At 70.3% G+C, this 161,925-nt stretch carries 161 protein-coding genes and 4 tRNA genes (1 of these 165 cut by a window edge); 95 read left to right on the top strand and 70 right to left on the bottom strand.

The genetic code is table 11. The annotated features are described in order from the left end of the window. Positions 1-791: tyrosine-type recombinase/integrase (locus BLT43_RS18920; RefSeq protein ID WP_131802645.1), on the bottom strand; the 791-nt coding region annotated here is incomplete at its 3' end. A gap of 345 nt (positions 792-1,136) precedes the next feature. Between BLT43_RS18920 and BLT43_RS11745 the strand changes: the two genes are divergently transcribed. Further along, positions 1,137-2,369: a putative DNA modification/repair radical SAM protein gene (locus BLT43_RS11745; protein WP_090113061.1), complete on the top strand. Its 1,233-nt coding sequence runs from the start codon at positions 1,137-1,139 to the stop codon at positions 2,367-2,369. A 12-nt stretch (positions 2,370-2,381) separates the two neighbouring features. Continuing rightward, entirely contained in the window at positions 2,382-3,830 is a 1,449-nt protein-coding gene (locus BLT43_RS11740; RefSeq protein ID WP_090113059.1) for a UdgX family uracil-DNA binding protein, read from the top strand. A gap of 3 nt (positions 3,831-3,833) precedes the next feature. On the opposite strand, the gene BLT43_RS11735 is transcribed toward BLT43_RS11740, so the two are convergent. Both BLT43_RS11735 and ychF read right to left on the bottom strand, forming a co-directional pair. Beyond that, positions 3,834-4,292, bottom strand: a complete 459-nt coding sequence (locus BLT43_RS11735) for a GNAT family N-acetyltransferase (protein WP_090113056.1) — start codon at positions 4,290-4,292, stop codon at positions 3,834-3,836. A gap of 82 nt (positions 4,293-4,374) precedes the next feature. Next, positions 4,375-5,472, bottom strand: coding sequence for a redox-regulated ATPase YchF (gene ychF / locus BLT43_RS11730; RefSeq protein ID WP_090113054.1), 1,098 nt, complete (start codon positions 5,470-5,472; stop codon positions 4,375-4,377). 122 nt (positions 5,473-5,594) lie between these two features. On the opposite strand from ychF, the gene BLT43_RS11725 reads away from it, so the two are divergent. The 3 genes from BLT43_RS11725 (at position 5,595) to BLT43_RS11715 (ending at position 8,202) form a co-directional block, all read left to right on the top strand. Continuing rightward, complete coding sequence (locus BLT43_RS11725; protein ID WP_090113053.1) at positions 5,595-6,020, top strand: VOC family protein; 426 nt, start codon at positions 5,595-5,597, stop codon at positions 6,018-6,020. Positions 6,021-6,085: 65 nt separating this feature from the next. Beyond that, on the top strand, positions 6,086-6,877 hold the full coding sequence (gene trpA / locus BLT43_RS11720) for a tryptophan synthase subunit alpha (RefSeq protein ID WP_090113050.1): 792 nt from the start codon (positions 6,086-6,088) through the stop codon (positions 6,875-6,877). A gap of 113 nt (positions 6,878-6,990) precedes the next feature. Next, on the top strand, positions 6,991-8,202 hold the full coding sequence (locus tag BLT43_RS11715; RefSeq protein WP_090113048.1) for an alpha-hydroxy acid oxidase: 1,212 nt from the start codon (positions 6,991-6,993) through the stop codon (positions 8,200-8,202). 89 nt (positions 8,203-8,291) lie between these two features. On the opposite strand, the gene BLT43_RS11710 is transcribed toward BLT43_RS11715, so the two are convergent. Both BLT43_RS11710 and BLT43_RS11705 read right to left on the bottom strand, forming a co-directional pair. Next, positions 8,292-8,365: transfer RNA gene (locus BLT43_RS11710), tRNA-Gly, on the bottom strand. 44 nt (positions 8,366-8,409) lie between these two features. After that, entirely contained in the window at positions 8,410-9,072 is a 663-nt protein-coding gene (locus BLT43_RS11705) for an SOS response-associated peptidase (RefSeq protein ID WP_090113046.1), read from the bottom strand. A 474-nt stretch (positions 9,073-9,546) separates the two neighbouring features. Between BLT43_RS11705 and BLT43_RS18915 the strand changes: the two genes are divergently transcribed. Then, a complete protein-coding gene (locus BLT43_RS18915; protein WP_131802644.1) occupies positions 9,547-10,236 on the top strand; it encodes a hypothetical protein in 690 nt (229 codons plus the stop codon). Positions 10,237-10,463: 227 nt separating this feature from the next. Here BLT43_RS18915 and BLT43_RS11700 read toward each other — a convergent pair whose 3' ends face one another. Then, the gene (locus BLT43_RS11700; protein WP_090113044.1) at positions 10,464-12,026 is read right to left on the bottom strand and encodes a bifunctional metallophosphatase/5'-nucleotidase; all 1,563 of its coding nucleotides are present in this window, start codon (positions 12,024-12,026) and stop codon (positions 10,464-10,466) included. Positions 12,027-12,175: 149 nt separating this feature from the next. Here BLT43_RS11700 and BLT43_RS11695 point away from each other — a divergent pair, with 149 nt between their 5' ends. Beyond that, positions 12,176-12,514, top strand: coding sequence for a DUF952 domain-containing protein (locus BLT43_RS11695; RefSeq protein ID WP_090113042.1), 339 nt, complete (start codon positions 12,176-12,178; stop codon positions 12,512-12,514). Beyond that, complete coding sequence (locus tag BLT43_RS11690) at positions 12,511-13,563, top strand: quinone-dependent dihydroorotate dehydrogenase (RefSeq protein WP_090113040.1); 1,053 nt, start codon at positions 12,511-12,513, stop codon at positions 13,561-13,563. The genes BLT43_RS11695 and BLT43_RS11690 overlap by 4 nt, the downstream gene beginning before the upstream one ends. Here the strand turns inward: BLT43_RS11690 and BLT43_RS11685 are convergent. Genes BLT43_RS11685 through BLT43_RS11675 form a run of 3 tightly spaced genes read right to left on the bottom strand, consistent with a single transcriptional unit; the run spans position 13,560 to position 15,821 of the window. Continuing rightward, positions 13,560-14,876 (bottom strand): MATE family efflux transporter, encoded by a 1,317-nt coding sequence (locus BLT43_RS11685; protein ID WP_090113038.1) that lies wholly within the window; start codon positions 14,874-14,876, stop codon positions 13,560-13,562. The two genes, BLT43_RS11690 and BLT43_RS11685, sit on opposite strands and share 4 nt — an antisense overlap. Further along, entirely contained in the window at positions 14,869-15,375 is a 507-nt protein-coding gene (locus BLT43_RS11680; RefSeq protein WP_090113036.1) for a PaaI family thioesterase, read from the bottom strand. The genes BLT43_RS11685 and BLT43_RS11680 overlap by 8 nt, the downstream gene beginning before the upstream one ends. After that, positions 15,372-15,821: a PaaI family thioesterase gene (locus tag BLT43_RS11675; RefSeq protein WP_090113034.1), complete on the bottom strand. Its 450-nt coding sequence runs from the start codon at positions 15,819-15,821 to the stop codon at positions 15,372-15,374. Before BLT43_RS11675 ends, BLT43_RS11680 begins: the two co-directional genes overlap by 4 nt. Before the next feature lie 113 nt (positions 15,822-15,934). Here BLT43_RS11675 and BLT43_RS11670 point away from each other — a divergent pair, with 113 nt between their 5' ends. From BLT43_RS11670 to BLT43_RS11630, 9 genes are all read left to right on the top strand, one after another. Then, positions 15,935-16,306: a MerR family transcriptional regulator gene (locus BLT43_RS11670; RefSeq protein ID WP_090113032.1), complete on the top strand. Its 372-nt coding sequence runs from the start codon at positions 15,935-15,937 to the stop codon at positions 16,304-16,306. Between the two features lie 223 nt (positions 16,307-16,529). Then, complete coding sequence (locus BLT43_RS11665; RefSeq protein WP_090113030.1) at positions 16,530-16,931, top strand: MerR family transcriptional regulator; 402 nt, start codon at positions 16,530-16,532, stop codon at positions 16,929-16,931. A 115-nt stretch (positions 16,932-17,046) separates the two neighbouring features. Then, the gene (locus BLT43_RS11660) at positions 17,047-18,825 is read left to right on the top strand and encodes an acyl-CoA dehydrogenase C-terminal domain-containing protein (protein ID WP_090113028.1); all 1,779 of its coding nucleotides are present in this window, start codon (positions 17,047-17,049) and stop codon (positions 18,823-18,825) included. Between the two features lie 59 nt (positions 18,826-18,884). Further along, a complete protein-coding gene (locus tag BLT43_RS11655) occupies positions 18,885-19,097 on the top strand; it encodes a hypothetical protein (protein ID WP_090113026.1) in 213 nt (70 codons plus the stop codon). 262 nt (positions 19,098-19,359) lie between these two features. Next, positions 19,360-20,010, top strand: a complete 651-nt coding sequence (locus BLT43_RS11650; RefSeq protein WP_090113024.1) for a glutathione S-transferase family protein — start codon at positions 19,360-19,362, stop codon at positions 20,008-20,010. Beyond that, positions 20,007-21,218 carry an acetyl-CoA C-acetyltransferase gene (locus tag BLT43_RS11645; protein WP_090113022.1) on the top strand — a complete coding sequence of 404 codons (1,212 nt, stop codon included), beginning with the start codon at positions 20,007-20,009 and terminating at the stop codon, positions 21,216-21,218. The genes BLT43_RS11650 and BLT43_RS11645 overlap by 4 nt, the downstream gene beginning before the upstream one ends. A 114-nt stretch (positions 21,219-21,332) precedes the next feature. Continuing rightward, a complete protein-coding gene (locus BLT43_RS11640) occupies positions 21,333-21,734 on the top strand; it encodes a hypothetical protein (protein ID WP_090113020.1) in 402 nt (133 codons plus the stop codon). A 58-nt stretch (positions 21,735-21,792) separates the two neighbouring features. Next, positions 21,793-23,991 (top strand): 3-hydroxyacyl-CoA dehydrogenase NAD-binding domain-containing protein, encoded by a 2,199-nt coding sequence (locus BLT43_RS11635; protein WP_090113018.1) that lies wholly within the window; start codon positions 21,793-21,795, stop codon positions 23,989-23,991. A 163-nt stretch (positions 23,992-24,154) separates the two neighbouring features. Continuing rightward, positions 24,155-25,162, top strand: coding sequence for a hypothetical protein (locus BLT43_RS11630; protein WP_090113017.1), 1,008 nt, complete (start codon positions 24,155-24,157; stop codon positions 25,160-25,162). 16 nt (positions 25,163-25,178) lie between these two features. On the opposite strand, the gene BLT43_RS11625 is transcribed toward BLT43_RS11630, so the two are convergent. From BLT43_RS11625 to BLT43_RS11600, 6 genes are all read right to left on the bottom strand, one after another. Beyond that, positions 25,179-26,462 (bottom strand): SPOR domain-containing protein, encoded by a 1,284-nt coding sequence (locus tag BLT43_RS11625; protein ID WP_131802643.1) that lies wholly within the window; start codon positions 26,460-26,462, stop codon positions 25,179-25,181. A 64-nt stretch (positions 26,463-26,526) separates the two neighbouring features. Beyond that, entirely contained in the window at positions 26,527-27,168 is a 642-nt protein-coding gene (gene upp / locus BLT43_RS11620) for a uracil phosphoribosyltransferase (RefSeq protein ID WP_090113013.1), read from the bottom strand. Beyond that, positions 27,165-28,151: an adenosine deaminase gene (locus BLT43_RS11615; RefSeq protein ID WP_090113011.1), complete on the bottom strand. Its 987-nt coding sequence runs from the start codon at positions 28,149-28,151 to the stop codon at positions 27,165-27,167. Before BLT43_RS11615 ends, upp begins: the two co-directional genes overlap by 4 nt. Beyond that, positions 28,148-29,356 carry a phosphopentomutase gene (locus tag BLT43_RS11610; RefSeq protein ID WP_090113009.1) on the bottom strand — a complete coding sequence of 403 codons (1,209 nt, stop codon included), beginning with the start codon at positions 29,354-29,356 and terminating at the stop codon, positions 28,148-28,150. Before BLT43_RS11610 ends, BLT43_RS11615 begins: the two co-directional genes overlap by 4 nt. Further along, positions 29,353-30,657 carry a thymidine phosphorylase gene (locus tag BLT43_RS11605; RefSeq protein ID WP_090113004.1) on the bottom strand — a complete coding sequence of 435 codons (1,305 nt, stop codon included), beginning with the start codon at positions 30,655-30,657 and terminating at the stop codon, positions 29,353-29,355. The genes BLT43_RS11610 and BLT43_RS11605 overlap by 4 nt, the downstream gene beginning before the upstream one ends. Beyond that, the gene (locus BLT43_RS11600) at positions 30,657-31,049 is read right to left on the bottom strand and encodes a cytidine deaminase (protein ID WP_090113002.1); all 393 of its coding nucleotides are present in this window, start codon (positions 31,047-31,049) and stop codon (positions 30,657-30,659) included. Before BLT43_RS11600 ends, BLT43_RS11605 begins: the two co-directional genes overlap by 1 nt. 119 nt (positions 31,050-31,168) lie before the next feature. On the opposite strand from BLT43_RS11600, the gene BLT43_RS11595 reads away from it, so the two are divergent. The 3 genes from BLT43_RS11595 (at position 31,169) to BLT43_RS11585 (ending at position 35,747) form a co-directional block, all read left to right on the top strand. After that, entirely contained in the window at positions 31,169-31,366 is a 198-nt protein-coding gene (locus BLT43_RS11595; protein WP_090113000.1) for a DUF3072 domain-containing protein, read from the top strand. Between the two features lie 65 nt (positions 31,367-31,431). Next, a complete protein-coding gene (locus tag BLT43_RS11590) occupies positions 31,432-33,732 on the top strand; it encodes an NADP-dependent malic enzyme (protein WP_090112998.1) in 2,301 nt (766 codons plus the stop codon). A gap of 104 nt (positions 33,733-33,836) precedes the next feature. After that, on the top strand, positions 33,837-35,747 hold the full coding sequence (locus tag BLT43_RS11585; RefSeq protein ID WP_090112996.1) for an AMP-binding protein: 1,911 nt from the start codon (positions 33,837-33,839) through the stop codon (positions 35,745-35,747). A gap of 9 nt (positions 35,748-35,756) precedes the next feature. Here BLT43_RS11585 and BLT43_RS11580 read toward each other — a convergent pair whose 3' ends face one another. Then, a complete protein-coding gene (locus BLT43_RS11580; protein WP_090112994.1) occupies positions 35,757-36,521 on the bottom strand; it encodes an NAD kinase in 765 nt (254 codons plus the stop codon). Between the two features lie 160 nt (positions 36,522-36,681). Here BLT43_RS11580 and glyA point away from each other — a divergent pair, with 160 nt between their 5' ends. Beyond that, on the top strand, positions 36,682-37,977 hold the full coding sequence (gene glyA / locus BLT43_RS11575; RefSeq protein ID WP_090112992.1) for a serine hydroxymethyltransferase: 1,296 nt from the start codon (positions 36,682-36,684) through the stop codon (positions 37,975-37,977). 16 nt (positions 37,978-37,993) lie between these two features. Here the strand turns inward: glyA and BLT43_RS11570 are convergent, their stop codons facing one another. Next, positions 37,994-38,368, bottom strand: a complete 375-nt coding sequence (locus tag BLT43_RS11570; RefSeq protein WP_090112990.1) for a hypothetical protein — start codon at positions 38,366-38,368, stop codon at positions 37,994-37,996. Positions 38,369-38,442: 74 nt separating this feature from the next. On the opposite strand from BLT43_RS11570, the gene BLT43_RS11565 reads away from it, so the two are divergent. The 3 genes from BLT43_RS11565 (at position 38,443) to BLT43_RS11555 (ending at position 40,353) form a co-directional block, all read left to right on the top strand. Next, positions 38,443-39,189 (top strand): alpha/beta fold hydrolase, encoded by a 747-nt coding sequence (locus tag BLT43_RS11565; protein ID WP_090112988.1) that lies wholly within the window; start codon positions 38,443-38,445, stop codon positions 39,187-39,189. Positions 39,190-39,294: 105 nt separating this feature from the next. Beyond that, on the top strand, positions 39,295-39,504 hold the full coding sequence (locus tag BLT43_RS11560) for a DUF3072 domain-containing protein (RefSeq protein WP_090112986.1): 210 nt from the start codon (positions 39,295-39,297) through the stop codon (positions 39,502-39,504). 81 nt (positions 39,505-39,585) lie between these two features. Further along, on the top strand, positions 39,586-40,353 hold the full coding sequence (locus BLT43_RS11555; protein ID WP_090112984.1) for an HTH domain-containing protein: 768 nt from the start codon (positions 39,586-39,588) through the stop codon (positions 40,351-40,353). A gap of 221 nt (positions 40,354-40,574) precedes the next feature. Here BLT43_RS11555 and lepA read toward each other — a convergent pair whose 3' ends face one another. Next, entirely contained in the window at positions 40,575-42,374 is a 1,800-nt protein-coding gene (lepA, locus tag BLT43_RS11550) for a translation elongation factor 4 (protein WP_090113098.1), read from the bottom strand. 207 nt (positions 42,375-42,581) lie between these two features. On the opposite strand from lepA, the gene BLT43_RS11545 reads away from it, so the two are divergent. The 5 genes from BLT43_RS11545 (at position 42,582) to BLT43_RS11525 (ending at position 47,447) form a co-directional block, all read left to right on the top strand. Beyond that, positions 42,582-42,881 carry an arginine transporter gene (locus BLT43_RS11545; protein WP_090112982.1) on the top strand — a complete coding sequence of 100 codons (300 nt, stop codon included), beginning with the start codon at positions 42,582-42,584 and terminating at the stop codon, positions 42,879-42,881. A 44-nt stretch (positions 42,882-42,925) separates the two neighbouring features. Next, entirely contained in the window at positions 42,926-43,921 is a 996-nt protein-coding gene (gene meaB / locus BLT43_RS11540) for a methylmalonyl Co-A mutase-associated GTPase MeaB (protein WP_165612601.1), read from the top strand. A gap of 123 nt (positions 43,922-44,044) precedes the next feature. After that, positions 44,045-44,332 carry a 50S ribosomal protein L28 gene (gene rpmB / locus BLT43_RS11535; protein ID WP_090112978.1) on the top strand — a complete coding sequence of 96 codons (288 nt, stop codon included), beginning with the start codon at positions 44,045-44,047 and terminating at the stop codon, positions 44,330-44,332. A gap of 136 nt (positions 44,333-44,468) precedes the next feature. Then, complete coding sequence (hrpB, locus tag BLT43_RS11530) at positions 44,469-46,880, top strand: ATP-dependent helicase HrpB (protein WP_090112976.1); 2,412 nt, start codon at positions 44,469-44,471, stop codon at positions 46,878-46,880. Positions 46,881-46,976: 96 nt separating this feature from the next. Then, positions 46,977-47,447 carry an NUDIX hydrolase gene (locus BLT43_RS11525; protein ID WP_242652281.1) on the top strand — a complete coding sequence of 157 codons (471 nt, stop codon included), beginning with the start codon at positions 46,977-46,979 and terminating at the stop codon, positions 47,445-47,447. Positions 47,448-47,512: 65 nt separating this feature from the next. On the opposite strand, the gene BLT43_RS11520 is transcribed toward BLT43_RS11525, so the two are convergent. The 4 genes from BLT43_RS11520 to BLT43_RS11505 form a co-directional block, all read right to left on the bottom strand. Next, positions 47,513-48,034: a GNAT family N-acetyltransferase gene (locus BLT43_RS11520; RefSeq protein ID WP_131802642.1), complete on the bottom strand. Its 522-nt coding sequence runs from the start codon at positions 48,032-48,034 to the stop codon at positions 47,513-47,515. Next, on the bottom strand, positions 48,019-48,945 hold the full coding sequence (gene argF / locus BLT43_RS11515) for an ornithine carbamoyltransferase (protein ID WP_090112973.1): 927 nt from the start codon (positions 48,943-48,945) through the stop codon (positions 48,019-48,021). The genes BLT43_RS11520 and argF overlap by 16 nt, the downstream gene beginning before the upstream one ends. Before the next feature lie 76 nt (positions 48,946-49,021). Beyond that, a complete protein-coding gene (locus BLT43_RS11510) occupies positions 49,022-49,519 on the bottom strand; it encodes a GNAT family N-acetyltransferase (protein ID WP_090112970.1) in 498 nt (165 codons plus the stop codon). After that, positions 49,509-50,693 (bottom strand): aspartate aminotransferase family protein, encoded by a 1,185-nt coding sequence (locus tag BLT43_RS11505; protein WP_090112969.1) that lies wholly within the window; start codon positions 50,691-50,693, stop codon positions 49,509-49,511. The genes BLT43_RS11510 and BLT43_RS11505 overlap by 11 nt, the downstream gene beginning before the upstream one ends. Positions 50,694-50,946: 253 nt before the next feature. Here BLT43_RS11505 and BLT43_RS11500 point away from each other — a divergent pair, with 253 nt between their 5' ends. Continuing rightward, complete coding sequence (locus BLT43_RS11500; RefSeq protein ID WP_090112967.1) at positions 50,947-51,879, top strand: ATP-binding cassette domain-containing protein; 933 nt, start codon at positions 50,947-50,949, stop codon at positions 51,877-51,879. After that, the gene (locus tag BLT43_RS11495; protein ID WP_090112964.1) at positions 51,876-52,667 is read left to right on the top strand and encodes an ABC transporter permease; all 792 of its coding nucleotides are present in this window, start codon (positions 51,876-51,878) and stop codon (positions 52,665-52,667) included. The genes BLT43_RS11500 and BLT43_RS11495 overlap by 4 nt, the downstream gene beginning before the upstream one ends. Here the strand turns inward: BLT43_RS11495 and BLT43_RS11490 are convergent. Both BLT43_RS11490 and BLT43_RS11485 read right to left on the bottom strand, forming a co-directional pair. Continuing rightward, the gene (locus tag BLT43_RS11490; RefSeq protein ID WP_090112962.1) at positions 52,652-53,113 is read right to left on the bottom strand and encodes a GNAT family N-acetyltransferase; all 462 of its coding nucleotides are present in this window, start codon (positions 53,111-53,113) and stop codon (positions 52,652-52,654) included. The two genes, BLT43_RS11495 and BLT43_RS11490, sit on opposite strands and share 16 nt — an antisense overlap. After that, positions 53,110-53,913, bottom strand: coding sequence for an ABC transporter permease (locus BLT43_RS11485; protein WP_090112960.1), 804 nt, complete (start codon positions 53,911-53,913; stop codon positions 53,110-53,112). Before BLT43_RS11485 ends, BLT43_RS11490 begins: the two co-directional genes overlap by 4 nt. A 169-nt stretch (positions 53,914-54,082) precedes the next feature. On the opposite strand from BLT43_RS11485, the gene BLT43_RS11480 reads away from it, so the two are divergent. From BLT43_RS11480 to BLT43_RS11445, 8 genes are all read left to right on the top strand, one after another. Then, complete coding sequence (locus BLT43_RS11480) at positions 54,083-54,643, top strand: GcrA family cell cycle regulator (protein WP_090112958.1); 561 nt, start codon at positions 54,083-54,085, stop codon at positions 54,641-54,643. A gap of 169 nt (positions 54,644-54,812) precedes the next feature. Next, the gene (locus BLT43_RS11475) at positions 54,813-55,715 is read left to right on the top strand and encodes a metal ABC transporter substrate-binding protein (protein ID WP_090112956.1); all 903 of its coding nucleotides are present in this window, start codon (positions 54,813-54,815) and stop codon (positions 55,713-55,715) included. Beyond that, on the top strand, positions 55,715-56,599 hold the full coding sequence (locus tag BLT43_RS11470) for a manganese/iron ABC transporter ATP-binding protein (protein WP_090112955.1): 885 nt from the start codon (positions 55,715-55,717) through the stop codon (positions 56,597-56,599). Before BLT43_RS11475 ends, BLT43_RS11470 begins: the two co-directional genes overlap by 1 nt. Continuing rightward, positions 56,596-57,444: a metal ABC transporter permease gene (locus tag BLT43_RS11465; RefSeq protein WP_090112952.1), complete on the top strand. Its 849-nt coding sequence runs from the start codon at positions 56,596-56,598 to the stop codon at positions 57,442-57,444. Before BLT43_RS11470 ends, BLT43_RS11465 begins: the two co-directional genes overlap by 4 nt. After that, positions 57,441-58,286, top strand: a complete 846-nt coding sequence (locus BLT43_RS11460) for a metal ABC transporter permease (protein ID WP_090112950.1) — start codon at positions 57,441-57,443, stop codon at positions 58,284-58,286. Before BLT43_RS11465 ends, BLT43_RS11460 begins: the two co-directional genes overlap by 4 nt. Before the next feature lie 20 nt (positions 58,287-58,306). Beyond that, the gene (gene rimO, locus BLT43_RS11455; protein ID WP_090112948.1) at positions 58,307-59,713 is read left to right on the top strand and encodes a 30S ribosomal protein S12 methylthiotransferase RimO; all 1,407 of its coding nucleotides are present in this window, start codon (positions 58,307-58,309) and stop codon (positions 59,711-59,713) included. Between the two features lie 153 nt (positions 59,714-59,866). After that, the gene (locus BLT43_RS11450; RefSeq protein ID WP_090112946.1) at positions 59,867-60,919 is read left to right on the top strand and encodes a sensor histidine kinase; all 1,053 of its coding nucleotides are present in this window, start codon (positions 59,867-59,869) and stop codon (positions 60,917-60,919) included. Next, a complete protein-coding gene (locus tag BLT43_RS11445) occupies positions 60,912-61,277 on the top strand; it encodes a response regulator (RefSeq protein ID WP_090112944.1) in 366 nt (121 codons plus the stop codon). Before BLT43_RS11450 ends, BLT43_RS11445 begins: the two co-directional genes overlap by 8 nt. A gap of 75 nt (positions 61,278-61,352) precedes the next feature. Here BLT43_RS11445 and BLT43_RS11440 read toward each other — a convergent pair whose 3' ends face one another. From BLT43_RS11440 to BLT43_RS11420, 5 genes are all read right to left on the bottom strand, one after another. Then, on the bottom strand, positions 61,353-62,582 hold the full coding sequence (locus BLT43_RS11440) for an oligopeptide/dipeptide ABC transporter ATP-binding protein (RefSeq protein WP_423222125.1): 1,230 nt from the start codon (positions 62,580-62,582) through the stop codon (positions 61,353-61,355). Next, on the bottom strand, positions 62,582-63,556 hold the full coding sequence (locus tag BLT43_RS11435) for an oligopeptide/dipeptide ABC transporter ATP-binding protein (protein WP_090112942.1): 975 nt from the start codon (positions 63,554-63,556) through the stop codon (positions 62,582-62,584). Before BLT43_RS11435 ends, BLT43_RS11440 begins: the two co-directional genes overlap by 1 nt. Further along, on the bottom strand, positions 63,556-64,488 hold the full coding sequence (locus BLT43_RS11430; protein ID WP_090112940.1) for an ABC transporter permease subunit: 933 nt from the start codon (positions 64,486-64,488) through the stop codon (positions 63,556-63,558). Before BLT43_RS11430 ends, BLT43_RS11435 begins: the two co-directional genes overlap by 1 nt. A 13-nt stretch (positions 64,489-64,501) precedes the next feature. Further along, positions 64,502-65,425, bottom strand: a complete 924-nt coding sequence (gene oppB / locus BLT43_RS11425; protein WP_090112938.1) for an oligopeptide ABC transporter permease OppB — start codon at positions 65,423-65,425, stop codon at positions 64,502-64,504. Between the two features lie 89 nt (positions 65,426-65,514). Next, entirely contained in the window at positions 65,515-67,158 is a 1,644-nt protein-coding gene (locus BLT43_RS11420) for a peptide ABC transporter substrate-binding protein (protein ID WP_090112935.1), read from the bottom strand. Between the two features lie 416 nt (positions 67,159-67,574). Here BLT43_RS11420 and BLT43_RS11415 point away from each other — a divergent pair, with 416 nt between their 5' ends. The 6 genes from BLT43_RS11415 (at position 67,575) to BLT43_RS11390 (ending at position 74,567) form a co-directional block, all read left to right on the top strand. Beyond that, a complete protein-coding gene (locus BLT43_RS11415; RefSeq protein WP_090112933.1) occupies positions 67,575-68,459 on the top strand; it encodes a LysR family transcriptional regulator in 885 nt (294 codons plus the stop codon). Positions 68,460-68,551: 92 nt separating this feature from the next. Further along, positions 68,552-69,031, top strand: a complete 480-nt coding sequence (locus BLT43_RS11410) for a formate dehydrogenase subunit gamma (RefSeq protein WP_090112931.1) — start codon at positions 68,552-68,554, stop codon at positions 69,029-69,031. Positions 69,032-69,036: 5 nt separating this feature from the next. Next, positions 69,037-70,569, top strand: a complete 1,533-nt coding sequence (locus BLT43_RS11405) for a formate dehydrogenase beta subunit (RefSeq protein ID WP_090113095.1) — start codon at positions 69,037-69,039, stop codon at positions 70,567-70,569. Then, positions 70,566-73,517: a formate dehydrogenase subunit alpha gene (gene fdhF / locus BLT43_RS11400; protein ID WP_090112929.1), complete on the top strand. Its 2,952-nt coding sequence runs from the start codon at positions 70,566-70,568 to the stop codon at positions 73,515-73,517. The genes BLT43_RS11405 and fdhF overlap by 4 nt, the downstream gene beginning before the upstream one ends. Beyond that, on the top strand, positions 73,514-74,320 hold the full coding sequence (fdhD, locus tag BLT43_RS11395; protein ID WP_090112927.1) for a formate dehydrogenase accessory sulfurtransferase FdhD: 807 nt from the start codon (positions 73,514-73,516) through the stop codon (positions 74,318-74,320). Before fdhF ends, fdhD begins: the two co-directional genes overlap by 4 nt. Next, a complete protein-coding gene (locus tag BLT43_RS11390; protein ID WP_090112925.1) occupies positions 74,310-74,567 on the top strand; it encodes a formate dehydrogenase subunit delta in 258 nt (85 codons plus the stop codon). Before fdhD ends, BLT43_RS11390 begins: the two co-directional genes overlap by 11 nt. Positions 74,568-74,625: 58 nt before the next feature. On the opposite strand, the gene BLT43_RS11385 is transcribed toward BLT43_RS11390, so the two are convergent. Further along, the gene (locus tag BLT43_RS11385) at positions 74,626-74,862 is read right to left on the bottom strand and encodes a hypothetical protein (protein WP_090112923.1); all 237 of its coding nucleotides are present in this window, start codon (positions 74,860-74,862) and stop codon (positions 74,626-74,628) included. A 153-nt stretch (positions 74,863-75,015) separates the two neighbouring features. Between BLT43_RS11385 and BLT43_RS11380 the strand changes: the two genes are divergently transcribed. Continuing rightward, positions 75,016-75,789 (top strand): M48 family metallopeptidase, encoded by a 774-nt coding sequence (locus BLT43_RS11380; RefSeq protein WP_090112921.1) that lies wholly within the window; start codon positions 75,016-75,018, stop codon positions 75,787-75,789. A 16-nt stretch (positions 75,790-75,805) separates the two neighbouring features. Here the strand turns inward: BLT43_RS11380 and trhA are convergent, their stop codons facing one another. Then, positions 75,806-76,462, bottom strand: coding sequence for a PAQR family membrane homeostasis protein TrhA (trhA, locus tag BLT43_RS11375; RefSeq protein WP_090112919.1), 657 nt, complete (start codon positions 76,460-76,462; stop codon positions 75,806-75,808). A gap of 134 nt (positions 76,463-76,596) precedes the next feature. Here trhA and BLT43_RS11370 point away from each other — a divergent pair, with 134 nt between their 5' ends. Continuing rightward, positions 76,597-76,956: a diacylglycerol kinase gene (locus tag BLT43_RS11370; RefSeq protein ID WP_090112917.1), complete on the top strand. Its 360-nt coding sequence runs from the start codon at positions 76,597-76,599 to the stop codon at positions 76,954-76,956. Here the strand turns inward: BLT43_RS11370 and BLT43_RS11365 are convergent. The 4 genes from BLT43_RS11365 to BLT43_RS11350 all read right to left on the bottom strand — a co-directional run bounded on the left by BLT43_RS11365 (position 76,953) and on the right by BLT43_RS11350 (position 81,076). After that, positions 76,953-77,453 carry a DUF1993 family protein gene (locus BLT43_RS11365; RefSeq protein WP_165612595.1) on the bottom strand — a complete coding sequence of 167 codons (501 nt, stop codon included), beginning with the start codon at positions 77,451-77,453 and terminating at the stop codon, positions 76,953-76,955. The genes BLT43_RS11370 and BLT43_RS11365 overlap by 4 nt on opposite strands. Positions 77,454-77,458: 5 nt before the next feature. Beyond that, positions 77,459-79,234 (bottom strand): aspartate--tRNA ligase, encoded by a 1,776-nt coding sequence (gene aspS / locus BLT43_RS11360; RefSeq protein ID WP_090112913.1) that lies wholly within the window; start codon positions 79,232-79,234, stop codon positions 77,459-77,461. A gap of 73 nt (positions 79,235-79,307) precedes the next feature. After that, positions 79,308-79,925, bottom strand: coding sequence for an aminotransferase class IV family protein (locus tag BLT43_RS11355; RefSeq protein WP_090112911.1), 618 nt, complete (start codon positions 79,923-79,925; stop codon positions 79,308-79,310). A gap of 38 nt (positions 79,926-79,963) precedes the next feature. Next, positions 79,964-81,076, bottom strand: a complete 1,113-nt coding sequence (locus BLT43_RS11350; RefSeq protein WP_090112909.1) for an aminodeoxychorismate synthase component I — start codon at positions 81,074-81,076, stop codon at positions 79,964-79,966. Between the two features lie 178 nt (positions 81,077-81,254). On the opposite strand from BLT43_RS11350, the gene carB reads away from it, so the two are divergent. The 3 genes from carB (at position 81,255) to BLT43_RS11335 (ending at position 85,920) form a co-directional block, all read left to right on the top strand. Next, a complete protein-coding gene (gene carB, locus BLT43_RS11345; protein WP_090112907.1) occupies positions 81,255-84,584 on the top strand; it encodes a carbamoyl-phosphate synthase large subunit in 3,330 nt (1,109 codons plus the stop codon). Positions 84,585-84,649: 65 nt separating this feature from the next. Continuing rightward, positions 84,650-85,234 carry an HPF/RaiA family ribosome-associated protein gene (locus tag BLT43_RS11340; RefSeq protein ID WP_165612594.1) on the top strand — a complete coding sequence of 195 codons (585 nt, stop codon included), beginning with the start codon at positions 84,650-84,652 and terminating at the stop codon, positions 85,232-85,234. Positions 85,235-85,335: 101 nt separating this feature from the next. After that, the gene (locus tag BLT43_RS11335; protein WP_090112903.1) at positions 85,336-85,920 is read left to right on the top strand and encodes a thymidine kinase; all 585 of its coding nucleotides are present in this window, start codon (positions 85,336-85,338) and stop codon (positions 85,918-85,920) included. 3 nt (positions 85,921-85,923) lie between these two features. Here the strand turns inward: BLT43_RS11335 and BLT43_RS11330 are convergent, their stop codons facing one another. The 4 genes from BLT43_RS11330 to irr form a co-directional block, all read right to left on the bottom strand. Next, the gene (locus tag BLT43_RS11330; protein WP_090112902.1) at positions 85,924-86,886 is read right to left on the bottom strand and encodes a 2-hydroxyacid dehydrogenase; all 963 of its coding nucleotides are present in this window, start codon (positions 86,884-86,886) and stop codon (positions 85,924-85,926) included. Continuing rightward, positions 86,883-87,236: a tRNA-binding protein gene (locus BLT43_RS11325; RefSeq protein ID WP_090112899.1), complete on the bottom strand. Its 354-nt coding sequence runs from the start codon at positions 87,234-87,236 to the stop codon at positions 86,883-86,885. The genes BLT43_RS11330 and BLT43_RS11325 overlap by 4 nt, the downstream gene beginning before the upstream one ends. Continuing rightward, positions 87,229-88,044, bottom strand: a complete 816-nt coding sequence (gene proC, locus BLT43_RS11320) for a pyrroline-5-carboxylate reductase (RefSeq protein ID WP_090112897.1) — start codon at positions 88,042-88,044, stop codon at positions 87,229-87,231. Before proC ends, BLT43_RS11325 begins: the two co-directional genes overlap by 8 nt. Positions 88,045-88,150: 106 nt before the next feature. Continuing rightward, positions 88,151-88,576 carry a Fur family transcriptional regulator Irr gene (gene irr, locus BLT43_RS11315; protein ID WP_090112895.1) on the bottom strand — a complete coding sequence of 142 codons (426 nt, stop codon included), beginning with the start codon at positions 88,574-88,576 and terminating at the stop codon, positions 88,151-88,153. 147 nt (positions 88,577-88,723) lie between these two features. Here irr and fabA point away from each other — a divergent pair, with 147 nt between their 5' ends. From fabA to BLT43_RS11295, 4 genes are all read left to right on the top strand, one after another. After that, positions 88,724-89,233 (top strand): bifunctional 3-hydroxydecanoyl-ACP dehydratase/trans-2-decenoyl-ACP isomerase, encoded by a 510-nt coding sequence (gene fabA, locus BLT43_RS11310; protein ID WP_090112893.1) that lies wholly within the window; start codon positions 88,724-88,726, stop codon positions 89,231-89,233. Positions 89,234-89,253: 20 nt separating this feature from the next. Beyond that, on the top strand, positions 89,254-90,483 hold the full coding sequence (fabB, locus tag BLT43_RS11305) for a beta-ketoacyl-ACP synthase I (RefSeq protein ID WP_090112891.1): 1,230 nt from the start codon (positions 89,254-89,256) through the stop codon (positions 90,481-90,483). A gap of 22 nt (positions 90,484-90,505) precedes the next feature. Beyond that, complete coding sequence (locus BLT43_RS11300) at positions 90,506-91,291, top strand: enoyl-ACP reductase FabI (protein WP_090112889.1); 786 nt, start codon at positions 90,506-90,508, stop codon at positions 91,289-91,291. A 61-nt stretch (positions 91,292-91,352) separates the two neighbouring features. Beyond that, the gene (locus BLT43_RS11295) at positions 91,353-91,781 is read left to right on the top strand and encodes a VOC family protein (protein WP_090112887.1); all 429 of its coding nucleotides are present in this window, start codon (positions 91,353-91,355) and stop codon (positions 91,779-91,781) included. Here the strand turns inward: BLT43_RS11295 and BLT43_RS11290 are convergent. Both BLT43_RS11290 and BLT43_RS11285 read right to left on the bottom strand, forming a co-directional pair. Next, on the bottom strand, positions 91,778-92,101 hold the full coding sequence (locus BLT43_RS11290; protein ID WP_090112886.1) for a YnfA family protein: 324 nt from the start codon (positions 92,099-92,101) through the stop codon (positions 91,778-91,780). The genes BLT43_RS11295 and BLT43_RS11290 overlap by 4 nt on opposite strands. A 94-nt stretch (positions 92,102-92,195) precedes the next feature. Then, positions 92,196-92,630 (bottom strand): FKBP-type peptidyl-prolyl cis-trans isomerase, encoded by a 435-nt coding sequence (locus tag BLT43_RS11285; protein WP_090112885.1) that lies wholly within the window; start codon positions 92,628-92,630, stop codon positions 92,196-92,198. Positions 92,631-92,808: 178 nt separating this feature from the next. Between BLT43_RS11285 and BLT43_RS11280 the strand changes: the two genes are divergently transcribed. Genes BLT43_RS11280 through pcaD form a run of 4 tightly spaced genes read left to right on the top strand, consistent with a single transcriptional unit; the run spans position 92,809 to position 96,090 of the window. Next, complete coding sequence (locus BLT43_RS11280; protein WP_090112884.1) at positions 92,809-93,483, top strand: haloacid dehalogenase type II; 675 nt, start codon at positions 92,809-92,811, stop codon at positions 93,481-93,483. Next, complete coding sequence (locus tag BLT43_RS11275; RefSeq protein ID WP_090112883.1) at positions 93,483-94,325, top strand: alpha/beta fold hydrolase; 843 nt, start codon at positions 93,483-93,485, stop codon at positions 94,323-94,325. Before BLT43_RS11280 ends, BLT43_RS11275 begins: the two co-directional genes overlap by 1 nt. A gap of 8 nt (positions 94,326-94,333) precedes the next feature. After that, entirely contained in the window at positions 94,334-95,296 is a 963-nt protein-coding gene (locus BLT43_RS11270; RefSeq protein ID WP_090113094.1) for a threonine ammonia-lyase, read from the top strand. Beyond that, positions 95,293-96,090 (top strand): 3-oxoadipate enol-lactonase, encoded by a 798-nt coding sequence (pcaD, locus tag BLT43_RS11265; RefSeq protein ID WP_423222124.1) that lies wholly within the window; start codon positions 95,293-95,295, stop codon positions 96,088-96,090. Before BLT43_RS11270 ends, pcaD begins: the two co-directional genes overlap by 4 nt. Before the next feature lie 19 nt (positions 96,091-96,109). On the opposite strand, the gene BLT43_RS11260 is transcribed toward pcaD, so the two are convergent. Further along, entirely contained in the window at positions 96,110-96,859 is a 750-nt protein-coding gene (locus BLT43_RS11260; RefSeq protein WP_090112881.1) for a hypothetical protein, read from the bottom strand. A gap of 209 nt (positions 96,860-97,068) precedes the next feature. On the opposite strand from BLT43_RS11260, the gene BLT43_RS11255 reads away from it, so the two are divergent. Further along, complete coding sequence (locus tag BLT43_RS11255) at positions 97,069-97,287, top strand: hypothetical protein (RefSeq protein WP_090112880.1); 219 nt, start codon at positions 97,069-97,071, stop codon at positions 97,285-97,287. 127 nt (positions 97,288-97,414) lie between these two features. Beyond that, positions 97,415-98,233 (top strand): polysaccharide pyruvyl transferase family protein, encoded by an 819-nt coding sequence (locus tag BLT43_RS11250; RefSeq protein WP_165612593.1) that lies wholly within the window; start codon positions 97,415-97,417, stop codon positions 98,231-98,233. A 184-nt stretch (positions 98,234-98,417) separates the two neighbouring features. Here the strand turns inward: BLT43_RS11250 and BLT43_RS11245 are convergent. Then, a tRNA-Arg gene (locus tag BLT43_RS11245) sits at positions 98,418-98,494 on the bottom strand. 404 nt (positions 98,495-98,898) lie between these two features. Between BLT43_RS11245 and BLT43_RS11240 the strand changes: the two genes are divergently transcribed. The 6 genes from BLT43_RS11240 (at position 98,899) to BLT43_RS11215 (ending at position 104,775) form a co-directional block, all read left to right on the top strand. After that, on the top strand, positions 98,899-99,543 hold the full coding sequence (locus BLT43_RS11240) for an ABC transporter permease (RefSeq protein WP_165612592.1): 645 nt from the start codon (positions 98,899-98,901) through the stop codon (positions 99,541-99,543). Between the two features lie 90 nt (positions 99,544-99,633). Then, a complete protein-coding gene (locus BLT43_RS11235; RefSeq protein ID WP_090112877.1) occupies positions 99,634-100,758 on the top strand; it encodes an ABC transporter ATP-binding protein in 1,125 nt (374 codons plus the stop codon). Further along, on the top strand, positions 100,755-101,501 hold the full coding sequence (locus BLT43_RS11230) for an ABC transporter permease (protein WP_242652279.1): 747 nt from the start codon (positions 100,755-100,757) through the stop codon (positions 101,499-101,501). The genes BLT43_RS11235 and BLT43_RS11230 overlap by 4 nt, the downstream gene beginning before the upstream one ends. A 47-nt stretch (positions 101,502-101,548) precedes the next feature. Further along, positions 101,549-102,433 (top strand): glycine betaine ABC transporter substrate-binding protein, encoded by an 885-nt coding sequence (locus BLT43_RS11225; RefSeq protein WP_090112875.1) that lies wholly within the window; start codon positions 101,549-101,551, stop codon positions 102,431-102,433. 54 nt (positions 102,434-102,487) lie between these two features. Further along, entirely contained in the window at positions 102,488-103,366 is an 879-nt protein-coding gene (locus tag BLT43_RS11220) for a nitrilase-related carbon-nitrogen hydrolase (protein WP_090112873.1), read from the top strand. Between the two features lie 62 nt (positions 103,367-103,428). After that, on the top strand, positions 103,429-104,775 hold the full coding sequence (locus BLT43_RS11215) for an MmgE/PrpD family protein (RefSeq protein ID WP_090112871.1): 1,347 nt from the start codon (positions 103,429-103,431) through the stop codon (positions 104,773-104,775). A 7-nt stretch (positions 104,776-104,782) separates the two neighbouring features. Here BLT43_RS11215 and BLT43_RS11210 read toward each other — a convergent pair whose 3' ends face one another. From BLT43_RS11210 to BLT43_RS11185, 6 genes are all read right to left on the bottom strand, one after another. Next, the gene (locus BLT43_RS11210; protein WP_207497516.1) at positions 104,783-105,736 is read right to left on the bottom strand and encodes a GlxA family transcriptional regulator; all 954 of its coding nucleotides are present in this window, start codon (positions 105,734-105,736) and stop codon (positions 104,783-104,785) included. 97 nt (positions 105,737-105,833) lie between these two features. Further along, positions 105,834-108,863: a D-2-hydroxyglutarate dehydrogenase YdiJ gene (gene ydiJ, locus BLT43_RS11205; protein WP_090112868.1), complete on the bottom strand. Its 3,030-nt coding sequence runs from the start codon at positions 108,861-108,863 to the stop codon at positions 105,834-105,836. Positions 108,864-108,936: 73 nt separating this feature from the next. Continuing rightward, the gene (locus BLT43_RS11200) at positions 108,937-109,917 is read right to left on the bottom strand and encodes a dienelactone hydrolase family protein (RefSeq protein WP_090112866.1); all 981 of its coding nucleotides are present in this window, start codon (positions 109,915-109,917) and stop codon (positions 108,937-108,939) included. Beyond that, positions 109,914-110,813: an amidohydrolase family protein gene (locus tag BLT43_RS11195; RefSeq protein WP_090112861.1), complete on the bottom strand. Its 900-nt coding sequence runs from the start codon at positions 110,811-110,813 to the stop codon at positions 109,914-109,916. The genes BLT43_RS11200 and BLT43_RS11195 overlap by 4 nt, the downstream gene beginning before the upstream one ends. A 356-nt stretch (positions 110,814-111,169) precedes the next feature. Continuing rightward, a complete protein-coding gene (locus tag BLT43_RS11190) occupies positions 111,170-112,096 on the bottom strand; it encodes an MYG1 family protein (RefSeq protein ID WP_090112859.1) in 927 nt (308 codons plus the stop codon). Positions 112,097-112,211: 115 nt separating this feature from the next. Then, positions 112,212-112,523 (bottom strand): ETC complex I subunit, encoded by a 312-nt coding sequence (locus BLT43_RS11185; protein WP_090112857.1) that lies wholly within the window; start codon positions 112,521-112,523, stop codon positions 112,212-112,214. 165 nt (positions 112,524-112,688) lie between these two features. Between BLT43_RS11185 and uvrB the strand changes: the two genes are divergently transcribed. Next, on the top strand, positions 112,689-114,896 hold the full coding sequence (gene uvrB / locus BLT43_RS11180; protein WP_090112855.1) for an excinuclease ABC subunit UvrB: 2,208 nt from the start codon (positions 112,689-112,691) through the stop codon (positions 114,894-114,896). Between the two features lie 35 nt (positions 114,897-114,931). Here uvrB and BLT43_RS11175 read toward each other — a convergent pair whose 3' ends face one another. Continuing rightward, complete coding sequence (locus tag BLT43_RS11175) at positions 114,932-115,201, bottom strand: GlsB/YeaQ/YmgE family stress response membrane protein (RefSeq protein WP_090113091.1); 270 nt, start codon at positions 115,199-115,201, stop codon at positions 114,932-114,934. A gap of 65 nt (positions 115,202-115,266) precedes the next feature. Here BLT43_RS11175 and BLT43_RS11170 point away from each other — a divergent pair, with 65 nt between their 5' ends. The 3 genes from BLT43_RS11170 (at position 115,267) to BLT43_RS11160 (ending at position 116,402) form a co-directional block, all read left to right on the top strand. Beyond that, complete coding sequence (locus BLT43_RS11170; RefSeq protein WP_090112853.1) at positions 115,267-115,758, top strand: YdcF family protein; 492 nt, start codon at positions 115,267-115,269, stop codon at positions 115,756-115,758. 48 nt (positions 115,759-115,806) lie between these two features. After that, entirely contained in the window at positions 115,807-116,277 is a 471-nt protein-coding gene (locus BLT43_RS11165; protein WP_090113090.1) for a pyridoxamine 5-phosphate oxidase, read from the top strand. Between the two features lie 49 nt (positions 116,278-116,326). Next, positions 116,327-116,402, top strand: a tRNA-Ala gene (locus tag BLT43_RS11160). 44 nt (positions 116,403-116,446) lie between these two features. Here BLT43_RS11160 and BLT43_RS11155 read toward each other — a convergent pair. From BLT43_RS11155 to BLT43_RS11145, 3 genes are all read right to left on the bottom strand, one after another. Then, on the bottom strand, positions 116,447-116,764 hold the full coding sequence (locus BLT43_RS11155) for a hypothetical protein (RefSeq protein WP_090113089.1): 318 nt from the start codon (positions 116,762-116,764) through the stop codon (positions 116,447-116,449). A gap of 90 nt (positions 116,765-116,854) precedes the next feature. Then, the gene (locus BLT43_RS11150) at positions 116,855-119,131 is read right to left on the bottom strand and encodes a glycosyl hydrolase family 28-related protein (protein WP_090112851.1); all 2,277 of its coding nucleotides are present in this window, start codon (positions 119,129-119,131) and stop codon (positions 116,855-116,857) included. A 156-nt stretch (positions 119,132-119,287) separates the two neighbouring features. Then, the gene (locus BLT43_RS11145; RefSeq protein WP_090112848.1) at positions 119,288-119,689 is read right to left on the bottom strand and encodes a DUF4864 domain-containing protein; all 402 of its coding nucleotides are present in this window, start codon (positions 119,687-119,689) and stop codon (positions 119,288-119,290) included. Between the two features lie 137 nt (positions 119,690-119,826). On the opposite strand from BLT43_RS11145, the gene BLT43_RS11140 reads away from it, so the two are divergent. Further along, on the top strand, positions 119,827-120,747 hold the full coding sequence (locus tag BLT43_RS11140; protein ID WP_165612591.1) for a CHAD domain-containing protein: 921 nt from the start codon (positions 119,827-119,829) through the stop codon (positions 120,745-120,747). On the opposite strand, the gene BLT43_RS11135 is transcribed toward BLT43_RS11140, so the two are convergent. Next, a complete protein-coding gene (locus tag BLT43_RS11135) occupies positions 120,744-122,327 on the bottom strand; it encodes a lysine--tRNA ligase (protein WP_090112844.1) in 1,584 nt (527 codons plus the stop codon). The genes BLT43_RS11140 and BLT43_RS11135 overlap by 4 nt on opposite strands. Positions 122,328-122,419: 92 nt before the next feature. On the opposite strand from BLT43_RS11135, the gene BLT43_RS11130 reads away from it, so the two are divergent. Beyond that, positions 122,420-122,836, top strand: a complete 417-nt coding sequence (locus tag BLT43_RS11130; RefSeq protein WP_090112842.1) for a tellurite resistance TerB family protein — start codon at positions 122,420-122,422, stop codon at positions 122,834-122,836. Between the two features lie 68 nt (positions 122,837-122,904). Next, positions 122,905-123,084 (top strand): PLDc N-terminal domain-containing protein, encoded by a 180-nt coding sequence (locus BLT43_RS11125; RefSeq protein ID WP_090112840.1) that lies wholly within the window; start codon positions 122,905-122,907, stop codon positions 123,082-123,084. A 31-nt stretch (positions 123,085-123,115) separates the two neighbouring features. Here BLT43_RS11125 and dacB read toward each other — a convergent pair whose 3' ends face one another. The 3 genes from dacB to BLT43_RS11110 are packed head-to-tail and all read right to left on the bottom strand — an operon-like array spanning position 123,116 to position 126,176. Beyond that, positions 123,116-124,684 carry a D-alanyl-D-alanine carboxypeptidase/D-alanyl-D-alanine endopeptidase gene (gene dacB, locus BLT43_RS11120; RefSeq protein WP_090112838.1) on the bottom strand — a complete coding sequence of 523 codons (1,569 nt, stop codon included), beginning with the start codon at positions 124,682-124,684 and terminating at the stop codon, positions 123,116-123,118. Positions 124,685-124,731: 47 nt separating this feature from the next. Further along, positions 124,732-125,358 (bottom strand): nicotinate-nucleotide adenylyltransferase, encoded by a 627-nt coding sequence (locus BLT43_RS11115; RefSeq protein ID WP_090112837.1) that lies wholly within the window; start codon positions 125,356-125,358, stop codon positions 124,732-124,734. Continuing rightward, positions 125,355-126,176 carry a TolB-like translocation protein gene (locus BLT43_RS11110; RefSeq protein ID WP_090112836.1) on the bottom strand — a complete coding sequence of 274 codons (822 nt, stop codon included), beginning with the start codon at positions 126,174-126,176 and terminating at the stop codon, positions 125,355-125,357. The genes BLT43_RS11115 and BLT43_RS11110 overlap by 4 nt, the downstream gene beginning before the upstream one ends. 263 nt (positions 126,177-126,439) lie before the next feature. Here BLT43_RS11110 and BLT43_RS11105 point away from each other — a divergent pair, with 263 nt between their 5' ends. Continuing rightward, positions 126,440-126,646, top strand: a complete 207-nt coding sequence (locus tag BLT43_RS11105; protein WP_085895532.1) for a cold-shock protein — start codon at positions 126,440-126,442, stop codon at positions 126,644-126,646. A gap of 137 nt (positions 126,647-126,783) precedes the next feature. Here the strand turns inward: BLT43_RS11105 and BLT43_RS11100 are convergent, their stop codons facing one another. Together BLT43_RS11100 and BLT43_RS11095 are read right to left on the bottom strand one after the other, a co-directional pair. Further along, a complete protein-coding gene (locus tag BLT43_RS11100; RefSeq protein WP_090112835.1) occupies positions 126,784-126,987 on the bottom strand; it encodes a dodecin family protein in 204 nt (67 codons plus the stop codon). A gap of 32 nt (positions 126,988-127,019) precedes the next feature. Next, positions 127,020-127,682, bottom strand: a complete 663-nt coding sequence (locus BLT43_RS11095; RefSeq protein WP_090112834.1) for an arylesterase — start codon at positions 127,680-127,682, stop codon at positions 127,020-127,022. 52 nt (positions 127,683-127,734) lie between these two features. Here BLT43_RS11095 and BLT43_RS11090 point away from each other — a divergent pair, with 52 nt between their 5' ends. Together BLT43_RS11090 and BLT43_RS11085 are read left to right on the top strand one after the other, a co-directional pair. After that, on the top strand, positions 127,735-128,406 hold the full coding sequence (locus tag BLT43_RS11090; RefSeq protein ID WP_090112833.1) for an ABC transporter ATP-binding protein: 672 nt from the start codon (positions 127,735-127,737) through the stop codon (positions 128,404-128,406). Continuing rightward, entirely contained in the window at positions 128,403-130,928 is a 2,526-nt protein-coding gene (locus BLT43_RS11085) for an ABC transporter permease (RefSeq protein WP_090112832.1), read from the top strand. Before BLT43_RS11090 ends, BLT43_RS11085 begins: the two co-directional genes overlap by 4 nt. A gap of 4 nt (positions 130,929-130,932) precedes the next feature. On the opposite strand, the gene BLT43_RS11080 is transcribed toward BLT43_RS11085, so the two are convergent. Both BLT43_RS11080 and gltX read right to left on the bottom strand, forming a co-directional pair. Then, a complete protein-coding gene (locus tag BLT43_RS11080; protein WP_090112831.1) occupies positions 130,933-131,823 on the bottom strand; it encodes an NAD(P)/FAD-dependent oxidoreductase in 891 nt (296 codons plus the stop codon). A gap of 91 nt (positions 131,824-131,914) precedes the next feature. Then, positions 131,915-133,234, bottom strand: a complete 1,320-nt coding sequence (gltX, locus tag BLT43_RS11075) for a glutamate--tRNA ligase (RefSeq protein WP_090112829.1) — start codon at positions 133,232-133,234, stop codon at positions 131,915-131,917. A gap of 61 nt (positions 133,235-133,295) precedes the next feature. Here gltX and BLT43_RS11070 point away from each other — a divergent pair, with 61 nt between their 5' ends. Together BLT43_RS11070 and BLT43_RS11065 are read left to right on the top strand one after the other, a co-directional pair. Further along, positions 133,296-133,715, top strand: coding sequence for a metallopeptidase family protein (locus BLT43_RS11070; RefSeq protein WP_090112827.1), 420 nt, complete (start codon positions 133,296-133,298; stop codon positions 133,713-133,715). Positions 133,716-133,801: 86 nt separating this feature from the next. Beyond that, complete coding sequence (locus BLT43_RS11065) at positions 133,802-134,746, top strand: MBL fold metallo-hydrolase (protein WP_090112826.1); 945 nt, start codon at positions 133,802-133,804, stop codon at positions 134,744-134,746. Positions 134,747-134,749: 3 nt separating this feature from the next. Here the strand turns inward: BLT43_RS11065 and BLT43_RS11060 are convergent, their stop codons facing one another. From BLT43_RS11060 to BLT43_RS11050, 3 genes are all read right to left on the bottom strand, one after another. After that, positions 134,750-136,189 carry an MFS transporter gene (locus BLT43_RS11060; RefSeq protein ID WP_090112824.1) on the bottom strand — a complete coding sequence of 480 codons (1,440 nt, stop codon included), beginning with the start codon at positions 136,187-136,189 and terminating at the stop codon, positions 134,750-134,752. Between the two features lie 22 nt (positions 136,190-136,211). Next, entirely contained in the window at positions 136,212-136,640 is a 429-nt protein-coding gene (locus BLT43_RS11055) for a DUF1801 domain-containing protein (RefSeq protein ID WP_090112822.1), read from the bottom strand. Positions 136,641-136,715: 75 nt separating this feature from the next. Further along, complete coding sequence (locus BLT43_RS11050) at positions 136,716-137,306, bottom strand: NAD(P)H-dependent oxidoreductase (RefSeq protein ID WP_090112820.1); 591 nt, start codon at positions 137,304-137,306, stop codon at positions 136,716-136,718. A gap of 144 nt (positions 137,307-137,450) precedes the next feature. Here BLT43_RS11050 and BLT43_RS11045 point away from each other — a divergent pair, with 144 nt between their 5' ends. Next, positions 137,451-137,954: a cupin gene (locus BLT43_RS11045; protein ID WP_090112818.1), complete on the top strand. Its 504-nt coding sequence runs from the start codon at positions 137,451-137,453 to the stop codon at positions 137,952-137,954. Positions 137,955-138,059: 105 nt separating this feature from the next. Continuing rightward, positions 138,060-139,643 carry an MORN repeat-containing protein gene (locus BLT43_RS11040; RefSeq protein WP_090112816.1) on the top strand — a complete coding sequence of 528 codons (1,584 nt, stop codon included), beginning with the start codon at positions 138,060-138,062 and terminating at the stop codon, positions 139,641-139,643. A gap of 12 nt (positions 139,644-139,655) precedes the next feature. On the opposite strand, the gene BLT43_RS11035 is transcribed toward BLT43_RS11040, so the two are convergent. The 3 genes from BLT43_RS11035 to BLT43_RS11025 are packed head-to-tail and all read right to left on the bottom strand — an operon-like array spanning position 139,656 to position 142,550. Continuing rightward, positions 139,656-141,182, bottom strand: coding sequence for a cryptochrome/photolyase family protein (locus BLT43_RS11035; protein WP_090112812.1), 1,527 nt, complete (start codon positions 141,180-141,182; stop codon positions 139,656-139,658). Continuing rightward, the gene (locus tag BLT43_RS11030) at positions 141,176-141,862 is read right to left on the bottom strand and encodes an SDR family NAD(P)-dependent oxidoreductase (RefSeq protein ID WP_090112810.1); all 687 of its coding nucleotides are present in this window, start codon (positions 141,860-141,862) and stop codon (positions 141,176-141,178) included. Before BLT43_RS11030 ends, BLT43_RS11035 begins: the two co-directional genes overlap by 7 nt. Next, positions 141,852-142,550: an SDR family oxidoreductase gene (locus BLT43_RS11025; RefSeq protein WP_207497513.1), complete on the bottom strand. Its 699-nt coding sequence runs from the start codon at positions 142,548-142,550 to the stop codon at positions 141,852-141,854. Before BLT43_RS11025 ends, BLT43_RS11030 begins: the two co-directional genes overlap by 11 nt. Before the next feature lie 374 nt (positions 142,551-142,924). On the opposite strand from BLT43_RS11025, the gene BLT43_RS11020 reads away from it, so the two are divergent. The 7 genes from BLT43_RS11020 to BLT43_RS10990 all read left to right on the top strand — a co-directional run bounded on the left by BLT43_RS11020 (position 142,925) and on the right by BLT43_RS10990 (position 151,267). Then, positions 142,925-144,496: a 2-isopropylmalate synthase gene (locus tag BLT43_RS11020; protein WP_090112808.1), complete on the top strand. Its 1,572-nt coding sequence runs from the start codon at positions 142,925-142,927 to the stop codon at positions 144,494-144,496. 177 nt (positions 144,497-144,673) lie between these two features. Next, positions 144,674-145,711, top strand: coding sequence for a rod shape-determining protein (locus tag BLT43_RS11015; protein ID WP_090112807.1), 1,038 nt, complete (start codon positions 144,674-144,676; stop codon positions 145,709-145,711). Between the two features lie 73 nt (positions 145,712-145,784). Continuing rightward, positions 145,785-146,726, top strand: coding sequence for a rod shape-determining protein MreC (gene mreC / locus BLT43_RS11010; protein ID WP_090112806.1), 942 nt, complete (start codon positions 145,785-145,787; stop codon positions 146,724-146,726). Continuing rightward, complete coding sequence (locus BLT43_RS11005; RefSeq protein WP_090112805.1) at positions 146,719-147,252, top strand: rod shape-determining protein MreD; 534 nt, start codon at positions 146,719-146,721, stop codon at positions 147,250-147,252. The genes mreC and BLT43_RS11005 overlap by 8 nt, the downstream gene beginning before the upstream one ends. Further along, positions 147,249-149,189, top strand: a complete 1,941-nt coding sequence (gene mrdA / locus BLT43_RS11000) for a penicillin-binding protein 2 (RefSeq protein WP_090112804.1) — start codon at positions 147,249-147,251, stop codon at positions 149,187-149,189. The genes BLT43_RS11005 and mrdA overlap by 4 nt, the downstream gene beginning before the upstream one ends. A 1-nt stretch (position 149,190) precedes the next feature. Then, positions 149,191-150,330 carry a rod shape-determining protein RodA gene (gene rodA, locus BLT43_RS10995; protein ID WP_090112803.1) on the top strand — a complete coding sequence of 380 codons (1,140 nt, stop codon included), beginning with the start codon at positions 149,191-149,193 and terminating at the stop codon, positions 150,328-150,330. Positions 150,331-150,337: 7 nt separating this feature from the next. After that, positions 150,338-151,267, top strand: a complete 930-nt coding sequence (locus tag BLT43_RS10990) for a 2-hydroxyacid dehydrogenase (protein WP_090112800.1) — start codon at positions 150,338-150,340, stop codon at positions 151,265-151,267. 63 nt (positions 151,268-151,330) lie between these two features. Here the strand turns inward: BLT43_RS10990 and BLT43_RS10985 are convergent, their stop codons facing one another. Together BLT43_RS10985 and BLT43_RS10980 are read right to left on the bottom strand one after the other, a co-directional pair. Further along, entirely contained in the window at positions 151,331-152,116 is a 786-nt protein-coding gene (locus tag BLT43_RS10985) for an SseB family protein (protein WP_165612590.1), read from the bottom strand. Continuing rightward, complete coding sequence (locus BLT43_RS10980; protein ID WP_090112797.1) at positions 152,113-152,700, bottom strand: uracil-DNA glycosylase family protein; 588 nt, start codon at positions 152,698-152,700, stop codon at positions 152,113-152,115. The genes BLT43_RS10985 and BLT43_RS10980 overlap by 4 nt, the downstream gene beginning before the upstream one ends. A 271-nt stretch (positions 152,701-152,971) precedes the next feature. Between BLT43_RS10980 and BLT43_RS10975 the strand changes: the two genes are divergently transcribed. The 5 genes from BLT43_RS10975 to BLT43_RS10955 all read left to right on the top strand — a co-directional run bounded on the left by BLT43_RS10975 (position 152,972) and on the right by BLT43_RS10955 (position 157,897). Beyond that, positions 152,972-154,255 carry a Na+/H+ antiporter NhaA gene (locus BLT43_RS10975; RefSeq protein ID WP_090112796.1) on the top strand — a complete coding sequence of 428 codons (1,284 nt, stop codon included), beginning with the start codon at positions 152,972-152,974 and terminating at the stop codon, positions 154,253-154,255. A 157-nt stretch (positions 154,256-154,412) separates the two neighbouring features. Then, a complete protein-coding gene (locus BLT43_RS10970) occupies positions 154,413-155,066 on the top strand; it encodes an ABC transporter ATP-binding protein (RefSeq protein ID WP_090112795.1) in 654 nt (217 codons plus the stop codon). Next, entirely contained in the window at positions 155,050-156,798 is a 1,749-nt protein-coding gene (locus tag BLT43_RS10965) for a KpsE/RkpR family capsule polysaccharide export protein (RefSeq protein WP_165612589.1), read from the top strand. The genes BLT43_RS10970 and BLT43_RS10965 overlap by 17 nt, the downstream gene beginning before the upstream one ends. Positions 156,799-156,868: 70 nt before the next feature. Next, positions 156,869-157,702, top strand: a complete 834-nt coding sequence (gene kdsA / locus BLT43_RS10960) for a 3-deoxy-8-phosphooctulonate synthase (RefSeq protein ID WP_090112794.1) — start codon at positions 156,869-156,871, stop codon at positions 157,700-157,702. A 120-nt stretch (positions 157,703-157,822) separates the two neighbouring features. Further along, positions 157,823-157,897: transfer RNA gene (locus BLT43_RS10955), tRNA-Gln, on the top strand. A 261-nt stretch (positions 157,898-158,158) separates the two neighbouring features. Here the strand turns inward: BLT43_RS10955 and BLT43_RS10950 are convergent. Further along, the gene (locus BLT43_RS10950) at positions 158,159-159,085 is read right to left on the bottom strand and encodes a LysR family transcriptional regulator (protein WP_090112793.1); all 927 of its coding nucleotides are present in this window, start codon (positions 159,083-159,085) and stop codon (positions 158,159-158,161) included. 97 nt (positions 159,086-159,182) lie between these two features. On the opposite strand from BLT43_RS10950, the gene BLT43_RS10945 reads away from it, so the two are divergent. The 3 genes in view from BLT43_RS10945 to dctP are tightly spaced (at most 37 nt apart) and all read left to right on the top strand, a layout consistent with a single transcriptional unit that may run on beyond the window. After that, the gene (locus tag BLT43_RS10945; RefSeq protein WP_090112792.1) at positions 159,183-160,364 is read left to right on the top strand and encodes a CaiB/BaiF CoA transferase family protein; all 1,182 of its coding nucleotides are present in this window, start codon (positions 159,183-159,185) and stop codon (positions 160,362-160,364) included. Next, positions 160,364-161,305, top strand: a complete 942-nt coding sequence (locus tag BLT43_RS10940; RefSeq protein WP_090112791.1) for a beta/alpha barrel domain-containing protein — start codon at positions 160,364-160,366, stop codon at positions 161,303-161,305. The genes BLT43_RS10945 and BLT43_RS10940 overlap by 1 nt, the downstream gene beginning before the upstream one ends. 37 nt (positions 161,306-161,342) lie before the next feature. After that, a protein-coding gene (dctP, locus tag BLT43_RS10935) for a TRAP transporter substrate-binding protein DctP (RefSeq protein WP_090112790.1) crosses the window boundary here: on the top strand, positions 161,343-161,925 show its 5' portion. The gene runs 407 nt beyond the window's last position; the window shows 583 of its 990 coding nt (coding positions 1-583); it begins with the start codon at positions 161,343-161,345; its stop codon lies beyond the right edge, outside the window.

Below are 161,925 nucleotides of genomic sequence, written 5' to 3'. Positions count from 1 at the left end.
CCTGCGGTTTCCAGGAAGGTGAAGGCCTGATCGGGGCAAGCGTCGATAACCGCTTGGAGTTCAGGATGGATGGGTATGTCGATCAGAACGCCCCCGCTGTCTTCCGTCTTCAGCCGCCGATAGCGCAGTCGGTTGCCGTGCACGTTCCCTCGCCCCAGCCTCACAGCGTCGGAGCGAGCGGCCCCGGTGTAGAGCATGATTGTCATGGCCGAGTGCGCGACTGTCCCGGGCTTATGGGTGGCGTAGTATTTTTCGATCTCCGCCTCGGTCCAGGTGTGAAAACCCCTGGACCGGACTTTCAGCGGCTTCACCGAGGGCACAGGATTTTCCCTTCGCCACTCAAGATCGACAGCAAGATCCATAAGTGTCTTTAACCTGTCGCGAAGGTTATTGGCAGCAGACGGCGTCTCGCTCTTGGCAGCCAGGATCGTTTTGATATGCCTGCGCTCAAGCTTGACGGCGCTTTTTGTCCCGTGTTCTTCCCGGAACCGTTCCAACGTGTTCCGGTAAGTCGTCTTCGTGCTCTCCCTGAGACCCAGAAATTCAGCTGAACGATAGTAGCGCGCGATCAGATCCGAGATTGATTTCGGGATAGTTTTTCCTGCGCCTGCTCCTGGGCCAGAGCGAAGCCCCGCAACCGCGTCCTCATAGCGACGCACAAAATCCGCTGAGCCATACTCCGACCCGAGTTCAGCAGAGAAGCCCTTGCGGCGAAAGCGCCAGCGTCGTTTCCCATGCCGGTCATGATAGGCCGACGCCCACGGAAATTCCTTGCGCGACCGGCGGCTCATGCCGCACCTGCCTTAACGAGAAATTCGCAAAGAGCCCCCGCCCGAGGCACGCTTTGATCTGGTGACCCACTGCCGCAGCGGTTCACCAAGCCACCATTTTTCTTAGAGGGTAGAATCGAGTAAAAGTAGGGCGTTCGCCGACATAAGACATTGATTCCTAATAGTATCGTTAGTCCCTTCGTCTCCGCCACCCCCCCCCTTCCCCGCAGCATTCCTTCCACCCATGGGCGGACCGCGATCATCTGCCCGGCGTGCAAGGTTCAGGCCGGGCGGCGTCCCGCGCATGGACATCCTGTCGCAGCGCGGGCGCTTGTGACGAACGGTCAGGAACATTACCTGAACGCCATGACCGCGCAAAGCCTCGAACGCAAGCTCGCCATCCTGTCGGACGCCGCCCGCTACGACGCCTCCTGCGCGTCGTCGGGCACGGCGAAACGCAACTCCAAGGACGGCAAGGGCCTCGGCTCGACCGAGGGCTCGGGCATCTGCCATGCCTACGCGCCCGACGGGCGCTGCATCAGCCTGCTGAAGATCCTGATGACGAACTTCTGCATCTTCGACTGCGCCTATTGCGTGAACCGGGTGTCGTCGAACGTCGAGCGGGCGCGCTTCACCGTCGACGAGGTGGTGAAGCTGACGCTGGAGTTCTACCGGCGCAACTACATCGAGGGGCTGTTCCTCTCCTCGGGCATCATCCAAAGCCCGGACAAAACCATGGAGGACATGGTCCGGATCGCGAGGAAGCTGCGGCTGGAAGAGAACTTCCGCGGCTACATCCACCTCAAGACCATCCCCGAGGCGAGCCCGGAGCTGATCGAGCAGGCCGGGCTCTATGCCGACCGGGTCTCGATCAACGTCGAGATGCCGACCGATGCCAGCGTGACCCAATACGCGCCCGAGAAGAAGCCCGACACGATCCGCAAGGCGATGGCCGACGTGCGGCTCAGGAAGGAGGCGGCGAAGGAGAAAAGCCACACCGGCAAGCGCCCGCCGCGCTTCGCACCCGCGGGCCAGTCGACCCAGATGATCATCGGCGCCGACGGCTCGTCCGATGCGACGATCCTCGGCCAGTCGACGCGGCTCTACTCCTCCTACGGGCTGAAGCGGGTCTATTACTCGGCCTTCTCGCCCATTCCCGACGCCACCGCCAAGCTGCCGTTGATCAAGCCGCCCTTGATGCGCGAGCACCGGCTCTACCAAGCGGACTGGCTGATGCGCTTCTACGGCTTCGACGCGAGCGAGATCACCGCCGGCACGGACGGCAATCTCGACCTCACGATCGACCCCAAGCTCGCCTGGGCGCTCAGGAACCGCCACGCCTTTCCGGTCGATCCGATGCGGGCCGATCGCGAGATGCTCCTGCGGGTGCCGGGCTTCGGCGAGCGCACGGTGCAGCGCATCATCGCGGCGCGGCGGCACCGGCGGCTGCGCTGGGACGATCTGGCGCGGATGGGGGCCAACATGAAGAACGCCCGGCCCTTCGTGACGCTTCTCGACTGGACGCCGGGGACGTTGCTCGACAGCCCCGACCTCGCCGCGCGCTTCGCGCCGAAGCCGGAACAGCTCTCGCTGTTCTGACGTTTCGCGCCCATGCCGCACATCGCCCTGCCCCGCATCGGAACCGACACCGCCTGGCGCGACGCCGCGCGGGGTCTTCTGGCCCGGCGGGTGCCGCCCGAGGAGGTGACATGGAGCCGGGGTGCGGCGGAAGACGATCTCTTCGCCGCCGCCCCCGAAGAGGTCGCCCCGACCCGCGCGACGATCAAGGTGCCGCGCGACTTCGTCGAGCTCGCGGGCCGCGTCGTCTGGCACCGCGACCCCGAGCGCTTCGCCCGGCTCTACGCGATGCTGTGGCGGCTGAGGTCCGAAAAGGGGCTGATGGAGGATCGCGGCGACGCGGCGCTGGCCAAGCTGCGGTCGATGGAAAAGGCGGTGAACCGCGATCGCCACAAGATGACCGCCTTCGTGCGGTTCCGCGAGATCGGCGCGCGCGACCTGCCCCGCCGCCGCTTTGCCGCGTGGTTCGAACCCACGCATTTCACGCTGGAGCCCACCGCGCCCTTCTTCGCGCGCCGCTTCGCCGACATGGACTGGATGATCGCCACGCCGGACCTCACGGCGCTGTTCGAGGACGGCAAGCTCGGCTTCGCCGAGGGCCAGCCCAAGCCCGACCTCCCCGAGGACGCGACAGAGGAGCTTTGGGGCACCTATTTCCGCAACATCTTCAACCCGGCGCGGCTGAAGATCGGGGCGATGACCTCGGAGATGCCGAAGAAGTACTGGAAGAACCTGCCCGAGGCGCGCCACATCCCCGAGATGATCGCCAGCGCCGAGACCCGCGCCCGGGCCATGCAGGAGGCGGCCCCGACCCTGCCGCCGGCGCGCGCCGCGAAGATCACGGAACGGCTCGCCGCGCCCAATGTGGTCCGCGCGATGGCCGACGATCTCGATCAGCTCCGGGCGGAAGAGAACGCCTGCACCCGCTGCCCGCTTTTCGAGAACGCGACGCAGGCGGTGCCGGGCGAAGGCCCGCGCGACGCCGATCTGATGGTGGTGGGCGAGCAGCCGGGCGACCAGGAGGATCTCGCGGGGCGGCCCTTCGTCGGCCCTGCCGGGCAGCTCTTTGACCGGATCGCGAAGGAGGCCGGGATCGACCGCTCGCGCGCCTTCGTCACCAATGCGGTGAAGCACTTCAAGTTCACGCCCAAGGGCAAGCGGCGCATCCACCAGAACCCCAACACCGGCGAGATCAAGGCCTGCCGCTGGTGGGTGAAGTCCGAGATCGAGATCGTGCGCCCGAAGCTGATCCTGTCGATGGGCGGCACCGCGGCCGAGAGCCTGACCGGCTCGCGCAAGGGCATCCTCGCGCGGCGCGGCACGATCGAGGCGACCGATGAGGGCGTGCCGGTCTTCCTGACGGTCCACCCCTCCTACCTGCTGCGCCTGCCCGACGAGGCGCTGCGGGAGAGCGAGACCGAGAAGTTCCGCGCCGATCTCGCCGCGGCGCAGGCGCATCTGGAGGAGCTGCGCGCCTCCTGAGGCTCAGTCGAGGTCGCGGCGCATCGTCGCCATGCCGCCGCTGCGGCCCAGCTCCTCGTAGCCGGCCGAGAGATAGGCATTGAGCGCCGGCGCGTTGTCCAGCTCGACCTTGAGCGAGATCGAGAGCGCGCCCAGGTCGCGCGCCGCCTGCTCAATCAGCGCGGTCAGCTGCACCGCGGCGCCGCCGCGCACCTCTTCGTCGAGGAACACGTAGGTGAGGTGCCGCACCTCCGGGCCGATTCCCACCCGCATCGCGAAGAAGCCGACCTCGCGGCCGGTCTCGTCGAGCACGTAGAAGGACTTGTCGTCGAGATCGCCGAGCCACTTCTCCTGCCATTCGAGCGGGTCGAAGGGATGGGCGGCGTTCGGGTTGACCAGCTTGAGGTCGGCCTCCTCGGCCAGAAGCCGGGCCAAGGGCGCGAGGTCGCCCTCGCGGTTCGGTCGGGCGGTCAGGTCGGGCAAGGCGCTTCTCCCTTTCTCGGCGACGGAAAGGGCCTTGCCTGCCAGATTCGGGCGGCGCGGCGCAACCGCCGCGCCCGCGCCCTCAGGTATTGAACAGGAAGTGCATCACGTCGCCGTCCTTGACCATGTAGGACTTGCCCTCGGCGCGCATCTTGCCGGCTTCCTTGGCGGGGCCTTCACCGCCCAAGGAGACGTAGTCGTCATAGGCGATGGTCTCGGCCCGGATGAAGCCGCGCTCGAAATCGCCGTGGATCACGCCCGCCGCCTGCGGCGCCAGCGTGCCCTGGCGGATGGTCCAGGCGCGCGCCTCCTTGGGCCCGACGGTGAAGTAGGTCTCGAGGTGCAGCAGGTCGTAGCCGGCGCGGATCAGCCGGTCGAGACCGGCCTCCTGCAGGCCCATCTCGGTGAGGAACATCTCGGCCTCCTCGGCGTCGAGCTGGCTGATCTCCTCCTCGATCTGGGCCGAGATCACGACATGCGCGTTGCCTTCCTCGGCGGCCATCTCGGCCACCTTGGCGGAATGTTCGTTGCCCGAGGCGGCCGAGGCCTCCTCGACGTTGCAGACATAGAGCACCGGCTTGGCGGTGATCAGCTGCAGCATCTTCCAGGCCTTGGCGTCCTCGTCGGCGACCTCGACCATGCGGGCGGGCTTGCCGTCAGACAGCATGGCATGGGCGGCCTTCAGCAGGCGCTCCTGGTCGATCGCCTCCTTGTCGCCGCCGCGCACCTTGCGGGTGATGTTCTGCAGCCGCTTCTCGACCGACTCGAGGTCGGCCAGCATCAGCTCGGTCTCGATCACCTGCGCGTCGGCCACCGGGTCGACCCGGCCGTCGACATGGGTGACGTCGCCGTCCTCGAAGCAGCGCAGCACGTGGGCGATGGCGTCGGTCTCGCGGATGTTGGCGAGGAACTGGTTGCCGAGGCCCTCGCCCTTGCTCGCGCCCTTCACGAGGCCGGCGATGTCGACGAAGGTCATCCGGGTCGGGATGATTTGCTTCGACTTGGCGATCCCCGCCAGCGTGTCGAGCCGCTTGTCCGGCACCGCCACGTCGCCGACATTCGGCTCGATGGTGCAGAACGGGAAGTTCGCGGCCTGCGCCGCGGCGGTGCGCGTCAGCGCGTTGAACAGGGTGGACTTGCCGACATTCGGCAGCCCGACGATCCCCATGCGAAAGCCCATGTCACACCTCCTGGCAGCACATCGCGGCGGTCCTATCCCCAGCACGGCCCGCGCGCAAGCCGAGGCTTGGTGGCGGCCGGGCCGCGTGCCATGCTCGGGTTCCCGTTCGCAAGGAGCCGACGATGACGCCGATCCCCTACCTCACCTTCCACGGCAACTGCCTCGAGGCGCTCGAGACCTACCGCCGCGTCTTCGACGCCCCCGAGCCCAACGTGATGACCTTCGGCGAAGCGCCGGAGGAGGTGCGCGCCAGCATGCCCGAGACCAGCCCGCAGGCGGTGCTGCACGCGGCGCTGAAGATCGGCGAGGGCTGGATCTACGGGTCGGACGACATCATGGGCGGCACGCCGCGCATGGCGGGCTGCTCGGTGACGGTGGACCTGCCCGACGAGGCGCGCGCCCGCGCCGTGTTCGACGCGCTGGCCGATCACGGCGACGTGCACATGGCCTTCACGCCGACCTTCTGGTCGAAGGGCTTCGGGATGCTGACCGACCGCTACGGCATCCGCTGGATGATCGGGGTCGAAAGCGAGGGGACGATGGGCTGAGGCCCCATTGATTTCCGCCCCCCTTTGGCCCAAACCCCGTGGGGATCGGGCCAGAGGGGACGGGCATGACACGCATCGACGACACTTTCGCGCGGCTGCAATCCGAGGGGCGCCGCGCCTTCGTGGCCTATGTCATGGCCGGCGACCCGGATTTCGAGACCTCCAAGGAGATCGTGCGCGGCCTGCCCGGCGCGGGTGTCGACATCATCGAGCTGGGCCTGCCCTTCACCGACCCGATGGCCGACGGCGCGACGATCCAGCTCGCCGGCCAGCGCGCGCTCAAGGGCGGCCAGACGCTCGACCGGACGCTGGAGATTGCGCGGCACCTGCGCGAGACCGACACCACGACGCCGATCGTGATGATGGGCTACTACAACCCGATCCATTCGCGCGGCGTCGAGACCTTCCTCGAACAGGCCAAGGCGGCCGGGATCGACGGCCTCATCGTGGTCGACCTGCCGCCCGAGGAGGACGAGGAGCTGTGCATCCCGGCGCAGAAGGCGGGGCTGAACTTCATCCGCCTCGCGACGCCCACCACCGACGACGCGCGCCTGCCGCGCGTGCTGCAGAACACGTCGGGCTTCGTCTACTACGTCTCGATCACCGGCATCACCGGCGCGGCCGAGGCGCAGGCCGAGGCGGTCGCGCCCGAGGTGGCGCGGATCAAGGCCGAGACCGACCTGCCGGTGATCGTGGGCTTCGGCGTGAAGACGCCCGAGACCGCGAAGAACATCGCCGCGATCGCCGACGGCACCGTGGTGGGCTCGGCCATCGTCAACGAGATCGCGCAGGGCAAGCCGGTCGAGGAAGTGCTGGCCTTCGTGAAGACGCTGGCCGACGGCGCGCATTCCGCCTGATCCACTTCACTCCTCAAGTACTCAGTTCCGACGGCGCCCCTCGCGGCGCCGTCCGTCATTGCGGGCCCGGCTGACCACTGGTAAATCCTCCTTACCAATCCGGGGGAAGAGCCATGCCAGTGATCACCTGCATTGAGGACCTCAAGCGTCTTCACAAGCGCCGCGCGCCGAAGATGTTCTTCGACTACGCCGAGTCGGGCAGCTGGACCGAGCAAACCTTCCGCGAGAACACCACCGATTTCGAGCAGATCCGCCTGCGCCAGAAGGTGGCGGTGGACATGTCCGACCGCTCGACGGCGGCCCGGATGCTGGACGAGAAGGTCGCGATGCCGGTCGCGCTCGCCCCCGTGGGCATGACCGGCATGCAGAACGCCGATGGCGAGATCAAGGCGGCGCGGGCGGCCGAGAAGTTCGGCGTGCCCTTCACGCTGTCGACGATGTCGATCTGCTCGATCGAGGACGTGGCCGAGCACACATCCGCGCCGTTCTGGTTCCAGCTCTACGTGATGCGCGACGAGGATTTCGTCGACCGCATCCTCGAGCGCGCCAAGCGCGCCGGCTGCTCGACGCTGGTGCTGACGCTCGACCTGCAGCTTCTGGGCCAGCGCCACAAGGACCTGAAGAACGGCCTCTCCGCCCCGCCGAAGCTCACCCCCGCGACGCTGCTGGATCTTTCGACCCGCTGGCGCTGGGGGCTAGAGATGCTGGGCACCAAGCGGCGCTTCTTCGGCAACATCGTCGGCCACGCGGCGGATGTGGAGGATGCCCGTTCGCTGATGAAGTGGACCGCCGAGCAGTTCGACCTGAAGCTCGACTGGGAGAAGGTCCGCAAGATCGCCCAGAAATGGGACGGCAAGCTGGTGCTGAAGGGCATCCTCGACGCCGAGGACGCGAAGAAGGCGGTCGAATGCGGCGCCGACGCGATTGTGGTGTCGAACCATGGCGGCCGGCAGCTCGACGGCGCGCTCAGCTCGATCCGGGTGCTGCCCTCGATCGTGCGGGCGGTGAAGGGCCAGACCGAGATCTGGCTCGACAGCGGCATCCGCTCGGGACAGGACGTGCTAAAGGCGCTGGCGATGGGGGCGGACGGCACGATGATCGGCCGGGCCTGGCTCTACGGCCTCGGCGCGATGGGCGAGAAGGGCGTGACGACATCGCTGGAGGTGATCCGCAAGGAGCTCGACCTGACCATGGCGCTTTGCGGCGAGCGCGACGTGGCCAATCTCGGGCGGCACAACCTGCTGGTCCCGGAGGATTTCGAGGGCCGCTGGGCCGACGACCCGGAGGCCCGCGCGCAGGCCGAGATCCACACCCTGCCCGCCTGATCCGCGCGGGGGCGATAAGGTCGCCCCTGCCCGCTTCGGCAAGGCGTCGGTATCCGGCCGGCATCGCGTCGGTATCGCGTCGGTAGATCTGGAGCGGGCGGCGGGAATCGAACCCGCACATTCAGCTTGGAAGGCTGACAGGCTACCACTACATCACGCCCGCGCTCGCCTCCTGATAGCGGCTGCGGCGGGCGGCTTCAAGACGGCCTAGGCGTCAATCGGCGCGATCAATTCCGGCCCCCGCGCCCGGTTCGAGTTCACCGCCGGATCGACCCGATGAAAGCCCAGCACATCGGGGTTCGCGCGCATCAAGACCGCCGCGCCATGCCCTGCCTCGCCGAGCCAGAGCGGCCAGTCGGCGGCCTCCAGCACCACCGGCATCCGGGTGTGGATATCGGCCATCCGCCCGGCTGCCTTGGTGGTGACGACGGCGCAGCTGGTGAAGGCCTCGCCATCCCGCTCCCAGTCCTGCCAGACGCCGGCGAAGGCCAGCGGATCGCCGTCTTCGCGGTGGATGTACCAGGGCAGCTTGTGGCCCTCGTCGTCCACCGTCCACTCGTAGAATCCCGAGGCCGGGATCAGGCAGCGCCGCTCGCGCACCGCGGCGCGGAAGGCGGGCTTCTCGGCGATGGTCTCGGAGCGGGCGTTGATCAGCAGCGGGCCGTCATTGGGCTTCTTGTACCAATGCGGGATGAAGCCCCAGCGCATCGGGCGCAGCCGCCGCGCGCCGTCGCCGGAGGTGACGGAATGCACCTGCACGGTGGGGCAGACATTGTAGTTCGGCACTTCCGGCAGGTCGTTGGCCGGTGTCGCCTCGAACATCTGCGCCATCGCGTCATGGGGCAGCGTGATCGCCATGCGTCCGCACATCGGCATCAAACACTTATATTATTCATCATTGCGCACAAGAGATAAGCCTACCCGAACTCTTCCAAGGCCAATGGGCACACGGCCATAGATCATACCAACTACAAAAATCCAAGTTCATGCGGACTCGAAATCGCGCCCTTTAGTTTGCACATTAATCATGTTACAGTAGAGATACACGAACTTCCAGACGCGTGAAAATTGTCCATACCGCCCCTGCCTCAAGGTGCGTACCTGCGCACTAGCGCCAACCGACCCAGCCAGCCAGCAATAAATAGAATCATTCGACGCAAGGCTAGACGGGAGGAGGAAATATGATTGAGTCCCTGAGAAAGTGGGGCGCAGTTGGGTCAATTTTAATTTTTATCTTGCTTTTATCGGAAATCAACAACGCCTTAAGGGACCTCTTTGGGTTGGATACCTCTCCCATCGCCCTAATTTGGCAGAACCGGTTTGGAGAAGAAGAGGGAGGCGTGAATGTCCATCTCTGCGCAACGGACTCCTTTTATAGGGCAACAAACGACTGTGAAGGCATTGGCACTCTTAGCGACTAGCTTTGCATTCGTGGGTGGAGCGGGAGCTCAACCTAGCACCGGCCTAGACGACGCTGTGAGATTATTAATCGATAAGGTCGAAAGCATAGACTCTGACATAGAAAAATTACAAACAGAAGTAGAATTGCTACAAAACTCCAAGATCGCCCGTGGAGCGGTAGTCTACTTCAGAGATACAGAATGTCCGAATGATTCTTGGCGCCCCTATGACAATGCACGTGGTAGGTACATAGTTTCTTTGACCGAAAATGGCGTACTCGGCGCAACGATCGGAGAACCTTTGACAGATAAGGAACAACGGCGCGTCGTCGGAAGACACGATCATGGCCTTTCGACCGCCGACAACCATGTTCATGGCGTTTCAACCACGGGAATACACTCGCACGAATATCGCAGCACCGACAATGGACCTCTTCATGATAACGGTTCGAACTTCATTGGAGGTGCCGGGAGGTTCGGGCAAGTTGGAACGAAAACTTCGGGTGGCGACGGAAATCACCAACATAATATCGCAGCTGCTGGGGCTCACGGTCACAGTGTCGCCGCTGCCGGCAAAGATATTGGGACTAGCGCCCCGTACATTCAGTTGCTGGCTTGCGAGAAAATTCGCTAAAACGTTTCACTGCAAGAACGAACCACTTTCAGCCAATGAAGCTTAGGTCGCGTCAAATTGTCTATCAAGATATCGCTCCCCGCTATTGAGCAACCTTTATGCGTGCTGCTCAAGAACCCTCAGGGCACCGCAATATGATGGGCGAAGAACTATGATGCCGAGCCGAAAATTCACCTCAAGGCACGCTTCAAATATATGAAGCGTGCCTCAATTTCATTCACGGAATCTTACTTCACGGTGATGCGGCCATCCGTGTAGGGTTTGTAGTCGCCCTGCGCCGCCATGTATTCGGCGGTCACGTCGGCGAGGTCGGGGCCGAAATCGTAGGCCTTGGCGGCATCCACGAACATCGCGTAGCCGTCGCCGCCGTTGCGGACGTAGTTGTTCGACACGAGGCCGTAGGTCGCCTCCATGTCGAGCGGCGCGCCGTCGATGGTGACGTCGGAGATCCGGTTGCCCGGCTCGGCGGCGGGATCGACCGCGAAGGTCATGCCGGCCACCTGCGGGAAGCGGCCCGCGCCCTCCTCCATCTGGCTCACGCCGTTCTCAAGCGCGTCCTTGATGTCGGCACCGGTCACCTCGAAGGTCGAGAGCGTGTTCTGGAACGGCAGCACCGTCAGCACCTCGCCCATCGTCACCTCGCCTTCGTCGATCGAGGCGCGCAGACCGCCGGAGTTGGCGATGGCGGCGACGATGCCCTGGTCCTTGACCCGGTCGAGCATGGCGTCGGCGACGAGGTTGCCCATCTCGCATTCCTGCGCGCGGCAGACGTCGCGGTTGCCCTCGATCGACGCGGTGCTGTTGGCGACCACGCGGTTGCGGATCTCGTCGAGCGGCTTGGCCAGCTCGGCCACGCGGTCGATCGCCGCCTGGTCCTCGACCACCTGGCCGTCGATCAGGATCGGCTCGCCCGCGGCCTCGGTGATGTTGCCCTCGTCGTCGAAGGTCACGTTCAGCTCGCCCAGGAACTTGCCGTAGGCATAAGCCTGCACGATCGCCGTGTCGCCGACCATCACCGGATAGACGTCGACCGCGCCTTCCTGCTCGTTCGACAGCAGCGTGTTCGAGTGGCCGCCGACGATCACGTCGACGCCGGTGGTGGCCTCGGCCACGCGCTTGTCGGTCTCGAAGCCCGAGTGGCTCAGCACGACGATCTTGTTCACGCCCTCCTCGGTCAGACGGTCGACCTCGGCCTGCACCGCCTCGACCGGGTCGGAGAAGGTGACGTTCGGGCCGGGGCTCGCGAGCTCATGCGTGTCCTCGGGCGTCAGGCCGATCAGGCCGATCCGCTCGCCGCCGCGCTCGATCACGGTGCTTTTCCGGATCGCGTCGGCCAGCATCTCCTCGCCCGAGACGTCGGCGTTCGACATCAGCACCGGGAACTCGACCGCGTCGATGAAGGCGCGCAGAACCTCGGGGCCGTCGTCGAACTCGTGGTTGCCCACGGTCATCGCGTCGTAGCCGAGCTGGTTCATGAACTCGGCCGTCATCTTGCCCTTGTAGTAGGTGTAGAACAGCGTGCCCTGGAACTGGTCGCCGCCATCGACCAGCAGCACGTTGTCGCCGGCGCGGGCGCGGGCGTCCTGCACCGAGGTGACGAGGCGCGCGATGCCGCCGAAGCATTCGCCGGCCTCGTTGTCCTCGGTCGAGCAGGTCGAATCGTATTTCGAGATCGGCTCGTAACGGTCGTGGAAGTCGTTGGTGTGCAGGATGGTCAGGCTGTACTCCGCCTGCGCGACGCCGGCCGCGAGCGCCAGCGCGGCGGTGGTGCCGAAGAGTCCGAGTTTCATGGAAGCGTCCCTGTCGGTTTCGTTGTGGTTGAGAGCCTGCGCCAAGCGCGCGGCCGCTGTCAAAGCCGCTCTCGCCCTGCCCTAGCGGCATGACGGGGGCATGACGCGCCCCGCTTGACGTCGGGGCGGGCCGGCGGCATCAGGCGCGCATGCTGATCTACAAGATTTTCCGCGCCGCCGAATGGGCGGAGCTCGACCAAGCGGGCGAGAGCCTCGGCGCGCCGGTCGACCGGGCCGATGGCTTCATCCATTTCTCCACCGCCGCGCAGGCGCCGGAAACCGCCGCGAAGCACTTCGCGGGCGAGGACGGGCTGGTGCTGGCGGCGCTCGATAGGGACGCGCTGGGCGAGGCGCTGAAATGGGAGCCGTCGCGCGGCGGGCAGCTCTTTCCGCATCTCTACCGGGCGCTGAAGCGCGGCGAGGTGCTGTGGTCGAAGCCGTTGCCGCTCGTGGACGGACGGCACGCATTCCCGGAGGACATGGAATGAGCGCGCTGGAGAGACTGGGCCTCGCGGCGCTGCACCGGATCGACCCGGAGACCGGGCACGGGCTGGCGCTGAAGGCGCTGCGCGCGGGTCTCGGCCCCAAGGGCGGGCCGGTCACGAGCGAGCGGCTCAGGACCCGCGTGGCCGGGCTCGAGCTGCCGAACCCGGTGGGTCTCGCGGCGGGGTTCGACAAGAACGCCGTGGCGCTCGACGCGCTGGCGAAGACCGGCTTCGGCTTTCTCGAGGTCGGCGCCGCGACGCCGCGCCCGCAGGAGGGCAACCCGAAGCCGCGGCTCTGGCGGCTCGCGGCCGACCGCGCCGCGATCAACCGCTTCGGCTTCAACAACGAGGGCATGGAGGCGATCGCCACGCGGCTGGAGCGCCGACCCTCGGGCGGCGTGATCGGCCTCAATCTCGGGGCCAACAAGGACAGCGCCGACCGCGCCGCCGATTTCGCGACGGTGCTGCGGCGCTGCGGCCCGCATCTCGACTTCGCCACCGTGAACGTCTCCTCACCCAACACCGAGAAGTTGCGCGACCTGCAGGGCCGCGCCGCGCTGAGCGCGCTTCTGGACGGCGTGATGGCGGCCAATGCCGGCCTGTCGCGCCCCCTGCCCGTCTTCCTCAAGATCGCGCCGGACCTCTCGGAGGCCGAGATCGAGGACGTGGCACGGGTGGCGGAGGAGACGCGCGTTTCGGCCATCGTCGCCACCAACACCACGCTGTCGCGCGACGGCCTGACCGATCCGCAGAAGGACAACATGGGCGGGATGTCCGGCCAGCCGCTGTTCGAGCGTTCGACAAGGGTGCTGGCGCGGCTGTCATCGCTCACCGATCTGCCGCTGATCGGCGTCGGCGGGGTCGGCTCGGCCGACCAGGCCTACCAGAAGATCCGCGCCGGGGCCTGCGCCGTGCAGCTCTACACCGCGCTGGTCTATGGCGGCGTGTCGCTCGCCTCCGAGATCGCGCAGGGCCTCGACCGGCTCTTGGAGCGCGACGGCTTCGCCAGCGTCGCGGAGGCCGTGGGGACGGGCCGCACCGACTGGCTCTAGGCCGCGGCGCGCTCCAGCGCCGGGTAGCGCGCGGCGAGCGTGCCGCCGCGCGCGACGTAGCTCACCAGCATCGCCGCCCAGAGCCCGTGATTGCCGAAGGCGGCGGTGAGCGGGATCGCGGCGGCGAAATAGATCGCCGCGGCGAGGACCATCATGTTGCGCATGTCGCGCGAGCGGGTCGCGCCGATGAAGACGCCGTCGAGCATCCAGGGGATCAGCCCGAAGATCGGCGTCGCCACCATCCATGGCAGGTAGTCGCGCGCCGCCGCGCGGACCTCGGGCGCGGTGGTCATCAGGTCGATCACCATCGGCCCGAAGACCCAGAACCCCACGGCCAGCGCGACGCTCACCACGCCGCCCTGCAACGAGGACAGCACCGCCGCGCGCCTGAGCCGCATCGCCGCCCGCGCGCCCATCGCCTGCCCCACGAGCGCCTCGGCCGCGAAGGCGAAGCCATCGAGCGCGAAGGCCGTCACGTTGAGGAACTGCAGCAGCACCTGGTTGGCGGCGAGAGGCACGTCGCCGAAGCCCGCCCCCCAGAACAGGAAGCTGATGACGATCGACTGCAGCAGCACCGAGCGGATCAGGATGTCGGTGTTGACCGCCGCCATGTGCCGCAGGCGCGCGGCGTCGAAGACGCGCGGCCAGTCGCGCCACGCCGGCCGCGCGAAGGCGTCCCGGCACAGCCACAGCCCCAGCCCGAGACCCGACCACTCGGCGAGGAAGGTGGCGAAGGCCACGCCCTGCACGCCCCAGCCCAGCCCCAGCACGAACCACAGGTCGAGCAGGATGTTCACGCCGTTCATCCAGAACTGCAGCACCAGCACGCCGGTGGTGCGCTCCTGCGCGATCAGCCAGCCGGTCAGGCCGTAGATCGCGATGGCGGCCGGGGCCGACCAAACCCGGATGGCGAGGTAGTCGCGCGCCAGCGCCTCGACCTCGTCGCTCGCGGGCGCGACGGTGAAGGCGGCGGCGAAGAGCGCCCATTGCAGCGCGATGATCGCGGCGCCGGCGGCGAAGGCCAGCATCAGGGCCCGGGTCAGCAGCGCGGCCACCTCGGCCCGGTCGTCGCGGCCCAGCGCCTGCGCGGCAAGGCCGGTGGTGCCCATCCGGAGAAAGCCGAAGAGCCAGTAGATGCCCGAGATGATCACCGCGCCGATGCCGACCGCGCCGATCGGCGCGGCCGCGCCCATCTGCCCGACCACGCCGGTGTCGACCGCGCCGAGAATCGGCACCGTCGCGTTCGACAGCACGATCGGCAGCGCGATCTTCAGCACGCGCCGGTGGGTCAGCGGCCGCAGGCTCTCAGCCATCCAGCCCCGGCATCAGGAAATGCCCGGTCGCCTGCGCGAAGAGCCGCGAGCGGTTGTCCTGCCAGGCCTCGACATGGACGGAGGCGTAGCGCCGGCCGGAGCGGTTGATCCGCGCCCGCGCATAGGCGTCGCGCGGCAGGCCGGGGCGCAGGTAGTCGACGGTGAGGTCGATGGTGCGCGGCCAGTTCGGCCGCGCCTCGGCCTCGGCCTGGTCCTCGGGCGTGCCGCTCTCGATCAGCCGCCACATCCGGCTCCAGGCCAGCTCGACGATGGCGGTGGTCTCGAGAAAAGCCGCCGTCGCGCCGCCATGCAGCGCCGGCAGCATCGGGTTGCCGATCAGGGCCTCGTCGAAGGGCATCACCGCGGTCAGCTCGTCGCCGCGCCGGTCGAATCGGATGCCGAGAAAGGCGATGTAGGGCACGCCCTCGACCAGCCGCTGCAGCGCGGCGTCGCGGCGGGTCTTGATCACCTGCACGGGCTCGGGACGGCGCGGGCTCATGCCGCGGGCTCCGCCGGGCCGCGCTCGATGGTGAAGGCGCCGGTCGCGGTGGCCACGGGGCGCGCGGCGTCCTCGTCGGTGGCCACGGCGCGCACGAAGGCGACCGAGCGGGTGACGTGCCAGCATTCGGCCCGCGCGGTGACGCGCTGGCCCGGAACCGCGGGGCGCATGTAGTCGATCCTGAGGTCGAGCGTGGCGGTGCTGGCCGGCCCGCTCGGGTGCGACATCACCGCCGCCCCGGCGCAGGTGTCCATCAGGGCCGAGACCGCGCCGCCATGGATCACCCCGGTCTCGGGGTCGCCCACCAGCTTGGCGTCGTAGGGCATCGAGATCGCGGCGTGGCCGTCGCCCAGCGCCTCGACGCTCAGCCCCAGAGCCCGGGCATGCGGCAAGGCGTCGATGAATTGCTGCGCGCGGCGCAGCTCCTCGGGAATGTCCGTGTCCATGCCGCAAGCTTGGCGATCCGCGCGCCGCCCGCAAGTGCAAACTCGGCCGGCCGCGACGGAAGGCGGTTGCCCCTCAGAATTCCGGCTCTAGCATACGCACGAGGAGAGCACCGATGTCCGATACACGACTGACCTTCAAGGAAATGTGCGCCCGGTTCGACGTGACGCCGCGAACCCTGCGCTACTACGAATATATCGAGCTGCTGTCGCCGGATAAGGACGGCCGCGCCCGCTTTTACGGCCCGCGCGAGATCGCCCGTATGACGCTGATCCTGCGCGGCCGCCGCTTCGGCTTCAGCCTCGAGGAGATCCGCCAGTTCCTGCTGCTCTACGACACCGAGGGCACCAAGACCCAGATGCAGACCTGGATCGGCATGGCCGACCGCCAGCTCGACGTGCTGGAGGAGCAGCGGCGCCAGCTCGAGGACACCATCGCCGAGCTGCGCCAGCTGCGCGACGAATCGGCCGAGGCGCTGAAGAACTGACCTCGCCCGCCGCGTGGCCCGACGCCGCTGCCCACACGCCACAGGCGAAGACGGATTTGTGGCGTCGGGAACAAAATTGCTTCCCTAAGGGCCGTTTTTTCTTGACCTTTCGTCAATCAAAAATTGACGCGGCGTTATGTTTACGTTCACGTCAGCTTTGCTTGTAAGGTCCATCTGAAACCCGCAGGTGGACCGTCTGACCGGACACGAGGGTTGAGAAAAAATGACCGACCAGACCATGACCATCCGCCAGATGTGCGACAAGTTCGATGTGACGCCCCGCACTCTGCGCTTCTACGAGGCGAAGGAGCTCCTGTTTCCGATCCGCGAGGGCACCAAGCGGCTCTTCACCCGGCGCGACCGGGCCCGGCTCAAGCTGATCCTGCGCGGCAAGCGCTTCGGCTTCAGCCTCGAAGAGATCCGCCAGCTGCTCGACCTCTATGACGCCGACAACCAGCAGGAACTGCAGCTGGCCCGGACCTACGAGGTCGCCGAACGGCATCTGAAGGAAATGGAGAGCCAGCGCGCGGCGCTCGACGAGGCGATCGCCGAGCTGCAGGAGCAGATGGATTGGGGCGCGCAACGCCTGATGGAGCTGCGCGCGCGCAAGACGGCGGCGGAGTGATCCGCCCCTCCCTCTGGTCGGAATGAGGGATCGCGGTCCGGGACGCCCCGGGCCGTGACATTCGGACCACATGGCGCGCCCGCGGCGGGCGCGTCCGAGGGAGGACAGGAGCAAGATGCCGACTTACACCGCGCCGATCCGCGACATGCAATTCGTGCTGCACGAGATGCTTGAGGTCTCGCAGCAGGACATCCCGGGCTACGCCGATCTCGAGCCCGACTTCACCGCCGCGATCCTCGAGGAGGCGGGCAAGCTCTCCTCCGGCGTGCTGGCGCCGCTGAACCTCACCGGCGACCAGGAAGGCTGCCATCTGGAGAACGGCGTGGTGCGCACGCCCGCGGGCTTCAAGGCGGCCTTCGACCAGATCCGCGAAGGCGGCTGGACCGCCATCGACGTCGCCGAGGAATTCGGCGGCCAGGGCCTGCCCTACCTGATGCACACCGCCGCCAACGAGCCGATGGTCTCGGCCAACATGGCGCTGAACATGTATCAGGGCCTGACCCACGGCGCCTACAGCGCCATCGCCATCCACGGCAGCGACGAGCAGAAGGCGCGCTGGCTGCCCAAGCTCGGCTCCTGTGAATGGACCGGCACGATGAACCTGACCGAGCCGCATTGCGGCACCGATCTCGGCCTGATGCGCACCAAGGCGGTGCCGATCGAGGACGGCACCTACCGGATCTCGGGCCAGAAGATCTTCATCTCGGCCGGCGAGCACGACATGGCCGACAACATCGTCCACCTCGTGCTGGCCAAGATCCCCGGCGGCCCGGCGGGCATCAAGGGCGTGTCGCTCTTCATCGTGCCGAAGTTCCTGGTGAACGAGGATGGCAGCCTCGGCGCGCGCAACGGCGTGACCTGCGGCAATCTCGAAGAGAAGATGGGCATCCACGGCAACGCCACCTGCGTCATGAACTATGACGAGGCCGAGGGCTACCTGCTGGGCGAGCCGCACAAGGGCATGCGCGCCATGTTCACCATGATGAACGAGGCGCGTCTGGGCGTCGGCCTGCAGGGCTGGGCGCAGGCCGAGGCGGCCTATCAGAACGCCGTGGCCTACGCCAAGGACCGGCTGCAGGGCCGCGCCGTGACCGGCGTGCAGAACCCCGACGGCCCGGCCGACCCGCTGATCGTGCATCCCGACATCCGCCGCGCGCTGATGGACCAGAAGAGCTTCGTCGAGGCGGCCCGCGCCTTCACCTACTGGGGCGCCATGCTGATCGACCGCAGCCACAAGTCGGACGATGCCGAGGCCGAAGCGATGATCTCGCTGCTGACCCCGGTCATCAAGGGCTTCCTGACCGACAAGGGCTTCGACATGTGCGTGCAGGCGCAGCAGGTGTATGGCGGGCACGGCTACATCGAGGAATGGGGCCAGTCGCAATTCGTGCGCGATGCCCGGATCGCGATGATCTACGAGGGCGCCAACGGCATCCAGGCGCTCGACCTCGTCGGCCGCAAGCTCGCCGCCAATGGCGGCAAGACGGTGATGGGCTTCTTCGAGCAGATCAAGGGCTTCATCAAGGAGAACGAGGGCGACGAGGCGCTCAAGCGCGACTTCCTCGACCCGCTCAAATCCGCCTCCAAGGACCTGCAGGCCGCCGCCATGGTGTTCATGCAGTCCGGCATGAAGAACCCGAACGTGGCGCTCGCGGGCAGCACCGACTTCATGCACCTGATGGGCCATGTCTGCCTGGGCTGGACCTGGGCGCGGATGGCCAAGGCGGCGCAGGCGGGTCTCGAGGCCGGCACCGGCGACGCGGCCTTCTACGAGGCCAAGCTCGCCACCGGGCGCTACTACATGGCGCGCCAGCTGCCGGCGACCAAGATGCACCTCGCCCGCATCGAGAGCGGCGCCGATCCGGTGATGGCGCTGGACGAAGCCGCGTTCTGATGGACCTTCGCCATGGTCGGGGCGAGGATGCCCCGACCATGGCAAGACCGGAGGAGAGCATGCCCAAGCGACTGAGACTGACACGCCGATTTCCCGTCGCGATGTCCGAGGACGGCTATCGCCGGCTGAAGCGCTTCGCGCGCGAGGCCGGGCTCGACGAGGGCGAGGCACTGTCCTTCCTGTTCGAGAACTTCGACAGCGTGATCGACGAGGACACCTTCGGCCACAGGCTGCGGCTGTTCAATTCCGAGCTGGAGGCGCGCAAGCGGTAGGAGGCCGCGCGCGGGAGACAACGGAGGAGTTGCGTATTTTTAGAAAGGTGAATGGGCCGGCGTTCCCCGTGGAACATGCCGGGTTCGTTCGAAGCCCGGACTGCCCCGCGGCTCACCTTCCACGGCCATCGGCTCGCCAGCCTGTACCGCGGAATCGAACCTGCCGGGAAATCTTTGCGGAACCATTAAGCGCGCCCCTTCACCTTTCTTCAAATACGCAGGGACGCCGGCAGCCGCCGGCGCGACGATCAAGGGAGGCTGCATGATCCGACTGCACTGCTTCGGAGAGAGCGGGAACGCCTACAAGGCGGCGCTGCCGCTCGAACTCTCTGGGCTCGAATGGGAACCGGTGAAGGTCGACTTCTTCGCCGGCGCGTCGCGGACCGACGATTTCCTCGCGCTCAACGTCATGGGCGAGGTGCCGGTGATGGAGGCGGAGGGGCTGCGGCTGAGCCAGTCCGGCGCGATCCAGGACTGGATCACCGAGCAGACCGGGCTCTATGGCGGCGGCGACGACCGCGCCCTGCAGCGCGAGGTGCTGCGCTGGGTGCTGTGGGACAACCACAAGCTCTCGGGCCAGGCGGGCTCGCTGCGCTTCCTGATGCATTTCCTGCCGCCCGAGAAACGGCCCGAGCAGGTGATCAAGTGGCTGAAGGGCCGCCTCAGGCCCGCCTACGAGACGCTGGAGCGCGGCCTCGAGGGCCGCGACTGGCTGGTGGGCGACGGCGTCACCCACGCCGATTTCTCCTGCTGCGGCTATCTCTTCTACCCCGAGGAGTTCGGCTTCGACCGCGCCGCGCACCCCAACATCGACCGCTGGCTCGACCGCATCGCGGCGCTGCCCGGTTGGAAACACCCCTATGATCTGATGCCCGGCTCGCCCGCCGACCGGGCGCAAAAGGAGACAGCATGACCGACGCCTTCATCTACGACGCGATCCGCACCCCGCGCGGCAAAGGCCGCAAGGACGGCTCGCTGCACGAAGTGACCAGCGTGAAGCTCTCTTCGGGCGTGCTCGACGCTCTGGCGGAGCGTAACGGCATCGAGGGCCACGTGATCGAGGACGTGATCTGGGGCAACGCCACCCAGGTCGGCGAACAGGGCGGCTGCCTCGCCCGCTCGGCCGTGCTCGGCTCGAAGCTCGACGAGCGCATCCCCGGCCTGTCGATCAACCGCTTCTGCGCCTCCGGCATGGAAGCCGTGAACCTCGCCGCCAACCAGGTCCGCGCCGGCGCCGGCCGCGCCTACATCGCCGGCGGCGTCGAGGCGATGAGCCGCGTCGCCATGGGCTCGGACGGTGCCGCGATCGCGGTCGACCCCTCGCTCGCGATGGACACCTACTTCGTGCCGCAGGGCATCTCGGCCGACATCATCGCCACCGAGTACGGCTTCTCGCGCGACGACGTCGACGGCTTCGCCGTCGAGAGCCAGCGCCGCGCCAAGGCGGCCTGGGATGACGGCCGCTTCGCCCGCTCGGTGGTGCCGGTCAAGGACCGCAACGGCCTGACCATCCTCGACCGCGACGAGTACATGCGCCCGGGCACCGACATGCAGGCGCTCGGCGCGCTCGAGCCCAGCTTCAAGGCGATGGGCGAGGTGATGCCCGGCTTCGACAAGGTCGCGCTGATGAAGTATCCGCATCTCGAGCGGATCAACCACGTCCACCATGCCGGCAACTCGAGCGGCATCGTCGACGGTGCCGCCGGCGTGCTGATCGGCGACGCCGAGTTCGGCCGCGCGCATGGGCTCAAGCCCCGCGCCCGCATCCGCGCCACCGCCAAGATCGGCACCGACCCGACCATCATGCTGACCGGCCCGGTGCCGGTGACCGAGAAGATCCTCGCCGACAGCGGCATGGCGATCTCGGACATCGACCTGTTCGAGATCAACGAGGCCTTCTCCTCGGTGGCGCTGCGCTTCATGCAGGCCTTCGACCTCGACCCCGCCCGCGTGAACCCGAACGGCGGCGCCATCGCCATGGGCCACCCGCTCGGCGCGACCGGCGCAATCATCATCGGCATCCTGCTCGACGAGATGGAGCGCACCGGCAAGGGCACCGGCCTCGCCACGCTCTGCGTCGCCTCGGGCATGGGGGCTGCGACGATCATCGAGCGCGTCTGATGACAGGCACCGATAGCAACCCCGAATTGAAACCAATCCGACCTATGGACAATCGAGGCGAGTGCGTTAAGCTGTTTCGAATATTCTTTCAGTCCAACGGCTTGTCCGGCAGGGATGTCGCATCTGATACCGCAGTTCATTTCGAACCACGCGAGGCTGTTCCGCGAGGGCCGGCTGGAGGAAATGCTCGACGACTGCGCCTACCCGCTGGCGGTGCAGGACACCACCGGCATGAAGGTGCTGCAGGATCGGGCCGAGTATCTGCGCTGGCTGCAGCGCTGGCAGTCGAGCTTCGGCGCCCGCGCGATGTCGGAAAGCCACATGAAGATCCACACGCTGGAGCTGCCGCGCGCCGGCCGGTTCCGGGTCTGGATCGAGCGCCGCTTCGAGAACCCGGCGCGCGGCGCCCGGTTCGACATGTCGGTGATCTACTACTGCCGGCTCGAGGGACGTCGACCGCTGATCGAGATGATCGAGCTCGACATCCCCGGACCGCCGTCGGCCAACGACGCCTAGGCGCAGGGCCCGCCCGGCCCCGCCATTCCCATACCCCATTCGCGAAGAGGAACTCGGCATGACCGATTTCACCATGCAGCGCGACGCCCAGGGCGTCGCCGTCATCACCTGGGACGTGCCGGGCCGCTCGATGAACGTCATGTCGCTCGACGGCTTCGAGCAGCTCGAGGCGCTGGTCGACGAGGCGCTGGCCGACGAGGCGGTCCGCGGCATCGTCATCACCTCCGGCAAGAAGGATTTCGCCGGCGGCATGGATCTGGGCGTGATCGCCGGGATGAAGCGCGCCGGCGGCGACGAGCCCGCCAAGGCGGTGTTCGAGGGCGTGATGCGCATGCATGGCGTGCTGCGCAAGATCGAGCGCGCCGGCATGGACCCCAAGACCAACAAGGGCGGCAAGCCGATCGCCGCCGCCCTGCCCGGCACCGCGCTGGGCATCGGTCTCGAGGTTCCGCTGGCCTGCCACCGCATCTTCGCCGCCGACAACCCCAAGGCCAAGATCGGCCTGCCCGAGATCATGGTCGGCATCTTCCCCGGCGCCGGCGGCACCACCCGGCTGGTGCGCAAGCTCGGCGCGATGGGGGCGAGCCCGCTCCTGCTCGAGGGCAAGATGAACGACCCGAAGAAGGCCAAGTCGCTCGGCCTGATCGACGAGGTGGTCGAGGACCCGCTCGCCGCCGCCAAGGACTGGGTGCTCGAGGCCAAGGACGCCGACCTCGTGAAGCCCTGGGACGCCAAGGGCTACAAGATGCCCGGGGGCGCGCCCTACCACCCGGCGGGCTTCATGACCTTCGTCGGTGCCTCGGCGATGGTGAACGGCAAGACGCAGGGCGTCTACCCGGCCGCCAAGGCGCTCCTGTCGGCGGTCTATGAAGGCGCGCTGGTGCCGTTCGACACCGCGCTCAAGATCGAGGCGCGCTGGTTCACCCACGTGCTGATGAACCCCTCCTCCGAGGCGATGATCCGGTCGCTCTTCCTCAACAAGGAAGCGCTGGAGAAGGGCGCGAACCGGCCCGAGGCACCGGACCAGAGCGTCAAGAAGGTGGGCATCCTCGGCGCCGGCATGATGGGCGCGGGCATCGCCTACGTCTCCGCCAATGCCGGCATCGAGGTGGTGCTGATCGACCGCGAGCAGGCCGCCGCTGACAAGGGCAAGTCCTACTCCGAGGCGCTGCTCGACAAGGGCATCAAGCGCAAGAAGGTCACGCCCGAGAAGAAGGAGCAGGTGCTGGCGCGGATCGAGGCCACCACCGAGATCGAGGCGCTGAAGGGCTGCGACCTGATCGTCGAGGCGGTGTTCGAGGATGTCGGCGTCAAGGCCGAGATGACGAAGCGCGTCGAGGCCGTGATCGGCGAGGACTGCATCTTCGCCACCAACACCTCGACCCTGCCGATCACCGAGCTGGCCAAGGCGAGTGCGCGTCCCGAGCAGTTCATCGGCATCCACTTCTTCTCGCCGGTCGACAAGATGATGCTCGTGGAGATCATCAAGGGCCGCGAGACCGGCGACCGCGCGGTGGCCAAGGCGCTCGACTTCACGCGGCAGATCCGCAAGACGCCGATCGTCGTCAACGACGCGCGCTTCTTCTACGCCAACCGCTGCATCATCCCCTACATCAACGAGGGGATCCGCATGGTGGCCGAGGGGGTGGAGCCCGCGCTGATCGAGAACGCCGCGCGCCTCGTCGGCATGCCGCTCGGGCCGCTGCAGCTGGTGGACGAGACCTCGATCGATCTCGGCGTGAAGATCGCCGAGGCCACCAAGGCCGCGATGGGCGACGCCTATCCGGACGAGGCGGTGGACGAGGTGCTGTTCTGGATGGCCGAGCAGGGCCGGATGGGCCGCAAGTCGGCCTCGGGCTTCTACGCCTATGACGAGAAGGGTCAGCGCACCGGTTTGTGGGACGGGCTGTCGGACAAGTTCCCGGTGGCCGAGACGCAGCCCGATCTGACCGAGGTGCAGCACCGCCTGTTCTTCGCGCAGGTGCTCGAGGCGGTGCGCGCCTTCGAGGACGGCGTGCTGACCGACATCCGCGAGGGCGACGTCGCGGCGATCCTCGGCTGGGGCTTCGCGCCGTGGTCGGGCGGGCCGTTCTCCTGGCTCGACATGATCGGCGCGGGCTTCGCCGCCGAGCGCTGCGACGCGCTGACCGAGACGCACGGGCCGCGCTTCGCCTGCCCGAAGCTCTTGCGCGAGATGGCCGAGAGCGGCGCGCGCTTCTACGACCGCTACGGCGACGGCCGGGCCGCGGCGGCCTGAGCCTGCGGCGCGCGGCGGCCCGGCCGCCGCGCGCCTTCCGCCCCCGCTTCGCGAGGCGACATTTCGGTCGCGCCGCGCGCCGAGCGCCCCTGTTCCTTCCCGAATCCGCGGGCTATGTTCGCCCGCAACGGCAGGCCGCACCGACCGGGCCGCGAAAGGAACGATGACCGCACTGAAGGAATTCGCCCGGCTGGAAACCATCGGATCGTGGCGCCCCGAACCGGAGGCCGCGCCGCGCGAGGTCACCGTTTCCTTCGGCGAGGCGACGCTGGTGCTGTCGGACCAGAGCAACCGCCCGGTCACCCATTGGTCGCTGCCGGCGCTGAACCGGCTCAACCCCGGCGAGACCCCCGCCCTCTACGCCCCCGACGAGGATGCCAGCGAGACGCTGGAGATCGACGACGAGACGATGATCGGCGCGCTCGAGAAGGTGCGCCGCGCCGTGGCGGCGCGTCAGCCGCGGCCGGGGCGGCTCAGGCAGGGCGCGATCTGGGGCGGCCTCGGCCTCGCCGCGTTCCTGGCGGTGTTCTGGCTGCCCGGCGCGCTGATGCAGCAGACGCTGGGCGTGGTGCCGCCCGGCAAGCGCAGCGAGTTCGGCGCGACGCTTCTGGGCATGGTGCAGTCGCACACCGGCCCGACCTGCCGCGACCCGCTGGGCAGCGAGGCGCTGAACCGCCTGCGCGACCGCACGCTCGGCCGCGACGGCGGCCAGATCGTGGTGGTGCCCGACAAGCTGGCCGGACCGATCTACCTGCCCGGCGGCATCGTGGTGCTGCCCGGCAGCCTGCTGGATGAGACCGAGGACCCGGTGGTGGTGGCGGGCCACGTGATCGCCGCCGCCGCGAGCCGCGACGAGGCCGACCCGCTCGACGCGCTGCTGCGCGAGGCGGGCTTCGGCACGGTGCTGCGGCTGCTGACCACCGGCGACATCCCGACCGAGAAGCTGCAGGACCGCGCCGAGCGGCTGGTCGCCACCCCGGCCCCGGTGCCCGGCGACGAGGTGCTGCTCGACCGCTTCGCGAAGGCCGGCGTGCCGATCGGTCCCTGGGCCCGCGCCACCGGCGAGGGCCCGGACGCCGCCGTGCTGGTCGCGGCCGAGGCCGGCGCCGCGCGCGGGCCGGTCCTTTCGGATGGCGACTGGGTCAGCCTGCAGGGGATCTGCCGGGGCTGAGCGCCCCGGCGGCGCCTCAGCGTCGCACGAAGGCGTCCGGGTAGCCCGCCGCGCGCACCTGCCCCAAGGCTTGGTCGAGCGCACCGGCCTCGAAAGGCCCGGTCGCGACCACCTGCAGCTCGGCCCCGCCCCGGGTCAGACGGCCATGCGCCACCGGCAATTGCATCGCCCGCAGCCGCGCCGCGGCGCGCGCGGCGTTTTCCGGCTCGGCATAGGTGCCGACCTGCACGAAGCGCCCGGCGATCGCCGCCTGCGGCACCGCCTTGGTCGAAACCCGGCCCGCCGGGCCCTGCGGCACCGTCACCGGCGCCGCCAGAAGCGGGGCGCGGACCTGGCCCGCCCCTTCCCGCTCGACCAGGCGCACGCCGCGCGCCGGGTTCAGCCGGTCGTCCTGCCACGCGGCCCTGTAGCCCGGCGGCGGGCCCGACGGCTCGGGCAGCGGCCGCGCGAGGCCGGCCACGCCGGCCGCCCCCCGGAAGGCAAGGGCGTCGTCCGCCGCGCCCGCGCCGCTCCGGCCCGAGGGCGACTGGGCCTGCGGCCCGCAGCGCAGCGGCAGATCCCGGCGCGCGCCGATCAGCCCGTAGCCCGAGCCCGCCCCAAGATCGCAGCCGGCGGCCTGCGCCGCGCGGGCGATCCGGTCCGGCCCGGCCGGTGCCGCGTCGCCCGCCGCGCCAGCGACGAGGACCGGCAGGCCGGCGGCGGGCGCGCAGTTCACCGGCGCGCCGCTGTCGCTGTGCCGGTAGCGGCGCCCGGTCGCGGCCATGTCGGCGCAGACCTCGGCCAGCGTCACCCGGCCGCGCAGCGGCTCTGACCGATCAGGCATCGCCATGGCGGCGTCCGGACCCGGCCCGCAATCGATGGTGCGGCCGGTGCGGCTGCCGACATAGCCCGGCTGCGGGCCGGAGCGGTCGGCGCAGAAGGCGGCGAGCGTCAGCGGCGCCGCCGGCGCCGGGCGCGGCGACACCACGCGCGGCGTGACGGGCGCGGGCCGGGGCGCCGCCCTCGCGGGTTCGGGCCGGGTTTCCGGCTTGGGCGCGGGGTCCGCCACCGGCTCTGCCGCCGCGACGCGACTCGGCTCGAAGCCGCAGAGCGGCTCGCGCTCGCGGTTCATCCGCGGCACCCAGTTGGTCACGCCGCCGACACCGGCGCGGATGAAGGCGCAGCCGCGGCTGTCGACATACTGGCTGGCCTCGTAGCTCTCGGGCGGGAACTCGGCCGGGATGTCGTCCTGCGCCACCGCTTGCCCGGCCACCGCCATGGCCGCCGCCGCCGCGGATGCGGCGAGGAATGTCCTGATCATGCTGCCCGTGCCCCCGGATTTTTCCGGGAGCATAGCGACGGCGGACGCGGCCTGTAAAGATTGGTTACTTGGTGCCGAAGATCCTGTCGCCGGCATCCCCGAGACCGGGCACGATGTAGCCGTGATCGTCGAGCTTCTCGTCGAGCGCGGCGGTGACGATCGGCACGTCGGGATGCGCCTCCTTCATCCGCGCCACGCCCTCGGGGGCGGCCAGCAGGCACAGGAAGATGATGTCCTTGGCGCCGTTCTTCTTCAGCATGTCGATCGCCGCGACCGAGGAGTTGCCGGTGGCCAGCATCGGGTCGACCGCGATGGTCAGCCGCTCGTCGAGGCCGCCGGGCACCTTGAAGTAGTACTCGACCGGCTTCAGCGTCTCGGGGTCGCGGTAGAGGCCGACGAAGCCGACCCGCGCCGAGGGGATCAGCTCGAGGATGCCGTCGAGCAACCCGTTGCCGGCGCGCAGGATCGAGATCAGCGCCAGCTTCTTGCCCTCAATCACCGGCGCCTGCATCGGCTGCATCGGCGTGTCGATCTCGGTCATGGTGACCGGCAGGTCGCGCGTGACCTCGTAGGCCAGAAGCAGGCTGATCTCGCGCAGCAGCCGCCGGAACGACGCGGTCGAGGCGTCGGCCTTGCGCATCAGGGTCAGCTTGTGCTGCACCAGCGGGTGCTCGACGACGGTCAGGTGTTTGTCGGTGTGGCTCATGCCGCCTCCAGTCGCTTGATCAGGGCCTGTCGGGTGTCCTCGTCGCAGAAGGCGGCCTCGGCGGCAATGGTGTTGGCGATGCGCAGGCGCTCTTCCTCCCAGCCGAAATGCTTCTCGAGCATGTCGTACTCGTGGCTCATCGAGGTGCCGAACCAGGGCGGGTCGTCGGTCGAGACCGTCACCCGCACGCCGCGGTCGCGCAGGGTCTCGATCGGATGGCTCCTCCAGTCCTTCACCGCGCCGAGCACGAGGTTCGAGACCGGGCAGACCTCGAGCGTCACGCCCTTCTCGATCAGGTGGTCGCAGAGCGCGTGATCGCCCACCGCGTTGATGCCGTGGCCGATGCGGGTGCAGCCCAGCAGGTCGACCGTCTCGCGCACCATGTCCGGCCCGCCCCACTCGCCCGCATGGGCGGTGAGCCCGAGCCCGGCCTCGCGGGCGCAGTCGAAGGCCCAGCCGAAATCGCCGGGCCGGTGCCGCATCTCGGCCCCCGCCATGCCGAAGCCGGTGACGAAGCCGCCCGCCGTCTCGGCGGCGCAGCGGGCGATGGGCTTGGCGGCCCCGGGGCCGAGCTGGCGCAGGCAGGTGACGATGCCGCGCGCGACGATGCCCCGCTCGCGCTCGGCCTCGGCGGCGGCGTCGGCCATCGCGTCGAGATGGTCGCGCCACGAGGCCAGATCGCCGCCGCCGCAGAAATCGGGCGACAGGAACAGCTCGGTGTAGACCACGCCCTCGTCGGCGCTCTGCTCGAGCACGGCGCGCAGCAGGCGGCGGTAGTCCTCGGGGCCCTGCAGCACGGTGCAGGCGGCGTCATAGGCCTTCAGGAACCACTCGAAGCCGCCGCGCGCGTAGCCGCCGCGCTCGTCGAAGATGCGCGAGATGTCGATGTGCTTCTCGCGCGAGAGGCCCCTGATGAAGGCGGGCGGCGCCGCGCCTTCGAGATGCAGGTGCAGCTCGACCTTGGGCAGCGCGCGCCAGCTCACGGCTGGGCGTCCGGGTCGGGGGCGGGAATGTCGAGATGGCGCGCCACCAGGCCGCCCACCTCGGTGAAGCCCATCAGGCCGAGCTCGCGCGCCCCGAACCCGTGGCAGAGCACCGGCACCCGCTCGCGCGTGTGGTCTGTGCCCGAAAAGGTCGGGTCGTTGCCGTGATCGGCGGTGACCAGAAGCAGGTCGCCCTCGCGCATCCGCGGCAGGATCTTCCCCAGCTCGGCGTCGAACCACTCCAGATGGCGGGCATAGCCCGACACGTCGCGGCGGTGGCCGAAATTGGTGTCGAACTCGACGAAGTTGGCGAAGACCAGCGCGCCGTCGGCGGCCTCGTCCACGAGGTCCGACAGATGGCCCATCAGCCTGTCGTCCGGCCCCTTGCGCAGATCGGTGACGCCGCGCATCGAGAAGATGTCGCCGATCTTGCCGACCGCGTGCACGTCGCGCCCCGCGCCCTTCGCGGCGTCGAGCAGCGTGCGCCCCGGCGCGGCGATGGCGAAGTCGCGGCGGTTGGCGGTGCGGGTGAAACCGGTCTTCTCGTCGCCGACGAAGGGCCGGGCGATGACCCGACCGACCTTCATGTCGTGCAGGAGCGGCGCCACCTCGCGGCACATGTCCAGAAGCCGGTCGAGGCCGAAGCGCTCCTCATGCGCGGCGATCTGCAGCACGCTATCGACGCTGGTGTAGCAGATCGGCCAGCCGGTGCTCATGTGCTCGGGGCCCTCCTCCTCGATCACCGCCGTGCCGGAGGCGTGGCGGTTGCCGAGGATGCCGTCGGTGCCGGCGGCCTGCATCAGCGCGCGCGTCACCTCGGTCGGGAAGGCCGGGACCTCCTTGGGGAAATAGTGCCAGTCCCACGGCACCGGCACGCCCGCAAGCTCCCAGTGGCCCGAGGGGGTGTCCTTGCCGTTCGAAACCTCGGTCGCCGCGCCCCATGCGCCTTCGGGCGCGGCGTCGAGCCCCGGCGCCTCAAGGCCGGAGGCCAGCGCGATGGCGCGGCCGAGGCCGAGCCGGTCGAGGTTCGGCAGCTTCAGCGGGCCGGAGCGGCCCTCCTCGGCGCGACCCGCGGCGCAGGCCTCGGCGATGTGGCCGATGGTGTTCGAGCCGGTGTCGGGCACCTCGCCGTTGAAGAACTCGCCCGCGTCGGGCGCGCCGCCGATCCCGGCGGAATCCATCACCAGAAGGAAGGCACGGCTCATGGGTCGATCCTTTCGCGTACGAGGTCGGAGAGGTCCGGCGCGGCGCCGAGCGTCATCGCCGCGCGCACCGCGCGCTCGGCCTCCTCGGCCTCGGCGGCGTCGCGCGCGTGGATGGTCAGCAGCGGGTCGCCGGCTGAAAGCTTGGCGCCGAGCCGCGCCACGCCGGTCAGCCCGACAGCCGGGTCGATCACGTCGCTCTCGACCTTGCGGCCGCCGCCCAGGCCCACCACGGCCCGGCCCAGCGCCTCGCCGTCGATCGCGGCGAGATGGCCGTCGCTCTCGGCCTTCGCCTCGCGGATCACCGCGGCGCGCGGCAGATGCGCCTGCCAGTTCTCCGCCATGTCGGACGGTCCGCCCAGCGCGTGCAGCATCCGGGCGAAGCGCTCCAGCGCGGCGCCCGAGGCGATGGCATGGGCGATCTTCTCCTCGCCCTCGCCTTCCGCGCCGCCCGCGAGCGCCAGGAGCCGCCCGCCCAAGCTGACGGTCAGGTCGTGCAGCCGCGGCGCGACGTGGCGCTCGCCCGACAGCACCCGCATGATCACCGCCATCTCGGTGGCGTTGCCGAGGGCGGGCGCGAGCGGCTGGTCCATGTCGGTCAGGAAGGCCGCCGTCGGGCAGCCCGCGCCGTTGGCGGTGGATACCAGCGCCTGCGCCAAAGCGCGCGCCTCGTCTTCGGTCTTCATGAAGGCGCCGGAGCCGACCTTGACGTCGAGCACGAGGCCCTCGAGCCCCGCGGCGAGCTTCTTCGACAGGATCGAGGCGGTGATCAGGTCGATGCTATCGACCGTGCCGGTGACGTCGCGGATCGCGTAGAGCCGCTTGTCGGCGGGCGCGATGCGGCCCGTCGCGCCGACGATGGCGCAGCCGATGTCCCGGGTGATCTCGCGCAGCCGGCCCTCGTCCACCTGCGTCGAGAGCCCCGGCACCGCCTCGAGCTTGTCGAGCGTGCCGCCGGTATGGCCGAGCCCGCGCCCCGAGATCATCGGCACGTAGACGCCGCAGGCGGCGAGCGCCGGGGCCAGCAGCAGCGACACGCAGTCGCCCACCCCGCCGGTCGAATGCTTGTCGAGCACCGGGCCCGGCAGGCTCCAGGCGAGCCGGTCGCCGCTGTCGCGCATCCCCTCGGTCAGCGCGACGCGGCCGGCCTCGCCCAGGCCGTTGAGGCAGACCGCCATGGCGAAGGCGCCGGCCTGCGCGTCCGAGACCGAGCCGTCGGCCAGCCCCGCCGCGAAGCCCCTGACGGCCTCGGCCGGCGGGCGCTCGCCGCGCCTCAGCGCCGCGATCAGGGCGGCCGCGCGCATCAGGCGCGCTCCATCTGGGTCTGGTCGAAGGCGCCGGGCAGCAGTTCGGCCAGCGTGGTCTCGCGCGTCGCGCCGTCGGTGGTGGCGAGCGTGACCTTCACGTCGCCGCGGCCGAACTCGGCGAGCTTCTGGCGGCAGCCGCCGCAGGGCGAAACCGGCACCGGGCTGTCGGCGATCACCGCCACCTCGGCGATCTCGCTGTCGCCCGCCGCGCACATCGCCGCGATCGCCCCGGCCTCGGCGCAGGTGCCTTCCGGGTAGGCGACGTTCTCGACGTTCACGCCGAGATAGGTGGCGCCGGAGGTGGCGCGGATCGCCGCGCCGACCTTGAAGCGCGAATAAGGGGCATAGGCGTTCTCGCGCACGCGGCGTGCATCTTCGACCAGCGACATGGGGACCTCCGAGAGATTTGCCGGAAACTGTCGCGCGCGGCCCCTTGCGATGCAAGCCCACCCTCGCGGAACTCCTGCGCGCCTCCGCCGGTTCTGACGGCATCACGGAAGGAAACGCCATGATGCCACCCAACAAGGGCGTGCTGCCCGAGACCGAGGCCCGCACGGCCGAGAACCCCGACGCGCCGATGACCGAAGAGCAGGCCGCCGAGCTGCGCCAGCTCTGCGAACGGACCGGCGAGGAATTCGACACCTCGCTCACCGAGGCGCAGGCCGTCGAGCGGATCGACGCGCTGCGCGCGCAAGCCGACAAGTAGGGCTTTCGCGACCCTTCGGAAAAGGTTTAAGGCTAAACCATTCCGATTTCAGGGAGAGACCCGCGATGGCCGACAGCACCGACGACACCGCCCGCAGCGCCTCGGACAGCCTGCGGCAGGCCGCGCTCGACTATCACCGGCTGCCGAAGCCCGGCAAGCTCGAGATCCGCGCGACCAAGCCCCTGGCCAATGGCCGCGACCTGTCGCGCGCCTACTCGCCCGGCGTCGCCGAGGCCTGCCTCGAGATCAAGGACAACCCCGACACCGCCCGCGACTACACCGCGCGCGGCAACCTCGTGGGCGTCGTCACCAACGGCACGGCGGTGCTGGGGCTGGGCAACATCGGCGGGCTCGCCTCCAAGCCGGTGATGGAGGGCAAGGCGGTCCTGTTCAAGAAGTTCGCCAACATCGACTGCTTCGACATCGAACTGAACGAGACCGACCCCGAGAAGCTGGCCGAGCTGGTCTGCGCGCTCGAGCCGACCTTCGGCGCGATCAACCTCGAGGACATCAAGGCGCCCGACTGCTTCATCGTCGAGAAGATCTGCCGCGAGCGGATGAACATCCCCGTCTTCCACGACGACCAGCACGGCACGGCCATCGTGGTGGGCGCCGCGGCCACCAACGCGCTGCGCGTCGCCAAGAAGGACTTCGCCGACGTCAAGGTCGTCTCGACCGGCGGCGGCGCGGCGGGCATCGCCTGCCTCGACATGCTGCTGAAGCTCGGGGTGAAGCGCGAGAACGTCTACCTGTGCGACCTCGCCGGCCTCGTCCACGAGGGCCGCGAGGCGGACATGACCCCGCAGAAGGCGGCCTATGCCCAGCCGGGCGGGCCGCGCGGCCTCGACGACGTGATCGACGGCGCCGACCTGTTCCTCGGCCTCTCCGGCCCCGGCGTGCTCAAGCCCGAGATGGTCGCGCGCATGGCCGACAGCCCGATCATCTTCGCGCTGGCGAACCCGACGCCCGAGATCCTGCCGGAGCTGGCGCGCGAGGTGAAGCCCGACGCGATCATCGCGACCGGGCGCTCGGACCGGCCGAACCAGGTCAACAACGTGCTGTGCTTCCCCTTCATCTTCCGCGGCGCGCTCGACGTCGGCGCGACCACGATCAACGACGAGATGAAGATCGCCTGCATCGAGGGCATCGCGGCGCTGGCGCGCGCCACCACCTCGGCCGAGGCCGCCGCCGCCTATAGCGGCGAGCAGATGACCTTCGGGCGCGACTACCTGATCCCCAAGGCCTTCGACCCGCGGCTGATGGGCGTCGTCGCCTCCGCCGTGGCCCGCGCCGCGATGGAGACCGGCGTGGCCGAGCGCCCGATCGAGGATCTCGCCGCCTACAAGCGCCGTCTCGACGGCTCGGTGTTCAAGTCGGCGATGCTGATGCGCCCGGTGTTCGAGGCGGCGCGCTCCTCCACCCGCAAGATCGTCTTCGCCGAGGGCGAGGACGAGCGCGTGCTGCGCGCCTCGCAGGCGATCATCGAGGAGACCACCGACACGCCGATCCTGATCGGCCGCCCGGAGGTGATCGAGACCCGCTGCGAGCGCTACGGCCTGACCATCCGCCCCGGCATCGACTTCGAGATCGTCAACCCCGAGAACGACCCGCGCTACCGCGACTACTGGGGCACCTATCACGACCTCATGGCCCGGCGCGGCGCGACGCCCGACATCGCCAAGGCGGTGATGCGCACCAACACCACCGCGATCGCCGCGGTGATGGTGCAGCGCGGCGAGGCCGACAGCCTGATCTGCGGCACCTTCGGCCAGTATCTGTGGCACCTGAACTACATCGAGCAGGTGCTCGGCACCCGGACGCTGCGCCCGGTGGGGGCGCTGTCGCTGATGATCCTCGAGGACGGGCCGCTCTTCGTGGCCGACACGCAGGTCCATGCCGAGCCCAGCCCCGAGCAGATCGCCGAGACGGTGATCGGCTGCGCCCGCCATGTCCGCCGCTTCGGGCTGGTGCCGCAGATCGCGCTCTGCTCGCATTCGCAGTTCGGCAATCTCGACATCTCCTCGGGCCGCCGGATGCGCGGCGCGCTCGAGATCCTCGACGGCACGCCGCGCGACTTCGCCTATGAGGGCGAGATGCATGTCGACGCGGCGCTCGACCCCGAGCTGCGCGAACGCATCTTCCCCGGCGCGCGGCTCGAGGGCGCGGCGAACTGCCTCGTCTTCGCCTCGACCGATGCCGGCTCGGGCGTGCGCAACATCCTGAAGATGAAGGGCGCGGGCCTCGAGGTCGGGCCGATCCTGATGGGCATGGGCAACCGCGCCCATATCGTCACCCCCTCGATCACCGCGCGCGGCCTTCTGAACATGTCCGCCGTCGCCGGCACGCCGGTCGCGCATTACGGCTGAGGACGCACGGGGGCGGTCCGCCGCCCCCTACCCCTTCCGCAGCCGCATCGCGCTTGCCCGAAGGCCTTGCCGGGGCGTAGGATTCCGTCCCGAGGAGGACGGACATGACCTACGCGGAGACCTACGAGGCGTGGCGCCGGGACCCCGAGGGGTTCTGGATGCAGGCCGCCAAGGCGATCGACTGGCACCGGGCGCCGACCCGCGCGCTCAGCTCCGAGAAGGCGCCGCTCTACGAGTGGTTCCCGGACGGGATGGTCAATGGCTGCCACAACGCCGTCGACCGGCACGTGGCCGCGGGCCGCGCCCATGACGTGGCGATCATCCATGACAGCCCGGTCACCGAAAGCCGCACCGAGATCACCTATGGCGAGCTTCTGGGCCGGGTGGCGCGGCTGGCCGGCGCGCTCAAGGCGCGCGGCGTGACCAAGGGCGACCGTGTCGTCATCTACATGCCGATGATCCCCGAGGCGCTGGAGGCGATGCTGGCCTGCGCCCGGATCGGCGCGATCCACTCGGTGGTGTTCGGCGGCTTCGCGGCGCGCGAGCTGGCGGTGCGGATCGACGACTGCAAGCCCAAGGCGATCCTCGCGGGCTCCTGCGGCATCGAGCCGAACCGCGTCGTGGCCTACAAGCCGCTGCTGGACCAGGCGCTGCGCGAGGCCGAGCACAGCCCCGAGTTCTGCGTCATCCTGCAGCGCCCGCAGGCCATGGCCGGCATCGAGCACGGCCGCGACTTCGAGTGGCACGACTTCCAGGAGGAGGCCGAGCCGGCCGACTGCGTGCCGGTCGAGGCGAACCACCCCGCCTACATCCTCTACACCTCCGGCACGACCGGGAAGCCCAAGGGCGTGGTGCGCCCGACCGGCGGGCATCTCGTGGCGCTGCACTGGAGCATGCGCAACATCTACGGCGTCGCGCCGGGCGAGGTGTTCTGGGCGGCCTCCGATGTCGGCTGGGTCGTGGGCCACAGCTACATCTGCTACGCGCCGCTGGTGCACGGCAACACCACCGTGGTGTTCGAGGGCAAGCCCGTGGGCACGCCCGACGCCGCCTCTTTCTGGCGCGCCATCGCCCGCAACAAGGTCTCGGCCTTCTTCACCGCGCCGACGGCGCTGCGCGCCATCAAGCGCGAGGATCCCTCGGGCCGGCTCGCCGGCGAGCACGACCTGTCGCGGCTGCGCGCGATCTACCTTGCCGGCGAGCGCGCCGACCCCGACACCGTGGCCTGGGCGCGCGAGGTGGCGCGGGTGCCGGTCTACGACCACTGGTGGCAGACCGAGACCGGCTGGACGATCTGCGGCAACCCGGCGGGGATCGAGGCGCTGCCGGTCGGCGACGGCTCGGCCGGCGTGCCGATGCCGGGCTACGACCTGCGCATCCTCGACGGGTCGGGCCACGAGAAGCCGCGCGGCGAGCTGGGCCGCGTCGCGCTGAAACTGCCGCTGCCGCCGGGCACGCTTTCGGGGCTGTGGCACGACGAGGCGCGCTTCCGCCGCAGCTATCTCGAGAGCTTCCCGGGCTACTACGAGACTGGCGATGCCGGGCTCGTGGCCGAGAGCGGCCATGTCTCGATCCTCGCGCGCACCGACGACGTGATCAACGTCGCCGGGCACCGGCTCTCGACCGGCACGATGGAGGAGGTGCTGGCCGAGCATCCGGACGTCGCCGAATGCGCGGTGATCGGCGTCGCCGACCCGCTCAAGGGCCAGATCCCCATGGGCTTTCTGTGCCTCAACCGCACCTGCGCCCGCCCCGCCTCCGAGATCGCCGCCGAGGCGGTCGACCTCGTGCGCGAGAAGGTCGGGCCTGTGGCCGCCTTCAAGCTCGCCGTGGTGGTCGAGCGGCTGCCCAAGACGCGCTCGGGCAAGATCCTGCGCGCCACCATGGCGCAGCTGGCCGACGGGGCCGAGGTCAAGGTGCCCGCGACGATCGACGACCCGGCGATTCTCGAGGAGCTGCGCGACGCGCTGGTGCCGCTCGGCTATGGCGGCGCGCCGGCGGCGAAGACCGCCTGAGCCTTCGGCTCAGGCGAACTGTTCACGGATCAGCCGTTCGTCGAGCCCGTGGCCAGGGTCGAACAGGATCCGGTGCCCGACCCGCGGCTCGGAATGGATCTCGACCCAGGCCACGTCGCGCACCACCCGGCTGTCGGCATCGGCCATCACCGGCCGCTTGGCCGGGTCGTGCACCTCGAAGCGCACCCGCGCCTGCGTCGGCAGCAGCGCGCCGCGCCAGCGCCGCGGCCGGAAGGGCGCGATCGCGGTCAGCGCCAGCACGTCCGCCCCGATCGGCAGGATCGGCCCGTAGGCGGAATAGTTGTAGGCGGTCGAGCCCGCCGGCGTCGCCACCAGCGCCCCGTCGCAGACCAGCTCCTCGAGCCGCACCCGCTCGTCGATGATCACCTTGAGCTTGGCGGCCTGCGGCCCGGCCCGCAGCAGGCTGACCTCGTTGATCGCCAGCGCCCGGTGCTGCGTGCCATCGACCGTCTCGGCCAGCATGGCGAGCGGGTTGAGAATCGCCTCCTCGGCGGCGGCGAGCCGCGCCGGCAGCTCGTCCTCGGAAAAGGCGTTCATCAGGAAGCCGACCGTGCCGCGATTCATGCCGTAGACCGGGATGTCGCAGGCCTCGGTGGCGTGCAGCGTCTGCAGCATGAAGCCGTCGCCGCCCAGCGCCACGACCACCTCCGCCTCCTCGATCGGGTAATGGCCGTAACGCTGCGCGAGGCGGGCGCAGGTCTCCTGCGCGATCCCTGCCTCGCTGGCCAGGAAGGCGATGCGTTCTCGTGCCAAATCCGGTCCCCCGCTCCGTGCCCCGAATTTCTCGGTCAGCGCGGCGCGAAACGCAACCCGCGCGGCGCGACCGGTTGCCCCGGCGTCGGTTTCGGGGCTTTTGGGCCCCTGCCCCCTGCGGTAAGAGAGCGGCGACGCAACCCCGTACGAGGTGTCCGAGATGAATGCCCCCACCCGCGACGACGGCTTCTTCACCGAGAAGCTCGCCACCCGCGATCCCGAACTCGCGCAGGCGATCACCGACGAGCTGGGCCGCCAGCGCCACGAGATCGAGCTGATCGCCAGCGAGAACATCGTCTCGGCCGCGGTGCTCGAGGCGCAGGGTTCGGTGCTGACCAACAAGTATGCCGAGGGCTATCCGGGCCGGCGCTACTACGGCGGCTGCCAGTTCGTCGACGTGGCCGAGAACCTCGCCATCGACCGCGCCAAGCAGCTCTTCGGCTGCGGCTTCGCCAACGTGCAGCCGAACTCGGGCAGCCAGGCCAACCAGGGCGTGTTCCAGGCGCTCCTGCAGCCCGGCGACACCATCCTCGGCATGAGCCTCGACGCGGGCGGCCACCTGACCCACGGCGCCAAGCCCAACCAGTCGGGCAAGTGGTTCAACGCGGTGCAGTACGGCGTGCGCCAGCAGGACCAGCAGATCGACTACGACCGGATCCAGGAGCTCGCGACCGAGCACCAGCCGAAGATGATCATCGCCGGCGGCTCGGCCATCCCGCGGATCATCGACTTCGCGCGCATGCGCGAGATCGCCGACAGCGTCGGGGCCTACCTGCTCGTCGACATGGCCCACTTCGCCGGGCTGGTCGCGGCGGGCATCTACCCCTCGCCCTTCCCGCACGCCCATGTCGCCACCACCACCACGCACAAGACGCTGCGCGGTCCGCGCGGCGGCATGATCCTCACCGATGACGAGGCGATCGCCAAGAAGTGCAACTCGGCCATCTTCCCGGGCATCCAGGGCGGGCCGCTGATGCATGTCATCGCCGGCAAGGCCGCGGCCTTCGGCGAGGCGCTGAAGCCCGAGTTCAAGACCTACCAGCAGCAGGTCGTGAAGAACGCCCAGGCACTGGCCGACCAGCTGATGAAGGGCGGGCTCGACATCGTGACGGGCGGCACCGACAGCCACCTGATGCTCGTGGACCTGCGGCCCAAGGGCGTGAAGGGCAACGCCACCGAGGACGCGCTGGGCCGGGCCCACATCACCTGCAACAAGAACGGCATCCCGTTCGATCCGGAGAAGCCGGCGGTGACCTCCGGCATCCGGCTCGGCTCGCCCGCGGGCACGACGCGCGGCTTCGGCGAGGCCGAGTTCCGCCAGATCGCCGACTGGATCGTCGAGGTGGTGGACGGGCTCGCCAAGAACGGGCCCGAGGGCAACGCCGAGGTCGAGGAGAAGGTGCGCGGTGAGGTCGAGGAGCTCTGCCAGCGCTTCCCGCTCTACCCGAACCTCTGAGGCGAAGGGCGCGGGGTCAGGCGATCCCGCGCCACAACAGGCCCGCGATCAGCGCGGCCAAGAGGATCGACGCCGCCTGACGGGCGCGCCGCATCCAGACCGCCCGGCGCAGCGCGTGGCGCAGCGCCTCGGGCTCCTCGGCCATCAGCCAGCTCTGCACCGTGACATAGGCGGTCTCGACCCGTTCGAGATCGATCGCCTCGGCGCGTTCGGGCAGGCGCGACACCGTCTCGGCGGCGGCGAGGAAACGGGCGCGGGCGAGGATCTCGGGCGGCAGCACCGGTGCGGCACGGTCGAGCCGCGCGGCGAGGTCGCGGCCCCCCACCCCGGCGCGATCGTCCAGAAGACGGGAAATCTCGCGCGCCCAGCCATTTATCGTCGTGCGGTTCATATCTCTTGGTAGCGCCGCGCGCGCCCCGGCTCAATGGGCTGGCGTCCGCCACGGCACGCGCTACAACCCCAACCATGCTGAACACCATCCTCACCGGAGAGCCCTCCGACCGCCCGCCCCTGCTGATCGTCCACGGCCTGTTCGGCTCGGCCCGCAACTGGGGCGTCATCGCGCGCCGTCTCGGGCAGGACCGGCAGGTGATCTCCGTCGACATGCGCAACCACGGCGACAGCCACTGGACCGAGACGCATGACTATCACGGCATGGCCGAGGATCTGGCCGAGGTGCTGGAGCATCACGGCTGCGCCGACGTGCTGGGCCATTCCATGGGCGGCAAGGCGTCGATGGTGCTGGCGCTGACCCGGCCGGAACTCGTGCGCCGCCTCGTCGTGGCCGACATCGCGCCGGTGGCTTACGGGCACGACCAGATCGACAACATCCGCAAGATGAAGCAGGTCGACCTCGAGGCCATCGCCAGCCGCTCCGACGCGACCGAGATGATGGGCGATCTCGAGGCCGCGACGGCGGCGTTCTTCCTGCAGTCGCTCGACCTGCAGGAAAAGCGCTGGAAGCTGAACCTCGACGTGCTCGAGCGCGACATGGAGACCATTCTCGGCTTTCCCGAGATCGACGGCCGCTTCGACGGCCCGGCGCTGTTCCTGTCGGGGGCGAACTCGGCCTATGTCTCCGAGGACCACCACGACCGCATCCGGGCGCTGTTTCCCGAAGCCGGATTCGAAGTGATCGAGGGCGCGGGGCACTGGCTGCACGCCGAGAAGCCGCGCGAGGTCGAGGCGGCGGTCAAGGCGTTCCTGGCCTAGGCGTCACGCGGGTCCGGCGGAGGCCTCGCGCCGGTGTGACCACCGGCGCGGGGAACCGGGCGGCGTACGGAACATTGTACGAACTCCAGACATGGAGGACGCGACATGACCGACGACCCGAAGAGCCACCCGCAGGGCAACGCCGAGAAGGACCCGGAGAACTGGGTCACCGGCGACGAGCCGATGACCGGCGCGCAGGCGAGCTATCTCAAGACGCTGTGCGAGGAGGCCGGAGAAGAGTTCGACGACGGGCTGACCAAGGCCGAAGCCAGCGAGCGGATCGACGCGCTGCAGGAGAAGAGTGGGCGGGGGTAGATCTTGCAGGAATTACAACTTTGACTTGCAGTAAATAGACCCATCGTGCAGTCTTGCCATAGAATATTCAGGAAAAGTTTCATGGCAAAGAGAAATTCAAACTGGGAGTCCTCTATTATAGAGGTACTGAGAGCTGCCGATGAACCAATGCATTTTGCCGAAATTGCCGAGGTGATCGCAAAGAACAAGATGCGGCGGAGCCTAGGCGCAACACCAGCAAATACTGTTGCCTCCACAATTAGCAGGTCTATCAATAACGGAAACGACACGTTCCTAAAAACTGAACGAGGTTACTACACCCTTCGAGAGAAGCTATACAAAGAAAGCAATCAAAAACCGGAGACCGAAGAAAGCGCTGCTGGGATCGTGACTTCTATTGGAATGTATTGGCGTGCAACCGAGGTGGACTGGAAGCGCGCTCCCAAATTAATGGGAAAGCAGCAAGAAGACTCCGATCCTATAGACTTTTGCGATCAAGTTGGCATCTACTTACTTCATGATCGAGGACGTGTAATTTATGTTGGTCGCTCGATAGATCGCCCACTTGGCCAAAGGTTGTATGAACACACTCGCGACCGACTCAATGGACGCTGGGAAAGATTTTCGTGGTTTGGATTAAAAGAAGTCGATGCTCACGGGAAGCTGAAGGGTTCCGCCCCCAGCTTTGAAATGGAAAAAGTTGTCGCCGCTTTTGAGGCTATACTTATCGAATCTCTGGAGCCCCCGCAAAACAGAAAGAGAGGAGATCATTTTAAAGCGGTCGAGTACATCCAGGCTCCATCACCACGCAATAATAACGCGATGAAGCAAGAGCTGATCCAGCAGTTGATTAAGCAAATGGAGATGTGATTACCTGTCCACCTTCAGCGCAGAGATAGACGCTTCCTGCAGAACATCGACCCTCCTGAACCGACCGACCTTATTCTTGCCCGCCCCTTGCTTATCCTAGAACTTGCGCTCGCAGGACACGTCGCCGCCATAGCATTTGGCTGTCACAACTGTGCGCCCAAAGTAAACCCCCGGCCGTGGGAGCCGGAGGTTTCGACGGGTTTCCAGAACGGATCGGCTGTTCACCCATCCATCTTCAACGCGGAGATGAACGCCTCCTGCGGGATGTCCACCTTGCCGAACTGGCGCATCTTCTTCTTGCCCGCCTTCTGCTTGTCCAAGAGCTTGCGCTTGCGGGTCGCGTCGCCGCCGTAGCACTTGGCCGTCACGTCCTTGCGCATCGCCGACAGCGTCTCGCGGGCGATCACCTTGCCGCCGATCGCGGCCTGGATCGGGATCTTGAACATGTGGCGGGGGATCAGCTCCTTGAGCTTCTCCACCATCGCCCGGCCGCGGCTCTCGGCGCGGTCGCGGTGCACCATGATCGACAGCGCGTCGACCGGCTCGTCGTTCACGAGGATCTGCATCTTCACCAGGTTGTCCTGCCGGTAGCCGGTGATCTGGTAATCGAAGCTGGCATAGCCCTTGGTGACCGATTTCAGACGGTCGTAGAAGTCGAACACCACCTCGTTGAGCGGCAGGTCGTAGACCACCAGCGGCCGCGAGCCGGCATAGGTCAGCTCCTCCTGGATGCCGCGGCGGTCCTGGCAGAGCTTGAGCACGTCGCCCAGATAGTCGTCCGGCACCATGATCGTCGCCTTGATGCGCGGCTCCTCGATGTGGTCGACATGGGTGAGGTCGGGCATGTCGGCGGGGTTGTGCAGCTCGTGCATCGTGCCGTCGCGCATGTGGACGTGGTAGACCACCGACGGCGCGGTGGTGATCAGGTCGATGCCGTATTCCCGCTCGATCCGGTCGCGGATCACCTCGAGATGCAGAAGGCCGAGGAAGCCGCAGCGGAAGCCGAAGCCCAGCGCCGCCGAGGTCTCCATCTCGGAGGAGAAGGACGCGTCGTTCAGCGCCAGCTTCTCGATGGCGTTGCGCAGGTCCTCGAACTCGGCGCTGTCGACCGGGAAGAGGCCGCAGAACACCACCGGCACGGAGGGCGCGAAGCCCGGCAGCGGCTTTTCGGCGCCCTTCTTCTCATGGGTGATGGTGTCGCCGACCTTGGTGTCGCGCACCTGCTTGATCGAGGCGGTGAGAAAGCCGATCTCGCCCGGCCCCAGCTCGTCCACGGGAAGCATGCCGGGCTTGAACACGCCGATCCGGTCGACCTGGTGCACCGTGTCGTTCTGCATGAACTTGACCCGGTCGCCCTTCTTCAGCACGCCGTCCATGATCCGCACCAGAACGACCACGCCGAGATAGAGGTCGTACCACGAGTCGACCAGCATCGCCTTCAGCGGCGCCTCGCGGTCGCCCTTGGGCGCGGGCAGGCGGTGAACGATCGCCTCGAGCGTCTCGCGGATGCCGACGCCGGTCTTGGCCGAGACCAGCATCGCCTCGGAGGCGTCGATGCCGATCACGTCCTCGATCTGCTCCTTCACGCGGTCGGGCTCGGAGGCCGGCAGGTCGATCTTGTTCAGCACCGGCACGATCTCGTGGTCGGCGTCGATGGCGTGGTAGACGTTGGCGAGCGTCTGCGCCTCGACCCCTTGGGTCGAATCGACCACCAGGAGCGACCCCTCGACCGCGCGCATCGAGCGCGAGACCTCGTAGGAGAAGTCGACATGGCCGGGCGTGTCGATCAGGTTCAGCACGTAGGACTCGCCGTTCAGCGCCTTGTAGTCGATGCGGACGGTCTGCGCCTTGATGGTGATGCCGCGCTCGCGCTCGATATCCATGCTGTCCAAGAGCTGCGCCTTCATCTCGCGGTCCTGCACCGTGCCCGTCGACTGGATCAGCCGGTCGGCGAGGGTGGATTTGCCGTGGTCGATATGGGCCACGATGGAGAAGTTGCGGATGTGCGAAAGCTCGGTCATGGCCCGCATATGCAGGGCTTCGGGCATCCGGTCAATGGGGCGCGAGGGCACGGCGGAGGGGGCTTGCGGGCTCACGCCGATGTGAAGGTGCGAAGCCGTACCCCGCCTCTCACGAATTGCGGAGCGGCCATGGCTCGGGCATGATGACCGGCGGTAGAGCAGGATCGAGAATCCCGGGCGAACCGGGGCGATCACGGGGATACGGGCATGCGCATCATCATCGGTATCATGGCGCTCGCGGCGCTGGCGGCCTGCGGCGGCGGCCGGCCCTCGGGGCCGATCAGCAAGGCCTGCATGTCGAGCGGGCGCTCGGCGGCGAACATCAATCTGTGTTCCTGCGTGCAGGGCGTGGCGGACCAGTCGCTGAGCTGGGGCGAACAGCGCCGGGCGGCGAAGTTTTTCGACGACCCGCAGCGGGCGCAGGACACGCGGCAGGAAAACGGCTCGGAGGCGTTCTGGAAGCGCTATCGCAGCTTCGCCGACCGCGCCGAAGCGATCTGCCGCTGAGGCTGGACAGCGCGCGCGCGCCCCGCGACAAGGGGCGCATGAGCATCGAGATCGAGGATCTGGCGGCCCGCATCGCGGCCGGGGAACGGCGCGCGCTGAGCCGCGGCATCACGCTGGTCGAGAGCACGCGCCCCGACCACCGCGCCGCGGCCGAGGCGCTTCTCGACCGGCTGGCCGACCCCGACCGCCCCGGCGCGCTGCGGGTGGGGCTGTCGGGCACGCCCGGCGTCGGCAAGTCGAGCTTCACCGAGACGCTGGGCCTGCGGCTGGTCGAGGGCGGGCAGAAGGTGGCCGTCCTCGCGGTCGACCCGTCCTCGGCGCGCTCGGGCGGCTCGATCCTCGGCGACAAGACGCGGATGGAGCGGCTGAGCCGCGAACGCGCCGCCTTCATCCGCCCCACCCCCGCCGCGCGGCACTTGGGCGGCGTCGCGCGCCGCAGCCGCGAGGCGCTTCTGCTGTGCGAGGCGGCGGGCTTCGACGTGGTGCTGGTCGAGACGGTGGGCGTGGGCCAGTCCGAAACGCTGGTCTCGCGCATGACCGACATCTTCCTGCTGCTGCTCGCGCCTGCCGGCGGCGACGAGCTGCAGGGCGTCAAGCGCGGCATCATGGAGATCGCCGACCTGATCCTCGTCAACAAGGCGGACGGCGATCTGGCGGCCGAGGCGCGGCGCACCCAGGCCGACTATGCCGGCGCGCTGCGGCTCCTGCGCAAGCGGGAGATCGACCCCGACGACTTTCCCATGGCGCGCTGCGTCTCGGCCCGCACCGGCGAAGGCGTGGCCGAGGCCTGGGCCGAGGTGGAGCGGCTGGCGGAATGGCGGCGCGAGACCGGCATCACCGCGCGGCGGCGGGCCGAACAGGCCGGGCAGTGGTTCGAGGAGGAGCTGCGCGCCGGCGTCGTCGACCTTCTGCGCGAGGATCGGGCGCTGGCCGCCCGGCTCGACCGGCTGCGCGCGGCGGCGGCCTCGGGCGAGAGCGCGCCGGCGGCGGCGGCGCGGGCGGCGCTGGAGCCGCTGCGGCAGGCATTGCGCGGCGCTTGACGCGCCAGCGGAATCCCCGTATGGCCCCCTGACCGAATTCATGGCCCGGCCCCGTTGCCGACGCCGTATCCGTGCCTCCGGGCGCGGGTGACTGCCAGGCCCCGAGACACGAAGGAAAAGACCATGTCGCGCCGTTGCGAACTGACCGGAAAAGGCCCGATGACTGGCAACAATGTCAGCCACGCCAACAACAAGACCCGCCGCCGCTTCCTGCCGAACCTGCAGGACGTGACCCTGCTGTCGGACGCGCTGGGCCGCGGCTTCAAGTTCCGCGTCTCCTCGCACGCGCTGCGCTCGGTCGATCACCGTGGCGGCCTCGACGCCTTCCTCGCCAAGGCGAAGGAAGAGGACCTGTCGCCCGCCGCGCTGAAGGTCAAGAAAGAGCTCGCCAAGGCCGCCGCCGAGGCCTGAGTTCCTTCGCGGACGCGAATCGCAGGCCCGGCCCTCACGCGAGGCGCCGGGCCTTTTCGCGTCCGCCACCCCGTTTTCCCGACGCGCCGGAGGGCGGCCCGCGCCCCCGCCCGGCCAGCCCCATGAGCCGCGCCCCATGACCCGACTGCCGATCGACGACGCCCTGCCCGAGCTGATCTCGGCCGTCGCGCGCGCGGGCCAGGCGGTGCTGCAGGCGCCGCCCGGCGCCGGCAAGACGACGCGGGTTCCGCTGGCCCTGCTCGACCGCATCCCCGGCCGCATCGTCATGCTCGAGCCGCGCCGCCTTGCCGCGCGGGCGGCGGCGCAGCGCATGGCCAAGACGCTGGGCGAGCGCGTGGGCGAGACGGTGGGTTTCCGCATCCGCGGCGAATCCAAGGTCTCGAAGGCCACGCGGATCGAGGTGGTGACCGAGGGCATCCTGACCCGGATGATCCAGTCAGACCCCGAGCTGCCGGGCGTCGGCGCCGTCATCTTCGACGAGTTCCACGAACGCTCGCTCAACGCCGATCTCGGCCTCGCGCTCTGCCTCGAGATCCGCGGCGCGCTGCGCGAGGACCTCGTGCTGATCGCCATGTCGGCGACGCTCGACGCGGGCCCCGTGGCCGAGCTGATGGGCGCGCCGGTCGTCACCTCCGAGGGCCGCAGCTTCCCGGTCGAGACACGCTGGCTCGACAGGCCGCTCGGCCCCCGCGCGCGGCTGGAGGCAGAGACGGCGGCGCTGGTCGAGCGCGCCGTGACCGAGGCCGAGGGCGGCGTTCTGGTGTTCCTGCCCGGCGAGGGCGAAATCCGGCGGGTGCAGGGGCTGCTGTCGTCGCGCCTGCCGGCCTGCGAGATCCTGCCGCTCTACGGCGCGCTGCCGCCCGCGCAGCAGGCCGCCGCGCTGGAGCCCGGCGGCGAGATTCGCCGTGTGGTGCTGGCCACCGCGATCGCCGAGACCTCGCTCACCATCCCCGACATCCGCGTCGTGGTCGATGCCGGCCGCGCCCGGCGGGCGCGCTTCGATCCGGGCTCGGGCATGTCGCGGCTGGTGACCGAGAAGGTGACCCGCGCCGAGGCCGCGCAGCGCGCGGGCCGTGCCGGCCGGGTCGCGCCGGGCGTCTGCTACCGGCTCTGGACCCGCGGCGAGGAAGGCGCGCTTTCGGCCTTCCCCGACCCCGAGATCGCCAGCGCCGACCTCGCGCCGCTGGCGCTCGAGCTGGCGCAATGGGGCTCGGACGCCCTGCCCTTCCTGACGCCGCCGCCCGGCCCGGCGCTGGCCGAGGCCAAGGCGCTCTTGCGCGATCTCGGCGCGCTCGACGGCATGGGCACGATCACGCCGCATGGCTGCCGGCTCGCGGCGCTGCCGCTGCATCCGCGTCTGGGCCACATGCTGGAGGTGGCGGGCGCGCAGGCGGCGCCGCTCGCCGCGCTGATGGGCGAGCGCGACCCGCTGCGCGGCGCGGGCAGCGATCTCGGGCTGCGGCTGCGCGCCGCGAAAGGCGCGCGCGACCTGCCCGCCGCGCCCGACATGGGCGTGCTGGCGCGGGTGCGCGACGAGGCGAAGCGGCTGGCAAGAGGCCGCGCCGACGGCCCGGCGCTCTCGGTCGGCGCGATGGCGGCGCTGGCCTATCCCGACCGGATCGGGCTGCGCCGCCCCGGCGACGACCCGCGCTGGCTGCTCTCCGGCGGCAAGGGGGCGATGATGGAGGCCTCGGACCCGCTGGCGGGCGCGCGGCTGATCGTGGCGACGGATCTTTCGGGCGACGCAACCGAGGCGAAGATCCGGCAGGCGGCGCGGATCGAGGAGACCGAGCTGCGCGAGCTCTTCGCCGACCGGATCGAGGAGGTCTCCGTCTGCGAATGGTCGAAGCGCGAGGGCCGCGTCACGGCGCGGCTGCAGGAGCGGCTCGGCGCCATCGCGCTGTCGGACCGGATCTGGCGCGAGGCGCCCGACGAAGCGGTGGCGCGCGCCATGCTCGAGGGCGTGCGCCAGCTCGGGCTGCGCCCCTCGCCCGCCGCGCAACGCTTCCGCGCCCGGGTAATGCTGCTGCGCGACGGCGGCGCCGAGCTGCCGGACCTCTCGGACGAGGCGCTGATGGCGACGCTGGAGGGCTGGCTCCTGCCCTTCCTCGGCAGGACCCGCAGCGCGTACGACTGGAAGGGCTTCGACCTGCTCGGGCCTTGGCGGGCGATGCTCGACTGGAACCAGACGCAGCTTCTCGACCGCGAGGCGCCGCCGGCCTTCACCACGCCGCTCGGGCGGCAGGTGCCGATCGACTACGACAGCCAGCCGCCTGAGATCGCGCTGCGGCTGCAGGAGCTGTTCGGCGTGACCCGGCACCCGACGGTGGGCGGCACGGCGCTGAAGCTGACGCTTCTGTCGCCCGCCGGGCGGCCGGTGCAGGTGACCGACGACCTGCCGGGCTTCTGGGCCAGCTCCTATGCCGACGTGCGCAAGGACATGCGCGGCCGCTACCCGCGCCACCCCTGGCCCGAGGACCCGACCGAGGCCGCGCCGACCCTGCGCGCCAAGCCCCGCGGCCAATAAGTCACGCTAGGGCAACTTGTGTTGCATTGCGTGGATTGGTCAGTTTGACTTACCTGTGTCATGCGTTATGTTGCGTGTCACAAAAACAAGAACACCATGGTTGACGAGGCAGACGAGATGAGCCCCAAGGACATGCTGGACGACCGGCCCGGCCGCTACATTTCGCATGTCCATCGTCAGCTTGCGGCGCTATGCCACCGCAAGAACGAGAAGGGCAAGCGCGAGGTGCTGCTGGTCACCTCCTCGACCGGGCGATGGATCCTGCCCAAGGGCTGGCCGATGGAGGGCAAGACCGACCGCGAGGCCGCGCTGATCGAGGCCTGGGAAGAGGCCGGCGTGCGCGAGGGTAAGGTCAAGCGCAAGCCGATCGGCACCTTCGTCTCGGTCAAGCTCTCCGATCACGGCGACGAGGAGATCTGCGTCACCCGCGTGTTCGAGGTGAAGGCCAAGCTGGTGCTCGACGACTATCCCGAGCGCAAGCGCCGCGACCGGCGCTGGGTCAGCGCCAAGGCGGCGGCGCGGCTGGTCACCGAGGACGGGCTGCGCGAGATCCTGCGCGACCTCTGAGGCGATTGCGGCGGAGTGTAAGAACGGCGTTTCCGCCGGTCGCGTCGCTCGCCCGCCGCCTCCCGTCACACCGCCCGCGCGTAGTGCGTGACCGTCAGCGGGGCGCCGTGCAGCTCCACCTCCGGCAGATTCCGCCCCGTCGGCGCAAAGCCGTTGGCCCGCAGCACCCGCTCGGAGGCCGGGTTGCCCTTGGCCACGCGGGCCTCGAGCCGCGACAGCCCGAGGCCGGGCGCGGCCTGCACCATCGCGCCCAGCGCCGCGCGGGCAAGACCCCGCCCCGCCTGCGCCGCCCCGACCCGGTAGCCGACCTGCGCCGTGCCGCCCTCGATGCCGGTCAGGTTGATGCGGCCGAGAATCTCGTCCGCCGCGCCGCGGATCAGGAACAGCCGTTGGCTCCCGGCCTCCGGGCCTTCGAGCAGGTCGCGCAGGATCTCGTCCAGCGCGTCCGCATCGAAATGCGCCTCGGGGCGCGGCGGCACGCTTTGCTCGAACCAGTCGCGGTTCGCCGCCTCGAAGGCCGCGAGCGGCGCGGCATCCGCGACCGCCAGCGGCACGAGGCGGAAGGCCGGCATCATACGCCGAGGCACCAGCGCATCACCGCCTTCTGCGCGTGCAGCCGGTTCTCGGCCTCGTCGAAGATCACCGAATGCGGCCCGTCCATCACCTCGCTCGTCGCCTCGTCGTCGCGATGCGCGGGCAGGCAGTGCATGAAGAGCGCGTCGGGCTTGGCCCGGCCCATCAGCTCGGAATTGACCTGGTAGCCGCGCAGCTGGTTGTGGCGCCGCTCCTTCGCGGATTGCGGGTCGTGCATCGACACCCAGGTGTCGGTGACGACGAGGTCGGCCCCCTCGACCGCCTGCATCGGGTCGCGCACGATCTCGACCCGGCCGCCGGCGTCGCGCACCGCATCGAGGATCTCGGGGTCGGGGTCGAGCGGCTTGGGCCCGGTGAACACAAGGTCGAAGCCGAACCGGGCGCTGGCATGGGCGAAGCTCGCGAAGACGTTGTTGCCGTCGCCCGACCAGACCACCTTGCGGCCCCGGATCGGGCCGCGATGCTCCTCGAAGGTCATGATGTCGGCCATGATCTGGCAGGGATGGGTGCGGTTGGTCAGGCCGTTGATCACCGGCACGGTGGCGTTCTCGGCCATCTCGATCAGCGTCTGCTCCTCGAAGGTGCGGATCATGATCAGGTCGACATAGCGCGACAGCACGCGGGCGGTGTCGGCGATGGTCTCGCCATGGCCGAGCTGCATGTCGGCGCCCGACAGCACCATGGTCTCGCCGCCCATCTGCCGCACGCCGACATCGAAGCTCACCCGCGTGCGGGTCGAGGGCTTCTCGAAGATCAGCGCCACCATCCGGCCATCGAGCGGCATCTCGTCGTCGGCCTTGCCCTTCGGGCGGCCGTTGCGGGCGTCCTTCATGGCGCGGGCATGGTCGATCATCGACCTGAGATCGTCGGTGGCGGTGGGCAGGATGTCGAGGAAGTGGTTCATGTCGGGTCTTTCTGTCTGGTCGGGTGCGGGGGCCGCGCCCCGGCTGCGATCGTGATCGGGGGAAGGACGCCGCGCCTCAGTCGCGCTCCAGCGTCATCAGGCGGACCGGCGTGCCGTCCTCGGAGGTGCGGGTGCCGACGCTTCGGAAGCCGGCGCGGCGATAGGCGGCGATGGCGCGCTGGTTGTCGGTGGCCGGGTCGACCGCCACCAGCGGCGCCCCGGCCTCGAGCAGCTCACGCGCCCGGGCGCGGATGAAGCCCGCGCCATGGCCCTGCCCGAGATAGGCCGGATCGCCGAGGAAGCTGTCCATGCCGCGCGCCCCGCGCGGCAGGTCGGCGTAATGCGGCATGTCGTAGGCATGCGCCTCGTAGTCCTGGGTATAGGCGAAGGGGTGACCGCCGATCTCGACGATCCGCATGTCGATCGGCCGCCCCTCGCGCCAGTCCTCCTCGATCAGCGCCCACTCGGTTTCGGCGTCGCCCCACCAGCCGGCGATGTGCGGCTGCGCGAGCCAGTGCTCGAACAGCGCCCGGTCCGCGAGGACCAGCGGCCGGAAGCGGTACTCAGGCGGCATCGGCCCGCACCCGGCCCGCGGCGGCGTCGAGCCGCGCCAGCGCCGCGTCGATCTCGGCCTCGCCGATGTTGAGCGGCGGCAGCAGCCGCACCACGTTGTCGGCGGCCGGCACCGTCAGCACGCCCTCGGCATAACCCGCCTGCACGAAGCCCGCGGGCGCGTCCTTGCACTTGAGACCCAGCATCAGCCCGGCGCCGCGCACCTCCTCGAACAGCTCGGGATGCCGCGCGACGAGGCTTTCGAGCCCTTGGCGCAGCCGCCCGGCCCGGGCGCGCACCGTCTCGAGGAAGGCGTCGTCGCCGACGATCTCCATCACCTTGGCGCCGACCGCGCAGGCCAGCGGGTTGCCGCCATAGGTCGAGCCATGCGTGCCGGCGGTCATCGCCGCGCCGGCGGCCTCGGTCGCCAGCACCGCGCCCAGCGGGAAGCCGCCGCCGATGCCCTTGGCGACCATCATGATGTCGGGGCGCACGCCGGCCCATTCATGCGCGAAGAGCTTGCCGGTCCGGCCCATGCCGCACTGCACCTCGTCGAAGATCAGCAGCGCGCCGGTCTCGTCGCAGAGGTCGCGCAGTCCCTTCAGGCAGTGGTCGGGCACCGGGCGGATGCCGCCCTCGCCCTGCACCGGCTCGATCAGGATGGCGGCGACGTCCGGTTGCGCCGCGGCCTCGCGCAGGGCCTCGTGGTCGCCCCAGGCGAGCTGCTGGAAGCCCGGCAGCAGCGGGCCGAAACCCTTGGTCATCTTCTCGGTGCCGACCGCCGCGATCGCGGCCGAGGAGCGGCCGTGGAAGGCGCCCGCGAAGGTCAGGATGCGCGTGCGCTCGGGCTGGTCCTTCTCGTGCCAGTACCGGCGCGCCATCTTCACCGCGAGTTCCATCGCCTCGGTGCCGGAATTGGTGAAGAAGCAGGTGTCGGCGAAGGTCTTCTCGACCAGCGCGTCGGCCAGCCGCTGCTGTGCCGGGATGCGGTAGAGGTTGGAGACGTGCCAGACCGCCTGCGCCTGCTCGGTCAGCGCCGCGACGAGATCGGGGTTGGCATGGCCCAGCGCGTTGACCGCGATGCCCGCCCCGAGATCGAGGTATCGCCGCCCGTCCTCCGCCTCCAGCCAGCTGCCCTCGCCCTTCACGAAGGCCAGGGGCGCGCGGTTGTAGGTCGGCAGGATCGAGGGGATCATGGCAATGGTCCTGTGGCGGAGGCCCCGTTGATGCCGCTGCGGCAGGGGCGAGTCAATTGTCGCGGAAGGAAATGACGCGTGGCAAGCCCCGCGCGAAACGATCGTTTCAGCGTCGGCGTCGGAGACCGGTCTTGGCGAAGCCCTGCGTCATGCGCGCGACGTTAGGCGAGGAACGCGGCGGCGGAAAGAGGAAATCCGACCCCGCCGCCGCGCCGCGTGCTAGGCTGCGCGCGAACCGCATACGGGGGACGGGATGCAGGACGATCTGGCGATCCGCGCGCGCGGGCTCGCGCGCAGCTTCGGCGGGCTGAGGGCGGTGGACGGCGTCGATCTCGACGTGCCGCGCGGCATGATCTTCGCCATCCTCGGCCCGAACGGCGCGGGCAAGACCACGCTGTTGCGGATGCTCGCGACGCTTCTGCGCCCCGATGACGGCGAGGCGACGGTGCTGGGCCACGACCTTTCGCGTCACCCCGACAGGGTGCGCGGCGCGATCGCCATGACCGGGCAGTTCGCCTCGCTCGACGAGGATCTGACGGGGCGCGAGAACCTCGTCATGCTGGCCCGGCTCTGGGGCTTTTCGTGGCGCGCGGCGCGTGTACGGGCGGCCGAGCTGCTCGAGGCCTTCGACCTCTCGGACGCGGCGAAGCGGCAGGTGAAGGACTACTCGGGCGGGATGCGGCGCAGGCTCGACATCGCCGCCTCGCTGGTGGTGACGCCGGGCGTGCTGTTTCTCGACGAGCCGACCACCGGGCTCGACCCGACCGCGCGGGCCGGCGTCTGGCGGCTGATCCGCGGCCTCGCGGCCGAGGGCGTGACGATCCTGCTCACCACCCAGTATCTCGAGGAGGCCGACCAGCTGGCGGGCCGCATCGCGGTGATCGACCACGGCCGCAAGATCGCCGAGGGCACCAGCCGCGAACTCAAGGCGCAGACCGGCTCCGGCATGCTGCACGTCACCCCGGCCGAGGCCGCGCAGCGCGATCACGCGCTGGCGCTGATGGGCGAGCAGGCCCAGCCCGATCCGGAGGGCGCGCGGCTCTCGGTGCCGGTGGCCGACGACGCGGAGGCGGCGGCGCATCTGGCGCGGCTGTCGGAGGCGGGCATCCGGCTGTCGGAGTTCTCGCTCGGCGCGCCGAGCCTCGACGAGGTGTTCTTCGCCCTGACGGGCCGGGAGGCGGCATGAGCATCCCCCTGCCCCGCGGCCCCCGCCCCGCCGCGCCCTCGGCGCTGTCGAACGCCGTCACCTTCGCCTGGCGCGCGGTGCTGAAGTTCCGCCACGTGCCCGAACAGATGTTCGACCTCGTGATGACGCCGATCATGTTCACGCTGCTCTTCACCTTCATCTTCGGCGGCGCGCTGGCGGGCTCGTCGCTGGCCTACCTGCAGTGGTTCATCCCCGGCATCCTAGTGCAGACCACGGTGTTCAACACCGTCTATTCCGGCATGGGGCTTTCGACCGATCTCTCCAAGGGGCTGTTCGACCGCTTCCGGTCGTTGCCGATCTGGCCGCTCGCGCCCTTCGCGGGGCTGATGGTGGGCGACATGCTGCGCCACACCATCGCGGGCGCGATCATCCTCGGCATCGGGCTGGGCCTCGGCTACCGGCCGGAGGCCGGGGCGGCGGGCATTTTCGCCTCGTGGCTCTTGCTGCTGGCGGTGGGCTTCGGCTGGGGCTGGATCTTCATCGTGCTGGGGCTGGTGGTGCGCACGCCGATGACGGTGATGACGCTGGGCTTCGCGGTGCTGTTCCCGGTCACCTTCGCCTCGAACATCATGGTCGACCCGGTCACCATGCCCGACTGGCTCCGCGCCTTCGTCGAGGTGAACCCGATCTCGACCATGACCACGGCGATGCGCTCGCTGATGGCGGGCACCGCGACGCTGGGCGAGATCGGCCTCGCGCTCCTGTCGCCCGCCCTGCTGACGCTGGCGCTGGCGCCGCTGGTGCTCTGGCTCTACCGCAGGAACTGACGCTCCCAGCGCAGCCGGTCGGGGCGGGCCTGCGGCACCGGCCGGAACTGGTTGCGCTCGAGCACCCGGATCGAGGCGGCGTTGCCGGGGTCGGTCTCGGCGATCAGCGCCGAGAGCCCGCGCTCGGCGGCCAGATCGCAGAACGCCGCCACCGCCCGCCCCGCCAGCCCGCGCCCGCGCTGCTCGGGCGAGATCGCGTAGCCGAACTCGGCCCGGTCCTCGGCGTCGGCGGGCTTCGGCACGACGAAGCCCACCAGCAGCTTCTGCTCGACGATCAGGCAGGCGCCCCAGCCCTGCCGGGCGCGCAGATCCTCGCAGCGCCGCGCCAGCAGCATCGCCACCGGCACCGTCACCAGCCCCGGCTCGGGCAGGAACAGCCCCTGCGGCGGCAGCCCGACCGCCAGCCGCTCGAAGTCGGCGGGAACGGCGGCGCGCAGCAGGCTCACGGCTTGAGCCGGTAGCCGCGCTCGAGCCAGGCCCAGGCGAAGCCGAGGATCGCCGCGCAGGAGACCAGCATCACCGCGAGGCCAAGGAAGGGCGAGCCGTCCGAGACGCCGATCATGCCGTAGCGCGCGCCGTCGATCAGGTAGAAGAACGGGTTCACCCGGCTCAGCACCTGCATGAACTCGGGCAGCGCCTCGATCGAGTAGAAGGTGCCCGACAGGAAGGCCAGCGGCGTGACGAGAAAGTTGGTGATCGCGGCGAGCTGGTCGAACTTCTGCGCGTAGATCCCGGCGATGAGGCCCAGCGCCCCCATGAAGACCGAGCCCAGGAGCCAGAAGGTCACGGCCCAGAGCGGATGCGCGAGACCGACGCCAAGGAAGATCCAGACGCCGATGGCGATCACCACCGCGACGATCAGGCCGCGCGCCACCGAGCCCGCGACATAGCCCGCCAGCACCTCGGCCGAGGACAAGGGCGCCATCAGCGTGTCGACGATGTTGCCCTGAACCTTCGCCGAGGCGAGCGAGGACGAGGTGTTGGCGAAGGCCTGCTGGATCACCGTCATCATCAGGAGGCCCGGCGCGAGGAAATGCAGGAACTCCACCCCCATCACGTCGCCGCGGCGCGGGCCGATGGCGATGGTGAAGATCAAGAGGAACAGCGCGGCGTTGATCAGCGGCGCCATCACCGTCTGCGCCCAGACGTTGAGGAAGCGCCGGATCTCGCGGATCGCCAGCGTCGTCGTTCCCAATCTGTTGAAGCGTCCGAAGCGGCGGATGCCGTGGTCGGTGTCGATGCTCATATATATGCGCCTCCTGGGCCCGGGTTGTAGCCGCGAGAGCCGGCGTGGCAAGCCCGCAGCTTGGGCCGTATCGCGCGCCAGCCGGGTTGAACTGCCGCCCGGCACCGGGTAGATCGGTGCGTCGCAACTGAAACGGCGGGCCGACCGCCCAACCGATCGGAGGCCATTGATGTCCTGGACCGACGAGCGCGTCGAGACGCTCAAGAGAATGTGGAACGAAGGCCAGTCGGCCAGCCAGATCGCCAAGGAACTCGGCGGCGTCACCCGCAACGCGGTGATCGGCAAGGTACACCGGCTGGGCCTGTCGAACCGCGCCGGCGTCGCGCCGACGCCGCAGCCCACCGCCAAGCCGGCCGAGGCGCCGGCCACCGAGGCCGCCGCCCAGCCCGAGCCCGAGGCCACCGACCAGCCCGAGCAGGAAAAGGCCCCGATCCCGATGAGCCAGGCCCGGCGCGCGATCATCCCCGCCGGCCAGCCGCTGCCGCCGCAGCCCTCGGCCAACGAGATCAGCCCCGAGGCGCTGGCCAAGGTCTCCGAGGTGGAGAAGGGCGCCAAGAAGCTGTCGCTGATGGAGCTGACCGAGCGCACCTGCAAATGGCCCGTGGGCGACCCCGCCACCGACGATTTCTGGTTCTGCGGCCTGCCGGTGCAGCAGGGCAAACCCTATTGCGAGGCGCATGTCGGCGTCGCCTTCCAGCCGATGAGCTCGCGCCGCGACCGCCGGCGCTGAGGCCGCATCACTGAGACGACCCAAAAGGGGCCGCCACCGCGCGGCCCCTTTTTCGTTGCGGCACGGGCCCTTCCGGTCTGCTTTTGCGAATTATTTGCAATCCAGTTGACTTCCTGCGAACCATTCGCATCTATTCGCGTTGACCCTGACCCGTGGAGGAGACTCACCCATGCGCCTGTCGCGCCCCCTGCCCCTCGCCCTCGGCCTGTCGCTGATCGCCGCCCCGGCGCTCGCCGACGACAAGCTCACCGTCGCGACCACCTTCACGGTGATCGCCGACATGGTGGCCAACGTCGCGGGCGACGCCGCCGAGGTCGTCTCGATCACCAAGCCCGGCGCCGAGATCCACAACTACCAGCCCACCCCGCGCGACATCCTCGGCGCGCGCGACGCCGATCTGATTCTGTGGAACGGGATGAATCTCGAGCTGTGGTTCGAGCAGTTCCTCGACAATGCCGGCGACAAGCCCTCGGCGGTGCTGAGCGAGGGGATCGAGCCGATCTCGATCTCGGGCGGCGAGTATGACGGCAAGCCCAACCCGCATGCCTGGATGAGCCCCGACAGCGCGCTGATCTACGTCGACAACATCCGCGACGCGCTGAGCGAGGCCGACCCGGAGAACGCCGAGACCTATGCCGCCAACGCCGAGGCCTACAAGGCCGAGATCTCCGCCGCGATCGAGCCGCTGCGCGCCGAGATCGAGCGCGTGCCCGAAAGCCGGCGCTGGCTCGTCTCCTGCGAGGGCGCCTTCAGCTACCTCGCCCGCGACCTCGGCCTGCGCGAGCTGTATCTCTGGCCGATCAACGCCGACGCCACCGGCACGCCGCAGCAGGTGCGCGCGGTGATCGACGGCGTGCGCGAGCACGACATCCCGGCGGTGTTCTGCGAAAGCACGGTCAACACCGACCCCGCGAAACAGGTCGCCCGCGAAACCGGTGCCCTTTACGGCGGCGAGCTTTACGTTGATTCTCTGTCCGAGGCGGGCGGTCCGGTGCCGAGCTATCTCGACCTGCTGCGGGTCACCACCGAGACGATCGCCGACGGGCTGAACGGAGAGGAAAAGGCCGGCTGATGGACATGCGCGCGACAGCACCCGAGGCGGATCTCGGCGCGGGGATCGACGCGCGCGACGTCACCGTCTCCTATCGCAACGGCGTCACCGCACTGCGGGCCGCCAGCTTCGCCCTGCCCGAGGGCACCATCTCCGCGCTGGTCGGCGTCAACGGTGCCGGCAAGTCCACGCTCTTCAAGGCGATCATGGGCTTCCTGCCGCTGGCGCGGGGGTCGATCTCGATCCTCGGCCGGCCGGTCAGGCAGGCGCTGAAGACCGGGCTGGTCGCCTACGTGCCGCAGGCCGAGGAGGTCGACTGGTCCTTCCCGGTGCTGGTCGAGGACGTGGTGATGATGGGCCGCTACGGCCGCATGGGGTTCCTGCGCCGCCCGCGTCCCGCCGACCGCGACGCGGTCACCTCGGCGCTGGCGCGCGTCGGCATGTCCGACTTCCGCCACCGCCAGATCGGCGAGCTGTCGGGCGGCCAGCGCAAGCGGGTCTTTTTGGCCCGCGCGCTGGCGCAGGACGGCCGCGTCATCCTGCTCGACGAGCCCTTCACCGGGGTCGACGTGCAGACCGAGGAGGCGATCATCAAGCTTCTGAAGGAGCTGCGCGACGAGGGCCGGGTGATGCTGGTCTCGACCCACAACCTCGGCTCGGTGCCCGAATTCTGCGACCGTACCGTGCTGGTGAAGGGCACGGTTCTGGCGCATGGCCCGACGGCGGAGGTCTTCACCCGGCCCAACCTCGAGCGCGCCTTCGGCGGCGTGCTGCGGCACTTCGTTCTGGGCGGCGCCGACCTGCATTCCGACGCGGACAAGCGCAAGCTGCGAATCCTGTCCGACGACGAGCGGCCGCTGGTCTTCTACGACGAGGAGCAGCGCTCCGGGGGCGGCGGGCGATGATCGAGACGCTCACTCTGCCCTTCACCTACGGCTACATGCTGAACGCGATGTGGGTCTCGGCCCTCGTGGGCGCGGTCTGCGCGTTCCTGTCGGCCTATCTCATGCTCAAGGGCTGGTCGCTGATCGGCGATGCGCTCTCGCATTCGATCGTGCCGGGCGTCGCGGGGGCCTACATGCTGGGCCTGCCCTTCGCGCTGGGCGCGTTCCTGTCGGGCGGCCTCGCCGCAGGCGCGATGCTGTTCCTCAACGAGCGCACAGGGCTCAAGGAAGACACGATCATCGGGCTGATCTTCACCGGCTTCTTCGGTCTGGGGCTGTTCATGGTCTCGGTCTCGCCGACGCCGGTGGACGTGCAGACCATCATCCTCGGCAACATCCTCGCCATCACGCCGGAGGACACGCTCCAGCTCGCGATTATCGGCGCGGTCTGCCTCGGGGTGCTGCTCCTGAAGTGGAAGGACCTGATGGTCGCCTTCTTCGACGAGAACCACGCGCGCTCCGTCGGCCTGCGTCCGGGGCTCCTGCGCTTCGTGTTCTTCGTGCTCTTGTCGGCGGCCTGCGTCGCGGCGCTGCAGACGGTGGGCGCCTTCCTCGTCATCGCCATGGTGGTGACGCCGGGCGCGACCGCCTACATGCTGACCGACCGCTTCCCGCGGCTGATCGTCATCGCCGTCGCGCTGGGCTCGATTACCAGCTTCGTCGGCGCCTATGCCTCCTTCTTCCTCGACGGCGCGACCGGCGGGGTGATCATCACGCTGCAGACCCTCATCTTCCTCATGGCCTTCCTCTTCGCCCCGAAACACGGCTGGCTCGCCGCCCGCGCCCGCGCGAGGGCCGCGCTATGAGCGACTGGCTGCTTCCCTTCCAGCTCGACTTCATGCGCGACGCCTTCGTGATCGGCGGGCTGATCGCCGTGCCCTGCGCGCTTTTGTCATGCTTTCTGGTGCTCAAGGGCTGGGCGCTGATGGGCGACGCGGTGAGCCACGCGGTGCTGCCCGGCATCGTGCTGGCCTACATCACCGGCCTGCCGCTGCTTCTGGGCGCCTTTCTCGCCGGCATGGCCTGCGCGCTTTCCACCGGCTTCCTGACCGATCACAGCCGGATCAAGCAGGACACGGTGATGGGCGTGGTCTTCTCGGGCATGTTCGGCATCGGCCTCGTGCTCTACACCTGGATCGAGAGCGAGGTGCATCTCGACCACATCCTGTTCGGCAACATGCTCGGCATCGACGCCACCGACCTCTGGACCGCCGGCATCGTCGGCGGGGGGGTGAGCCTCGCGCTGCTGCTGCGCTGGCGCGACCTGATGCTGCACGCCTTCGATCCCGGTCAGGCGCGCGCGCTGGGCCTGCCGGTGGCGCTGTTCCACTACGGGATGCTCGCGCTCCTGTCGCTGACCATCGTCTCGACGCTCTCTGCCGTGGGCATCATCCTCGCCATCGGCCTCCTGATCGCGCCCGGCGCCATCGCCTTCCTCGTCACCCGCCGCTTCGGCGCGATGCTGGCGGTGGCCGTGGCGGTGACGCTGGCGGCGAGCTGGGGCGGGATCTACGCGAGCTTCTGGATCGACAGCGCGCCGGCGCCGACCATCATCCTCGGGCTGACGCTGATCTTCATCGCGGCCTTCGTCTGGAAGTCGATCACGATCCGGCGGCGGGAGAACGGCGGGGCTTCCCAGAAGGCCTGAGAGCGATTAGATCGCGCCGGATGCAGAACCCGCCGAATCTCCGCCCTGACATCGCGCCGAAGGCGCGTTTCGACGAGGACGCGCCCAAGGCGCGTCTCGTCCATCCCGCGCGCCCGGGCCAGCCGACCATCGGCATGGTTTCCCTGGGCTGCCCCAAGGCGCTGGTGGACAGCGAGCGGATCCTGACACGGCTCAGGGCCGAGGGCTACTCGATCAGCCCCGACTATTCCGGCGCCGACGCGGTGATCGTCAACACCTGCGGCTTTCTCGACAGCGCCAAGGCCGAAAGCCTTGAGGCGATCGGCGAGGCGCTGAAGGAGAACGGCAAGGTCATCGTCACCGGCTGCCTCGGCGCCGAGCCCGACTACATCACCGGCGCGCACCCCAAGGTGCTCGCCGTGACCGGCCCGCACCAGTACGAGCAGGTGCTCGACGCGGTGCATGGCGCGGTGCCGCCCAGCCCCGACCCCTTCGTCGACCTGCTGCCGGCCTCGGGCGTCTCGCTCACGCCGCGGCATTTCAGCTACCTGAAGATCTCCGAGGGCTGCAATCACAAGTGCAAGTTCTGCATCATCCCCGACATGCGGGGCCGGCTGCAGAGCCGCCCGGCCCATGCGGTGATGCGCGAGGCGGAAAAGCTCGTGGAGGCCGGCGTGCGCGAGCTTCTGGTGATCAGCCAGGACACCTCGGCCTACGGGCTCGACATCCGCCACGCCGAGGAGCGCGGCCACCGCGCCCACATCACCGACCTCGCGCGCGATCTGGGCTCCCTCGGCGCCTGGGTGCGGCTGCACTACGTCTACCCCTACCCGCATGTGCGTGACCTGATCCCGCTGATGGCGGACCCGGATTCGGGCCTGCTGCCCTATCTCGACATTCCGTTCCAGCACGGCCACCCGGATGTGCTCAAGCGCATGGCGCGGCCCGCGGCCTCGGCGAAGACGCTCGACGAGATCGCGGCGTGGCGGGCGATGGCGCCCGACATCACCCTGCGCTCGACCTTCATCGTTGGCTACCCCGGCGAGACCGAGGCCGAGTTCGAGTACCTGCTCGACTGGCTCGACGAGGCGCAGCTCGACCGGGTCGGCTGCTTCCAGTACGAGAACGTCGCCGGCGCGCGCTCGAACGACCTGCCGGACCACGTCCCCGAGGAGGTCAAGCAGGAGCGCTGGGAGCGCTTCATGCAGAAGGCGCAGGCGATCTCCGAGGCCAAGCTCGCCGCCAAGGTCGGCACCCGGATGCAGGTCATCGTCGACGAGGTCGACGCCGAGGCCGCGACCTGCCGCACCATGGCCGACGCGCCCGAGATCGACGGCAACCTGTTCATCGACGAGGGCTTCGAGATCCTCAAGCCCGGCGACATGCTGACCGTCGAGGTGGACGAGGCCGGCGAATACGACCTCTGGGGCCGCCCGGTCGGCAGCTGAGCGCGGCAAACCGCCTTGTGATCGATATTGGGCGGGGCGCCCTGTTGCCGCCCCGCCCGGCGCACTAAATCGTCCTGAAATGGCCGCTGGCCCGGGAAGCCGGGCGGTGGCAGTCTCGCCCGGATCGGGCGTTTCTCGGGGACATCGACTCACATGCAGGACACGCACGCCGCGCGCCCTCTCGACGACACCCATCGCCGGCTGCAGGCGGTGCTGAACAATGCCAGCGTCTCCATCTTCCTGATGGATGACCGGCAGCGCTGCATCTACATGAACCGCGCCGCCGAGGAGCTCACCGGCTGGACGCTGGCCGAGGTCATGGCGCTGGACCGGCCGCTGCACGACATCATCCACCACACCTATCCCGACGGGCGGCCCTTCCCGCTGCACGAATGCGCCATCGACCGCGCCTTCCCCGAGCACAACCAGACCCGGGGCGAGGAGATCTTCGTGCATCGCGACGGGCATTTCTACCCGGTCGCCTTCACCGCCAGCCCGATCCGCGACGCCGAGAGCCACACCATCGGCACCATCATCGAGGTGCGCGACATCACCGAGGACAAGCGCGCGCAGGAACGGCAGCGGCTCTTGGTGAACGAGCTGAACCACCGGGTGAAGAACACGCTCGCCACGGTGCAGTCGATCGCCTGGCAGACCTTCAAGGACAGCGACGCCGGCGCCTTCGAGCGTTTCTCGGGCCGCCTGTCGACCCTGTCGCGGGCGCACAACGTGCTGACCGACAGCGCCTGGAGCGGCGCCTCGCTGGGCCTGATCGCGGCGCAGGCCGCCGATGCCATCGCGCCGGGCCGGATCGCGGTCTCGGGCCCGGATGTCGCGGTGCATCCCAAGGCCGCGGTCAGCCTGTCGATGGCGCTGCACGAGCTCGGGACCAACGCCGTGAAGCACGGCGCGCTGCGCGACGGCGCGGGCCAGGTGGCGCTGCGCTGGCGGGCCGAGCCCGCCGATGACGGCGCGCTCCACCTCACGCTGCTCTGGGAGGAGCGCGGCGGACCTGAGGTCACGCCCCCCACCCGCCGCGGCTTCGGGCTGCGGCTGATCGAGCGGCAGGTGGCGATGGAGTTCGGCGGCCGCGCCGAGGTGGAGTTCCTCCCTGAGGGGCTGTCCTGCCGGATCGAGATGGTGCTGCCGCGCCTGCCCGACGCGCTCGGCCTCGATCCCAGCGCCGGGGCGAGCCTGCATGTCTGACGCGGCCCTCATAGGTGCGCGGGTGCTGCTGGTCGAGGACGAGAGCCTCGTCGCCATGCTCGGCGAGGACGTGCTGATCGAGGCGGGCTGCGAGGTCACCGTGGCGATGCGGCTCGCCGAGGCGCTGGCCGCGGTCGAGGCGACCCGCTTCGACTTCGCGATCCTCGACGTCAATCTCGGCGACGCCACGAGCTACCCGGTGGCCGAGGCGCTGAGCGCGCGGCGCATCCCCTTCGCCTTCGCCACCGGCTACGCCGCCAAGGGGTTGGCCAACGGCTTTTCCGCCTGCCCCTGCGTGCAGAAGCCCTACGGGCCGCAGGAGCTCGTCGCGGCGGCGCGCGCCCTGCTCGCGCACTGAGCGGCCCCGAAGAAAAAGGGGAGGCGCGCGGCCTCCCCTCTCATTGTGCTGGCTAGGCGTTCGGACCTAGTGCCCTCAGCCGGCCCTGCGGCTCTGGCGCGCGGCGTCGAGCACGCTCGGCTCCTCGTGATAGGGGCAGGCCACGCGGTGACCGCCGCCGAGGTCGAGCATCGGCGGCAAACCTTGCGCGCAGTCGGGCTTCGCCTTGGGGCAGCGGGTGCGGAACACGCAGCCCGAGGGCGGGCTCATCGGCGAGGGCAGCTCGCCGCCCAGCACCGGGCGCTGGCGCTGCCGCTCGAGCACCGGGTCGGGGATCGGCACCGAGGCGATCAGCGCCTGCGTATAGGGGTGCTCGGGCTCGGTGGCGAGCATCTTGGACGGCGCCACCTCCATCACCCGGCCGAGATACATCACCACGATCCGGTCGGAGATGTGCTTCACCACCGACAGGTCGTGCGCGATGAAGATCATCGCCAGCCCCATGTCGCGCTGCAGTTCCTTGAGCAGGTTCACCACCTGCGCCTGCACCGACACGTCGAGCGCCGAGACCGGCTCGTCGCAGATCAGCAGCTTCGGCTTGAGGATCAGCGCGCGGGCGATGCCGATGCGCTGGCACTGCCCGCCCGAGAACTCGTGCGGGTAGCGGTTGACGAGGTTGGGCAGCAGCCCGACCCGCTCCATCAGCTCGGCCACACGGCGGCGGACCTCCTTGCGCGGGGTCTTGGGCTCGTGGGTGATCAGCGGCTCGGCGATGATGTCGCCCACGGTCATGCGCGGGTTCAGCGCCGCCAGCGGGTCCTGGAACACCATCTGCACGTCCTTGCGGTGCGCGCGGCGCTGGCGCTCGGACATCGATGCGAGGTCTTCGCCCTCGAACTCGATCCGGCCGCCGGTCGAGCCGATAGTGCCGACGATGGCGCGCGCCAGCGTCGACTTGCCCGAGCCGCTCTCGCCCACCACGCCGAGGCTCTCGCCCGGCGCGAGGTCGAAGCTGACGCCGCCCACGGCGTGCAGCTTCTTCGACGGCGTCCAGGGCCAGGCGCCGCGCGGGCGGATGTCGAAGGCCACGCGCAGGTCGTCCACCCGCAGGATCGGGTTCTCGATCGCGCCGGTGTACTGCTTGGTGCCGGTGCCCTCGGCCTCCCCGGCCACCGGCGCGTCCTTGTGCGCGACGTCCGCAGGCTCCGGCGAAGGCGGGGTCGCCGCGGGGGTGCCGGAGGCGGGCGGCGCGCCCGGCGTCGGGTCGGCGGCCGCGTCGCGGCCCGGGGCCTGGTGCGGCTTGGTCTCGTCCTTGCGGTCGGTCATCACTTCACCTCCTCGACGGGGGCATGGCAGGCCCGGCGCAACGCCGGGTAGCCGTTCGCGGCCGCGAGATCGGGGCGCACCGTCGGGCACGGCCCATGCGCCCAGGCGCAGCGCGGCGTGAAGGGGCACCCCTTGGGCAGCCGGGTCATGTCCGGCGGCTCGCCGGCGATGGTCGAGAGCGTCTCGTCGTCGCGGTCGATCCGCGGCACGGCGCGCAGCAGGCCCAGCGTGTAGGGATGGGTCGGGCGCTCGAACAGCTCCTCGGTCGGCCCCTTCTCCATGATCTGGCCGCCATACATCACCAGCGTGCGCTCGCAGGTGTCGGCGACGATGCCGAGGTCATGGGTGATCAGGATGATCGCGGTGCCGAACTCCTGCCGGATCTCGGCCATCAGCTCCATGATCTGCGCCTGCACCGTCACGTCGAGCGCGGTGGTCGGCTCGTCGGCGATCAGCAGGCGCGGCCGGCACAAAAGCGCCATGGCGATCATGATCCGCTGCCGCATCCCGCCCGAGAACTCGTGCGGGAACATGCCGATGCGGTTCCTCGCATCGGGGATCTTCACCGCGTCGAGCATCTGCACGGCCTCGTCGATGGCCTGCTTCTTCGACAGCCCCTTGTGCAGCGTCAGCACCTCGGCCATCTGCTCGGAGATCCGCATGTAGGGGTTGAGCGAGGTCATCGGGTCCTGGAAGATCATGCCGATCTCCTCGGAGCGCACCCGGTTCAGTTCGCGCGGCTTGAGGTCCAGAAGGTTGCGCCCGTCGTAGCGGATCTGCCCCGTGGCGCGGCCGTTGCGCGCCAGAAGGCCCATCGCCGCGAAGGCGGTCTGGCTCTTGCCGGAGCCGCTCTCGCCGACGATGGCGAGCGTCTCGCCCTCCTCGACCGAGAAGCTCACCCCGTTGACGGCGTTCACCTCGCCGTCGCCGGTGGTGAAGGTGACGCGGAGGTCTTCGATATCGAGCAGTGCCATCAGCGATCCTTCGGGTCGAGCGCGTCGCGCAGGCCGTCGCCGACGAAGAAGAAGGCGAAGAGCGTGACGACGAAGAAGAACAGCGGGAAGGCAAGCTGCCAGATCACGCCGTACTGCATGTTGCTGGCGCCGTTGGAGATCAGCGCGCCGAGCGAGGTGTTGGGCTCCTGGATGCCGAGGCCGAGGAAGCTGATGAAGCTCTCGGTGATGATCATCTGCGGCACCAGCAGCGTCGCGTAGACGATGACGAGGCCCAGCAGGTTCGGCACGATGTGGCGCAGGATGATGGTCATCGGGCGCACGCCGGTGGCATGGGCCGCCTCGACGAACTCCTTGCCCTTGATGGTCAGCGTCTGGCCGCGGGCGATGCGCGACATGTCGAGCCACGAGATCAGGCCGATGCCGATGAACAGCATCAGAATCGAGCGGCCGAAGATCACCAGCATCAGGATCAGCACGAACATGTAGGGCACCGACATCAGGATATCGACGGTGCGCATCATCGCGCCGTCGGTGCGCCCGCCGGTATAGCCCGCGATCGCGCCGTAGAGCGTGCCGACGATCACCGCGACGCCGGCACCGACGATGCCCACGAGCAGCGAGATGCGCGTGCCCTGCACGGTCCGCGCATAGAGGTCGCGCCCGCTCGAGTCGGTGCCGAAGTAGTGGCCGGTCTCGAACGACGGCACGCCCTGCGCGGCGTTGGCGCCGATCAGCGAGAAGTCGACATAGTCGGGCTCGTACTGCGCGAGGAAGCCGCCGAAGAAGGCGAAGATGCAGATCAGCACCAGCGCCACCAGCCCGGCCACGGCCGCGCGGTTGCGCATGAAGCGCTGGCGCGCGTCCTTCCACAGGGAGCGGCCCTTGACCTCGGCGGCGGCCTGCGCGCCGAGCAGGCGGTCGGCGGTGTCGGGATCGGGATTGAGCGACATGGGACCCCCCTCCTCAGTAGCGGATCTTCGGGTCGATCCAGGCATAGAGCAGGTCGACCACGAGGTTGAACGTGACGGTCAGCACACCGACGAGGATGGTGATCCCCATGATGACCGAGTAGTCGCGGTTGAAGGCGGAGTTGACGAAGAACTGTCCGATGCCGCCGGTCGAGAAGAACACGTCGATGATGACCGAGCCGGTGATCATGCCGACGAAGGCGGGCCCGAGATAGGACAGCACCGGCAGCATCGTCGGCTTCAGCGCGTGCTTCCAGATGATCCGGCTGGTCGGCAGACCCTTGGCCCGCGCGGTGCGGATGAAGCCCGCGTTGAGCACCTCGAGCATCGAGGAGCGGGTGATCCGGGCGATCGAGGCCATGTAGGAGGTCGACAGCGCGATCACCGGCAGGATGATGTACTCGACCTGTCCGCCCTGCCAGCCGCCGCCCGGCAGCCAGCCCAGCCACAGCGTGAACACCAGCACCAGGATCGGCGCCATCACGAAGTTCGGCAGCACCTGCGCGCCGATCGAGATGCCGACGGCGAGGTAGTCGAGCCAGGAGTTGTGACGCACGGCCGCGGCCACGCCGAGCGAGACGCCGACCACCAGCGCCACGACGAAGCTCCAGAAGCCGTAGGTGAGCGTCACCGGGAAGCCCTGCGCGATCACGTCGTTGACGGTGCGGTCACGGTACTGGAAGGAGGGGCCGAAGTCGAAATGCACGACCACGTTCCAGACATAGTCGAACATCTGCTTCCAGTAGGGCTGGTCGAGCCCGTAGCGCGCCTCGATGTTGGCCATGACCTGGGCGGGCAGCGGGCGCTCGGAGTTGAACGGGCCGCCGGGCGCCGAATACATCAGAACGAAGGAGATGACGACGAGCAGAAGGATCGTCGGAATCGCGATCGCGACGCGTCTGAGAACGTAATTGAGCATGGGATGATACCTCGTTTCCGCGTCCTGCGGAAATGGACCGCGCCCCCCGGCGCTCGGGCCGGGGGGCGCGGCGGTCTTTCATTCAGGAGTTACTCGCCCGCGACGCGGTAGAGATCCTTGGCGTACCAGTTGTCCTGCGCGTTCTCGAGCGGGTAGCCCTTGATGTTCTCGTCCATCATGAACACCGTCGCGTAGTGGTAGATCGGCAGGATCGGGAACTCCGCGGTGAGGATGGTCTCGGCCTCGGTGTAGAGCGGCAGCGGATCCTCGGCGGTGGTCGCGTCGGCCATCAGCTTGTCATAGGCCTCGCTCGAGAAGCCGGAGTCGTTGTAGGACGACTCGGTCTGCATGATGTCGAGGAACGAGGACGCCTCGTTGTAGTCGGCGCACCAGCCGGCGCGGGCGATCTCGTAGTTCTTCTCGTGACGCTCGGTCAGGAAGGTCTGCCACTCCATGTTGGCCAGCGTGGTCTCGACACCCAGGGTCTGCTTCCACATCTGGCTGATCGCGGTTGCGACCTGCTTGTGGGACTCGGAGGTGTTGTAGAGGATGTCGAGCGTCAGCGGCTCGCCGTCCTTGCCGTAGCCGGCCTCCGACATCAGCTGCGCGGCGCGCTCGTTGCGCTCCTGCTGGCTCATCTCGGCCACTTCGATCGACGGCACCTCGAAGCCCGCGGTGGCCCAGTGGGTCAGCGTGTAGGCCGGCTCCTGGCCGCCGCCGAGCACGTTCTCGGTGATCACGTTGCGGTCGATGGCGAGGTAGAGCGCCTCACGGACCTTCGGGTCGGCCAGCGCCTCGGGGCCCGAGTCCGACACGTTCAGGTTGTAGTAGTAGGAGCACAGGTTCGGCACCGAGACGGCCTGCTCGGGATATTCCTGCGACAGGCGCGGGAACTGGCCCGCGGGCACGTCGGTCTGGTCGAACTCGCCGGCGAGGTAGCGGGTCAGCGCCTGGTTCTCGTCGTTGATGACGAGCGCGGTGACTTCCTCGATGATGACGTTCTCGGCGTCCCAGTACTCGGGGTTCTTCTGGAGCGTGATGTATTCCTGCGGCACGCGGTCGGCGAGCACGTAGGCGCCGTTCGAGACCATGTTGCCGGGCTGGGTCCAGGCGTCGCCATGCTCCTCGATGGTGGCCTGCGGCACCGGGAAGGTGGTGGTGTGGGTCACCATCTGCGGGAAGTAGGGCAGCGGCTGCGACAGCGTGACCTTGAGGGTGTGGTCGTCCACAGCCTCGACGCCGAGCTCCTCGGGCGACTTGTCGCCGGCGATGACCTCGTCGATGTTGGCGAGCTTCATCAGGCCCATGTACCACTGGTACTCGGAGGCGGTCGCCGGATCGGCGGCGCGGCGCCAGGAGTAGACGAAGTCACCGGCCACGACCGGCTCGCCGTTCGACCACTTGGCGTCGTCGCGCAGGGTGAAGGTGTAGGTCAGGCCGTCCTCGGAGACCTCGTAGCCGGTGGCCACGCCGGGCACCACGTCGCCCTTGGCGTCCTGGTTCATCAGGCCTTCGAACAGGTTGCGGCCGATATGGCTGCCCTCGACGTCCTCGATCAGGTTCGGGTCGATCGACGGAAACTCGTCGAGCACGCGGTAGGTGAAGGTCTGGTCGGTGGCGAGCTTCTCCCCGGTCTCGGGGTGCTCGGTCATCGCGTGGCTCTCGGCATAGGCCGCGCCGGTCATGGCGAGCAGCGCCGCGGTGCCGGCCAGAAGATGCGTCTTCAACGTCATGAGGTCTTCCCTGTTGCTGGGGGCGCCGGGCGGAGCCGCGGCGCCGGGGTCGAACCGCCCTTTGCGGGCGTGGTTGTGCCGCGATCCTTTTGCGAAGAACGTCGGTTTGCAAGTATTATCGGGACATGACCCGGCGACATCGCCATGCTGCGCCGCGGCGCCGCGGAACCTGCGCGCAAGGATCTGATGCACCGGAGTTTCGACCCTTCACTTTGCTTTCGCCGGGAGGCATATACCCGACATGTTCCGGTTTCATTCATGCCCTTCGGGATGATAAAACGTGATCGACCGCACCCGCTCCGATGGGGCCGGGCGGCGGGCCGACTCGCCTTTTGCGACAGTCGGGCCCCGCTTTTGCGCCCCGATCGGGGACCGATCGGTGAATCGCCGCGCGCCCCGAAGCGCCGGGGCCGGCCATGATCGAGCGGCTCGAGATGTTCCTCGCGCTGGCCAAGGCGCGGCATTTCGGTCGCGCGGCCGAGGCGATGGGCGTGACCCAGCCCACCCTCTCGGCCGCGATCCGGCAGCTCGAGGACACGCTCGGCGTCAAGCTGGTGGTGCGCGGCTCGCGCTTCCAGGGGCTGACGCCGGAAGGCGAGCGGGTGCTGGCCTGGGCGCGGCGCATCACCGGCGACATGCGCGGCATGAAGGAAGAGCTGCGCGCCGCGCGCGAGGGGCTGACCGGCACGCTGCGGCTGGCGGTGATCCCGACCGCGCTGGGCGCGGTGGCCCGGCTCACCGCCCGCGTCTCGGCCGCCCATCCCAAGCTGCGCTTCGCGCTGCGCTCGGCCACCACGGCCGAGCTCCTGTCCGCGATCGAGGATCACGAGGCCGATGCCGGGATCGGCTATCTCGACGGCGAGCCGCTCGGCCGGGTCGTGACCCAACCGCTCTACACCGAGCGCTACGTGGCGGTGATGCGGTCCGACGCGGCGCTGGCGCGGATCGAGCCGTTGCGCTGGGCCGACCTCGCGACGGCCGAGCTGTGCCTGCTCACCCCCGACATGCAGAACCGCCGTATCGTCGCCGGCCACCTGCGCGCCGCCGGGGTCGAGGTCGCGCCGCGGGTGGAGACCAACTCCACCATCGTGCTGATCAGCCATGTGCTCACCGCCGGCTGGGTGACGATCCTGCCCGAGCGGGCCGCCGAGATCTTCCTGCGCGGCCAGCCACTGGTCGCCCGGCCGCTCACCGCGCCCGACGCCGCGCACGAGATCGGCCTGATCGCGCCGTGGCGCGAGCCGCATGGTCCGCTGGTCGAGGCGCTGCTGGCGGAGGCGCGGCGGTTCAGCCTCGATTGATAGAAGTTCTCTATCGCGGCACGGATATTCGATATTGATTTTGCGCGCATCGGCGCTCTTGATGCGCAGCATCCAAGAGGAGGAGCCAGCCGATGCCGCCACCGCCAGCCCCCGCAGAGATCGAGACGCGCCTGCATGCCATCCTGACCGAGCATGCCGGGCTCGAGGGGCCGGTGCTGCCGATCCTGCACGCGGTGCAGGCCGAATGGGGCCATGTTCCACAGGAAACGCTGCCGCTGATCGCCGAGGCTCTGAACATCAGCCGCGCCGAACTGCACGGCGTGGTGAGCTTCTACCACGACTTCCGCGACGCGCCCGCCGGCCGGCACATGCTGAAGATCTGCCGCGCCGAGGCCTGCCAGGCCCGCGGCGGCAAGCGGATCGAGGACGCCGCCCGCGCCAAGCTCGGCGTCGACTGGCACGGCACCACCGCCGATGGCGGCGTGACGCTGGAGCCGGTCTACTGCCTCGGCCTCTGCGCCACCGGCCCCGCCGCGATGCTCGACGGCCGCGTCGTCGCCCGCCTCGACGAGACCCGTCTCGAGGCCCTGCTTTCGGAGGCCGGGGCATGAGCGCGCTGAAGGTATACGTTCCCCGCGACGCCGCCGCCCTCGCCGTCGACGCCGAGAAGGTGGCCGAGGCGGTCATGGCCGAGGCCCGCATCCGCGACATCGAGGTCGATCTGGTCCGCAACGGCTCGCGCGGGATGCTCTGGCTCGAGCCGCTGGTCGAGGTCGAGAAGGACGGCATCCGCCACGCCTTCGGCCCGGTGGGCCCGCGCGACGTCGAGGCGCTGTTCGACGCCGATTGGGGCGAGCACCCGCTCGCGCTCGGCCCGACCGAGGAGATCGACTGGTTCAAGCGCCAGACCCGCCTGACCTTCGCCCGCGTCGGCGTGATCGACCCGCTCTCGCTCGACGCCTACGAGGCGCATGGCGGCCTCGAGGGGCTGCGCCGCGCGCTCGGCATGACCGGTCCGGAGATGATCGAGGAAATGAAGGAAAGCGGGCTCAGGGGCCGCGGCGGCGCCGGCTTCCCGACCGGCATCAAGTGGGACACGGTGCAGAAGGCGCAGGCCGACCAGAAATACATCGTCGCCAATGCCGACGAGGGGGATTCAGGCACCTTCGCCGACCGGATGCTGATGGAGGGCGACCCGTTCAGCCTGATCGAGGGCATGGCCATCGCCGGGATCTGCGTCGGCGCCACCAGGGGCTACATCTACCTGCGCTCGGAATACCCCGAGGCGATCCACGTGATGCGCGAGGCGATCCGCATCGCCCGCGCCCGCGGCGTGCTGGGCACTTCGGTGCTGGGCTCGCGGCACGCCTTCGACATGGAGGTCCGCGTCGGCGCCGGCGCCTATGTCTGCGGCGAAGAGACCTCGCTTCTGAACAGCCTCGAGGGCAAGCGCGGCGTGGTGCGCGCCAAGCCGCCGCTGCCGGCGATCGAGGGCTTTCTCGGCAAGCCCACCGTGGTCAACAACATCATCTCGCTCGGCACCGTGCCGGTGATCTTCGAAAAGGGCGCCGCGCATTACCGCGACTTCGGCCTCGGGCGCTCGCGCGGCACCATTCCGATCCAGATCGCGGGCAACGTGAAGTTCGGCGGGCTGTTCGAGACCGCCTTCGGCATGAGCCTCGGCGCGCTCGTGGACGAGATCGGCGGCGGCACCGCCTCGGGCCGCCCCGTGAAGGCGGTGCAGGTCGGCGGCCCCTTGGGCGCCTATTTCCCGCGCGACCTCTTCGACACGCCCTTCGGCTACGAGGAGTTCGACGGCCAGGGCGGGCTGATCGGCCATGCCGGCGTGGTGGTGTTCGACGACAGCGCCGACATGCTGTCGATGGCCCGCTTCGCCATGGAGTTCTGCGCGGTCGAGAGCTGCGGCAAGTGCACGCCCTGCCGGATCGGCGCGGTGCGCGGCGTCGAGACGGTCGACCGCATCGCGCGCGGCGACGCGGCGGCGATCCCGCTGCTGACCGATCTGTGTGATACCATGAAGGACGGCTCGCTCTGCGCCCTGGGCGGCTTCACCCCCTACCCCGTCATGTCGGCGCTGACGCATTTCCCCGACGATTTCCACGCCAACACCAGGGAGGCCGCCGAATGAAGGACTTTCTCATCCCCTTCGACGGGCCGGGCGGCACCGGTCTCAAGGACGACCGCGATCTCGGCACGCCCGCCTCGACCTCCACGACCATGGTGACGCTCAGCATCGACGGCTTTTCCGTCACCGTGCCCGAAGGCACGAGCGTCATGCGCGCTTCAGCCGAGCTGGGCATCGAGGTGCCGCGGCTCTGCGCGTCGGACAACATGGAGGCCTTCGGCTCCTGCCGGCTCTGCGTGGTCGAGATCGAGGGCCGGCGCGGCACGCCGGCGTCCTGCACCACACCCGTGGCCGAGGGCATGGTGGTCCGCACCCAGAACGAGAAGCTCAGGAAGCTGCGGCGCGGGGTGATGGAGCTCTACGTCTCCGACCACCCGCTCGACTGCCTGACCTGCGCCGCCAACGGCGATTGCGAGCTGCAGGACATGGCCGGCGCCGTCGGCCTGCGCGACGTGCGCTACACGCCGGGCGACAACCACTACGATCCCTCGGGCAGCGGCGCGCGCTCCCAAGCCGAGGCGCGGCTGCGCCAGCCCGAGGGCATCTCCAACCCGCAATACGTGCCCAAGGACGACAGCAACCCCTACTTCTCCTTCGATCCCAGCAAATGCATCGTCTGCTCGCGCTGCGTGCGGGCCTGCGAGGAGGTGCAGGGCACCTTCGCGCTGACGATCGAAGGCCGCGGCTTCGACAGCCGGGTCTCGGCGGGCATGAAACTCGACGACTTCATGACCTCGGATTGCGTCTCCTGCGGCGCCTGCGTGCAGGCCTGCCCGACCGCGACGCTGCAGGAAAAGTCGGTGGCCGAGATCGGCACGCCCGACCGCGCCGTCGTCACCACCTGCGCCTATTGCGGCGTCGGCTGCTCCTTCAAGGCCGAGATGCGCGGCGACGAGCTGGTCCGCATGACCCCCTACAAGCACGGCAAGGCCAACCGCGGCCACTCTTGCGTCAAGGGCCGCTTCGCCTATGGCTACGCCGCCCACAAGGACCGCATCCTGAACCCGATGATCCGCGACCGCATCGACGAGCCGTGGCGCGAAGTGTCGTGGGACGAGGCCATCGCCTTCGCCGCCGACCGGATGCGCGGCATCCAGGAAACCCACGGCCGCAAGTCGATCGGCGTCATCACCTCGTCGCGCTGCACCAACGAGGAGACCTACCTCGTGCAGAAGATGGCCCGCGCCGTCTTCCGCAACAACAACACCGACACCTGCGCCCGGGTCTGCCACTCGCCCACCGGCTACGGCCTCGGCCAGACCTACGGCACCTCCGCCGGCACGCAGGACTTCGACTCGGTCGAGGACAGCGACGTCGTCGTGGTCATCGGCGCCAACCCGACCGACGGCCACCCGGTCTTCGCCTCGCGCCTGAAGAAGCGGCTGCGCGAGGGCGCGAAGCTGATCGTCGTCGACCCGCGCCGCATCGACCTCGTGCGCTCGCCGCATGTCGAGGCGGCCCATCACCTGCCGCTGCGTCCCGGCACCAACGTCGCGGTCGTGACCGCCATGGCGCATGTGATCGTGACCGAGGGGCTCTACGATGAGGCCTTCATCCGCAACCGCTGCGACTGGGAGGAATTCCAGGACTACGTCGAGTTCGTCGCCGAGGACCGGCATTCGCCGGAGGCGGTCGAGCTGCTGACCGGCGTGTCCGCGAAGGATCTGCGCGAGGCCGCGCGCCTCTACGCCACGGGCGGCAACGGCGCGATCTATTACGGCCTCGGCGTCACCGAGCACAGCCAGGGCTCGACCACCGTCATCGGCATCGCCAACCTCGCCATGCTGACCGGCAATATCGGCCGCAAGGGCGTGGGGGTGAACCCGCTCAGGGGCCAGAACAACGTGCAGGGCTCCTGCGACATGGGCTCCTTCCCGCACGAGCTGCCGGGCTACCGGCACGTCTCGGGCGCGGAGGCGCGCGAGGTGTTCGAAAGCCTCTGGGGCGTCGAGATCGACCACGAGCCGGGGCTGCGCATCCCCAACATGCTCGACGCGGCGGTGGATGGGACCTTCAAGGGCCTCTACTGCCAGGGCGAGGACATCCTGCAATCCGACCCCGACACCAAGCACGTGGCCGCCGGCCTCGCCGCGATGGACTGCGTGATCGTGCAGGACCTGTTCCTGAACGAGACCGCGAACTACGCGCATGTCTTCCTGCCGGGCTCCACCTTCCTCGAGAAGGACGGCACCTTCACCAATGCCGAGCGCCGCATCAACCGCGTGCGCAAGGTGATGGCCCCGAAGAACGGCTATGCCGACTGGGAGGTGACGCAGCTTCTCGCCAACGCGATGGGCGCGGGCTGGACCTACACCCACCCGGCGCAGATCATGGCCGAGATCGCCGCAACCACGCCGAGCTTCGCCCATGTCAGCTACGAGCTTTTGGAGGAGAAGGGCTCGGTGCAGTGGCCCTGCAATGACGCCGCGCCCGAGGGCACGCCGCTCATGCATATCGACGGTTTCGTGCGCGGCCGCGGCCGCTTCATCCGCACCGAATACGTCGCCACCGACGAGAAGACCGGCCCGCGCTTCCCGCTGCTGCTGACCACGGGGCGGATCCTGTCGCAGTACAATGTCGGCGCGCAGACGCGGCGGACCGAGAACTCCCGCTGGCACGAGGAGGACGTGCTAGAGATCCACCCGCACGACGCCGAGACCCGCGGCGTGCGCGAGGGCGACTTCGTCCGCCTCGCCTCGCGCTCGGGCGAGACGACGCTGCGGGCCGAGATCACCGACCGGGTCAGCCCCGGCGTGGTCTACACCACCTTCCACCACCCCAAGACGCAGGCCAACGTCATCACCACCGACTTCTCGGACTGGGCGACCAACTGCCCGGAATACAAGGTGACGGCAGTGCAGGTGAGCCCCTCGAACGGCCCCTCCGAGTGGCAGGAGGACTACGCGGCGCAGGCCGACCGGTCGCGCCGCATCCTGCCGGCGGCGGAATGAGCCAGCGCCCGCACCCCGTCCGCCGGGTCGCGGCGCATGCGCCGGGGGCGGCCGCCGCCCCCGTCGCCCTGCCCGAGGAGACGCCGGTCGCGGTGGTCTACAACGGCTCGACCCAGGCGGTGATGATGGCCACCCCCGCCGATCTCGAGGATTTCGCGCGCGGCTTCACGCTGACCGAGGGCTTCGCGGGCGCGCACGAGATCGGCGAGGTCGAGATCGTCGCGCAGGAGGACGGCATTGAGGCCCGGATCTGGCTGCCCGAGGAGAAGCGCGATGCGCTCGACGCCCGCCGCCGCGCGCAGGTGGGCCCCGTCGGCTGCGGCCTGTGCGGCATCGACAGCCTGAAACAGGCCGCGCGCCCGGTCCCGCCCGTGCCGGCCTCCGACCTCGTGCTGGCGCCCGCCGAGATCGCCGCCGCGCTCGAGGGTCTGCGCGCGCTGCAGCCGATCCACGACGAGACCCGCGCCGTCCACGCCGCCGGGTTCTACCTGCCGGGCCGCGGCATCGTGCTCGCGCGCGAGGATGTCGGCCGCCACAACGCGCTCGACAAGCTCGCCGGTGCGATGGCGGCGCAGCGCACCGATCCGCGCGCGGGCGCGGTGGTGCTGACCTCGCGGCTCAGCCTCGAGATGGTGCAGAAGACCGCGATGATCGGCGCGCCGCTGATACTGTCGGTCTCGCAGCCCACCGCGCCGGCCGTGCGTCTGGCCGAGGCCTGCGGCATCGCGCTCGTCACCCACAATCGCCACGGCACCCGCATCTACACCCATTCCGCCCGCATCGGGAGCGCCCATGTCCTCTGACACCGACACCAAGCTGATCCGCATGGCGAACCAGATCGCCACCTTCTTCGAAAGCCAGCCGCCGGGCGACCGCGCCGAACGCGTGGCCGCCCATCTGCGCAGCTACTGGGAGCCGCGCATGCGCGACCGGCTCTTCGCGATGATGGAGACGGACGAGGCGCAGGATCTCACGCCGCTGGCGCGGCGCGGCGCCGAGATCTGGCGCGCGGAGGGCCACGCCCTGCCCGCCCGGTCCGAGGCGCAGTAGCGCGGCCCCGCTACACCCTTCCGCAAATACGCATGGCGATCCGCGCGGAGGCGCGGCGTCAGCCGTCCCGGCGCGCCCGGTAGATCCCTTCGGGCAGGTTCAGCGCCGCGGCCAGCTCGCGCGCCTGGTGCAGCGACAGCGTGATCCGCACCACCGCGTCGCGGCGGGCATCGTATTGCTCGACCGTCACGCAATCCTCGAAGGCGCAGACGGTGACGTCTTCCTGCAGGTTGACGCCCCCCTCGTCGACGAGGGTGACAACGGTGGCGTCGAAATCGTGCTCGATGGTGAACATGGCCCCAGCCTAGGCCCGCCCCGGGCCGGGAGGCAAGCGCGCCGGCGAAGCGATGCCGATCGCGTGAGCGGCCCGTCGCCGGGGGTGGCCCGTGCCGGGGGGCGCGGCTAGGATCGGCCCGCAACCTCCCATGACGGACCGGATTTTCTGCCGATGATGTCACGCCTTCTCGTTCTCGCACTGGCCTCCGGCCTCGGCCTCGCCGCCTGCGCGCCGCCGGTCGCCGGGCCCAACGGTCCGCAGCGCACCACCACCGTCACCCGCCCGGGCGCGCCCGCCCCCGCCGAGGTGACGGTCTCCAAGGGCCCCGGCCCGGTGCCCAGCCCGCAGGAGGCGCGCGCCGCGGCGCGCAACTTCGTGCAGGTGGTCGAACGGGTCGAACCGGTGGCCGAGCAGGTCTGCCGCGCCAACGCGCCGGCGCTCGACTGCGACTTCCGCATCGTCGTCGACGACCGCCCCGGCCTGCCCGCCAACGCCTTCCAGACCCGCGATTCGCGCGGCCGGCCGCTCCTGGCCTTCACGGTCGCGCTGCTCAACGAGGTCGCGAACGCCGACGAGCTGGCCTTCGTACTCAGCCACGAGGCCGCGCATCACATCGCCGGCCATCTCGACCGCCAGAGCCGCAACGCCACCATCGGCGCCACCGTCTTCGGCCAGATCGCCGGCCAGCTCGGCGGCGGCAACGAGGGGCTGGTGCGCACCGCCCAGCAGCTCGGCGCGGGCTTCGGCGCGCGCACCTATTCCAAGGATTTCGAGCTCGAGGCCGACGCCCTCGGCACCGTCATCACCAAGCAGGCGGGCTACGACCCGGTGCGCGGCGCGCAGTTCTTCCTTCGCATCCCCGATCCGGGCGACCGCTTCCTCGGCACCCACCCGCCGAACGCGCAGCGCATGGAGATCGTCCGGCGCACCGCCGCCGGGCTCTGACGACGAAAAGGGGGTGCTAGCTCAGCACCCCCACCGCGATCGCGGCGAAGAAGCAGGCCGAGGCCGCCAGCACGAAGCCGTGCCAGATCGCGTTGGAGAACTTGAGCTTCTCCCACAGGAAGAACACCACGCCGCCCGAGTAGAGCAGCCCGCCGATCACCACCAAGGTGGTCGAAGCCACCGGCAGCGTCATCGCGATCGACCAGACCAGCGCCACGCTGAGCCAGCCCAGAAGCAGGTAGAGCGTCGGGCCGAGCTTGCCGGGGCTCTTCCAGAAGAAGAGCTTCGCCACCGCCCCGCCCAGCGCCACGGTCCAGACCACCGCCAGCACGCCATAGGCGAAGGCCGTGCCGATCAGCACCACGAGCGGCGTGTAGGTGCCGGCGATCTTGAGATAGATCGCCGCGTGGTCGATCCGGCGCAGCACCGGCCTGAGACCGGTCCATGGCGTCATGTGGTAGAAGGCCGAGGCCGTGAAGGTCGCGATCAGCGCGCCGCCATAGATCGCCACGGCGGCGATGCGGCCCGCCTGCGCCTCGGCCGCCAGCGCCGAGAACACGATCAGCAGCACCGCGCCGGCAAGCGCGAAGCTCACGCCGAGCGCGTGGATCACCCCGTCGGCGATACGCTCGGAACGGGCATAGGCGGGATAGTCTTCGTGTTGCGGTGTCATGCCCCCGATCTAGCGCATGCGCGCGGCGCAGTAAGGCCAAATCAGCACAACGTGACGGCATCGGCATCGCGCGGCCGACTTGGCTTCCCACGCCCCGCGCGCCATCTTGGCACGAAACGGCCGGGGCCCAAGCGATGCGCGAACATTTCGAACGGGTGCGGATGCGCGCGGTCTGGTCCTGGCAGGGCCTCAAGCATGTCTGGCGCACCGAGGGCAGCCTGCACCAGTGGATGTGGGCCAACATCGTCTCGGCCGGCCTCGCCTTCCTGCTGCCGCTCTCGGCGGGCGAACGCGGCATGCTGATCATGGGCGGCGTGCTGGTGCTGGCCTTCGAATGTCTCAACACCGCGATCGAGCGGGTGGTCGACGACGTCTCGGAGGAACGCCGCGATCTGGCCAAGCAGGCCAAGGATTCCGGCAGCGCCGCCGTCGCCGTGGCGGGCGCGGCGGTCGGGCTGGCATGGCTCTGCGTGCTGGGCGGTCTGGTGCTCTAGTCCGCTTCGCCGACCCAGCTGAACCCCTCGGGGTAGCCGTGCAGCCCGTCGAAATCGGCCTTGCCCACCGGCAGCCCGCGCGCCCGCAAAATCGCATGCGCCATCGCAAGGTGGAACCACAGGTTCGGCAGCGCGAAACGGGCGAGGTAGTCGTCGGGCGGCTGCACGAGATCGGCAAAGCCCGCGCGATGGACGACATGCTCGACCAAAGGCGCGTCCGGCAGGGCCTCGACGATGGCCTTCGCCTCGGCCAGCCGGGCGGCGAGCCCCTCGGCGTCGAGGACCGGCTCGCGCTCGTCCACCGCCTGCCCGATCAGCGGCAGCGTCGCGCGCAGCGCGAAGCCCGCCACGATGTCGATCTGCTCGGCGAAGCAGAACTGGTCCGGCACCAGCCGCGCCTCGAGGCAGCCCGCCTCGGCGCCGACGGTCAGCAGCGCCCCGGCCCGGTCCAGCGCATGCAGCGCCGACGACCGGGCCAGGGCGAGCGTCCGGCTCACCGCGATCAGTTCTCGGGCGGCAGAACGCGCAGCCGCAGCTCGCGCAGCTGCTCGTTGGTGGGCTCGGACGGCGCGTCCATCATCAGGTCCTCGGCCCGCTGGTTCATCGGGAAGAGGATCACCTCGCGGATGTTGGCCTCATCCGCGAGCAGCATCACCATGCGGTCGATGCCCGCCGCGCAGCCGCCATGCGGGGGCGCGCCGTACTGGAACGCGTTGACCATGCCGCCGAAGCGCTTGCGCACCTCGTCCTCGCCGTAGCCCGCGACCTCGAAGGCCTTGAACATGATCTCCGGCTTGTGGTTCCGGATCGCGCCCGAAATGAGCTCGTAGCCGTTGCAGGCGAGGTCGTACTGGAAGCCCAGCACCTCGAGCGGGTCGCCGTTCAGCGCCTCGAGGCCGCCTTGCGGCATCGAGAACGGGTTGTGGCTGAAGTCGATCCGGCCCTCGTCATCCTTCTCGTACATCGGGAAGTCGACGATCCAGGCGAAGGCGAAGCGGTCGGTCTCGGTCAGCCCCAGCTCCTCGCCGATCACCACCCGCGCCTTGCCCGCGACGCGCTCGAACGCCTCGGGCTTGCCGCCGAGGAAGAACGCCGCGTCGCCGACGCCGAGGCCCAGCTGCTGGCGGATCGCCTCGGTGCGCTCGGGGCCGATGTTCTTGGCGAGCGGTCCCGCGGCTTCCATGCCGCCCTCCGCCTCGCGCCAGAAGATGTAGCCCATGCCCGGCAGGCCTTCCTTCTGGGCAAAGGCGTTCATCCGGTCGCAGAACTTGCGGCTGCCACCCGTGGGCGCGGGGATGGCGCGGATCTGCGTGCCGTCCTGCTCAAGGAGCTTGGCGAAGATCGCGAAGCCCGAGCCGCGGAAATGCTCGGAGACGTCCTGCATCTTGATCGGGTTGCGCAGGTCCGGCTTGTCGGTGCCGTACCACAGCGCCGCGTCCTTGTAGGAGATCAGCGGCCAGTCCTCATCGACCTTGCGGCCGCCGCCGAACTCCTCGAACACGCCGGTCATCACCGGCTGGATCGTGTCGAACACGTCCTTCTGCTCGACGAAGCTCATCTCCATGTCGAGCTGGTAGAAGTCGGTGGGCGAACGGTCGGCGCGCGGGTCCTCGTCGCGGAAGCAGGGCGCGATCTGGAAGTACTTGTCGAAGCCCGACACCATCAGCAGCTGCTTGAACTGCTGCGGCGCCTGCGGCAGCGCGTAGAACTTGCCCGGATGCAGGCGCGAAGGCACGAGGAAGTCGCGCGCGCCCTCGGGCGAGGACGCGGTGATGATCGGCGTCTGGTACTCGCGGAAGCCCTGGTCCCACATCCGCTGGCGGATCGAGCGCACCACGTCCGAGCGCAGCGCCATGTTGCGCTGCATGTGCTCGCGGCGCAGGTCGAGATAGCGGTACTTGAGACGGGTCTCTTCCGGGTAGTCCTGGTCGCCGAACACCTGCAGCGGCAGCTCCTTGGAGGGGCCGAGCACCTCGACGCCGCGCACGAAGACCTCGATCTCGCCGGTGGGCAGCTTCGGGTTCACCAGCTCCGGGTCGCGCGCCTTCACCTCGCCGTCGATGCGGATGCACCACTCCGAGCGCAGCTTCTCGACCTCGGCGAAGGCGGCGCTGTCGGGATCGCACAGCACCTGCGTCATGCCGTAATGGTCGCGCAGGTCGATGAACAGGATGCCGCCATGGTCGCGGATCCGGTGCACCCAGCCCGAGAGCCGGACGGTGTCGCCGACATTCTCGCGGGTCAGGGCGGCGCAGGTGTGGGAGCGGTAGGCGTGCATGGAATTCGTCCCTTTCGGCGGGTGTCGCGCCGATACACCGGGTTGGACCCCCGATGTCAAGCAAGCCGGGGGGTCAGGCAACCACCAGCCGCGCCGGAATGAGACCGCGCAGCGAATTGCCCAGCCACAGCCGCGCACCGTCGAGATCCTCGACCGCCAGCGCCGCCTCGCGCCAGCCCTGCACCAGAAGCTCGGCCCGAAGCACGCCGGGCAGCAGCCCGCAGGACAGCGCCGGCGTCAGCCGCGCCTCGCCCTTCTCGACGAAGAGGTTGGTGATCGTGCCCTCGCACAGCGCCCCGCGCCGGTTGAGGAACAGCCATTCGTCCACCCCCTCGGGCAGCGCGGCGCGCGCCGCGTCGTAAAGCGCCCGGTGCGTGGTCTTGCGTCCGAGCCACGGGTCGTCCGGGTCGAGCCGCTGAGGGTGGATCGCCACCCGCCACTCATCCGGGTTCGGCGCGAGCGGCGCGGTGGTCAGCTCGAACGCGCCGTCGGCGTCCAGCGTCAGGCGGCAGCGCAGCGGGTGTTCCGGCGAGAGATCGAGCAGCGCCTCGGCGCGATCCCGGTCGAACGGGTAGCCCAGCTCCGCCGCCGTGCCGGCCATCCGGTCGAGATGCGCCGCAAGCCGGCGCGCGCCCTCGCCCGGATGCGCGCCCAGCGTCTCTATGATCTTCGGCGGGGTCTCGGACGACATCGGCGGGCCATGAGTATTTGCAGAGTGAAGTGGCAGGCTCAGTCGAGCATGCGGGCGAAGCGCGTCTTCCACAACGCCTCGTCCCATTCCGAGCCGGCCTCGCTGTCCCAGACGATGCCGCCGCCGACATTCAGCACCGCCCGGCCCTCCTCGACCATCAGCGTGCGGATCGCCACGTTGAACGACGACCGCCCGTCCGGCGCGGCCCAGCCGATCGCGCCGCAATAGGCCTCGCGCGGCCAGGGCTCCAGTTCGCGGATGATCTCCATCGCCCTGAGCTTCGGCGCGCCGGTGATCGAGCCGCAGGGAAACAGCGCCGCGAGGATCGCGCCCAGCCCCGCGCCGGGCCGCAGCCGCGCGGCCACCGTGCTGACCATCTGGTGCAGGCTGGCATAGGTCTCGACCGAGAACAGCTTCGGCACCGCGACGCTGCCCGGCACCGCGACCCGGCTCAGATCGTTCCTGAGCAGGTCGACGATCATCAGGTTCTCGGCCCGGTTCTTCTCGTCCGTGGCCAGGAAATCCCGGTGCGCCGCGTCCTCCTCGGGCGTGGCCCCGCGCGGCCGCGTGCCCTTCATCGGCCGAGTCTCGATCCGGCCTGCGGCATCGGTCTCGAAGAACAGCTCGGGCGAGCGCGACAGCAGCGCGGGCAGCCCCTCCTGCTCGACCAGCGCGCCATGCCCGACCGGCTGGCCCCTCGACAGCGCGGCAAAGAGAGCCTCGGGGCGGCCCGTGCACTCCGCGTCGAGCGGGAAGGTCAGGTTGGCCTGGTAGATGTCGCCCGCGCCGATATAGCCGCGCACGCGGGCCAGCGCGGCGGCGTGTTCGGCCTGCGTCCAGCGCGGGGCGAAATCCCCGAGGCTGGCCGGGCCGGGTTCTGGCGACCAGTCGGCGGGCCCCGCCGGGTAGACGCCGAAGCGCAGCAGCGGCAGCCGGCGCGTCTCGGGCAGGAGCGGCGCCAGCCGCCGCTCCAGCGCGTAGCCCAGCTCGTAGCTGGCATAGCCCGCGAGCCACGCGCCCTCGGCCCGCGCCGCCTCGAGCGCCATCAGCGCCGGCACGACACCCTCGGGCCGCCACGCCTCGATCAGCCGCTCGGGCGCCACGAATTGCGCGCCCCGCCCCGATGGACCCGTATCGAACCCGATCCGCATCTTGCCTCGCCGTTCTGCCCCTCCCCCGATACATCCGCAGCCCCGCGCGCGACAGGGGGGCCGCGCCGTGTTTCCCTAGGGGGACCGACAGGCCTTGCGTCGCACCGCCCCATCTCTATAACCGCGACGATTTGCGCGCCCGCCTCCCCTGGGCGCGCGACAGCAGCGCGAGGGTCCCATGCCGAAGAGAACCGATATCAACTCGATCATGATCATCGGCGCGGGGCCGATCATCATCGGTCAGGCCTGCGAGTTCGACTACTCCGGCGCCCAGGCCTGCAAGGCGCTCAAGGAAGAGGGCTACCGGGTCATCCTGGTGAACTCGAACCCCGCCACCATCATGACCGACCCCGGCCTCGCCGACGCCACCTATATCGAGCCGATCACCCCCGAGGTGGTCGCCAAGATCATCGAGAAGGAGCGCCCCGACGCGCTGCTGCCCACCATGGGCGGCCAGACCGGCCTCAACACCTCGCTGGCGCTCGCCGACATGGGCGTGCTCGAGAAGTTCGGCGTGCAGCTGATCGGCGCCAACCGCGAGGCGATCGAGATGGCCGAGGACCGGGCGCTGTTCCGCGAGGCGATGGACCGGATCGGGCTCGAGAACCCCAAGGCGACCATCGTCACCGCCCCCAAGGCCGAGAACGGCCGCCGCGACCTCGCCGCCGGCATGGCCCGCGCCATGGAGGCGCTGGAGGAGATCGGCCTGCCCGCCATCATCCGCCCCGCCTTCACGCTGGGCGGCACCGGCGGCGGCGTCGCCTACAACCGCGCCGAATACGAGCATTACTGCCGCTCGGGCATGGACGCCTCGCCGGTGGGCCAGATCCTGATCGACGAGAGCCTGCTGGGCTGGAAGGAATACGAGATGGAAGTCGTGCGCGACCGCGCCGACAACGCCATCATCGTCTGCTCGATCGAGAACGTCGACCCGATGGGCGTGCACACCGGTGATTCGATCACCGTCGCGCCGGCGCTGACCCTGACCGACCGCGAGTACCAGCACATGCGCAACGGCTCGATCGCCGTGCTGCGCGAGATCGGCGTCGAGACCGGCGGCTCGAACGTGCAATGGGCGATCAACCCCGATGACGGCCGCATGGTGGTGATCGAGATGAACCCGCGCGTCTCGCGCTCCTCGGCGCTGGCCTCCAAGGCGACCGGCTTCCCGATCGCCAAGATCGCCGCCAAGCTCGCCGTGGGCTACACGCTCGACGAGCTCGACAACGACATCACCAAGGTGACCCCGGCCTCCTTCGAGCCGACCATCGACTACGTCGTCACCAAGATCCCGCGCTTCGCCTTCGAGAAGTTCCCCGGCGCCGAGCCGCACCTGACCACCGCGATGAAATCGGTGGGCGAGGCGATGGCGATCGGCCGCTCCTTCCACGAATCGATGCAGAAGGCGCTGGCCTCGCTCGAGACCGGCCTGACCGGCTTCGACGAGATCGAGATCCCCGGCGCGCCCGACGAGGCCGCGCTGGTCAAGGCGCTGTCGAAGACCACCCCCGACCGGCTGCGGGTCATCGCCCAGGCGATGCGCCTCGGACTGACGAACGACCGCATCCAGGCGGTGACCAGCTTCGACCCGTGGTTCCTCGACCGCATCCGCGAGATCGTCGAGACCGAGAACGCGGTGCGCGAGGGCGGCCTGCCGACCGACGAGGCCGGGCTGCGCAAGCTCAAGATGATGGGCTTCACCGACGCCCGCCTCGCCACGCTCACCGGCCGCGAGGAAGACGAGATCCGCCGCGCCCGCCGCGATCTCGGCGTCACCGCCGTGTTCAAGCGGATCGACACCTGCGCCGCCGAGTTCGAGGCCCAGACACCCTACATGTACTCGACCTACGAGCACCCGGTGATGGGCGAGGTCGAGGACGAGGCGCGGCCCTCCGACCGCAAGAAGGTCGTCATCCTCGGCGGCGGCCCGAACCGGATCGGCCAGGGCATCGAGTTCGACTACTGCTGCTGCCACGCTTGCTTCGCGCTGTCGGATGCCGGCTACGAGACCATCATGGTCAACTGCAACCCCGAGACCGTCTCGACCGACTACGACACCTCGGACCGGCTCTACTTCGAGCCGCTGACCTTCGAGCACGTGATGGAGATCCTGCGGGTCGAGCAGGAGAACGGCACGCTGCACGGGGTGATCGTGCAGTTCGGCGGCCAGACCCCGCTCAAGCTCGCCAACGCGCTCGAGGCCGAAGGCATCCCGATCCTCGGCACCACCCCCGACGCGATCGACCTCGCCGAGGACCGCGAGCGGTTCCAGGACCTGGTCAACCGTCTGGGCCTGAAGCAGCCGAAGAACGGCATCGCCTTCACCGACGAGCAGGCGCTCGAGATCGCCGACGAGATCGGCTTCCCGCTGGTGATCCGCCCCTCCTACGTGCTGGGCGGCCGCGCCATGGAGATCGTCCGCGACATGGACCATCTCAAGCGCTACATCCGCAACGCCGTGGTGGTCTCGGGCAAGAACCCGGTGCTGCTCGACAGCTACCTCTCGGGCGCGACCGAGGTCGATGTCGACGCGCTCTGCGACGGCGAGACCGTGCATGTCGCGGGCATCATGCAGCACATCGAGGAAGCGGGCGTCCATTCCGGCGACAGCGCCTGCTGCCTGCCGCCGCATTCGCTCACCGAGGAGATCCAGTCCGAGATCCGCCGCCAGGCGCAGTCGCTCGCCAAGGCGCTGGGCGTGGTCGGCCTGATGAACGTGCAGTTCGCGGTCAAGGATGACGAGGTCTACCTGATCGAGGTCAACCCGCGCGCCTCGCGCACCGTGCCCTTCGTCGCCAAGGCGACCGACAGCGCCATCGCCTCGATCGCCGCGCGGCTGATGGCGGGCGAGAAGCTCTCCGCCTTCCCGTTCCGCCCGGCCTACGAGAACGTCGACTACGACACCCCCCTGCCCTATGCCGACCCGATGACGCTGGCGGACCCGAACATGCCGTGGTTCTCGGTCAAGGAGGCGGTGCTGCCCTTCGCCCGCTTCCCCGGCGTCGACACCATCCTCGGGCCGGAGATGCGCTCGACCGGCGAGGTGATGGGCTGGGACCGCAGCTTCGCGCTCGCCTTCCTCAAGGCGCAGATGGGCGCGGGCTCCGACCTGCCGCGCGAGGGCCGCGTGTTCCTGTCGATCCGCGACGCCGACAAGACCCCGGCCATGGCCGAGGCGGCGCGCATCGTGGTCGATCTCGGCCTGTCGATCATGGCGACCCGCGGCACCCGCGCCTGGCTCGAGGAGAACGGCATCGAGGCCGAGCTGGTGAATAAGCTCTACGAGGGCGGCCTCACCATCGTCGACCGGCTGAAGGACGGCCACGTCGCGCTGGTGATGAACACCACCGAGGGCGCGCAGGCGATCGAGGACAGCCGCGACATCCGCTCGGCGGCGCTCTACGCCAAGATCCCCTACTTCACCACCGCCGCCGCCGCGCAGGCCGCGGCGCAGGCGATGAAGGCCCGGGTCGAGGGCGAGGTCGGCGTGAGGTCGCTGCAGGCCTGACGCCGTCCGGAACGGCCGATCCATCCATGCGTTTCTCCGGCGTACATGAACGAACGGAGAGACGCATGGACACCCCCCTCGAGATCGCCTTCCACAACATGCAAAGCTCCGACGGGCTCGAACAGCGCATCCGCACCCGCGCCGCCAAGCTGGAGCGGTTCCACGACCACATCACCAGCTGCCACGTCGTGGTCGAGGTGCCGCACAAGAGCCAAGGCGGCCACAAGGGCTACCACGTGCGGATCGAGTGCCGCGTGCCGGGCAAGGAGCTGGTGGTCAGCCAGGACCCCGGCCAAGGCGACAAGCACGACCCCTACGCGGCCGTGAACGACGCCTTCTACGCGATGGAACGCCGCCTCGAACACGCCGCCCAGAAGAAGCAGGGCGAGGTGAAGGCCCATGACGGCCCGCCGCAGGGCCGGGTGCGGCAGCTCTTCTCGGAATACGGCTTCATCGAGACGCTGGATGGCCGCGACATCTGGTTCCACAAGGCCAGCGTGATCGAGGACGGCTTCGAGAAGCTCGAGAAGGACATGCCGGTCGAGCTGTCGATCGTCGATGACGGACCGAACGGCATGGGCCCGCAGGCCACCTCGGTCCGCCCGATCGGCCGGATGCAGATGAACGGCGAGGTGCCCTCGCACGCCTGACCGAAATTCCTTCGAAGGAATTTGCAAGAGTTTTGGAAAACTCTTGCTGACCACGGGCGGCGCGTTGTCACGACGCGCCGCCCTTTGTATGTGCTCGGCCCATGGCCAAGCTCTACTTCAACTACTCCACCATGAACGCCGGCAAGTCGACGGTGCTTTTGCAGGCGGCGCACAACTACGCCGAGCGGGGCATGCAGACCTACCTGCTCACCGCGCGCTTCGACAACCGCTCCGGCGAGGGCTTCATCAAGAGCCGCATCGGCATCGGGTCTGCGGCCGATACCTTCGACGCGGGCGACGACCTGTTCGAGAAGATCAGGCACAGGCTCGAGACGCCCTGCGCCTGCGTCTTCGTCGACGAGGCGCAGTTCCTCTCGCCCGATCAGGTCTGGCAGCTGGCCCGCGCGGTCGACGACCTGCGCGTGCCGGTGATGTGCTACGGCCTCAGGGTGGATTTCCTCGGCCACCTCTTCCCCGGCTCGGCGACGCTTCTGGCGCTCGCCGACGAGATGCGCGAGGTCCGCACCATCTGCCATTGCGGCCGCAAGGCCACCATGGTGGTGCGCAAGGATGCCGAGGGCCGCGTCGCCATGGCCGGCGACCAGGTCGAGATCGGCGGCAACGACCGCTACGTCTCGCTCTGCCGCAAGCATTTTCGCGAGGCGATCGGCGACCGCCCCGCCTGAGGATCAGTTGACCAGCTGCGGCAGCGCGCCGCCGCGCGCCCAGGCGATGGCGTTGTCGAGCGCCATCCGCCCCATCGCCTCGCGCACCTCGAGCGCCGCCGTGCCGAGATGCGGCAGCAGCACCGCGTTGTCGAGCGCGCGCAGCCGCTCGGGCACCTGCGGCTCGTTCTCGTAGACGTCGAGCCCGGCGCCGCCGATCCGGCCCGCCTCCAGCGCCTCGATCAGCGCCTCTTCGTCGACCACGTCGCCGCGGGCGATGTTGATCAACACCCCCTCGGGCTTCATCGCGGCGATCATCTCGCGGCTGATCAGGTGCCGGGTCTCGGGCGTCGCCGGCACGGTCACCACCACGAAATCGGCCGAGCCCATCAGCTCCTCGAGGTCGCCCACCTGCATCACCGGCAGCGGCACCGCCTTGGGCGAGCGGTTGTGGTAGAGCACCTGCATGTCGAAGCCGAGCGCGCAGCGCTTGGCCACCGCCTGCCCGATCCGGCCCATGCCGACGATGCCCACCGTCTTGCCGGTGACGTGCCGCCCCAGCATCTGCGTCGGCGCCCAGCCGGACCATTCGCCCGCCCGCACCAGCCGCTCGCCCTCGCCCGCGCGGCGCGCGGTGGCCAGAAGCAGCGTCATGCCGATATCGGCGGTGGCATCCGTCACCGTGTCGGGCGTGTTCGACACCGCGACGCCGGCGGCGCGCGCCGCCTGCGTGTCGATGTGGTTGTAGCCCACCCCGAAATTGGCGAGCACGCCGCAACGGATTTCGCCCGCCTCTTCGAAGGCCTTCGCGGTGAACCGGTCGCCCAGCGTGCACAGGATCGCGTCGTAGCTCTGCAATGCCTCGGCCGCCTCGGCCTCGGTCAGGCCGCGGTCGGCGTCGCGGAAGGTGGCGTCGAAGCTGCGCGCGCAGGCGTCGAGCACCGATTGCGGCAGCGGCCGCGTCACCAGAAGCGTCTTGCGGGTCATGACAGCCGCCCTCCCGCGGGCACGGGCTGGTCGGGTCCGACCAGCACGATGCCGCCGCTTTCGTCCGGCAGGCCCAGAACCAGCACCTCGGAGACGAACTTGCCGATCTGGCGCGGCGGGAAGTTCACCACCGCCAGCACCTGCCGCCCGACCAGCAGCTCGGGGTCGTAATGCGCGGTGATCTGCGCCGAGGAGCGCTTCTCACCGATCTCCGGGCCGAAATCGACCCAGAGCTTGATCGCGGGCTTCCGCGCCTCCGGGTAGGGCTCCGCGCGGGTCACCTTGCCCGCGCGGATGTCCACCTTGGCGAAGTCGTCGAAGACGATCTCCGGGGTCCGCGCCTCACCCATTCGCAAGCTCGCGCGAGCGGTCGGCGGCGGCCTTGAGCGCCCGGCTCAGAAGCACCGGGAAGCCGTCCGTCTCGTTCATCAGCACGTCGAGCGCGGCCTGCGTGGTGCCGTTGGGCGAGGTCACGTTCTCGCGCAGCGTGCCCGGATGCTGGTCCGAGCCGTCCGCCAGCGCGCCCGCGCCCGCCACGGTGGCGGTGGCGAGCTGCAGCGCCAGCTCGGGCGAAAGCCCCTGCTCCTCGCCGGCCTTGGCCATCGTCTCGATCAGGTGGAACACGTAGGCCGGGCCCGAGCCCGACACGGCGGTGACGCCGTCCATCTGCTCCTCGCGCTCCAGCCGCACGACCTGCCCCACCGCCTTCAGCAGCGCCTCGGCGAGGTCGACCTGCTCGGCCGTGGCGTGGTCGTTGCCGATGATCGCGGTGATGCCGCGGCCGATCGCCGAGGGGGTGTTGGGCATGGCGCGCACGATCGGGGTCTTCTCGCCCAGAGCCTTCTCGAAGGTGGCGATCGGCGTGCCGGCGGCGACCGAGACGAACAGCGTCGTGCCGTTGCCCTTGGCCTGCATCGAGGGCAGCGCGTCGCCCATCATCTGCGGCTTGACCGCCACCAGCACGATCGCCGGGTCCTCGGGCAACTCCTCGTTGAGCCGGATGCCCTGGTCCTGCAACCAGTCCGAGGGCTTGGGGTCGAGCACGGTCACCGACTGCCGCGGCAGCCCGCCCTCGAGCCAGCCCGCCAGCATCGCCGAGCCCATCTTGCCGCATCCCAGAAGCACCAGACCGCGGCGCGCTACGTCATCCATGTTCATGGAGCATCCTCCTTGCGTTTGCGCGCGAGGCTAGGCCCGGCGGCGCGAGGCTGCAAGCAGATGACCCCGGGGCCGCCTTGCGCGGCCGGTGGCGGGCGGCGGGCGCTTAGCGGCGGCGCAGGCGGATCACCACGTCGACCTTGGCGATCTCCGCGCCCTCGGGCGCGTCGGGCAGCCGCGAGATCTCCAGCTGTTCGGCCGGGGCGTCGGACAGCCGCGCCTCGTCCTCCCAGTAGAAATGCGGGTGATCCGACATGTCGGTGTCGAAGTAGCTCTTCGAGCCGTCAACCGTGATCTCGCGCATCAGCCCCGCGGCGCAGAAGGCCGAGAGCGTGTTGTAGACCGTGGCGAGCGACACCTTGTGCCCGGCCTTGGAGGCCGCCTCGAACAGGCTCTCGGCGGTCACGTGCCGGTTGTGCCCGTCGCCCACCAGCAGTGCCGCGAGCGCGAGCCGCTGCCGCGTCGGGCGCAGCCCGGCGGTGGCCAGCCAGTCGGCGCCGCGGCGGGCGGGTGTGGTGTGGGCATTCGTCATGACAGGCCAGATATGGCGCAGATCGCGCCGGAATTCAACGTTTCGCGCGGATCCCGGCAGCGTACCGCGCGCCCGCCGCCCTTGCCCTTCCGCGCGAGCGGGTGATACAGCCTCGGGAAAGCGAAACCGCAAACATCACGGGGCCCCATGGCAGAGTATCCGACCCAGTTCGACAAGGACGCGCTCCTGAAATGCGCGCGCGGTGAACTGTTCGGCCCGGGCAACGCGCAGCTTCCCGAGCCGCCGATGCTGATGATGGACCGGATCACCGACATCTCCGGCGACGGCGGCGCGCATGGCAAAGGCCATGTCGTGGCCGAGTTCGACATCAAGCCCGACCTGTGGTTCTTCGAGTGCCACTTCCCGGGCAACCCGATCATGCCCGGCTGCCTCGGCCTCGACGGGCTGTGGCAGCTGACCGGCTTCAACCTCGGCTGGCGCGGCTGGCAGGGCCGCGGCTACGCGCTGGGCGTCGGCGAGGTGAAGCTGACCGGCATGGTCCGCCCGGACCGCAAGCTGCTGACCTACCACGTCGATTTCACCAAGGCCGTGCAGACCCGCCGGCTGACCATGGGCGTCGCCGACGGCCGGGTCGAGGCCGATGGCGAGGTCATCTACCAGGTCAAGGACATGAAGGTCGCTCTCTCCGAGAGCTGAACCACAAGGAAGGAGGCGCCATGCGTCGCGTCGTCGTCACCGGCCTCGGGGTCGTCTCGCCCATCGGCAACACCGCGCAGGAGGTCGACGCCGCCCTGCGCGCCGGCCGCTCGGGCATCGAGGCCTCCGAGGAAATGGCCGAATACGGCTTCCGCAGCCGCGTCGCCGGCACGCTGAAGCTCGACCCCAAGGAGCATATCGACAAGCGCACGCTGCGCTTCATGGGCCCCGGCGCGGCCTATGCCTACCTGTCGATGAGCCAGGCGATCGCCGATGCCGGCCTCGAGGAGGCCGACATCTCGAACGAGCGTTCGGGCCTGATCGCGGGCTCCGGCGGTCCTTCGACCTCGAACCTGTTCTCGGCGCACCAGACCGTGCTGAAATCCGGCAGCCCCAAGCGGATCGGCCCGCTCATGGTGCCGCGCGGCATGTCCTCGACGGTCTCGGCGAACCTCGCCACCGCCTACAGGATCAAGGGCATCAACTACTCGATCACCTCGGCCTGCTCGACCTCGCTGCACTGCATCGGCGCGGCCGCCGAGCAGATCATGATGGGCAAGCAGGACCTGATGTTCGCCGGCGGCGGCGAGGAGCTCGACTGGACGCTGTCGTGCCTGTTCGACGCGATGGGCGCGATGTCCTCGAAGTTCAACGACACCCCCGAGAAGGCCAGCCGCGCCTTCGACCGCGACCGCGACGGCTTCGTGATCGCCGGCGGCGGCGGCATGGTGGTGCTCGAGGATCTCGACCGGGCGCTGGCGCGCGGCGCCAAGATCTACGCCGAGGTGACCGGCTTCGCCGCGACCTCGGACGGCCACGACATGGTCGCGCCCTCGGGCGAAGGCGGCGAGCGGGCGATGCGGCTGGCGCTGAACACCCTGCCCGAGGGCCGCAAGGTCGACTACATCAACGCGCATGGCACCTCGACGCCCGTGGGCGATGTCGGCGAGGTCGAGGCGGTGCGCCGCGTCTTCGGCGAGGGCCAGACCCCGCCGATCTCCTCGACCAAGTCGATGACCGGCCACAGCCAGGGCGCCACCGGCGCGCAGGAGGCGATCTACTGCCTGCTGATGCTCAAGGGCGACTACATCGCGCCCTCGATCAACGTGGAGAACCTCGCCGAGGGCATCCACGAGGGCGAGATCGCGACCGAGCTGCGCGAGAATGCCGGGCTCGACACGGTGATGACCAACAGCTTCGGCTTCGGCGGCACCAACGGCTCGATGCTGCTGTCGCGCTACCACGGCTGAGCAACAAGGCGGAGACGGTGACATGATGTCGATGGTGGGCAAGCGCGGTCTGGTGATGGGCGTGGCGAACGACCGTTCGATCGCCTGGGGGATCGCCAAGGCGCTGCACGGCGCGGGCGCCGAGCTGGCCTTCTCCTATCAGGGCGAGACCTTCGGGCGGCGCGTCGCGCCGCTGGTGGCGCAGCTCGATTCGGACTTCCTGCTCGATGTCGACGTCACCGACGACGCCTCGCTCGACGCGGCCTTCAAGAAGATCGAGGACCGCTGGGGCCGGCTCGACTTCCTCGTCCACGCCATCGCCTATTCCAACAAGGACGAGCTGGCCGGCCGCTTCATCAACACCTCGCGCGAGAACTTCCGCAACTCGCTCACCATCTCCTGCTACTCGCTGATCGACGTGGCGCGCCGCGCCCATCCGCTGATGAGCGCGGGCGGCTCGATCGTCACCCTGACCTACCAGGGCTCGAACAAGGTGACGCCGTTCTACAACGTGATGGGCGTCGCCAAGGCGGCGCTCGAGGCCTCCGTGCGCTACCTCGCCAACGATCTCGGCCCCGAGGGCATCCGCGTCAACGCGGTCTCGCCCGGCCCGATGAAGACGCTGGCGGGCGCGGCGATCGGCGGCGCGCGCAAGACCTTCAAGCACACCGACGCCAACGCGCCGATGCGCGCCAACGCCACGCTCGAGGCGGTCGGCGGCACCGCGCTCTACCTCTGCTCGGACGCGGCCGCCTGCACCACCGGCGAGATCGTGCATGTCGATGGCGGCTACCACGTGCTCGGCATGCCCCAGAGCGAGAATCTCTGAGACGACTCGCCCGGCGACGGTCTAGCTTCGGGGCACCTGTTCCCCGTTGCGAGGTTTCGCCATGTCACAGCCCGTCTACGTCAACCTGCCGGTCGAGAGCGCCGCGCGCGCCCGCGCCTTCTACGAGGGCCTCGGCTTCTCGGTGGTGGCGCAGTTCTCCGGCGATCACACCGCCTGCATGCGCGTCACCGACGGCGTCTGCCTGATGCTGCTCGACCGCGACACCTTCGCGGGCTTCTCGCCCGGCCCCGTCGCCGACCCGCGCGAGGCCACCGGCGTGCTGGTGGCGATCCCGCGCGACAGCCGCGCGGCGGTCGATGCCATCGTCGAGGCCGCGCTCGCGCATGGCGGCTCCGACACCGGCAAGAAGGTCGAGCATGGCGACTTCATGTATGGCCGCACCATCCGCGACCCCGACGGCAACGTGCTCGAGACCGGCTGGATGGACATGGAGAAGATGCAGGCCGCGATGGCCGCGCAAAAGGGCTAGCCGCGCGGTCCCCACAGGATCAGCGCCGCGCCCAGCAGGCAGACCAGCCCCCCGGCCGCGTCGAACCGGTCGGGGCGCTGCCCCTCCACGACCCACAGCCAGCCCAGCGACGCCGCGATGTAGACCCCGCCATAGGCCGCGAAGGCGCGCCCCGCGAAGGCGGCGGGGCTGAGCGCGAGCAGGCCCGCGAAGCCCGCCAGCGCCGCGGCGCCGGGCGCCAGCCACCAGGCCGAGGCCCCGGCCCGCCACCACGCCCAGACCGCGAAGCAGCCGGCGATCTCGAACAGGGCCGCGGTGAGGTAGACGATCAGGGCAGGCATGGCCCCCTCCTAGGCCATCGGGCGGCCGTGTTCACATGAAAAAGGCCCCGGCAGCGGGTGCTGCCGGGGCCTTTTCCGAAAAGGCTGTCGCGGCTCAGGCCGGGTCGACGCCCACGAGCTCGACCTTGAAGGTTAGGTCCTGACCGGCCAGCGGGTGGTTCGCGTCGAGCGTCACCTGCTCGGCATCGGCCTCGATCACGGTGACCGGCACGACCTGGCCCTGCGGGGTCTGCATCTGCAGGCGGGTGCCCGGATCGGTCGGGATGTTGTCGGGGATCGAGTCGCGCGGCACCGACTGGCGGGCGTTCGGGTCGGGCTGGCCGTAGGCGTTCTCGCAGGCCACCTCGACGGTCTTGGTCTCGCCGACTTCCATGCCGGGCATCGCCTGGTCGAGGCCGGGGATGATCTGGCCCGAGCCGACCTGGAACTCGAGCGGCTCGCGGCCTTCGCTCGAATCGAAGGTCTGGCCGTCGTTCAGAGTGCCGGTGTAGTGGATGCGCACGGTGTCGCCCTGCTTGACTTGCGTCATGAGCTTCTCCTTGTTCGGTCGATCTGGCGGGTGAATGGCTGGAGGCCGCGGCTGGCGGGTGCTCCTCGTGTTCGACCCCTAGGTAGGGACTGGCCCCGCGCTTCGCAACCCGATCGCCCCCGAAAGCCTTTCCCCTAGGCGCGGGGCATGTCAGCCTCGCATCCAGAGGGGGAATTGCATGACCATCAGCACAATCGTCTTCGACGCCTACGGCACCCTGTTCGACGTGAACGGCGCGGCCCGCATGGCGGCGCGGGAGTCGGGCGACGCCTTCGCCCGCGGCTGGGAGAAGCTCTCGGCCGACTGGCGCGACCGGCAGCTGCACTACACCTGGCTGCGCGCGATCACCGGCCAGCACGTCGATTTCGGCCATGTCACCGCCGACGCGCTGACCTGGGCGATGGAGGCCAACGGCATCGACGACCCGAACCTGCGCGCCCGGCTGCTCGCGCTCTATGACGAGCTGCCCGCCTACCCGGAGGTGCGCGAGGTGCTCTCGGCGCTGAAGGACAAGGGCCACAAGGTGGCGATCCTGTCGAACGGCACGCCCGGGATGCTCGAAAAGGCGGTCGGATCGGCCGGCATCGGCAAGCATCTCGACGCGGTGCTCTCGGTGGAGGAGGTCGGCGTCTACAAGCCCGACGCGCGGGTCTACGACCTCGTCGGACAGCGCTTCGGCTGCGACAAGGAAGAGGTGCTCTTCGTCACCTCGAACTTCTGGGACGCCGCCGGCGCCACCGGCTACGGCTTCATCACCGCCTGGGTGAACCGCGACGGCGCGGCGCGCGATCGGCTGTGGTCGCGCCCGACGCATGCGCTGCCGAACCTGACCGGCATCGTGGATCTCGCCTGATGCCGGCCTTCGACAGCGAGGACGGGCTCAGGCTGCATTACCACGACGAGGGAGAGGGCCTGCCGGTGCTCTGCCTCGCCGGGCTGACCCGCAACGCCGCCGATTTCGACCATGTCGCGCCGCATCTTTCCGGCGTGCGGCTGATCCGGCCCGATTATCGCGGCCGGGGCCGCTCGGATCACGGCGACCCGGCAAGCTACACCGTCGCGCAGGAGGCGCGCGACGCGCTGCGCCTGCTCGACCATCTGGGGATCGCGCGGGCCGCGATCCTCGGCACCTCGCGCGGCGGGCTGATCGCCATGGTGATCGCCACCACCGCGAAGGAGCGGCTCACGGGCGTCGCGCTCAACGACATCGGCCCCGAGATCGCGCCCGAAGGGCTTAAGGTGATCGAGGGCTATCTCGGCCGCCGCCCGGCGCAGAAGACCTTTGACGAGGCCGCCCGTTTCCGCGCCGAAAGCTGGACCGGCTTCGAAGGCGTCCCGCATGAGCGCTGGCTCGCGGAGGTGCGCGGCCATTACGAGGAGACGCCCGAAGGGCTCGAGCTGCGCTACGACCCGCGGTTGCGCGAGGCGGTGCTGGGCGGCGCGGTGCAGCCCGCCCCCGACCTCTGGCCGCTCTTCGACGCGCTCGCGGGGCTGCCGCTGGCGCTGATCCGCGGCGCGAACTCCGAGCTGCTCTCGCCCGCCACCGCCGCCGAGATGCGCCGCCGCCGCCCCGACATGGCCTTCGCGGAGGTGCCGGGCCGCGGCCACGTCCCCTTCCTTGACGAGGCCGAGGCGCTGGGCGCATTGAACGACTGGCTGGCGCGCTGCCGCGCCCGGGAGGGAGAGACGACTTGAACATCGAGATGATCCGCGCCGCGCGCGAGCGCATCGGCACCAACCTGCGGCGCACGCCGCTCCTGTCGAACCCGGCGCTCGACGCCATCGCCGGGCGGCGGGTGCTCCTGAAGGCCGAATGCCTGCAGGTCACCGGCAGCTTCAAGGCGCGCGGCGGCTGGTCGGCGGTCTCGGCGATCCCCGAAGACACCCGCCGGCGCGGCGTCATCGCCTTTTCCTCGGGCAACCACGCGCAGGGCGTGGCCCATGCCGCGAAGATGCACGGCGTGCCGGCGGTGATCCTGATGCCCAAGGACGCGCCCAGGGCCAAGGTCGACAACACCCGCGCGCTGGGGGCCGAGGTGGTGCTGTTCGACCGCGAGACCGACGACCGCGACGCGCTCGGCGCGGCCCTGGCCGAGGAGCGCGGCCTGACCCTGATCAAGCCCTTCGACGAGCCGCAGGTGATCGCCGGTCAGGGCACCACCGGTCTCGAGATCGCCGAGCAGGCGGCAGAGGCGGGCGTGCGCGAGGCCGAGGTGCTGGTCTGCTGCGGCGGCGGCGGCCTGACCTCCGGCATCGCCATGGCGCTCGAGGCCGAGGCCCCGATGATGCGCGCGCGCACGGTCGAGCCCGAGGGCTTCGACGACGTGAAGCGCAGCCTCGAAACCGGCGAGATCCGCCGCAACGACCGGCTGGGCGGCTCGATCTGCGACGCCATCGTCACGCCGCAGCCGGGCGATCTCACTTTCCCGATCATGCACCGCCTCTGCGGCCCCGGCCTCGCCGTCTCCGACGAGGAGGCGATGCGCGCCATGGCGCTGGCCTTCCGCCACCTGCGCGTGGTGATCGAGCCGGGCGGCGCGGTCGCGCTCGCCGCCGCGCTGTTCCGCCCCGAGGCGATCTCGGGCAGCGCGGTGATCGCGGTCGCCTCGGGCGGCAATGTCGATGCCGCGCTCTATGCCGACGCGCTGGAGCGCTTCGCGTCATGAGGCGCATGGTCGAGGCCCGCGACGGCACCCGCCTCGCCACCCGGATCGCGGGGCCTGAGAACGGCCCCGCGCTGGTGCTGGCCCATGCACTCGGCACCGACATGACGCTCTGGGACGAGGCGATCCCGCTTCTGCCCGAGGGGCTGCGCGTGCTGCGCTGGGACATGCGCGGCCATGGCGGCTCCGACGTGCCGGCCGCCCCCTACGCCATGGGCACGCTGGTCTCGGACGCCGAGGCGGTGATCGAGGCGCACGACCTGCGCGAGGTGGTCTTCGCGGGCATCTCGCTCGGCGGCATGGTGGCGCAGGCGCTGGCGGTGAAGCGGCTCGACCTCGTGCGCGCGCTGGTGCTGTCGAACACCGCGGCCAAGATCGGCACGCCCAAGCTCTGGGACGAGCGCATCGCCGCCGTGCGCCAGAGCGGGCTGGCGCCGCAGGCCGACGCGGTGATCGAGCGCTGGTTCGGGCCGAGATCGCGCATGGGCCCCGCCGCCGCCCGCGCCCGCCGCGTGCTCACCGGCACCGATGTCGAGGGCTATGCCGGCTGCTGCGCCGCCGTCTCGGGCACCGATCTCTACACGCCGGTCTCGGGGCTGAGGCTGCCGCTGCTGGGCCTCGCCGGCTCCGAGGACCGCTCCACCCCGCCCGATCTCGTGCGCGAGACGATCGACCTGGTGCCCGGCTCGCGCTTCGAGATCGTCCGCCGCGCCGGCCACCTGCCGCCGCTGGAGCGGCCCGCCGACTGGGCCGCCCCGGTCTCGGAGTTCCTGCGCGCCATCGGCCACACGGGCTGAGGCGCGCAGGCGGGGGTCTTCAGAAGCCCGGCACCACGTCGAACAGGCTGCGGTTGCCGAAGCTGGTGCCCGAGCGCAGGCCGAAGCCGATCGTCGCGCCGACCGAGATGAAGGTCTCGTCCTCGCCGAAGGCGTCGTCGTCGCTCTCGACCCGGCCGATCTCGCCCCACAGGTCGAAGCCCTCGTCGAAGGCGTAGCCGCCGCCCAGCGCGGCGCGCAGCAGGTGCCCCTCGCGCGCCGAATCGGCAAAGCCCAGCTCGCCATGCGCGGCGATGCGCGGCGCGACCTCCATCCGCCCCGACAGGCCGGCCACGGTGATCTCGCCGATCTCGCCGTCATGCCGGGCGAGATAGGCCTCGACCTCGCCGCCGTAGAAGTAGGTCTCGCCCTCGATGCCGTAGATCGTGGCGTCGCCCTCCTCGTAGCCGTCGCGCCCGGCGAACAGGCCCACCGTCGCGCCGCCGAGGTCGTAAAGGCCGTGCACCGTGGCGTTGGTGCCGTCCGAGCCGAAGCCCATGAAGCCGTAGGAGGCGAGGTCGATCTGCGCCCCGAAGCCGGCGCCGACATCGAACTGCAGCCCGCCCGAATAGGTGGTGAAGCCCAGCTCCGCCGCCTCGACGAAGGCCGCCGTCTCGATCTCGAGCCGGCCGCCCGCAAGCTGCTGCGCCTGCGCCGCGCCCGCCAGCCCAGACAGGACAGCCAGCGCCGCCGCCCATCCGATCGTCCGCGTGATCTTGCCCGTGTTCTTGCCCGTGTTCTTGCCCGTCATCTCACTGTCCCCGGTCTGCCGCCATGGTGTTCGTTCGATCTCTACACCGGCCCGCGGCGTCGCCACAGCCCGATTCTGCGCCATGCGCGCGGTCGTGGCCCGCGCGCTGCGGCCTTGCCGGGCCACGGCGACGCCATACCTATGAGACAGCGGGGGACCGATGGGCCAAGCCGGCCCGGCGCGCCCCCGGGCGATCCGAAGGACCAAGCATGAACGCCCTTGAAGCGACTCTCGCCAATCTCGAGAAGCGCGGCCTGTCACGCCGGCTCTCCCATCCCGACCTGCCCGCCGCCCCGCGCCCCGAAAGCAAGGGCGACCTCACGACCCGCGCCGCCCGCGCCATCATCGACGCCGAGGCCGAGCTGCGCCGCGCCAAGACCGCGGCCCTGCGCGCCGCCCGCCTCGACCGCGGCAAGCCGGAGGGCTGAGCCCCCGCCCGTCCCGGCCCCGCATCCCGGGGCCGGGACGAACGGCGTTTCCTCCCACCGAGACCTTCTCCCGCCGCGCCGGGTCTGTCATGACGGCCCGCGACGGATCCGCCCGGGAGACATGCGCATGGCGAAGGACATCGGCCTGTTCTGGTACAGGCGGCCCGACCACCGGCCGAATTTCGGCGACGACCTGTCGCCGCTGGTGCTCGAGCTGGCCACCGGCCGCGGCGTCCGCCACGCCGCGCTCGGCCGCTGCGAGGCGATGGGCATCGGCAGCATCCTGCAGATCGCGGCCAAGGGCCCGGCCCGGCTCGCGCTCGGGCTGCGCCGGCTGGCCGGGCGGCCGGTCGCGGTCTGGGGCTCGGGTCTGGTGAAGCCGCGCACCCTGCCCCGCGCCGGGTTCGACCTTCTGGCCCTGCGCGGTCCGCTCACGGCCGAGGCCTTGGGCTCGGTGCCCGGCGTGCCGACCGGCGATCCGGGCCTGCTCGCCCGGCGGATGGCCGGCACCGGCGCCAGGCGCCACGACATCGGCGTGGTCGCGCATTACGTCGACAAGGACCGGCCCGAGCTGCGCGAACTGGCCGCCCTGCCCGGCGTCGCGCTGATCGATGTCGAGGCGCCCCCGCGCGAGGTGATCGACCGCATCAACGGCTGCCGCAGCATCGTCTCGAGCAGCCTGCACGGGCTGATCGTCGCCGACGCACTGCAGATCCCCTGCCTGCGCGTCCGCTTCTCCGACCGCATCGTCGGCGGCGACTTCAAGTACCGCGACTACTGCCTCGGCGCCGGGCGCCCGGAGTTCGAGGCCGCGCCCCGGCCCGATCCGGCGGCGCTCCACGCCCGCGCCCGGTCGATGACCGAGGCGGCGCCCGCCCTGTCCGAGGCGGCGGTCGAGCGCCTCTGCGACCGGCTGGTCGCGGCGGCCCGCGCCCGATTCGGCTGAGACGGGCACCCCGGAAGGGCATCGGCACGACGCCGGTTCAGCCTCAAGGGAGCAACCGTCCGCCGGGGACATGCTCTGTCGCCTCGTCGCGGTCTCCGGGCGGAGCCGATCCGCAGCCGGTGTGACGGCGCGCGATGGAGGCCGCCTTCCGGGCGGCATGGTGACGGCAGGGCTGGCGAGGAAATGGCGATCCCAGGAGGACTCGAACCCCCAACCTGCCGATTAGAAGTCGGCTGCTCTATCCAGTTGAGCTATGGGACCGTCCGGCCCGTGACGGGCAGGTCGCAGGGCCGACTCGAACCGGCGCGACGCTGCGGGAACCGGCCTTCGAAATCAAGGTCTTGCCCGAAGCTTCACGCGGCCTCTGCCGGGCCCCGACCGGGGTTGTAGGCGATAACGCGCGAAGTTCGAAGTGGCGATCGGGCGAAAACCGCGCGCCGCGCGCGAAAAATCCGCCCGGGGGCCACGCGGCGGCCCCTCGGGGCCGGCCCGCGGCAGGCCCGGCGCCGCCGCTCCGGCCCCGCCCGCCGCAGCGTCAATCTGGTCGGTTTCATGATATCGGGTGGCGTTCCTTTGATGCTCCGCGACCCCCGCCTCCTGTAGATTGCCGCCATGCCGTCGCAAAGGGGATGCGGGCGGCATCACGCAAAACAGGGGGGAGCGGGATGGAGCTGATCTGGTTCGCGGTCGGCAACAGGGACGCGATTGCCGGCATGGCGCTCGAACACATCACGATCGTGGGTGTCGCCGTCGGGCTCGCGATCCTGACGGGCGTGCCGCTGGGCATCGCGATCACCCAGAACCGGCGCATCGCCGACGTCGTGCTCTACGCCGCCTCGATCATCGTCACGGTACCCTCGATCGCGCTGTTCGGCCTGATGATCCCGATCCTGTCGACCATCGGCCACGGCATCGGCTGGCTGCCGGCGGTGATCGCGATCCTGCTCTATTCGCAGCTGCCGATCGTGCGCAACACCTACACCGCCATCACCAATGTCGACCCGGCGCTGCGCGAGGCGGCGCGCGGCATGGGCATGACGCCGCTGCAGCGCATGTGGCGGGTCGAGCTGCCGATCGCCGTGCCGGTGATCATGGCCGGCGTGCGCACCGCGGTGGTGATGAACATCGGCGTCGCCGCCATCGCCGCCTATATCGGCGCCGGTGGCCTCGGCGTGCTGATCTCGCGCGGCATCAGCCAGACCGATCCGCGCCAGCTGATCATCGGCGCGCTCGCCGTGTCGCTGCTGGCGATCGTCGCCGACCGGGCGCTCTACCGGGTCCAGAAACTGCTGACACCCGCCGGGCTCTGATCCGCCGGCCCGGGCGCGCCGCGCCCGGCCGCCCCACTCACCGACCGCGCCCGCGCGCCGCCGCACCGCAATCCAGGGGGAACCTCCACGATGATACAGCTTGAAGACCTCACCAAGACCTTCGGCGCCGCGAACCGGCTCGTGGTGGCCGCCGACCGGATCAACATGACGGTCCCCAGCGGCGAGATCTGCGTGCTGCTCGGGCCCTCGGGCTGCGGCAAGACCACGACGCTGAAGATGGTCAACCGGCTGGTCCGCCCGACCAGCGGCCGCATCCTGATCAACGGCGAGGACACCTCCGGGCTCGACGACATCGCGCTGCGCCGGCAGATCGGCTACGTGATCCAGCAGATCGGCCTGTTTCCCAACATGACGGTCGAGGAGAACATCTGCGTGGTGCCGCGCATGCTGGGCTGGGACGCCGGGCGCGCCAAGGCCCGCGCCGCCGAGCTGATCGACCTCGTCGGGCTCGACCCGCACCAGTTCCTGCGCCGCTATCCCAAGGAGCTTTCGGGCGGCCAGCAGCAGCGGATCGGCGTGATCCGCGCGCTCGCCGCCGACCCGCCGGTGATGCTGATGGACGAGCCGTTCGGCGCGATCGACCCGATCAACCGGGAGATCATCCAGAACGAGTTCCTGAAGATGCAGGCCGAGCTGAAGAAGACCATCATGTTCGTCAGCCACGACATCGACGAGGCGGTCAAGATGGCCGACAAGATCGCCATCTTCCGCGGCGGCCGGATCGAGCAGTACGACACGCCGGACCGGATCCTCGCCCGCCCCGCCAACGACTTCGTCGCCAATTTCGTCGGCGCCGACCGCACGCTGAAGCGGCTGCGGCTGATCGATGCGCGGCAGGTCGCGCAGGACGCCCCGGCGCTTCCGGCCGAGACCGCCCCGCAGGAGGCCGCGCGCCTGGCGCTGGCCGCGGGCGCGCCGGTGGTGGTGGTGGTCGACGCCGCGCGGCGCCCCGTGGGCTACGTGCCGGCCGAGGCGCTGGCCGGCGCGCGCGGCACGCTGTCGGGGCTGGCGCAACCGATGCCGGTGACGATGCCCGCGCAATGCGACCTGCGCGCCGTCGTCTCCGAGATGTTCACGCATGACATGAGGTGGCTGGCCTGCACCGACGCGGAAGGCCGCTTCGCCGGGATCGTCACGCAGCGCGCCGTGACCGCGGCCCTGTCGGAGGCGGCCCCCGCCGTGGCCGCCCAATGACCCGCGCGGTGGCGATGGCCACGGCCTCGGGCCTCGGGGCGCAGGTCGCGTGGCGCCTGTTGGCGCTGGCCGCGGTCGTGGCGCTGGTCCTTTGGACCGGCCTCGACGAGCAGATCAGCCCCTACTGGGAGGACATCCTCTACCTGACGCGGCAGCATGTGGTTCTGGTGGCGGCCTCTGGCGGCGCGGCGATCCTCGCCGGCATCCCGATCGGGGTCTGGCTGTCGCGCCCCGGCATGGCGCGCCATGCCGAGACGGTGATGCAGGTCTTCAACATCGGCACCACGATCCCGACGCTCGCGGTCATCGCCCTGTCGATGACGCTTCTGGGCATCGGCTTCGCGCCCGCCTTCTTCGGGCTGTTCGTCGCCTCGCTGCTGCCGATCGTGCGCAACACCTATACCGGCCTGCTCGCCGTGCCGGCCCATCTCAAGGAGGCGGCCACCGGCATGGGCATGACGCCGCGCCAGATCCTGTGGCGGGTCGAGCTGCCCAACGCGCTCTACGTCATCTTCTCGGGCGTGCGCACCGCGCTCGCCATCAATGTCGGCACAACGCCGCTCGCCTTCCTGATCGGCGGCGGCGGCTTGGGCGAGCTGATCTTCACCGGCATCGACCTGATGGACACCGGCATGCTGCTGGCCGGCGCCGTCCCCACCGCCATGCTCGCCGTGCTCGTCGATTTCGCGATGGCGCAGGCCCAGCTCACCCTCGTTCCCAAGGGCGTGAACCCGCTGCGCTGAGCGCCGCCCTGACAAGACCAACAGCCAGATCAACAGGAGGAGTCCCAATGTTCCACCCCGTCAAGCGCACCCTCGCCAGCCTCGCGCTGATCGCGGCGGCCGCCACCGCCCAGGCCGACGAGATCGTCGTCGGCGGCAAGAACTTCACCGAACAGCAGCTGATGGCCTCGATCACCGAGCAGCTGCTCGAGGCCAACGGCTTCGAGGTCGACAACCGCGCCGGCATGGGCTCGGCGGTGGTGCGCCAGGCCATGGAGAGCGGCCAGGTCGACGTCTACTGGGAATACACCGGCACCTCGCTCATCACCTACAACAAGATCGAGGAGCGCCTCGACGCCGCCGCCACCTACGAGCGGGTCAAGGAACTCGACGCCGAGAAGGGCATCGTCTGGCTCGACGCCTCGCAGGCCAACAACACCTACGGTCTCGCGATGCGGGCCGAGGACGCGCAGGCGCGCGGCATCGCCACCCTGTCCGACCTCGCCGCCAAGGTGAACGCGGGCGAGACCATCACCTTCGGCTCGAACGCCGAGTTCTACGCCCGGCCCGACGGGCTGAAGCCGCTCGAGGCGGCCTATGCCTTCGAGTTCGGCCGCGCCAACGTCAAGCGGATGGACTCGGGCCTGGTGTTCCAGGCGCTGCGCGACGCGCAGGTCGATGTCGGCCTGGTCTTCGCCACCGACGGCCGCATCCCGGCCTTCGACTTCGTGGTGCTGCAGGACGACCAGGCCTACTTCCCCGCCTACGCCCTGGCCCCGGTGGTGCGCGACGAGATCCTCGCCGCCCATCCCGAGATCGGCGAGCTGATGAACGCGGTCGCCGCCAAGCTCGACGACGCGGTGATGGCGCAGCTCAACGCGCGGGTCGATGTCGAGCAGGTCTCGATCGAGAACGTCGCGGCCGACTTCCTGAAGGAAAGCGGCCTCATCTAGGCCCGACCCGGCGGGGCGGTGCGCCGCCCCGCCACCCAATCCACGAGGTGATCCATGTCCCATCGCAAGCTCAAGGTCGGCGCCGCCCAGTTCGCCAGCGAGATCGGCGATGTCGACGCCAACATCGACCGGCATCTCGACTGGATCGCCCGCGGCCGCGCCGCCGGGCTCGACCTTCTGGTCATGCCCGAGCTGTCGCTCACCGGCCATTACGGCCCCGAAAAGCTGCTGACCGCGGCGATGAAGCGCAGCGACCCGCGACTTCTGCAACTGGCCGAGGCGGCCGGCGAGATGGCGGTGACGGTCGGCTTCATCGAGGAAGGCGCGGCGGCGCAGTTCTACAACACCGCCGCGATGCTGCGCGGCGGCCGGCTCGTGCACATGCACCGCAAGGTCAACCTGCCCAATTACGGCAAGCTCGAGGAAGGCAAGCACTACGCCACCGGGCGCTTCGTCGAGACCCACAACCTCGACGACGACTGGTGCGCCGGGCTGCTGATCTGCGCCGACCTGTGGAACCCCGCCCTCACCCATCTCGCCTTCCTGCACGGCGCGACGCTGATGATCGGCCCGGTCAGCTCGGGCGTCGAGGCGGTCGGCATCGACTTCGACAACCCCGGCGGCTGGGCGCTGACCATGCGCTTCTACTCGATGATGTACGCCGCGCCGACGATCATGGTGAACCGCACCGGCACCGAGCGCGACCTGACCTTCTGGGGCGGCTCGCGCATCCTCGATCCGTTCGGCCGCGAGCTGGCGGTCGCCGGCACCGGCGAGGAGCTGATCACCGCGACGCTCGACTTCGACGAGGTGCGCCGCGCCCGGCACATGCTGCCCACGGTGCGCGACAGCAACATGGCGCTGGTGCTGCGCGAGACCACCCGCCTGTTCGAGAAGATCGGCGTCCCCGACATCGTCCGCACCGATCCCTGACCCCTTTTCCCCCGGCCCCGCCCCGACCCCGCAACAGCCTGCCCAAGAGAAGGCCCGACCCGATGGCTCGACCCGTCACCGACTTCATCCACGACCTGCACTGGGACGAGCTGCCGCCCGAGGTCCGCGAGTTCGCGCGCCGCTGGCTGCTCGACCTCGCGGGCGTCGCCGCGGCGGCCACCGGCACCGCGCTGTCGCGGATCGTCCGGGCCCATGCCGCCGCGCAGTTCGGCGCCGGCGGCGCCGCGGCGCGGATGCTGTTCGACGGGCGCGGCGTCAGCCCGGCCGGGGCGGCGCTGGCCGGAGGCATGACCATCGACGCGCTCGACGCGCATGACGGCCACAAGCTGACCAAGGGCCATGTCGGCTGCGGCGTGCTGCCCGCGCTGCTCGCGGTGAGCGACGCGGCGCCTTGCGGCGCGCCCGACGGGGCGGAGTTCCTGACGGCGCTGGTGCTCGGCTACGAGATCGGCACCCGCGCCGGCATCGCGCTGCACCGGACGGCCTGCGACTACCACACCTCCGGGGCCTGGGTCGCGGTCGCGGCCGCGGCGCTCGGGGCGCGCGGGCTCGGGCTCGACGCCGCGCGCACCCACGAGGCTCTGGGCATCGCCGAGTATCACGGGCCGCGCAGCCAGATGATGCGCTGCATCGACCACCCCACCATGGTCAAGGACGGCTCGGGCTGGGGCGCCATGGCCGGCCTTTCGGCCGCCTATCTCGCCGCCGACGGCTTCACCGGCGCGCCGGCGCTCTTGGTCACGGGCGCGGAGGTCGCGCCGCTCTGGGCCGATCTCGGCCAGCGCTGGTGCCTGTTCGAGCAGTACTACAAGCCCTACCCGGTCTGCCGCTGGGCCCAGCCCTCGGTGCAGGCGACGCGGACGCTGCGCGAGCGGCACGCCCTCGCGCCCGACGCGATCGAGAGCATCGAGATCGGCACCTTCCACCAGGCGATCCGGCTCGCGGTGCGCCATCCGAAGACCACGGAGGAGGCGCAGTACTCCACCGCCTACCCCGTCGCCGCCATGCTGGTGCGCGGCCGCGTCGGCCCGCAGGAGGTGGCGCCCGAGGCGCTGGACGACGCCGCCATCAACCGCATGGCGGACCGGATCGTCTTCACCGAGAGCGAGGCCTTCAACGCCGCCTTCCCCGCCCGCCGCTTCGCCGAGGTGACGATCGTCCTGAAGGACGGCCGCCGCCTGCGCTCGGGCCCGACCGAGGCCAGCGGCGACCCCGAGGCCCCCGCGCCGATGGACGAGGTCCGCGCCAAATTCCACGCCTATGCCGACCCGGTGCTGGGCCGCGACCGGGCCGACGCCATCGAGGCCGAGATCGACGCGCTCGGGCCCGATCGCGACATGGCGGCGCTGTTCGGGCTGATCCTGTCGCCGGTCTCCCCCGGCCCCTAGCCCCGCCTCACTTCAGGCGCCGCTCCTCGCCGGGGCTGCGCCCGAAGGCGCGGCGGTAGCTGCTGCCCAGATGCGAGGGCGAGGCGAAGCCGCAGCGCATCGCGATCGAGGCCAGCGACTCGGTGCTTTCCTTCAGAAGCCGCTGCGCCTCCTTCAGCCGCACCGAGACGTAGAAGCGCTGCGGCGCCATGTCGAAATGCTGGTGCCAGAGCCGCTCCATGTGGCGCTGCGACAGGTGGCAGCGGGCGGCGATCTCCTGGATCTCGAGCGGCGTCTCGAGATGCTCCTCCATCAGCAGGATCGCCGCGTTCACCCGCTTGTCGGCGATGCCGTAGCGCCACTGGATCTGCATGCGCTGCGTCTCCTGCGGCTGCCGGATCCGGCCATGCAGGAACTGCTCGGCGATGTCGGCGGCGAGCTGGCCGTCGCAATCCTCCGACACCTGCTCGAGCATCAGGTCCATCGCCGCCGTGCCGCCCGCGCAGGTCCAGCGGTTGCGATCGCGTACGTAGATCTCGCGGCAGACCTGGATCGTGGGGAACTCCTCGGAGAACTCGCGCAGGCTTTCCCAGTGCAGCGTGCAGCGATGGCCCGAAAGCACGCCGGCGCGCGCCAGCATGAAGCTGCCATTGCTGAGCGCGCCCAGCGTCACGCCCGACACCGCCAGCCGCTTGAGATAGCGCACCACCTCGGCGTCGCGCATCCCGGCGATGTTGAGCGAGGCCACCACGAAGAGCCGGTCGAGCGCCGGCGCCTGCGCCACGGCGGTGGTGTCGAGCATGAAGCCGCTGCTGGAGCTGACCGGCCCGCCCGACGAGGACAGCAGCGTCCAGTCGTAGCAGGCCTCGCCGCGCAGCCGATTGGCCGCCCGCAGCGGCTCGCTCGCCGAGGCGAGCGCCATCATCGAGAACTCGGGAAAGACCAGAAAGCCGATCCGCGTCGGCGCCGCCGTCGATGACACGCGTGATCCCGGCATGCACAAGCCCGTTGCAATCCCCCGGCCGGAACGCCCCGAGGCGCGCGTCCGCGCCGGGTGGGTCCGGCCGGTTCCAGATTGATCACATTCCCGGCGGCGGCGCCAACACCGACTTGAGCACCTGCAGCGGGTGGCGCAGCGGCGCATCATCAATCAGCCGGGCCTGCGCGCGGCAGGAATAGCCGTCGGCCAGCAGGCGCCCGGCCCGGTCCGGCGCCGCGACATGCCCGGCCCAGCTCATCGCGTAGATCCGCTCCGACATCTCCCGGTGCTCGGTCTCGTGACCGAAGGTGCCCGCCATGCCGCAGCAGCCGGCGCGCAGCACCTCGAGCTCGAGCCCGGCCTGCGCGAAGAGCCGCCGCCACGCGGCGATCCCCTCCGGGCCGATCGCCCGCTCGGTGCAGTGCGGCAGCAGGTAATAGGTCTGCCGCGCACCGGCCACGTCGCGCGGCGGCCGGCCGTCGAGCCGGCGGGCCAGCCAGTCCTGCAAGAGCTGCACCTCGGGCGCCGCGCCCTCTGGCAGCGCCGCGCGGTACTCGGAGCGGTAGGTGAGCGTCATCGACGGGTCGAGCCCGACCAGCGCCACGCCGGTTTTTTCCAGCGCGCCGAGCACGCGGGCGCCGCGCCGGGCCACCTTCTCGAAGGCGCCCAGGAAGCCATGCACGTGCAGGGGCTTGCCGTTCGGCAGATAGGGCGCGATCCAGGGCTGCACCCCCAGCCCCAGCAGCAGGTCGAGCGCGTCGAGCAGCACGGCGGTGTCGTAGAACATGGTGAAGGCGTCGGGCACGATCACCACATGCGCGCCGCGCGACTGCGCCGGAATCCGCTCCAGCGCCTCGGGCGTGGCGGTGCGGACGCCGCGGCGCGACAGCTCGCGGCCGAGATCGACGCCCGACAGGCGCGGCGTCGCGACCAGCCCCACCAGCCGGGTCAGCGGCGCGGCGGCGGCGAGGTTGGCCAGCCGCGGCATCCGCGCCATCAGCGGCAGCAGCGTCTCGAGCCGGCCGACGAGGTGGTGGCGCGGCGGGCGCAGGTAGCGGCCGTGGTAGAGCTCGAGAAACCGCGCGCGAAAGCCCGGCACGTCCACCTTCACCGGGCATTTGCCGGTGCAGGACTTGCAGGCGAGGCAGCCCGACATCGCCTCGTGCAGCGCGTGCGAGGCGTCCTCGCGGCGGCGGGTCAGCGTCGCCAGCAGCCGCGCCGGAAAGCGCCGCAGCGCACCGCCCGCGCGCAGCCGCGCGGCCTCGGCCCGCGGGTCGATGCCCTGCTCGGACAGGCGGCGCAGCCAGTCGCGCATCAGCTGCGCCCGGCCCTTCGGCGAATGGCGGCGCTCGCGCGTGGCCTTCCACGACGGGCACATCGCCTCGTCGGGATCCCAGTCGAAGCAGCTGCCATTGCCGTTGCAATGCAGCGCGTTGCCCGCGTAGGCGCGGGTCGTCTCCGGAATGCGGCGGTCGCCCTGCCCCTTGGTCGCGACCCCGTCCACGGTCAAAAGCGCGGCGCCCTCGGGCGCGGCGATCTTGCCGGGGTTGAACTGGTTGCGCGGGTCGAAGGCCGCCTTCACCCGGCGGATCGCCGGGTAGAGCGGCCCGAAGACCTGCGGCGAAAACTCCGAGCGCACACCCTTGCCGTGCTCGCCCCACAAGAGCCCGCCATGGCGCTGCGTCAGCGCCGCCACCTCCTCGGTGATGTCGCGGATCAGCGCCTCGGCGCCGGGGGCCTTCATGTCGAGCGCCGGGCGCACATGCAGCACGCCGGCATCGACATGGCCGAACATCCCGTAATCGAGCCCGCGCCGGTCGAGGATGGCGCGGAACTCGGCGATGTAGTCTGCGAGCGCCTCTGGCGGCACCGCCGTGTCCTCGACGAAGGCGATGGGCCGCTTCTCGCCCGGCGTCGCGCCCAGGAGCCCGACGGCCTTCTTGCGCATGTTCCAGATCCGGGCGATGGCCTCGGGCTCGCGCGCCACGGTATGGCCGCGCCGCCCCGGCGCCGGAGCGAGATCGCGCGAAAACCGCGCGAGCGCGGCGTCGATCTCGGCCCGGCTCTGCCCGACGAACTCGACGATGTTGACGCCCGCGAAGGGGCCGTGGCCGTCATCGGGGAAATGCTCGGCGATCTCGGCCCAGACGATGTCCTCGCGCGCGAGCCCCAGCACCTTCTCGTCGATCGTCTCGATCGAGGCGGGCCCGAGCGCCATCAGCCGCCGCGCGTCGCGCAGCGCCGCGTCGAAGCTGTCGTAGCGCAGGTTCACCAGCGCGGCATGGCCCGGCAGCGGCATCAGGTTCAGCGTCGCCTCGGCGATGAAGCCGAGCGTACCTTCAGAGCCGCAGAGCACGGCGTTCAGGTCGAACCGCCCCTGCCCGTCGCGCAGATGCGCGAGGTCGTAGCCGGTCAGGCAGCGGTTCAGCTTCGGGAACCGCTCGGCCACGAGACCGGCGGTCTCGCGCTGCAGCGCGTCGATCTCGCGGTGCAGCCGCCCCGCCGATCCCGGCGCGCCCTTGGCCGCCTCGAGCGCCTCCGCCTCGAGGGGCGCCGAGTGCAGCACCGCGCCGTCGGCCAGCACTGTGGTCAGCCCCAGCACGTGGTCGCGGGTCTTGCCGTAGAGGCACGAGCCCTGCCCGCAGGCATCGGTGGAGATCATGCCGCCGATGGTGGCGCGGTTCGAGGTCGACAGCTCCGGCGCGAAGAACAGCCCGTGCGGCGCCAGCGCCGCGTTCAGCTGGTCCTTGACCACGCCGGCCTGCACCCGGACCCGGCGCGCCGCCACGTCGATCTCGAGGATGCGGGTCATGTGGCGCGACAGGTCGACCACGAGACCGGCGCCGAGCGACTGGCCGTTGGTGCCGGTGCCGCCGCCGCGCGCGGCGACATGCACCTCGCTGAAGGCCGGCTCGGCCAGCAGCCGCGCGATACGCACGAGGTCGTCGGTGCCGCGCGGAAAGGCGATGGCCTGCGGCCGGATCTCGTAGATCGAGTTGTCGGTCGCCAGCACCGTCCGGTCGGCCGCGGTCTGAGACAGCTCGCCCGAAAAGCCGCGCGCGCGCAGCTCGGCGCAGAACTCGGCGTAGAGCGGCAGCACGGCCGCGTCGGTGCTCAGTCTCGGGATCATCGGCCTGCCCGTGTCTTGCGGCGTGGCCCGGCCCGCCGAGGCGGGGGGCCGGACCACGCAGGTGGTGTCGCGATCAGGCGCAGCGGGCGCGGATCTTGCCGTCGATCGCGGCGATCATCTGCTGGAAGACCGGGCTGTCGGGCTGCATCGTCTGGCCATGGGCCATGCCGTCCAGGATCAGCGCCGCGTCGCCCTTCTCGCCCGGATAGGCCTCGTGCAGGCGCACCGATTCCGCCGGCATGTGCAGCGTGTTCTCGGCGCCGTGGATGATCAGCGCCGGCGGGAAGCCCGCCCCGGCCGCCGCGAGGCCCGCCTCGGGGTCGAAGGCGACGTAGCTCTTGTAGGACTTGGCACTGACATGGGTGCAGCCCGGCCAGCGGTCGGCGCCGCCGGCATCGGTGTAGCTGCCGAGCTGGTCGTCGACATAGGCCTGCGTCGCCGGGTCGAGCGGGTAGTAGCCCAGCCGCGTCGCCTCGGTGCCGGTGTCGAAGGGCGGGATCGCGGCGTCGTCGGCCAGCGCCGCCAGCGCGGCGTCGGCCGCGGCCGGATCGGCGCGCAGCCCCTGCAGCGCCGAAAGCCGGGTGTAGTTCATCGGCACGTAGAAGGCGACCTGCTCGCCGCCCGACCGGGCCAGCTCGGTGATCGCCGCGAGGCTGGCGACCGAGCCCATCGCCCAGGACGCGACGGCCGGCATGCGGCCGCATTCGGCGCGGGTCCAGGCGATCAGCGCCAGAAGCTCGGTCGTCTGGTCCTCGAGGCTGACATTGGTGACCGTCAGGTCGCCGTCGCGATAGGTGTTGCGCACCGCCTTGTTGGTGAAGAAGCCGGTCACGTCGTAGGTGGTGACGGTATAGCCCCGCTCGGCCAGCGCGCGGCCCATCAGCTGGCCGTACATCGACACGCCGCCGGTGAAGCCCGAGTTGAAGACGACGGGCGGCAGCGCCTCGGCGCCCGCGACCGAGCTGGCCGGCCGGTAGATGGTGCCGCGCAGGGTCTGGGTGCCCTCGGCATAGGTAACGGGGAAGGTGAACTCCGCCTGGGTCACGTCGGTCATTGGTACGCTCTCGTTGCTGAAGGGTCGAACATCTCCGCCGCCGCGCCGCTCAGGAGCGTCTCGGCCGCAATTCCGGTGGCGCGCGCCACCCGCGCGGCGACATCCGCCGCGAAATCGAGCGCCCCGAGGGGCGTGTAGCTCTCCGCGAAGGGCCGCCCGTCATGGTCGGCGCCGACATGCGGGGCATCGCTGGCCCCGAGCACCAGCCGCCCGGGGCCGAGCGTGTCGATGATGCGCCCGGCAAAGGCCGCGACGACGGCCGCGTCGGTCGAGGTCCGGTAGCCCGGCCCCTTGAACCACGTGTTGCCCCGCGCCTTCGCGGTCGCGAGCAGCTTGAGGAAGGCCGGGTCGTCGGTGCCGCGCTCGGGCCGGCAGGTGCCCAGATGGTCGATCACCAGCGGCACCTCCTCTGGCAGCTGCGCCATGACCTCGAGCGTGGTGGCCGGGTCCTGCGCGTAGACATGCAGGTGCTGGTCGGGCCGGAGCCGGGCATAAAGCTCCCGCCACGCCGCGCCCGAATAGGCCCCGGCGCCGACGCTTTCCGGCGCGCGGTCATGCAGCACCATGCGGATGCCCTTGACCTGCGGATGCGCCAGCCGCGCCGCTGTCGCGTAGGCCGGATCGGCGAGGATCGTGCCGATGCCGGCGATGCCGCCATAGCGCGCCGGGTCGCGCGCCTGCAGCGCCGCCAGCTCATCGAAACCGGCGAAGACGTTCTCCGAATCCGGCAGGATGCTGAGATGCACGTTGTTGATCAGTCGCGGCTTTCTGCCGGCATCGATCAACCGGTCGAGGTAGCCGGTGAGCGGGTGCGGCTGCGGCAACGCGTAGGGCAGCCCCCCCGCGACACGGGCCAGGTCCCGGGCCGTGTAGAAATGGACATGCGCGTCAATCATGGCTCGTTTCCGGGATCTGCGCCCGCCTGTCGCGGGTCTCCCGGAACCTAGCAACTCCCGCGCCAAGCGGCGGCCAGAGGCTCGACGGCTGATATCACCAAATCGACATGCTGACGCTTCGGCGGCGCGCGGCGGGCCGCGCGGGCCCTTCTTGCCCGCGCGCCGGATCAGCCCGTGGGCCCGTGGCCGACAGCAGGCGGTGTCGTGGTGCTCTGCGACGACAGGGTCCGGGGCGGCTACGTACCGCCACAGGCCCGACGGCCGGCACAGCGGCGCTGCGCCGGCCGGGTCAGGCGGCGGAAGGGATCGGCGCCCCGGGCGACCTATGCGTCGCCCGGCCCCGCCGCCATGCCGTTCTAGGCCTGCGCGGCCTCGGCCACGGCCAGCTCCGCCATCGCCAGGATCGCCTCGCGGCTGTCGGCTACGGCGATGAAGCGGCCGTTGTGGCAGAACTTCGCGCCCGTCACCCCGGACGCCGCCTCCAACGCCGCGTCGGTCAGCCCGGCCCATGCGGCCGGCAGGTCGGCGCGGGTCTCGAAGGTGTCCTCGCCGGTGCGGATCGTGGTCAGCGCCCAGTCGTCGCCGCGCGGATGCACGACGAAGAGCAGCTGATCGGCCCCCGCCGCCTCGATGCCGGCGCGGAACGGCATGCCCATCGGCAGCTCCAGCACCCGCCCCGCGCCCGCCGCCGCGATCGCCTCGCGCACGATCCCCTCGGCCCGCAGCTTCGCCGCCGCGCGGCGGATGCGAGCCTCGACGAAGGCGCGCGCGATCGGCACGGCCTCGGCGAAGGCGCGGTCGTCCGCCCCCGCCGCGCGGTCGTCGAAGACCGGCTTCAGGCTCTCGAGCAGCACCGGCAGCGTCAGCCCGGAAAACAGCGGCCCCGCCGCCCCCGCATCCACCGCGCCGTTGTCCATGAGGTCGACGGGCAGCACGAAGCCGCGGTCGAACCCGGCATGGACGGCCTCGACATCGCCCCCGGGCACGCCCAGCGCGCGCAGGTAGTCGCGCCCGTACGCGGCCCAGACCAGCCCGAAGGAGCTGTAGGGCTGGCCGTCCTCGCGCAGCGGGTTGGGCTTCTGGTGGTGATCGAAGATCCGCGCCCCGGCGTCGAACTGGCCGCCCACGTCGTAGATGATCCGCCCCTCGCCCGGGGTGATCCACGCCTTGTCGCGGCTGCGCACGATCTCGGCCTCGGGATAGAGCCGGGTCAGCACGACCGAGGACAGGAGTTCGTCGGCGTGGAAGCCGCCCGAATGGGTGACGAGATGGGTGATGGTCATCGCTGCTGCCTCAAAACGAAACGGGCGGCCATCCGGCCGCCCATCGGAAGAATCGTGGCGCCTGCCCGGCGCCGGTCTCGCGGGGTCGGGCGCCCTCGTAAGCGCCCGGACCGCTTCAGTGCGTCCAGGCCCCGCGCCGGGTGGTCGAGAAGTTCTCGCCGTAGCCGCCGGGCCGGATGTTGTGCTTGCGCACATGCGGCTCCTGCACGGTCGCCTCGAGCCCGTGCTTCTCGGCATAGGCCACCGCCGCCTCGCGGCTGTCGAAATACATCTTCACCTGGCTCTGGGTGTCCGACGAGCTGGTCCAGCCCATCAGCGGATCGACCTCGCGCTTCGAGGCCGGGGCGAATTCGAGAATCCAGGCTTCGGTCTTGGCGGTGCCGGACTGCGTGGCAGCTCGGGCGGGTCTGTAGATCCGTGCGCGCATCAGGGTCCCTTTCGATCTGTCGGGCTTATCGGCAAAACCGCCCCGCCATGCAAGCGGCAAGCTCGCCGCAGGCCGGCAAGGGGCCAGCGACGGTGAGCCGCGCCACGCCCCTCTTGCACAGGAACGAAAAGCGACCAGATTGGTTCGGTCCGAAGGAGGCCGCCGATGCACAACAACTCGCCCGAGCAGATGCCGATCCTGCACGCCCCCGCGCCCGACGTGAAGGCGCGCGAGAAACTCGAGGGCGGCAAGCGCTTCCGCATGCAGACCGAGTTCAACGCCGCCGGCGACCAGCCCACCGCGATCGAAGAGCTGGCCGGCGGCATCACCTCGGGCGAACGCGACCAGGTGCTCTTGGGCGCGACCGGCACCGGCAAGACCTTCACCATGGCCAAGATCATCGAGGAGACGCAGCGCCCGGCGATCATCCTCGCACCCAACAAGACGCTGGCGGCCCAGCTCTACGGCGAGTTCAAGGGGTTCTTCCCGGACAACGCGGTCGAGTATTTCGTCTCCTACTACGACTACTACCAACCCGAGGCCTACGTGCCGCGCTCCGACACCTTCATCGAGAAGGAAAGCCAGATCAACGAGCAGATCGACCGGATGCGCCACTCGGCCACCCGCGCACTTCTGGAGCGTGACGACGTGATCATCGTGGCCTCGGTGTCGTGCATCTACGGCATCGGCTCGGTCGAGACCTACGGCGCGATGACGCAGGACCTGCACAAGGGCCAGAACTACGAGCAGCGCAAGGTCATGGCCGACCTCGTGGCGCAGCAGTACCGGCGCAACGACGCGGCCTTCACCCGCGGCTCCTTCCGGGTGCGCGGCGACAGCCTCGAGGTCTGGCCCGCCCACCTCGAGGACCGGGCCTGGCGCATGTCCTTCTTCGGCGACGAGCTGGAAAGCATCGCCGAGTTCGACCCGCTCACCGGCCACAAGACCGACGAGTTCGACCGCATCCGCATCTACGCCAACAGCCACTACGTCACGCCGCGCCCGACCATGGCGCAGGCGATCAAGGGCATAAAGAAAGAGCTGCGCGACCGGCTCTCGCAGCTCGAGGGCGAGGGCAAGCTTCTCGAGGCGCAGCGGCTCGAGCAGCGCACCAATTTCGACCTCGAGATGCTCGAGGCCACGGGCGTGTGCAACGGCATCGAGAACTACTCGCGCTACCTCACGGGCCGCGCCCCGGGCGAGCCGCCGCCGACCCTGTTCGAGTTCATCCCCGACAACGCCATCGTCTTCGCCGACGAAAGCCACGTCTCGGTGCCGCAGATCGGCGGCATGTATCGCGGCGACTACCGGCGCAAGTTCACGCTGGCCGAGCACGGCTTCCGCCTGCCGTCCTGCATGGACAACCGCCCCCTCAAGTTCGAGGAATGGGACGCGATGCGCCCGCAGTCGATCTTCGTCTCGGCCACCCCCGCGGCGTGGGAGCTGGAGCAGGCGGGCGGCGTCTTCACCGAGCAGGTGATCCGCCCCACCGGCCTGCTCGATCCGCAGATCGAGATCCGGCCCGTGAAGACGCAGGTGGACGACCTCCTCGACGAGATCCGCAAGGTCACGGCTCAGGGCTACCGCACGCTCTGCACCACGCTCACCAAGCGCATGGCCGAGGACTTGACCGAGTACCTGCACGAGCAGGGCATCAAGGTCCGCTACATGCATTCCGACATCGACACGATCGAGCGGATCGAGATCCTGCGCGACCTGCGCTTGGGCGCCTTCGACGTGCTGATCGGCATCAACCTTCTGCGCGAGGGCCTCGACATCCCCGAATGCGGGCTCGTGGCGATCCTTGATGCCGACAAGGAGGGCTTTTTGCGCTCCGAGACCTCGCTGATCCAGACGGTGGGCCGCGCCGCGCGCAACGCCGACGGCCGCGTCATCATGTATGCCGACCGGATCACCGGCAGCATGGAGCGCGCCATGGCCGAGACCGAGCGCCGGCGCGAGAAGCAGATCGCCTACAACGAGGAGCACGGCATCACGCCGGCCACGGTGAAGAAGAACGTCGAGGACATCCTCGCCGGTCTCTACAAGGGCGATGTCGACATGAACCGGGTCACGGCCAAGATCGACAAGCCGATGGCCGGCGCCAACCTGCAGGCTGTGCTCGACGGGCTCAAGACCGACATGCGCAAGGCCGCCGAGAACCTCGAATTCGAGGAGGCGGCGCGTCTGCGCGATGAGATCAAGCGCCTCGAGACGGTCGACCTGATGGTCGCGGACGACCCGCTGGCCCGCCAGCAGGCCATCGCCGACGCCTCGGAGGCCGCGACCAAGTCGCAGGGCCGCTCCACCGCCGGCCGCCCCGGCCAGCGCGGCGGCACCACGCGGCGCACCAAGAACCGCAAGCCGCGCTAGGCCGGCAAGGGGCCCGGCCGCCGCGCCGGGCCCTTCTACTTCGCGATCGCCCGCACCAGCGCCACCACCAGCGCCGCGCCGATCAGAGCCACCACCACCGCCAGCAAGAGCCCGCCCGCGGCGAGGATCGTCACCCCCAGCGCGGCCAGCAGGAAGGGCGCGGCCACCGCGCCCAGCGCGCCGGCGACCATGTAGAGCGCCCGCCTTCCGCCGAACACCACGCCCGCCAGCCAGCCCGCCGCGAGCCCGACCAGCGCCAGCACCACCAGAAGCGTCACCCCCAGCCCTTGCAACAGCTCTTCCATCATCGCACCTCCCTTCCCGTGGGGCTGAGCTAGCCGGCCCGCGCGCTTCGGAAAGGGAGAGCGGCATGACGAAATCGGCGGCGCTGATCCTCGGGGCGGCGGTCTGGCCCGACGGCCCCTCGCCGACGCTGCGCCGGCGCACGCTGCACGCCGCGCGGCTCTGGCACGAGGGCCACGTCGCGCATCTCGTGCCCTGCGGCGGGCTCGGCCGCCACCCGCCGGCCGAGGCCCGCGCGATGCGGGCGCTGCTTTTGGCCGAGGGCGTGCCGGAGGAAGCGATCCACCCCGAGGACCGCTCCACCACCACGCTCGAGAACATCCGCTTCGCCCTGCCGCTGCTCGGCGCCATCGGCACGCGCGAGGTGGTGGTGGTGACCGACCTGCCGCACCTGCCCCGCGCCCTGCTCACGGCCCGCCGCCTCGGGCTTAAGGCCACGGGCTCGGCCCCGCGCGGCGGCGCGCGGCTCGGGGCCCAGCTGCGCCTCGCGCTGCGCGAGATCCCGGCCTGCGCCGCCTACTGGTGGCGGCTGCGCGGCCCGCAGGACCGCCACCGCTGATCGCAAGGGCGCTTGCGCGGCCCCCCGCTCGCGGGCGAGGCTGGCGCCATGACCGACCCGATCCGCCCCACCGACGCCGCCGCCCGCGCGCTTGCGAGCGAGATCTTCGACGCGGCGCGCCACGGCGCGCTCGGGGTGATCGACCCCGAGACCGGCGCGCCCTTCGTCAGCCGGGTGGCGGTGCTACGCGACGGCGCCGACGCGCTGGTGCTGGTCTCCACGCTGGCGCAGCACTGGGCCGCGCTCGTGGCGCGGCCGGACTGTTCGCTGCTTCTGGGCGAGCCGGGACGCGGCGATCCGCTGGCCCATCCGCGGCTGACGCTGCAGCTGCGCGCCTCGCCCGACGCCCCCGAGGACAAGGCCGCCCGGCGCGCGGGCTGGCTCGCCGCGCATCCGAAATCCGCGCTCTACTACGATTTCGCCGATTTCCACCTGCTGCGGCTGCGCTGCGTGGCGGGCTTTCTCAATGGCGGCTTCGGCCGCGCCCACCGGCTGACGCCGAGGGACCTGGAAAACTGAAACGCCCCGCTTGACACTGCCGGCGCGACAGTCCAGATACGCCGCCAGTGGGGCCGTAGCTCAGTTGGGAGAGCGCGTCGTTCGCAATGACGAGGTCAGGGGTTCGATCCCCCTCGGCTCCACCAGATCCCTCCCAGACCATCGCTGATCCGAGGCGCCCCGCCCCCGGCTAGAACCCCAGTTTCGGGCCGCGACGCGCCAGCCGGCGCCGGTTCGCCGCCGCCTTGCGGCCCAGCGGCTGCATCGCCGCCAGCGCGATCTGGTCGGGCCGCCGGCCCTCGATCATCGCCCGGCCGCCATGGCGCATCGCCTCGGCGAAGGCCGGCGCCTTCTCGGCCAGCATGCGGTCGGTCTCGGAGCCGGTCACCGCCCACAGGCCGGCCATGCCTAGCATCCTGTAGCCGATCACGGCCTGGGCCTCGGCCATCAGGCTCCAATAGGCCAGCGTGGTGCGGTAGAGATCGAGGGGCGTGGCATGGGGGGGCATCGCGGGCTCCGTCATGGCGCCGCCCGCCGCGGGCGGCCATCCTCGACAGACGCGCCAAAGCGCGCCGCGGTTCCCGCGCGGCCCGCCCGGTCACGCGGGGTTGTCCATCCGCACGAGGCAGCGCATCCGCCCGCTCACCGGCGTCGCGAAGATCAGCCGGAAGGCGCGGCGGTCGGCCCCGTGCTCGGGGTCGATCCAGGGCGCCTCGTGCACCGCCTGCCCATCGGCGCGCGCCAGCTTGCCCTCGGCCACCGCCGCCTCGACCACCCGCGCCCGGCCCGAGAACGGCAGGTGCGGCGCCGTCGGCACCACCCAGACCCGCTCGGGCGCGGCCGCGTCATGGGTCAGGCTCGCGGGGTTGCGCACCGGCTGGTTGATGCCGTTGAAGGTGTTGGCGGCGAAGCTGATGTCGCGCATCCGGCCGTAGTCGAGATCGGCGAAGGCGGTGTCGACCCGCTCGATCCGGTCGATGTTGCCGTCGAAGGTGCGGAACACGTTGCCGGTCACGTGCAGCCCGTGGATGAAGTGGCCCGGCCCGTAGGGCTTGACCACGATCCAGTTGAACCAGCGCGCCACGTCCGATGCGATGAAGATGTTGCCGGTGACGGTGAGCCCGCCGAAGCTGAACTGCTGGCCCAGCGCCGGCGTGGCGTCGTGCTCGTTGGTCCACTCGATGAAGTTGTTGTCGATGTAGTTGCCGGTGACGGTCGAGGCGACGTTGGGCCTGGTGAAGACGATGCCGCCCTTGCGCACCCCGTCCGAGACGCCGTCGCCATGGAACCAGTGGTTGTTGGCGATGATGTTGCCGGTGCCGGCCAGCACGCAGAAATGCTCGAACAGCACGATCCGGCTGTCGCGGATCTTCACGTCGTTGGCGTTGGCGTTGAGGCAGAGCGTGCGGCGGCTCCCGACCGGCAGCCCCTGCTCGTTCGACAGAAACTGGCAGCGGTCGATCATCAGCCCCTGGCAGCCGCCGCCATGCGAGGTCAGGCCGCGGTCGCGCGGCTTGGTGAAGAAGCAGTCGCGAAACGCCAGCGCCAGCCCCGCGGGCGGCAGCAGCACGCCCGAGGCGCGGCCCTCGCACTGGAACTCGATCTCGTCGAATTGCAGCTTGCTCAGGTCGTCGAAGCCCGAGAAGTCGAGCAGGTAGCGAAACCGCGTGAAGGTGAAGCTCTGCAGCCCTTCCGCGTCGTAGAGCGGCTGGCTCAGCGTGATCCGCCGGTTGGCCACGTCGACCGCGCGGACATAGACCTCACGCCCCACCCCGGCCCCGGTCACGAGGCTGCCCGGCGCGATCGCGGCCGGGTTCTCCACCTCCGTCAGGCGCAGCGGGTCGGCGGCCGCGTAGCGCGCCTGCGCCGTCGTCACGCCCGGCGTCCAAGCCGGCCCGTCGATCGGCTGGAACTGGCCGTTGCGCACCACCCGGCGGATGGCGAAGGTCGGCCGGTCCGGCACGGCGGCGGCCATGTCGAGCGGCGCGGGCAGGCCGATCCGCCGCCCCTCGAGATCGAGCGATTCGTGGTCGGAGAAGCTCAGCAGCGCCTGGAACGCCTTGGCGAAGGCCAGCGCCTCGTCGCCGAGCGCATCGAGATAGGCGCCAAAGCGGAAATCGCGCTGCAGGATCAGCTTGGTCGCGCCCTCGGGCACGACGCGGCCGACGAAGCGCACCTTCGAGCGAAAGGTGACGTCGCGCGCGATGCGCCATGTCCCCTCGGGCACCAGCACCTCGCGCCCGCCCGCATCGGCGTCGGCAGCCTCGAAGGCGGCCGAATCGTCGGCCACGCCGTCGCCCAGCGCGCCGTAGTCGCGCACGTCGGCGTAGCCGAGGCTCTCGGCCGCGAAGAGATGGGTGACGTCCTCGATCCCGATGTCGTCGACGCGCACCACGCCGCCGTTCGCCCCGGTCAGGTCGAGCCCGAGATGGCCGTGATCGGCGCCGGTCCAGACGAGGTCGGCCGCCGCCCGCCGCCCCGGCGCGAGGATCGCCGAGACCTCGACCACCCTTCCGTACTCGGTGAGCGCGACCTCAGGCCCCGCCTCGACCAGCCCGTCCGCATGGGAGCCATCCGCGCGACCCGCCCAGCCGGCGATGCGGACCGAGGGCAGTGGCCCAGACACCGCCTTGACCCGCGCGGTGATCCGCAGCACCAGCCCCGGCCGGACCGGCGTCTGCCCCATGTAGCGCAGCTTCTGCACCGGGGCGGTCTTGAGGATCTCCAGCGCGCCGCCGAAATCCTGGTCGGCGGGCACGAAGACCCCGCCGCCCGATTCCGCGTAGGTGTCGGAGCCCGGCGTGCCATCGCCGCTCGACCAGACCTCCAGCCCGTCGGCGAAGCGTGTCGGCATCAGTCCCGTGGTGATCGGCATGGCGTCCCTCCCGCTCGGTGGCGGACGGGGCGCGGCGCGGCCCCGCCTGCCGCCCGCCCCCGTCCGCCGGTCGCGCCCCGCCCAGATCGGGGCAAGCGGAAGGTATAGGCGGCCGGGATGAAGGCCGTGCGAGCGGGGCGCGCGTTGCGCGGGGCCTCAGGCCCCGACGGCGGGCGGGTCGAGCAGGCGCACCCCGTCGATGCGCCAGCCCTGCGCCGTCTCGATCATCTTGTATTCCAGCAGGTGCGGCACGCCGCGCGCGTCGCGGATCAGCACCGTCTGCCACCAGACGCCGCCGGTCTCGCGCAGGTCGAGATAGCGCGCCTCGGCGTTGTCCCAGACCATCGGGTAGCCCTGCGCGACCATGCGGCCGAAATTCTCGGGGCTGCCGAACAGCCGCTTGATGCCGGGGCTGGCATGGTCGAAGGCGGCCGTGACGTCGCGGGCGGTGAAGTTCGACAGCTGGTCGCCGATCACCCCGGCGATCTCGTCCCCCTCCTGTTGCGCGGCGGCAGGCAGGGCGAGCGCGGCGGCGAGCGCGATGGCGGCAAGTCTCATGGTCGGTCCTCCTGTTCTGACCAAGCTACGGCCATGCCGGCCGCCGGGTTTCGCGGCGTCTCGCCGCAGCCGCGGCGCGCGGCGTGGAACCCACGGGGATGTCACGCGTTTTGCCATGTTCACGAAAAGGAGAGCCGATGGGGTTCCGGATCGAGGCCGACGACCGCTCGCTCGCCGCGGCGCTGCGCCGGATCGCGGCCGAGCGCGGCGCCACCGCGCGGATGCGCTCGCAGGAGCTGCCGCAGGACGAGGCGATCCACGAGCTGCGCAAGGACGTGAAGGCGCTGCGCGCGCTGTTGCGGCTGGCGCGGCCGGGGCTGCCGGAGTTCAAGGCCGAGAACCGGGCGCTGCGCGACGCGGCGCGGGCGCTGTCGGGGCGGCGCGACGCGGCGGTGCGGCTCGATTGCTTCACCGGGCTGAGCGGACGCTACGCCAGGGAGATCGACCGCCGCAGCCTGACGCCGCTGCGCCGGGCGCTGTCGCGCGACGCCGAGAAGGCGGCGGGAGCCGAGGCCGGGCGCGAGCTGTCGGCGCTCGCCGAGGCGATCGAGAGCCATTCGCGCCGGGCGGCGGGCTTCAAGCTGGAGGCCAAGAGCCGCAAGGTGCTGCGCGCGGGGCTGAAGCGGTCGCTCAGGCGAGGCGCGGCGGCGCTGGAGGCGGCGGAGGCCGATGGTGGCGGCAGTGGTGGCGGCGAGGCGCTGCACGAGCTGCGCAAGCGCGCCAAGGACCACCGCGCGCAGATGAAGCTCATGCGCCCGCTCTGGCCCAAGGCGGTGCGCGCGCGGGAGAAGGCGGCGAAGCGGCTCGGCGACCTGTTGGGCGACCACCACGACCTCGATGCGCTGTGCGAATACACCGAGGCGCGCGCCCTGCCCCGCGACATCGAGGCGCGGCAGGCGTTGCAGGCGCTGGCCGCAAGGCGGCAGGCCGAGATCGCGGAAGAGGCGATGCCGATCGCCCGCCGCCTGTTCGGCGGCGGGGCGAAGCGGCAGGCGAAGGAGGCCGCGCGACTGTGGAAGCTCTGGCGGCGCGAGACCGCCGCCAGCAGGGCGGATTAGGCCGCGGCCAGCTCGCCCGCGAGGCCCTTGTCGATCAGCGCCACGGTGTTCTCGACGCCGTAGAGCGCGACGAAGCCGCCGAAGCGCGGGCCTTCGGAGGCGCCCAAGAGCACCTCGTAGAGCGCCTTGAACCAGTCGCGCAGCGGCTCGAAGCCATGCGCCTTGCCGACCGCGAAGACCTCCGACTGCAGCGCCTCGGCATCGGCGCCGCCGTCCCATGCGGCGAGGCGGTCGCGCAGGTCCTGCATCGCGGCGCGCTCGGTCTCGGTCGGCGCGCGGAAGGTCTTGGTCGGACGCACCCGGTCCTCGTAGTAGCGGATCGCGAAGCCCGCCGCGGCGTCGAGGCCCGGATGGCTCTCGGGGCTGGCCTCCGGCGCGTAGCGGCGAATGAAGCCCCAGAGCGTCTCCTTGTCCTCGGCGCCGGAGACCGAGACGAGGTTCAGAAGCATCTGGAACGGCACCACCATGTCCGAAGCGGGCACCTCGCCTTGGTGGATGTGGTAGACCGGGTTGGCGAGCTGCGCCTTCAGGTCCTGCCCGGGATAGGCGCGCAGCTGCTGGTGATACTCGTCCACCATCTTCGGGATCACGTCGAAATGCAGCCGCTTGGCGGTCTTGGGCTTGAGATACATGAAGTAGCTCAAAGAGTCGGTCGCGGCGTAGCTCAGCCACTCGTCGATGGTCAGGCCGTTGCCCTTCGACTTCGAGATCTTCTGCCCGGCATCGTCGAGGAACAGCTCGTAGGTGAAGTGGTTCGGCGCGCGGCCGCCCAGCACCTTGCAGATGCCGTCATAGATCGGCGTGTTGGTCGAGTGGTCCTTGCCGTACATCTCGAAATCGACGCCGAGCGCGGCCCAGCGGGCGCCGAAATCGGGCTTCCACTGCAGCTTCACGTTGCCCCCGGTGACGGGCAGCGTCCATTCGCGCCCGTCCTCGTCGTCGAAGGTGATGGTGTGCTCTTTCGCGTCCACGTGCTTCATCGGCACGTAGAGTACGCGGCCGGTCTCGGGGTGGATCGGCAGGAAGCAGGAATAGCTCTGCTGGCGCTCCTCGCGCAGGCTCTTCAGCATGATCGCCATGATGTCGTCGTAGCGCTCGGCCGCCATGCGCAGCGTGTCGTCGAACTGGCCCGAGCGGTAGAACTCGGTGGCCGAGACGAACTCGTACTCGAAGCCGAAGGTGTCGAGGAAGCGGCGCAGCATGGCGTTGTTGTGCCCGCCGAAGCTGTCATGCGTGCCGAAGGGGTCGGGCACGCTGGTCAGCGGCCGCTGCAGGTTCTCGCGCATCATCTCCTGCTGCGGCACGTTCTCGGGCACCTTGCGCATGCCGTCGAGATCGTCCGAGAAGCAGACCAGCCGGGTCGGGATGTCGGAGATCAGCTCGAAGGCGCGGCGGATCATCGTGGTGCGCAGCACCTCGCCGAAGGTGCCGATATGCGGCAGGCCCGAGGGCCCGTAGCCGGTCTCGAACAGCACGTGACCCTTGGCCGGGTCCTTGCCGCCGAAGCGTTTGAGCAGCGCGCGCGCCTCCTCGAAGGGCCAGGCCTTGCTCTGCATCGCCACGTCGCGCAGTTCGGACATCGTATCACCTCGTCGGGGAATGAACCCGGCTCTCCTATTGCGGGGGGTGGGCCGCGTCAATAAATTGCCCCGTGAATGCAAGGAGACCGACCATGAGCGACACCCCTTCCCTGACCGCGCAGGACGCGCTGGTGGCGCTGATGATCGCCGTCTCGGCCTCCGACGAGAACATCCGCACCTCCGAGCTCGTGAAGATCTCGAACATGGTCAACCACTTGCCGGTCTTCGCCGAATATGGCGACGACCTGTCGGGCATGGCCAGCACCGTGTTCGACCTGCTCGAGCAGGAGGACGGGCTCGACGCGCTGTTCGGGCTGATCCGCGATGCCCTGCCCGAGCGGCTCTACGAGACCGCCTACGCGCTGGCCTGCGACGTCGCCGCCGCCGACGGCAACGTCACCGAGGGCGAGGGGCGGATGCTCGAGGAGATCCGCTACGAGCTGCGCATCGACCGGCTGCACGCCGCCGCGATCGAGCGCGGCGCGCGGGCGCGGCACATGACGGTCTGAGACGAGGTCGCGGACCCCGGCGCGGGGCGACGGCGTTTCACGGGCAACAGCCGTGAAAGGGCCAAGCCATGCGCATCCTCGGTTTCATCGTCTTCCTGCTCGACCTCTACGCGATCTGGAACGTCATCACCTCGTCGGCCAGCACCGGCAAGAAGGTGCTCTGGACGCTGGGCATCCTGATCCTGCCGCTACTGGGTCTGATCGCCTGGTATGTCTGGGGCCCGCGCGGCCGCGGCGCCCGGATCTAATCCAGAAACCGCTGCCGGGTCCGGCAGCGGCCTAGTTGGTCGCCTCCTCGGCCGAGTAGGCGATGCCCCAGCGCTGCAGCAGCCGCTGCTGCAGCCACTTGGCGCGGCCGTTGTAGGAGCGCGCGCCCTCGGGGCGCTCGGCCTCCTCGTCCTGCGAGTCGATCCGCCGCGCCACGTCGCCCGAGAAGATCGCGAAGGCGATGTCGCGGCCGCCGATCGTGCGCTCGTAGCCCGCCAGCGCGCTGACGAAGTTCAGCGTGCCGGTCTTGGCCACCACCACGCCCGGCGCGCGGTCGAGCGCCTCGCCGCGCGGCCCGTAGAGCCGGATCGACTTCAGAAGCGGGCGCAGCTCCTCGCGGGCGAAGGGGTCGGTCAGGATCTTGGCCATCTGCATGGCGCTGATCCGCGAGGCGCCGCCCAGCCCGGAATGGTCGATGAAGTCCGGCGCCACGCCGAACCGCGCCTCGACCCAGTCCGACATCGCCCGCGCCGAGGCCACGAGGCCGTCGGCCTCGATCCCGCGCGCGGCGGTGGCGGCGAGGCCGAGCTGCTCGGCGGTGAGGTTGGTCGAGTATTTCAGCATCTCGCGCACGAGCGTCTCGAGATCCGCGCTCTCGTGGCGGGCCAGCACCTCGCCCACAGGCGCCTCGGCGGCCTCGGAGACCGGGCCGAGCTCGATCCCGCGCGCCTCGGCCAGCGCCGCGAAGACCTGCCCGGCATAGAGCGCCGGCCGGCGCACCGGCAGCCAGCGGCCGCCGCTGTCGCCGAGATAGCGCCGGCCCACGGTCCAGACGTCGACCCCGTTGCGCTGCTCGTAGTCGTAGACCGGCGAGCCGCGATCCACCGCCTCGATGGTGGCGATCTCGACCTCGGGCCGGGCGCTGGTGCCGCGCGCGTCGAGCGACAGCGCGTAGTCGCCGCCGGACTGGCGCTCCCACGAGAAGTAGATGCGGTTGTAGTTCAGGTTCAGACCGCCGACGGCCGGGTTGTAGCCCAGATGCGGCAGCTGCACCGGGTCGATCCGGTCCTGCTGCGGCAGCGCCCCGCCCCAGACCGAGAAGCCGCCCGCCACCCGGCGCACCCCGGCGAGGTCGAGCGCGGCGACCATCTCCGACAGCGCGTCGGTGTCGAGCGTCGGATCGCCGGTGCCGGCCAGAACGAGGTCGCCCTGCAGCGTGCCCTCGACCACCGGGCCGGTGGCGACCAGCGTCGTCTCGAAGCGGTGATCGGGGCCGAGCGCGTCGAGCGCGTAGAGCGCGGTCACCGACTTGGCGACGGAGGCCGGCGGCATCCGGGTGAAGGCCTCGTGGCGGTCGAGGATCTCGCCCGAGCCCGCGTCGAGCGCCACGAAGGAGGTGCGCCCGCCCAGACGCGCATCCTCGACGAAGATGTCGGTGGCCTCGCGCGAGCGCGGCCGCAGGCCGGAGGGCTTCGGGGCCGCCTCCTGCGCGATGGCGGCCGTGCCGGAGGTGCTGACGCTGCCGACGGCGACGGGCCGCGCTTCGGGGCGCAGCGCGCGCTGCGGAGCCTCCGCCAGCGTGGCGGTGGCGCTCAGGAGGCCGCAGACCAGCAGCCCGTATCGGATCGCTCGTGCTATCATACCCGGTAGATAGAGTGCGCGAGGCGTCCGCGGCAACGGGGTCGCGCTCACGCTTCGGACATGGCGGCGGCCATGCGCGGCCAGCCGCCGGCGGCGCGCAGCCCGGTCGAGGACAGGTCCGACATCGGCAGGTCGAGAAAGCACCAGGCCGGGGCCGGCCGGCGGGCCAGCAGCGGCGCCGCCCGCGCCGGCAGCCGGGCGGGCCGGTAGATCCGCGCGGCGCGCGAGAGCTTCGCGGCGAGCCGGTCGCCGGGCCGGGCGAAGACCGCCATCGGCACCGTCTCCACGATGCCGCGCCAGTCGTGCCAGCGATGCAGCTGCACGAGGTTGTCGGCCCCCATCAGCCAGACGAAGCGCACGCCGGGGTAAAGCCGCTGCAGCCCGCGCAGCGTCTCGGCGGTGTGGCGGGTGCCCAGATGCGCCTCGATGCCGGTGACGGTGATCCTCGGGTGCCGCGCGACCGCGCGCGCATGCGCCAGCCGCGCCGGCATCGGCGCCGGGCCGCGGGCCTTGAGCGGGTTGCCGGGGCTGACCAGCCACCACAGCGCGTCGAGCCCGAGCCGGGTGAGCGCGGCATGGCTGATCGCGAGATGCCCCTCATGCGCCGGGTCGAACGACCCGCCCAGGAGCCCCACCGCCTGCCCGGCCCGCGCCACCGGCAGACCCGCCCTCATGCCGGGTACCGGATGAAGGCGAAGGCCGCGCCGCCCGGGGCCCATGACGGCACGTTGAGGCTGCCCTGCCCGCCGCGGAAGCGGGCGATCTCGCGTCCTGGCCCGCCCTGCTGCGGCATCAGCCAAAGGGCCACGTCGAGATCGGCGGGATGGCCCGTGGTGCCAGGCGGGTAGCGCAGGTGCACGACATGCGCCCCGCAGGGCGAGGGATGCGGGAACCAGTCGACGCCGGGGCCGTCGGTCATGCGCTGAAGTTCGCGGCCATCGGGGCGGATGCGCCAGATGTCGACCGCGCCGTCGCGCTCGCCGTTGAACCAGATCCAGCCGCCATCGGCCGAGAAGTCCGGCCCGTCGGCATGGTCGAAGGCGGCGGTCACGCAGCGCTCCGCGCCGCTCGCGACCTCGGTGAGGTAGATCCCGACCGGCCCGCCGTCGCGCGCGCCGGCATGGACGACGAAGCGGCCGTCCGGGCTCCAGCCATGCAGCCACGAGGGCGTGTTGCGGCTCAGCCGTTCGGGCGTGCCGCCGGCGGCGGGCATCTGGTAGATGCAGGAGCGGCCGGTCTCGGTCTTGTCGGAGAGCGCGATCCGCGCGCCGTCCGGCGACGGGGCGTGATCGTTGTTCAACCTTCGCGCGAAGCCGGTCTCGACCGGCTCGAGCCGCGGCGCGGCGAGCGGCACCCGCCACAGCCGGCCCTCGGCATTGACGAGAAGATGGCCCTCGGGGTGCCAGTTCGGGGCCTCGACCCGCCCCGGAACCCGCAGCACCGGCTCGACCGATGCCCCGGCCGCGTGCCAGATGCAGATCTCGCTCTCCATCCTCGCCCCCTGCCCCGCGCGGTCCCGCGCACACGTCGCGCACCCGTTGCGCGCCTGTCGCGCGCGCGGGCGAAGACCCGCCGACCCCGCCGGCGCGGGCCCGAATGAGAATTGCGTTTCTGGCCGATTCGGGTTAACTGGACAAGGCGACGTTACCTCTATCGACCACTGTCTCCTTCACGGCCTCAGTCCCTCGATCAGCACTGACAGAGCCGAAACCGCTGCAATTCCGCAGGCGGACACTTGTTAAGGAAGACAGCACGATGGCTACCGGCACCGTGAAATGGTTCAACACCACCAAAGGCTACGGCTTCATCGCTCCCGATGGCGGCAAGAAGGACGTGTTCGTCCACATTTCCGCCGTTGAGCGTTCGGGCCTGACCGGCCTCGCCGACAACCAGAAGATCAGCTTCGACATCGAAGCCGGCCGTGACGGCCGCGAGTCGGCGGTGAACCTCAAGCCGATGTAAGACGCGGGCGGCCCCGTCGCGGGCCCCTTCGCAGGATTTCCGGACGGGCGCGGCCATGGCCGCGCCCGTTCTCGTATCGGGTCTCGCTTCAAGGGCCTTCTCTCGCCGGCCGCCCTGCGCGGGCCGCCCCCGGCCCTTCAGTCGTTCAGCACGAAGGTGACGCGCATCGCCACCCGGTACTCGGTGACCCGGCCGTTCTCGCAGGTGACCTTCTGCTCGGACACCCAGGCGCCGGTGATGCCCTTCAGCGTCTCCGACGCCCGCGCGATGCCCTGCTTCACGGCGTCGTCGAAGCTGTCTGGCGAGGCGGCGATGATCTCTGTGACTTTCGCGACGGACATGGCGAACCCTCCCTGACGCTACGTCACACAGGTTACCTGACCGCCGCCTCCGTGTCATCGCCGCGCGCGGCCTCGGCGAGGTCGAGCACGGAGGGCCCGATCGCCTCGACGATCAGCCCGACCCCCTCGGCGTTGGGGTGGATGCCGTCGGCCTGCATGTAGGCGCGCCGTGCCTCGTCGAGGCCGCGACCATCCTGCAGGGCTGCGAAGATGTTCGGGTAGACCAGCGCCCCGTACTGCTCGGCGAGGTCGGGGTAGACCGCGTTGAAGGCGTCGCGGTAGTCGGCGCCGTAATTCGCGGTGGCGCTGATGCCGACCAGCAGCACCTCGACCCCGGCCTCGCCCGCCGCCTCGAGGATGCCGCCCAGATTGTCCTTCAGCGCCTCGGGCGGCAGGCCGCGCAGGTAGTCGTTGCCGCCCAGCGCCACGATCAGCGCGTCGACCTCCTCGGTCAGCGTCCAGCCGATGCGCGACAGCCCGCCCGCAGAGGTGTCCCCCGACACGCCCGCGTTGATCAGCCGCACCTCCGCGCCCTCGGCGTCGAGCCAGCCCTGCAGCTGCGGCACCAGCCCGTCCTCCTGCGGCAGGCCGTAGCCCGCGGTCAGGCTGTCGCCGAGCGCGGCGATCACCAGCTCCTCGGCCTGCGCGGCCAGCGGCGCGGCGACAAAAAGCAGCGGCAGCGCGAGCTTGCGCATCACCGCCGCCGCGCCATATCGGTCGGGGCGTGCCCGAAGGAGAGCCCGACGAATGACCGATCCCGTCCTGTCGATGAAAGACGCCGAGCTGACGCTCTCGGGCAATGCCGGCCCGGTGGAGATCCTGCACGGGATCACGCTCGACGTGGCGCCGGGCGAGACGCTGGGTCTTGTGGGTCCGAGTGGCTCTGGCAAGTCGTCTCTCCTCATGCTCATGGGCGGGCTCGAACGCGCGACCGGCGGCTCGGTGGCGGCGCTGGGCCACGACCTGACGGCGCTGGACGAGGACGCGCTGGCGCGCTTCCGCCGGGACAATATGGGGGTGGTGTTCCAGTCCTTCCACCTGATCCCGACCATGACGGCGCTGGAAAACGTCGCGATCCCGCTGGAACTCGCCGGCCATGCGGACGCGCATGAGCGCGCCGAAGCGCAGCTCGAGGCGGTCGGGCTCGGCCATCGCTCGGGCCACTACCCCGGCCAGCTTTCGGGCGGCGAGCAGCAGCGCGTGGCGCTGGCGCGGGCCACCGCGCCGCACCCGAAGATCCTTCTGGCCGACGAGCCCACCGGCAATCTCGACGCCGCCAATGGCGGGCAGATCATGGACCTCCTGTTCGACCTGCGCGACCGGCACGGCGCGACGCTGATCATGGTGACGCACGCGCCCGAGCTCGCCGAGCGCTGCGACCGGGTGGTGCGGCTGAGCGACGGCCGGGTGGCGGCATGAGCCTCGCGACCGCGGCCCGCCTCGCCCGCCGCGAGCTGCGCGGCGGCCTGCGCGGCTTTCGCATCTTCCTCGCCTGCCTGACGCTCGGCGTCGCCGCCATCGCGGCGGTCGGCCTCGTGCGCTCGGCGATCCAGGCCGGGCTCGAGCGCGAGAGCGCCGCGATCCTCGGCGGCGATGCCGAGATCGAGTTCACCTACCGCTACGCCAGCGAGGACGAGCTGGCCTGGATGGAAGGCGTCTCCGAGACCGTCTCGGAGGTGGTCGATTTCCGCTCCATGGCGGTGGTCGAGCGCGGCGGCGAAACCGAGCGCGGGCTGACGCAGATCCGCGCGGTCGACAGCGCCTACCCGCTGGTGGGCGAAGTGGAGCTCGAGCCCGAGATGTCGCTGCCCGAGGCGCTGGCGGGCGACGGCGCGCTGCCCGGCATCGTGGTGCAGGGCGCGCTGGCCGACCGGCTGGCGGTCGCGCCCGGCGACACGCTCAGGCTCGGCACGCAGGACTTCGTGCTTTCGGCGATCATCGACCGCTATCCCGACGGGGCGGCGGGCGGCTTCGGGCTGGGGCCGCGCAGCATCGTCTATGCCGAGGATCTGGCCGACTCGGGCCTCTTGGCCGAGGGCACCCTCTTCTCGACGCTCTACCGCATGGACCTGCCCGCCGGCGCGGACCTGCAGGCGCTGGAGGACGAGGCCGAGCGGCGCTTCCCCGACAGCGGGTTGCGCTGGAGCGACGCGCGGCGCGGCGCGGGCGGCACGGAGGTGTTCATCGACCGGCTGGGCTCGTTTCTCGTGCTGATCGGGCTGTCGGGCCTCGCCGTGGGCGGTGTCGGCATCTCGGCGGCGGTCCGGGCCTATCTCGCGGGCAAGACCGCGACCATCGCGACGCTGAGAACCCTGGGCGCGGTGCGCTCGACCATCTTCCTGACCTACTTCCTGCAGATCGGCGCGCTGACGCTTCTGGGCCTCGCGCTCGGGCTGGTGCTGGGCACGGCCATTCCGCTGGCGCTGGCGCCGCTGATCACCGCGCGGCTGCCGGTTCCGGCCGAGTTCGGGGTCTATCCGGGCCCGCTGTTCGAGGCCGCGCTCTACGGCGCGCTGGTGGCGCTGATCTTCACGCTCTGGCCGCTGGCGCGGACCGAGAACGTGCGCGCGGCGACGCTGTTTCGCGACGCGATGGGCGCGGGCAGCACCCTGCCCCGGCGGCGCTACCTGAGCGCGACGCTCGCGCTCGTCGGCCTCCTGCTGCTGGCCGCCGTGCTGTTCTCGGGCACGTGGAAGCTGACGCTCTCGACCGCGGGCGGCATCGCCGGGGCGCTGGCGCTGCTGGCGCTCGCCGCCGTCGCGGTGCAGGCGCTGTCGCGCCGCTTCGGGCGGGGCCTCAGGGGCCGGCCGGGGCTGCGGCTGGCGCTGGGCGCGATCGGCAAGCGCGGCGGCGAGACCGGCTCGGTGGTGCTGTCGCTGGGGCTCGGCCTGTCGGTGCTGGCTGCGGTCGGCCAGATCGACGGCAATCTGCGGCAGGCCATCGCCGAGGAGCTGCCCGACGTCGCGCCCGCCTATTTCTTCGTCGACATCCAGCCCGACCAGATCTCGGGCTTCCGCGAGCGGCTCTCGGACGATCCGGAGGTCGAGCGGATCGACACCGCGCCGATGCTGCGCGGCATCATCACCGGCATCAACGGCCGCCCCGCCCGCGAGGTGGCCGACCACTGGGTGCTGCATGGCGATCGCGGCCTGACCTATTCCGAGAGCCCGCCCGAGGGCGAGGAGATCGTGCGCGGCGAATGGTGGGAGGCCGATTATAACGGCCCGCCGCTGGTCAGCTTCGCCGAGGAGGAGGCGCTGGAGATCGGGCTCGATGTCGGCGACGAGATCACCGTCAACGTGCTCGGGCGCGACGTGACCGCGACCATCGCCAATCTGCGGCGGGTGGATTTCCAGAGCGCCGCCATCGCCTTCGTCATGTCGATGAACCCCGGCGCGCTCGCCGGCGCGCCGCACAGCTGGATCTCGACCGTCTATGCCGAGGAGGAGGCCGAGGCGGCGATCCTGCGCGAGCTGTCGGACGCCTACCCCAACATCACCGCGATCAGCGTGCGCGACGCGATCGACCAGGTGACGCGGGTGATCGGGGGCATCGCCTCGGCCACGCGCTACGGCGCCGCGGCGACGCTGTTGACCGGCTTCCTCGTGCTGATCGGCGCGGCGGCGGCGGGCGAGCGGTCGCGCACCTACGAGGCGGCGATCCTCAAGACGCTGGGCGCGAGCCGCCGCCGCATCCTGTCGAGCTTCGCGCTTCGCGCTGCGCTTCTGGGCGCGGCCGCTGGTCTGGTGGCGCTGGGCGCCGGGCTGCTCGGCGGCTGGGCGGTGGCGCGCTTCGTGATGGAGACCGACTTCTCGGTGATCTGGCCCTCGGCGGTGGGCATCGTCGCGGGCGGGGCGCTGGCGAGCCTGCTCGCCGGTCTCGCCTTCGCGTGGCGGCCCCTGAAGGTGCGCCCGGCGCAGGTGCTCCGGGCGCAGGACTGAGGGCCTAGCGCCCGAGCAGCCGGTTGTGGATCGCCGTGCAGGCCACGGCGGCATGGCCCATGCCGTAGGCGATCTGGTCGAGCCCCTCGATCACGTCGCCGATGGCGAAGAGGCCCGGCACCGAGGTCTCGCAATGCGCGTCGACCGGGATGCAGCCGCTCTCGCTTAGATCGGCGCCGAGCTCGCGGGCGAGGTCGGAATGCGGGTCGGTGCCGAGCGCCACGTAGAGCGTGTCGAAGGCCTCCGAGCGGCCATCGGCCATGTCGACGACGATCTTCTCGCCCTCGAGCCGGATCGCCTCGCGATGCGAGGGCAGGATCTTCAGCCCCGCCTCCGACAGTGCCCGCTCGCCGTCATCGTCGAGCGGCGCGTGCTCGGGCCGGACCACGGTGACATCCTCGGCGTAGTGACGGACGAAGCGGCCCTCGGCCACGGCATGGGGGCCGGAGCCGAGGATGGCGACCTTCCTGCCCTGCACCTCGTAGGCGTCACAGATCGGACAGTAGCGGATCAGCCCGCGCTGCACGCCTTCGTCATGCAGCGCCTCGGGGATGCGCGGGGGGCGGTTGGTGACGCCGGTGGCGAGCACCAGCATCCGCGTCTCGACCGGACCGCCCTCGGTCTCGAGCCGGAAGCCGCCATCGATCTGCGTGGCCCCCGTGACCCGCTCGTCGCGGATCTCGACGTCGTAATGGCCGAGCTGGCGGCGCATGCTGTCGAGAAGCTCGGGCCCGGTCACGCCGTCGGGCCAGCCGGCGAGGTTGCGGCTGCGCGGGATGTGGTCGGCGCGCGGGCGGCCCGCGGCGTAGAGCCGGGTGCGGCGCAGAAAGCGCCCGAGATAGATCCCGGCGGACAGGCCGGCCGGCCCCCCGCCCACGATGATGCAGTCCTGCAAGGGAGCCTCCGCGCGCTGGTGTCACGCGGGGGAGGTATCGCGCGCCCCGCCCCGGTCCAGAGCGGCCGGGCGGGGCGCGGTGTCGCGGGGCTCAGACCTGCGGCCGGACCTGCATCAGCGCCATGACGTCGGCCATCTCGGGGCCGCTGTCGAGACCGGTGACGGCGCGGCGCAGCGGCAGGAACAGCCCCTTGCCCTTGCGCCCGGTCTCGGCCTTCACCGCGTCGGTCCACTGCTTCCAGGTCTCGGGGCCGTAGGGCGGCTCGCCCAGCAGGCCCAGCGCCGTGGCGACGAACTCGGCATCCTCGGGCGCGGCGTGGCCCGACTTGCCGTCGCGGAACACCGCCCACCATTCGGCGATCGTGGCGCGGGTCTTGAGGTTCTCGCGCACCACGGCCCAGAACGGCTCGGCCAGATCGTCGGGCACGCCGGCGGCGCGCACGTCGTCGGCCACGGCCGAAAGCGGCTGGGTCGAGAGATAGCGCGCGGTCAGCGGTTCGAGATCGGCGGGGTCGAACTTGGTCGGCGCGGCGCCGAAGGTGGCGATGTCGAAGCCCTCGACCACCTCTTCGGGGGTCTGGCGCAGCTCGACGGGCTGCGAGGAGCCGAGACGCGCCATCAGGCTCAGGATCGCCATCGGCTCGATGCCCGCGGCCTTGAGGTCGCGCAGGGACAGCGTGCCGAGGCGCTTCGACAGCGCCTCGCCCTGCGGGCCGGTCAGCAGCGAGTGATGCGCGAAGCGCGGCGGCTCATGGCCCAGCGCGCGGATGATCTGGATCTGCGTCGCGGTGTTGGTGACGTGGTCCGAGCCGCGCACCACGTCGGTGATGCCCATCTCGGCGTCGTCGACCGAGGAGGCGAAGGTGTAGAGCACCTGCCCGCTTTCCTTGATCAGCACCGGGTCGGAGACGGAAGCCGCGTCGATCGAGATCGGGCCGAGGATGCCGTCCTCCCACTCGATCCGCTCGCGGTCGAGCTTGAAGCGCCAGTGGCTGCCGCGCTCGGCGCGCAGGCGGTCCTTCTCCTCTTCGGAGAGCTCCAGCGCGGCGCGGTCGTAGACCGGCGGCTTGCCCATGTTGAGCTGCTTCTTGCGCTTGAGGTCCAGCTCGGTCGGGGTCTCGAAGCACTCGTAGAGCCGGCCGTCGGCAATGAGCTTGGCCTTGGCCGCCTCGTAGCGCTCGAGCCGGTCGGACTGCTTCTCGACCCGGTCGTGCTTCAGCCCCAGCCAGTCCAGCGCCTCGAGGATGCCGTCCACGTATTCCGGCTTCGAACGCTCGGCGTCGGTGTCGTCGATCCGCAGGATGAACTCGCCGCCCTGCTGGCGCGCGATGGCGTGGTTGAACAGCGCGGCGCGCAGGTTGCCGATATGCAGCCAGCCGGTGGGGGACGGGGCGAAACGGGTCGTGGTCATGGGGCTCTCCTGTTCGCGTTCGGCTCTTTCACAGGCGGGCGGTTTTGTCCATATCGGGGCCATGGACAGCAGCACCGACCCCTTCGAGAGCAGCCCCCTCGCCCCCTCCACGGACGAGATGGAGCAGATCGCCCGCCACGTGGTCGAGACCATGCCGCCGCGCTTCCGCGAAGCGGCGCGCGCCGTGGCGATCCGGGTACTCGACTTCGCCACCGACGAGATGCTGGCGCAGATGGAGATGGAGGCGTTCGAGCTGACCGGGCTCTATGACGGCATCCCGCTGACCGAGAAGTCGACCTGGGACATGCCGCAGGGGCCGGACGTGGTCTGGCTGTTCCGCCGGCCGATCCTCGACGAGTGGGCCGAGCGCGGCGATGTCAGCATCGCCGAGATGGTGGCGCATGTGACGGTGCACGAGTTCGCGCATCACTTCGGCTGGTCGGACGACGACATCGCCGCGATCGACCAGTGGTGGCTTTGAGTCGCGGTTTTTCCGCGATTTCCACGCTATGCGCGGGGGTTCCGCGCCCTACCCTCTGGTGCAGTCAGAACCGGAGGAGACGACGCATGTCCCATTCCATCAGCCGCCGCGCGGCGCTCGCGGCCGGGGCGGCGCTGCCGCTGGCCGCCGCCACGACCCAGATCGCCACGCCCGCCCGCGCCGAGAGCCACGCCGCCGCCGCGGCCAGGGACGTGCCGATGCCGACGCACCGGGTGTTCCGCATGGGCCAGACCCGGGTCACCACCCTGCTCGCGGCCAGCCGCGTCGTGCCGGACCCACAGTCGATCTTCGGGCTGAACGTCGAGACCGAGACCTTCGCGCAGGTCAGCCGCGAGAACTTCATCCCCGCCGACCGGGCGCGCTTCTTCTTCAACCCGGTGCTGATCGAGGCGGGCGAGAACAAGATCCTCGTCGACACCGGCACCGACGCCGCCGGCATGACCGCGGCGCTGGAATCGGCGGGCCACGCGCCGGGCGACATCACCCATGTGGTGATCACCCACATGCATCCCGACCATATCGGCGGGCTGATGACCGAGGCCGGCGAGAAGACCTTTCCGAACGCCTCGCTGCATGCCGGGCAGGTCGAGTTCGATTACTGGTCGCAGAACCCCAGCGACGCCTACGAGGCCAATGTCCGGCCGCTCGAGGGCGAGCTGAACTTTCTCGCCGAGGGCGACGAGGTCGGGCCGCTGACGACGATGGAGGCCTTCGGCCACACGCCGGGGCATCTGTGCTTCACGCTGGCGGGCGGCGAGCGGCGGCTGCTGCTGATGGCGGATCTCGCCAACCACTACGTCTGGTCGGTGGGCTACCCCGACTGGAACGTCAGCTTCGACATGGACAAGCAGATGGCGACCAAGAGCCGCCGCCGCGTGCTGACCATGGCGGCCGAGAGCCGGATGCCGGTGATCGGCTACCACATGCCCTTTCCGGGGATGGGCTTCGTGCAGAAGCGCGGCGAGGACGGCTTCCGCTGGGTGCAGCAGAGCTACCAGCTCACCATGTGAACCTCACTCGGCCGGGGTCGCGCGCGGCTTCGGCACGAGCTGCGGCTCGGGCAGCCGCCAGACCAGCAGCGCCACGGCGAGGAAGGCGGCCGCGTTGAACCACAGCGCGGCCGTCAGCGCCTGGGTGAAGCCCTCGCCGCCGGTGACGCGCAGCGTGCCGAAGAACAGCTGCCCCATCACCGCCACGCCCAGCGCGCCGCCGACCTGCTGGAAGCTCTGCAGCACGCCAGAGCCCACGCCGGTGTCGCGGTCGCCGACATTGGCGAGCACGGTCTGGAACAGCGGCGAGACGGCGGTGCCGAGGCCGAGGCCTGCAAGGCCCAGCGGCAGCACGAAGACCAGCCGCGACAGCGGCTCGGTCTCGCCCGGCAGAAGCAGGCGCAGCAGCGTCATGCCCAGCACCAGAAGGCCCGCCCCCGCGGCGATGCGCTGGCGCGGCCAGCGGGTGCCGAGCCGGCCCGACAGGACCGAGGCCGCGAGCACGCCGAGCGAGAACGGCATGGTGGTGACGCCCGACTCGAGCGGCGTCAGCCCGTTGCCGACCTGCAGGAACACCGCGAAGACGAGGAAGAAACCCGGCACGCCCGCGAACAGCATCGTCGCCAGCGCCGAGCCCGCCACGTAGTCGGCATTGGCCAGAAGCGTCGCGGGGACGAGCTGCGGCGCCCCGCGCCGTGCCTGCCGGCGCTGCCAGAGCACGAAGGCGGCCGTCATCGGCACCGCCCCGGCCATCATCGCGAAGCACCAGATCGGCCAGCCGAGCTGGCGCCCCTCGATCAGCGGAAAGAGCAGCAGCATCAGCGCCACGCCCGCCAGCGCGACGCCGGCATAGTCGAGCCTGAGATCGGCGGCGCCGGGGATCTTCGGCACGAAGCGCATCGCCGCCGCGATCGCCAGCACGCCCACGGGCACGTTGACGAGGAAGATGGGCCGCCAGTCGAGACCGGCGATGTCGGCGCCGATCAGGAAGCCGCCCAGCACCGGGCCGGTGACGGCGGCGAGACCGGCCGAGAGGCCGAACAGCGCGAAGGCCGCGCCGCGTTCGCGCGGGGGGAAGAGCGCCGGGACGAGCGCCAGCGTCTGCGGCGTCATCATCGCGCCGCCGATGCCCTGCAGCACCCGCGCGCCGACCAGCGCCTCGACCGAAGGGGCGAGGCCGCACAGCGCCGAGGCCACGGTGAACCAGCCCACCCCGATCACGAACATCCGCCGCCGCCCGACCACGTCGCCGAGCCGCCCGGCGGGCAGCAGGCAGAGCGCGAAGCTCAGGATGTAGGCCGCCACGACCCATTCGATCTGGCTGTCGGTGGCCGCGAAGGCCGCCTGCAGCGACGGGATCGCCACGTTGACGATGGTCACGTCGATCAGGTTCATGAAACCCGCGACCAGCAGCGCGGCCATGGCGATCCAGCGCCCCGGGCGGGGCTCGTCCTCTTCGGTCATGTCGGTCCTTGTGGCCGCCGGCTCAGATCGGATGCACCGGCCAGAAGCCGCCCAGCCGGTCGAGCCCGTGCCGGATCAGCTCCGCCAGCGCGCCGCGATCCACGTCGGCGAGCTTGTTGATGTAGAGGCACGACTTGCCCATCCGGTGCTTGCCGAGCCGTTGCAGGATCGGGTTGGCCGCGTCGTAGCCGGGCATGATGTAGAGCACGAGGTTCGCCTTTCGAGGCGAGAAGCCGGTGGCGAGGAAGCGCCCCGAGCGGCCGCTCTCGTAGACGTAGTCGTAGGCGCCGTAGCCGATGATCGAGGGCCCCCACATCACCGGCACGAAGCCCGACACCTCGCGAAACAGCGCGTCGAGCTCGTGCGCGTCCTCGCGCCTGCGGGCGGGCTCGACCGCGGCGAGGAAGGCCTCGACGCTTTCGCCGGTGGGCTGGGTCTTGTTCTCGGGCATCGATGCTCTCCCCCGGGGCTGCGGCTCCGGGGGAGATTACGGGCGGGGCGGCCTGCCGCAAGCCCCGCCGCGGCTTCAGCCGGCGATCCTGCCGGCGTATTCGACCAGCCGCCTGGCCTGGTAGGCCACGGATTTCTTGCCGGTCTCGTCGAGCGGGCCGGGCTGGCAGGAAAAGCCGTAGGGGTTGCCGCCATCCTCGAACTTCACCGGGTCGGCATAGCCCGGCGCCACGATGATCGAGCCCCAATGCATCGCGGTGGCGTAGATCGTCTGGATCGTGGTCTCCTGGCCGCCATGCGGGTTCTGCGCCGAGGTGGTGGCGGTCAGCGCCTTGTTGGCGAGCTTGCCCGACTGCCACAGCGGGCCGAGCGTGTCGACGAAGGCACGGAACTGGCTGGCCGGGGTGCCGAAGCGGGTCGGCACGGCGATGAAGTAGCCGTCGGCCCATTCCATGTCGTCGAGCGCAGCCTCGGGGATGTCCTTCATCCGCTCGAGCTGTTCGCGCCAGGCGTCCTGGCCGTTCACCACCTCCTCCGGCGCGGTCTCGCGGCAGCGGCGCAGCCGCACCTCGGCGCCGGCTTCTTCGGCGGCGCGCGCCGCCTCGAGCGCGACGCCGTGATTGGTGCCGTAGGTGGAATAGAAGATGACGGCGATCTTGGTGGCCATGAGCGGCTCCTCCCTGTTCAGTGCCTTCCCGGCCGAGACATAGGGCGCGGCGGGCGGGTCGCCGCCCCCTCACCGGCGAACAGGCGCCGTGCGCAACCGCCGCGCGCATTGACCACCCGCGCCTGCATGCCTAGCTGCGCTCGCATGACAGAGATCCGCACGCTGAGCGCGGCCGCCAATGGCGGCATCCCCAACCACCCGCACTGGCCGGCGCTGCTGCTGCCCGGCGCCTTCGCGCCGGGCGAGGCCGAGGCGCTGCTGCGCGCCGCCGGCTGGGGCGGGATCTGGCGCTGGGGCGTGTACGACCACCACCATTTCCACCCGAACGCGCATGAGGCGCTCTTGTGCGTGGCCGGCGCGGCCCGGCTGCAGCTGGGCGGGCCGGAGGGTGCGCCGGTCGAGGTCTCGGCCAGCGACGCGCTGGTGCTGCCGGCCGGGTTCGGCCATCGCTGCCTGTCGGCGCGCGACGGCTTCGCGGTGCTCGGCGCCTACCCGCCGGGCCAGGCGCAGGTCGAGACCGAGGCCGCCGACCCCGAGGCGCCGCGCCGCTTCGCCGACCGGATCGCGGCGGTGCCGCGGCCGCGCAGCCATCCCCTTGGCGGCGGGCCCTTTCCCGAGCTGTGGCCGCCGCGCGCCACTCCGGCCTGAGACGCCGGAGCGGTTGTCTTGCTCCGGGGGCACGGCTAGTCTGACGCGAAAGCTCAAACCGGGTCCGGTCGAACCGGGCCGATCGCATTGGGGGCAAAGGCGGCCATGCCGGCAGGACAAGTGCGCGCGTTCACACTCGCGGCGGCGGCGGCCATCGCGCTGGCCTCGACCTCCGCGGCGCAGGACGTCACCGTCAAGCAATACGAGGATGGCGGCGTCTACGAGGGCCAGTTCCTGAACGGCCGCCAGCACGGACAGGGCACCTACCGGCTGCCCAACGGCTACGAGTATCGCGGCGAGTGGTTCGAGGGCGAGATCCGCGGCGAGGGCACGGCCACCTTCCCCAACGGCTCGGTCTACGAGGGCCAGTTCGCGCGCGGCAAGCCCGAGGGCGTGGGCAAGATCACCTTCGCCGATGGCGGCACCTACGAGGGCGAATGGGCCGACGGCAAGATCACCGGCCGCGGCGTCGCCGACTACGCCAACGGCACCCGCTACGAGGGCGAGTTCCGCAACGCCATGCACCACGGCACCGGCACGCTCACCAGCCCCGACGGCTACGTCTACGAGGGCCAGTGGGTGAACGGCGTCAAGGAGGGCGAGGGCAAGATCACCTATCCCGACGGCTCGGTCTACGAGGGCCGGCTCTCGGCCGGCGAGCGCGAGGGCGAGGGCCGGCTCACCATGCCCGACGGCCTGGTCTACGAGGGCCAGTGGGTCGACGGCCGGATCGAGGGCGAGGGCCGGCTCACCCAGCCCAACGGCGACGTCTACGAAGGCGCGCTGCTGGCCGGCCAGCGCCATGGCGAGGGCCGCGTCACCTACGCCAATGGCGATGTCTACGAGGGTGCGTTCAAGAACGACCTGCGCCACGGCCAGGGCAGCTTCACCGGGGTCGACGGCTACGAGTATGTCGGCGCCTGGGTCGAGGGCCGGATCGAGGGCCAGGGCGAGGTGACCTATCCCGACGGCTCGGTCTATGTCGGCCAGTTCGCGGGCGACCTCGCCAACGGCACCGGCAAGATCACCTATCCCGACGGCTCGACCTACGAGGGCGAGTGGACCGACGGGGTGATCGAGGGCAAGGGCGTCGCCACCTATGCCAACGGGCTGGTCTACGAGGGCGAGTTCCGCAACGCCCAGAACCACGGCACCGGCAAGATGACCTATGCCGACGGCTACAGCTACGAGGGCGAATGGGTCGAGGGCCAGCGCGAGGGCCAGGGCACCGCGACCTATGCCGACGGCACGGTCTATGTCGGCGGCTTCAAGGACGGCCAGCGCCACGGCCAGGGCAAGATCACGATGCCCGACGGCTTCACCTATGAAGGCGACTGGTCGGATGGCGAGATCGAGGGCGAAGGCATCGCCACCTACGCCAATGGCGACGTCTACGAGGGCAATTTCCGCGACGGGCGGCGGCAGGGCCAGGGCGTGATGCGCTACGCCACCGGCGAGACCGAGGATGGCGGCTGGCGAGACGGCGCCTTCGTCGGCGACGCGCCGACCGAGACGCCGGAGGCGGCGGAGTCGACCGGAACCGGCGAGGACGCCGGGGCGGCGGAGGGCGAGGCGGCCGAGACCCCGGAGGCCCCCGAGGCGCCGGAAGCGGAGCCCGCGCCCGAGGCGGAGGCCGGGACCGGCGCGGAGACGGCGACCGAGGGCGAGACCGCCGAAGAGGACAGCTGAGAGCGACGGGCGCTAGACCCGCTCGCCCCTGTCCATCCGGTCGAGGAACTCTTCCGCCTCGCGCAGCACGGTGCGGCGCTTCTCGGCATCCATCCGGTCCCAGGTCCGGTACATCTGTGCCATCCGCCCGTTGCCTTCGAAGCGCTGGCGGTGGCGGTCGAGGAAGTGCCAGTAGAGCAGGTTGAACGGGCAGGCCCCCTCGCCCGTCTTGGTCTTCACGTCGTAATGGCAGCTCTTGCAGTAGTCCGACATGCGGTCGATGTAGCTGCCCGAGCTGACATAGGGCTTGGAGCCGACGATGCCGCCATCGGCGAACTGGCTCATGCCGATCACGTTCGGCGCCTCGACCCATTCATAGGCATCGGCATAGACCGCGAGGTACCACTCGTGCACCTCGGCCGGGTCGACCTGCGCGATCAGGGCGAAGTTGCCGGTGATCATCAGCCGCTGGATGTGGTGGGCATAGGCGTGGTCGCGGGTGTTGGCGACGGCGGTGCCGATGCAGTGCATCTTCGTCTCGTCGCCCCAGTACATCCCCGGCAGGCTGCGGTCGTGGCGCAGGATGTTGCGCGAGGTGTAGTCGGGGCCCTGCAGGAAGTAGATGCCGCGCATGAACTCGCGCCAGCCGATGATCTGGCGGATGAAACCTTCGGCGGCGTTGATCGGCGCGAGGCCCTCCTTCCACGCCTGCTCCACCTTGCGGCAGACCTCGAGCGGGTCGAGAAGCCCCGCGTTCATGTAGAAGCTGATGAGGCCGTGATAGAGATAGGGCTCGTCGGTCAGCATCGCGTCCTGGTAGTCGCCGAACTTCGCGAGGCCCCCCTTCAGCCAATGCGCCAGCTGCCGCCGCGCCTGTCCCTCGTCGGTGGCGAAGTCGAAGGGGCGCAGACGCCCGAAATTGTTGCCGAAGCGGCGCTCGACGAGGTCGAGCACCTCCTCCACCGTCTCGTCGGGAGTGAAGGACATCGGCCCCGAGAAATCGACGTCGTCCGGGGCGGGCTTGCGGTTCTCGTGGTCGAAGTTCCACTTGCCGCCGGCGGGCTCGTCGCCCTCCATCAGGAGGCCGGTGCGGCGGCGCATCTCGCGGTAGAAATACTCCATCCTGAGGCTCTTGCGGCCCTCGGCCCAGGCCTCGAAATCGGCGTGGCTGGCGAGGAAGCGGTCGTCGCTGAGCTGCCGCACCGGGATCGGCAGTTCCTCCAGCGCGTGGATCAGCCGCCATTCGCCCGGCTCGGTGGCGATGACTTCCTCCGCGCCGTGCGCCTCGGCCCGGCGCAGCAGCTCGCCCGGGATCGAGCCCGCGTTCTCGGGGTCGTCGAGCTTGGTGTAAGCGACGGTCCAGCCATCGCCTTCGAGCCGCGCGGCGAACTTGCGCATGGCGGCGAAGAGGAAGGCGATCTTCTTGGGGTGATGCGGCACGTAAGTGGCCTCGCTGCCCACCTCGGCCATCACCACGACGTCGTTTTCGCGGTCGGCCTCGCGCAGCGCCGAGAGGGTCTGCGTGAGCTGGTCGCCGAGGACGAGGACCAGCCTCACCACGGCACCGCCTCCCCGCGCCAGTCGTAGAAGCCGCCCGACTGCGCCGGGTCGAGATTGTCCATGACCTGCAGGAGGTTCTGGGCCGCCTCTTCGGGCGCGACCATCTTGTGCCGCCCGGCATAGGCCGCGGTGAACTCGGTCTCGACCGTGCCGGGATGCAGGGCGACCAGCACCGCGCCCTTGTCCTGCCGCTTCAGCTCCAGCGCCGCGCCGTGCACGATCTGGTTCAGGGCGGCCTTGGAGGCGCGGTAGGAATACCAGCCGCCCATGCCGTTGTCGCCGATCGAGCCGACCCGCGCCGAGAGCACGCCGCAGCGCCCGCCGTCCGCCAGGAGCCGCGGCAGGTGCCGCAGCATCAGCGCCGGGCCGGTGGCGTTGACCGCGAAGACGCGGTTCATGTGATCGGCGTCGATCGCGTCGAGCGCCTTTTCCGGCCCCTGCCCCTTGGGCGCGAGGATGCCGACGGCGACGAGGATCAGCTCGAACGGCCCCTCCACCGCGCCGAGCACGCGCGCGACCGCGTCCGGGTCAGTCACGTCGAGGCCGTCTTGGCGGCGCGACAGCCGGGTGACGGCGGTGCCGCGGTCTTCCAGTGCGGCGGCGAGCGCCGCGCCGATGCCGCCGGAGGCGCCGATCACGAGCGCAGTGGCGGGGGCGGCTTCGGGGGTCTCACTCGGCATAGATCATCTTCTTCGTCATTCCGCCGTCGAGCAGGATGCTCTCGCCGGTCATGAAGCCGGCTTTAGCCAGCCAGAGCACCGCCTCGGCCACGTCCTCGGGCCGGCCGGCGCGGCCCGCCGGGTGCTGCGCGTGGTCGATCCCGCGCAGATCGTCCCAGCCTTCGGTGACGATCCAGCCCGGCGCGATGGCGTTGACGCGGATCTCGGGGCCGAGCGAGACGGCGAGCGCGTGGGTCAGCGCCGTCAGCCCGCCCTTGGCGGCGGCGTAGGGCTCGGTGTCGGGCTCGGACTGGACCGCCCGCGACGAGGTGACGTTGACGATGGCGCCGCGCCGCGCCCGCAGCAGTGGCACGCAGTGCTTGGCCATCAGGAAGGCGCCTGTGAGGTTGGTGCCGATGAAGGCGTTCCAGTCCTCGAGCGCCAGATCCTCGACCGGCCCGACCCACGGCGCGGCGAGGCCGGCATTGTTGACCAGAAGGTCGAGCCCGTCCCAGCCGGTCTCCGCCACGGCGCGGCGCACCGAGGCCTCGTCGGAGACGTCGCCCGTGAGGCCGCGCGCGCCCTGCGGCAGCCCCGACAGGCCGTCCGCGTCGCGATCCATCGCGACGACGTCCCAGCCTTCCTGCGCGAGCCGCTTCACGATCCCGCGCCCGATCCCCTTCGCGCCGCCCGTGACAAGCGCTCTCATGCTATCATCTGCCATGCGCTGCGAGGTAGAGGCGGCCCGAAGGCGGTCAAACCGCGCCGGCGGCGGCACGATGCCGCGCCCCGGTCCGGTGTCCGGCCCGAAGTCCGGCGGAGCCCGGAGGGGGCTGGCGGAGACGGGCGGCGGGGCCGCGGAAAATTCCCGCCGATCCGGGCTTTCCATCCGCGAGCGGCCGGTTATAGTCCCGCCCATGAGCCGGATGACCATGCCCGCATCGTCCGCCGCGGCCCGAGCCGCGCTTCGGACCCTTCTTCTCCTTACGCGCCTCTGAGCGTGCCATTCGGCGCGAGCGCTCAGAGGACACGCGACCGCGCCGGAGCAAGCACCCGGACCAAAGGACAACGAAGGACCACCCCATGACCAACCGCCCCGAAAACCGCGTCCTGATCTTCGACACCACGCTGCGCGACGGCGAGCAGTCGCCCGGCGCGACCATGACCCATGCCGAGAAGCTCGAGATCGCCGAGATGCTCGACGAGATGGGCGTGGACATCATCGAGGCCGGCTTCCCGATCGCCTCGGAGGGCGACTTCAAGGCGGTGGCCGAGATCGCCCGCCAGTCGAAGCAGGCCACGATCTGCGGCCTCGCCCGCGCCAACTTCAAGGACATCGACCGCTGCTGGGAGGCGGTGAAGCACGCGCGTTCCCCGCGCATCCACACCTTCATCGGCACCTCGCCGCTGCACCGCGCCATCCCGAACCTGACCCAGGACGAGATGGCCGAGCGGATCCACGACACCGTCACCCACGCCCGCAACCTGTGCGACAACGTGCAGTGGTCGCCGATGGACGCGACCCGCACCGAGTGGGACTACCTGCGCCGCGTCGTCGAGATCGCGATCAAGGCGGGCGCCACCACGATCAACATCCCCGACACGGTGGGCTACACCGCCCCGGTGGAAAGCGCCGACCTGATCCGCCGGCTGATCGCCGATGTGCCGGGCGCCGACGAGATCGTCTTCGCGACCCACTGCCACAACGACCTCGGCATGGCGACGGCGAACGCGCTGGCGGCGGTCGAGGGCGGCGCGCGGCAGATCGAGTGCACGATCAACGGCCTGGGCGAACGCGCCGGCAACACCGCTCTGGAAGAGGTGGTGATGGCGCTCAAGGTGCGCCACGACATCATGCCCTACGACACCGGCGTCGACAGCCGCAAGATCATGAACATCTCGCGCCGCGTCGCCACCGTCTCGGGCTTCCCGGTGCAGTTCAACAAGGCGATCGTCGGCAAGAACGCCTTCGCGCATGAAAGCGGCATCCACCAGGACGGGATGCTGAAGAACGCCGAGACCTTCGAGATCATGCGCCCCGAGGATGTCGGCCTGTCGGCCACCAACCTGGTGATGGGCAAGCATTCGGGCCGCGCGGCGCTGCGCTCCAAGCTCAAGGAGTTGGGCTTCGAGCTGGCCGACAACCAGCTCAACGACGTCTTCGTGCGCTTCAAGGAGCTCGCCGACCGCAAGAAGGAGGTCTATGACGAGGACCTGATCGCGCTGGTCAAGCAGAACGACGCGGTCTCCGACCGGCTGAAGCTGAAATCGCTGAAGGTGATCTGCGGCACGGAAGGCCCGCAGCACGCCGAGATGGTGCTGCTGGTCGACGGCGAGGAGAAGTCGATCGACGCCACCGGCGACGGCCCCGTCGACGCCACCTTCAACGCGATCAAGGCGCTCTTCCCGCACGAGGCGCGGCTGCAGCTCTACCAGGTGCACGCGGTGACCGAGGGCACCGACGCGCAGGCCACCGTCTCGGTGCGGCTCGAGGAGGAGGGCCGGATCGGCACCGGCCAGGCCGCCGACACCGACACGGTGGTGGCCTCGGCCAAGGCCTACATCAACGCGGTCAACCGCCTGCTGGTGCGGCGCGAGAAGACCGCGCCGGGCGCCGACGTCAAGAATGTCGGCTATCTCGACGCGGGCGAGTGAGCCCGCCCGCCCGCGGGGGCGGCGGTGACGCAACCTCCGCGGGCCACGAAAACACGGCGAAAATGCGCTGACCGGCGGCCCGCGCGCCCTTTCCGCGCGGGGCCACACCGCCTATAAGGCGCGAAGCCCGCGCAACGGAGTCGCGGGACAGGGGCACTGGAACGGGATCATCACGCCATGTTCGGATTGGGCAGCTTGTTTTCGTCTGACATGGCGATCGACCTCGGCACGGCCAACACGCTGGTCTACGTCAAGGGCCGCGGCATCGTGCTGTCGGAGCCCTCGGTGGTGGCCTACCACGTCAAGGACGGCGTCAAGAAGGTGCTCGCCGTGGGCGAGGACGCCAAGCTGATGCTGGGCCGGACCCCGGGCTCGATCGAGGCGATCCGGCCGATGCGCGAGGGCGTGATCGCCGATTTCGACGTCGCCGAGGAGATGATCAAGTACTTCATCCGCAAGGTGCACAAGCGGACCACCTTCTCGAAGCCGAAGATCATCGTCTGCGTGCCGCATGGCGCCACCCCGGTGGAAAAGCGCGCGATCCGGCAGTCGGTGCTCTCGGCCGGCGCGCGCCGCGCGGGGCTGATCGCCGAGCCGATCGCGGCGGCCATCGGCTCGGGGATGCCGATCACCGACCCGACCGGCAACATGGTGGTCGACATCGGCGGCGGCACCACCGAGGTGGCGGTGCTGAGCTTGGGCGACATCGTCTATGCCCGCTCGGTGCGCGTCGGCGGCGACCGCATGGACGAGGCGATCGTCAGCTACCTGCGGCGCCAGCACAACCTCTTGGTGGGCGAGGCCACGGCCGAGCGCATCAAGACCCAGATCGGCACCGCGCGGATGCCCGATGACGGGCGCGGGCAGAGCCTGCACATCCGCGGCCGCGACCTTCTGAACGGCGTGCCGAAGGAGACCGAGATCTCCCAGGCGCAGGTGGCCGAGGCGCTGGCCGAGCCGGTGCAGCAAATCTGCGAGGCGGTGATGACCGCGCTCGAGGCGACGCCGCCGGACCTCGCCGCCGACATCGTCGACCGCGGCGTGATGCTGACGGGTGGCGGCGCGCTTCTGGGCCAGCTCGACCTTGCGCTGCGCGAGCAGACCGGCCTCGCCGTCTCGGTGGCCGACGAGTCACTCAACTGTGTGGCGCTCGGCACCGGCAAGGCGCTGGAATACGAGAAGCAGCTGCGGCATGTGATAGACTACGACAGCTGAGACGGCGCCGCCTACGCGCGGCGCCCCCGGCCCTTCGGGGCCCTCACATCACGCGAATAGGGGTGCGACGCCCTTGGCCAGGGACAGACACACCGGCGAAGACTATGTCCGCCCGATCCGCAGGTTGCTGGTCGGGCTGATCCTGCTCGTCATGGCGGCGGTGTTCCTGCTGTGGCGGATCGAGGACAGCCCGCGCGTGGAGCGGCTGCGCGCCGAGGTGATCGACCGCGTCGTGCCCTCGCTCGACTGGGCGATGGCGCCGATGACCGGCATCGCCACCATGGCCGCCAACTTCCAGAGCTACAGCCAGCTGCACGAGCAGAACCGCCAGCTCCGGCGCGAGCTGCAGCAGATGCGCGCCTGGCGCGAGGCGGCGCTGCAGCTCGAGCAGGAGAACGCCAAGCTGCTCGACCTCAACAACGTCCGGCTCGACCCGCGGCTGACCTACATCACCGGCGTCGTCACCGCCGACAGCGGCTCGCCCTTCCGGCAGTCGGTGCTGGTCAATGTCGGCCGCCGCGACGGCGTGCTCGATGGCTGGCCGGCGATGGACGGGATGGGGCTCGTCGGCCGGATCTCGGGCGTCGGGCGCACCACCAGCCGGGTGCTGCTGCTGACCGACACCTCGAGCCGCATCCCGGTGACGATCCAGCCCTCGGGCCAGCGCGCGATCCTGACCGGCGACAACACCGTCTACCCGCCGATCGACTTCCTCGAGAACCCCGACGTGGTCCGGCCGGGCGACCGGGTGGTGTCGTCCGGCGACGGCAACATGTTCCCCGCCGACCTGCTGGTGGGCCAGGTGACGATGAGCACCGATGGCCGGCTCAGGGTCCGGCTCGCCGCAGATTACGAGCGGCTGGAATTCCTGCGGGTGCTGCGCAGCCACGAGGCCGAGACGGTGAGCGACCCGGGCAAGCTTATCGTGCCCGAGCCGCGCGAGCTGTTCGGCCCGCCCGCCCCGGCGCTCGAGCCGCCGGCCGAAACCGCCGATGCGGAGCCCGCCGATGGCTAGCCAGACCCGCGCCGCGCTCTGGATCGGCCGGGCCGGTTTCCTGGGCCTCGCGCTGGTGCTGATGCTGTTGCGGCTCCTGCCGCTCGACACGCTGCCGCCGGTCTGGGCCGGGCCCGACCTGCTCCTGGCCGCGACGCTGGCCTGGTGCATCCGCCGCCCGGCGCTGGCGCCGGTCTGGCTGGTGGCCGGGCTGCAGCTTCTGGCCGACATGCTGCTGCAGCGCCCGCCGGGGCTCGAGGCGGCGCTGGTGGTGCTGGTCACCGAGGCGCTGCGCCGCCGCCACGCCCGGCTGCGCTCGGGCGGGTTCCTGGCCGAGTGGCTGGCCGCGGCGCTGGCCACGGTGGCGGTGCTGGGCGGGGTCGCGGCGGTGCTGTGGCTGACGCTGCTGCCGCCGCCGCCGGCGCTGCTTCTGGCCAGCCAGGCCGCGGCGACGGTGCTGGCCTACCCGCTCGTCGTGCTGGCCGCGCGCTGGCTGTTCGGCCTCGGCTTCGCCGGCCGGCCCGAGACACGGAGGATCCGCGCATGAGACGACCGCCGAGGGAAACCGAGGAAAGCAACCGCCTGATCGGTCGCCGCGCGCTGGTCGTGGGCGCGGCCCAGCTCGGCATGATCGGCGTGCTGGGCTGGCGAATGCGCGCCATGCAGGTCGACGAGGGCGAGATCTACCGCAACCTCGCCGAGGAGAACCGCATCAACATGCGGCTGATCCCGCCGGGGCGCGGGCTGATCTTCGACCGCAACGGCGTGCCGCTGGCGGTGAACGAGCAGAACTACCGCATCGTCATCACCCGCGAGGAGGCCGGCGACGTCGACGACACGCTCGAGCGGCTGTCGCGGCTGATCCGCCTGCCCGAGGGCGCGATCGAGCGGGTCAAGGAAGAGATGTACCGCCGCTCGGCCTTCGTGCCGGTGACGGTGGCCGAGCGCGTGCCGTGGGAGGAGGTCGCCAAGGTCACGGTCAACACCCCCGCCCTGCCCGGCATCACCGCCGAGGTCGGCCTGTCGCGGCACTACCCGCGCGGCTCGGACACCGCGCATGTGGTGGGCTATGTCGGCCCGGTGTCGGACTACGACCTGTCGAAGATGACCGACCCCGACCCGCTTTTGCAGATCCCGCGCTTCCAGATCGGCAAGACCGGCGTGGAGGCGAAATACGAGGAGGCGCTGAGGGGCAGCGCCGGCACCAAGCGGATCGAGGTCAACGCCGCCGGCCGGGTGATGCGCGAGATCGACCGCGAGGAGGGCAAGTCCGGCGCCGACATCCAGCTCACCATCGACAGCGCGCTGCAGGCCTATGCCGAGGCCCGGCTCGAGGGCGAGAGCGCCTCGGCGGTGGTGATCGACCTCGAGACCGGCGACCTGCGCGCCGTCGCCTCCGCCCCGACCTTCGACCCCAACCTCTTCGTGCGCGGCATCTCGAGCAGCGACTGGCGCGCGCTCAACGAGAACAAGTACCGCCCGCTCTCGGCCAAGACCGTGCAGGGCGCCTACCCGCCCGGCTCGACCTTCAAGATGGTGGTGGCGATGGCGGCGCTGGAATCGGGCCTCGTCGGCCCCGAGGACACCGAGTACTGCCCCGGCTACACCGAGGTCGGCGGCACCCGTTTCCACTGCTGGCGGCGCGGCGGGCACGGCAACGTCAACATGCACCGCTCGCTGCAGGAAAGCTGCGACGTCTACTACTACGAGGTCAGCCAGAAGATCGGCATCGACCGCATCGCCGAGATGGCGCGCCGGCTCGGCATCGGGGTCGAGCACGACGTGCCGATGTCGGCGGTCAGCGCCGGCGTCGCCCCCGACCGCGCCTGGAAGCGCGACCGCTACGACGAGGCCTGGCGCATCGGCGACACGGTCAACGCCTCGATCGGCCAGGGCTACGTGCTGGCCACGCCCCTGCAGCTCGCCGTCATGACGGCGCGGCTGGCCACCGGGCGCGACGTGCGGCCGCGGCTGGTGCATTCGATCGGCGGCGAGATCCAGCCCTCCGGCGCGGGCGAGCCGATGGGGCTGAACGAGAACTTCCTGCGCCGGGTGCGCGCCGCCATGTTCGACGTCTCGAACGCGGCCCGCGGCACCGGCTTCGGCGCGCGCATCACCGCCGAGGGGATGCAGATGTCCGGCAAGTCGGGCACCAGCCAGGTGCGCCGCATCACCGCCGAGGAGCGCGCCCGCGGCGTCACCTCGAACGCCGACCTGCCCTGGGAACGGCGCGACCACGCGCTGTGGGTCAACTTCGCGCCCGCCGAGAACCCGCGCTACGCCGTGGCGGTGGTGGTCGAGCATGGCGGCGGCGGCTCTTCCGTGGCCGCACCGATCGCGCGCGACGTGACGCTGCAGGCGCTCTATGGCGGTCCGCCGCCGCTCGAGGCCTACCCCTCGAACCTGCGCGACCAGATCGCCGAGCAGCAGAAGCGCATCGAGAACCGCGTCGCGCGCCATGCCGGCGGATCGGACCGGGCCTGACATGAGCTATCTCGAGACCAACGCCAAATACGTGCCGAGCGGGCCGCGCAAGCTGCTCTACCTGAACTGGCCGGTGATCGTGCTGCTCTGCGCGGTAGCGGGGTTCGGCTTCCTGATGCTCTACTCGGTCGCCGGCGGCGAGAGCGCGCGCTGGATGATGCCGCAGATCAAGCGCTTCGGCGTCGGCCTCGTGGCGATGATCGTCGTGGCGATGGTGCCGATCTGGTTCTGGCGCAACATGGCGCTTCTGGGCTATGCCGGCTCGCTGGCGCTCTTGGTCGCGGTCGATCTCGTGGGCGAGGTCGGCATGGGCGCCCAGCGCTGGATCGATCTCGGCCCGCTCAGGCTGCAGCCCTCGGAGCTGATGAAGGTGGCGCTGGTGATGCTCTTGGCCGCCTATTACGACTGGCTGCCGCTCAGGAAGACCTCGCATCCCTTCTGGGTGCTGCTGCCGGTCGGTCTGATCGTCGCGCCGACCATGCTGACGCTGGCCCAGCCCGATCTCGGCACCGCGCTGCTCTTGCTGATCGGCGGCGCGACGGTGATGTTCGCGGCCGGCGTGCACTGGGGCTACTTCCTGACCGTGATCGCCGCCGGCGTCGGCACCGTCTACGCCGTCTTCGCCTCGCGCGGCACGTCGTGGCAGCTTCTGAAGGACTACCAGTACCGCCGCATCGACACCTTCATCGACCCCTCGAACGACCCGCTGGGCGCGGGCTACCACATCACCCAGGCCAAGATCGCGCTCGGCTCGGGCGGCTGGACAGGGCGCGGCTTCATGCAGGGCACGCAGTCGCGGCTGAACTTCCTGCCCGAGAAGCACACCGACTTCATCTTCACCACGCTGGCCGAGGAGTTCGGCTTCGTCGGCGCCTCGACCCTGCTCGGGCTCTACGCGCTGATCTGCCTGTTCTGCCTCGTCTCGGCGATCGGCAACCGCGACCGCTTCGCCGCGCTGGTGACGCTGGGCATCGCGATGACCTTCTTCCTGTTCTTCGCGGTCAACATGTCGATGGTGATGGGCCTCGCCCCGGTTGTCGGCGTGCCGCTGCCCATGGTCAGCTATGGCGGTTCGGCGATGCTGGTCCTGCTGCTGGCCTTCGGCATCGTGCAGAGCGCCCATGTCCACAAGCCGCGCTGAGGTGCCCATGACGACGATCCTGTTCTCCGCCCCCGAGGCCCGCTGGGCCGACTACGCCGAAGTGCTGCCCGCCGCGCTGAAGGAGGCCGGGGTCAAGGCCCGCCTCACCCGCGAGGCCGCGCCAGAGGAGGTGGACTACATCGTCTTCGCGCCGAACGACGCCCTGCGCGATTTCCGCCCCTACACCCGCGCCCGCGCCGTGCTCAGCCTCTGGGCCGGGGTCGAGACCATCGTCGGCAACGAGACGCTGACCCAGCCGCTGACGCGCATGGTCGATGACGGGCTGGAGCGCGGCATGACCGAATACGTCGCGGGCCACGTGCTGCGGCATCATCTCGGCATGGACCGGCACATCGCGAACCCGGGCCGCGAATGGCGGCAGGTCGCGCCGCCGCTGGCCTCCGACCGGCCGGTCACGGTGCTGGGGCTCGGCGCGCTGGGCGAGACCTGCGCCATCGCGCTGGCCGATCTGGGCTTTCCGGTGACCGGCTGGAGCCGCTCGCGCCACGACATCCTCGGGCTGCGCTGCCTGTCGGGGCCCGAGGGGCTGCGCGAGGCGCTCTCGGGCGCCGAGATCGTGGTGACGCTCTTGCCGCTCACCGCCGAGACCGAGAACCTGATGAACGCCGAGCGCCTCGCCCTGCCCGCCCGCGGGGCTGCGCTGATCAACCCCGGCCGCGGCGCGCTGATCGACGACGACGCGCTGCTCGCGGCGCTCGACGACGGCCAGATCGGCCACGCGACGCTCGACGTGTTCCGCACCGAGCCGCTGCCCGACGACCATCCCTACTGGGCGCATCCGCGCGTCACCGTGACGCCGCACGTGGCGTCGGAGACCCGGCCCGAGACCGCCGCCAAGGTGATCGCCGAGAATGTCAGGCGGTCGGAGGCGGGCGAGCCGCTGCTGCATCTTGTGGATCGCAGGCGCGGCTACTGAGACCGGCCGCGCGGCGGCGGCCGGGTTTGAGTATTTGCGGAGTAAAGTAGGCCCTGCGCCGCCTCAGTGCAGGCGCGGCGGCTTCTCGGGGTCGGAGCCGGGCGCCTTGGGGCCGGGCGCGACATGCGGCTGCGGCAGCTTGAGCCGCAGGCCCACCTTGGCGATGCGGCGCGCGATCTCGGCATCGCCCGACAGGAAGGTCACGTCGAGCGCCTCCTCCTCCAGCCCCGAGAAGGTCAGCGCCTCGCCCACCGCGACGGCGAGGCCCTTCTCGGCATTGGGCGCGGGGTCGAGGAAGGCCAGGAGCGGCGCCTCGCGACCGTTGGCATATTCGACCCGCACGAGGAAGGCCTCGCGCGCCAGACCGCGCGCGGAGGTGAGCTTCTCGTCCAGCGCGGCGAGCAGGGCCTCGGGGAAGTCCCTGGGCGGGTTCACCGCGACCGGGCGCTCGGCCGCCTCCTGCGGCGCATGGGTCAGCGTCTCGGCCAGCCACTCCAGCGCCTCGGGCGGCAGCAGCCGCGCCGAGGGCGCGACGCGCGGGTTGAGAGCGAGACCGATCCCCTGCCCCGCGAGGATCTGCGCCAGCGCCCGGCCCGGCACGGCGGCGTGGTAGGCCAGCCCGCCCGCGTAGTCCGAGAGCCGCTCCTCGCTGTCGAAGGCCACGGCGTAGGACTGGCCCGCCTCCTCGATCAGCACCGGCGTGACGTCGTCCTCGCCCGCCTCTTCCGAGAGCAGCATGTAGAGCTCGGCATCCGCCAGCCGCCCGTAATAGCGCAGCCGCGCCGCGTCGTCCTCGGGATCGCGCGCCATCGCCGCGTCGGCCAGATCCAGACCGGTCTCCATGCTCATGCCTCCATCACCTCGCGCACCCGGGCCTTCAGGGCGGGCAGGACCTCCTCGCCGAACCACGGGTTGCGCTTCAGCCACGCGGTATTGCGCCACGACGGATGTGGCAAGGGAAAGACGTCCGGGCCGAACTCGCGCCAGCGTCGCACCCGCTCGGTGACGCCGGGGCCCTTGCCGAGATGCCAGTTCATCGCCGCGCCGCCGATCAGCACGGTGAGGCGGATGTCGGTGAGTTCGGACAGGACCTTGTCGCGCCAGACCCGCGCGCAGATCGCCGGCGGCGGCAGGTCCGAGCCCTTGGCATCGTAGCCGGGAAAGCAGAAGGCCATCGGCACGATGGCCACGCGCGAGCGGTCGTAGAACGTCTCCTCGTCCATGCCGAGCCAGTCGCGCAGACGCGCGCCCGAGCGGTCCCAGAACGGGGTGCCGGCCTCGTGCACGCGCAGGCCCGGCGCCTGGCTCGCGATCAGGAGCCTTGCGCCGGGCTTGAACCAGACCACCGGGCGCGGTTCGTGCCGCGTGGCGGTGGCCCGGAAGCGGTCGGCGCAGAGGCGGCAGGCGGAAAGATCGGCGCGCAGCTGGTCCATCGCCGGCCATCTATGGCCGATCCGCCCCCGCGCAAGGCCTCAGGCCCGCCGGCCGCGGCGCAGAACCTTGCGGACCAGCTTCCAGATCGCGAAATACTTGATGAACTTGCCCATGGCGTGTCTCCCGTCGTGCTTGGGTATCCGGGGGCGAAACGCGCGAGGCCGGCATGGGGTTCGCAAGGCCCGGCACCGCTGGGCGGCCGACCGCCGTTGCCGGGAGCCCGGCGCCGGCGATACCCTTCGAGGATGGCCGCCGGTCCGGGGGAGCCGCATGTACCGCGTCTGGAGCTTCGTCACCAACTACTCGCTGCTGCTGGTCCTCGGCGCGGCGATCGCGCTGGTCTGGGCCAATCTCGACCCAGGCAGCTACCACGCCTTCGTCGACTATGAACTGGCGCATGATTTCCCGATCGGGCACGCGCATCACGACGCGAGCGGCGCGGTCGCCCATCGCAGCCTGACGCTGCACTACCTCGTCAACGACGTCGCCATGGCCTTCTTCTTCGCCATCGCCGCCAAGGAGGTCTGGGAGGCGGTGATCCTGCGCAGCGGCTCGCTGCGCGGCCGCAAGGCGGCGACGCCGCTGGTGGCGACGCTGGGCGGCATGGTCGGGCCGGTGACGGTCTATCTCGGGCTGGCGCTGGTTCTGGGCTCCGACACCTTCGACGCCGTGGCGCGCGGCTGGGCGATCCCGACCGCGACCGACATCGCGTTCTCCTACCTCGTGGGCCGGATGGTGTTCGGCGCCGGCCACCCGGCGGTGCGCTTCCTGCTGCTGCTGGCCATCGCCGACGACGCGGCGGGGCTGGTGATCCTCGCGGTCTTCTACCCGCAGGGCGACCTCGCGCCGGTGTGGCTGCTGTTGTCGCTGGGCGCGGCGGTGGCGGTCTGGCTGCTGGCCAACTGGCTGCCGCGCCGGCTCGACCGGCACCGCGAGCTGCGCCCGAACTCGACCTTCATGCGCAACCGGCTGTCCTTCTGGCCCTACCTGCTGGCCGGGGCGGCCAGCTGGTACGGCTTCCAGCAGGCCGGGCTGCACCCGGCGCTGGGGCTGCTGCCGATCGTGCCCACCATCCCCCATGCCGACCGCGCCTTCGGCGTCTTTTCCGACGCCGAGCGGCACCTGCGCGACCTGCTCAACCACATCGAGCACCTGCTGAAGCTGCCGGTGGAGGTGATCCTGTTCTTCTTCGGCCTCGCCAATGCCGGGGTCGAGTTCACCTCGATCGGATCGCCGACATGGCTGGTTCTGGCGGGGCTCCTGGTCGGCAAGCCGCTCGGCATCCTCGGCTTCGGCTGGATCGCGGCGGGGCCGATGGGGCTGGGCCTTCCGCATGGCATGCGGGTGGTCGACCTCTTCGTGATCGGCTGCGTCGCGGCGATCGGCTTCACCGTGTCGCTGTTCATCGCCTCGGTCGCCTTCCCGCCCGACGCGATGCTGGGCGAGATCCCGGTGCGCGACGCCGCCAAGATGGGCGCGCTGCTGAGCTTCGGCGCCGCCGCGCTCTCGGTGGCGGCGGGCTGGGCCACCGGCGTGGCCCGCCAGCCGGGATGAACGGGGCGCATGCCGTGGCGGCGGGCCCGCGCCCTGAAACCCGGGAAACACTCCCGCAGTTTGGCAAGGATTCCGGCGCGGTTTCGCCACAATGCCTGCCTATCTCCCGGGCAAGGCGGCTTGCGCAGACGGCCGAAACACACGAAGACACGGGCCGATGATCGAGTTCAGCGATGTCAGCAAATCCTACTGGACCGGCACAAGGCGCAAGGTGATCCTCGACCGCGCCTCGTTCCGGCTGGAGCCGGGCCGCTCGCTCGGCATCCTGGCGCCGAACGGCACCGGCAAGACGACGCTGATCAACATGATGGCCGGGCTCGAGCGGCCCGACGAGGGGCAGATCACCCGGCGCGGGCGGATCTCCTTCCCGCTGGGCTTCATGGGCGGGGTGGTGCCGCGCCATTCGGGCCGCGAGAACACCCGCTACATCGCCCGGATCTACGGGCTCGACCCCGACTACGTCGAGGCCTTCTGCCGCTGGCTCTGCGGCATCGAGGAGTATTTCGACCGCCCGGTCGGCACCTACAGCCAGGGCATGCGGGCGCGGCTCTCCTTTGCGCTGATGCTGGCGCTGGAGTTCGACCTCTACCTGATCGACGAGGGCATGCCGCAGACCACCGACGCGGCCTTCAACCGCAAGGCGGGCGAGATCCTGCGCGAGCGGCTCGAGACCACCAGCGTGGTGATCGTCTCGCACCAGCCGCAGGTGCTCGAGCGCTTCGCGCGGCAGGCGGCGGTGCTGCGCGACGGCCGGCTGCACATGTTCGACACGCTCGAGGAGGCGCGCGCGCTCTATGACTACCACGCCTGAGCTGACCCGCTACCGCCGCCGCCCGGGCGAGCCGCTCGCCCCGCCGCCCGAGGACGCGGCGGCGCCGGCGCCGGCGCGGGCCGAACGCGCCGAGCGCACAGGGCCGGCCGAAGCCGCGCCGCAGGCCCGGATGGCGATGCACCCGGTCGCGCAGGCCGCCCCTGCGCCCGAGGACGTGCCCGAGGAGCTGCCCGAGGACGTGACCGGCGAGGCCCCGGAGGAGACGCCCGCGCCGCAGGAGGCCCCCGCCCCCGCCGCTGACCCTGCCCCGGCCGCCGACCCCGAGACCGAGCGCGAGATTGACCGCATCCGGCGCGAGGGGCTGACCGGCCGCCAGCTGCGCATGGCGCGGCGCGTGGCGCTGAAGCAGGGGATGGAGTTCACGTCGGATTTCGACGCGGTGCGCCAGCTCAGGGCGCGCGGCATCGACCCGTTCCAGCGCTCGAACATCCTCGAGCTGGTCGTGGCCGGCGAGGCCGGCCCGGAAGAGGTGCGCAACCTGCCCGCCACCACCCGCGCGAAGCTGCCGCAGGCCGCGCCACCGGACAACCTGCCCTCGACCGAGACCGCAGACCAGGCCGCCCGCCGCGCCCACGAGATCGCCGGCATCCAGCGCGACATGGCGCGCCGCCGCCGCCGCCGGTTGGGCTGGCTCGCCGCCCGCCTCGCCGCCTTCGTGCTGCTGCCGACGCTGGTGGTCGGCTGGTACTTCTTCGCCATGGCGACCCCGATGTTCGCCACGCGATCGGAATTCGTGATCCAGCAGGCCGAGCCGCAGGGCAGCGCGGGCCTGGGCGGCCTGTTCCAGGGCACCTCGATGGCGACCCAGCAGGACAGCATCACCGTGCAGTCCTACCTGACCTCGCGCGCCGCGATGGTGCGGCTCGACGAGGAGGAAGGCTTCAAGGCCGTCTTCGCCGACCCGGCCATCGACCCGGTGCAGCGCCTGCCCGACGCGGCCAGCAACGAGCGCGCCTACGCGCTCTACAAGGACCATGTGCAGGTCTCCTACGACCCGACCGAGGGCATCGTGAAGATGGAGGTGATCGCGCCCGACCCCGAGGTCTCGCAGCGCTTCTCCGAAGCGCTGATCGGCTTCGCCGAGGAGCAGGTCGATCAGCTCACGCGGCGGCTGCGCGAGGACCAGATGCAGGGCGCCCGCGCAAGCTACGAGGCGGCCGAGGCCCGCCGCGCCGCGGCGCTGGCCGACTGGCTCGAGATCCAGCGCGAGGTGCAGCAGATCGACCCGGTGGGCGAGACCGCCGCCCGCACCCAGCAGATCTCCGCTCTCGAGACGCGGCGGCAGGAGCTGCAGCTCGAACTGCAGACCCGGCTCGACGTGCGCCGCCCGAACGAGGCGCAGGTCAGCTCGATCCGCGGCCAGATCGCGGGCGTCGAGGCGCTGATCGCGGAACTGCGCCGCGAGATGACGGCCGCCAGCGCGGCGGGCTCGTCGCTGGCGGCGCGCAACACCGAGCTTCGGCTGGCCGAGGAGGATTACGGCTTCCAGACGCTGCTGGTGCAGCAGGCGCTGCAGCAGATGGAGGCGGCGCGGATCGAGGCCAACCGGCAGGTGCGCTACCTGTCGCTCGGGGTCGAGCCGGTGGCGCCGGACGAGGCGACCTACCCGAAGGCGTTGCAGAACACCGCGCTGGCGCTGCTGATCTTCGCGGGCAACTACCTCGTGCTGTCGCTGACCATCTCGATCCTGCGCGAGCAGGTCTCGAGCTGACGCGGCGGGCGTGACGCGGGCCCGCCGGCGCGCTAGACCGGCGGCGACCCCCTCGCGAAAGGCCGCCCCAATGATCGACGTCCAGATCGGCAATCTCACCATCGGCAACGACCGCCCGCTCACCCTGATCGCCGGGCCCTGCCAGCTCGAATCCGACGACCACGCGCAGATGATCGCCGGCGCCATGGCCGAGGCCTGCGCCGCGCATGGCGCGCAGTTCGTGTTCAAGGGCAGCTACGACAAGGCCAACCGCACCTCGCTTTCGGGCAAGCGCGGCCTCGGCATGGAGGCGGGGCTGAAGGTGCTCGAAGGCGTGAAGCGCGCCATCGGCTGCCCGGTGCTGACCGACATCCACGGCGCCGACCACTGCGCGCCGGTGGCCGAGGTGGCCGACATCCTGCAGATCCCCGCCTTCCTGTGCCGCCAGACCGACCTGCTCCTGGCCGCCGGCGAGACCGGCGCCGCGATCAACGTCAAGAAGGGCCAGTTCCTCGCGCCGTGGGACATGGCCAACGTCGCGCAGAAGATCGCCTCGACCGGCAACGAGCGCATCCTTCTGACCGAGCGCGGCGTCTCCTTCGGCTACAACACGCTGGTGGCCGACATGCGGTCGCTGCCGACCATGGCGAAGACCGGCTACCCGGTGGTGATGGACGCGACCCATTCGGTGCAGCAGCCCGGGGGTCTGGGCGGCGCCTCGGGCGGGCAGCGCGAATTCGCGCCGGTGATGGCCCGTGCGGCGGTGAGCCTCGGCATCGCGGCGGTGTTCATCGAGACCCACGAGGCCCCCGACACCGCGCCCTCGGACGGCCCGAACATGGTGCCGCTCGACCAGATGCCGAAGCTCGTGGAGACGCTGATGGGCTTCGACCGGCTGGCCAAGGCCGACCCGATCCGGGTCTGAGACGACGGCCTGCGCGCGCCGGAACCGGGGCGCGCAGACTGCCTTCGCGGAAGCTGCAAAAATCCGGTTTTCGGCTCTTGCGCCCCCCGCCCGGCAAGGTTAGACAGCCGCCACACCTGCTGGGGTGTAGCCAAGTGGTAAGGCAGCGGTTTTTGGTACCGTGTACCGTAGGTTCGAATCCTACCACCCCAGCCAGGTTATCCCGAAAATCGACAGCCTCCCGATGACATCGCCGCCGGTCGAGCAGACAGCCTCGTCGGGCGAATGTCCGCGTCGGGCCACACCCGAAGGCAGCCCCGCTGACGCCATGTCGGCGGCACGAGGCCTTCACTTTTGGCCCGACCCGAAGCTGCCATCCGAACCTGTTCCCGACGCCGCGGTACGCACTCCCGGAAGCAACCGTCTCGGACGCACCGGAGACGGGCCTGTCGCCCTCCCGGGGCCGCATCGCGACGGCTAGATCAGCAGGCGGCATGGCCAGCGACCTTCGGCCACCTCCGTCTCGACGCAGTCGATGATGACGTCGCGCATGTAGGCCATGGCGCGTGACACCGGGGTGTCTCTGCGCAGGCAGAGATACATCGTCCTGGTGATCGCGCGGCCGGCGACGGGGCGGCCCACCACGTCCTGCGCATAGGCGCCGTAAAGCAGGTTGGCCCGCGTCCCGAGCCCCAGCCCGAGCCCGGAATTGACGAACAGCACCGCCGCCACGACGTTCTGCGAGAACAGGCTGGCGTGGTGCTCGAGCCGTTTCTGCACATCGACATCGTCGGCCATCGGCCGGCCGAGCGGGCCGCGCCGGGGCAAAACGAAGCGGCGCGACAGGAAATCGTCCATCGCCATCGGTCTATCCGGTTCACCGATGATGTCGCGACGGCCGATGCAGATCATCTCCTCCTCGAGCAGAGGCACCAGCAGCAGGCGGCTGTCCTTGGGCGGGTTGAAGGCCACCGCAAGGTCGGTGTCGGCCGCGAGCAGGCCCTTGATCGTGGCCCCCGACACGCTCTCGGCGATCTCGAGATGCAGGTCCGGGTGCTCGTCCACCACCCGCCGCATCAGCGTCACCGCGAAGGCGGTCACCGCCGAGAAGGCCAGCCCGAGCACGACCCGTCCGGACAGACGGTCCGGCGTGTCGCGCATGTCGCTCTCGGCGCCGTCGATGGCGCGCAGGATCGCCAGCGCATGGCCGTGGAACTTCTGCCCCGCGGGGGTCGGCACGACGCCGCGGCGCGAACGCTCGAACAGCGACACGCCCAGCCGGTGCTCGAGATTGGCGAGGTGATGGGCCACCACCGAGGGCGCGCAGCGCTCGAGGTTCCCGGCCGCCGTGATGCTGCCGGAATCGTAGAGGGCCTTGAAGATGCGCAGCTGGCGCGGGTCCATGAACGATCTCTACTTTGTCGAGATCATCCCCTCAATCGTTATAATTTGTAGCCTCCCGTTTCGCGTCTATCGTCGCGCTCGAACGGAGGAGACGCAGATGACAGACGAGTTCCGGCCCCTCGCGGGCATCCGCGTGGTCGAGATGAGCCACATGATCATGGGCCCGTCCTGCGGCATGTTCCTGGGCTATCTCGGCGCCGAGGTGATCAAGGTCGAACCGCCGCATGGCGACAAGACGCGGAGCCTGACCGGCATGGGCCGGCCGATGTTCCCGCTCTTCAACCGCGGCAAGCGCTCCGTCACCATCGACGTGAAGACCGAGGCCGGGCGCGCCGCGCTGGAGCGGCTGCTGTCCACCGCCGACGTCTTCGTGGAGAACTTCCGCGACAGCGCGCTGGTGAAGGCCGGCGTCGACGCCGCGACGCTGCGCGCCAAGTTCCCGAAGCTGATCTTCGCCGCCGGCAAGGGCTTCCTGTCGGGCCCCTACCAGAACCGCACCGCGCTCGACGAGGTGGTGCAGATGATGACGGGGCTCGCCTACATGACCGGGCCGACCGGCCGCCCGCTGCGCGTCGGCTCCTCGGCCAACGACATCATGGGCGGGCTCTTCGCCGCCCTGTCGGTGGTCGCCGCCCTGCTGGAGCGGCGCGAGACGGGCACCGGGCGCGAGATCCGCGTCGGGCTGTTCGAGAACTGCCTGCTGCTGGTGGCGCAGCACATGGTGCAGTTCGAGCTGGAGGGAAAGAACCCGCCGCCGATGCCCGAGCGCGAGTTCTCCTGGCCGGTCTACGACATCTTCGCCGACCGCGATGGCCGGCAGATCTTCGTCGGCGCCGTGACCGAGGGGCAATGGGCCACGATCTGCCGCCTTCTGGGGCTCGACGCGCTGCTGGACGATCCGCGCCTGCAGACCCGCATGGACCAGATCGAGGCCCGCGACTGGACCATCCCGCTGGTGGCCGAAAGGATCGCCGAGCGCCGCTTCGACGACCTCGCCCCCGAGTTCGAGGCCGCCGGCCTGCCCTTCTCGCCCATCGCGAAGCCCTGCGACATGTATGACGACGCGCATGTGATGCGCCCCGGCGGGCTGGCGCAGTCGACCTATGGCGAGACCTCCTTCCGCGCCCCCGGCCTGCCCTTCGAGATCGACGGCGCGATGATCGCCGGCGGCGGCGACGTGCCCGAGATCGGGCAGGACAACGCCGCGATCCTCGGCGCGCTCGGCTTCGACGCCGACGAGATCGAGGCGCTGTCGGGCCGCCGGGCGGAGGCCGCCTGATGCAGCCCCGCACGCTCTACCCCGAAGACCGCGTGGTGCTGCGCGAGGTCGGCCTGCGCGACGGGCTGCAGCTGACGAGCGGCTTTCCCGACACCGCGCAGAAGCTCGACTGGATGCGGGCCGAGCACGCGGCGGGCGTCCGGCATTTCGAGCTGGGCTCCTTCCTGCCGGCGAAGCGGTTTCCGCAATTCGCCGATCTGCGCGAGCTGATCTCGGCCGGCGCCGCCCTGCCCGGCGCCGTCTCGAGCGCGCTGGCGCTGAACGAGCGCGGCGTGGCCGATGGGCTCGAGACCGGCGTCGACGAGATCATCTTCGTGCTGTCGGCGACCGAGAGCCACAGCCGCGCCAACACCAACCGCAGCCGCGCCGAGGCACTGGAGATGCTGGCACGGATCGACGCCGCGCGGCGCGACCGCGCCGACCCGCCGGTGCTGACCGCCGGGATCGCCATGGCCTTCGGCTGTTCGCTGGAGGGCGCGGTCGAGCCCGCCGCGGTGCTGCGCCTCGCCGAGGACTGCGCCCGCGCCGGCGCCGACGTCGTGGCCGTGGCCGACACGGTCGGCTTCGGCGGCCCGCGGCAGGTCGCGCAGCTGGCCGACGGCCTTCGCGCCGCGCTCGGTCCGGCCATGCCGGTGGCCATGCATTTCCACGACACCCGCGGGCTGGGGCTGGCCAATTGCGCCGCCGCGCTCGATCACGGCATCCGGGTGCTCGACGGCAGCCTCGGGGGGCTGGGCGGCTGTCCCTTCGCCCCCGGCGCCACCGGCAACGCGGTCTTCGAGGACATGGCGTTTCTCTGCGAGACCATGGGCTTCGACACCGGCATCGACGTGGCCGGGCTCGCAGGCGCGCGGGCGGTGCTGGAGGCCGCGCTGCCGGGCGAGACGCTGCACGGCGCGCTGGCCCGGGCCGGCCTGCCGAGGGTACTGGAACCCGCCTAGCACAGAACACAACCGGTCAATTCGAGGAGGAGAGAATATGACCACGCTGAGAACCCTGTCCGGGGCCGCGCTGCTCGCGCTCGCAGCCGGCGGGGCCGCCGCGCAGGACTACACGATGCGGCTGAGCCACCAGTTTCCGCCGTCGCATCACACCGCCGAGCGCATGGTGCAGTTCGAGAAGGACGTGGAAGCCGAAACCGGCGGCCGGGTCGACGTGCAGATCTTCGGCGCCGCGCAGCTCTTCAGCCCGACCCAGCACCACGCCGCCGTGGCCTCGGGCGAGATCGAATCCGCGATCATCCTGAACCTGCAATGGGGCGGCACCGTGCCCGAGATGTCGGTGACGCTGATCCCCTACCTGATGACCTCGCCGCAGGCGCAGAAAGCCTTCATCGGTTCCGAGGCGGCGGCGATGCTCGACGCCAAGATGCGCGAAGTCGGCGTGCAGAACATCGCCTGGGTGGTCGACACCAACGACCTGATCTTCACCTCGGCCAATGCCCCGCTCGAGACGCCCGCCGATTTCGAGGGCATCAAGATCCGCGGCCTCACGCCGCTCTTCAACGAGGGCCTCGAGGCGCTCGGGGCGACGCCGGTGAACATGCCGGGCTCCGAGACCT

The organism is Limimaricola pyoseonensis, assembly GCF_900102015.1.
GTDB lineage: Bacteria > Pseudomonadota > Alphaproteobacteria > Rhodobacterales > Rhodobacteraceae > Limimaricola > Limimaricola pyoseonensis.
Note: the sequence above shows the minus strand (reverse complement) of the source record. Positions and strands in the feature narration are given on the sequence as shown.

What these genes read in the sequence shown, in the direction of transcription:
- BLT43_RS11465 (WP_090112952.1), top strand. Translation starts at nt 56,596, where the DNA reads ATGATCGAGACGCTCACTCTGCCCTTCACCTACGGCTACATGCTGAAC.
- carB (WP_090112907.1), top strand. Translation starts at nt 81,255, where the DNA reads ATGCCGAAGAGAACCGATATCAACTCGATCATGATCATCGGCGCGGGG.
- BLT43_RS11340 (WP_165612594.1), top strand. Translation starts at nt 84,650, where the DNA reads ATGGACACCCCCCTCGAGATCGCCTTCCACAACATGCAAAGCTCCGAC.
- BLT43_RS10965 (WP_165612589.1), top strand. Translation starts at nt 155,050, where the DNA reads ATGACTACCACGCCTGAGCTGACCCGCTACCGCCGCCGCCCGGGCGAG.
- BLT43_RS11630 (WP_090113017.1), top strand. Translation starts at nt 24,155, where the DNA reads ATGACCGCACTGAAGGAATTCGCCCGGCTGGAAACCATCGGATCGTGG.
- BLT43_RS11170 (WP_090112853.1), top strand. Translation starts at nt 115,267, where the DNA reads ATGACGAAATCGGCGGCGCTGATCCTCGGGGCGGCGGTCTGGCCCGAC.
- BLT43_RS11625 (WP_131802643.1), bottom strand. Translation starts at nt 26,462, where the DNA reads ATGATCAGGACATTCCTCGCCGCATCCGCGGCGGCGGCGGCCATGGCG.
- BLT43_RS11150 (WP_090112851.1), bottom strand. Translation starts at nt 119,131, where the DNA reads ATGCCGATCACCACGGGACTGATGCCGACACGCTTCGCCGACGGGCTG.
- BLT43_RS11185 (WP_090112857.1), bottom strand. Translation starts at nt 112,523, where the DNA reads ATGCGCGCACGGATCTACAGACCCGCCCGAGCTGCCACGCAGTCCGGC.
- trhA (WP_090112919.1), bottom strand. Translation starts at nt 76,462, where the DNA reads ATGACACCGCAACACGAAGACTATCCCGCCTATGCCCGTTCCGAGCGT.
- BLT43_RS11355 (WP_090112911.1), bottom strand. Translation starts at nt 79,925, where the DNA reads ATGTCGTCCGAGACCCCGCCGAAGATCATAGAGACGCTGGGCGCGCAT.
- pcaD (WP_423222124.1), top strand. Translation starts at nt 95,293, where the DNA reads ATGAGGCGCATGGTCGAGGCCCGCGACGGCACCCGCCTCGCCACCCGG.
- BLT43_RS11215 (WP_090112871.1), top strand. Translation starts at nt 103,429, where the DNA reads ATGGCTCGACCCGTCACCGACTTCATCCACGACCTGCACTGGGACGAG.
- BLT43_RS11675 (WP_090113034.1), bottom strand. Translation starts at nt 15,821, where the DNA reads ATGGACACGGACATTCCCGAGGAGCTGCGCCGCGCGCAGCAATTCATC.
- BLT43_RS11640 (WP_090113020.1), top strand. Translation starts at nt 21,333, where the DNA reads ATGTCGCATCTGATACCGCAGTTCATTTCGAACCACGCGAGGCTGTTC.
- uvrB (WP_090112855.1), top strand. Translation starts at nt 112,689, where the DNA reads ATGCACAACAACTCGCCCGAGCAGATGCCGATCCTGCACGCCCCCGCG.
- BLT43_RS11135 (WP_090112844.1), bottom strand. Translation starts at nt 122,327, where the DNA reads ATGTCCGAACTGCGCGACGTGGCGATGCAGAGCAAGGCCTGGCCCTTC.
- BLT43_RS10950 (WP_090112793.1), bottom strand. Translation starts at nt 159,085, where the DNA reads ATGGACCCGCGCCAGCTGCGCATCTTCAAGGCCCTCTACGATTCCGGC.
- BLT43_RS11085 (WP_090112832.1), top strand. Translation starts at nt 128,403, where the DNA reads ATGAGCCTCGCGACCGCGGCCCGCCTCGCCCGCCGCGAGCTGCGCGGC.
- BLT43_RS10940 (WP_090112791.1), top strand. Translation starts at nt 160,364, where the DNA reads ATGCAGCCCCGCACGCTCTACCCCGAAGACCGCGTGGTGCTGCGCGAG.
- BLT43_RS11045 (WP_090112818.1), top strand. Translation starts at nt 137,451, where the DNA reads ATGACAGAGATCCGCACGCTGAGCGCGGCCGCCAATGGCGGCATCCCC.
- BLT43_RS11570 (WP_090112990.1), bottom strand. Translation starts at nt 38,368, where the DNA reads ATGAACCGCACGACGATAAATGGCTGGGCGCGCGAGATTTCCCGTCTT.
- BLT43_RS11115 (WP_090112837.1), bottom strand. Translation starts at nt 125,358, where the DNA reads ATGAGGGCGGGTCTGCCGGTGGCGCGGGCCGGGCAGGCGGTGGGGCTC.
- BLT43_RS11275 (WP_090112883.1), top strand. Translation starts at nt 93,483, where the DNA reads ATGCCGGCCTTCGACAGCGAGGACGGGCTCAGGCTGCATTACCACGAC.
- BLT43_RS11325 (WP_090112899.1), bottom strand. Translation starts at nt 87,236, where the DNA reads ATGGGTGAGGCGCGGACCCCGGAGATCGTCTTCGACGACTTCGCCAAG.
- BLT43_RS11380 (WP_090112921.1), top strand. Translation starts at nt 75,016, where the DNA reads ATGATGTCACGCCTTCTCGTTCTCGCACTGGCCTCCGGCCTCGGCCTC.
- BLT43_RS11560 (WP_090112986.1), top strand. Translation starts at nt 39,295, where the DNA reads ATGACCGACGACCCGAAGAGCCACCCGCAGGGCAACGCCGAGAAGGAC.
- BLT43_RS11300 (WP_090112889.1), top strand. Translation starts at nt 90,506, where the DNA reads ATGATGTCGATGGTGGGCAAGCGCGGTCTGGTGATGGGCGTGGCGAAC.
- BLT43_RS11505 (WP_090112969.1), bottom strand. Translation starts at nt 50,693, where the DNA reads ATGATCCCCTCGATCCTGCCGACCTACAACCGCGCGCCCCTGGCCTTC.
- BLT43_RS11495 (WP_090112964.1), top strand. Translation starts at nt 51,876, where the DNA reads ATGAGCATCCCCCTGCCCCGCGGCCCCCGCCCCGCCGCGCCCTCGGCG.
- BLT43_RS11420 (WP_090112935.1), bottom strand. Translation starts at nt 67,158, where the DNA reads ATGACGTTGAAGACGCATCTTCTGGCCGGCACCGCGGCGCTGCTCGCC.
- BLT43_RS11290 (WP_090112886.1), bottom strand. Translation starts at nt 92,101, where the DNA reads ATGCCTGCCCTGATCGTCTACCTCACCGCGGCCCTGTTCGAGATCGCC.
- BLT43_RS11060 (WP_090112824.1), bottom strand. Translation starts at nt 136,189, where the DNA reads ATGACCGAAGAGGACGAGCCCCGCCCGGGGCGCTGGATCGCCATGGCC.
- BLT43_RS11510 (WP_090112970.1), bottom strand. Translation starts at nt 49,519, where the DNA reads ATGCCGCCTGAGTACCGCTTCCGGCCGCTGGTCCTCGCGGACCGGGCG.
- BLT43_RS11655 (WP_090113026.1), top strand. Translation starts at nt 18,885, where the DNA reads ATGCCCAAGCGACTGAGACTGACACGCCGATTTCCCGTCGCGATGTCC.
- glyA (WP_090112992.1), top strand. Translation starts at nt 36,682, where the DNA reads ATGAATGCCCCCACCCGCGACGACGGCTTCTTCACCGAGAAGCTCGCC.
- BLT43_RS11500 (WP_090112967.1), top strand. Translation starts at nt 50,947, where the DNA reads ATGCAGGACGATCTGGCGATCCGCGCGCGCGGGCTCGCGCGCAGCTTC.
- fdhF (WP_090112929.1), top strand. Translation starts at nt 70,566, where the DNA reads ATGAAGGACTTTCTCATCCCCTTCGACGGGCCGGGCGGCACCGGTCTC.
- BLT43_RS11565 (WP_090112988.1), top strand. Translation starts at nt 38,443, where the DNA reads ATGCTGAACACCATCCTCACCGGAGAGCCCTCCGACCGCCCGCCCCTG.
- trpA (WP_090113050.1), top strand. Translation starts at nt 6,086, where the DNA reads ATGACACGCATCGACGACACTTTCGCGCGGCTGCAATCCGAGGGGCGC.
- BLT43_RS11350 (WP_090112909.1), bottom strand. Translation starts at nt 81,076, where the DNA reads ATGCGGATCGGGTTCGATACGGGTCCATCGGGGCGGGGCGCGCAATTC.
- BLT43_RS11705 (WP_090113046.1), bottom strand. Translation starts at nt 9,072, where the DNA reads ATGTGCGGACGCATGGCGATCACGCTGCCCCATGACGCGATGGCGCAG.
- BLT43_RS11440 (WP_423222125.1), bottom strand. Translation starts at nt 62,582, where the DNA reads ATGACCGACCGCAAGGACGAGACCAAGCCGCACCAGGCCCCGGGCCGC.
- BLT43_RS11230 (WP_242652279.1), top strand. Translation starts at nt 100,755, where the DNA reads ATGACCCGCGCGGTGGCGATGGCCACGGCCTCGGGCCTCGGGGCGCAG.
- BLT43_RS11585 (WP_090112996.1), top strand. Translation starts at nt 33,837, where the DNA reads ATGACCTACGCGGAGACCTACGAGGCGTGGCGCCGGGACCCCGAGGGG.
- BLT43_RS11065 (WP_090112826.1), top strand. Translation starts at nt 133,802, where the DNA reads ATGTCCCATTCCATCAGCCGCCGCGCGGCGCTCGCGGCCGGGGCGGCG.
- ychF (WP_090113054.1), bottom strand. Translation starts at nt 5,472, where the DNA reads ATGGGCTTTCGCATGGGGATCGTCGGGCTGCCGAATGTCGGCAAGTCC.
- lepA (WP_090113098.1), bottom strand. Translation starts at nt 42,374, where the DNA reads ATGACCGAGCTTTCGCACATCCGCAACTTCTCCATCGTGGCCCATATC.
- BLT43_RS11055 (WP_090112822.1), bottom strand. Translation starts at nt 136,640, where the DNA reads ATGCCCGAGAACAAGACCCAGCCCACCGGCGAAAGCGTCGAGGCCTTC.
- BLT43_RS11030 (WP_090112810.1), bottom strand. Translation starts at nt 141,862, where the DNA reads ATGCCGAGTGAGACCCCCGAAGCCGCCCCCGCCACTGCGCTCGTGATC.
- BLT43_RS11175 (WP_090113091.1), bottom strand. Translation starts at nt 115,201, where the DNA reads ATGGAAGAGCTGTTGCAAGGGCTGGGGGTGACGCTTCTGGTGGTGCTG.
- mrdA (WP_090112804.1), top strand. Translation starts at nt 147,249, where the DNA reads ATGAGACGACCGCCGAGGGAAACCGAGGAAAGCAACCGCCTGATCGGT.
- BLT43_RS11740 (WP_090113059.1), top strand. Translation starts at nt 2,382, where the DNA reads ATGCCGCACATCGCCCTGCCCCGCATCGGAACCGACACCGCCTGGCGC.
- dacB (WP_090112838.1), bottom strand. Translation starts at nt 124,684, where the DNA reads ATGATAGCACGAGCGATCCGATACGGGCTGCTGGTCTGCGGCCTCCTG.
- hrpB (WP_090112976.1), top strand. Translation starts at nt 44,469, where the DNA reads ATGACCCGACTGCCGATCGACGACGCCCTGCCCGAGCTGATCTCGGCC.
- rimO (WP_090112948.1), top strand. Translation starts at nt 58,307, where the DNA reads ATGCAGAACCCGCCGAATCTCCGCCCTGACATCGCGCCGAAGGCGCGT.
- BLT43_RS11470 (WP_090112955.1), top strand. Translation starts at nt 55,715, where the DNA reads ATGGACATGCGCGCGACAGCACCCGAGGCGGATCTCGGCGCGGGGATC.
- BLT43_RS11155 (WP_090113089.1), bottom strand. Translation starts at nt 116,764, where the DNA reads ATGCCCCCCCATGCCACGCCCCTCGATCTCTACCGCACCACGCTGGCC.
- BLT43_RS11715 (WP_090113048.1), top strand. Translation starts at nt 6,991, where the DNA reads ATGCCAGTGATCACCTGCATTGAGGACCTCAAGCGTCTTCACAAGCGC.
- BLT43_RS11110 (WP_090112836.1), bottom strand. Translation starts at nt 126,176, where the DNA reads ATGGAGAGCGAGATCTGCATCTGGCACGCGGCCGGGGCATCGGTCGAG.
- BLT43_RS11525 (WP_242652281.1), top strand. Translation starts at nt 46,977, where the DNA reads ATGGTTGACGAGGCAGACGAGATGAGCCCCAAGGACATGCTGGACGAC.
- BLT43_RS11145 (WP_090112848.1), bottom strand. Translation starts at nt 119,689, where the DNA reads ATGAGACTTGCCGCCATCGCGCTCGCCGCCGCGCTCGCCCTGCCTGCC.
- BLT43_RS11690 (WP_090113040.1), top strand. Translation starts at nt 12,511, where the DNA reads ATGAGCGCGCTGGAGAGACTGGGCCTCGCGGCGCTGCACCGGATCGAC.
- BLT43_RS11220 (WP_090112873.1), top strand. Translation starts at nt 102,488, where the DNA reads ATGTCCCATCGCAAGCTCAAGGTCGGCGCCGCCCAGTTCGCCAGCGAG.
- rpmB (WP_090112978.1), top strand. Translation starts at nt 44,045, where the DNA reads ATGTCGCGCCGTTGCGAACTGACCGGAAAAGGCCCGATGACTGGCAAC.
- BLT43_RS11200 (WP_090112866.1), bottom strand. Translation starts at nt 109,917, where the DNA reads ATGACCGACGTGACCCAGGCGGAGTTCACCTTCCCCGTTACCTATGCC.
- BLT43_RS11255 (WP_090112880.1), top strand. Translation starts at nt 97,069, where the DNA reads ATGAACGCCCTTGAAGCGACTCTCGCCAATCTCGAGAAGCGCGGCCTG.
- BLT43_RS11100 (WP_090112835.1), bottom strand. Translation starts at nt 126,987, where the DNA reads ATGTCCGTCGCGAAAGTCACAGAGATCATCGCCGCCTCGCCAGACAGC.
- aspS (WP_090112913.1), bottom strand. Translation starts at nt 79,234, where the DNA reads ATGCACGCCTACCGCTCCCACACCTGCGCCGCCCTGACCCGCGAGAAT.
- BLT43_RS11685 (WP_090113038.1), bottom strand. Translation starts at nt 14,876, where the DNA reads ATGGCTGAGAGCCTGCGGCCGCTGACCCACCGGCGCGTGCTGAAGATC.
- rodA (WP_090112803.1), top strand. Translation starts at nt 149,191, where the DNA reads ATGAGCTATCTCGAGACCAACGCCAAATACGTGCCGAGCGGGCCGCGC.
- gltX (WP_090112829.1), bottom strand. Translation starts at nt 133,234, where the DNA reads ATGACCACGACCCGTTTCGCCCCGTCCCCCACCGGCTGGCTGCATATC.
- BLT43_RS11015 (WP_090112807.1), top strand. Translation starts at nt 144,674, where the DNA reads ATGTTCGGATTGGGCAGCTTGTTTTCGTCTGACATGGCGATCGACCTC.
- BLT43_RS11335 (WP_090112903.1), top strand. Translation starts at nt 85,336, where the DNA reads ATGGCCAAGCTCTACTTCAACTACTCCACCATGAACGCCGGCAAGTCG.
- BLT43_RS11025 (WP_207497513.1), bottom strand. Translation starts at nt 142,550, where the DNA reads ATGAGAGCGCTTGTCACGGGCGGCGCGAAGGGGATCGGGCGCGGGATC.
- BLT43_RS11450 (WP_090112946.1), top strand. Translation starts at nt 59,867, where the DNA reads ATGCAGGACACGCACGCCGCGCGCCCTCTCGACGACACCCATCGCCGG.
- BLT43_RS11480 (WP_090112958.1), top strand. Translation starts at nt 54,083, where the DNA reads ATGTCCTGGACCGACGAGCGCGTCGAGACGCTCAAGAGAATGTGGAAC.
- BLT43_RS11645 (WP_090113022.1), top strand. Translation starts at nt 20,007, where the DNA reads ATGACCGACGCCTTCATCTACGACGCGATCCGCACCCCGCGCGGCAAA.
- BLT43_RS10945 (WP_090112792.1), top strand. Translation starts at nt 159,183, where the DNA reads ATGACAGACGAGTTCCGGCCCCTCGCGGGCATCCGCGTGGTCGAGATG.
- kdsA (WP_090112794.1), top strand. Translation starts at nt 156,869, where the DNA reads ATGATCGACGTCCAGATCGGCAATCTCACCATCGGCAACGACCGCCCG.
- BLT43_RS11090 (WP_090112833.1), top strand. Translation starts at nt 127,735, where the DNA reads ATGACCGATCCCGTCCTGTCGATGAAAGACGCCGAGCTGACGCTCTCG.
- BLT43_RS11665 (WP_090113030.1), top strand. Translation starts at nt 16,530, where the DNA reads ATGACCGACCAGACCATGACCATCCGCCAGATGTGCGACAAGTTCGAT.
- BLT43_RS18915 (WP_131802644.1), top strand. Translation starts at nt 9,547, where the DNA reads ATGTCCATCTCTGCGCAACGGACTCCTTTTATAGGGCAACAAACGACT.
- upp (WP_090113013.1), bottom strand. Translation starts at nt 27,168, where the DNA reads ATGAGCCACACCGACAAACACCTGACCGTCGTCGAGCACCCGCTGGTG.
- BLT43_RS11700 (WP_090113044.1), bottom strand. Translation starts at nt 12,026, where the DNA reads ATGAAACTCGGACTCTTCGGCACCACCGCCGCGCTGGCGCTCGCGGCC.
- BLT43_RS11270 (WP_090113094.1), top strand. Translation starts at nt 94,334, where the DNA reads ATGATCCGCGCCGCGCGCGAGCGCATCGGCACCAACCTGCGGCGCACG.
- BLT43_RS11445 (WP_090112944.1), top strand. Translation starts at nt 60,912, where the DNA reads ATGTCTGACGCGGCCCTCATAGGTGCGCGGGTGCTGCTGGTCGAGGAC.
- BLT43_RS11050 (WP_090112820.1), bottom strand. Translation starts at nt 137,306, where the DNA reads ATGGCCACCAAGATCGCCGTCATCTTCTATTCCACCTACGGCACCAAT.
- BLT43_RS11410 (WP_090112931.1), top strand. Translation starts at nt 68,552, where the DNA reads ATGCCGCCACCGCCAGCCCCCGCAGAGATCGAGACGCGCCTGCATGCC.
- BLT43_RS10980 (WP_090112797.1), bottom strand. Translation starts at nt 152,700, where the DNA reads ATGGACCAGCTGCGCGCCGATCTTTCCGCCTGCCGCCTCTGCGCCGAC.
- BLT43_RS10970 (WP_090112795.1), top strand. Translation starts at nt 154,413, where the DNA reads ATGATCGAGTTCAGCGATGTCAGCAAATCCTACTGGACCGGCACAAGG.
- ydiJ (WP_090112868.1), bottom strand. Translation starts at nt 108,863, where the DNA reads ATGATCCCGAGACTGAGCACCGACGCGGCCGTGCTGCCGCTCTACGCC.
- BLT43_RS11745 (WP_090113061.1), top strand. Translation starts at nt 1,137, where the DNA reads ATGACCGCGCAAAGCCTCGAACGCAAGCTCGCCATCCTGTCGGACGCC.
- BLT43_RS11195 (WP_090112861.1), bottom strand. Translation starts at nt 110,813, where the DNA reads ATGATTGACGCGCATGTCCATTTCTACACGGCCCGGGACCTGGCCCGT.
- BLT43_RS11235 (WP_090112877.1), top strand. Translation starts at nt 99,634, where the DNA reads ATGATACAGCTTGAAGACCTCACCAAGACCTTCGGCGCCGCGAACCGG.
- BLT43_RS11390 (WP_090112925.1), top strand. Translation starts at nt 74,310, where the DNA reads ATGTCCTCTGACACCGACACCAAGCTGATCCGCATGGCGAACCAGATC.
- BLT43_RS11725 (WP_090113053.1), top strand. Translation starts at nt 5,595, where the DNA reads ATGACGCCGATCCCCTACCTCACCTTCCACGGCAACTGCCTCGAGGCG.
- BLT43_RS11475 (WP_090112956.1), top strand. Translation starts at nt 54,813, where the DNA reads ATGCGCCTGTCGCGCCCCCTGCCCCTCGCCCTCGGCCTGTCGCTGATC.
- BLT43_RS11330 (WP_090112902.1), bottom strand. Translation starts at nt 86,886, where the DNA reads ATGACCCGCAAGACGCTTCTGGTGACGCGGCCGCTGCCGCAATCGGTG.
- BLT43_RS11385 (WP_090112923.1), bottom strand. Translation starts at nt 74,862, where the DNA reads ATGTTCACCATCGAGCACGATTTCGACGCCACCGTTGTCACCCTCGTC.
- BLT43_RS11635 (WP_090113018.1), top strand. Translation starts at nt 21,793, where the DNA reads ATGACCGATTTCACCATGCAGCGCGACGCCCAGGGCGTCGCCGTCATC.
- fabB (WP_090112891.1), top strand. Translation starts at nt 89,254, where the DNA reads ATGCGTCGCGTCGTCGTCACCGGCCTCGGGGTCGTCTCGCCCATCGGC.
- irr (WP_090112895.1), bottom strand. Translation starts at nt 88,576, where the DNA reads ATGACGAATGCCCACACCACACCCGCCCGCCGCGGCGCCGACTGGCTG.
- fdhD (WP_090112927.1), top strand. Translation starts at nt 73,514, where the DNA reads ATGAGCCAGCGCCCGCACCCCGTCCGCCGGGTCGCGGCGCATGCGCCG.
- BLT43_RS11105 (WP_085895532.1), top strand. Translation starts at nt 126,440, where the DNA reads ATGGCTACCGGCACCGTGAAATGGTTCAACACCACCAAAGGCTACGGC.
- BLT43_RS11070 (WP_090112827.1), top strand. Translation starts at nt 133,296, where the DNA reads ATGGACAGCAGCACCGACCCCTTCGAGAGCAGCCCCCTCGCCCCCTCC.
- BLT43_RS11460 (WP_090112950.1), top strand. Translation starts at nt 57,441, where the DNA reads ATGAGCGACTGGCTGCTTCCCTTCCAGCTCGACTTCATGCGCGACGCC.
- BLT43_RS11650 (WP_090113024.1), top strand. Translation starts at nt 19,360, where the DNA reads ATGATCCGACTGCACTGCTTCGGAGAGAGCGGGAACGCCTACAAGGCG.
- BLT43_RS11295 (WP_090112887.1), top strand. Translation starts at nt 91,353, where the DNA reads ATGTCACAGCCCGTCTACGTCAACCTGCCGGTCGAGAGCGCCGCGCGC.
- BLT43_RS11370 (WP_090112917.1), top strand. Translation starts at nt 76,597, where the DNA reads ATGCGCGAACATTTCGAACGGGTGCGGATGCGCGCGGTCTGGTCCTGG.
- BLT43_RS11680 (WP_090113036.1), bottom strand. Translation starts at nt 15,375, where the DNA reads ATGAGCCCGCGCCGTCCCGAGCCCGTGCAGGTGATCAAGACCCGCCGC.
- BLT43_RS11225 (WP_090112875.1), top strand. Translation starts at nt 101,549, where the DNA reads ATGTTCCACCCCGTCAAGCGCACCCTCGCCAGCCTCGCGCTGATCGCG.
- BLT43_RS11130 (WP_090112842.1), top strand. Translation starts at nt 122,420, where the DNA reads ATGAGCGACACCCCTTCCCTGACCGCGCAGGACGCGCTGGTGGCGCTG.
- BLT43_RS11435 (WP_090112942.1), bottom strand. Translation starts at nt 63,556, where the DNA reads ATGGCACTGCTCGATATCGAAGACCTCCGCGTCACCTTCACCACCGGC.
- BLT43_RS11415 (WP_090112933.1), top strand. Translation starts at nt 67,575, where the DNA reads ATGATCGAGCGGCTCGAGATGTTCCTCGCGCTGGCCAAGGCGCGGCAT.
- BLT43_RS11660 (WP_090113028.1), top strand. Translation starts at nt 17,047, where the DNA reads ATGCCGACTTACACCGCGCCGATCCGCGACATGCAATTCGTGCTGCAC.
- BLT43_RS11600 (WP_090113002.1), bottom strand. Translation starts at nt 31,049, where the DNA reads ATGTCGCTGGTCGAAGATGCACGCCGCGTGCGCGAGAACGCCTATGCC.
- fabA (WP_090112893.1), top strand. Translation starts at nt 88,724, where the DNA reads ATGGCAGAGTATCCGACCCAGTTCGACAAGGACGCGCTCCTGAAATGC.
- BLT43_RS11485 (WP_090112960.1), bottom strand. Translation starts at nt 53,913, where the DNA reads ATGAGCATCGACACCGACCACGGCATCCGCCGCTTCGGACGCTTCAAC.
- BLT43_RS11595 (WP_090113000.1), top strand. Translation starts at nt 31,169, where the DNA reads ATGATGCCACCCAACAAGGGCGTGCTGCCCGAGACCGAGGCCCGCACG.
- BLT43_RS10975 (WP_090112796.1), top strand. Translation starts at nt 152,972, where the DNA reads ATGTACCGCGTCTGGAGCTTCGTCACCAACTACTCGCTGCTGCTGGTC.
- BLT43_RS11005 (WP_090112805.1), top strand. Translation starts at nt 146,719, where the DNA reads ATGGCTAGCCAGACCCGCGCCGCGCTCTGGATCGGCCGGGCCGGTTTC.
- BLT43_RS11250 (WP_165612593.1), top strand. Translation starts at nt 97,415, where the DNA reads ATGGCGAAGGACATCGGCCTGTTCTGGTACAGGCGGCCCGACCACCGG.
- oppB (WP_090112938.1), bottom strand. Translation starts at nt 65,425, where the DNA reads ATGCTCAATTACGTTCTCAGACGCGTCGCGATCGCGATTCCGACGATC.
- BLT43_RS11285 (WP_090112885.1), bottom strand. Translation starts at nt 92,630, where the DNA reads ATGACGCAAGTCAAGCAGGGCGACACCGTGCGCATCCACTACACCGGC.
- argF (WP_090112973.1), bottom strand. Translation starts at nt 48,945, where the DNA reads ATGAACCACTTCCTCGACATCCTGCCCACCGCCACCGACGATCTCAGG.
- BLT43_RS11280 (WP_090112884.1), top strand. Translation starts at nt 92,809, where the DNA reads ATGACCATCAGCACAATCGTCTTCGACGCCTACGGCACCCTGTTCGAC.
- BLT43_RS11555 (WP_090112984.1), top strand. Translation starts at nt 39,586, where the DNA reads ATGGCAAAGAGAAATTCAAACTGGGAGTCCTCTATTATAGAGGTACTG.
- BLT43_RS11140 (WP_165612591.1), top strand. Translation starts at nt 119,827, where the DNA reads ATGGGGTTCCGGATCGAGGCCGACGACCGCTCGCTCGCCGCGGCGCTG.
- BLT43_RS11190 (WP_090112859.1), bottom strand. Translation starts at nt 112,096, where the DNA reads ATGACCATCACCCATCTCGTCACCCATTCGGGCGGCTTCCACGCCGAC.
- BLT43_RS11125 (WP_090112840.1), top strand. Translation starts at nt 122,905, where the DNA reads ATGCGCATCCTCGGTTTCATCGTCTTCCTGCTCGACCTCTACGCGATC.
- BLT43_RS11670 (WP_090113032.1), top strand. Translation starts at nt 15,935, where the DNA reads ATGTCCGATACACGACTGACCTTCAAGGAAATGTGCGCCCGGTTCGAC.
- BLT43_RS11430 (WP_090112940.1), bottom strand. Translation starts at nt 64,488, where the DNA reads ATGTCGCTCAATCCCGATCCCGACACCGCCGACCGCCTGCTCGGCGCG.
- BLT43_RS11165 (WP_090113090.1), top strand. Translation starts at nt 115,807, where the DNA reads ATGACCGACCCGATCCGCCCCACCGACGCCGCCGCCCGCGCGCTTGCG.
- BLT43_RS11095 (WP_090112834.1), bottom strand. Translation starts at nt 127,682, where the DNA reads ATGCGCAAGCTCGCGCTGCCGCTGCTTTTTGTCGCCGCGCCGCTGGCC.
- BLT43_RS11260 (WP_090112881.1), bottom strand. Translation starts at nt 96,859, where the DNA reads ATGACGGGCAAGAACACGGGCAAGAACACGGGCAAGATCACGCGGACG.
- BLT43_RS11695 (WP_090113042.1), top strand. Translation starts at nt 12,176, where the DNA reads ATGCTGATCTACAAGATTTTCCGCGCCGCCGAATGGGCGGAGCTCGAC.
- BLT43_RS11020 (WP_090112808.1), top strand. Translation starts at nt 142,925, where the DNA reads ATGACCAACCGCCCCGAAAACCGCGTCCTGATCTTCGACACCACGCTG.
- proC (WP_090112897.1), bottom strand. Translation starts at nt 88,044, where the DNA reads ATGAACATGGATGACGTAGCGCGCCGCGGTCTGGTGCTTCTGGGATGC.
- BLT43_RS11590 (WP_090112998.1), top strand. Translation starts at nt 31,432, where the DNA reads ATGGCCGACAGCACCGACGACACCGCCCGCAGCGCCTCGGACAGCCTG.
- BLT43_RS11610 (WP_090113009.1), bottom strand. Translation starts at nt 29,356, where the DNA reads ATGAGCCGTGCCTTCCTTCTGGTGATGGATTCCGCCGGGATCGGCGGC.
- BLT43_RS10990 (WP_090112800.1), top strand. Translation starts at nt 150,338, where the DNA reads ATGACGACGATCCTGTTCTCCGCCCCCGAGGCCCGCTGGGCCGACTAC.
- BLT43_RS11240 (WP_165612592.1), top strand. Translation starts at nt 98,899, where the DNA reads ATGGAGCTGATCTGGTTCGCGGTCGGCAACAGGGACGCGATTGCCGGC.
- BLT43_RS10985 (WP_165612590.1), bottom strand. Translation starts at nt 152,116, where the DNA reads ATGAGCATGGAGACCGGTCTGGATCTGGCCGACGCGGCGATGGCGCGC.
- BLT43_RS11545 (WP_090112982.1), top strand. Translation starts at nt 42,582, where the DNA reads ATGCGCATCATCATCGGTATCATGGCGCTCGCGGCGCTGGCGGCCTGC.
- BLT43_RS11040 (WP_090112816.1), top strand. Translation starts at nt 138,060, where the DNA reads ATGCCGGCAGGACAAGTGCGCGCGTTCACACTCGCGGCGGCGGCGGCC.
- BLT43_RS11605 (WP_090113004.1), bottom strand. Translation starts at nt 30,657, where the DNA reads ATGCGCGCGGCCGCCCTGATCGCGGCGCTGAGGCGCGGCGAGCGCCCG.